The sequence below is a fragment of the Peptoniphilus sp. Marseille-Q6390 genome (assembly GCF_965119475.1).
The window spans coordinates 403,701-634,386 of the sequence record NZ_CBCPLS010000002.1; the positions used below are offsets into that span (position 1 = coordinate 403,701).

A 230,686-nucleotide genomic window follows, 5' to 3' on the forward strand; every position below is an offset into this window, starting at 1 on the left:
ATAATAATATTTTTTCTATTCTACCACATCGGGAAGGATTTTGATACACAAATTATTGATTAGATACAAATATTTTGATATTATCAGTATTATTGAAAGGAAGGTTGACATGGATTACAAAGAAGCTGTAGCTTGGCTTGAAAATAGAAATATACCTCTTGGGGAATTTACCCTAGATAACATAAAGGCTCTTTTAGAAATTTTTAATAAGCCTCAAGATAAATTAAAAATAATTCACATAACAGGAACTAATGGCAAGGGATCAGTAGCAAGTTTTATCAATAACGCCCTTATAGAAAATAATTATTCAGTGGGCAAGTTCACATCGCCTTATATAACAAACATACGTGAAGAGATAGAAGTTAATAGGGAAGTCATAAGTGAAGAGGACTTTGCAAAGCTTGCCAGCGAAGTTAGAAAAGAAGTTGAAGAACTTGATAAGAAAGAAATTTTTGTAAGTGGCTTTGAAATTTTAACTTCCATAGCTTATATTTACTTTGCAAGAAAAAATTTGGACTTTGCAGTAATGGAAGTTGGTATGGGAGGACGAGTTGATGCAACGAATGTAATGGAAAAATCTATCCCAGTCTTTTGTCATATAGCCCTTGACCACGCAAACATCTTAGGAGATACCTTGGAGAAGATTGCACATGAAAAGGGTGGAATAATAAAAGAAAATTCTCATGTCTTCTCTTATCCTCAAGCTGAAGAAGCAAAGGAAGAGTTAAAGAAAATCTCAAAGGAAAAGTCTTCTAGCTTTAGTGACTTCGAATTTGACGAAGTTGAAATAATTTCTTCTAACGAATATGGAAACAAATTTAACTTTAAATCTTATAAGGATGTAGAAATTTCTCTTATAGGAGACCACCAAGCCTATAACGCAGCTCTTGCTCTTATGGTTTTGGAATATTTAAGAAAGGACTATAAGTTAGGCCCAGACAAAATAAAAGAGGGACTTAAGAGGGCAGAGAACATTGGGAGGACAGAATGTCTTTCAAGAGATCCCCTTATTGTAGTTGACGGGTCCCATAACCTAGACTCCATTGAAGGAATAGAAAAAAGTGTAAAGAAGTTCACTTACAATAAATTGATTTTAGGTTTCTCTTTATTAAAGGATAAGGACCACAAACACATCTTAGAAAAAATTGAAAGGCTTGCAGATAAAATTGTCTTGACAGAAATTGATAGCGATAGGTTCACAGACATTGATTTACTAGAAAAAGAATTTAAAGAAATTTCAGACAAAGAAATTTTTGCCATCAAGGACAGGAAGGAAGCAGTAGAAAAAACTCTTGAACTTGCAGGTGAAGGCGATATGATTCTCTGGTGTGGGTCTCTCTACCTTATCAAAGACATAAGAAAAATAATTTTAGAAAAATTAAATTAAAATTGCAATAAAAAATCCCCTTGACTGCTCAAGGGGATTTCTTATGAGTTCTCCAAAGGGAGAATATGTAAATCCTAAATAAAAAAAGGATCTTAACCAAGACCCTTATTTATATAGCTCTTTCGACTTTACCAGATCTTAGGCATCTAGTACATACGTTAATTCTTTTTCTTGATCCATTAACTACAGCCTTAACTCTTCTAATGTTAGGAGACCAGCTTCTGTTAGAACGAGAGTGAGAGAAAGAGATTTTATTTCCAAATGATTTTTCTTTTCCACAAATTTCACATCTTTTAGCCATAACGCACCTCCTTTAGTTATTAAGCAGACAATATTTTATCAAAAAAGCCCGCTAAGTGCAAATATTTTTTCAATATGTTATTATTTTACACTAAATTCTAATTTTTTACAAAGGATATTTTGAAAATCTGTTAATATGGGACAAGTTCTGATATAATGTACTAGATAAGGAGGTGCCCTCATGCCGGCAATTATAAATAGAGAACTTGGAAATATTGTAATAGAAGATAGCGTACTTGCAAACATAGCAGGAATCTCAGCTATGGAATCCTACGGAATTGTTGGAATGGCATCAAAAAATGCCGCAGATGGAATTTTTGAATTATTGAGATTCGAAAATCTTTCAAAGGGAATTGTAGTAAAGACTGACGAAAATGAAATTTCTATAGAACTTCACGTTGTACTAGAATATGGAGTTAAAATTTCTACTGTTGGTGAAAATATTATAGAGAGAGTTAAGTTTAATATAGAAAATTTAACAGGACTTGAAGTTGACAACATTGAAGTCCTAGTAGAAGGTATTAGACTTAAGTAGTGGAGGTAAGATTTTGGAAATAAATAAAATTAATGGTCCCCTATTAAAAGAAATTTTTAAGGGAGCCGTAAATTATCTAATATCCAGAAAGGAAGAGGTCAACGCCCTTAACGTGTTTCCTGTTCCCGATGGAGATACAGGAACTAACATGAGCCTTACATCAAAATCTGCCTTAAAACAAATTGAAAGCTTAGAGGGAGATTTTACTGCTGGAGATGTTTCAGCTGCTGCAGCTCGTGGTGCTCTTATGGGAGCTAGGGGTAACAGTGGTGTTATTCTTTCACAACTTCTTAGAGGTTTCTCAGAAGGCTTAGAAGGAATAGATGAAGCGACTACTTCAGACCTTGCTCATGCCTTCAAGAAGGCAAGTGAAACAACTTACAAGGCTGTTATGAAACCAATTGAAGGAACAATTCTAACAGTTGGAAGAGAAACTGCTGACTTTGCCATTAGACATTATAAAAAGTCTGAAGATATAATTACATTTTTAGAAGATGTAATTGTAGAAGCAAATAAATCCCTAGATAACACACCAAACCAACTTGAAGTTTTAAAGGAAGCTGGTGTTGTTGATGCTGGTGGTAAGGGTCTTGTTGTCCTACTTGAAGGGGCTCTTAAGGTCCTAAAGGGCGAAGACATTGCTGACCAAAGTGGAGATGAAACCCTAAAGAAAAAGGCCCAAAAAGAAGTCCAATTCACTGAAGCTGACACTTCTTTAAAATATGGTTACTGTACAGAATTTATTATAAATACTGACTACGAAGATATTGATGCTCTAAGAGAAAAAATTTCTCCGCTAGGAGATTGCCTTCTAGTAGTTGGTGGTGGCGGGACTCATCTTATTAAGGTTCACGTTCACACAAATGACCCAGGAATTGTATTGCAACATGCTTGCGAGCTTGGACTACTTCAAGATATCAAAATCGACAACATGAGATACCAACACAGGGAAGTTCTCTTTGATGATGCAGAAGTTGCTGAAGCTAAAAAGAGAGAAGAAGAGGAAGAGTTAATCGAAGAAAAAGATTATTCTTTCATCACTGTTTCCATGGGAGATGGTATGACAGAAACTTTCAAATCTCTTGGCGTTGACTATGTTGTTGCAGGTGGACAAACAATGAACCCATCAACAGAAGACTTCTTAAAGGGAGTTGACAAGGTTGGTGGCAAGGTAATCTACCTAATTCCAAATAACAGCAACATAATTTTATCAGCAGAACAAGCTAGGGATATTTCTGACAGAGAAATCATTGTAATTCCATCAAAATCTGTTCCACAAGGTATAGCAGCTATGCTTGCCTTCAATGAAGATGCTTCAAAAGAAGAAAACAAAGAAAATATGATGGAAGCAGTGGCTAGTGTAATCGACGCATCAATAACCTATGCAGTTAGAGATACTACAATCAATGGAAAAGAAATTCACAAGGACGACATTATAGGTATCGCAGCTAAGGATATAATTTCTAGTGGCAAGACTGTATATGATGTTGTTACAGACACTGTGGACAAGCTAATGGACGAAGACATTTCTCTTGTTACACTTTTCTATGGAGAAGATGTAAATGAAGAAGATGCAGAAGTAGTTCGCGAAGCAATAGAAGAAAAATATCCAGATATTGATATAGATGTAATAGAAGGTGACCAACCAATTTACTACTACATCATATCTCTTGAATAAATTTTAGATTATTATTTAGCCCGAAGTTTTGCTTTGGGCTTTTCTTATAGGAAATAAAATAGGAGACAATTATGAACTTATCGGACCCTATAAAAAGCTTAAAGGGAATTGGACCCAAGAGGGCAGAGCTCTTTCACAAGCTTGGAATTTATACAATTGAAGACCTCCTCCACTTTTATCCCAGAAGATACGAAGACTCTTCAAAGGTCACTAGGGTTTCAGAAGCTAGGATTGGAGAAAAAAACACCTTTAGGATAAGAATACTTTCAAAACTTCAAAACAGAAGAATTAGAAAGGGACTTACCCTCACAAGCTTCTTGGCAGAAGATGAATCAGGAGAAGTTGAACTATCCTTCTTTAATGCCTTCTATCTTCACAATAAAATTTTGCCGGGAAGATGCTACCTAGTCTATGGCAAGGCAGACTACTTTAGGGGAAGAGTTACCATGTCGAGTCCTGAGATTGAAGAAGTCGATAACTTAAAGAAACTTGGCAAGATTTCTCCTATATATAACTTAACTGAAGGTCTAAACAATTTTGTCTTTGAAAAAGTTGTTGAACAAGTAATAGGTGAAAATCTTTTTAGGGAAAACTTGCCAGGAGAAATTCTAGAAAAATATTCTTTTCTCGGCAAGAATGATGCCATAAGGGCCATCCACTATCCCAAGTCTAGAAAAAATTACATCCAGGCTAGAGAACGACTTATCTATGAAGAACTATTTTTGTTTGAACTTTCCATCTTAAAGAACAAGGTCCAAAACGAAAGACGAGATGCCATAAAGTTTGAAATCAAAGATCAGGTTTTTGATTTTATAAATAAATTACCCTTTAAGTTGACGGAAGGCCAAGATACAGTCATAAAAGAAATCTTCAGCGACATGAAAGAGGGCAAGGCCATTAACAGACTTATCCAAGGTGACGTTGGTAGTGGTAAGACAATTATAGCCATTATAATAATGTATCTTGCCTACTTAAATGGCTACCAGTCATCAATCATGGCGCCAACAGAAATTTTGGCCAAGCAACACTTTGAATCCTTTGTAGAATTACTAGAGCCACTTGGAGTAAAAGTTGGACTCTTAATAGGTTCTACTTCCAAGAAAGCAAAGAGAGACATCTTAGATAATCTCGAGATGGGATCCATCGACATCCTAATAGGAACCCACGCATTAATAGAAGAAAATGTAGTATTTAAAAAGCTTGGAGTAAATGTAATTGACGAGCAACATCGTTTTGGAGTTATTCAAAGAAATATGCTCCAAAATAAAAATAAGGACGCAGCAACTCTCGTTATGTCGGCAACACCAATTCCAAGGAGCCTTAGCCTTGTCCTATATGCAGACTTAGACGTCTCCATAATAAAGTCCATGCCAAAGGGACGAAAGCCAATAAAGACAATTGCTATAAATGAAAATATGCTGGAAAAATCTCTAGCTTTTATAAAAAAAGAATTGGCAGAAGGAAGACAGGCCTATGTAATCTGTTCTTTAATAGAAGAAAACCAAGATTACGAAAACTTACAAGCAGTGGAAAAAGTCTACGAAGAACTAAGTCAATACTTTAATGCTTTTAATCTAGGACTCCTTCACGGAAAGATGAAGGCAGAAGAAAAAAATCAGGTCATGAATGACTTTGCAGAAAATAAAATCAACCTCTTGGTTTCAACAACAGTAGTGGAAGTTGGAGTCAACGTACCCAACGCCAGCGTCATAATGATTTACAATGCGGAGAGGTTTGGCCTCTCAACCCTCCACCAACTACGAGGAAGAGTTGGAAGAGGGGACCAACAATCCTACTGCATCCTCTACAATCTTTCTAAAAGTGAAATTTCTTGGGAGAGGATGAAGATAATGACAGACTCCAATGATGGATTTTATATTGCAAACAAGGACCTAGAGCTTAGAGGCTTTGGTGACATACTTGGTACAAGACAATCGGGAATGCCAAACCTAAGACTTGCTGACCCCTTTAGGGATGAGACAATTTTAAAATACGCAGCAGAGGATGTGAAAAAAATCCTAGGAGAGGATCCAAACTTAGAAGGCGAAAAATATTCCTACCTAAACAAAGAAATCACTGAATTTTACTCAGATTTGAACTAAATATCTTTTAAATTATCCTTTCTTATGGTAAAATAAAACTAATTTGGAGGCTTTATGAGAATAATTTCAGGAAATAGAAGGGGACTCAAATTAATAGCTCCCAAGGGACTAGATACAAGGCCCACAGAAGATAGGGTCAAGGAATCGGTTTTCAACATCTTGGGACAAAACTTCTTTGACGTCACAGTCTTAGATTTGTTTTGTGGTTCCGGAGCCAATGGAATAGAATTTTTATCAAGGGGAGCTGAAAAAGCTTACTTCGTTGACAAGTCAAAAGAAGCCATAGACTGTGTGAAGAAAAACCTAGACAAGGCCAAACTCACAGACCAGGCAATAGTCATAGAGAACCACTTGAACCAAGCTATGAAAAATCTTGACACAGAATTCGACTATATCTACATGGATCCACCCTTCGAAAGACGAGACTTATACAAAAAAGCCTTTAAACTAATAAGAGAACATAGAATACTAAAGCCCAATGGAAAATTAATTGTGGAGTACAACACAGACAAGCCACTCTTAATAGGCGAAGGCTTTGTAGAAATAAAAAACAAAAAATATGGAAACACATCAATTTCCATATGCGGATGGGATGAAAATGAAAGTAATATATGCAGGTAGCTTTGATCCAGTGACCAATGGCCACCTAGACATAATAAAAAGAGCAAGAGAGATTTTTGGAGAAGTCATAGTTGCAGTCCTAGACAACACTTCAAAAAATGGCCTCTTCACAGTAGAAGAGAGAAAAGCCCTCCTTCATGAAGTCTTAGATGGCATGGAGGGGATTGAAGTAGATTCCTTTGACGGACTCTTAGTAGAATATGCAAAAAAGAAAAACTGCAAAGTAGTTGTTAGGGGCCTTAGATCAGCAACAGATTACTTCAGCGAATACACACTTGCTATGGCAAATAAAAATTACAAAGACAGCATAGAAACAGTTTTTTTATTGTCATCCAATGAAAATTTATTTGTGAGTTCATCACTTGCAAAAGAAGTAGCCAACTTTGACGGAGATACAGATTTATTCGTGCCTCCTATTGTAGGAGAAGCTATGAAGAAAAAATTACTTAGGAGGAAGATATGAATTTAATTGATTTAGTTGAAGAATTAGAAGACCTTGTGGAAACATCATCACAAATTCCACTAACAAGCAAGGTAATGGTAGATAGGGAAGAGTTTTTAGAAATTGTTAGCGAACTAAGAACACAAATCCCTGGAGAAGTTTCAGAAGCACAAAGAATTGCTCAAGACAAGGAAGACATTATCAATGGAGCTCACGATGAAGCAGACAAGATTATCTCTGCAGCAAGAGCACATTCAGAAAAGATTATTGACGAAAACGAACTTGTAAGGCAAGCAAATGAAAGAGCAGCTGAAATATTAAAATCTGCAAAAGAAGAGTCAACTCAAATAAGAGAAGGCGCAAGAGATTACGCAGACGAACTACTTGAAAATACACAAGTAAACCTTTCAGAAATTATAAAAATGCTTAACGAAAATAGACAAGAGTTAAGAGGATAAATAAAGAGATAGACCTGAGTTAAAAGCTCAGGTCTTTTTTGTTAAAGGTAAAAATTTAAATAAAATTTTATTTTAGTATTGTACAATTAATTTGAAGCGAAATTTTAAAATTGGAATTTAAGATTATGAACTAAAAATTATTTGTGACTTGATAAGTTTTTATAATTTTATTTTTATTTCAACTTTGTGTTTTTTATGACTTAATAAATTTTAAGGAGTCTGTAAATTTTTATGAATTAATAGTTTTTTATAACTTTATAATTCTTTACGACTTTATAAATTTTTACGTCTTCATATTTTTTTATTTGTAAATTTCAATCTTAGGAGCTTTATAAATTTTTTTGTGTTATAATATTCAAGGAAAGAACTTGAAGGACCGAGGGAATCTCGGTCTTTTTTTATTTTTAAAAATAGATTAGGAGAATATATTGAGATTTAGTGATTTAAATTTATCTAAGGAAGTTTTGCAGGCAATTGATGATATGGGTTTTGAAAGTCCATCTGAAGTACAAGAGGGGACTATTCCCCTTATTTTGGAAGGCCGTGACGTACTTGTTCAAGCTCAAACTGGTACTGGCAAGACTGCTTCTTTTGGGATACCGATGATTGAAAGAATTCAAGATGATTGCGATGGCATGCAGGGGCTTGTTCTTGTTCCAACAAGAGAGCTTGCAAGGCAGGTTTCTGATGAGTTGAAAAAATTAGCAAAGTATAAAAAATTCATTAGCATTGTGCCCATTTATGGTGGCGCTGATATGGGCAAGCAACTGCGTGACCTCAAGAAGGGCGCAGATATTGTAGTTGGAACTCCTGGAAGAGTCATGGACCACATGAAGAGAAAGACTATTGTGCTTGATGACTTAAGGTTTTTGACTCTTGATGAGGCTGACGAGATGTTTGACATGGGCTTTAGGGATGACATGAAAACTATTATCGAGAAGACCAACCCTGACAGGCAAACTTTATTTTTCTCAGCAACTTTTGACAACGACATAAAAGAATTTTCTAGGCTTTATCAAGTGGATCCTGCTAAGGTAATTATTGAAAAGAAGGAGCTCACTGCTGAGAAGATTGAGCAATTTTATCTTGAACTCAATAGGAATATGAAGACAGAAATTCTTAACAGGCTCATCCTCATCCACAAGCCAAAGAAGTCTATAATCTTCTGCAACACTAAGAGGATGGTAGAGGCTCTAGAGCTTGAGATTGCTCAAAGGGGTTACAAGGTTGACTCCCTTCACGGAGACATGCGTCAGTCATCAAGAGACAATGTTATGAAGAAGTTTAGAAATGGGACTATTGATGTCTTAATTGCCACTGATGTTGCAGCTCGTGGACTTGACGTTTCTGACATTGACCTTGTCTTTAACTACGACCTGCCACAACAAGCTGAGTATTATGTTCACAGAATTGGACGTACTGCCAGGGCTGGCAAGAAGGGTGCATCTTTTACCTTTGTAACAAGCAGAGACTTCCCAAAATTTAAGGAAATCGAAAAGTATGCAAACATAAAGATGGAAAAGATGAAGCTGCCTACTAAGTCTGATGTTGAAAAAGAAAGTCTTGACAATCTCTTTGACAAGGTCAACAAGAATATAATAAGGGCTGAGGACCAAGAGAACTACACAGAAGTTTTAAACAAGCTTTTGGCAGAAGGTCACAGCCTCTACGACATTTCGGCATCACTTCTAAAGATGGTGAAGGAGTCAACTAACAAGACAAAGATCAAGGACCTTGATAGGGTGGACTATGGTAAGAGATTTGAAATGTCTAAGGAGCCAGGCTCTTCTAAGAGGAAGTCCAAGGACAAGGGCATGAAAAAAATTAAGGGACCAAAGATTTTTATCAACAAGGGCAAGAGGGACGGTCTTGATTCTCGTGATATTATAAGACTGCTTGGCAAACACACTGACCTTGCTCCTAGCGACATTGGAAGGATCAACATTATGCCTAACTTTAGCTTTGTAGAGATTCCAAAGAAGATGATTAAGGATGCCATAAGAGATATTGACGGCAAAAGTCTTAAGGGCAAGTCTATTAAGGCAGAGTATTCCGAAAAATAATTTTTAAAAGTTAATAAATTTTAAAAAGTAAATTTTAAAATTTCCCCAGGTGATGTCACTCACTTGGGGATTTTTATTTGCAAATTTTATTTATTTCAATCTTTGTTATAATAGACCTAGGAGGTTTTTATGGATAACAAATTTTTAATTATAGATGGAAGTTCTCTTTTCTTCAGGGCCTTTTATGCCCTTCCACTTCTTAAGACTAAGAGGGGACTTTATACAAATGCAATTTATGGCTTTGTAATGATGGTGGAGAATGCCATTGAGAAGGTAAAGCCAACTCACCTTGCAGTTTGCTTTGACATGAAGGGGAAGACTTTTAGGTCAGAGATTTACAAGGACTACAAGGGAACTAGACAAAAGACTCCCAACGAGTTGGAACAACAATGGCCACTTGTGCGTGAAATCTTAGGCCACATGAATGTGAAGATTCTTGAGTCACCAGTTTATGAAGCTGACGACATTGCTGGCACTCTTTCAAAGCTTGGGACTGAAGAAGGTTTTGAAAACTATCTTTTGACAGGGGACAAGGACTATTTTCAACTTGTAAATGAAAAGACTAAGGTCCTCTTCACTCGCAAGGGTATCACTGACATGGACATCATGACAGTGGAAAAGATAAAAGAAGATTATGGAATTGAGCCTCTTGAATTCATTGAGCTAAAGGCCCTAATGGGTGACTCTTCTGACAACATTCCAGGGATTTATGGGATTGGAGAAAAGACTGGTCTCAAACTAATTCATGAGTTCCACACTATTGAAAATCTTTATGACAATATTGATGATGTTTCTGGCAAGAAGTTAAAGGAAAAACTAATTGAGGGCAAGATGTCTGCCTTCATGAGTAAGAAGCTGGGAACAATTGTAAAGGATGTTCCTCTTGAAGAAAGTCTTGATGACTTCAAAAAAGTCGATTACGACTATGAAAAGTTATCAGAACTTTATCGTGAGTTTGAGTTTAACTCCATGTTAGACAGGCTTCCAGAAGAATATCGCAAGGAAGAAGTGGAGGAAATCTCCCAAGACAACTTTGAATTTGTTGAAATAAAAGACCTAAAGGAAATTGAAAAAGATTTAAAGGACAAGAAGTCCCTTGCCTTTAAATTTATTACTGATGGAAAGATTTATGAAGATGTTAAGCCTATCTATCTTGCAGTCAAGATGAAGGATTCTGAAGTTAAGTTTATTTCTTATGAGGACATAGACTTTGACTTCTTGAAGAAGCTTATGGAAGATGAAAAAGTCGAAAAACTTGGCTATTCACTGAAAGAAGACATAATCATCCTAATGGACCTTGGCATTGACATCAAAAATTATTCCCACGACGTTGAAATTGCAGAATATTTATTAAATTCTACTCAGTCAGACTATGACATTAATAAAATTTCCATGGCTTACTTTAAAAATGGTTACCTGGACCTTGAAGACCTACTTGGCAAGGGTGCAAAGAAGAAAACTTACGCTGACTTAGACAAGGATGACCTCTTTAAGTATTTTGCCTTTGTTCTAAATACAATTTACAGGTTGGAAGACCTTCAAAAGGAAAAAATTGATGAGGAGGAAATGACTTCTCTTTACCAAGATATGGAGCTACCTCTTGTTGAAGTCCTTGCGTCAATGGAATATGTGGGAATCAACACCGACGAGGCAGTCCTAGATGAAATTGACAAGCAAATTATTGAAAAATTAAAAACTTTGGAAGAAGAAATTTATGATGAAGCTGGAGAAGAGTTCAACATAAATTCGCCAAAGCAATTGGGAGTAATCTTATTTGATAAGATGGACTTCCCAGTTATCAAAAAAACTAAGACTGGTTACTCAACTTCTGCTGACGTCTTGGAAAAGTTACGTGGCAAGGGTGAGATAATTGACAAGATTTTGGATTACAGGAAGTTCTCCAAGTTGAAGTCAACTTATATTGACGGCTTAAAGGCTGTTATAAATAAGAAAACTAAGAGGATTCACTCAAGGTTTATGCAAACAGTAACTGCAACTGGAAGAATTTCTTCAACTGATCCAAATCTACAAAATATTCCAATAAAAACTGAAGAGGGAAGACTAATAAGAAAGGCCTTCTTGGCATCAGAGGGTGGAGTCCTAGTTGATGCCGACTACTCACAAATTGAATTAAGAGTTCTAGCTGCCCTATCAGATGACAAGGAGATGCTTGATGCCTTTAAGCATGGGCTTGATATCCATAGGAAGACTGCATCAGAAGTCTTTCATGTAGACTATGATGATGTTGACGACCGCCAAAGATATGAAGCCAAGGCAGTAAACTTTGGAATTGTTTATGGAATTTCTGATTACGGACTTTCACAAAATTTAAATATCCCAAGGAAGGCTGCCAAGGAATATATTGACAACTACCTTGGTCACTTCGTGGGAATAAAAGATTATATGGCAGAAGAAATTAAAAATGGCAAGGACAAGGGCTATGTTGAAACCATCTTCAAGAGAAGGAGATACATCCCAGAGCTCAACGCAAAGAACTTCAACATAAGAAGCTTTGGGGAGAGGATTGCTCTTAACACCCCTATCCAAGGGTCAGCTGCCGACATCATAAAAATTGCAATGGTGAAAGTTTACAATGAACTTAAGAAGAGAAATTTAAAATCAAAATTAATTATTCAAATCCATGACGAACTTGTTGTGGACACAGCAGAAGATGAAATTGAAGAAGTGAAGAAACTTATGAAGGACCTAATGGAAAACTCTGTGGACTTAAATGTAAAATTATCTGTGGACATGAACACTGGGGCAAATCTCTATGAATCAAAATAAAGTTATTGGACTTACTGGCTCTATTGCAACGGGAAAGTCACAAGTGTCAAATTATTTAAGGCAAAGAGGAGAAAAAGTAATTGATGCCGACTTAATTGCAAGAGAGGTTGTGGACCTTGAAGATGTTAAGGAAAAAATAAAAAAAGCTTTTGGAGATAATATCTATAAAGACGACAAGCTGGACAGGGAGGCTCTTGGAAAAATTGTCTTTAGGGATGAAGACAAGAGGAAGGTCTTAAATGAAATTGAGCACCCAGAGATCTATAGGATAATCTTGGAAGAAATAAAAAATTCCAAGGGCAGGGTCTTTGTAGATATACCACTTCTCTTTGAAGCCCAGCACCTAAATGAAAAATATGGCTTAGAATTTGATGAAGTTTGGCTCGTTTATGTAAGTAGGGAAAAGCAAATTGCAAGACTTATAAAGAGAGACAAGATAAGCAGAGGCTATGCCTTAGAAAAAATAAATTCACAAATTTCTGTTGAGGATAAAAAAATCATGGCAGACGTCATAATAGATAACTCGGGAAGTTTGGAAGAGACCTTTAGACAAGTAGAGGAAAACTTAAAAAAATTATAAAAAGAGATGTGTTGGGTTGACCTAACACATCTTTTAAATTGCAAAAAATATAAATGAGCATAAAAAAACTGACTGCTTACGCAATCAGTATCTTGGCAGGGGTAGCAGGACTCGAACCCACGGCACTTGGTTTTGGAGACCAATGTTCTACCAACTGAACTATACCCCTACAACAGATTACATAATAACAAATTTTTCATGACTTGTAAAGAGAATATTATATTTTGTAAAATTACATGTTATAAAAAATAACATAAACATTTACACGTGTTATTAATACGTATATAATTATAAACGTAAGGAGGAATTGTTTATGACCAAAACAAAGCCTTACAGAAAAGTTGTCAAAATTCTAAAAGATAATGGTTGGGTTCACACGAGAACTGATGGTTCTCATGAAATTTATGTAAAAGATGGGAAAGCTTGCCCTGTAAAGTGCAACAAAAAAGATATTCCATCAGGAACTTTAACAAGTATCGCAAGAATTACGGGGCTAAAATTTTAGCCCTGACAACTTACATAGAGGAGTGATTTTATGAAAGATACTTATACATTTCCTTGTATTATAAAATTTGACGAAGAAGATAAAATTTATTATGTAAGATTTCCAGATATTGAGGAAGCCTTTACAGATGGAGATAGCTTAAAGGAAGCGATTTATAATGCACAAGAAGTTTTAGGTCTTGTGATTTATGAAAGAGAGAAGATGGGTAGAGAAATCCCTAAAGCAACAGAGTCCATGATAAAGACTGGAGAGAATGAATCATTATCCTATATTTCTGTGTGGATGCCTCTAGTTAGAGACAGAATAGAGGAAAAATCTGTAAAAAAAACCTTAACCATACCAAAGTGGTTAAATGATCTTGCAGAAGAAAATAATATAAATTTTTCACAACTTCTACAAGTAGCTATAAAAAAATATATTGGGTTAAATTAAGAGTGGTAGAGCAACCACTCTTTTTTATTAATTAATAAATAAGAAATTAGAAACAAAAAATAAAGTTGAAAAACTTTCAAAATTCGATTTTACCCATTACTTTTATATATAAAAATCAAAAATCCTTGAAAATTTGATTTTTATAAAAACCCCCACTGGTTTTAATTCAGTGGGGTTATCTTTATTGCTTTGCTCTTCTGTAGCCAGCAGCTTGTGCTTCTTGTTCTGTATTAAAGAAAACTACATTTTTTTGAGATACCTTATTGTAATCTCTTCCGCCAGGAACGTGATAAATTTTGCTGTTCTTGTTTCCCTTAATCTTACCTTGACTTGTGTCGGTAATATAATTTTGATAGTTGTTAGTGCCATTTGGATTGCTAACAACTTTTTTAACTTCAGTAACTTTAGGTTTAACATCAACGACTGGAGGTGTTGGATTTTGTTGAACCTGGTATCCACTTCCAATAGCAACTGTTCTAGCTAGATTATCCCAAGTTACTTCTTGGCCAAAGGCTTCTGCAATTACCCTAATAGGAACAAGAGTACGACCATCGACAATTTTAGGCGCAACATCTAAGTCTTGTTTAGAATCTCCTTTTTGGAAAAAGTTTTGACCAATTAAAAAAATGAATTGCTCATCATCTTTTGAAATAGTTATTTGTTTTAAATCGCCATTCCAATCAACTGCTAGTCCAAGATTTTCAGATACAACCCTAAGTGGAACTAGGGTCCTTCCATTCTCAATAACAGGTGGGACATCAGTACTTACATAATCACCATTTATCCAAAGTTTTATGTCGCTATTTGCAAATGAATTTAGCGGCATAAATATTACAAATAAAAGGGCAATCAAGAATAAATTTTTTTGTTTTTTCATATTTCACTCCTCCTTAATAATATATAAACTCTAACTTTTAGAGAATATGGCTATTTAAAACTAGACTTGTGGACCCTTAATCCATAAATTGTTATTGCAAGGAAGAAAAGACTCAATATAGTAAAAGAATTAATATTTAGAATACTTGCAAGCAATAATAAGAGTATTGATAAGGGTAAGTTTACAAACTTAAAGATTCTCAGTGGTTTTTTTGAGCTTCCTTCTGGAAGATTATTAATTATTTCATAATATGACTTATAAGGATATAAGTTACTTTTATTTATTTTTTTATAAAGTTTGTAGGAATTTTTTTGGTTTTCCTTTGTTAAGTCGCCACTATAAAATAAATTGCCTGTTAAATCATAAAAATAAATTTTATTATCTTGAATTTCTACATGAGATAAGTCTTTGAAATATAATTTATATCCCTTAGGAAATTCATCAGAAATTTTAAATATCGAATCTTTATATAACTTTAAGCATTCCTTGTCATCGTTTCTTATTAATTCCCTCCAATTTAAACCATAATTATCTGACTTTGTAGTAGTTTTAATTTTGTTTTTAGCCTTTGATTTTTTAGGAATATAAATTAAGCTTGTAAGACCAAAGGTAGTTTTGTGATAAATTTTATTGTAAATTGATCTCTTTGGATTTTTTATAAATCCTATTCCTTTCTTTCCATAAAAGGGATTGACGGATCTCTTAAAAGCTCTTTTATATTTTGAAGTTGTTCTAGCCTTAAAAGATTTTTTAAGGCTTGGTTTTCTCATGCCAAATTTCATTTGGAACTCCTTTTAACAATTTACCATGAATACTTTTCCCTATAATTTAAATTATAGATTAAATAAAAGAGAATTCAAGAAAGCTTAACAAGTAATATTATTAAAACTTTAGGATCTCATTTTTTTTAGAGTTGAAAGTTTTAAGCTCTAATATTGTTAAAATAGCAATTGACTTGAATTTGTTTAAAAATTTTTTGTAACTATGATATAATTGTATATTATGAATTGGAGGTCAACATGAAAGAAAAATTAATTGGAATCAAAGATGAATCCATGCAACTTTTAAATGAAGTTAAGACAATTAAAGATATAGATGAACTGAAAGTTAAGTACTTAGGCAAGAAGGGTGAGATTACTCAAATCCTAAAAGGCATGAAGGATCTTTCTAAGGAAGAGAGACCTGTTATGGGTGCTCTTGTTAACGAAGTGCGTGAAGAGATTGAGAAGGCTCTTGAGGACAAGAAGGCTGAATTAAATGAAAAAATCTTGGAAAAGAAACTTCACGACGAGAGGATCGACGTTACTTTAAAGACTGATGATATTGTTTTAGGACATAGACATCCTCTAAAGAAGACTCTTGAAGATCTTGAAGATTTATTCACTCACATGGGCTTTACTGTTTATGACGGTCCAGAGATTGAAACTGTTGAGAATAACTTCGATCTTCTTAATGCTCCTAAGGACCACCCATCTAGGGATATGTCTGATACTTTTTACTTTAATAAAAATACAATTCTTAGGTCGCAAACATCTCCTGTCCAAATTAGGGCAATGAAAGAACATGGAGCTCCAATTCGCATGATATGTTCTGGTAGAGTTTTTAGGTCTGACGAAGTTGATGCAACTCACTCTCCAATGTTCCACCAACTTGAGGGACTTGTTGTTGATGAAAAGATTTCTGTTGCCAACTTAATTGACACTTTAAATTATTTTGTTAAGGCCTTCTTTGGTGAAGAAGTAAAGACTAGGTTTAGACCTCACTACTTCCCATTTACTGAGCCAAGTCTTGAAGTTGATACGACTTGTACTTCTTGTGGCGGCAAGGGATGTAGTGCATGTAATCACACTGGCTGGTCTATGGAACTTTTGGGATGTGGCATGGTTCACCCAAATGTTCTTAGAAACTGTGGCATTGATCCTGAAAAGTATTCTGGTTTTGCCTTTGGTATGGGTATTGACAGGATAGCAATGGTTAGGTACAAGATTACAGATATTAGAATGATGTTTGAAAACAACAAGAAGTTCTTGGAACAATTTTAAGGAGATATAAATGTTATTACCGATTAAATGGCTTAAAGATTATGTTGATTTCGATTTTGATGTAAAAAAACTTGCAGATGGACTTTCTAATTCTGGTTCTCACGTTGAATCCATTATTATTTCATCTGAAGGCTTAGATAAAATTGTAGTTGGAAGGATAGAAAAAATTGAAAACCACCCAGATGCAGACAAGCTTGTTATTTGTTCTGTTAATGTTGGTGACGAAGTCCTTCAAATAGTTACTGGTGCTAAAAATGTTTTTGAGGGAGCTATTGTTCCCGTTGCCCTTCACGGTTCTACTGTGGCTGGTGGCACAAAAATTAAAAAGGGCAAGCTTCGTGGAGTTGAATCCAATGGTATGCTTTGCTCCCTAGAAGAGCTTGGTTATGAAACTTCAGTTATTCCTAAGGAAGCTCGTGATGGTATTTTCATCTTCCCTGAAAGAACTGAAATTGGTGGATCTGCCATGGAAGCTCTTTTCATGGACAATGAAATTCTTGAACTTGAAATCACACCAAATAGACCAGACTGCTTAAGTATCATGGGAATGGCTGTTGAAACTGCTGCATCCTTTGACTTAAAGGCTAGACACAAGGAAATAAAAATTGAAAATCAAGTTGATGATTTTTCTGACTATTTTGACGATATTGAAATAGATACAGAAAACTGTACAAGATATTATTCAAAGATACTTAAAAATATAAAGATTGGACCTTCTCCACTTTGGCTACAAGCCTACCTAATGCAAGCTGGAGTTAGACCAATTTCAAATATTGTTGACCTTACAAACTTTGTAATGCTTGAATATGGTCAACCACTTCATGCTTTTGACCTAGACAGTCTTCACTCAAAAAAAATTGTGGTTAGGATGGCAAAAGATGGAGAAGAAACAGTTACTCTTGATGGAGAAACAAGAAAATTAGCGTCTGACGATATTTTAATTACTGATGGCCAAGAAATCATTGGTCTTGCAGGAATTATGGGTGGACTTGATTCAGAAATCACTGACAAAACTGTTAATGTTTTATTAGAAGGCGCAAACTTCAATAAAGAAAATATTAGGAAGACTTCAAGAAGACTTAACCTAAGAAGTGAAGCTTCTTCAAGATTTGAAAAGGGACTTGATCCTAATCTTGCAAAAACTGCTGTAGATAGAGTCTGCCAACTTGCATCAGAAATGGGAATTGCTGAGGTGGTAGATGGATCCAAGGACGTAGGAAACTTCTCTAAGGAAGAAAAAGAAATTAAACTTAGACACCAAAAGTTAGTTGACCTAATTGGTGTTGACTTCACAATTGAAGAAGTTGCAAATATTTTAAATAGATTAGAAATTGAAACAGAAATTAAAGGCGACTACCTTCTAGCAAAAATTCCAAGTGTAAGACTTGACCTTGACATAGAAGAAGACCTAATTGAAGAAGTTGCAAGAGTTTATGGTTACGATAAGATTGAACCTAAAAAACTTATGGGAACTTTGACAGTTGGTAGAAAACCAAGATTTAGAAATGTTGAAGACAGGATTAAAAATCTTTTAACTGGTCTTGGTTATTCTGAATTTATGACTTACTCCTTTGTGAGTCCATCTTCCTATGAAAAGGCAAATTACCAAGAAGATGAAAAAAACATTATAAGAATTCTAAATCCACTGGGAGAAGATTATTCAGTTATGAGGACAACTCTTGTTCCTTCAATGATTGACGCCCTTGCTAAAAACTATGTAAGAGGCAACGAAAATGTTGGTGGATTTGAAATTGGAAATACCTTCTTCCCAACAGAAGATGAACTTCCAAGTGAAAAATTAAAATTAACTATGGGCTTCTATGACCTAGGCGACTTCTACTACCTAAAGGAATCAATAGAAAAAATTCTTTGGTTCTTGGGCATTAATAAGATAGAAGTTAAGAGAAAAGAGGCAAGCTTCTTGCACCCAGGTAGGTCTGCAGAATTCCTATTAAATGGAGAAAGTCTTGGAGTATTTGGAGAAGTACATCCAAAGGTTCTTGAAAACTATGGCCTAAAGAAAAAGGCTTATGTTGCAGAACTGGACTTTGATAAAATCGTAGAAAATACAATTGACAATTACACTTACAAGGACCTTCCTAAGTACCCAACAATGAAGAGAGACTTTGCCTTCATTATGGATAGGGATGTTGACTCAGTTGACCTTGAAAAAATTGCGAAAAAATATGGCAAGGACCTTCTAGAATCCTTTAAGGTATTCGACATTTATGAAGGTGAAAATATAGAAGATGGGAAGAAATCTGTTGCCTTCTCCCTAGTATTTAGGGCGGCAGACAGGACTCTTGAAGAAAGCGAAGTTACAGAAATTTGTGAAAAAGTAGTTGCTGAGATTGAAAGTGAAATTAAAGCTAAACTAAGATCCTAAGGAGGCTATTATGTCCCATGCGAAGAGAATCGAAGTTAATATCGATGGCATGAAGTTTTATGTCATGGGTAATGACAACGAAAAGTATATTAAGGATCTTGCAGCTGACCTTGATGAAAAAATAAAGGAAACTGCGAGAACTAATTACAAATTGAATCAAGTACAAACTCTTGTCCTTTGTGCCCTTAATGTCCTAGATGACTTTGAAAAGATGAAGTCTGACAAGGACGACCTGGCAAGCACCAGCGATGACAAAAAGGAAATCATGGAGAAGATGGAAGAAATTAAAGATTTAAAGAAGCAGCTTTTGATTTTTGAAGAAGAAAATAAAAAGTCCAATAAGTCTTATAGGGACCTTCAAGAGAAAAATAATGACTTAGAGGACAGAAACAGGAAGCTAAATAGGGACCTTATGGATAAGAACCAGGCCCTAACAGAAGCTAAAGAAGAAATCAAAAAGCTTGAAGGAAGTATCTCTAATCTTGAAGAAAAAAACAACTCCGCATCGAGAAGGATAATTGATCTATCAAGAGAATTGGAAAATATTTATGAAGAGAAATAAATATGAATTGTTAGCACCTGCAGGTGATATGGCAGCTCTTAAGGCTGCTGTGTCAGCAGGTGCTAATGCCATTTATTTGGGTTATGATGAATTTTCAGCTAGGGCCAAGGCCAAGAACTTCAACAAGGAAGAACTTGAAGAGGCAATCGAGTACGCCCACCTAAGAGGGGTGGAAATTTATGTAACCTTTAACATTTTAATTGCAGACTTTGAAGTCAAGAGGGCAATGAAAAGTGTTAAGATGCTTTACGATATTGGAGTTGATGCTCTTATCCTTCAAGATATTGGGATTGCAGCAAAAATTAGGGAGGACTTCCCAGATTTTGAACTCCACGCATCTACTCAAATGGCAGTAAACAATTACTACGGAGCAAAATTTTTAAAGGAAATGGGTTTTTCAAGAGTTGTACTTGCTCGTGAAACTCCTATTTTTGAAATTGAAAAAATTAAAGAGCTAGACATTGATGTGGAGACCTTTATTCATGGAGCTCTTTGCGTGTCCTACTCTGGCCAGTGCCTAATGTCATCAATGATTGGGGGCAAGTCGGGCAATCGTGGCGAATGTGCCCAGGCCTGTAGGAGGTCCTATGAAATTATTGACTTTGATGGTAAAAAGCTAGCCAATAGACTTTACTATCTTTCTCCCAAGGACTTAAATACTCTTGATGATGTTGCAAAAATTATAAATGCCGGCGCCTATTCTCTTAAAATCGAGGGAAGGATGAAGAATCCTGAGTACGTCTACACAGTTGTTTCTTCCTACAAAAAATCTCTTGAAGGAAAATTAAAAATAGAGGACAGGGAAGATACTGTCCAAGTTTTCAACAGAGATTTTACTAAGGGACTTTTCAATGGAGACTTTGGTAGAAACTTCACTTCCTATGACAGGCCTGACAACAGGGGAATCGTAATAGGTAGAGTACTAGAAGTTGGAAAGAACTTTGCGAAAATAATTTTTGACACAGACATCTACGAGGGAGATGGACTAGAATTTAATTCTTCCAAGGGAAGATTTGGGATGAAGTCCAGGGAATTTTACAAGGCTGGACAAGTTTATCAAGTTGAACTATTTAAAAGGCCTCTTGAAAATTCAAAAATTAACAGGACCTACTCAAAGAAACTCTACGAAAAAATTGATGAGAAAATAGATTCCTATGACTACAAGAGAAAAGTATATGTGGACTTAAAGATTAAAATTGGAGAAAGTCCAAAAATTTATCTTAAGTCAGGTGACCTTGAAGGGTCTTACACCTTGGACAGGTTAGTTGAGCCAGCTAAAAAGGCTGGTCTTGAGAGAGAAAGAGTTCTTGAAAATATTTCAAAAACTGGAGACAGTATTTTTGAAATCGAGAATATAAATTTAGACCTAGATGACAATGCATTTCTTCCAATTTCTGCCATAAATGAACTTAGAAGAGAAGGTCTAAAGATTTTAGAAGATAAAATTTTATCTGAATCCATTAATAGGGTCCAAGTTGAAAATAATTTACAAGGTCACGAAATAAAAATAAAAGCAGAAAAATCTCTTATAAAAGTTTTCTTCAACAAGTTTGAGGACCTTAAGAAAGCAGACTTAAATAAAATTGACGAAATAATTATTAGGGCCAAGGACTTAGAAAAATTTAAAAAGTCTTACGGAGATAAAAATATTTCAATTTATTTGGATAAGTTTTATTCCTATGATGAGCTTGAAAGACTTAGAGCTTACATTTTAAAAAACAAAAACGTAAGAGGACTTTGGATAAATAATCTTTCAGAATACTATATCTTTAAAGATGATGGACTTGAACTCAACGCAGACCTTGGACTAAATATTTTCAATAAAAATTCATTAGACTTATTCAAGAAGCTTGGATTTAAGTCGGCTACTCTCTCTCCAGAGATGAACAGTGGACAAATTCAAAGTATAATTAAGAGACAAGACATGGAAGTCAATGTGATTTCTTATGGCAGGGTCCCAGTTATGACAATGAAGCACTGTCCTTATTCCATTGAAAAAAATTGTAAGGACGAGAGAAACTGTCCAAGCTGCAAGTTTAAGAACTACTTTTTGAGAGACGAAAAATCTGTGGACTTTGAAGTCTTGAGACAAAACACCTTTACAGAAATTTTTAACTCTTATCCAATTTTATTAGATGGCTATGTGAATAAGCTTAAAGAAAATAAAATCAGCCTTGTCTTATTGGCAGATGAGTTTACTGACCAAGTCATTGACTTATATAAAGATTACAAGGAAGAAGACTTTTACAAATTGAAAGAAAAACTAGAAGACAAGTACCAAGCAGTTACTAAGGGACATATAAATAGGGGGATTGTCAGTGGATAATTCTTTAAAAAGAGCATCAAAGACCTTGGAGTTTGACAAGGTCTTAGTTGAACTGAAAAAACTTGCCAGCGCAAGTATCACAAGTGAATATATTAACCGAGTTGAGATCTCTAGCCAATATGAGGTTGTTAAAAATAGACTTAACGAAACTCATGAGGCCCTAAAATTAATTATTGCCAAGGGGGAGCCTCAATTATTTGGCATTGTTGATATTAGATCAATAATTAAGAGGACAGAAATTGGTGGAGCCTTAACAGCTGGTGGACTCTTACAAGTTTCTGACTTTTTGAGAGTCTCTCGTGGGCTAAAGACTTATCTAAAGAAGGATTCTTATAACAGTGACGAAGAAGTAAAGTTAGAATACATTGACAAATTAATTGAAGATCTTTACACAGACAAGAGACTTGAAGATGAAATAAATTCAAAAATTATTTCTGAAGAAGAAATTGCTGACGATGCTTCTCGTGAACTTTTAAGAATTAGAAGGGGCATAGTAGCAAAGAAGGATTCCATAAAAAACAAACTAAATGGAATATTATCTTCTCATGCAGACTTCTTGCAAGATGCCATAGTTACTCTACGTGACGGAAGGTATGTTGTTCCTGTTAAGATTGAAAACAAGTCCAGGGTCAAGGGCCTTGTCCACGATATTTCCGGTTCTGGACAAACTGCCTACATTGAACCCATGGCAGTTGTGGAAGCCAACAACGACTTAAAAGAATTATATATAAAAGAAAATTTAGAAATCGAAAAAATACTTAAAGAGCTTTCAGAATTAGTTGGGGAGACTAGCGAAGAAATAAAATCAAACCAAGAGAAGTTAATCGAGCTTGATTTTATTTTTGCCAAGGCAAGGTTAGGTTTAAACTATCAAGCCAACATGCCAAAACTTAATCGTGAGGGTAGGATAAATTTAATAAAAGCCTACCACCCCTTCTTAGATAGAAAAATTGCAGTCCCAATAGACATAAACTTGGGGATAGACTTTACCTCACTTATTGTAACAGGACCAAACACAGGTGGTAAGACTGTAAGTATTAAGACAGTTGGACTCTTGACCTTGATGACACAATTTGGTCTCTTAATACCAGCTGATGAGGCATCGGAGATTGCAGTATTTGAAAAAGTTTTTGCAGACATTGGAGATGAACAATCCATTGAGCAGTCACTCTCAACTTTTTCATCTCACATGGTAAACATTGTCTACATCTTAAAAAATGTTACGCCAAACTCCCTGGTTCTTTTTGACGAACTTGGAGCAGGGACTGACCCAACAGAGGGTGCTTCCCTTGCAAGGTCAATTATGGACTTTATGCTAGAGAGAAAGATAAGATGCATCTCCACATCTCATTACAATCAATTAAAAATTTATGCACTGACAACTGATGGAGTTGCCAATGCCAGCATGGAATTTGATGTGGATAGCCTATCTCCAACTTATAGACTTTTAATTGGAGTCCCAGGCAAGTCCAACGCCTTTGAAATTTCTAGGAGGTTGGGACTTCCTGATGAGATAATTGGAGAGGCGAAAAAACTTTTAAGTTCAGAAAACATTGAGTTCGAGGACGTCCTTCAATCCATTGACGAGGACAGGACAAAAATTCGTGAGTATAGAGAAGAGCTTGAAAGAGAAAAAGCTGATTTAGAAAATGAAAACAAGAGGCTACAATCAAAAATTAAAAAGTTAGAAGATCAAAAGGAAAAGATATTAGAAAAATCTCGTGAAGAAGCCAAGAGACTTTTATTAAATACTAAAGAAAATGTTGATATAATTTTATCGGAAATAAATGAAGCAAGGGATAAAATAAGCTCTGAAAATTCTAAAAAAATCCAAGAGGCCCAAGACCTCTTGCGTGAAAGCATAAAAAATGCCAGAGATAAATCCGAACTTGAAATCACAAAGGCAGCCAACCCAATAAGAGAAATAAAAGTTGGCGACAAGGTGAGGACATCCCTTGGTAATCTTGCAACTGTCTTAGAGCTTCCAGATAAGAAGGGCAACGTCCTAGTCCAATCGGGCATAATGAAAATGAATATGCCAAAGGATTCTCTAACAAGGATTGATGTCCAAGAGGACACAACTAAGAACAATACCAGAAGCATTCTTAAGAACAAGGCCACAAACGTTAAGAGTGAAATTGACATCAGGGGCAAAAATTTTGAAGATGCCAAAGATATTGTTGATAAATATTTAGATGATGCCTATCTTTCTGGTTTAAAATCAGTTAGAATAATTCATGGAAAGGGCACAGGTGTCCTTAGACAAAAATTAAGAGAACACTTTAGAAATGTTAAGCTTATAAAGTCCTATAAAGATGCAGAATATAACGAGGGTGGCGACGGTGTAACTGTAGTTACCCTAAAGTAAGGAGTCAAGATGATAAATTTTAGAGAAGAAATAATAAAAATACTTGATGAAAAAATCGAGGGCCTTGATGCCAAAGAAATTGACAAGATGATAGAAGTGCCACCAAATTATGAGCTTGGTGACTTTGCCTTCCCAGTTTTCAGTCTAGCAAAGATTTATAGAAAAAATCCAGCTATGATTGCAGAAGAACTGGCAGGACAAATTGATTCAAAATATTTTGAAAAAGTTGAAAACAAAAATGCTTACCTGAACTTTTACATCAACAAAAGTATTTTAACAGAAGAAATTTTAGAGGAAACTGTAAACCAAAAAGAAAACTTTGGCAAGTCAGAAATAGGAAAGGGGAAAAATATTGTACTAGATTATTCTTCTACAAATATCGCTAAGCCTTTCCACATTGGTCACATTAGATCAACTGTAATTGGAGATTCACTAAAGAGAATTTATAACTTCTTGGGCTATAACACAGTTGCAGTAAATCATTTGGGAGATTATGGAACTCAATTTGGTATGTTAATCTATGCTTACAAGACATGGGGAAACAAAGAAGAAATTGAAAAGGACCCAATCCCTGAACTTTTGAAGCTTTATGTGAAGGTAAATGAAGTTGCAGAAAAGGATGCAGAAGTAAAAGAAGAATGTCGCTATTGGTTTAAGGAACTTGAAAATAAAAATGAAGAAGCTGTAAAAATTTGGAAGTGGTTTAGGGAGATTTCTCTAAAGGAATTCAACAGGGTTTATGATATGCTTGACATCCACTTTGATTCTTACAATGGAGAATCCTTCTACTCTGATATGTTACCTGGTGTAATAAAGGAAATTAGAGATAAAAACTTGTTAGAAGAATCAGAGGGTGCTGAAATTATTAATCTTGAAAAGTACGATCTTCCACCAGCAATCATTGTAAAATCTGATGGTACTTCAATCTATTTGACAAGAGACATCGCTGCTGCAAAATATAGAGAAGAAAACTACAAGCCAGATCAAATTATTTATGTTGTTGCAACACAACAATCTCTACACTTTAAACAACTTCGTGCAGTTTTAAAGGAAATGGGAGAAGACTTTTGGGATAAGATAAATCATGTTGCCTTTGGAATGGTTTCTCTTGAAGATGGAACTCTTTCTACAAGAAGGGGTAAAGTTGTTTACCTTGAAGATGTGCTCAACAAGGCAACGGATAAGGTTCGTGAAATTCTCGATGCAAGAGAAGAAGAGCAGGGTCAAAAAATTGAAAACAAGGAAGAACTTGCACAAACTGTTGGCATTGGTGCAATTAAATTCCAAGAACTTTTCAATGGAAGGATCAAGGACTATACATTTAACTGGGACAAGACACTTTCCTTTGAAGGTGAAACAGGACCTTATGTTCAATACGTTCATGCAAGAATTTGCTCTCTTCTTAAGAAGGGCGATTTTGATATAAATAATGAAATCGACCCAAGCCTACTAACAGAAGAAAGCGAAATAAATATTATTAGGAGCCTTTACAACTTCACTGACGTTGTTGTTGATGCTTGTGAAAAACATGAACCTTACTTCATCACAAGATACACTGTTGAACTTGCAAAGAACTTCAACAAGTTCTACAACCAAACTCAAATCTTAGTTGATGACGAAAAATTAAAAAACACAAGACTTATGCTTTGCTACGCAGTTAAGAATGTAATTGCAAGTGGACTTAACTTGCTTGGCATAAAAGCACCTGAAAAGATGTGATCTGATGAATTTTTTTGAAGACTTACAATTAGTTTATAATAAGGCAGGCAAGGATACCATTTTAAAAATAAAGAAGGCCCCACAATTTTTAATTTTTCCTTTTATATATGGAATTATTTACACTTTGGGATTTTTCTTTATTGGTAACTTCCTTGGAATCTTCCTTGGAGGACTAATGGGATTTGTTACACCACTTATGACGTCCTTAATCTTATCGAGCTATTTTTCTGTTTTAAGTGATTTGATTTACTACAATAGAATTAGTTTTAGAAATTTTTCAAAAACTTTTATGGAATACTTTGCATCAATTTACTCAGTGTTTTTTATCTTGATGATAATTTCATTTTTGATGCCAGCTCTAGGTGGGATGATGGGAGCTACTACACTTATTGGAGCAGTAATAACTCTTGCCCTTAATCCAATTGCTGAGTCAATTTATATTAGGGGAGAGTATTACACATCAGCCTATATTCACTCACTTGAGTTTATGAAGGAAAATTTTCTACTTTGGACTATACCATTTTTGATTTACCTTGGCATACTTCATCTCTTGGGATTTGATTTTGCCTTTATGATTACAGCAAATTCCATTGTAGACCTTCCACTTGGTCAGACGGTGATGACAGGGTTATCTTACCTAAATCCACTCGACCCACAAAATATTAAAATTTTACTTGCCAGCATCATCACAGGTGTCTATGCAATCTTTAGGGGTAACCTCTACAGGATATTAGTTGGTTCAACAAGAAGAAAGAGAGCCTATATGGGCGAGTTATAAAATTTAAATCAAGACTTGACTTCGGTCAGGTCTTTTTTTATTGCAAACTTTTTGTGATTTAATAAATTTAGTTTAACTATCAAAATTTAAATTTAAATTCAAAAGCTGATAAATAAAATCAAATTAAGATTGAATGAAAAAAATCTATTTGATAGGATTGAAGTATAAAATAAAATTGGAGGAATAAAATGAAAATAATTTCGTGGAATATAGATTCAATTAACGCAGCGCTAACAAGCGACTCAAATAGAGCTCAAATGTCGAGAGAAGTTCTCGCAACAATATTAAGAGAAGATCCAGACATAATTGCAATTCAAGAGACAAAACTTCCTAAGGGTGGTCCTAGTAAAAAACACAAGGAAATCTTAGCAGAAATGTTCGCCGACTACGACTATGTTTTTGTTTCATCAGAAGAACCTGCGCGAAAGGGTTATGCTGGCAACATGGCACTCTTTAAGAAGGGACTTGAGCCTACCGTAACTTTTCCAAAGATAGATGCGCCAGACACAATGGACTTTGAAGGAAGAATTATAACTTTAGAGTTTGACGACTTCTTCCTTACTCAAGTCTACACACCAAATGCAGGTGGCGAATTAAAAAGACTCCCACTTAGACAAATTTGGGACGAAAAGTATGGTGAATACCTATCAAGTCTTGATGAAATCAAACCTGTAATTGCAACGGGTGACTTTAACGTTGCTCACAAAGAGATTGACCTTGCCAACCCAGATGGCAATAGGATGTCAGCAGGCTTTACTGATGAAGAAAGGCAAGGCTTCACTAATTTATTAGACAGGGGATTCACTGATACCTTTAGACACATCCATGGAGATGTAGAAGGAGTTTACACTTGGTGGGCACAAAGAGTTAAGACTTCAAAGATAAACAACTCGGGCTGGAGAATTGACTACTTTATTGTTAGTGACAGGATCAAAGACCTTGTTAAAGATTCAAAAATGATTGACTCTGGAGAAAGACAAGATCACACACCAATCCTATTGGATATTAATTTGTAAAAAAGAGATTTAAAATGAAATCAAAATTTTTAGAAGAAAATGGAATTGCAAACTTAATAAGTGGAATGGAATATTCCCTTTCCTATGCAAAGGAGGGCGACAAGGTCAAAGACTATGTAGCTGATATGTTAAGGCGAATGGAAATCTCGCCAGATGAAATTTATTCTTGTATCCAAACCCACACAGATAAAATAGAATATTGTGATGGAGAAAGTGGAAGTGACTTTGTCTATGGAAGAAACTTTCCAGACACCGATGGACTTGTGACAGATAAGAAAAATCTTGCCCTCTTGTTAAAGTTTGCCGATTGCACTCCCATAGTTCTCTATGACAAAAATAAAAAAATTCTCTCAATAGTTCATTCTGGTTGGAGGGGAGCTCAAAAGAAAATTCCTAAAAAAGCCATAGAAAAAATGAAGAGGGACTTTGATTCAGACCCAAGTAATATACTCGCCTACATTGGTCCCAACATTGACATAGAAAACTATGAAGTTGGAGAAGAAGTTTATAAAGAGTTTAAAGACTTTGGGACCAGAGAAAAGTTCTTCAAAAAAATTGGAGGGACTTGGCATCTTTCTATGACTGATGTTAATAAGGAAATCCTACTAGAGTCAGGTATAGATGAAGAAAACATAGATGTCTGCAAGGAGTCAACTTACAAAAATTTAGACCTACATTCTGCAAGAAGAGAAGGTAAGGCCTATGGACTTAACTCCATGATAGTCATGATGAGATAAAATTGAAAATCTAGTTTTAATCTGTTAGTATTTAAAATATTATTAGAAGATAAATGAGATTAGAAATAGAGGAAAATTAATGGAAAATCTTTTTAAAGAAGAAATTAATAAAAAATTAAAAAATTTAGTTTTTATAGACTTAAAAGAAGAATACCACTTGGAAGATGTTAATCTGCCAGTGGGTTTTTCCTTGCCCATAAAGTTGGATTATCTTATAGAAGGAATAAAAGAAAAAGAACTTGAAGAAGAGATTAATCTTGAAAAAATAGTTGAAGCCATGGTCTACCTACTTGGAATTGACAGTGAATTTAAATACTCTAAAGACTATAAGGAAATTTTAAAAAAATTAAAAATAGATTTAAAAAATTATGCAATGCACAAGGCCTATATAAGTCAAGAAGAAGATCCCTTAGATTCCTATATCTTCTTAAAGGGTTATGAAGAAGTGGTAGGAGAAGACCCAGACATAATTTTTAAAGAAGCAAACATCTTAGAGGCACTTTACAATCAAATTCATGAAGAAGAATATGAGAAAAGTGAGAAGCTATTAAATTTTATAATTAAAAAGTACAACAAGGTCTTAAATTTAGATGAGACCTACTCGTTGGCATACTATAGGTTAGCTTACATCAACCTAGCGCTAGGTAAATTTATAAAGGCAAACATGTACTTTGAAAAGTTTATAAACCTGTCAAAAGATGAAGAACTCAAAGACCAAGTGAGAAAAGAATTAGAAATAATAAGAAACAATGTTAGTTTTGATTCAGCAAAAACTTATCTATCCTATGGGGACTATGACAAAGCATTAAATCAACTAGAAAGTATTAGTGAAGACTTTGATAAGGATGAATCCTTCTATTACACTTACGCACTTTCTTATTACAACATGGGGGACCTGGATAAGGCTGAAGAGTATGGGAAGTTATCAGTGGAAAAGAAAACCACAGAAGAAAATATAAACCTACTTGCTACGATCTATGCAGGAAGACAAGAGTTCACAAGATCAATTGAAATATTAGAACTTGGATTAGAAGAAATAGAAGACTCATATCCATTGAATTACAATATGGGAATAATCTACCTCAATATGAATGAAAAAGAACAGGGACTAGAATATTTAGAAAGAGCTAATAAGTTGAACCCAAATAAGGAACTAGAAAGCTTTATTAAAAATTTAAAAAACTCTTGACAGTTAAAAAAGAAAATAGTAATATATAGCAGTTGTCAAAAAAACAGCTGCTATATATTTTTTTTACAAAAAAGAATAAAAAACAGTTGACAGATAATTTTCTAGATGCTAATATATAGAAGTTGTCACTTAAAGACAGCAAAAAAACTACTGGTTAGTTAAGTAAAAACAAAATAAAAAAATTGTAAAAAATACTTGACAAAGAAAAAACGCGGTAGTATAATAAACAAGCTACTTCAAAAAGGTAGCAAAAGAAACATGATAATTAAATAGTGTGAAGATAAACAAATTCGTGATAGAATCACAGATTCTTGTCAAAGAATCAAAAAGCAAACCAGATATTCGTTTAGTTTTGAGAAAACTAATGAGTCATACAAATTTTTAATTGAGAGTTTGATCCTGGCTCAGGACGAACGCTGGCGGCGCGCTTAACACATGCAAGTCGAGCGATGAAACCTTAACAGAACCCTTCGGGGCGAAGATAAGATGGATTAGCGGCGGACGGGTGAGTAACACGTGAGTAACCTGCCTTAGACATTGGGATAGCCTCGGGAAACCGGGATTAATACCAAATGAAATCACATATGCACATGCATAAATGATCAAAGCTCCGGCGGTCTAAGATGGACTCGCGTCCCATTAGCTAGTTGGTGAGGTAACGGCCCACCAAGGCGACGATGGGTAGCCGGCCTGAGAGGGTGAACGGCCACATTGGAACTGAGAAACGGTCCAAACTCCTACGGGAGGCAGCAGTGGGGAATATTGCACAATGGAGGGAACTCTGATGCAGCGACGCCGCGTGAACGAAGAAGGCTTTCGAGTCGTAAAGTTCTTTTATATGGGAAGATAATGACGGTACCATAAGAAAAAGCCCCGGCTAACTACGTGCCAGCAGCCGCGGTAATACGTAGGGGGCTAGCGTTGTCCGGAATCACTGGGCGTAAAGGGTTCGCAGGCGGAAATGCAAGTCAGGTGTAAAAGGCAGTAGCTTAACTACTGTAAGCATTTGAAACTGCATATCTTGAGAAGAGTAGAGGTAAGTGGAATTTTTAGTGTAGCGGTGAAATGCGTAGATATTAAAAAGAATACCGGTGGCGAAGGCGACTTACTGGGCTCATTCTGACGCTGAGGAACGAAAGCGTGGGTAGCAAACAGGATTAGATACCCTGGTAGTCCACGCTGTAAACGATGAGTGCTAGGTATCGGAATAATTCGGTGCCGCAGTTAACACATTAAGCACTCCGCCTGGGGAGTACGTGCGCAAGCATGAAACTCAAAGGAATTGACGGGGACCCGCACAAGCAGCGGAGCATGTGGTTTAATTCGAAGCAACGCGAAGAACCTTACCAGGGCTTGACATACTGAGGACCGGTATAGAGATATACCCTCTTCTTCGGAAGCCTCAATACAGGTGGTGCATGGTTGTCGTCAGCTCGTGTCGTGAGATGTTCAGTTAAGTCTGGCAACGAGCGCAACCCCTATCTTTAGTTACCAGCATTTCGGATGGGGACTCTAAAGAGACTGCCGATGATAAATCGGAGGAAGGTGGGGATGACGTCAAATCATCATGCCCTATATGCCCTGGGCTACACACGTGCTACAATGGAAGATACAAAGGGAAGCGAAATAGTGATATTAAGCAAACCTCAAAAAGTCTTTCCCAGTTCGGATTGTACTCTGCAACTCGAGTACATGAAGATGGAGTTGCTAGTAATCGCAGATCAGAATGCTGCGGTGAATGCGTTCCCGGGTCTTGTACACACCGCCCGTCACACCATGGAAGCTTGTAATACCCGAAGCCTGCGAGCAAACCGTAAGGAAGCAGCAGTCGAAGGTAGGATAGGTGACTGGGGTGAAGTCGTAACAAGGTAGCCGTATCGGAAGGTGCGGCTGGATCACCTCCTTTCTAAGGAAAATAATCTTCACACTATTTTAATTATATATATGGGGGTATAGCTCAGTTGGGAGAGCGCCTGCCTTGCAAGCAGGAGGTCAGGAGTTCGAATCTCCTTATCTCCACCATGAATAGCATGAAAATGCTACTCTGAACCTTCTTTGAAAAAAGAAGAGAACCATAACAACTTAAAAACTAATCAAAATTTCTTAAACAAACAATTAAACTGGAAATAAACAGAAATGTTTATTAACAAAGGTCAAGTTAAAAAGAGCACTAGGTGAATGCCTAGGCACCAAGAGGCGACGAAGGACGTGACAAGCTGCGAAAAGCTACGGAGAGGAGCAAATATCCATTGACCCGTAGATATCCGAATGGGGAAACCCACCGTAAGGTATCCTATAGCCAATCCATAACTATAGGAAGCGAACCAGGTGAACTGAAACATCTAAGTAACCTGAGGAAAAGAAAGAAAACTCGATTCCCTGAGTAGCGGCGAGCGAACGGGGAAGAGCCCAAAGTGTAAAAAGAGACAATAGCCAGCCAAATAATCTGGGAAGATTAACCAAAGAAGGTAAGAGTCCTGTAGGCGAAAGCGAAGATATCCGACACAAAAGAGTACCACGGAACACGAGAAATTCAGTGGGAAGATGGGGGGACCACCCCCTAAGGCTAAATACTACTTGGTGACCGATAGCGAACAAGTACCGTGAGGGAAAGGTGAAAAGAACCCCGAGAGGGGAGTGAAATAGAATCTGAAACCTAGTGTTTACAAGCAGCGAAAGTGGCATACGCCACGATCGTGTACTTTTTGTAGAACGGGCCAGCGAGTTACGATTACTAGCAAGGTTAAGCATTACAGATGCGGAGCCGAAGCGAAAGCGAGTCTAAATAGGGCGAAAGTTAGTGGTTGTAGACCCGAAACCGTGTGATCTATCCATGAGCAGAGTGAAGTTGAAGTAAAATTCAATGGAGGCTCGAACCGGGTAACGTTTAAAAGTTATCGGATGACTTGTGGATAGGGGTGAAAAGCCAAACGAACACGGAGATAGCTGGTTCTCCTCGAAATAGCTTTAGGGCTAGCCTCTAGTAAGACATGAAAAGGGGGTAGAGCACTGATTGGTTGCGGGGCATGCATATGTTACCAAAACCTATCAAACTCCGAATACCATATCATGCGCTAGGGAGTCAGACTATGTGGGATGAGCTTCATAGTCGAAAGGGAAAGAGCCCAGACCATCAGCTAAGGTCCCAAAATTATAGTTAAGTGGGAAAGGATGTGGAGTTACTGAGACAACTAGGATGTTGGCTTAGAAGCAGCCACTCATTTAAAGAGTGCGTAATAGCTCACTAGTCAAGTGACTCTGCGCCGAAGATAACCGGGGCTAAACTATATACCGAAGCTATGGAACGAATAACGTTGGTAGAGGAGCAATGTATGAAGGACGAAGCATAAGCCGTAAGGCAGTGTGGACATCATACAAGAGAGAATGCTGGCATGAGTAGCGAGAGGTGAGTGAGAATCTCACCCGTCGAAAACCCAAGGATTCCTGAGCAAGGCTCGTCCACTCAGGGTAAGTCGGGACCTAAGGCGAGGCTGAAAAGCGTAGTCGATGGACAACAGGTTGAAATTCCTGTACCGATACAATCGTTAAAGGAAGTGGGGACGCAGGAGGATAATAAGAGCGCCCAGTTGGTGAGGCGTGCAAGCGCAAAGTCTGGAGAGTAGGCAAATCCGCTCTCCGAAAAGGATGAAGCGTAATGCGGATCGAAAACAAGTAGAGAAGCTTATGACTCCACACTGCCAAGAAAAGCCACTACAAGAGAAGTATCGCCCGTACCGTAAACCGACACAGGTAGGTGAGGAGAGAATCCTAAGACGAGCGGAAAAACCTTTGTTAAGGAACTCGGCAAAATGACCCCGTAACTTCGGGAGAAGGGGAGCCCCTGTAACAGGGGGCCGCAGTGAAAAGGCCCAAGCGACTGTTTACCAAAAACACAAGTTTCTGCTAAGTCGAAAGACGAAGTATAGGAGCTGACACCTGCCCGGTGCTGGAAGGTTAAGGGAAAAAGTTAGCGCAAGCGAAGCTTAGAACTGAAGCCCCAGTAAACGGCGGCCGTAACTATAACGGTCCTAAGGTAGCGAAATTCCTTGTCGGGTAAGTTCCGACCCGCACGAAAGGTGTAACGATTTGGGCACTGTCTCAACAAAGGATCCGGTGAAATTGTAGTAGCGGTAAAGATGCCGCTTACCCACGACAGGACGGAAAGACCCCGTGGAGCTTTACTGTAGGCTGAGATTGAATTTTGGGATTAAATGTACAGAATAGGTGGGAGGCAGAGAATTAGGTACGCCAGTATCTAAGGAGCCACCGTTGGGATACCACTCTTTTAATGCTAGAATTCTAACCTAACCCCATGAATCTGGGGAAGGGACACTCTCAGTTGGACAGTTTGACTGGGGCGGTCGCCTCCGAAAGAGTAACGGAGGCGTTCAAAGGTTCCCTCAGCACGGATGGAAATCGTGCGTAGAGTATAAAGGCAGAAGGGAGCTTAACTGCGAGACCAACAAGTCGAGCAGATGCGAAAGCAGGACTTAGTGATCCGGTGGTACCGAGTGGAAGGGCCATCGCTCAACGGATAAAAGCTACCCCGGGGATAACAGGCTTATCTCCCCCAAGAGTCCACATCGACGGGGAGGTTTGGCACCTCGATGTCGGCTCGTCTCATCCTGGGGCTGAAGTAGGTCCCAAGGGTTGGGCTGTTCGCCCATTAAAGAGGCACGCGAGCTGGGTTCAGAACGTCGCGAGACAGTTCGGTCCCTATCCGTCGTGGGCGTAGGAAATTTGAGAGGAGCTGTCCTTAGTACGAGAGGACCGGGATGGACAAACCTCTGGTGCACCAGTTGTACTGCCAAGTGCATAGCTGGGAAGCTAAGTTTGGAAGGGATAAGAGCTGAAGGCATCTAAGCCCGAAGCCCCCCTCGAGATGAGATTTCCCTCGAAAGATAAGACCCCTAGAAGAAAATTAGGTAGATAGGCTCAAGGTGTAAGTGTAGCAATACATTCAGCTAGCGAGTACTAATAGGTCGAAGACTTGACCAAAGAGTTAAAGGAAGATTAGTTTTTAAGTTAATCTGGTGAGAATAGGACAATGGACACACCTGTACCCATACCGAACACAGAAGTTAAGCATTAGTCCGCTGATGGTACTTGGTTGGCAACGACCTGGGAGAGTAAGTTATCGCCAGAAAGGGACAAAAGTCCCCAATAGTCTTAGGTAGCTCAATGGTGGAGCAACCGGCTGTTAACCGGTAGGCTGTGGGTTCGAGTCCCACCCTGAGAGCCATTAAAAAAGATAAGCCGGGGTGGCGGAACTGGCAGACGCACAGGACTTAAAATCCTGCGGTGGTTAAACACCGTATCGGTTCGATTCCGATTCTCGGCACCAAAAAGAAATAGTAGCCGGGTAAAAATGACGCGGGATGGAGCAGCATGGTAGCTCGTCGGGCTCATAACCCGAAGGTCGGAGGTTCAAATCCTTCTCCCGCTACCAAATTTTATAAGGCCCTGTGGTCAAGCGGTTAAGACACCACCCTTTCACGGTGGTATCCCGGGTTCGATTCCCGGCAGGGTCACCAAGATGGACGCATAGCTCAGTTGGGAGAGCATCTGCCTTACAAGCAGGGGGTCATAGGTTCGAGCCCTATTGTGTCCACCAAAGTTGGCCTGGTAGTTCAGTTGGTTAGAATGCCAGCCTGTCACGCTGGAGGTCGTCGGTTCGAGCCCGATCCAGGTCGCCAATTAAATTTATATAGCAAATTTGTTTCAAATGTGTTATGATTAATAAGTGAGATGCTGGTGTAGCTCAATTGGTAGAGCAACTGACTTGTAATCAGTAGGTTAGGGGTTCAAGTCCTCCCACCAGCTCCAAAAAATCTTATAGGGACTTACAACATGGAGGAGTTCCCGAGTTGGCCAAAGGGGACGGACTGTAAATCCGTTAGTTTAACTTTCAGTGGTTCAAATCCACTCTCCTCCACCAAAAATTTTATATAAGATAATTATTATGCGGATGTGGCTCAGTGGTAGAGCATCGCCTTGCCAAGGCGAGGGTCGCGAGTTCGAATCTCGTCATCCGCTCCATTTTTTTATGTATCCTTAGCTCAGCTGGATAGAGCGTCTGGCTACGGACCAGAAGGCCGGGGGTTCGAATCCTCTAGGATACGCCACAAAAACTTGTAATTTTTATTACAAGCTTTTTTTTGCCCATGCAGGAGTGCTGGAATCGGCAGACAGGCATGTTTGAGGGGCATGTGCGAGAAATCGCGTGAGGGTTCAAGTCCCTCTTTCTGCACCATGAAGACTACTTATTGACTTAAGTAGTCTTTTTTTATTGCTTTTAAAAATTTCACTAGCTAGCTGAGTTAATTAATTTCAATAAAAAACTTGGATTACTCCAAGTTTTTAATAAATTTATAATTTGATTTATTGTATTCTAAATGTTTTAATCTAAAAGTGTGATTTGTTTATAATTACAATTTTCTCAGGACCTCATCTTCCAATGTTTGTTAATTCTAGGTCTAATATCTTCTTGCATAGGTCTTTTTGGTTTTCAAAGACATGGCCTTTGTAATATAGGATTAGGATTTTTGAAGGGCTTTTAAGTTTACTTTTGTTTTCTAAGTCTAATGGGAAGTCTTTTTTTAATATAAAGTAGCATTTATTATTATCATCGTATAGGCCATCTTCTGTATTTATTTTTATGACAAAATCTTTTTTATATTCTTTTAGATCCAAAAATGAAACTTTTTCTTCCAAACTATTAAAAATTTCTAGGTTATACAATCCTCTTGATGCAAAGTAGTCTTCTGGATAATTAGTTTTTCCTCGTAAGACTATGGTGTTTCCCAATAATTCAAAATCTTCTAAGGTAAAGTCACTAGATGACACATCAAAACTAAGTTTTGATTTCAAACTTTCCCTAATTTTTTCATCTAATAAAATTAAATTATTTAGACTTTCTAAGGAGTAGTCCAAGATCCTATCCATTGATGACTTGTCGCCCTCTATAAACTTTTTGAAAAGTGATTTTATTTTAATCCCTTGATAGTCTTTCTCTTTTGATAAGTTAGAAGTGTCTAAAAAATTTTCTAAAAGAACTCTGTTAGAATGTGATGGAAGTTTGAAAACAAAGTTGTAGGATTTTGTAACTTCTTGAAGATCAATAAATTTAAAATCAAAATCTTTTGAGAAATACATTTGGCTCTTGGTCTTTAAAAATCCTAAGTCAAAGGACTTGCCTGCATAAGTTATAAAAACTTTCCCGTCAATAAGTGGAAGGATTTCTTCTAACAAAAATCTTTCGTCTTTAAAACTTTCCACATAATAAATTTTTATTTTATCAGAGTCCTTCTCTGCAAGACCAATGGATATAATTGAGTCCAAGTCTCTTGAGAGTCCTGATGTTTCTATTTTTAAATAATTTCTCTGTGGTGGAGAAATTTCTCTTTTTAAAACTTTCACGTTATCACCATCTTAAGTATAACATTAAAAATTTTTTATTCTTATAAAAATTCTCATTAAATAGTCTCAAGGTTAGAAATCAACCTGCAAGTCATGTTATAATATAGAATTAGTAGAAAGTAAGAATAGATAGAAGGATGTTATATGATATATTTAGATAATTGTGCAACTACAAAACCTGACAAAGAAGTTGTTGAAGTAATGATTAAGGCTCTTACTGATGACTTTGCCAATCCGTCTTCACTTCACAGCTTTGGTCACAGGGTTGAAAAGGAAATAGATGTCGCAAGGAAGAATGCAGCTAGCCTTATTGGAGCTCAGGCAGAAGAAATTTATTTCACTTCTGGAGGGACTGAAAGCAACAACATTGCCGTTCATGGTGCAATAGAAAAAAACAAGAGAAGGGGCAAGAAGATAATAACTTCTGCCATTGAACACGCATCTATTGACGACCAATTTAAACACTATAGGGAAAGGGGATACGAGGTTGTCTATCTTGATGTAGATGAAACAGGTGCTGCCGACATAGAAAAGTTTAAGGAAGTCATGGATGAGGATACAATACTAGTTTCTCTCATCTATGTTCACAACGAATTGGGAACTGTTAATAGGGTCAAGGAAATTTTTGAAATTGCTAAGTCTATTAACAAGGACGTTTTTTGCCATGTTGATGGAGTCCAAGCAGTTGGGAAAATTCCTGTAGATGTTAAGGACCTAGGCTGTCATACTTTTTCTTTCTCATCTCACAAGATTTATGGACCAAAGGGAATGGGAGCCCTTTATAAAAGAAAAGATGTTAATATAAATAGCCTTGTAATTGGTGGAGGCCAAGAAAAGGGTCTTAGGTCAGGAACCGAAAATGTGCCAGGCATTCTTGGCTTTGGCAAGGCCTGTGAACTAACAAAGAGAGACTTAGACAAGAGACTTGCTCACGCAAACGAAATTAAAGAATATTTACTTAAGAAGTTGGAAGAAAATCTGGAAGACTATAAGATCAACACTCCAGAATACTCCACAGACTTTATTGTTTCTCTTTCCATATTAGATATTAGGGCAGAAGTCCTCCTTCACTACCTAGAAGGGGACGAAATTTATATTTCAACTGCCTCTGCTTGCACCTCTAATGGGACTCACAAGTCTACAACTCTTGAACAAATTGGACTTTCTAATAAGTATGCTGAGGGAACTATAAGAATTTGTACTTCTAAGGACACGACAAGGGAAGATATAGATATTTTTGTAGAAAAATTAATAAAATATGTTGATGAAATAAGAAAAATAATGAGATAGGTGATTGAATGAAAAAAGTTATGGCACTTTCACTTGGGGAAGTCATCCTCAAGGGGAAAAACAGGCACAGGTTTATAGAGAAGCTAATTAAATCTGTTAAGAGAAATCTTAGAAATCTCGACCACGGAAGAATTTACCACAACATGGGTAAAATCTACGTGGAAGTAAGTGGCGACAATGAGGATAAATTAATAAATAGATTAAAACACGTTTTTGGGATTGTCTATATTGCGCCAACTTATGAGGTAGAAACAAATTGGGAGACAATTGAAGAAGCAGTTGTAAAAATTGTAGATGAAACTTTAAAAGACCATCCAGAATACAAAAATTTCAAGGTTAAGACAAATAGGGGGGATAAAAAGTTCCCACTTAATTCCATGGAAATTTCTGCAAAAATTGGTGGCATGGTATTAAAGAACTTTGACATCAAGGTTGACGTTCATGAACCAGACTTTTTTGTTTACTGCGATTTGAAAAAGGATACCTATATTTATGTAGATAAGATTAAAGCACATGGCGGACTTCCAACAGGAACAAATGGCAGGGGACTTCTTCTCCTATCAGGGGGGATTGACTCTCCAGTTGCAGGATTTTTAATGGCGAAAAGAGGAGTCCTAGTGGATTGCCTTCACTTCCATTCCTATCCCTTCACATCTGAAAGAGCAGAAGAAAAGGTTAAAAAGCTTGCAGAAGATATTTCAAACTTCTCAGGAGAATTGACTTTTTATTCAGTAAACATCTTGGATATCCAAAAGGAAATAAATATGAACTGTCCTGAAGACGAAATGACTATTATTTCAAGAAGGTTTATGATGAGGGTTGCAGATAAGATTGCAAGAGACAATGGTTATGACTGCATAATCACAGGTGAAAACTTGGGACAAGTTGCATCACAAACTATTGACGGCCTCAAGGTAACTGACGCTATCACAGATAAGATAGTCTTTAGACCTCTTATTGGAATGGATAAGGTAAATATAATTGACATAGCCAAGGACATAGATACTTATGAGACATCAATCCTTCCTTATGAAGATTGCTGTACAGTATTCTTGCCAAAACACCCACTTTTGACTCCGACAATTGATGGAATAGAAAAGTCTGAAGAGCCACTTGACTGTGACAAGTTAGTGGAAGAAGCCATAGGTAAAATGAAAATTGAAAAAATAGGAGGAAGCGATGAAGAATAAAAACAGGGGCGGCGCTGGAATTATTGCCATTATAGCCGTAGTTGTTGTAATTGCAATTTTTTTCGGTGGCCAATGGAACAATCTAGTTAAGCTAGATGAAGATGTTAATGGTGCTTGGGCACAAGTCCAAAACCAAGTAAAAAGACGTGCTGACTTGATTCCAAATATTGTAGAAACTGTTAAGGGTTACGCAGGTCACGAAAAGGAAACTTTCACAGAAATAACTAAGGCTCGTGCAGGTGTTACTGAAGCATCTTCACCTAAGGAACTTGCTGAAGCCAACGACAACTTGACAGAAGCTATTAGTAGACTTAATGTTGTTGTGGAAAATTATCCTGAATTAAAGGCAAATCAAAACTTTTTAGACCTACAAGCACAACTTGAAGGAACTGAAAATAGGATTGCCACAGAAAGAATGAGATACAACGAAACAGTTAAGACTTACAACCAAAAGGTTAGAAGGTTCCCAACAAATATAATTGCAAAAATATTAGGATTTGGACCAAGAGATTATTTTGAAGTTTCAGAAAAGGACAATCAAGTACCAGAAGTTAAGTTTTAGGTGATTGCTATGAAAAAATTGTTAGCCACAATTTTATTTGTATTCACTTTGGTCTTTAATGTCTACGCTTTTGACAAGGACCAAATGCATTACAATGTCTATGACGAGACAAACACCCTAAGCCAAGAGACTATAGACTATCTGAACAAAACCACTTATGACTTGAAAAAGAAAACTGGTGGAGAGATAGGGGTTGTTATTGTAAAAAGCTTAGAGGGTAATAGCCTTGAAGAGTATGCCACAAAGATTTTTAATGATATAGGGATTGGCGACAAAGACAAGAACAATGGAGTCCTAATCCTACTTGCCCTACTTGATGATAATAATAAGTTGGTAAAAATAGAACCTGGCTATGGAGCAGAAGGATTTATTACTGACGCTTATGCATCGAGAATCACTAGAGCAATGGCGAGGGTTGTTGCTGAAAATGAAAATGACAGACCCTTTGAGAAGGCAGTCCTTGAAGGATACGCTCAAATAATAAAATTATATGAGGGAGAATATGGCGTTGACATTGTGGCAAGAGAGCCACAAGAAGCCATTGATTATTCTGACGACGATGATTATAGAGAAGAAGATCCCTTCTTGGCGATTTTTAAATTAATCGTCATCATTGCTATCATTTCTTTAATTTTTAGAAATAAAAATGATGATGGACCTGGTGGCGGAAGTGGACCAGGAAGTAGGAGAAGACAAAGACCAGTAATCTTCTGGGGGCCAGGTTCCTTTGGAGGCTATGGTGGCTTCGGAGGATCAGGTGGTTTCGGTGGATCATCTGGCGGATTTGGCGGCGGAGGCTTTGGAGGCTTCGGCGGAGGAGGTTCCTCTGGTGGCGGAGGTGCCAGCGGAAGACTTTAATCAAGAGCCAAAGATAAGAGAAAAAATTCCAATCAAAAGAATTTGATGGAGAAAATAAATTAAAAGAGAATGCCTGCCCATGATATTGATAATATTGTGGGAGGCTTCTTTTTTTGTAAATTTTACTAAGTCAAAGAGGAAGTAGCCCATGTAAAATAAAAATATCCAGGGGATAAGAGGGAAGTAGTCTCCTGATGAAAACTTATCGCTTGGTAGACCAAGTATAAATAAGTTCAAATCATAAAGGAACTTGGGAGGAGTAATCTTTCCAAATAAAATATTTCCATAGTAAATTCTCTTTAGGCTAACAAATAAAATTGCATTTATAATAAGTCCAATCCTTGGGCTTATTTTTTTTATGTAATTTTTTATAAGTATGTGGATCAAAGTCGCAAGTGCAAAGAAGTGAATGATGCCAAAATAAATTGCATCTTCTTTGGAGTAGATGTAGGACCCAAGAGTGATTAAGAGAGCAAGTCCAGCTAAGATTAAAAATTTCTTTTTAAAATTATTGGAAAAGTGACTTGAGTAACCTGAAATCAATATAAAAGAAATGCAAATATATTGTTGGTAGTAATAAAAGTTGTGGTTGAAGTTAAAGCCATAAAAATTTTCAAGGTCAAAGAGACCGTGATAAATTATCATATTTATAATAGTAAAGCCACGCAAAAAATCTATGGCATTGTATCTTTTCTTAATTGTATCCATTCTTACACCTCAGAAAAATTATAACACAAATAAGGGAGTGGAAACTAAGAGTAAGATGTTGACTTGATAAAAATTATGAATTTGTAAAAGATATGAAGTTATAAAAACTTATAAAATTGTAAACAAATACTTGTTGAGAAATTTTTATGTTCTTCTAGTTTTTTATTTAAAATTATTTAGTCATAAGATAGATGTAAAATCCCTTTAAGATAAATCCCACAAGGATTCCAAAAATAAAAATTAAAAAATTTTTCATAAGTCCCTCCTTAATAAATAAAATATATTAAACATAGAGGGGAAGCAAGAAGAAAATGATTATAAAATAAAATTATTTAGTAAATTATATTTTACAAAAAATTTAATAAAATAAATTCCAGAATCTATTGACTTTAAATATCTTAACATTTATACTCTAATGAGTTTAATAATTTAAGTAATTTGTTTAATATTATAGGTGATGCAATGAATATTGGAAATAAAATAAGAGAAATGAGAATTGAAAAAGGACTTACTCAAGAGGAGCTGGCAGACAGGTCAGAACTCACTAAGGGTTTCATTTCTCAAATCGAAAGAGATTTGACATCGCCATCTGTCGACTCTCTTTTAGATATACTTGAGGCCCTTGGTACTGACCCCGGCCTTTTTTTTAAGAGGGAAGAAAATGAAAAAATAATCTTCAATGAAGAGGACTTTTTTGAAAGTGAAAATGAAGAACTTAGCTATGTCTTAGACTGGGTTGTTCCCAATGCACAAAAAAACCAAATGGAGCCCATGAGGATTTTAATTAAACCCGGTGGAAGGTCCAAGGAGGTCCAGCCCTATGAGGGTGAGGAGTTTGGCTTTGTCCTAAGGGGATCTGTCAAACTCTATTATGGAAGTGACGAGTACAAGGTGAAGAAGGGTGAGTGCTTTTACTTTAAGGCGACTAAGTCACATTATTTAACAAATGAAGGAAAGTGCGATACTGAGATTTTGTGGATATCATCTCCACCAAATTTTTAGGCGGTGAAATATGGAAAATTATGTAATTGAATTAAAAAATATTAGCAAGAGCTTTGGCGACAATGTAATTTTAGAAAATTTTGACTTTAAGGTAAAAAAGGATGAGTTCCTTACAATTCTTGGACCATCAGGTTGTGGCAAGACTACAATTTTAAGATTAATTGGTGGTTTTGAGGAGCCAGATGAGGGACAAATTCTTTTTAATGGAGAGGACATAACAAACAAGGAAGCCTATGAGAGAAGAATCAACACAGTTTTCCAAAAGTATGCTCTCTTTCCTCACATGAATGTCTTTGACAACATTGCCTTTGGCCTAAAGATTAAAAAGATGGACAAGAAAGTCATCAAGGAAAAGGTAAAGGAAGTTTTAAAGCTTGTTAACCTTGTGGGTTTTGAAAACAGAGAGATAGAGTCCCTATCAGGTGGTCAACAACAAAGAATTGCCATTGCAAGAGCTCTTGTAAATGAGCCAGACGTTCTTTTGCTTGACGAACCACTTGGAGCTCTTGACTTAAAACTAAGACAGGCCATGCAGATTGAGCTTAAGAGAATTCAAAAAAGTGTTGGTATAACTTTCATTTACGTAACTCACGACCAAGAAGAAGCCCTTTCCATGAGTGACACTGTTGTTGTTTTAAACAACGGCGAGATCCAACAAATGGATAGTCCAATAAATATTTACAACGAACCAAAGAATGCCTTTGTCGCAGACTTTATTGGCGAATCAAATATTATTAAGGGAAGGATGCTTGAGGACTTCAAGGTAAGATTTTTAGATTATGACTTTCCTTGCGTTGACAAGGGATTTAAGGTCAATGAAGATGTTGAAGTAGTAGTGAGGCCTGAAGATGTTATCTTAGTTGACGAAAACTACCAAGTTGAAGGGACTGTAACAAGTCTTGTCTTTAAGGGAGTTCACTATGAAATGACAGTAGATATTGGCGGCTACTCTATGCTTGTTCAATCAACAGAAAAAAGAGAAGTGGGAGAGAAGACAGGCATAATAATTAAACCAGACCTAATTCATGTTATGAGGTTAAGTTAATATGAAAAAATTTTCATTGATTTATTTATTTTGGGGCCTAGTATTTATTGTCTTCCCACTATTTTTAATACTTGCCCATTCCTTGAGCTCTAACACAGACTTGGCAGATTTTGCCTTTACCCTTGACAACTTCTCAAGGTTTTTTGAGCCCCTTTATGTAAAAATTCTACTTACATCTCTTGTATTGGCAGGGGTATCTACTATATTGTGCCTTATTATTGGCTATCCAGTGGCATATATAATTTCACAAATGAGTGAAAAAGTAAGAAACAACATGATTTTAATTTTTATAATTCCAATGTGGATGAACTTCCTCTTGAGGACTTATGCTTGGCTTACCCTTCTTGGCAACAAGGGCCTAATCAATAAATTTATTGGACTTTTTGGCTGGGGACCCTGGAACCTTATGTACAATTCCAAGGCCATAATGATAGGCATGGTTTACAACTTCTTGCCATTTATGGTTTTGCCAATTTATACTGTCCTATTAAAAATGGATAAGAAACTAATTGAAGCTGCAAAGGACCTTGGAGCTAATGACTTCAAAGTTTTTATGAAGGTTATACTTCCACTTTCCCTACCAGGAATTTACACAGGTATAACCATGGTATTTATACCGGCAATTTCAACTTTTGTTGTGCCAAACTTGTTAGGAGGAAATAACTTCTACTTAATTGGTAACTTAATTGAAAAACAATTTACCTTTACAGGAGATTGGGGATTTGGATCTGCAATTTCCATGATTCTAATTGTAATTATGCTTTTGATTTTAATTATTCCAAAGTTGTTTAATGGAAAAATAAAAACTAGCGAAATAGGAGGTGGCTTATAATGAAAAAATTAATAGATAGGATTTACTTATTTTTAATATTTTTATTCTTATATGCACCGATTATCATCTTAGTTGTCTTTAGTTTTAACAACTCCAAGCTAAGAGGGTCTTGGGCAGGTTTTACCCTAAAGTGGTACAAAAATTTATTTGCTGACCCAGCAATTTTATCTTCACTTTGGACTACACTTATAGTAGCAGTGGTTGCAACAGTAATTTCAACTATTGTCGGAACTATTTCTGCCATTGCCATAAATGAACTTAGGGGCTTCAAAAAGGATGCCATCCTAAATATAAATTATTTGCCAGTAATTAACCCTGACATTGTAACAGCAGTTGCTCTTATGGGCCTCTTTGGACTTTTTAACATAAGAATGGGATACACAACAATGATAATTTCACACATTGTCTTCTGCATTCCCTATGTTATTCTTTCCATCTTGCCAAAGTTAAATCAACTGCAAAAAAATACAGTTGAAGCAGCCCTTGACCTAGGCGCTACTCCAACTTATGCCATATTAAATGTGGTGATTCCACAAATTAAACCTGCAATATTAACTGGAGCGCTAATGTCCTTTACACTTTCCATTGATGACTTTGTAATTTCCTTCTTCAACACAGGACAAGGAGTATCAAATCTTTCAATAACAATTTACTCCATGGCGAGAAAGGGAATCAATCCATCAATAAATGCAGTATCAACATTGATGCTAGTAGCACTTTTAATCCTTCTTGTGATAATCAACAAGAGAAGTGAAAAAATGAAAAAAATCGAGGTAATCTAATGAAACACATGAAAAAAATTATTTTGGCTCTTGCTATCCTAATGGTATTTTCCCTAACAGGATGTGGCAAAGAGGAAACAGCAAAAGAAGAAATTTATGTTTACAACTGGGGAGAATATATTGACCCACAAATCCTAAAGGACTTCCAAAAGGAAACCGGCATCAAGGTAAATTATGATACTTATGCATCAAATGAAGACCTTTATATTAAGATGACCCAATCACAAGACAAGTACGATGTGGTTGTGCCTAGCGACTACATGATTGAAAGACTAATCAAAGAAGGACTTGTAAGAGAAATTGACTTTAGTAAGATTCCAAACTTTGCAAATGTTGAAGATATTTTAAAGAATCCAAGCTTTGATCCTGAAAACAAATACTCTGTTCCATACTTCTGGGGAACTGTGGGAATTATATACAACAAGGCAGAAGTTAAGGACAAGGTTGATTCATGGGATATACTTTGGAATGAAAAGTATAAGAACCAAATAATTATGTACAACTCACAAAGAGATACTCTTGGAGTTGCTCTTAAGAGACTGGGATATTCTTTAAACTCAACAAATGAAAAGGAACTACAAGAAGCCAAGAAGTCACTAATAGAACAAAAGCCTCTAGTATATGCTTATCTTGATGATGATGGACGTGATGTTGTAGTCCAAGGAGATGCAAACCTATCTGTAATGTACTCAGGAGATGCCCTTCTTATGATGCAACAAAACGAAGACCTTGACTATGTAGTGCCAAAGGAAGGCTCTAACATTTGGTACGACTCCATGGTTATTCCTAAGAATGCAAAAAATGTTGAAGGCGCAGAAAAATTTATAAATTACATGCTTGAAAAAGAAGTTCAAGCAAAAAATGTTGAGCACTGTGTAGGTTACACTTCACCAGTAAAGGGAGTGAAAGACCTTCTACCAGATGAAATTAAAAACTCAAAGGTTGCTTATCCAGACTTTGACAAACTACCACCACTAGAATCCTTTAGGGACCTAGGAGACTTTATAAAAGTTTATGATAGGATCTGGACAGAAATAAATGCTTCTAATCTTTAATATGCTAATAAATTTGTTTATTTTAAGGCCTCCATGTGATATCATGTATATTAAGCGAAATGTTTTCATAATGGAGGTTTAAAATGAACGAGAGAATAAAAAAGCTTGTGGTTTTTGCAATTTTCATACTAGTACTTATGTTAGCTTCTCTAACTGCTTTTTTCAGTAAGTCTCTTATGTGGCCAAACGCTGACGTAGACAGGGAGTTCGACGGAATTCTTTTTAACAATGCTGATGGAGTAGAAAATCTACAAGTTACAAGATCCATGGCAAAAGAAGGCCAAGAAAATCTAATAAAATACGACATAAAATTTAATTACACAGGCGAAGATTCAACTGCAAGAATATTAGGTACTCCTAATAGACAAATTTTCTTTGGCGAAGGAATTACTTATAGCAAGTCAAAGGTCAACCTAAAGGGAGACTTTGACAAAATTAACAAATCTCTTTTCGAAGAAAAATTAAAATTAAAGGTAAAAGATTTTTATAATAAGACTGACAACAAGGACTTTAAGGCAGTGAGTGAAGTGAAACTAGCCTTAAAGGAAAAAGTTGGCGAATATGAATTCACAGTTTACTATCCAGCAAACCCACTTTATTTTTCAGGTGGACAAAAGGTTGAAGATGCTTCAATATTTGTAACAAATGCAAAGGTAGAAAATTGGACTGAATCAATTAAGTCAAACAACAGTGTAAAGGAAGCTTACACAAACTCAGGTTATTATGTAAATAAAATTGAATTAATTAACCAAGGACTAATAAATAAAATTTCCCTTATTAACACAGCAAGCACTGTTATCTTCTTAGTATTAACACTAGGAGTAATAGCTTTAACTTGGTTTGATAGGGGTAACTTTAAAATTTATCTTGGCGCCCTCTTCCTAATGATTCCTACTTTCTACAGGTTCATGGACAAGGGAACAAGCAACCTTGGTGTTCTTATAGCCTATCCAATCTTAGGATTTATTGCCTCAATCGTAGCAAGACTACTTGCATCTGATGGAGACTTCACACTAAGTGGCAAAGAAATGAAACAATCAGTTGCATTTTTATTAATGTACTTTGTTTTTTCACTTGTATTCTTTATGATACCAAGAGTATTCATTGGATAAGTAAATATTTTTCAAAAGCTCAATATTATATTGGGCTTTTTTTATTGCAAATTTTTAATAAAAGCTTAGGACTATGTGAAAATAAAAAGAATTAGGATTTTGTGAGAATTAAAAAATTAATTTTAGGAGCTTTGTAATAGGCTATGAGTTTATAAAGTCTTATGAACAATTTAACTTTTATGAATTATTGAATATTTCCAAGTAAAATAAAAATTGTAAAGACATAGGAAAACTTTTTTATTGAAATTGAAATAATAGTAAATTTAATATATAATTTAATTAAATCATTATAGGAGGATTTTAAATGAAGAAGAAACTTACACTACTTTCTGTGTTATTGATTGCAATGACACTTGTTGCTTGTGGTGGCGGCAACAAAAAAGAAGCAGATGGAAATGCTGCAAACGCTACTAAGGAAACAGCTGAAGCTAAGTCAGATATTGACGTTGGTTTTGTAACTGACGAAGGAGGAGTTAATGACCAATCCTTTAACCAAGGAGTTTGGGAAGGACTTCAAAAGGCTAAAGAAGAACTTGGAATCAAGGCGGACTATGTAGAATCTAAGGACACTAAGGATTACACTCCTAACCTAGAAACTTTTGCTGACCAAAACAAAAACCTTATTGTTGGTGCTGGTTTCAAAATGGGTGGAGCAATAACTGAAGCTGCAGGCATGTATCCAGAAACAAACTATGCAATAGTTGACGTTGACGTTACAGTTGATAAAGATGGTAACAAGGTTGAAGCTCCTTCAAACCTACTTGGAATTATGTTTAGGGCTCAAGAACCTTCTTTCCTAGTTGGTTATATTGCTGGTATGACTACTGAAACTAACAAGGTTGGTTTCGTTGGTGGCCAAGAAGGTAACATTATTTGGGGATTCGAATATGGTTACAAGGCTGGTGTTGATTACGCAGCTAAAGAAAGAGGCGTTGACATCGAAGTTCTTAGCCAATACGTTGGTGACTTCTCCGACGCTCAAAAGGGTAAATCAATCACTGCTACAATGTACCAAAACGGTGCTGACGTAGTATTCCACGCAGCTGGTGGAGCAGGCGAAGGTGTTATCGAAGCTGCTAAAGAAGCTGACAAGTGGGTAATTGGTGTTGATAGAGACCAAAGCGACAGAGCTCCTGAAAATGTATTAACTTCTGCAATGAAGAACGGCGATGTTGCTGTTTACCAAGTTGTAAAAGACATGCAAGAAGGTAAATTCCAAGGTGGAAGAACTGTTGAACTTGGTCTAGCTGACGATGGAGCAGTAGGTATTGCACCAACTTCTGACAAGAATGTTAAGCCTGAAATTTTAAAATCAGTTGAAGAAATCACTAAAAAGATTATTTCTGGCGAAATCAAAGTTCCTTACAACGAAGAAACTTACAACCAATACAAATAAGTTTATAAAGTCATCTCTTAGGAGTCATCTAGGGGATGACTTTTTTTAATGCAAATTATTTTAAAATTGCTTAATTCTTTGGTATAATTTACTTAATATAACAAAGGAGCGTTTGTATTGGAAACTAATAACAAAGATTTAGTCGTAAGGATGGAGAATATTACCAAAAAGTTTGGTGATTTCATCGCAAACGACGGAATTGATCTTGATATTAGGAGGGGCGAAATCCATTCTCTTCTTGGAGAAAACGGTGCCGGTAAGACTACTCTTATGAATATGCTTTACGGTTTAAGTTCTCCTACATCAGGTGAGATTTATATAAATAATGAAAAAAAAGAATTTAAGGATCCCAACGACGCCATTAAGGCAGGACTAGGTATGGTTCACCAACACTTTATGCTTATTGAACCCTTTACTGTTGTTGAAAACATTGTTCTTGGCATGGAGCCCATGAAGGGAATCAAGGTGGACATAAAGAAGGCAAGGGAAGATGTAGTTGCCCTTTCTGAAAAATATGGTTTTAAAATTGATCCTGATGCAAGAATCCAAGACATCACTGTGGGCACTCAACAAAAGGTTGAAATACTTAAGGTTTTGTACAGGGGTGCTGACATCTTAATTTTTGATGAGCCAACTGCTGTTTTGACTCCTCAAGAAATTACTGAATTAATCGAAATAATAAAAAATCTTGCAAAGGAAGGCAAGTCTATAATTATTATCACCCACAAGCTAAAGGAAATTAAGCAAGTGGCAAATAGGTGTACTATTATTAGACGTGGTAAAAAGATTGATACAGTTAATGTTTCTGATGTAAGTGAATCGGAACTTGCTGACATGATGGTGGGTAGAGCTGTTCATCTAGATGTTAATAAGGCTGATGCTAACTTTGGCGACACTATACTTGACATCAAGGGTCTAACTGCTAGAGATATTAGAAATGTCAAAAAGTTAGACGACTTAAATCTTGACATTAAGGCTGGAGAAATTCATGGTATAGCAGGTGTTGATGGAAATGGCCAATCTGAACTTATTGAAACTCTTACTGGTCTTAAAAAGGCAGAAGCTGGTTCTGTAATCTTTAAGGGAGAAGAAATTTTAAACCACAGCCCAAGGGATATTATTGAAAGAGGATTAAACTCTATTCCTGAAGATAGGCAACTTCGTGGTCTTGTCCTTGATTTTTCAGTTGCAGAAAATATTATTTTAAAGGAATACTACAAGGACAAGTTTTCTAAAAAGGGAATTTTAGATTTTCCAAGTATTGAAAAAAACGCCAGTGACCTTTCAGAGGACTACGATATAAGACCAAGAAATATTAAACAATTTGCAGGCGCCCTTTCAGGTGGTAATCAACAAAAGGTTATTATTGCAAGGGAGATTTCTGGAGACCCAGATCTTCTTATTGCTGCCCAACCAACTAGGGGGCTAGATGTTGGTGCCATTGAATATATTAGGAACTTCTTGATAAAGCAAAGGGACAAGGGGAAGGCAGTTCTTCTCATCTCCTTTGAACTTGATGAAATTATGGCCCTATCTGATAGGATTTCTGTTATTTATAATGGAAAAATCTTAAAGACTTTTGATGCAAAGGAAACTAATGAGAGAGAGCTAGGACTATATATGGCAGGAGGTAAAAATGAAGAGAAATAGGTTTATATACACAATTCTTGCCATTGTACTTGGGATAATAATTGGCTCATTCATACTCTTAATTAGTGGAACAAATCCAGTTGAGGCCTACAAGGTAATCTTCTTAGGTGCCTTTGGAAAGCCTAAGTACATTTCCTGGACAATTGTAAAGGCAGTGCCCCTAATCCTAACAGGACTTTCAGTTGCCTTTGCCTTTAACACAGGCCTATTTAACATTGGTGCTGAAGGCCAATACATTGTTGGTTCCATAGGAGCCCTCGTTGTTGGACTTTTGTTGGACCTTCCTCCAGTAGTCCATGGACTTGTAGCTCTTTTAGTTGGAGCCCTTTGTGGTTATCTCTGGGGAGCTATAGTTGGAATCTTAAAGGCAAAATTTCAAGTTAATGAAGTTATATCTTCTATTATGATGAACTGGATTGCCTTTTATCTAAGTAATTATCTTTTGAGTTTTCCAATCTTAAGATCAATTGAATCAGATAACTCTTATCCAATTAAGCAATCAGCTAGCATAAAAATTGCTGGAGCTTGGAAGATGAGTGAGTCTGGTAGAGCTTATCTTGCTCAACACAAATTTTTAAAGGACATTTTAAATCCACCTCTAAACTTTGGTATTATTATTGCTATTATTGCAGCCCTAGTAGTTTGGTACATCCTAAAGAAAACTACACTTGGTTACGAACTTCGTGCTGTTGGCTTCAATGAAAAAGCAGCTGAATACGGTGGAATCGATATTAATAAATCTATTGTAAAATCCATGGGTATTGCAGGTATCTTGGCAGGACTTGCTGGTGCCATAACTGTACTTGGTGTCTCTGGTGACATTGGAATCATGGCAGCCCAAGAAGGCTACGGATTTGATGGAATGGCAGTTGCCCTTATAGCTGGCAACAACCCACTGGGCACAATCCCAGCAGCCCTTCTCTATGCAGGCTTAACTTATGGAGGAGGAAAGCTTACTACAATAGGAACTTATTCAGAAGTTGTAAATATAATTATTGGTATTATGATCCTATTTATTGCAATGCCAAAACTTTTGGATATGATTAAGTTCTTCTTTACTAAGTGGTCAAAGAAGGATGGAAAAAATTTAGAAAAAGGAGGAGCAAATGAATAGTTCACTTTTAAGCTTAGCAAGTATTTTATCAATAACACTTTTATATTCAGCTCCCCTTATTTATACAGCTCTTGGTGGAGTATTATCTGAAAATGCTGGAGTTGTAAATATTGGTCTTGAAGGAATGATGGCCATAGGAGCAGTTGTGGGATCCATTGTCGGCTACTACCTAGGCAACCCTTGGTTGGCATTCTTGTGTGGAGGACTTGGTGGCATGCTAATTGCCCTTCTTCATGCTATAGCAACAGTTAACTTTGCAGCAGACCATGTTGTAAGTGGTATTGCAATTAACTTAATTGGACCTGGACTTGCCCTTTTCCTTTGTAGGCTCTTCTTTGATGGAGCAGCCATGTCAAAATCAATTGATTATGAAAACAAACTTCCAGTTTTATTTGGAAAAGTTTTTAAATCTGGTGGAGGAAAGGGAATAATGAGGTTCCTTGATATAGTGTTCTCACAATACGCATCAGTTTACCTTGCCTTTGTCCTTGTCTTTGTAGTTTACTTCATACTTTACAAGACTAGACTTGGTCTAAGGATAAGAGCAGTTGGCGAATATCCTAAGGCAGCAGAAACTCTTGGAGTTGACGCCTACAAGATCAAATACATTTGCGTATTAGCATCAGGCTTCTTAGCAGGACTTGGTGGAGCTTCAATGTCTCTTGCAGTTGTATCTAACTACAGGGAAACACTTATCTCTGGTCAAGGCTTTATTGCACTTGCTGCAGTAATCTTTGGTGGCTGGAAACCACAAGGAGCAATGCTTGCTTGCCTACTCTTTGGTTTTGCACAAGGACTTTCAGTTTTCCTTGGCTCCATTGGAATAAAAATCGATACAAACTTACTTTCAATGATTCCTTACGCAATAACTCTTCTTGTCTTAATAATTTTCGTAAAGGGATCAAGAGCACCATCAGCAGATGGACTTCCATACGAAAGAAACAATTAAAAATAAAATTTGTCTCAGCTTCGGCTGGGACTTTTTTTATGCCCTGATTTATCTTATTAAATTATAAAATTTATCTGATATAATTTCTTTAAGAGGAGGATGTTTATGACTTTTGAAATTTTTAAGGATAGCAGGAAGGGAAGACTTAATAAAATATCTGACGTCAAGGGAGTGAGGGTTGGTCACTCAACAATTAGAGATGGAAAAATAAAAACTGGAGTAACTTGTATCATGCCTCATGATGGAGATGTATTTAAGGAAAAACTCTTGGCAAGCTCCTACATAATTAACGGCTATGGAAAAAGTCTTGGCCTAGTTCAACTTGAAGAGCTAGGGACTCTTGAGTCGCCAATTTTTATGACTAACACTATGAGCCTTGGAAGAGTTCTTGACTCATCAATGAATTGGATGATAGATAGGTACGAAGATGTGGGCGACAAGGCTGGAGCTCCAAACATTATTGTCACAGAATGCAACGATGGAGTTATAAATGACATGAGGGGCCTTCATGTAAAAGAAGAAAATGTCTTAGAGTCTCTTAAAAATATTAAAGAAGATTTTGAAGAGGGGTCAGTGGGAGCAGGCACTGGAATGATCTCCTTTAACCTCAAAAGTGGAATTGGCTCTTCATCAAGAATTATCGAAATAGAAGGAAAGGACTACACACTAGGAAGTCTTGTATTGTCAAACTTTGGCAGGATAAAAGACCTAAAAGTAGAAGGAAGACCCCTAGGACGTGAAATGTATTTGAAGTCCAAGGAAAAAAGAGAAGATAAGGACAAGGGTTCAATTATTATAGTCCTTGCAACAGACTTGCCCCTTAGCTCAAGACAATTAAAGAGACTATCAAAGAGGGCGACAATTGGCCTTGGCAATGTAGGTTCATACTTGGGACATGGGTCAGGAGACATTGTAATAGCCTTTTCAACTGCCAATAAGATAAGAGATAATAACTTCGAAGAAATTAAAGTTTTAAAAGAAGATTTATTAGAGGAAGCCTTTAGAGCTTGTGCAGACTCAGTAGAAGAATCTGTAATTAAGTCTCTAATTTATTCAGAGTCAGAAGTAACAAAGGATGGTAAAAAAATATTTTCTCTTGAAGAAAATTTAGAAAATTTGGGAATTGATTTTTGATTTTTATAACTTCTTTAAAATTTATGGGTGTGAGTGTTACAATAAATTAAAAGGGATTATTTTTATTTATAAGATACTCTTAAACTAGTTTTATAAATAAAAGATTTTAGAGGTGATTTAATGAGTGATTTAACTATATATTTCTTAGTAACAGTTTTTATATCAGCCTTAGAAACTTTTACTTACATAAGAGAAGATAAGAAAGAAGAAAAAGATTCTAAGAATGACATAATATATTCCTTCCTAGTGAGCAATTTTTTAATCTTACAATTTTACTTTACAATTTATCAAAATATTGGATTTGCAATTATGGTTAGCATATTTGTTTATTTTGTGTTTTGGGCTATTTATAAACTTTACACAGATAGCAAAAGAGGAAGTAAGTTATTGGAAAATAAGAATGAGCCTAAGTGGAGGGTTTTATTTATTTCAATATCTTTTATATTATTAGCAAGTCTTAGTTTTTTAGAATTAGAAGATGGAGCTACTATTTTTTCATACAACAAAAGTGACTTTCGAAAAATTTTAATAAATTCAATTATTTTTGTTAGCTACATTAGAATTATTTTAGACTTGAGAGTTTTAAAAAATATTTTATTTGAAAAAGATATTTGGAGAAGAGCTTTTATTATTTCAGAAATTATTTTGATTTTAGTATTAGGTTTAGGAAACGCATACAACATAAAAAATATTAGTCGCTTTGATTTTTATGTAGAAAGGGAAGATTATCAAGAAACATCAGGTGAGAAATTATGGGATCATTAATTATATTTTTTATAGGAACGATTATTTTTTGTTCAATTATTCCAATTGCAGACAAGTACAAGAAGAACAAGGGAATAGAAATTGACAATAGCGATGTAATGAGGACCTATACTTATGCTTTTACAGTTATTGAAATGTGGCTTTCAATGATTTTTTGCCAAAATAAACTATATTTTTATCTAGTAGTGTTTGGTCTTGTGGCATATTTTCTTTATAGAACCTTTACAGAAGATATTATGAAAAACAAGTACAAGGATGATCCTAGACTTTATAAAATAACGACAATTATTGTTCAAGTTGTACTTATAATTTATCAACTAATACTCTTTATGACCCTCGAAGATGGTCATAAAATAGAATCCTTTGGGAAAAAAGAGTTTTCAATTGTTTTGCCAAGCTTTATATTAGTCATTTTGTGGCTTAGCTACTATTTGTCAAAAAAGTCACTTTCTAAAATTTTTGTGGAAAAGGACTCTTACAGGAAAATTTTTATATCCCTACAAATTTTATTTATAATAATTTTTGTTGGATTTATAATTTATAACTACATAAATATCGATAGGTTTGATTTTTATCTCGATAGGATGTAAAGGTTTAAGGTTTAAAGGAGAAAGAAATGACAGAAGGAATGAGGAATGCTCTTATTGGAACTTTTCTAGCCTTAATATTTTTTATAATTCTTGAAAAATTATCAAATAAAAAATTTTTTAATAAAAAAATTAGCAGGGGAGAAAAACTTCTAGATTACTATAATGCCAGCACAACACTGCTTCTTTTTTGGATTAATTCCATTTATTCAAGAAACAAGTTGATTCTATACTGTATAGGAGCCTATGTCTTTATAAATATTTTTCTTAAATTATTTAAGTCTGACTTTGAAACTCATGAAAAGGAAAAGTATTTAAAAGTTATTACTATTTCGCTTTGCACAATTTTTACAATTTATCAGTTTGTATTTTTTCTAACTTTAAAAGATGGGACTGTAATAGAAAACTTCGACAGTTCAGCTTATGTCAGCACTATGATTTATTTGTTAATGGGATTTTTTGTGGTTAATATATATTTTTTAATAGAGAATCGTAGGACAATTTTTACAAAGAAAGACAATTACAGAAAAGTTTTTACTATTATAGATGGAATTTTTATCCTATCCCAAGCTTTCTTTATAATTTATAATCTAATAAATGCAGATAGGTTTGTTTTTTACCTAGATAAATTTATGTAAATTTAAAATAAAATCATTAATTCTCAAAAAATATGGAAATTTCGCCAATTTCTCATATTTTTTTGTTGACTTAATGATTATCTAATGATAAAATTGATGAGTATTTGAGACGGAAAGACTACCTAAATGCAGGTAGTCTTTGAAATGTCCAATACTATTAATAAAACAGGAGGTGCAATTAATGCCTACAATTAACCAATTAGTAAGAAATGGTAGAAAGAAAATTCACAGTAAATCTAAATCACCAGCTCTTGATGTAAACTATGACACACTTAAAAAAGTTGAAACTGAAGTTAATTCTCCACAAAAAAGAGGAGTTTGTGTTGCAGTAAGAACAGTAACACCTAAGAAACCGAATTCAGCTCTTAGAAAAGTTGCCAGAGTTCGTTTAACAAACGGATACGAAGTTATGGCTTACATTCCAGGAATCGGACACAACCTACAAGAACACAGTGTTGTTTTAATCCGTGGTGGAAGAGTAAAGGATTTACCAGGTGTTAGATACCATATCGTAAGAGGTACTCTTGATACAGCTGGAGTTACAGACAGAAAGCAATCTAGATCTAAATATGGTACTAAGAAACCTAAAAATTGATAGAATTTTACATGAGATTTTATAGATTTTTGGCTTACGGGCTCAACCTGAGTACCAATGAATCGACTGAAAAATAGTTAAGGAGGGAAGTTATGCCAAGAAAAGGACATATCCAAAAACGTGAAGTTATGGCTGATCCAGTATACGCAGATGTGGTTATCACTAAGCTTATAAACAATGTTATGCTTGACGGTAAAAAAGGTACTGCTCAAAGAATTGTATACGGAGCACTTGAAACAATCGCAGAACAAACTGGAGAGGACGCACTTGAAGTATTTTACAAGGCACTTAATAATGTAATGCCTGTACTTGAAGTAAAGGGAAGAAGAATAGGCGGTGCTACTTACCAAGTACCAATGGAAGTAAGACCGGAAAGACGCCAAACTCTAGGCCTTAGATGGTTAGTTAAATATGCAAGAGCTAGAGGCGAAAAGACAATGCACGAAAGACTTGCAAAAGAAATTCTAGACGCATCTAACGGTTTAGGCGGAAGTGTTAAGAGAAAAGATGAAATGCATAGAACAGCAGAAGCTAACAAGGCATTTGCTCACTATAGATGGTAATAAGGGGAGGAATTTATGGCTCGCGAAATACCATTAGAAAAATATAGAAATATAGGTATTATGGCCCATATTGATGCTGGAAAGACTACTACTACAGAACGTATTCTTTTCTACGCTGGTAAGATTCACAAAATAGGTGAAACTCACGACGGTGGAGCACAAATGGACTGGATGGAACAAGAACAAGAAAGAGGTATCACAATTACTTCTGCAGCCACTACATGTCACTGGAAGGGCTACAGACTTAATATCATCGATACTCCGGGACACGTTGACTTCACAGTTGAAGTTGAAAGATCTCTAAGAGTACTTGATGGTGCTGTTGCACTTTTTGACGCAAAAAGTGGTGTAGAACCTCAATCTGAAACTGTTTGGAGACAAGCAGACAAGTACCATGTTCCAAGAATTGCACACATCAACAAGATGGACGTTACAGGTGCAGACTTCTTTAGATCTGTTGATACAATCGACAAGAAACTAAAGGGTAATCCTGTTCCAATTCAAGTTCCAATGGGAGCAGAAGATACTTTCATAGGAATGATTGACCTTGTTGAAATGAAAGCAGAAATTTACAAGGATGAACTTGGTAAGGAAATCGAAATTACAGATGTTCCTGAAGAGTACATGGAAGTTGCAAATAAATATAGAGAAAACTTAATTGAAGTTGCATCTGAATTTGATGAAGATCTTATGATGGCTTACCTTGAAGGTGAAGAAATCGACAAAGATCTTCTTAAGAAAGCTATAAGAAAGGGTACTCTTGCTGTTAAGATTACTCCAGTATCTTGTGGTTCTTCTTACAAGAACAAGGGTGTACAACTTCTATTAGATGCTATAATTGACTACCTTCCATCACCAATTGATGTACCTTCAATTGATGGTGTTGACTTAGAAGGAAATGAAGTTCAAAGACATTCTTCAGACGATGAACCTTTCTCAGCACTTGCATTTAAAATTGTAACTGATCCATATGTTGGTAAACTTGCATACTTTAGAGTTTACTCTGGAGTTTTACAAGCTGGTTCTTATGTAATGAACTCAACTAAGGGCAAGAGAGAAAGAATCGGAAGAATTCTTCAAATGCACGCTAACAAGAGAGAAGAAATCGAAGAAATCCATGCAGGAGAAATCGCAGCAGCTGTAGGTCTTAAAGACACAGGTACTGGTGATACTCTTTGTGATGAAAAGAATCAAGTTATTCTTGAAAACATGGAATTCCCAGATCCAGTTATCTCTGTAGCAATTGAACCAAAGACTAAGGCTTCTCAAGATAAGATGGCTCTTGCTCTTGCAAAACTTGCAGAAGAAGATCCAACTTTCAAAACTCACACAGATGAAGAAACTGGTCAAACTATTATCTCTGGTATGGGTGAACTTCACCTTGATATCATCGTTGATAGACTACTAAGAGAATTTAAGGTAGAAGCTAATATTGGTAACCCACAAGTATCTTATAGAGAAGGTATTAGGAAAGCTGCTGAAGGCGAAGCTAAATACGCTCGTCAATCAGGTGGTCGTGGACAATATGGTCACGCTAAAATTAGAATCGAACCTAATGAACCAGGTGGCGGTTTTATATTCGAAAATGCCATCGTTGGTGGTGCAATTCCTAAGGAATTTATTGGACCAACTCAACAAGGTATTGAAGAAGCACTTCAATCTGGTATCGTTGGTGGATACGAAGTTCTTGACGTTAAGGTAACTCTTTACGATGGTTCTTACCACGAAGTCGACTCTTCAGAAATGGCATTTAAGATTGCCGGATCTATGGCAGTAAGAGATGCTCTTGCAAAAGCTGATCCAGTACTTCTTGAACCTATGATGAAGGTTGAAGTTACAACTCCGGAAGAATACATGGGAGATGTAATTGGAGATATTAACTCAAGACGTGGAAGAATGGAAGGTATGGAACTTGTAGCTGGAGCTCAAATCGTTACAGCTTATGTACCACTAGCAGAAATGTTTGGTTACGCAACTAGCCTTCGTTCAAACACACAAGGAAGAGCAAACTACTCAATGCAATTTGATCACTACGAAGAAGTACCTGCATCAATAGCTGAAGAAGTAGTTGGAGATAAAAAGAAAAACTAATAAATAGGAGGATTAATAATGGCAAAAGCAAAATTTGAAAGAAATAAACCACACGTAAACATTGGAACAATTGGTCACGTTGACCACGGTAAGACAACACTTACAGCTGCAATCACACTTGTAATGAACAAGAGATACGGCGGAGGAGAATTCGTAGACTACGCACACATTGACAAGGCACCAGAAGAAAGAGAAAGAGGAATCACAATCTCAACATCACACGTAGAATACGAAACAGCAAACAGACACTACGCACACGTAGACTGCCCAGGACACGCTGACTATGTAAAGAACATGATCACAGGAGCAGCACAAATGGACGGAGCAATCCTAGTATGTTCAGCAGCAGACGGTCCAATGCCACAAACAAGAGAACACATTCTATTAGCAAGACAAGTTGGTGTACCAAAGATAGTAGTATTCCTAAACAAAGAAGACCAAGTAGACGATCCAGAACTAATTGAATTAGTAGAAATGGAAATCAGAGACCTACTAAGTGAATATGACTTCGATGGAGACAACACACCAATCGTAGTAGGATCAGCATTAAAAGCCCTAGACGATCCAGACGGAGAATGGGGAGACAAAATAGCAAAACTAATGGAAGAAGTAGACGAATACATCCCAACACCAGTAAGAGATACAGAACACCCATTCCTAATGCCAATCGAAGACGTATTCTCAATCACAGGAAGAGGAACAGTAGCAACAGGAAGAGTAGAACAAGGTGTAGTAAAAGTAGGAGACACAGTAGAACTAGTAGGCTTAACAGACGAAAGCAGACAAGTAGTAGTAACAGGTGTAGAAATGTTTAGAAAACAACTAGACCAAGCAGAAGCAGGAGACAACATTGGAGCCCTACTAAGAGGAGTACAAAGAGAAGAAATCCAAAGAGGACAAGTACTAGCAGCACCAGGAACAATCAAACCACATACAAAATTTGAAGCAGAAGTATACGTACTAACAAAAGAAGAAGGTGGAAGACACACACCATTCTTTAACGGATACAGACCACAATTCTACTTCAGAACAACAGACGTAACAGGAGACATCCAACTAGCAGACGGAGTAGAAATGGTAATGCCAGGAGACAACTCAACATTTACAGTAACACTAATCACACCAATCGCAATGGACGAAGGACTAAGATTCGCAATTCGTGAAGGTGGAAGAACTGTAGCATCAGGAGTAGTATCAAAGATTCTTGACTAATCCTTGGATTACAAAATAAAAAATTAGAGCAGGTTTATACCTGCTCTTTTTTGTGCAAACTTATAAATAAAAATTACTTAAGCATAAGTAGTTTATAACTAAAAAAAGCTTCCGTAAAACCAATTACAGAAGCTTTTTACATAACAAGTTAAAAAGATATTAAAACTTATATTAATTCAGAAATTTTTTCGTCTACAAGATTCATCTTAGCAGTTGGTTCAAATCTCTCAACGACCTTACCATCTCTGTCCACTAAGAACTTTGTGAAGTTCCATTTTATATCTGGGTTATTCTTATAGTCCTTGTCCCTGGACTTTAAAAGTGTTGCCATGGCAAGTGCCTTTGGACCATGGCCAAAGCCTTCAAATCCCTTTTGAGATTTTAGAAACTTGTAGAGTTCAAGTTCATTTTCTCCATTAACTTCAGCCTTTTTCATTTGTGGGAACTCAATATTAAAATTTAATTGGCAAAATTTTGAAATTTCCTCATCACTTTCAGGTGCCTGTTCCTTAAATTGGTTGCAAGGTATGTCTATTATTTCTAGTCCCTTGTCGTGGTATTTTTCATAAAGGTCTTGCAAGTCATTATATTGGGGTGTGAAGCCACATCTAGTTGCAGTGTTAACTATTAGAATAACTTTGCCCTTTAAGTCTTTTAAATCTAAAAAAGACCCGTCTTGTTTTTCTACTTTATAATCATAAATCATATTTAATCCTCCTATTTTTTATTAGATACCCATTGGCGAAAAATTTACAACATTTTTAGAATTTAATAAAATTAATATGGTCCACTGATAAAGAGTCAGTTGATAAAACAAAAAAAGAGATGGTTTCCCATCTCTTAATAAATTTTTACAAGCTAGTAATTTCTTATTAGTCTGTAAATTCTTATAAGCTAATAATTCTTTTCGACTTAGTAATTTTTTATAAGTTAGCAGGTTCTTGCAACTTAGTAGTTTTTTACAAGTTAGTAAATTTCTATTAGCTTATAAATTCTTATGAGTATAAATTTATTTATTTTCTTCTAACAACTTGTCAATTGTAGCTGCAAGAGAGTCCTTGTCTTTCTTACCAACAAAGCCACCTAGGACTTTTCCTTCAGAATTCACAAAGAATGTAGTTGGCATTGCAGTGATATGAACAAGGCTATCTTCTGTTGTTGGATTTGGCATTATATTTGTGTAAGTAACTCCAGCATTCTTAATAATTTCGTGAGCTTCTTCAACATTTGTATCCATGCTTGCATTAGTATCAACAACTACTCCAAGGAAGTTAATCTTGTCCTTGTATTCTTCGTGTAGGGCAGCGAGGTCTGGCATCTCTTCTTTACAAGGTCCACAGAAAGTTCCCCAAACATTTACAAGAGTAAGAGGTTTTTCCTTATAAAAATCTTCAGACTTTACAATGTCTCCCTTTTCAATTTCAAGGGTTTGGAAGTCAAAATTTTCAATTGGCATGTCTTCTAAGTTAATTGCTGCTGCAGTTTTTTCTGTAGCTTCTTTAGAATTTGTTTCCTTTGAATTGTTTTCGGTTTTTTTATTGCAGGCGAAAAGGCTTAGTGCCACTGCAAATAAAATCATAATTTTAAATAGTTTTTTCATTTAATCACTCCAGTGTAAAATTTTTTAATTTTGCCTAAGTCAATTATACTTGATAGACAAAAGCTTGTCTATTTTTTAAAAATGAGGTATAATTTATTTCACTTGTTCGGGAACTCCAAGTATAAAAAACTAATTGTTCTCCAAAGAAATGGAGGTTATTATGAAGAAAATTATTATTGACGCAGATCCCGGGATTGATGATTCCATTGCTATTATGCTAGCCAGCATGGTAAAGGAATATAAAATCCTCGGGATTTCTTTAGTTTCAGGGAATGTTCATATTGAAAAGGGAAGAAAAAATGTCCTAAGACTTATGAAATTCTTGCATGAAGATTTTAAAATCTATATGGGCTCAGAAGGACCCCTTTGCAAGGAATTTATAAATGCAGAGGACACCCATGGCCAAGATGGACTTGGTGAAACTTATTTAGACTATGATGAAAAAGAAGTTGATGGAGATGCCATTGACTTTTTAATTGAGGAAGCAAGGAAGGGCGACTTGACAATTTTTGCCTTGGGACCCCTAACTAATCTTGCAAGAGCTCTTAAAAAAGATAGGGAGGCCTTTAAGGACACTAGGATTATTGTGATGGGTGGCAACTTTAGGAGTTATGGAAACATGAGTCCTGTAGCTGAATTTAATTTTTACGTTGATCCAGAGGCAGCAGACTATGTAATAAAAAATGCGCCTAGAAAAATTGAGATTGTCCCTCTCGATGTCACAAGAGAATTTGTCTTGACGCCAAGTATACTTTCTTATATAAAAAGACTTAATCTTGAAGTTGGAAACTTCTTAGAAAAGATTACAAACTTCTACATGGATTTTCACTGGGAATATGAAAAAATTATTGGGTCTGTTATAAATGATCCTCTTACAATTCTTTTAGAAAGAAATCCAGACTTGTTTTTGGGAAGGACCTATCATGCAGATTGTGTTTGCGACGGTCCTGCTAGAGGAATGCTCATGGTGGATGCCATGGACTTCATGAAAAAAGAAAAAAATGTAATTATATATGAAGAGATAGAAGTCTTTGAAGTCTGGAGAGATTTTATAGAGCTTATAACTGGGGAAGAAGTAGACATAGACGTTTTAGGTGATTTGCTATGAAGTTTTCAACAAAAAAAATCACACTCTTGGCACTTTGTATAGCTATTAACATGGTGGGGTCTTGGATTGGAGTTGTTGTTAAGCTTCCAATTTATCTTGACTCCATAGGAACTATTATGGCTGGCTTTACCTTTGGACCATTTTTTGGTGTATTAGCTGGGCTTATAACAGCCTTTGTAAACACTATAGGTGATCCAATTGCCCTTTACTTTATGCCAACTCAATTAATCGTTGGCTTCACTGCAGGTTATTTTGAATTTTTAAAGAGAGATAATTATATTTCTAAATTTTATCTCACTCCCTTTATGTCAATTCCTGCAGCAATTTCATCGGCACTTATTGCAACCTATCTCTTTGGAACTGTCACAACTGCTGGCTCATCCTATATAGTTCAAGCTCTTCGTGCAGTTATGGACCTGCCAGACTTTTTAATAGTTTTTATAATTCAAATTATTACAGACTATGCAGATAAATTAATTTCAATTTTATTAGTTTCAAAAATTTATAACATGACAGCTTTTCAAAACATTTTGAAAAATTAAATTTATTACTAAACCACTTCTCAAGAGGTGGTTTTTTATTTTGGAAAAAATCGGTTTAATTTGTTAAAATATTAATAGGAAATTTGTTACTTTTATTCTCAAAAGTGGATTTAAAATTTACTTTTTTTATAAATTTTAAATAAATACTCATAATTAGGGTAATAGTAAATTATGTACAAATTAAATATTAAAAATATTTAGTTAAATATAGTTTTAACAAGTGATATAATTAATTTGTGAAAGATTTTATACTGGAGGTGATTTAGTGTCAGATGATGCAGTAAAAAGAGTTAAAGACACTGAAGCTGAGGCAAAAAAAATAATTGGCGATGCTGAAGTTAAAGCCAAGGAAATCATGGATAAGGCAAGAGAGGAAGCCGAAGAAGCCTATCAAAAAATAGTTGATGAAGCCAGAGATAGAAAGGATGCCTATGTTGAAAAGGCAAGACTTGAAGCTGGAGAAGCTATTAAACCCATAGGTGCTGAGGCAGATAAAAAAATTGCTGAAATTTCAAAAAATTCTAAAGGCAGAGAAGCTGAAGTTGTAAAGTCAGTGGTAGAGAGGATTGTGAATAATGGCAATAGTTAAGATGAAAAAATTCAAACTCTTTATCTTTGATGAGAACAGGGAAAATTTGATAAATAAATTTCAAAAGTTTAACTATGTTCACATTGACGAGTCTGATTTTGATGAGGACAACTTTTCAGAAGATGATTTCACAAGACCTAGGTCATCAGAAGACTTAATTGATATTGATGACAAAATCAAGAGATCCAAGGAAGATATTGATCTTTTACTTAAGTTTAAGGACAAGGAAAACCCAATAAAGGTCATGAAGGACGGGGTTAGTAATATAAGCCTTGAAGAACTTACGGCTAGAGCCATGACTTTCCCCTTTGAAAAAATTGATGGAGAGATAAGGTATCTAGTTGATAAAAAAGATAAGAACAAGAGCAAGATTCAAAATATTGATTCAAAAATTGCAGAGTTAAAACCTTGGGAGGACTTATCATCTTCCTTGAAAGACTTAAGTAAGTTGGGTTCTGTAAACATTTACACAGGAACAGTATCATCAAATCATGCAGATGACTTTGAGGGAGAAGTTATAAAAAATGACTTGGCCTACCTTGAAAGAGTATCTAAGGACAAAAATTTTAACTACTATTTAATGATAGTTGAAAAATCCATAGATGAAGAAATTAAGGCTCTCATGACAAGTTATGGATTCACTCCTATAAATATCAAGTCAGATGGAAAAGTCAAAGATACAATAGGATTCTATGAGAAAGATAAAGATTTACTTTTTGAAAAGAACAATAAAATTGAAGACGAATTAAGGACTTATTTAAAATACCTAGAAGATTTTAAGTACTCTTATGAACATTATAGAAATGAAAAGATAAAAATAATGTCTGAGAGGAAGTTTTTGAAAACTACAGAAGTAAACCTAATTGAGGGTTACGTTCCAGAGGATAAACTTAGTGACTTGGAAAAGGAAATCCAAAAAGTTTGCAAGGACAACTACTATCTAAGGGCAGAAGATCCTGACAGGGATTCAAAAGAGGTTCCAATCTTGCTTAAGAATAACGCCTTTGTAAGTCCCTTTGAGATTATGACGGAAATGTACTCCATGCCGAGATACAATGAAATAGACCCAACACCTTTCTTTGCACCTTTTTATTTTATATTTGCAGGGATAATGGTTGGTGACTTTGGATATGGTATCTTAGTATTTTTGGCAACACTTTTTGCCCTAAAGAAGTTCAAACTAACAGATAAGAAGAGAAGGTTTTTCAAGTTTTTCAATTACTTATCTATTTCAACAATTATATTTGGACTAGTATTCGGTTCCTTCTTTGGTGGAATTATCGAATTTCCAAGTTTGATTGACCCAGCAGAGGATTCTACACTTTTAGTAATCCTTTCTGTCATCCTAGGTGGAATTCACATATTCTTTGGTCTTGGCATCAAGGCTTATATGAATATACGTGACGGAAAACCAAAGGATGCCCTATATGATGTAGGATTTTGGTACATGGCAGTCTTGGGAGCAATTGGATTTATTCTAGGAAAGTTCCTTCCACAAGTTGCACCTTATGGGAAGCTACTCATGATTATAATGATCATTGGTATGATTGGAATTGTAGCGACAGGTGGTAGGGAAGAAAAGTCAAGAGGAGCTAAGATTGGTTGGGGAGTTTATTCCCTTTATGGAATCACATCTTATCTTGGAGACTTTGTATCTTACCTAAGACTTATGGCACTAGTTTTGTCAGGTTCCTTCTTGGGACTTGCCATAAATATGATTGCAGGAATGCTTTTTGAATCAAATATACTTGGCAAGTTATTTGCCATAGTTATTTTCGTGGTATTCCAATTATTTAATGCCTTTCTATCTTATTTGTCAGCTTATGTTCACACAGCAAGGCTTACTTATGTAGAAATGTTTAATAAATTCTATGAAGGTGGAGGCATACCTTTCAAAAAAATGATAGAAAATTCAGATTACTTTAATATAGACTAGGAGGATTTATATGTTTAATGGACTAATGGAAGAATTTGGCGGATTGATTTTAGGATCAATTGGAATCTTTTTAGCAGTTGCACTTGCAGGTGCAGGATCTGCTAAGGGAGTAGGTATGGCAGGGGAAGCTGCTGCAGGAGTTGTAATTGATGAACCAGAAAAGTTTGGTAAGTCACTAGTACTTCAATTGCTTCCAGGTACACAAGGTCTTTACGGTTTCGTAATTGGACTATTTATACTTTTTAGACTTACTGTTGAGACACCAATTAATACAGGATTTATGTACCTAGCAAGTGGTGCTGTAATTGGTCTTGCAGGACTTGTATCTGCAGTTGCTCAAGGTAAGGTATCTGTTGCAGGTATCAACATCCTTGCTAAAAATGAAGAACAACAAGCAAAGGGTATTATCTTTGCAGTAATGGTTGAGCTTTACGCTATTCTTGCTTTTGCAATTTCATTCTTTATCCTATTTAGAGCCTAGGTGATACTATGGCAGGACTTGAAAATATTTTAAATAAAATAATTAAGGATGCAGAGGAAAAGGCCCAACTTATAGTAAAAGAAGCTGAAGAGAAAAAAACAAGTATTATAGAAAATAGAGAAGAAGATGGCAGATTTCTTGCCAACAAGATTGATAAAATCGCTGAGAGAGAAAGAGAAGACATTTTCAAGAGAAGCAAGTCATCAGAAGAACTTAAGGCAAGGGACAAAATTTTATCTGAGAAAAATAGGATAATTGATGAAGTCCTTGATAAAGTTGTTGAAGAACTTGAAAACCTATCAGAAGATGATTTTGTTAGCTTCCTAAAAAATAATTTAGGAGATGAAAACCTCAAGGGCGGCACTATTGATATACCAAATAAATATAGGGATGCTGTAGAAAAGGCAGACCTAGGATTTAAAATATCTGACAAGGATATTAAAAGTGGATTTGTCCTAAACAAAGACAACTTAATTTACAATGGAGATTTTAGGTCTATTGTAAACTCTGAGAGAGAAGATTTAGAGAAATTTTTAGCTGAAAAACTATTCAGTTAAGAGGAAAAGGTGATTTAATGGATAGAAATAAATTTATCCAAAGTTCCACAAGGCTAAGAGTCTTGGAAAAGGAACTTTTAAAAAGTGAAAACTTTATAAGGATATCTGAACAAGATACTTTGGAAGACGCACTTAGATCTCTATCTGATACAGTTTACAACAAGTTTATAAATAAAATATCTTCTCCCACAGAATATGAAGTCATCTTAAAAGAGGAGCTCACGAGATTCTATGATGAGGTCTATGACATTTCCCCATCTAGGATTCCCGTTGACCTAGTTACTTTAAAATACTTCTACCACAATCTAAAGGTCCTAATTAAGGAAAAGATTGGAGAAGAAGATTTAAAGGACCTCTTTATGACTATTGGTGGCTTTGATATCAAGGAATATAGAGATGGAATCTTAAAGGGCAGCAAGAGAAATAAATATTTTGAACATATAGGAAAAATTGAGGAAACCTACGAAGAAAAGAAGGACCCTCAAATTATTGATATATATCTTGATAATGCCTACTTTAAGGACCTACTTGACCTTGCAGAAAAATCTGGAGTTGACCTATTTATAAATTATGCAAAAAATCTAATTGATTTTACAAATATAAGGACCCTTCTCAGGGCAAAGAAGCAGGAAAAGGATGTGGAATTCTTAAAACACATTATTGTTCCTGGAGGCAAGCTAAAAGAAGAAGCCTATCTTGATTTGTTAAATAGAGAAATTTCTTCAGATACTGAAGCCTTCAAGAGGCTTGATATTTATAAGTATATAAAGGATGGCCTTGACGATTTTAAAGAAAAGGGAACCCTATCAAACTTTGAGAGGGAGATGGACAATTACTTTATAGACCTTATTAAGGATGTAAAATACATTACCTACGGCCCAGAAGTTATCTTTGCCAATGTCTTGGCAAAGGAAATGGAAGTTAAAAACTTAAGAATTATTTTGGTTTCTAAATTAAATGGACTTGATGGTGAATTTATAAGAGAAAAGTTGCGTGATAGTTATGTATAAAATTGCAGTTGTAGGAGACAAGGACTCGGTTTTATCTTTTAAGGCAATAGGCATTGATGTATTTGTTGCTTATGAAGATAAGGAAGCGAGAAGACTAGTAGATAGTCTTGCAAAGGAAGATTATGGTGTAATCTATATCACAGAAGATCTTGCAGCAAAAATTCCAAAGACAATTGAAAGATATAATGATGAGTTAATACCAGCCATTATAGTTATCCCATCTAATAAGGGAACTCTTGGCATAGGTATGAAGAACTTAAATAAAAACGTGGAAAAGGCAGTTGGAGCGAATATATTAGGTGATTAGTCACCTTTTTATAAAGGAGGAGCTTTATTGAAATCAGGAAAGATAATTAAAGTATCCGGACCACTTGTCGTAGCCTCTGGCATGGAAGATGCCAATGTCTATGACGTGGTAGAAGTTTCTAAAGACAAACTAATTGGTGAAGTTATTGAAATGAGAGGGGACAAAGCCTCTATTCAAGTATATGAAGAAACTACAGGCATAGGACCTGGAGATGAGGTTTATACAACAGGAGCACCCCTATCTGTAGAACTAGGACCTGGAATGATTGAGCAAATGTTTGATGGAATCCAAAGACCCCTAGTTGGACTTAGAAACGAAGCCGGAGACTTTCTAGAAAGAGGAGTTACAGTAAATCCTTTAAATAGAGATAAAAAATGGGAATTTAAAAAAGTTGCTAATCTTGGAGATGAAGTTGAGCCAGGAGATGTTCTTGGTACAGTTGAAGAGACACCAGTGGTAACTCACAAGATTATGGTTCCCAATGGAATAAAGGGAAGGGTCAAAGAAATAAAAGAAGGTTCTTTTACAGTTGCTGATACAGTTGCAGTTATTGAAACTGAAGATGGCGACAAGGAACTTAATATGATCCAAAAGTGGCCAGTAAGAAAGGGAAGACCTTACAAGAAAAAGATCGACCCTAAGGAACCACTTATAACAGGACAAAGGGTAATTGATACCTTCTTCCCAATAACTAAGGGTGGTACAGCAGCTATACCAGGACCATTTGGTTCAGGTAAGACAGTTGTACAACATCAACTTGCTAAGTGGGCAGATGCACAAATAGTTGTGTATGTTGGTTGTGGCGAACGTGGAAACGAAATGACAGACGTACTTATGGAATTTCCAGAACTAATGGACCCAACTACTGGTGAATCCATTATGAAGAGGACAGTTCTTATTGCCAACACTTCCAACATGCCAGTTGCTGCTCGTGAAGCCTCAATTTATACAGGAATAACAATTTCTGAATACTTTAGAGATATGGGATATTCTGTAGCCATGATGGCTGACTCAACATCTCGTTGGGCAGAGGCCCTTCGTGAAATGTCAGGTCGTCTTGAAGAGATGCCTGGTGACGAAGGTTATCCAGCTTATCTTGCATCAAGAATTGCAGAATTCTATGAAAGAGCAGGACGTGTTCTCGTAAATGGTAAAGAAGAAAGGGAAGGTGCCTTATCAGTTATAGGTGCAGTTTCTCCTCCAGGTGGAGATATTTCTGAACCAGTTACCCAAAACACACTTAGAATTGTAAAAATATTTTGGAAGCTTGACTATGACTTGTCATATCAAAGACACTTCCCAGCAATTAACTGGATAGATTCTTATTCTTTGTATCAACCAAAGATTGATGCTTATCTGGATGAAAATATAGACAGAAGATTTTCTAAACTTAGAAAGAGATCCATGGCACTTCTACAAGAAGAAACTTCTTTGCTTGAAGTAGTAAGACTTGTTGGTCGTGATTCCTTATCTGATGAAGACCAAATGAAACTACACACAAGTAAGTCAATTCGTGAAGACTTCTTACAACAAAATGCCTTCCACGATGTCGACACCTTCTGTCCACTAGAAAAACAATTCAAGATGCTAGACACAATTCTTTACTTCTACGACAGGGGACAAGAAGCCCTAGTTAAGGGAGCCTACTTCAGCGAAATCGAAGAGCTTGAAGTTAAAGAAAATATAGCCAGAATGAAGTACCTTCCAAATGATGAATTGGAAAAACTTGATGAAATAAAGGACAAAATTGATAGTCAACTTAAGAATTTAGTAGAGGTCGGTGATACAGATGCTTAAAGAATATAAATCAGTAACAGAAGTTGTTGGACCTCTTATGACTGTTGAAGGTGTAGAAGGTGCAGCCTATGAAGAACTAGTTGACATTGAGCTGCAAAATGGAGAAAAGAGACGTGGTCGTGTAATCGAAATTGAAGGCGACAAGGCCATGGTCCAAATATTTGAAGGTTCTAGTGGAATCAACCTAAAGGACACAAGTGTTAGGTTCTTAGGTAAGCCTCTTGAACTTGGAGTTTCACCTGATATGATTGGTAGAGTCTTTGATGGACTTGGAGAACCAATTGATGACGGTCCAAAAATTATTCCAGAAGAAAAAATTGATATAAATGGTACTGCAATAAACCCAGTATCTAGGGACTACCCATCAGAATTTATTCAAACAGGAGTATCTGTAATTGACGGACTTAACACTCTTGTTAGGGGACAAAAACTTCCTATCTTCTCTGAAGCAGGTCTTCCTCACAACGAGCTTGCAGCTCAAATAGCAAGACAAGCTACAGTACTTTCTGGTGGAGACTTTGCTGTTGTCTTTGCAGCCATGGGTATTACCTTTGAAGAAGCTCAATACTTTATTGATGACTTTACAAAAACAGGAGCCATTGACAGGGCAGTTCTATTTATGAACCTTGCCAATGACCCAGCCATTGAAAGACTTGCAACACCAAAGATGGCCCTTACTGCAGCAGAATATTTGGCATTTGAACAAGGCAAGCACGTTCTTGTTATCTTAACAGATATGACAAATTATGCAGAAGCCCTAAGAGAAGTTTCCGCAGCGAGAAAAGAAGTTCCAGGTAGACGTGGTTACCCAGGTTATTTATACACTGACCTTGCAGGTATATACGAAAGAGCTGGAAGGATTAAGGGCAGAGAAGGATCCATTACACAAATACCTATCTTGACAATGCCAGAAGGGGATATCACTCACCCTATCCCTGACTTGACAGGTTATATCACAGAGGGACAAATAATCCTATCAACTCAATTATTTAAACAAGGTCTTGAACCACCAATTAACGCAATCCCATCCCTATCAAGACTTAAGGACAAGGGTATTGGTGAAGGAAAGACTCGTGAAGACCACGCAGATACAATGAACCAAATTTACGCTGCCTACACAGCAGGTAAGGAAGCAAAGGAACTTTCTGCAATTCTAGGGGAAACTGCACTTACAGAAACTGACAAGGCCTTTGCACAATTTGCAGATATGTTTGAAAAGCAATATGTATCTCAAGGTTTTGAAACAAATAGGTCTATACTTGAAACCCTAAACCTAGGATGGGAACTTTTATCTATAATTCCTAAGACAGAGCTTAAGAGAATTGACGACAAATTAATTGAAAAATATTTGGGCGATAAGGAGAATAAAGAGGAGGATTCTAAGGATCCTAAAAATTTAGAAAATGAGGGATTATAATGGCAAGACTAAATATAAACCCCACAAGGATGAACTTATCCATTCTAAAGACAAAACTTGAAACTTCAAAGAGAGGTCACAAACTTTTAAAGGACAAGCAAGATGAACTTATGAGACAGTTCATCACTCTTATCAAAGAAAATAAAAAGTTAAGACTTGAAGTTGAAGACAAACTTCAAGATTCCTTCAAGGCCTTCTTAATGGCATCAGCTGCCATGAGTCCAGAGATGTTAGAAGAAGCTATTGCCCTTCCAACTACAAAGACTCTTGTTGATATAAGAAAGAAAAATGTAATGTCTGTTGACGTGCCTGAGATGGAGTTTATTACAAAGAAGACATCAGAAGATGCTTCAAGATATCCCTATGGATATGCTCAGACAACTTCAGACCTTGACTCAGCAATAGATAATCTTACAGAAGTTATGGAAGAGTTGTTGACTCTAACTCAAAAAGAAAAGGCGTCCCAACTTCTTGCCAACGAAATCGAAAAAACAAGGAGAAGGGTAAACGCCCTTGAGTACAAAACAATTCCAGACCTAGAAGAAACTATAAAATATATTCGCTCAAAGCTTGATGAAAGTGAAAGAGCAAATATTACAAGGCTAATGAAGGTTAAGGACATAATCTCAAAGGAAGAGATGAAGGAAGAAAAATTAGAAAAAGTAAATGCAGAACTCGCATAAGAATAATAAAGCTAGAGAAAATTCTCTGGCTTTTTTCTTTTGTTGGTCCAAGAAAAATATAAAGCTACTTCTTATTAATTTGTTATAAATTATTACAGACTCATCCATTAATTAAGAAAGGGCACTTATGTGTAAGTAAGCTAACTTTTGGTTATAAATAAATTATAGAAAAGAAATACGAGATAATGGAGAAGGAGGAAGACATGAAATTTTTACACACAATGATTAGGGTTAAAGACCTGGAAAAATCAGAAAAATTTTATAAAGAAGCACTGGGTTTTGTTGAATCAAGACGCAAGGACTTTCCAGAAGATGAATTCACACTTTTGTATTTAAAGTTAGAGGACTCACCCTTTGAATTAGAGTTAACTTATAACTACGATGGCAGAGATTATACAATAGGGGATGGATACGGCCACATTGCAATTTCTCATCCAGATATAAGATCCTTTAGAGAAGAATTAAAAAATAAGGGATATGATGTAACAGACCTTAAAGCTCTTTCTGACAAGTCAGATTCCTACTTCTTTGTAAAGGATCCAGACGGATATAAGATTGAAGTAATTGGAGAAAAAAATAAATAAAGAATAACCACCTTGTGAAATAAAATTGAAGTGCTTTCCTTTAGCTGGTTTTTAAGTCCAACTTTTGGGGTCAGTTCAAATTCATAAGGTGGTTTTTTCTACATATTATTTTTTAATTTTGAATTTAATTTTTCAACGTCCCTTTTGAAAATTGTGTATTCAATAAACCAAATAGCAAGGTAGATTAAAAAGTAAGTAGCAAAGAAGATTGACAAGGATTGAAGGGATCTTTGAAACCAAAATAACTTATAACCAACAAAGCTTATTGTAAAGGCAGTTAAAAGGAAGTGGATGATTGTCCTTTTTAAAATAGAAAATTTTTCTTCTTTCCAAACAAGAGATGCAAGGCTAAAAACTATGCCAAGAAGTCCCGTAAGGCAGATGGAAGAAAGGCTTGCAGAGAATACAGAAGCAGAACTTTCTATTAAGTCAGGGTTAGCTAGGGTAAAACCCCCATCCAAAAAAATGTAGGACATAAAAATTGAAATGACAAGTAATACAAATTCACAAATTAAAATGCCATTTATAATTTGACTAATAATTTTTTTCATAAAATCACCTCATATACCAAGAGTTTCCTTAATTTTTTTCACATATCTTCGAGAGACAAAGGTTCTGGAATTATTTTTCATAATGACAGAAATAGTTCCCGAATAAGATAAATCAAAGCTATCGACTAAGTTTAGGTTAATTAGTTCAGAATTTGAAATTCGCACAAATTTTTTTAGCTTTAAGTCATCTTCAAGTTGATAAATTCTTTTCTTTATCTGAAATTTTTCATCTATAGACTCAGCAAAAACTTTTGAATCCTCTGTATAAATCCTATAAATCTTGCTGGGATTTAAAATTTTAATCTTCTCGCCAAGATAGGCAAGCAAAATGTTATCAGAATTTTCTAGGACAAAGGACTTAAGCCTTAAAACTTCTTCTGTAAGTTTATCAGTATAAACCACAGCCTTGGGTAACTTAAAATTTTCATCTATTTTAATTTCAAAATCCATTTCCGACCTCCTTTACTTATAATATAAATCATTGTGAAGAAAAGTAAATAAAACTTATCTAAGTGGTCGAAAATTTAATGTAAGTGGAAAAATAAAAGAGTTTCTAAATTCATTTCATAAAAATTACAAAGATAATAAAGGCAATAAATAAATTAAAATTGGGTAAACTAATACAGAGGTGTTTAAATGAAGAAAATTTTATTATATGGGTTAGATATTGAAAAAACAAAAATCACTGAAGAAGTTGCAAATGACTTTGGAATTGAATTAAATAAGATAAATAAAGAAAACCTAGAAGAGAAGGTTGGAGAACTTTTCCAGGAAGACCTAAGCAAAAATGAAAGCCTTGAAGCAGAAGAAAAGCTTATGGTTTTTCCAGACATGGATAGGGAAGAGTTACGTGACTTCTTACTGAGTCTTAAAGACAGAGGAGTTATGGTGGACCATAAGTGTGTCTTAACAAAGACTAATGCAGAGTGGACCTTTGGATTTTTAATGGGACACATTGCAGATGAGCACAGGGTGGTAACTAAATTTAGAGAACTTGGTGGACTTGTTAAACTTGCCATTGAAAAACTCGAAAAAGAAATAGACCAAGACCTAAAGGATCTAGTTGATAGGGCTATGGAAAATAGGGACAGAGAACTTGACGAAGAAAAAATCGACAAGGACATAAGGGACTTAAGAGAAAAATTAAATATAAAATAAAAATAATCTAGAAATAGAATATAAGAAAAAATATCTTTTTATGTTTTTCGATAGTTGAAAGTTTGTAATAAGAAGAATTCTCTAATATAATATTTTTATTCAAAAGAAAGGAATAGTGGACTTGATATCCAAGGCAATACTTAATTCAAAAACACAACAATTTATTAAAGATGAAGACTTTTCTTATAAAGTTCAAAATTTGAATCAAAGAATTAGTGATTATAAAGTTAAACCATTCTTAAAATGGGCAGGAGGAAAGGGTCAACTTCTTAAAGAAATAGAAAAACAGTATCCGTTTTATGATAACAATATAAAAAAGTATGTTGAACCTTTTGTTGGTGGAGGCGCAGTTTTTTTTGATATTTTAAATAAATATGACTTAGAGTCTATTTATATCAGTGATACCAATGATGACTTAATAAATGCTTATAGAACTATAAAATATAATAGCCTAGAATTAATTGAGTTATTAAAAATTATGGAAAATGAATACTTGGACAAGGATAAAGTACAGAGAAAACAATATTATTTAGAAAAAAGACAAATATTTAATGACCTAAAAATAAAGAAAAGTAATGAGTTTAATATTTTAAAGGCCTCTTATTTAATATTTTTAAACAGAACATGTTTTAATGGATTATACCGAGTAAATAGCAAAGGTTTGTTTAATGTTCCTATGGGCTCTTATAAAAATCCACAAATTTGTGATGAAAAAAATTATTGCGATTTCAAATAAATTAAAAAGAGTTGAAATAAAATGTGCTGATTTTAAGGACTCTGAAGATTTTATAGATGAAAATACATTTGTATATTTTGATCCTCCATATAGACCAATAACTAAGACTGCTAACTTTACAGCATATACATCTAATGAATTTAATGATAATAATCAAATAGAATTAGCAAATTTTGTAAAAAAAATTGATAAGAAAGGGGCAAAATTTGTATTAAGTAATTCCGACCCAAAAAACACAGATGAAGAGGATAATTTTTTTGATAATTTATATTCTGAATTTAAAATAAGAAGAGTAGAAGCTAAAAGGATGATAAATTCTGATAGCAAAAAAAGAGGAAATGTGAAGGAGTTATTGATTTCAAATTTTTAAAAGAATTAATTAAAGGAGTTATTAATGGAAAAAAAGAATTTTACAGAATGGCTAGGTAATTTTAGAAATAGCATATCTGATTACAAATATTACATCAATTTTGAAAAGATTTATAAAAATATAGATAAAATAAAAGTTGAGCTTAATATTCTAAATTCTCTTATTGGTTCTAAAGATATAGAAAATGAGTTTATAAAATTAATAAAAAATTATCCAGAAATTATTAAATGTATTCCAATTCTATTGGCAGTAAGACTTAATGAAATTTATTGCCAAGACGATAATGGTGGATTTTTATATAAATTTAATTCATTGCAGAATATAGAAGATGAATCAATGCATTATAATAATTATGTGTATTTTATGCAAGAAACAGGTCTTTTTGATTTATTAAAAAATCATATAGTTAATAATTTAATAGATTATGTAACTGGTGTTGAGACAGGGCTTGACTCTAATGGTCGAAAAAATCGTGGTGGCCATTTAATGGAAAATTTAGTAGAAAGCTACATTAAAAAAGCTGGTTTTAGAAAAAATGAAAACTATTTTAAAGAGATGTATATTAGTGAAATTTCTGCTAAATGGGACATAAATCTATCAAATCTTTCTAACAAAGGAAAAATGGAGAAAAGATTTGATTTCGTTATAAAAACTTCAAGCATGATATATGCAATTGAAACAAATTTTTATTCTGGAGGTGGAAGTAAACTTAATGAAACAGCTAGAAGTTACAAGACATTGGCAGTAGAGTCACAAGGTATTGATGGTTTTACTTTCGTATGGATTACTGATGGAAAAGGCTGGTTTAGTGCAAAAAATAATCTTGAAGAAACTTTTGATATTATGGAAAATATTTACAATATAAAAGAACTAGAAGATGGCATTATTAATGAGGTTTTTAAGTAATGGCAAATAAAATAATAAAATGGGAGCCAGATGACTTCGAACTTGAAATGACCACTCATTGGTCTTTCCCTAATCGAGGCAACTGGGCAACGCATGATGCAAAGTGGAGAGGTAATTGGTCACCCTACATACCCAGGAATATAATTTTGAGATATTCTGAGGAAAAAGATCTGATTTTAGACCAATTTGTAGGTGGAGGAACAACCCTTGTTGAAGCGAAGTTATTAAATAGAAATATAATAGGAATAGATGTTAATGATGTTGCTCTTAATCGTTGTAAAGAAAAAATTAATTTTGAGCATGAAGGTGCTGATGGAGAAGTTTTTCTGAGAAAGGGAGATGCAAGAAATTTAGACTTTATACCAGAAAATAGCATAGATTTGATTTGCACTCATCCACCATATGCAAATATAATAGAGTACAGTGAGGATATCGAAGAAGACTTATCTCGTTTAAAAATTAAAGACTTTTTGGAAGAAATGAAAAAAGTTGCATCTGAAAGTTATAGAGTTTTAAAGAAAGATAAATTTTGTGCAGTCTTAATTGGAGATACTAGACAAAAAGGACACATGATACCACTTTCGTTTTATGTAATGCAAGTTTTTGAAGAAGCAGGATTTAAAATGAAAGAAATGATAATTAAAGAACAACATAATTGTAAAGCTACCGGATTTTGGAAAACGAATAGTATAAAATACAATTTTTTATTGATAGCTCATGAGCACCTATTTATATTTAGAAAATAAAACATAAAAAAATAAAACCTCGATGTTTTATTTACACCGAGGTTATTTTTATGTCTTATAAGATTTTTATATTAAAATTCTGTTATGTCGTAGATGTCCATGTTTTCTTCATGGAATTTTTTATTTTTAACGGCTACTCTTGCTGCTAGGGTATCAAGTGATGTCACTATGTCTATGCCGTACTCTGTAGCCATTCTTCTAATTTTGAATCCGTCTCTTGTTGAGTCGCCACCCTTTGTTGGAGTGTTAACTACTAGGTCGATTTCGCCATTTCTTATTACGTCAAGGATGTTTGGTCTTGGATCGTTAATCTTGCCAACTTCTTTTGCATCAATTCCTGCTTCTTTTAAGAATTTGCAAGTTCCCTTTGTTGCCACAATCTTGTAGCCCATTTCATTCATTGTCTTAGCGATTCCTAAGAATTCTTCCTTGTCGTTGTCATTTACTGTTGCAAGTACACGAGAAGCCTTGTCTTCTATTGCAGAGCCTCCTGCCAAGAAGCCCTTGAAAAGTGCTTCGTCAATGTCTTTTCCAACTCCAAGAACTTCGCCAGTGGATTTCATTTCAGGTCCAAGAGAAATTTCTACCCTGTTGAGTTTTGACATAGAGAATACTGGAACCTTAACAGCCATTAGCTTTGGTTCTTTGTAAATTTCTGTACCGTAACCAAGATCTTTTAACTTTTCACCAAGCATTGTCTTTGTTGCAAGGTCAACTATTGGAACTCCAGAAACCTTTGAGATATAAGGAACTGTTCTTGATGCACGAGGATTTACTTCTATGATGTAAAGGTCATTTTTGTATTCAATGAATTGGATGTTTATCATGCCCTTAACGTGAAGTGCCTTGGCAATTTTCTTTGTATAATCTAAGATCTTGTCTTTAATCTCACTTGAGATGTTAATGCTTGGATAAATTGTTATTGAGTCGCCAGAGTGGACTCCAGCTCTTTCAAGGTGTTCCATGATTCCTGGTATTAATACATCTTCGCCATCAGAAATTGCATCAACTTCGATTTCACGACCTACTAGGTACTTGTCAATTAGGACTGGGTTAATTGCATCTCTTTCGAAGGCACTCTTTAGGTAAGTCATAAGGCTGTTTTCGTCATAAGTTATTTGCATACCTTGACCACCAAGTACATAGGATGGTCTAACAAGTAGTGGGTAGCCAAGTTCCTTTGCAGTTTCAAGTCCCTCTTTTATAGTGAATACTCCATGGCCCTTAGGTCTGTTGATCTTTAATTCTTCAAGCATTTCATCAAACTTTTCTCTGTCTTCAGCCCTGTCAATGTCTTCGAAGTCTGTTCCAAAGATATTTACCTTTTGTTCGTGGAGATATTTTGCAAGTTTAATTGCAGTTTGACCACCAAACGCCAAGATAACTCCCATTGGTTTTTCTGTATCAATTATTGATTTAACTTCTTCTTCAGTAAGGGGTTCGAAGTAAAGCTTGTCAGATGTGTCGAAGTCAGTTGAAACAGTTTCTGGATTGTTGTTTATTGTAATTGTTTCGATTCCCATTTTGATTAAGGCCTTGATTGCGTGAACACTGCAGTAGTCGAACTCAATACCTTGACCAATTCTTATTGGGCCAGATCCTATTACAATTATTTTTTTCTTGTTAGAAATTATATTTTCGTCTGTCTTTTCATAAGTTGAGTAATAGTAGGCACCGTTTTTTCTAAAAGGAGATGTGTCTACTCTTCTATAGTTAGGAAGGATCTTGTTCTTAATACGAAGATCTACTACTTTATCAATGTCTACGCCAAGAGCAGAAGCAATAGTCTTGTCTGAGAAGCCTAGCTTCTTAAGCTTAGATAATTCTTCAGGAGTCATTGTGTCAAGGCTTAACTTCTTAAGATTTTCTTCTTCGTGAACAATATTTTCGATTTTTTCTAAGAAGTAGAGGTCAATGCCTGTTATGTCGTGAATCATTTCGATTGAAAGACCACGTCTAATGATTTCTGCAACATCAAATAGTCTTTCATCATCAGGGAATTTTATTCTCTTCTTTAATTCTTCAGTAGTTCTTTCTTCAGAAAACTTTGATTCAAGAGAGAATTTGGAAATTTCAAGAGATCTTATACCCTTTAAGAGGGCTTCTTCAAAAGATGAGCCAATTGACATAACTTCGCCAGTTGCCATCATCTTTGTGCCAAGCTTTCTATTGGCAAACTTGAACTTGTCGAAAGGCCATTTAGGAATTTTAACAACTACATAGTTACAAGAAGGTTCGTAATTTTCTATTGTTTCGCCAGTAGTTTCATTTTGGATTTCATTTAGATTTAAGCCAAGAGCAATCTTTGTTGCAATTCTTGCTATTGGATAGCCTGTTGCCTTTGATGCAAGGGCAGATGAACGAGAAACCCTTGGGTTAATTTCTATGACTGCATAATCAAGAGTTTCAGGGTTAAGAGCAAGTTGGACATTACAAGCGCCAACAACATTTACATTTTCTACTATATTTAAGGCAGAATTCTTTAACTTTTGTAGAACATCCTTATCAAGACTTTGGCAAGGGGCAACAACTATGGAGTCTCCTGTGTGAACTCCAACTGGGTCTACATTTTCCATATCGCAGACAATAATTTTTTCGCCGGCAGAGTCTCTTATTACCTCAAACTCAATTTCCATCCAGCCACGAATAGATTTTTCAAGAAGACATTCATTTACTGGGCTAAGGCTAAGGCCGTGAGATAAAACTTCAACAAGTTCTTCTTCGTCATAGGCAAAGCCACCGCCAGTTCCTCCTAGAGTGTAGGCAGGTCTAACAACAAGAGGGTAACCAATTTTCTTTGCAAGTTCCTTACCTTCATCAAGGCTTGTTGCAATTTCAGATTCAATAATCGGTTCTCCAATCTCTTGCATTGTCTTTCTAAAAATATCTCTGTCTTCGCCCTTCTTTATGGCATCAATATCAGTACCAATAATTTTAATTCCATACTTGTCAAGGATTCCACGTTTGTCTAGTTCAAGGGTCATGTTAAGACCAGTTTGTCCACCCATACCAGCTATTAATGAGTCAGGTCTTTCCTTTTCTATAATTTTTTCAATAAAGGAAATGGTAATTGGTTCGATGTAAATTTTATCGGCAACACCCTTGTCTGTCATAATAGTAGCAGGATTTGAGTTTACAAGAACAGTTTCAACTCCATTCTTCTTTAGAGTTTCGCAAGCTTGTGTACCTGAGTAGTCAAACTCAGCAGCCTGACCTATGACAATGGGTCCAGATCCTATTACTAGCGTCTTCTTAATTGAATTATCTCTTGGCATTTTTTTCTCCTTTTTCCAAATAAAAGATCAAACATTCTTAAAAATGGGCAAAAAAAATTTATCTTATTAAATTTGCTCAAAAAAAAATCATGCACAAGGACATGATTAACGTCAGTCCTTGGACTGATTTTTTATTTTTTTATCTTTAACATTAAATCACTTTTTAGATTCAATTGCAAGAACTTTTTATAAATTAAAAAATATTTTTATTAACTAGCTTTGAGGACGTAATAAAATTTTATTTGTGAATTTATATTATTTAATTAAGAAATATAAGCTTACAAAAACTTATAAAGGAGAAGAAGACCTTAGGGTCATAATAAAATATGAGCTAATCAATATTTATAGATTTGTAAAAATTTATGAAGTCTCAAAAATCTATAAAGTCGTAAAAGTTTACAAAGCAACAAAAATTTATAAAGTCGCAAAGGATGAAAAAGTAGTAGGACTTTATGAAGTAATAAAAGTTAAAAAGTAGTAAGACTTTGTAAAGTCCCATAGGGTTAGAAATGGCCTCTAGCCATTAAATTGACAAGCAAATCTCCTATTGATATAATTATTTAGATTTTATTCAATGATTAAGTTTTTATCAAATGAAAGATGATGATTATGAAAATTTTACACCTATTAAATTATGTTGGTAGGGGAGGTAGCGAAAGCTACATTAAAAATTTAATAAATACTGGGTCAGACTTTGACCACCAGCTTCTTTACAATATTGATGGAGGTGGAGTCAAAGACTTCCAAGACTTGGGAGTAAAAACTATCCAATGCCCTATGAAGTCTCCCTTGGATTTAAGGGCATCAAAATTTTTAAAAAATTATGTGAAGAGAAATGACATAGACCTTGTTCACACACATTTTATGAGAGAAAATGGAATTGCTTTTCTATCCAAGATCCTTGGCATGAAGGTCCCTGTGATAAATACAAGGCACATGGTATCACAGATTTCAAAAAAATCTGCCTTCTTAAATAAAATATTTTTCACAAAGAATGAAAAAATTATTGGAGTTTCTTCTCTCGTAAAGGAAAGACTAATAGAAGAAGGTGCTAAGGAAGATAAAATCCTAGTCCTTCCACCACCAATCCCACTGATCAATCAAGTTGAGCCTCTTAAGAAGGAAAAAGATGAAAAGTGGATACTTTCTCTTGGAAGATTTTCTGAAGAAAAGGGAATTCTTTTTTTTATTGATGGACTCAATGAATTATTTAAAGAAATTGATAATGTAAGGGCATTGATAATTGGTTATGGAGACCTTGAAGATCAGATGAAAAAGAAAATTCAAAACTACAAGCTCCAGGATAAAATTGAGATTGTTGGTTACAGGCCTAGACCCTTTGATTATTTAGCTGCAGCTGACCTATATGTCAATCACTCTAAGGAAGAGGCCTTTGGCCTATCCATTGTTGAGGCAGGATATTGTGGGGCTCCTCTACTTATAACAAGTAATTGTGGAGCAAGAGATTATTTCAATGAAGAAAATGGATCTGCCAAGACTTTTCAATATGGGGATCTTGAAGAATTTAAAGAAAAAGCCCTTGAGATTTTAACAAAGGATGATCTTGCAAATAGTCTTAAGGTCAATGCCAAAAAAATTTTGGATGGAGACCTAAATCAAGGACAAGTTATTAAAAACATAGAAAGTTTATATGAAGGAGTAATAAGTGAAAGCAGGAAAAATTAAAATTTTAGATATTATTTTTGTAATTTTGTTAGCAATTTTTTTAGTAATTGTATTCAAACAAAAATCTTCTAAAGATATAGATGTAGCTGACACAAAAGTAGTCTTGGCCATAGAAGCAGATGAAACTGAGGTCTTTAACAAGGATGTACCAAAGATAGGTGACAAGGTTATTGACAAGAGAAGAAACACTGAAATTGGAGTTGTAAAAGATATTCAAGTAAAAGAAGCAATAGACAACCCCATGTCTGAATACACTGGAATAGAAAATGGTAGAGAAAAGGATTCTGCCTTTATTTCAATGAGATTTTTAGTAAATTCTAAGGCTAATATCAAGGATGATGGTATTTATATAGATGGATTTAATTATCTTCTTGGTGATGAGTTAACTCTTACTATTGGCGATTTACAAATTTATGCAAAGATTAAGAACCTTGAGGTGAATAAATGAAATTAAAATTTAAATTTATAGATTTATTTATAATACTTGCCTGCATTGGGGCTGGAATTCTTTTTGTTAATAGGATGAACCTAGCAGATGGACGTAGCCAAGTCCTACAAAATGATGAAAAGGCAGAGATAACTATGGCGGTTCCCTTTATTGAAAGTGAAATAATTGACCACTTAAAGGTTGGGGACCCAGTTAAGGATGTTATGGCAAATAATCCTATTGGAAAGGTAAAAAATATTGAAGTAAGTGAAATTGATCCTAGGGACTTTAGTTTTGAAGGGAAGGTTCTTAAATTTGACGATCATCTTTATAAGAAAGCCACTATCACTATTGAAGCCAATGGCAAGAAAACTGACAAGGGAATCCTAATAGGACAAACGAATTATTTCACAGGACAAACTAATACCTTTGGAGCTGGACTAGTAAAGCTTTTTAACATAAGGATTTCTGGCATAAAGTATCTTGGTGAGTAAAATGACAAAATTTTTTGACTTGCTTAGATTTAATTTAGATTACAATGCCTGGGACGAGTCTCTAATAAGAAAGCTTCTACTTAGGATTCGCTTATTCTTTGAAAATATTTTTGTTAAAATCTTAGAATTTTTAAAGGAAAAAAGTTTTTTATTTGGACTTTTAGAGCGCCTATCAGGGCACATAAATATAATAATTGCCCTTAGTCTTATATTTATAAGTATAGTTCCTTTTAATTTGTGGTCCAACCTTTACTTATACCTAATTGTTTTTATCTTGTGGATCTTAAATTTATATAGAAAGGATGATAAAAAAAGACTTGCCTTTGATGACTTCTTAGTTTTATTTATACTTACAATAGGTCTTTCTACAGTCTTTTCAATTTATCCAAGATTAAGTCTTAAGTATGCAGTAAATTATTTTTCAATATTTTTATTTTATGCAATTTTTATTAACAACATTAGGACTCGCAAGGATTTATTTCAAATATTGACTGCCCTAACAGTGGCCACTCTACTTGTAAGTTTTTTTGGACTCCTACAAAAATTTGTAATTGGAGTTTCTGTTGACCTTTCACAAACAGATACCTCCATAAGCCAAGAACTAAGTGGAAGAATTTATTCAACTATGGGTAACCCAAATGTCTTGGGAGAATACTATCTCTTGACAGTACCTCTAATAGTTGCTAACTTTTTAAAAAATGAAAACAAGTATATAAAAATTCTTTCAGTCTTTACAATTTTAATTTCCATGTTTGTCCTTTTGACAACTGGATCAAGGTCTGCTTGGGCATCCTTTGCCATTTGTGTTTTTGTATTTACCTTGCTTTATAATCCAAGGCTATTGCCTGTATTTTTTATGCTGGGCTTGATTTTATTTTTCTTCTTGCCAGGAAATATACAAATAAGGCTTATGTCAATTTTTAATAAGAGTGACTCTTCCATTAACTACAGAAAGTATATTTATGAAAGTGCAAATATAATGAAGAAGAATTTTGCAAAGCTAGGAGGGGTAGGACTGGGCAATGAAGTCTTCCAGGCTGCTTTTGAAAACTACAAGGCACCACAACTAACTAAGGTAGCCCACTGTCATAACCTCTATCTTCAACTCTTGATAGAAATTGGAGCCTTTGGACTCTTCTTCCTAATAGGACATATTATTAAGTTATTTTTAAAAATCTTAATTAGTTTTAAAGAATTTAGAGAAAAAAATCCTGCTATTAGCCTTGTTCAATATGGAGGCATAGCAGCAATATGTGGATTTATGGTAATGAGCTTTGCAGACTATACATGGTTCTACCTAAGAATTGTGAGCTTATTCTTTATAAATCTTGCAATTTTAAAGGCTTCATTAAATATAGAAAATTAATTTTTTGTAGGGTTAAATAGTTGTAAGTCAGCTATTTAACCTTATATCATATTTATATAAAATGCAGGATGAAGAAAGGAAATAATTTGAATAATAATAAAAGTAAGATAGAACTCTTTATAAAAAGGGGGAAGAATAATGATTAAGGTTCTCCATTTAATATCTGGTGGAGATAATGGTGGTGCCAAGACCCATATCTTTAACTTGATGAAGGGACTTGAGGGCAAGGTAGATGCCAAAATCATCTGCTTTACAAAAACTGAATTTTATGATGAGGCAGTGGAAAGAGGAATTGACATAGAAGTCTTTTACCAAGAAAAAAGATCAGACCTTTCTGTTGTTTCAAAAATAAGAGACCTAATCATAAATGAAAATTATGATTTAGTTCATGCCCATGGTGCTCGCGCCAATTTTATTTGTATGTTTCTCAAAAATAAAATTGACATACCAATGTTAACTACTATCCATTCAGACTACAAGCTGGACTTCAAGGACAGCTTTTACAAAAACTTAATTTTTACAAGCCTTAACAAGCTTGCCTTAAAAAAGTTTGATTACTACATCTGTGTAAGTGATACCTTTAAGAGGATGCTTATAAAGAGAGGCTTTAAAAGAAGAAATATTTATGTTCTCTACAACGGGATTGATACTGAAGAAAAGATCGACTACCTTCCAAAGGCAAGCTTTTTTGAAAAGTACAAAATAAATTACAATGGCGAGCTAGTTGTTGGAATTGTTGCTAGACTTGACAAGGTTAAAGATCATGAAACTTTTGTAAGAGCCTGCAAGGAAACCCTAAATAAGAATACAGACATAATCTTCTTAATAGCTGGTGGTGGACCAGAAAAAACAAGGATTGAAGAACTTTTAAAAGAATATGGAATAGAGGACAAGGTCCACTTACTTGGCTTTGTAAAGGATAAGTACAGCCTCTTCAATGCCATGGATGTAAATGTCCTTACAAGTATTTCAGAATCCTTCCCTTATGTAATCTTAGAGGCAGCCCTATTAAAAGTTCCAACCCTTGCGACAAGAGTCGGGGGTATACCAAAAATAGTTGTAGATGAAAAGACAGGATTTTTATTTGAAGTTGGAGATTCAAAAAAACTATCTGAAAGCATTTTAAAAATCTATAATGATAGAAAACTTTTAGAAGATCTTGGCGAAAACATAAATAATTTTGTGAAATCAGACTATTCACACAAGGCCATGGGAGAAAAACAATTTGAAATTTACAAGGATATTTTAAAGAAGACAAATCCCCAAGAAAATAATAAAACAGAGTGATCTTATGAAAAGAATTGTAGTATCAGGATACTTTGGCTTTGATAATTCTGGCGATGATGCCATCTTAAAAGCCATGGTAGATGATTTTAAAAAATTAAATATTGATTTAGAGATGACAGCACTCTCAAACAATCCTGAGAAGACGAGACAGGTTTATGAAATAGGAGCAGTAAATAGATTTTCTTTTAGTGAAGTTCGCAGAGCCTTAAAAGATGCCGATTTGCTCTTGTCAGGTGGAGGATCACTTCTACAAGACATAACATCAACGAGGTCCATTATTTATTATCTTTCAGTTATTATCTTGGCGAAATTTTTAAGAAAAAAAGTTTACATCTATGCCAACGGTATAGGGCCAATAGATAAGAAATCAAATAGGATATTGACAAGGTGGGTCCTTAACAGGGCAAACTACATCACCCTAAGAGATGACTTGTCCTATAAGTTTGTGAGAGACTTGGGAGTCACAAACAAAAACATAGAAGTAACAGCTGACCCAGTCTTTACCCTTGAAGCAGCAGGAGAAGATAGGGTTGAAGAAATCTTAAAAAGTGAAAAGATTAAGATCACAGACAAGACCATAGGATTTTGTATAAGGGATCAGAAAAATATTGACGAGATAAAGGATAAATTTGCAGCAACAATTGACAAACTCATAGAGGCTGGATACGACATTCTACTTGTTCCCTTCCACAATCCAAGAGACAACATATACTCAAGTGAAGTTGCTGAAAGGTGCCGTCATAAGGATAAGGTAATGCTAATAGAAAATACCTACTCTGCTGGAGACTTAATGGGGATTTTTAAAAAATTAAAACTCCTTGCAGCCATGAGACTTCACTCACTTGTCTATGCAGCTAGCGTTGACCTTCCAATGGTGGGAATAATTTACGACCCAAAGGTAGAAGCCATGGTAAAAGAACTTGGCATCGAAGAAGCAGTTGACGTAGAGAACTTCACTCCAGAAGAACTTTTTGACAAAACAAAATTAGCTCTTGAAAACTTGGAGGATAGAAGAAAAGTTTTAAGTCAAAGGACAGAAGAGATGAAACAAGAATCAAAGAGAAACGTGGAGATAGCTTTGTACTTGTTAGGTGAAGAAAAACTATAAATCAAAGTAAAGAATTAAAAAAAGTCAATTCCATAAAGTTGGACCAAGTACCAGAGAGAATTTATATTTTCTCTGGTATTTTTTATGCCATTAACTGTTTTGAAGACAAGAAAATTTAAGTTAATAGAAGTGTAAGAAACAGATAGATAAGAGCCTGTAACTTTTTATTAAGTGAAAATTAGTTACAAAGTCCTAAGATGTTACTAAGTAGAAAATAATTATGAAGTCATAAAATGTTATCAGATTAAAAATAATTGCTAATTTATAAGTCCTTATTGAGTAGGAGATAACAACAAAGTCCTAAGTTTTAACTAAATTAGAATAAAAAGAAAAGTTATAAAGTCTTACAAAGTTAAAATTTTCTTACAAAGTTCTTATAAAAATTAATAAAGTATTTAATAGTTTTTTAATTTACTTCAATAAATTTTCACAATGACCATCTATATCTTTCACAAATAAAATTTATAATAAATAAAAATAAAAAATCACCAAAAAAAACTTTGCATAATGTAAGGTATTATGATATAGTATTACGTTTACTTTTCTAAAAAGCTCTGTTATACTAGTATAAGGGACAATAGGAGGTAAAAAATGTTTAATATTGGTGATAAGATTGTATATCCTATGCATGGTGCCGGTGAAATTGTAGCAATTGAAGAGAGAGAAATTCTTGGAGATGTGCACAAGTACTACATAATGAGGCTACCTATAAATGATCTTAAGGTCATGGTGCCTGTAAAAAATGCGAAAGAAATTGGTGTTAGAGATATTTCTGATGCTGATACTATGGAGAAGGTTTTAAAAGCCCTATCTTCTGAAGAGGAAGTTTCTATGCCCAAAAATTGGAATAGAAGATATAGATACAATCTTGACAAGATAAAATCTGGTGATTTAATGGAAATTGCTGATGTTGTAAGATCTCTTGAAAGTCTTGATAGAGAAAAGTCCCTGTCAACAGGTGAGAGGAAGATCTTGAACGAGGCAAAGCAGATTATTGTATCAGAGATGGTTCTTGTTTTTGAAAAAAATGTTGAAGAAGTGACAAAATTAATTGATGATGCCATTTTTGGATAAGGAGGGATTTTTATTAGCAAAAACCGAAAAATTGTGTCCAAAATATTTAAGTTTCTATTTACTGTAATAGGCGCATTAGTAGGTATTTTTATTGTATCTGTTTTATCGGATATAAATTTTGTAAAAGCTATTGGTAGCCAAAAAATCACAACAGGTATTTCTGTTGTTGTTGTACTTTTATTTGCACTTATATTTTATATGCTTTCTCCTAAGGCTTTTAGAGCCTTGGAAGATTTGTTGGCTATATGGGAAAGACAAATCCAAAGAAAATCTTTTACAGAAGTAATACTAGGCGCTGTGGGACTAATTCTTGGTCTCATAATAGCATTCTTAATTTCACAACCTATCTACAAGATTCCAATCCCTTATGTGGGTTCAGTAGTTTCAATTTTACTTTATGGTATACTTGGTTATTTAGGTCTTAATATTGGGATGTCAAATAAGGACACTATATCAGAAAAAGTTAGAGATCTCACATCATTGGCTGCTAAAAGAAGTTTAAAGCCTAAGGATGTTGTAAAGGATCACACAGGCATTCCCAAGGTCTTGGATACTTCTGTTATTATTGACGGGAGAATCCTCGACATAGCAAGGGCAGGATTTATTGAAGGGCCTCTTGTTGTTCCAGTTTTTGTTCTTGAAGAATTACAACACATAGCTGACTCTGCTGATGGACTTAAAAGAAATCGTGGCAGGAGAGGTCTTGACACTGTTGCAGAAATTCAAGAACTAAAAAATGTTGAAGTCATAATCTATAAAGGAAAGATTGAAGAAATTCCTGAAGTGGATTCAAAACTTCTAAAGCTTGCAATTGATTTAAATGGAAAAATCGTCACAAATGATTATAATTTGAACAAGGTAGCTAGGGTTCAAAACCTTGAAGTTTTAAATATTAACGAGCTTGCTAATGCAGTTAAGCCTCTGTATCTTCCTGGCGAAGAGATGGACATCTTAATTGTAAGAGAAGGCAAGGAGCACAACCAAGGTCTTGCTTATTTAGATGACGGCACTATGATTGTTGTTGAAAATGGCAAGGACTTAATTGGAGAAAAGGTAAATGTTGTTGTCACATCAGCTCTTCAAACTTCAGCAGGCAAGATGATTTTTGCAAAATTAAAATAATTTGATTTTAGCTCTGTCTCAGGACAGAGTTTTTTATTGTCTTATTTTATTAAACAAATTAGTGAATTTTAATTAATAGAATTTTAGTAATAAGTCATAGTTTGATTGAAGCTTCAAATTCTGTGGTATAAATGTAACCTAAGGAGATCGAACAAAATTATTATAGATAATCTTACAAAGATTTTTATTTGACGGTAAATTTTATTTGTATTATTATTTGTTACTAGATAAGGGGGAACAAAAATGAAATTATTTTTACCCGGTCCTGTGTCTGTCCGCAGCGAAGTTTTGAAGCAATTTGAAAAACCTGTTATTGGACATAGAACTAAGGAAGCATCAGAAGTTCAAAAATCAATTACAATAAATATGCAAGAGATATTTGGAACAAAGGAAGAAATCCTTGTTTCAACATCATCAGGTACTGGCCTTATGGAAGGTGCCATTAGGTCTTGTACTAAGAAGAGGGCTCTTATTTGTTCTATAGGATCTTTTGGAGACCTATGGCAAAGACTTGGACTTGAAAATGGAATAGAGACTGATATCTTAAGAGCAGAGGATGGAGAAGTAACTGATCCAAATAAGTTAGAAGAAGCTTTAAAGGCAAAGGAATATGATTTTGTTGGTATAACTCACAACGAAACATCTTCAGGTATCTTAAATAACCTAGATGAATTAAAGCCTGTTATTGACAAGTATCCTGACATTGTTTGGGCACTTGATACTGTAAGTTCAGCTGGCGGAACTCCAATTGATCAAGATAAGTATGGAATTGATATTGCAATTACTTCTTCACAAAAATGTCTAAGCCTTGTACCAGGTCTTAGCTTTGCATCTTTTTCACAAAAGGCAGTAGAAAAGGCAAAGACTGTTGAAAACAGAGGCCACTACTTTGACTTACTTCTTTTATACAAGTATGTAAAAGAACACAACTACCAATATCCATCAACTCCAGCTATTTCTAATATGGTTGCTGCTGAATATCAACTAAACTATATTGTTAATGAAGAAGGACTTGAAAACAGATATAAAAGACATGAAGAAATGTCCCAATACTTTAAAAAATGGGCCAATGAGAACTTTGAAATCTTTGGCAACAAGAAGTATCTTTCTCCAACAATAACTTGTGTAAAGAATACAAAGAACTTGGAGTTTGATAAAGTAAGCCAAGAATTTATGAACAAAGGATTTTTAATTTCTAATGGTTATGGAAAACTTGCTGGCAAAACTTTTAGGGTTGGCCACATGGGCGATACAAAATTAGAAAATATAAAAGAATTCACAAAAACTTTTGAAGAAATTCTAAAAAAATAAAAATTCTAAAAAATAAAATGAAGAATATCCTGGATGACAGGATATTTTTTATTGAAAAAATTTATTTACTAAGGACCTAGTTGAGGATTTAAAATTTCTTGTCTAGGTTTTTCTTTTTATAATTAAGTTTTTGTTACAAGTCTTAATATTCTTTGAGAATGGCCTAGCTATGATTTATAATTTTTAATTAAGTGAGGTAGATTAAATGAATAAGAAAAAAATTAGTATTGCATTGATTTTATTTTTTCTCTTAATAAGTTCAAATGTATTTGCAGAGAACAAATTGCTATTCCAAGAGCCAATTGCTCCTGGAGTTGTGAGATACAAATACCAAGTTAAGAGAAGTAAAGGAAATGCAGAGGCAAATGTTATAAAGGTGGATTTGAACAACCCCCATGCAAAGATTAACACTGTAGCTGGTGGAGGAACTTATACTAATAAGGCAACAGTTTCACAAATGGCAAACAGGACTAATGCAGTTGCCCTTGTCAATGGTGACTTCTTCACTATGCAGTTAGAAGGTGCTCCGCAAGGACCATCAGTTATTAATGGAGAGACTAAATCTTCGCCAGCAGTTTTAAATGACATCTGGTCTTTTGGGATTGACAGTAACGATAAGGCATTTATAGAACTTACAAAGTTTGTTGGAAGCGTTACTGCTTCTAATGGTAGATCTTTTCCTATTGATGGTTTAAACAAAACTAAGTATTGGTACCAACCATCTATGGAGTATTCCCACCAAAATAAAATCCAATTATATGATTCTTTCTGGACTGCTAAGACTAGGGGAGATAAAAATGGTGGAGAAGTTCTATTAAATGAAAACAATGTAGTTGAACAAATTTCTTACAATAAGGGACTTGATATGTCTATACCTAATGGAAAGAAAATCCTACAATTTTCTGGTTCTGCTATCAAATTTATCCAAGATAATGTAAAAGTTGGAGACAAGTTAGGCATAAAATACAACATTGAACCGAATAGAAACTGGAAGATGATGATTGGTGGTCATGCAGTTTTAGTTGACAATGGAGCTGTAAAACCCTACACAAGAGATATTAAATTTATTGACGGTGTAAGGGCAAGGACTGCTGTTGGAATTAGCCAAGACGGTAAAACAGTATATGTAGTAACTGCTGAAGGAAGGACAAAAAGATCTTCAGGTCTAACAATTGCTGAACTTGCAAAATTTATGCAAGAAATAGGAGTTTATAAAGCTATGAACCTAGATGGTGGTGGATCAACTGCCATGGCTGTTAGAAATCTTGGAGACCTTAACAGGACTAGGGCAACAAATCCAGAGAGAAATGGAGCTGAGAGAAGAGTTGTAAATGGTCTTGGAGTTTTTAACACAAGTAAAAATACTGGCTTAATTGCTGATGGAAAATTTGAAAGTGATGTTGACACTATCGTTGGCGAACAAGTTAACCTAAAATTAAAATCAGCTTGGGATGAATTTTTAAATCCAATTGATATTAAGACAAGAACTTACACTATTTCAGACTCTTCTAATGGAGCAAATATCTTAAATGGTCAAACTTATCTTCCATTAACTCCAGGCAAGTTTACTATTAATCTTCAAGCTGACAAGGGAGACGGCTTTAGCAAAGAAGTAAATGTTGCTGATTCATCAAGCTATAGCAACTTAAAGCTTTCAACAAAGAACAATATTGTTAAGAAGGGCAGCGAAATTAAAGTTGAAGCTATAGGAGAGTACAAGGGAAGGAAGATAAATATTTCTCCTAGAGTTTTAAACTACTCCTTTGAAGATTTGAATGCAGAAGTAAATCCAAATAATTTTAATATAAAAATTAATGACTATGGGAAAAGTCCAAAGATTCTCGTAAAATTTGGAGGCAAAACTGCAAGCCTTTCACTTTATGATGAAAACACAAGACTTATAAAGATGAAGATAAATGACCTTAACTACACAGTTAATGGTCAAGCAAAGAAAATGGATGCAAAACCATTTATCTCTAACTCAAGGACCCTTGTTCCACTTAGATTTATAATTGAGGCAATAGGTGGAGATGTTGCTTGGGATGGAGATACTAGGATAGTCACAGTAAATAGTAAGGGTAAAAATATAATTCTTCCAATTGATTCTAAAAAAATTACAGTTGATGGAAAAGAAATTGCTATTGACCAAGCTGCAATAATTAAAGGCGACAGGACTTATGTGCCAATTAGGTTTGTTGCAGAGAACTTAGGTATGAATGTAAACTACATCAATGAAAGTCGTGAAATTGAAATCTCATACTTTGAAGACAAGAAAGACCTAGATAGCAAAAATATTGAAGTCAATGGAGAAGCTAATAATTCTAACAAGAATGCCAATAATAATTCTAAGAATAAATCAAAGGATAATAGGGCTGTTAACAATAAGAACTTAGAAACAAATAATAAGGCTTCAAATACAAATCAAAATAATAAAAATATGGATCAAAAGAATAAAAGCATATTAAATTAAAAGATCTCCCTGAGGGGAGATTTTTTAATGGAGAGTTAAATTATAAGGACAAAAAAAGGAACTCAAGAGAGTTCCTAATCTTTTATTTATTGTCATCTTCAGCTAATAGCATCTCGCCAATTTTATAAACGTCGCCAGCACCCATAGTTACGAAGATGTCGTCTTTTGAAATATTTTCTTTTACAAACTTAACTATGTCTTCGAAGCCAGATATATAAAAGGCATTGTCCCTATGATCGGCAATTGCATTTCTAAGAGTTTTTGAGTGGATATCGCCGTAGTCCTTTTCTCGAGCTGCATAAATATCAGTGATGATAATTACATCAGATTCATCAAAGGAGTTTGCAAAGGCATCAAGAAGGAGCTTTGTCCTAGTAAAAGTATGAGGTTGGAAAACTGTGTAGAGTTTACCCTTGCAGGCATTTTTAATTGCATGAATAGATGATTTTATTTCAGTTGGGTGGTGGGCGTAGTCGTCCATGACCTTAGCACCTTTGTAAAATCCTTTTACTTCTAGCCTTCTCTCAACACCCTTATAAGATTTTAAGCCAGCAATAGAATCCTCGATGGAGATTCCATTAACATATGCTGTCCCAATAGCAGCAAGAGAATTTAAAATATTGTGTCTTCCGAGAACTGAAAGTTCAACGTGAGCTACTTTTTCGTCTTTAAGGTAGAGGTCGTAAGTAGGGAAGCCCTCTTCATTAAATTCAATATTCTTTGCCATTAGGTCAGCATGATTTTTTATTCCAAAAGTGAAGAACTTGCAGTTTTCAATAGGTAAGAGGGTCTTTGCATTTTCATCATCAATATTAAGTATTACATAGTCACTTTCAGTGAGGTTATCAACGTAGCCCTTAAAGGTTCTTATTATGTGGTCAATGTTGTCAAAGTAATCTAGGTGGTCTTCGTCAATATTTAAAATAATTTCTGTTGTTGGGAAATACTTTAGGATGTTTGCCTTGTACTCGCAGGCTTCTGTTAAAAATAATTTTTCATCACCGATTTTTATATTTCCATCAATATCCTTTAGTTGACCACCAAGCATAATTGTTGGATTGACATCGAGGTCCTTAATAATTTCTGTAAGCATTGATGTAGTAGAAGTTTTACCATGAGTTCCTGAAACGGCAATTGATTTGTCGTAGTTCTTCATCACTGCTCCAAGGAAACTTGCACGATCAACAAGGTCAATTTTTTGTTTTACAGCTTCAACATATTCTTCGTTGTCAAAGGAGATTGCATCTGTAAAGATAACAAGGTCCATACCATGAATGTGCTCTTTCTTGTGTTCGTAATAAATTTTTGCACCATTCTTTTCTAATTTATCTGTATTAATAGAAGGACTTCTGTCGCTTCCGTAAACCTTATAACCCTTAGCCAACATTAATTCTGCAAGAGCAGACATAGAAATGCCACCAATGCCAATAAAAAATATATTTTTGTAATCACTTTTATCTATATTAATTTCAAACAATTTACTTCCTCCAATTCTTTTTAATTATAACATATTTTCTAAAGTGAGAAAATTTTTTAACTTTTCTTTTTATGTAAAATCAGGGAAAATATTTAATTAACATATTCAATATATAACTTGATTATGTTATAATGTGATAAAGAAAGAGAGGGATACTTCTATGAACATAACTGATGTAAGACTACGTAAATTGCCAACTGAAGGAAAGCTTAAAGCAATAGTATCTGTAACCTTTGATAACGAATTCGTGCTTCACGACATAAAAATAATAGAAGGCAAAGAATCATTATTTTTAGCAATGCCAAGCAGAAGACTTCCTAATGGTGAATACAGAGACATTGCTCATCCTATTAGTGCTGAAGCAAGAAAAGAACTTGAAGATGTTGTATTTAAAGAATATTATTCTGTGAAGGAACAACTTGACCAAGAAGATAATGATGGTGAAGTTATTGAAGTTGAAGCAGAAGAAATAATCGAAGAATAAAATTTAAAGATTAAGAGGGCTTAGGCTCTCTTTTTTTATGTAGACTTATAAAGTACTTGCGATGCAAAAAAACAAAAATAAAAAAAGACTATGAAAGTCATAGCCTCTATTAGTCCATCTTGCTTACGTGGACAAGTTCTTTATTTTTGTAATAATATTTTGGAAGTCTCCTGTTGAAGTGGGTGATAAAAGATGTTTCACAATCGCCAGAATGGATGCAAATATCACGAACTTTTATCTCTTCGTCGCCTTGTCTACCAATTAAGACAACGTCGTCGCCAATCTTGCAGTCCACATCTGTTGCATCGACCATCATTTGATCCATGCAGATAAGACCAATTTGTTTACACCTCTTGCCATTTATTAAAACCTCAATTTTTTCGGAGAGGATACGAGGGAAGGCATCTGCATAGCCAAGGGGAAGAGTAACAACTTTTGTGTCCCTTGGGCACTTATAAAACCTTTCGTATCCAACAGTCTCGCCTTTTTTTACTTCTCTTATAGAAGAAATTTGTGCCTTCAAGGATAAAATTTCCTCTAAGCCAAATTCCTCAGGAAGATGATCACTGTCAGTGTAACCAAATTGAATTATGCCAGGTCTCACCATGTCCAGGTCGTACTCATCGTGGAAGAGAACGGAGTGTGAATTTGCAATGTGTCTAAATTTAAATTTGCATCCAAGTTCACTTAGTTCGTCAATAAAATTAGTGAAGGTCTTAAACTGTCTCTCAGTAAACTCTGGATCAGTTTCGCAAGCTGCAAAGTGAGAGAAGATTCCTTCAACATTTATATTTTCAAGTTTAAAGATTTCGCAAATTTCTTTTTTTGCTTCATCTGAAGGCATGAAGCCAATTCTTGACATGCCAGAGTCAAAGGCAATATGTATCTTAGCTTCTTCTTTCAAATTACCTGCAAGCTCATTTAGAACTAGGGCATCATTAAGAGAATAAATTGTAAGAGTAATGTGATTTCTTATGGCATCTTCGTATAGATGACGAGGAGTGTAGCCCAAGATCAAAATATTAACTTCACCGAATTTTTTTCTCAAGCTTAGGGCCTCTGATAAAGTTGCCACTGCATAGTAATTTATTCCAAGGTCAAGGGAAACTTGTGATAGGGGAAGAGCACCTAGTCTATAGGCATCGCTTTTCACGACACTCATGACTTCAGTTTTTTCTCCAACCTTGTCCTTTATTATCTTCATATTATTTTCAAATTTATCAAGATCTATCTCAATCCAAGCAGGTCTTGTTAAAAAATCTTTCATCCTATTATCCTTTCGATTAAGAGTTTAAAAGTTGCTTTTTTTATTATATCACAGGAAATAAATAAAATACTTTTGAAAATAAAAAAACTGCCCTGAGGCAGTTTAATTAATATTCCTTGTCTATTAACAAAATATTTAAAACCACAGCCACAATAGTTCCTCCAGAAATACCTGAAGAGAAGAGAGCTGCAATTACAGTAGGAAGTTTTGCAACAATGTCTGGCCTCATTGTGATTCCAATACCAACTCCTATGCCGCCGGCAATAATCATTAGGTTCTTTGATGAGAACTTTGCTCTTGATAGGGCCTGCATACCTGAACCTAAAATTGTTCCAAACATAAGGATTCCTGCTCCACCAAGTATTGGTGTTGGCATTATTGAAACAAGAGTTGCAAACTTAGGGCAAAAACTCATTATAATCAAAATAAAGGAGGAATAAATTGCAACTTTTTTTGATGCACACTTTGTAAGTGGAATAAGTCCTACGTTTTGACTAAAGGTTTGAATTGCACCAGATCCAAAAATAGGAGATAACATTGATCCAATAGCGTCTGCTCTTACACCAGATGCAATGTCGTTGTCATCAGGATCGACTTCACAAACTTCGCCAAGAGTTTTCATAACACCAACAGTTTCTATAATTGTAACAAGATAACCTGCTATGAAGGGGATGACAAATCTCACATCAAACTTAAGTCCAAAGGGAAATAAACTTGGAAGCCTTAACCATGGAGCAGCTGCAACTTGTGAGAAGTCAACAAGTTTTAGTGGAATACAAATTAAGTAGGAAATAGTCATGGCAATGACAACTGAAGCTGTTGTTGCAAAGCCCCTTCCATAATGATTTATAAAAATTATAAGTAAGAAGGTAAAGACGGCTATCCCAATAAAGAGTGGGTCCCCATAATTTTCTGCTCCATAGCCTCCACCCACCCAGTCAAAGGCAACAGGCATCATAGTAATACCAATAAGAGTGATTACAGTTCCAGTTACAACTTCTGGGAAGAATTTAAGAAGTGGCTTTATAAAAAAGCTTAAGATTAATTCTAAAAATGCTCCCATTATAGTGGCGCCAAAGTAACCAGCAAGACCACCGCCCATGGTGTTGATAACAGCGTTGGCTGGTGGAACAAATCCAAAGTCTGTCCCCATAATTGTCGGTAGACCTATACCAACCTTGGCCTTGCCCTTAAAGATCCCTCTTGTTTGGATAAAGGAACATATGCCCGAAGCAAGAAGGGCAGCAGAGATAAGTACAGAAGTCTCAGCAACATTTGTACCAGCGATGGCAGCAATACTAAGTGGCACTGCAATAATTCCACTAAAGGCAGTTAAAATATTTTGAAAACCAAGTAGAGATGATTTCAAAAAATCTGGCTTGTCGTCAACTTCATATTCAAGTTTCATACCATAATATTTCTTCACAATAAACCCCATTTCTCATATAATAATGTTGAGTAAATTTTAACACATTCACTTTTAAGTAACAATATTTGTAGGATAGAAAGGAAGAAAAAATGTACATATTTGTTGGACTTGGTGGAGCTTTGGGCTCTCTACTAAGATATTTTTTGTCCACTACAATAAAAAGTCATGGAGACTTTCCTCTTGGAACTTTTATAATTAATGTAGTTGGATCATTTTTGATTGGTCTCATTGCCTTTTACGCAGAGAAAAATAATTTAGACTCCAGACTTGTTTTATTTTTAAAAGTTGGTTTTTGTGGAGGCTTTACAACTTTTTCAACTTTTGCCTTTGAAATTTTTAACTTGGGAGACAATCAAAAGTTTGGTACAGGAATTTTTTATGCCTTTCTTAGCATAGTTTTGTCTCTCTTTGCCATCTATCTTGCAAGAGAAATTGCAATAAAAGCATTTTAAAGTACGATTTAAGATTTTTGTAAGAATTTGTAAGAAGTTTTGTAATTATTATTTGCTATTATAAAGTCAGAAGGAGGGATGTAATGGATAAGTACAATATTTTAATTGCCGAGGACGACAAGGAGATCGCAAGGTCCATTGGAATTTATCTTAAAAATGAAAACTTTGAAATTTTTTACGCTGAAGATGGACTTGAAGCTCTAGAAATTTTTAAAAATGAAAAAATTGACTTAATTATAATGGACCTCATGATGCCAAAACTTTCTGGCGAGGAAGCAATAATTAAACTAAGAGAAGTTTCCTTTGTCCCAATAATTATCCTATCTGCAAAATCAGAGGACACAGACAAAATTTTTGGACTCAACATTGGTGCTGATGATTATGTTCAAAAGCCCTTCAATCCAATGGAACTCATTGCTCGAGTGAAGAGCAACCTGAGAAGATTTTATGCCTATGATTTAAAAAAGGACAGGAACTTTATTGAGATAGGCAGCATCAAGTTAGACTTGTCACAAAAAATTGCCTATGTAGAGGACAAGCCAGTTGCACTTACTTCTATTGAGTTTAAAATTTTGGAACTCTTGATGAAGAATCCCAACAGGGTTTTTTCCATTGAAGAAATTTATGAAAGTGTCTGGAATGAACCAGCCATGGAGGCAAAGACTGTGACAGTTCACATTAGACGAATTAGAGAGAAAATCGAAGTAAATCCAAAGAAGCCAATGTACTTAAAGGTTCAGTGGGGTCTTGGATATAAGTTTGAAGATTTGAGGCGAAAATAATGAAAAAAAATTCTTACAAATTATCCACTTATGCTTTAATAATTTTAGCAATATCACTTATTTCACTTTTGGCAGGTAGTTTTTTATTTTCAAGGGATCCTGACTCTTCTTATAGGAGAATTCTGACAGATGGTAGAATAAATGGTACACTAGACATGTCTCTTACTGGTGAAGATTATAGCTCCAATAATAGATTTAATTTTGCGGTTAAGTCCTATAAACTAAAATATTTTGACCAAAATGGAAATGTCGTTACAGATCCAGGAGCTATTGAAGCTCAAAAGAAGAAGGATGACCTAAAGGCCAAGGGACTTGATCCAAAGGACTATCTTGAAGATTGGATGCTAGACCAAGCAGAATTAAAATCTGAGTACAAAACTTTTTATCTAACTAATGAATATGAAAAAAATGAATTTGACCCCCTAGAGATTGAAATGAGGGACAATGACTTCTTAATCACGGGTTCAGTAATTAATGATAGTATAGTAATCGACAAGGTTCAAAAGACTCAAAGACTTATAGATAGCGACTACAATTTTATAGACAAGTCTTTTAAATCTAAAATTAATGACTGTTTTAGAGATTTAAACAGCAAAAACAATATTAAAAGCCTAAAGTTTGCTTATTATACATCTTTAGATGATGAAGTCTTTAAAGAAATTGAAATGGATGTCTTTAGGGACCAAGTCCAAGTCCAAATTGGTCTTAGCGTCTTAATTGCAGCTGTCCTTTCAGCAATACTTGGACTATTTATGAATATGGAAAAAGTCGACGAAAGCCAAGAACTTAAAAAAGTCTTCAAGTTTCCAATTGAAGTTGTCTTAGTTTTATTTTTCATTTTTTCAATGGTTGGATTAATGATTTCTAGTGGAGGGCAAGTTTATACAAATCTATATATCTTCTATGTCTTGTATCTAGCAGGCCTTATGATAGTTTCTCTAACAGTAAACTATTTTGTAATTCTTTTAAAGTCTATCTTTAATAAGAATACAGATAATTATTTAATAGAAAATGCTTTGATCTACAGGGCCTTTAAGGCAAGCATTGCAGAATTCTCAAAAGTGGATAAAATTGAGGACAAGGAAATAAATAATGCAAAGATGAAATTCACTCTTGTTTATCTTGTCTTGTGCATTGTAGTATTTCTACTCTTCCTATTCTTTGCAGGCATGTTTGCAGCATCACCTGAAGCTATTGTGATACCAATGATTATTTTTGCAGGCTTCATCTACTTTATAATTCTTAAAAACATTAACCAAGTTGCGAGAATTAATAAAGAAGCAAGCGAAATAGTTGGAGGAAATTATAAGAAGAAGATTGAAAAAACTGGTGGACTTTATGACGGCATAGTTGATAACTTTAACAACATTGGATCTAACTTAGACAATGCTATTGAAGATGCAGTAAAGTCTGAAAGGTTAAAGACAGAACTTATAACCAATGTCAGTCACGATCTAAAGACACCTCTTACTTCCATACTCAATTATTCTGACTTGCTTTCAAAGGAGGATAATTCACAAGAGGAAGCTAAAGAGTACGCAAAGATAATTAACGAAAAGTCCAACAAGTTAAGAGTCTTAATCGAAGACTTGTTTGAGGTTTCAAAGGCAACATCTAATAACATTGAACTTGATAGGCAAGAGATTGACTTTAATTCTCTCGTTGCCCAATCAATAGGCGAGTGGGAAGATAAAATTAAAGAGAACAATATTGAGATAATTTCCAATCTTCCTGAAGAAAAAGTAATGCTTAATCTTGACGGACAAAAATTCTCAAGAGTCTTAGACAACTTATTCTCAAATATTTCTAAGTATGCCCTAGAAAACTCAAGAGTTTATGTAGACCTAAGAGATGAAGGTGGAGTAAAGCTTACAATAAAAAATATTTCTAAGTATCCACTAAATATTTCTGCAGAGGAACTTATGGAAAGATTCACTCGTGGAGAAAAATCAAGGACAACTTCAGGATCAGGTCTTGGTCTATCAATAGCATCCTCCTTTGTGAGAGCCCACGGAGCAAGCTTTGACATTGACATTGACGGAGACTTATTCAAGGTTACAATTGAATTTTAAAAATAAATTTAATAAAGAGGAGAAAGTTCGGGAGACCGGACTTTTTCTTTTATTAAAACTTGACAAAAGTAAAGTAATAACATATACTCAAGATGAAAATATTAATGTCGACAAAAATAAAGTTATTTAGAGGTGATAAAAATGGAACTATCAAATGGAGAACTAATGGTAATGGAAGTTTTGTGGGAAGGTGAATGCTTAGATGAAAACGGAGAAATCCAAGCTCTAGAATTATCCAAAGTATTAAAAGAAAAATATGACTTGGGTAAAACATCTTGCTACACATTTTTTGGAAGGCTTTTAGAGAAGGGAGCAATAACAAGGAGATATCCAAAGTACACAATAAAACCTATAGTTACAAGAGAAGAAGCTTTGCAGGAACAAAGAGAAGAAGCCATAGATAAATTCTTTCAAGGTTCTTTTATAAGTTTTTGTAAAACATTTTTAAAGGATAAAAAAATAAGTAAAGAAGAAATTCAAGAGATGAAAAATATAATTAAAGATTTTGAAAATTTAGAAAAATGAGAATAGGTCTAGTAAGTTCAGCACTTCTATATAAAAGTTTAAAGTCTATTTTAATAATATTTATAATTTTAATTTTTAGAAAGAAATTAAATTTAAAAAGCATTAAAGGTGCCAATACTATATTATGGACTCTTCTTTTAATATATTTAATATTTCCAAAAGATATGCTATTTAGTTTAGAAGCTTATCAAGGATCAAAATTTATAAGAGCAATTTTTGCACCATCAATTTTGATAAATCAAGCGGTAATAAATATTACATACAAATTTCCGTCACTATCAAGGATTAATAGGATAGTTGGATCAATTTTACTTGTTATTTATACACTATACCAATTTATAAAATTTAAAAAAACTATAAGTAATTCTTATGAATTAAAAGATAGAATTCATTTAAATAAATGTCTAAAAAAATTTAATATAAAAAGGGAAGTTAAAGTTTATATTAATGATGAAATAGATACGCCTATAACCTATGGGATAGTGAAACCAAAAATAATTTTACAAAAAAGTATTTTGAAAGATCGGGATTTATTAGACCATGTATTAACTCATGAGCTAGTTCATATAGAAAAATATCATATTGCATTAAGTCACTTAAAAAATTTAATAATATGTTTTTACTGGTATAATCCATTTTTAATACTAAGTTTAAAATATTTTGAAGAAGATATAGAGATAAACTGCGACAAAATAGTTATAGAAAAAATAGGAGATAACCTAGAAAACAGAAAAAATTATTGTCAGTCACTGCTTAAATTAGTAGAAAGGCAAAGGGAAGATAATAAATTCGTCTTAAACTTAAGCCCAACCAAGGAAAGGATGTTGACCATGAAAAATTGGAAAAAAACAATGTCAGGTACATTTACTTTTGTATTTTTGTTATTCTTGTACATACCAGTTTTTACAAATGCCGTAGTTGTAGATGAAAGCGAAGTTATGTCTGATACAAAAGAAATAAAAGAAGTTTATGTAAATGTGGAAAATAGAGTTAGAGAAATAACGGATGAAGAGTATGAGAAGTTAGATTTATACGAAATCCCAACTAATGATTTAAGATCAGCAAATATAGATGAAAAAATTACAATTGAAGGATTAGGTCATGAGACCTATACATTTAACATGAATTCAATTTTTGGAAAAGACCACAATGGATTTACTGTGAGAATGAGTGAGATGTATTGTAAAAGTGGAGTCGATTACACAGTTATCATACAAGAAAATGGAAATTTAATATATGAGTCTAGATTCGATAAAAGTACAAATTTAAAAATTAAAGCTAATAATGTAAGTAGGTATAAAGTTATTATAATTAATCAGTCTGTAAGTCCTTTGACTTATAAAATAAACATAAGTAGTTATGTAAGGTAGGAGGAGTATATGAGGTATTTTAATCCACAGAGGTATAAGAATGGAGATTAGAAAGATCATTATTATGATGATATATAAAAACAAAAAAATGGTCATACAATTGATATTTAATTTTAAGGAGGAGATTTTATTAAAAAAATATGCTCATTTATTATAACTGTATTTTGTTGTCTTTTTATTGGTGCTAATGTTTTTGCAAATGATAATATTAACAATAAAGATGTATTAGTACCAATTAGAGATTTTTTTGAAAAAAGTGGTTATGAAGTTAGATGGAATGCTAAAGCAAAAGATGTTTATATCTTAGATGAAAAAGAAAATGTAATTTTTGTTTTTGGAAAAGAAAATTCTAAAAATAATTTTGTTTTATTAGATAACAAATCATACTTTAATTCGAAAGATTTAAAAAAAAGTAAATTTATTAGTAATATGGATCTTAATAGGGAGATTCAAATAGCTTATAAAGATAATAGATTTTTAAATTTAAAAAAAGGTAGTATAGTGCCAAATTTTATATATGTAAAAGATAATGAAATCCATGATTTTTACAATATATTGGATAAAAATAAAAAAATAATACTAATATTTTGGGCTTCTTGGTGTCCAAACTGTGATGAAGTAATAAATTATTTAGAAAATCATAATATTAGAGATACGAGTAATACAAATATAATTACAATTAGTATTGATAGTATCCCTCAAAAATCCAATCATTTTATAGTTATGAACGATCCAAAAAAAGAAACTTTCAAAGCATTTAATGGAAAATATGTACCTACTGCGTATGTAATTTCCAATAATGATATTGAAGATATCATAGTAGGAAGTGATGATATTTTAGGATTTTTTAATAATTCGATGTTTTTTGATGATGTTTGAAAATAAAATAATTATAAGGAGTTAAAGTTATGCTATATGAAATTAAATATATTTTATCAAATAAGAGAAAATTAATATTATTAATAAACTTGATGTTCTTAATCAGTTTTACACTTATTTTTAATACCATGGTATTTGCATCTTCTACAGATGCTGAATTTTATAAGCAAGAGGATTTAATTATTAAGCAGGCTAAGGACTATATTTTAAAGGATAAGGAAGGATATGTATACTTTGATATACAAAAAGCTCAAAAAGATAGGGTTTCTAAAGATGTAATAGAAGTTGGGAAAATAGTAAACGAAATTACCGAAAGCTATAAAAACAATGATCTTAGCTATAATAGAGAAGTGTTAAGAGAATATTCTTCTAAGAATTTAAGTAGATTAGGTAGATATGGTCATTATTGCGGTAAAGGTAATGATGGCTGGGATAAAACTCCAATTGATGAGTTAGATGCAGCATGCCAAAACCATGATAGATGTTATGTCTGGGGAGGAGATAACACTATTTGCAATAAAAGGTTTTGTAATGCATTAGATGAAATAATTAATTATGGAAGTGGAACTGCAAAGATTAATTATGCAAGGGCTGCTAAGTTAATTTTTTGCAGGTAATATTAATAAAAGTAAATATAAAATAGGAATTTTTAAATGTAGGAGTGATTTTTGTGAAAAAAATTATTAGCTTATTATTAGTTTTAATATTAATTCCAAGCGTAACATTAGCAAAAGATGTTCAAACTATTCAAAATTATGATAATCTTGAAGTGGTAGATACTATAATAGTAGAGGAAAATGAAAATAAATTTATTAGACAAGATATATTAAAAGATGGAACAATAGTTGAGTCAGGCGCTATTCTAATCCCTAAAATACAACTTTATGATTACAGTGGAGGCAGCTGGGATTCTGGGACATGCTATTCTAATGTAAGAGGTCTTTATGTGTACAAAGAGATTGATGGCAACAGAATACAATTCACAGCGGATGTCGCTTTAGTAAATCCAATATGTGGAAATACAAGCAGAATTTTGAGGGGATATGATATTACTTTGAATAGGAAAAGAGGGGGTTATTTTACCACAACTTCACCAACTCAATATACGGCTTATCATAGTGGCTACAAAGTTTCCTTATATGTTAGTGACGGAAGAATGTGGACTGATTAATAAATATTAAAAGGAGAGATAAGTTGAGGACAAAACAACTTTTAATATACATTATAAGTATAATGATATACTTAATCTTAGTTTATTTATTAAATAGGCATACAAATAAAAAAAGAATTATGTATGGAATTTCAATACTAAGTTTAATGTTATTTATTAGTCTTAAATTCTTAGGTAATAAATATAATATATATTATTTAGGTTCTGATAAATTTATAAACTCTTACTTAAATTTAATGTGTATTATAATTAACATTCCTATATTGTATGGAGGGTATGAAACTATAAATTTTTATGTTAATTTTTATGTTAATAAGAAAATTTCTAAGAAAAATCAAGCTTTAATAATTAAAAGTATATTGATAATACTACTATTCTTATTAGCATATCTTAGTTACACATGGTGGGAAATTGTATATTACTTCTTATTTTAATGAGAAATTTAAATTTTGAGCAAAGGCGATAATGAGAAAAATTTAATATAAAAGGAGAAAGTTCGGGAGACCGGACTTTTTTCTTTGCCCTAATTTCCTCTTGTGATAAGATAGGATTTAGGAAGTGATAATGTGATTTTAAATAAAATACGAAACTTAATGAAAGAAAATAAAATAGATTTTTATCTTGTGCCATCAAAGGACCCACATGGGTCTGAGTACCTGCCAGATTATTACAAGGAAAGAGAATTCTTAACAGGCTTTACTGGTTCACAAGGGACTGCTGTAGTGACAAGAGATGAGGCTTTCCTTTGGACTGATGGAAGATATTACATTCAAGCTGCAAGAGAGATAAAAGATTTTGGCTTTGAACTTAAAAAACAAGGACAAGCTGGAGTCTTAAATTATGATGAGTGGATTGCAGAAAACATTAAAGAGGGAATGACCCTTGGTCTTAATGCAGAATATTTTTCTCATCAAGAGTTTTCTTCTATTTCAAAGAAATTGCAAAATAAAAATATTAAAATTCTTGATATAGATTTGATAAAGGACCTTTGGGAAGATAGGTATGACTTTCCATCTGATGATGCCTTCTTGTTGGATGTAAAGTTTGCCGGCAAGTCTTGCCAAGATAAAATTTCTGAAATCAGAGAAATTTTAAAAAATAAAAATGCCAAGATGACTGTGGTTTCATCTCTTGTGGATATTGGATGGACCCTAAACCTTCGTGGCATGGACATAAAGGACACGCCAGTTTTAATTTCCTTTATGATAATTGAAGATGATAAGGTAATCTTGTTTACAGATAGGTCTAAGACAAAAAATATTGAAGAAGAACTGTCTAAAGTCCTAGAAATAAAAGATTACTCAGATTTTTATGAATATTTAAAAACTTATAATGGCGAGAAAATTTATCTTGACCCAGCCTCTATTAACGAAAGAATTTATAAGGAACTCTGCGACAAGAATGAAATTTTCTTTGGAAGAAATATTTCAGAGGACTTAAAGGCTATAAAGAACGATGTTGAGATAAAAAACCTTGAAGAAACTTATGTTAGAGACGGTGTGGCACTCTTTAAGTTTATCTACTGGTTGAAACAAAATGCTAAAAATAAAATTGGAGAATACCAAGCTGCTATGAAGCTTGATGGACTTCGTGGGGAGGACCCTCTTTATATATCTAATTCCTTTGATACAATTTCTGCCTATGGACCCAATGCTGCCATGATGCACTATCATGCCACAAAGGAAAATGAATCAATAATAGGGGACAAGGGATTATATCTTGTGGACTCAGGTGGTCAATACTATTCAGGGACAACTGATATTACAAGGACTATTGCCATGGGAGACTTAAGTGAGGAAGAGATAAGAGATTATACTTTGACTCTTAAGAGCCATATAAACCTAATGGACGCAGTTTTCTTAAAGGGAACTTATGACTTAGCATTAGATGGGATAGCAAGATATGCCCTTTGGCAAGAGAGAATGGATTACAAGTGTGGCACTGGTCATGGAATTGGTTTTGTCCTTTCAGTTCACGAAGGACCACACAGAATTTCACCAAGAGACCCTGCAGTGAGAATGGAAGAAGGCATGATTGTATCCAATGAACCTGGAGTTTATAAGGAAGGCAAGCATGGAATTAGGATTGAAAACATCATGAGGGTTGTCTATGACTGCCAAACTGTGGACTCAATCTTTAATAAGTTTAAGACAATTTCCTTCTGTCCCTTTGAACTTGATGCAATTGATGTAAGTCTTTTGACAAAGAGACAAGTGGAAGTTTTAAATTCCTACCACAAGGAAGTTTTTGAAAAATTAAGTCCCTATCTTGAAGGAGAAATTTTAGAATACTTGAAAGAAGCAACGAGAGAGGTATAAATAATTGTTAGATTTAAGAGAAAGGCTTGATAAACTTCCTGACAAACCAGGAGTTTATATAATGAAAAATGAATTAGACGAGATAATCTATGTTGGAAAAGCTAAATCTCTTAGAAAAAGAGTTAGACAATACTTTGGATCCTATGGGAAGTCCTCAAAAAAAGTTGCCAGCATGGTGTCAAAGATTCACGACTTCGAATATATAATAGTAGAAAATGAAGTTGAGTCCCTAGTACTTGAGTCCAACTTGATAAAGGACAATCTACCAAAATACAACATCCTACTCCGTGATGACAAGCAGTATCCCTACATCAAAGTCAAGGTGAACGAGAGGTTTCCGAGGGTTATGAAGACAAGAAGAGTTGCCAAGGACGGAGCAAAATACTTTGGACCCTATCCTGATGTCTTTGCAGTAAATGGTTCTATTGAAACCTTTGAGAGGATTTATCCCCTTAGGACCTGCAATTTGAATCTTGAAAATGTGGAAGAAAAGCCCTATAGGCCCTGCTTAAACTACTACATTGGCAAGTGCCTGGGGCCTTGCACTGGAGAAGTAAAGGATGAGGATTATAATTTAATGGTAGATGAAGTCTTAAGTTTTTTATCTTCTTCCAACAGCAAGCTAGTGGATAAGCTTCATGAGAAGATGATGGACTACTCGAGAAATCTTGATTATGAAAATGCAGCTGATATTAGGGACAGGATTAAAAATCTGGAATACTTAAAGGAAAGGCAACTTATCTCTGATCCAGAGGCTAACGACGACAAGGATATTATTGCCCTTGCCAAGGGAATTGACGAAGTCTTGATTCAGATTTTCTTTTTTAGGAATGGAAAAATTATTGGTAGAGAGCACTACATGATTAGAGACTATTACAATGATTCTTATGAAGAAATATTTTCATCTTTTATCAAGCAATTTTACATTGGAGCATCTTACATTCCAAAAGAAATTATAATAGAAGAAAAACCTCTCGATATAAAATTATTAGAAGATTGGCTAACAGAAAAGAGGGGCAATAAGGTAAACATTGTAGTTCCAATAAAGGGCAACAAGAAAGAACTTGTTAAAATGGTAAAGAGGAATGCCCTGGATATGATTGAAAAGTACGGCGACAAGTTCAAGAAGCGAGCTGAAACAAATAAAAAGGCCCTTGAAGATATTAGGGACCTACTTGGTCTGAGCGAAACTCCTAGGAGGATTGAGGCCTACGATATTTCAAATATTTCTGGAGTTGAGTCAGTGGGCTCAATGGTAGTTTTTGAAGATGGCGACTCTAAGAAAAGTGACTACAGAAAATTTAGGATTAAAAGTGTTGTGGGACCAGATGACTATTCTAGTTTAAAGGAAGTTATCGAGAGGAGATTTACAAGGGGAGTGGAAGAGAAAAAAACTTCTAAGTCATCTTCTTTTTCAAATTTTCCAGACCTCATAATGATGGACGGAGGCAAGGGACAAGTCAATGCTGCCAAAGAAATCTTAGACAAGTTGAATTTAAATTTAGAAATTTGTGGACTTGTAAAGGATGACTTCCACAAGACTCGTGGAATTATTTACAATAATGAAGAATTTAAAATTGATTTAAACTCTCGTGCCTACAAGATGATTTATAAAATTCAAGAAGAGGCCCACAGATTTGCCATAAATTATCACAGAAATTTAAGGACCAAGACTATGTTTAAATCAGAGCTAGACGATATAAAATTAATAGGACCAAAGAGAAAGGAAAATCTCTTAAAACACTTTAAATCCATTGATAAGATAAAAAATGCAAGTCTAGAAGAATTAATGGAAGTTGAATCCATGAATGAAGCAAGTGCTAATTCCATTTACCAGCACTTTAGGGGAGGAAATAATGGGCGTTAAAATAAAATATATAGTCGATGAATTAAAATTTGAACTTGTTCATGCATCCATAGACTACAAGGACATAGAAATAGAAAGTAGTGACATCAATAGACCAGGCCTACAACTTAATGGTTATTACTCAAACTTTGTTAAGGACAGGATCCAACTAATAGGAACTCAAGAGTGGCACTATATAAATTCTATGGAAGATAAGATGAGGTATGAAACCCTAGAAAAATTATTTATCTATGACATTCCTGCAGTAATTTTTTCTAGGAATGCTGAAATTTTTCCCCAAGCCATAGAACTTGCAAAAAAATATAATGTAACAATCTTAAGGAGTCCTGACTCAACTTCAAAGGTATTCAGCAAGATTATTTCACTTGTAGAAGATGAACTTGCGCCAACTATGAGGATGCATGGTGTTCTTTTAGATATTTCTGGTATTGGAGTTTTAATAACAGGAAGAAGTGGGATTGGTAAAAGTGAAACTGCCCTTGATCTTATTTCTAATGGAGCAAGATTAATTTCTGACGACTCAGTTATTATAAAAAATTTAGATAAGAGATTAATTGGGAAGTCACCAGAAATAACAAAATATTTTATGGAGATAAGGGGAGTTGGCATCATCGACATTCAAAAAATGTTTGGTGTTGGTTTTGTCATGGAAGAAAAAGAAATCGAAGTCGTTGTAAACTTAGAAGATTGGGACGAGTCAAAGGAATATGAAAGACTGGGATTAGACAACAAATACCAAAGCATTCTAGGGATAGATGTTGTTAGGTTTGACATACCAGTTAAGCCGGGAAGACACACTGCCCTTATAATTGAAGTTGCTACTAAAAACTACAAGCAAAAAGAATTGGGCTACAATCCTGCAGAAGCTTTAAATAATAGACTTATGGGTGGAAAAAAGAAATAAAAGATAATTTATGGGAACTTAATAATAAGCTTTTATTTATTATTATTAATAGTAGGAAAATATTTAAAAATAAAAAGTAGATTCCATATAATGGAACGTCTTTCACAATTCGCTATTTTTAAATCTTTCTAAGACTTTTATTAATAATATTATTGAAATTTATTAAATTAAGTTCTATAATATAAACAGTATGGTTAGTTAATATTTATATTATTAATAATTAGGAGGCAAATATGTCTAAAACATTTAAAACAATGGACGGTAATGAAGCAGCCGCTCACGTAGCCTATGCGTTCTCTGACGTTGCTTGTATTTACCCAATCACACCTTCTTCACCAATGGCTGAGCACATTGATGCTTGGGCTTCTCACGGAAGAAAGAACATCTTCGGTCAAGAAGTTTTGGTTAAGGAGTTACAATCTGAAGGAGGAGCTGCTGGAGCTGTTCACGGTTCACTACAAGCTGGATCACTAACATCAACATACACAGCATCTCAAGGTCTATTACTTATGCTACCTAACATGTACAAGATAGCAGGGGAACTACTTCCAGGTGTATTCCACGTTGCTGCTAGAGCACTAGCATCACACGCGCTTTCAATCTTTGGAGACCACCAAGACGTTATGGCAGCAAGAGCTGCAGGACTTGCTATGTTAGCATCTGGTTCAGTTCAAGAAGCAATGGACTTAGCTGGCGTTGCTCACTTAGCTGCTATCAAAGGAAGTTTACCTTTCATTCACTTCTTTGATGGCTTTAGAACATCTCACGAAGTTCAAAAAATTGAAGTACTTAATTACGATGATTTAGCAAAACTAGTAGATAAAGAAGCAGTTAAGGCTTTCAAACAAAGAGCTCTTAACCCTAATGGACCTGAAATTAGAGGTACTGCACAAAACCCTGATATCTACTTCCAAGAAATTGAAGCTTCAAACCACTATTACACTGATATCATTGATATCACTGAAGGTTATATGAAGGACATTTCTAAATTAACTGGTAGAGAATACAACCTATTCAACTACTACGGTGCAAAAGATGCTACTGACATTATCGTAGCAATGGGATCAGTAACTGAAACAATTGAAGAAGTTGTTGACTACCTAAACGCAAAGGGACAAAAGACTGGACTTGTTAAAGTTCACCTTTATAGACCTTTCTCAATTAAACACTTAATGGCAGCAATTCCAGAAACTGTTGAAAGAATTGCAGTTCTTGATAGAACTAAGGAAAAGGGTGCAGTTGGACAACCACTTTACCTTGATGTTAGAGATGCTTTCTATGAATCAGATAAGAAACCACTTATCGTTGGTGGTATCTATGGTCTAGGTTCAAAGGACACTAACCCAACAGATATCCTAACAGTTTACGAAAACCTTAAGGCTGACCAACCTAAGAATGACTTTACAATTGGTATCGTTGATGATGTAACTCACAAATCACTTGAAATTAAAGAACACATCACAACTGAACCTGAAGGAACTATTAGATGTAAGTTCTGGGGATTCGGATCTGACGGTACTGTAGGTGCAAACAAATCTGCAATCAAGATTATCGGTGACAACACTGACATGTACGCACAAGGTTACTTTGATTATGACTCTAAAAAATCTGGTGGAGTTACAATGTCTCACTTAAGATTTGGTCACAACAGAATTACATCAACTTACCTACTAACAGAAACTGACTTCATTTCATGTTCAAAACAATCTTATGTTTACTCTTATGACCTATTAAGAGGACTTAAGAAGGGTGGAAAGTTCCTTCTAAATACTATTTGGAATGACGAAGAACTTGACGAACACCTACCAGGATATATGAAGAAATATATTGCTGAAAATGAAATTGAATTCTATACAATTAACGCTACTAAAATAGCTGCAGAAGTTGGACTTGGCGGAAGAACTAACATGGTAATGCAAGCTGCATTCTTCAACCTTTCTCAAGTACTTCCACTAGATGAAGCTGTTAAACTTCTAAAACAAGCTATCGTAAAAGATTACGGTGCTAAGGGTGACGATATTGTTAACATGAACTACGCTGCAGTAGATCAAGGTATTGGAGCTCTTCACAAAGTAGAAGTTAAGGATTCTTGGAAAGATTCTGATACAACTAAGGACTTCAAGATTAAGGGAGCTCCTGAATTTATCAACAACATCCTAATTCCAATGAACAGACAAGAAGGTAACGATCTTCCTGTATCAACTTTCAGCAACATGGTTGACGGAACATTCCCATCAGGAACAAGCCGTTACGAAAAGAGAGGTATTGCAGTTAATGTTCCTCACTGGAAGAGCGAAAACTGTATCCAATGTAACCAATGTTCACTAGTTTGTCCTCACGCAGTAATTAGACCTTTCCTTGCTGACGAAGAAGAAAAGGCTAACGCACCAGAAGGCTTTGAAACAATTAAGGCTAGAGGTAAGGGACTTGAAAGTTACGAATACAGAATGCAAATTTCTCCACTAGACTGTACAGGTTGTGGAAACTGTGCTCAAGTTTGTCCAGCAAAAGAAAAAGCACTTGTTATGTCACCATTCGAAGGCGAATTAGACGTACAAGCAGCTAACTGGGAATATGCATTTGAACATGTAAAATCTAAACAAGAAAACATTGAACCTAACAACTTCAAGAACACTCAATTCCAAACTCCATATCTTGAATTCTCAGGAGCTTGTGCAGGTTGTGGAGAAACTCCATATGTAAAACTTGTTACACAATTATTTGGAGATAGAATGAGTATTGCTAACGCTACAGGTTGTTCATCAATCTGGGGTGGATCAGCACCATCAATGCCATATTGTACTGACGAATGCGGAAATGGACCATCATGGGCTAACTCCCTATTCGAAGACAATGCTGAATATGGATATGGTATGGCTGTTTCTCAAACTCAAACAAGAAATAGAATTAAAAACCTTATGGAAGAATTCGTTGAACTTAACGTTGACGCAGAAGCTAACGAAGCATTCAAGGCTTGGATTGAAGGAATGGATGACTACAAGACTTCTAAGGCAGCAGGTGCAAATGTACTAAAAGTTCTTGATAAGAAATTTGGCAACGATAAGGCAGATGAAATCATTGATGATCTTAAGGGTCTCGAAAGATTCTTAATCAAGAAGAGTCAATGGATCATCGGTGGAGACGGTTGGGCTTACGACATCGGATTCGGTGGAGTTGACCACGTTCTAGCATCTGGTGAAAACATCAACATTCTTGTTCTTGATACTGAAGTTTATTCAAACACTGGTGGTCAAGCTTCTAAGGCAACTCCAACAGCAGCAATTGCACAATTCGCAGCAGCTGGTAAGTTAACTAAGAAGAAAGACCTTGGTCTAATGGCAACAACTTATGGTTATGTATATGTAGCTCAAATTGCTCTTGGTGCTGACAAGAACCAAGCTTACAAGGCAATTAAAGAAGCTGAAGCTTATGATGGTCCATCACTAATCATTGCTTACGCTCCATGTATTAACCACGGTATTAGAGTAGGTATGGGCTTCTCAATTGAAGAAGAAAAGAAAGCTGTTGAAACAGGTTACTGGCACCTATACAGATTCAACCCTGAACTTAAAGAAGAAGGAAAGAATCCATTCATCTTAGACTCTAAAGAACCTACTAAACCATTCAGAGACTTCCTTGACGGAGAAGTAAGATATACATCTCTTAAGAAGTTATTCCCTGAAAGAGCAGAAAAACTTTACGAAGTTGCTGAAGAAAATGCTAAGGCAAGATACGCTGGCTATATTGCACTAGCAAACGGTGAAGAATAATTTTTGCCAAATAATATAATTTCTAAATAAATAAATTAAACTCGCTTGAGGAAACTTGAGCGAGTTTTTTTATTGCCTTTATTTTGCTAACCTATAATTTCTTGAGACAAATTAATCTTGAAGTTAAACAAGAATACTTAGCTATAATTTTCTATTAAGTAGGAAGTTATTAGTTTGTAAAACTTTATAGACTAATATTCGCTTATAACTTAGTAAATAAGTAAGAAGTTATAGATTAATGCGGAGTTGTTAACTCTCACTAAGTCATTAACTTTTAAAAAGTCATTAACCTTTACTAAGTCATCAACCTTTACTAAGTCATCAACCTTTACTAAGTCATTAACTTTTAAAAAGTCATTAACCTTTACTAAGTCATCAACCTTTACTAAGTCATTAACCTTTACTAAGTCATCAACCTTTACTAAGTCATCAACCTTTACTAAGTCATTAACTTTTAAAAAGTCATTAACCTTTAAAAAGTCATTAACCTTTACTAAGTCATCAACCTTTACTAAGTCATCAACCTTTACTAAGTCATCAACCTTTACTAAGTCATACATAAATCCTGTTTCATAAATTTTTACTAACTTGTAGTAAATAATATTTCAGTTTAAATGACTTTGTAATTTTAAACATAAAGACTTCTGACTTAAAATAATGAAAAGATTAACACAAAATAAAAAACTCTTATTATAACATTTAAAATATTTGTGTTATAAAATAAAAAGTTTTTATACATTATAAAAAAATTTTATAAATTTGATTGACTTAAGAGAAGTCAAGAAATCTTATTAAATATAGGCAAAAGATTGATTTTTTTAGTCATTTAATATAATATTAAATTTATTAATGGAGGTCGAAATGAAACTAATTTTTGATATAAATGGTGGCGACAATAAGGCTGAAATCATTAAGGGAGCTATTGATGCTTCCAATGAATTTAATAAAGAAATAATCCTAGTGGGAAGAGAAAATTTTATAAAAGAAAACCTTCAAGGGCTAGATTATGATAAAGATAAAGTAGAGATAGTAGATGCAAGTGAAAACATTGAGAACAATGAAGAACCTGTTCTCGCTTTAAGGAAAAAGAAAGATTCTTCTATTGTAAAGGCCATGACCCTATTAAAAGAAAAGAAGGCCCAAGCACTTATTTCTGCAGGAAGTACTGGTGCCCTTTTAGGTGGTGGAATCTTTATTGTAGGAAGAATTAAGGGAATAAAAAGAGGAGTTCTTCCAACTCTAATCCCAGGTCTTAAGTCAAATACACTTGTAATAGATTCTGGCGCCAACATGGACACAAGCCCAGAACTTTTAGAAGAATTTGCAATCCTTGGTGATGTATTCTTAAGAGAATATTATAAGATAGAAAACCCAAAAATTGGGCTATTAAATGTAGGAGTAGAAGAGGGCAAGGGCAATGCACTTTATAAGGAAGCCCACCAAAGATTAAAAGAATCTGTTCTCAACTTTGTGGGAAATGTTGAAGCTAGAGAAATTATGGACAACGATGTGGACCTTCTAGTTTGTGATGGATTCGATGGAAATGTTCTTCTTAAATCCATTGAGGGTGTAGTGGAATTTGCAACAAAAAATGTCTTCCACAGTATTGCAACTTCAGACCTTGATGATAGGAGTAAAAAAGCTTTTACTGATTTCTTAATGAAGAAGTTTAAAAATCTAGATGCTAAAGAAGTTGGGGGAACAATCTTATTGGGAATTGATGGCAACATTATTAAGGCCCATGGAAATTCTGATGCTAGAGCCATAAAAAATGCTGCAAAATATGCCATAGATATAGTAGAATCTAATATTGTAGATAAAATAAAGGATAAGGTGGAAAAATAATGAAGGATAGAATTTTACAAATTATTGCTGAACAATTCAACATTGATGAAGATGATCTTACAGAAGATATGAACTTTCAAGATGACTTAAATGCTGATTCTATTGAGCTTGTTGAACTTGTAATGACAATAGAAGAAGAATTTGAGACAGAGGTTTCTGAAGAAGACCTTGAAAAGCTAAAGACTATTGGCGATGTAATAGAATACGTAGAAGATTTGGAACAATAATCACATGACCTTTTCCAATTTAAAAAATCTTGAAAGAAAATTAAATTATGATTTTAAGGATAAAGGTCTTTTAGAAACAGCCCTAACTCACTCATCCTATGTTAATGAAAACAAGATGAAACAATATGAAAGTAATGAAAGGCTTGAATTTCTTGGAGATGCTGTCCTTGGTCTAGTTATTGGGGAGTATTTTTATAAGAACTTTCCAAAAGATCTTGAAGGGTCTTTGACTAAGATGAGGGCAGAGTCTGTCAATGAGAAAGTCTTATTTTTCATTGCCAAGGGTCTTGAACTGGGAGACTTTATAAGATTTGGTAAAGGGGAAAAGAAAAATGGTGGTAGCAAGAGGGAGTCAACCTCTGCTGATGCTTTAGAAGCCTTGATTGGTGCTATTTTTTTGGATTCGAACTTCAATAATGCAAAGAAAATAGTTCTGAATTTATTTGATGAATTCTTAAAAGAAGATGCTTATAAACTCTTTAATGTTGACTTTAAAACCATGCTTCAAGAAGAGGTCCAAAGGTCTGGGCAAAAGGCTGAGTATAAACTTGTGAGGGAAGAAGGACCAGATAACGACAAAACCTTTTTTACAGAATTATACTTAGATGAAGTTTTGGCTGGAAAAGGATCTGGCAAGACAAAGAAGGAATCTCAGCAAGAAGCTGCAAGAGAGGCTCTTGAAAGGAGAAGGAATGGCTAAGAGAAATATAATACCTATTTTCATTCCTCACTACGGCTGCCCTAATGATTGTGTTTTTTGTAATCAGAGAAAAATTACAGGGATGTCTACAGATATTTCAAATAGTGATGTTGAAGATACTATTTTGGAATATCTTTCTTATTTTAAGAGGAAGGATAATGTTGAAGTTGCCTTTTATGGCGGAAGCTTCACAGCTATCTCTCTTGAAGAGCAAAGTGAATTTTTAAAAGTAGCTCATAGCTATAAAGAAAAGGGTCTAGTAAAGTATATTAGACTTTCAACAAGGCCCGATGCCATAGATGATAGAATTCTAGAAAATTTAAAAAATTATGGAGTAGATATAATTGAACTTGGGGTCCAAAGTCTTGACCCTGAAGTTTTAATCTTATCTAACAGGGGGCACAATGCTTCTTGTGTCTATGAGGCTGCAAATTTGATCAAGTCCTATGGATTTAAGTTAGGACTTCAGCAAATGGTGGGACTACCTGGAGATACTTTGGAAAAGTCTCTTTATACTGCAAGGGAGTTTGTAAAATTAAAACCCTACTGCGTTAGAATATACCCAACACTTGTTATAAAAGAGACAGCCCTTTGTAAAAATCTTGAAAAAGGATCTTATAAGGCTCTTGAATTAGAAGACTCAATTAAATATGTTGCTGATATTATAAATATTTATTATAGACATGATATAAATGTCATAAGAGTTGGTCTTCAGCCAACAGACAATATAAATTATGGCGGAGATATTGTGGCAGGAGCCTTTCATCCAGCTTATAGGCAATTAGTTGAATCCTATTATTTTAAAAATGCACTTATAAATTATTTTGTGGATTCAAATAATATTGCTGATGAAATTACCCTACTTGCCAAGGGGAAAAATATTTCTAACATAAGTGGACAAGGGGCAGAGAATAAATACGAAATTATAAATAAATTAGGAATAGATAAATTAAATCTTAGACAAAAGGATCTTTCTGATTTTGAAGTGGAGATTTTGTCAAAGAAAGACGAAGTTATTGATGTGAGAAACTACTACAGGTGAGCAAATGTTTTTAAAATCCGTTACTATGCAGGGATTTAAGTCCTTTGCAAATAGAACAAAAATTGAATTAGATGAAACCACTACGGCAATAGTTGGACCAAATGGTAGTGGGAAAAGTAATATTACAGATGCAATAACCTGGGTATTGGGTGAATCTTCCGCCAAAAATCTTCGTGGAAGCAAGATGGAAGATGTAATTTTTTCTGGAACTGATTCCAAAAAACCCCTAGGCATGGCTGAGGTAACTATTGTATTTGACAACTCGGACAAGTCCCTTAACGTAGATTATAGTGAAGTTTCTGTAACTAGGAGGATGTACAGGTCCCTTGAGAGTGAATTCTTAATTAACAACAAGAAGTGCAGGCTCAAAGACATAAAGGAACTCTTTATGGATACAGGAATTGGTAAAGACGGCTATTCTGTTATAGGGCAAGGTAAGATTGAATCTGTCCTAAGTTCAAAACCTGAGGACAGGAGAAATATATTTGAAGAGGCTGCAGGGATTTCAAAGTACAAGTATAAGAAAATTCAATCTAAGAATAAACTTCTAAAGACAGAGGAGAACCTAATTAGGATTGAAGACATTCTTTCAGAAATAGAAGTTCAAGAACAAAACTTAAAAGCCCAAGCAGAAAAAGCTGAAGCCTACTTAAAAGATTATGAAGAATTAAAGATTTACGACATAAACTTTTCTTGCAAGGATATGAAAAAGCGTGAAGAAGACTTACTTAACAAGGTCAAGGAACTTGAAGTTTTAAAATCTGATTCTGATAAAATCTTAAGTAAGAGAGAAGAATTGTCTAGAAATCTTGAAGAAATTCAAGAGAAACTTGAAGACCTAAAAGAAGAAAGCGAGTCTTCTAATGAAAAATTAAATAGCCACAAGGAAAATTTTGACAAGTTAAATTTAGAAATAAATCTGGATGATGAAAAAATAAATTCTCTCAAGAGGGATATTGAAAGAATAGGCTTTGAAAATGAAAGCTTAGATAAAGATTTACTTAGTGCTAGGGAATCGATAGGAGAAATTGAAAAAGATAGGGAAGTATTAAATTCCTCTAAAGAAGAAATTCTTGAAAAACTAAATGCAAAAGAAGACTTAATAAAAAATTTAGAAGCTGACTTTAAGAACCTAGAAAATCTTGGCAACTTAAATTTTGAAAATAAAAACAAAGTAAAAAATGAAATTGAAAATATAAAATTTAAGAGCGAAACTCTTGAAGATATAATAGAAGAAAAAAATAATAGAAAGTCTAATCTTGATAAGTCCATAGAAAATCTTAGAGAAAATCAAACTGAATTTGAAAAAATTATTAATAGAGATACTTTAGAATTAAAAAATCTAAGGGAGAAACTCGAAAAAGATGACCAAGACTTTGAAAAGACCAAGGAAGATCTAATAAGACTTGATGATGAAAATAAAAAACTTGAATCCAATCTAATAGAAAGAAGAAATGAAGGAAATGAAATCCTCGCAAGGCTAAAGATTCTTGAAAATATGGAATCTAACTATGAAGGCTACAACAGGACTGTAAAATCCTTTATGAACTTCTCTTCAAAAAATAATATTTTCAAGGACTCCCTCTATGGCCCAGTTGCAGAAAAATTTTATGTGGAAAAAGATTTTGAAAGGGCAATTTCTGTTGCCCTTGGCTCAATGTCCCAAAACATCATCGTATCCTCTACTAAGGACACATCAGAGATGTTAAAAATTTTGGAGAATAATAAGATGGGAAGAGCGACTTTTCTTCCACTAGATAGGGTTTCTGGAAGCAGAGTAAGTGTTAGCTCCAAAGAAGAAGGTATGGTTGGCCTAGCTTGTGATTTAATAAAATTTGATGAAGTATTTAAGGGGATTTTTTATAACTTGTTGGGAAGAGTTATAATAGCTGACAACTTTAAAAATGCTTCAAGGATTTCAAAAAGACATAAGCTTAAGGTGGTAACTCTCAAAGGAGAAGTCTTTAATCCATCGGGTGCCATCACAGGTGGTTCACTTAACAACTACAACAGCTCTTTTATCTTGCGTAAGAATGAAATTACTGACTTCCAAAACAAATTTAAGACTCTTCAAAGCCAGCTTAAAAAACTTGAAGTAGAAAAGGAAGAAGTTGAAAAAAAGATTTCAAACCTCAATGATTTTGCAGGATCTTACATGGAAAAAAGAAATTCTCTAAGCATCAAGATAAATGAAATAGAATCGAACATTTACAAAAATAAAAATGACAATGAGCTTAACTCCCAATACTTAGACAAGTATGTTAGAGAAAGAGAAGAGCTTGAAGAAAATATAAAAGCTGATATAAGTAGTTTAGAAGACAACAAGCTACAAATTGAAAGCAAGAAGAAACTTTTAGAAGAACTCTTGGCTGAAGTTGATAGCGGGGATAGGCTAGAAGAACTTTCAAAGGAAATCGAAGGTCTAAAGAATGAAAAAATAGAAATTCAATTACTTGAAAGAGAAAATAGAGAAAAAATCCTCTACAAGTCCAGAGAAGTTGAAAGAATTAAGTCTGAAATATCTTCAATTGAAGAAAAACTTGAGAATAATAAGAAAATATTAGAAGAGTCTCAAGCTAATATTGAAGAGAAGACCAAGTCTAATGAAGAAAATAAAAAATCTCTTGAAGAGATAAGGGAATCAATAGAAAACTTAAATCTCAAATTAGAAGAAGTTAAAAGAGATTTAGATGAGAAAAATAGGGCTTACTTAGATAAGAGGGAGGAGCTTTCAAATCTTAAGGAGAAGTCCCTTATAATAAGTTCCGAGATAGAAAAAACTGAACTAAAAATTGAAATGAACAGAAATAAAATTTCTAGCGAAGTGGATAGACTAAAGGAAGATTACGACATCCAGGATTATCACAACTTTATTGATGATAATCTTGTGGACTTAAAAGAGGGGACTCTTAGAAGGCTAAAGAAAAAAGTTCGCGACTATGGAGAAGTAAATATTTCTTCTATTGAAGAATATAAACTTGTAAAAGAAAGATGCGATTTTTACACTTCACAAAGAGATGATTTGATTAAGTCTAAAGAAGAAATTAAATCTATTCTAAGTAAGCTCGACCATGAGATGAAAAAATTATTTAACGAAGCCATGGAAGAAATTTCTGGAAACTTTACTGAAATTTTCAAAATTTTATTTAATGGCGGCCGTGCAGAGATAAGCATAGAGGGAGATGTATTAGAATCAGGAATTGAGATCAAGGCATCGCCTCCTGGCAAGAGGTTACAATCCCTTTCTCTATTATCAGGTGGCGAAAGGTCCCTTACTGCAGTTGCTCTATTGTTTGCCCTACTTAAGTACAGGCCAGCATCTTTTTGCATCCTAGACGAGATCGATGCAGCCCTTGATGATGCAAACATCAAGAGGTATGCTGATTACCTTTTAACTCTTGAAGGTATTCAGTTTATAATCATAACTCACAGGAAGCTCACAATGGAGATTGCAAAGACTATGTATGGTGTTACAATGGAAGAGAAGGGAATTAGTAAATTGTTCTCTGTAAAATTAAAGGATTAGGAGATAGATATGTTTAATTGGTTTAAGGATAAATTTAAGAAAAAAGATGACAAGGAAAACAAGGAAGAGTTAATTGAAGAAAATATTTTAACTAATGAAGAGATTCGTGAAGAAGAAGCTCAAGAGATAGAAGAAATTGATGAAAAGCTAGAAGAAGTATCTGAAGGAGGAAATCTTTCTAAAGAAGATGTAAATACTTCAGAAAAAATCCAAGACACAAATGAAGTCTTCAAGGACAAGAGTGTTATTGAAGATGCCTTAGAGAAAAAGGAAGCAGCAAGAGAAGAAGCTCAAGCAGAAGAAATAGAAGAAATTCATGAAAAACTAGAAGAAGTTTCTGAGGAAGGAAAACTTTCTGAAGAAGATGTGGAAACTTCAGAAAAAATAGAAGATACAGACGAAGCCTTCAAGGACAAGGAAGTTATTGAAGATGCTCTAGAACAAAAAGAAGAAGCTCAAGAAGAAATAAAGGAAGTTGAAAATACTGAAGAAGTAGTAGAAGAAGAGCCAAAAAAAGTTTCACTTTTCCAAAGGCTAAAGGAAGGTCTAGACAAGACTAGAAAAGAAGTTGGAATTAAAATCAACACTGTCCTAGGTGCTTATGTCAAGATTGATGACGAAATGCTTGAAGACCTAGAAGATATTTTAATCTCAGCAGACATTGGAATGGAAACCACAATGAAGCTAATTGACAACTTGCGTGAAACAATAATCAGGGAAAAGATAAATGACCCACAAGAAGTTAAGCCTCTTTTAATGGCAGAAGCAAAAAAACTTATGAATCCTGAATTAAACACTCCAATTAATACAGAGCCGCCTGTAATCATTTTAGTAGTTGGAGTAAATGGAGTTGGTAAGACAACAACTATTGGTAAGCTTTCATCAAGATTCAAAAGAGAGGGCAAGTCAGTTCTTGTTTGTGCAGCAGATACCTTTAGGGCAGCAGCTATTGATCAATTAAAAGAATGGGGCAATAGGGCTCACGTTGATATAATTAGTCACGCTGAAGGCTCAGATCCGGCAGCAGTTGTTTTCGATGCAATTGAAGCAGCTAAGGCTAGAAAAACTGACGTCTTAATAGTTGACACAGCAGGAAGACTTCACAACAAGTCTAATCTAATGAAAGAACTTGAAAAAATTAATAGGATTATTTCTAACAAGTTTCCAGAAGCAAATCGTGAAAACTTATTGGTACTTGACTCAACAACAGGTCAAAATGCAATTAACCAAGCAAAGACCTTTAGAGAAGCAACTGACATAACAGGAATTGCATTAACAAAGCTTGACGGAACAGCCAAGGGTGGCGTTGTCGTTGCCCTTCAATCAGAACTTGGAATTCCTATTAAGCTAATTGGAGTAGGGGAAGGCATAGATGACCTTCAAGACTTCAACATCGATAACTTCTTGGAAACAATTTTTGGTTAAAATTCATAAAAATATTTAGTAGGTCTTAGGGCCTACTTTTTTATTGCTAACTTTTAAGTGATGGTTTTTGTAAAATTATTTGAAGGATTTCTTGTGGAAAAATTATTTTAAAGAGTTTGAAAATTTCAAAAATAAAATTTTAAAAAGTCATAAAGATCTATTAAGTCATAAAAACTGACTAAGTTATAAAGAATTACTGAGTTATAAAAACTTATTAAGTCATAAAAATTTATAAACTAATAGGAAATTAGGAAGTCATAAAGTCTTATGATGTCATATTATTTTGATAGTTTCTAAAATTTTTAAAAGTTTTAAAGTTATTTAATTCAAAGCCTAGATATAATAGAAAAAAATCCTAAAAAACAATAAAAAAACTAAAAAACTTTAAAAAAATTGTTGACATTAAATGGGCTTTTAGTTAGAATTAGATAGGTCAAGTAAAGAGGTTGACCTATCAAGAAAAATGGTGATATAATGAATGAGAAATTTTTCAGGATGAACAGCTTACTTGATTTTTATGGAAAGCTTCTTACTGAAAAGCAGATGAAGGCTGCCCTAATGTATTATGTTTATGATTGCACAATCAACGAGATTTCCTCTGAACTTAATATATCTAAGCAAGCAGTATTCGACAACTTAAAGAGAGCAGAGAACAACTTAGAGGAGTTTGAAGCAAAACTTGAGTTAATAAAAAATGCAAAAAAAGAAGAAGCTAATAAAGAAATAAAAAATGAAAAAATAGAAAGAATTTTAGAAAGTATAGAAAAAGAAAGTCTAAGTGAAAACAATAATTTAAAAATTAAAGAGCTTAGAGAAATACTTTTTGACTAGGAGGTGGATTTTTGGTATTCGAAAGTTTATCCGATAAATTGCAAAATACTTTGCAAAACTTAAGAGGCAAAGGTAAATTATCTGAAAAAGATATTGACGCAGCAATGCGTGAGGTAAAACTTGCACTTCTTGAAGCTGACGTAAACTTCAGAGTTGTAAAAGACTTTGTTAAGACAGTAAAAGAAAGGGCTTTGGGAAAAGAAGTTTTAGAATCCCTAACTCCCGGCCAGCAAGTAATAAAAATTGTTAATGAAGAACTCACAAGTTTAATGGGTACTAGCGAGGTTAAAATTGACTTCTCAAAGAAACCAACTGTTATAATGATGTGTGGTCTTCAAGGTGCAGGTAAAACTACTACAAGTGGTAAGCTTGCCAATAAATTAAAAAAAGATGGAAAGAGACCTCTTTTAGTTGCTTGTGACGTTTACAGACCCGCAGCTATAAAACAACTTCAAGTTGTAGGTGAGTCTGTTGATACTCCAGTATTTACTATGGGAGATAAGATTTCTCCAGTTGATATTTCCAAGGCAGCTCTTGAGCATGCCAAGAAAAATGGAAATGATGTTGTCATCATAGATACTGCAGGTAGACTTCACATAGATGAAGCCCTTATGAAGGAGCTTCAAGATATTCACGAGGCACTTGAACCATCTGAAGTTCTTCTTGTCCTTGATGCAATGACAGGTCAAGATGCAGTAAACGTTGCTGATACCTTTGATGACATGTTGAAGTTAACAGGTGTTATCTTAACTAAGCTTGATGGTGATGCAAGAGGTGGAGCTGCCCTTTCAATTAGGTCAGTTACAGATGTTCCTATTAAGTTTATCGCCAGTGGCGAAAAAATGGACAACATTGAAGTCTTCCACCCAGATAGAATGGCTTCAAGAATACTTGGAATGGGAGATGTGCTCTCCTTAATCGAAAAGGCACAATCAGCTGTTGATGATAAAAAGGCAAAGGAACTTGAAGAAAAACTTAGGAAGTCAACTTTCACTTTTGAAGATTTCCTAGACCAAATGCAACAAATGAAAAATATGGGGCCACTTGAAGACATAATAGGAATGATTCCTGGTATGAACAGCAAGGCTCTAAAGGGTATTAGCTTACCTGACAACGAATTTGCTAAGGTAGAGGCTATTATTCTTTCCATGACAAAGAAGGAAAGACAAAAGCCAGAAATTATAGATTCTTCCAGAAGGAAGAGAATAGCAAAGGGATCTGGAACTAGTCCAGCCGATGTAAACAAACTGATTAAACAGTTTAAGGACATGAGAAAGATGATGAAACAATTTGGAAACATGTCCAAGACAATGGGAAAGAGAAAGTTTAAATTACCTTTTTCCTTTTAAGTTAGCTTATATATTTTAATATATAAATTTTTTTGTGGAGGTGAATAATTTGGCAGTTAAAATTAGACTTAGAAGAATGGGTGCTAAGAAAAAACCCTTTTATAGAATAGTTGTAGCAGACTCTAGAAGTCCTAGAGATGGAAAATTCATCGAGGAGATTGGTTATTATAACCCACTTACAACTCCTAAGGAAGTTGTTGTAGATGCAGAAAAAGCTAACAACTGGATTAAGAATGGTGCAAAACCTACTGATACAGTTGACAGACTTTTCAGAGAAAACTCAGTGTACAGCGCTGGTGCAAACTCAAATAATACAGCAGAAGCAAGTGAATCAGAAGCTACTGAATAACAGTATGTTTGGAGGACCAAATGGTTGAATTAATTGAATATATTGCTAAATCTTTAGTTGACGATCCTTCTTCAGTTGATGTGGCAATGACTAAGAATGATAATTCAATTGATATTACTCTTAAAGTTGCATCAAATGATATGGGAAAAGTTATTGGCAAACAAGGCAGAATTGCTAAGGCAATAAGAGCAATTTTAAAAGCTGTTTCACTAAAAGAAGATGTAAAGGTTAATTTGGAAATTGAAGAATATTAAAGATTCAATTACTTGCATTGGTAAAATAATTAATACTCATGGTATTAAGGGAGAACTTAAGGTTGATCCTTATACCTTTGACAAAAAGAGGTTTTCTAAACTTGAAAGTGTCTTTGTAGGCGAAGATTTAAAAGAATTTTTTATTAAAAGAGTTCGAGTTAATGATTTTGTCTATTTAAGCTTTGAAGGTTATGAAAATATAAATGATGTTCTTAACTTAAAGGGATCTAACATTTATATTAAAGATGAAGACAGGTTAGAACTTGAGGAAGACCAGTATTATGTTTCCGATTTAATTGGAAAAGAAGTTTATGACACTGATGGTAATTACCTTGGAGTCTTAAAGGAAGTATTGGAATATCCTGCTAATGATATTTTTGTCATAGAAGGCAAGGATAAGGAAACTTATCAAGTGCCAGGAGTAAAAGAATTTATAAAAAAAATAGATTCAACAATAACTATTAAGTTAATAGAAGGAATGATTTTGTGAAAATTAGTGTTTTAACATTATTTCCCGATTTCATAAATAATATTAGAGATTTTTCTATTGTTGGAAGATCTATTGGCCAAGGAAAATTAGAATTAGAAACTGTAGATATTAGAGATTTTGCCATCAATAAATATTTACAAGTTGATGATTATCCCTATGGCGGTGGACCTGGTATGCTGATGCAAATTAAACCAATAGTAGAGGCAATAGAATCTGTAAAGACAGAAAATTCCAAAGTTTATTATATGTCCCCACAGGGCAAGGTTCTTACACAGGATAAGCTAAAAGAACTAAAAGAGGAAGAACACATAATTCTTCTCAACGGTCATTATGAAGGTATTGACAATAGGGTCATTGAAAATTATGTAGATGAAGAAATTTCCATTGGCGATTATGTTTTAACTGGTGGAGAGTTGGCGTCCATGGTTATCATTGATGGCGTGTCAAGACTACTTGATGGTGTACTTGCAAGTGAGGAGTCCTTTGAGGATGAATCACACTACAATGGACTTTTAGAACATCCCCAATACACAAGGCCAAGAGAATTTAGAGGACTTGAAGTTCCAGATATTCTTTTAAGTGGAGATCATAAAAAAATAAGGAAGTATAGACTTAGAGAGTCTATTAAAAATACTTTACAGAAAAGGCCAGACTTATTAAAAGATAAAATTTTAAATGATGAAGAAAAAGATATTTTGAAAGATTTACTGGAAGGAGGTAAAAACAATGGATTATATTAGAGCTATTGAAGCTGAACAAATAAATGAAAACTTACCTAAATTTAATGTTGGAGATACAGTTAGCGTTCACTACAGAATTATCGAAGGCGAAAGACAAAGAATCCAAGTATTCGATGGTACTGTTTTAAAAATTCAAGGAAAAGGCGCTAGAAAGACTTTCACAGTAAGAAGAATTTCTTACGGTATTGGAGTTGAAAGAACTTTCCTACTTAACTCACCAAGAATTGCTGATCTTGTAGTTACAAGAAAGGGTAGAGTTAGACGTGCTAAACTTTACTATCTTAGAGATAGACAAGGTAAGGCTGCAAAAGTTAGAGAAAAGACAAATTACTGAGAATGGGACTTTAAGTCCTATTTTTAGTATCTTTTATTTTGAGCAAATAATTTAATAAAGGGTGATAATTTTGAAAAAACTTTTTATGGGACTCTTGTTAATAGTAGTCCTAGCAGCTGGTGCATTTTTATTTGTTGAAAATAGAGGAACTAGCAAAATCTCAACTAAGTACGATAAGTTTAACTTTTTGACAGAAGACAAAGACATTGATAAAGACGATTTTTGTATTGAAGATGGAATGATTTACCTTTCGCTAGACTACATAAAAGAATACCTTGATAAGGGAATCGAATATGATGAGTCAACAGGTGAAGTAAAAATCAATAACAATCATGCTAATAAAATTTTAAAATTAAATGAATATGAAGCAAAGTTTAACAGCGGGACAATTGATTTAAGAGCTCCTGTTATTGAAAAAAGTGGAAAGATTATGCTTCCAATTGAAGCCTTTATCTATGACTATGATGTTAGATTAAGATACAACAAGGACATAAGACTATTGCTTCTTGACTACAGGGACAAGGAGTATGACCTAACTAAGACTACATCAGAAACTCTATTAAGAGAATCTGCTTCTAAGAGGAGCCCAATTATAAAGAAGCTTCCAAAGGGAGAAGAACTTTATGTCTATGAAGAAAAGGGTAAGTTCTACAAAGTTAGGATGCCAGAAGGATATGCCGGATATGTTTTAAAGAAGGACCTTGACGAAAATTTTGAAAAAGTATCTTTAAAGTCAACTTCAAAAAACACATCTGATGGTCCAATTAATTTAACTTGGGATTACACTTATGCAGAACATTCCGAAGACAAGATAAACCAAATTAAGGACATAAAGGGACTTGATGTAATAATTCCAACATGGTTCTCCATTAGAAATGGAAATGGAGATATGATTGACAGGGGAAATCAAAATTATATTAAAAAATATAAGGACTTAGGAATAGATGTCTGGGCATATCTTGATAACTCCTTTGATCCAAATATAACTCATGAGGCCCTATCAAATGAAAACACTCGTAAAAAAGTTATAAATAAGACTCTTGAGCTATGCAAAAAGTATGGCATGAAGGGAATAAACATTGACTTCGAACATACAAAGATTGACGATAGAGATTATATAACAGACTTTGTAAGAGAATTTAGACAAGCAGCAGGCGATGACTTCATAATAACTGTTGACGTTACACCGCAAATATCAGCAGATGTTACAAAGGAACCTTATGACAGAAAGGCTCTTGCTGAGATAGCTGACTACATGGTAGTAATGGCCTACGACCAACACTGGGGATCTTCTGATAAAGCAGGATCTGTTGCCCAATATAAATGGGTAGAAGGATCTGTCAACGTATTATTTAGAAGCATTCCAAATAAAAAAATGATTCTTGGTGTTCCACTTTACACAAGATTGTGGAAGGAAGCTGGCGGCAAGGTAACTTCTAAGACAATTTCTATGGATGAAGTTGCAAGAATAATTGCAGCTAAAGGTTTAAAACCAGTTTGGGACAAAGAATCACAACAAAATTATATTGAATACCAAGAAAACAATGCAGACTATAAAATTTGGATTGAAGATGCAAACTCACTTGAGAAAAAGGTATCTCTTGTTAACAAATACAACCTAGCAGGCGTTGGAAGCTGGAGACTGGGCTTTGAAACTCCAAATATATGGGATGTAATATCAAAGGAACTTGACAAAACAAACTAAAAATTGACAATTTCACTATTAAAGTATAAAATCATTTTGTAAAGATGTTGAAAAATTTTAATTAGGATGTGTTTAAAAATTTTACCAGATACACATAAAATCGTGGCAAAAATTGTCCACGATAGAATAAAAGATAAATACAATGTCAATTTAAATTTAGAAAAAATGCTTTGGGGATCAGTTGCTCCCGATGTCCTTCCTTATTATAAGTTGAAGAGACATTATTTTGATGAATCTGGAGACTATATAGCAAAGGAAATTACAAAATTAATTTTCTTTTCAAGGTTTTCTTATTCTGAAGGAAATGAAAGCAAATTATTAATTAACTATGTAAGCAGGAGGCTTGGCATAATAATGCACTATCTATGTGATTTTGTTTGCTTTCCTCACGCCTACAGAATGACTTTCGTAGAAAATTTGAGAAAACACGTTAAGTACGAACAAGACTTAGCTCTTTATGCAAGGGAAAATAAATATCTAGAAAAAGATTTTTCTTCTGTAATTAGTATAAATGATATTAATTTTTTAGAAGATTCTGACATGAGGCTTGAAGAAAGAGTTAAGAAGTATTTAATAGATGTAATAGACCAATACAAGGAGTCAAATCATTCCTTTGATAATGATTTGAATTTTGCTTTAAATCTTTGTACAAATATTTCTATTTTAGTTATTGAATCAAGTCTCCAATTTCAAGGAGATTTTGATATACAATATATTTAAAAGAAATCTTTCACTCAATGTGGGTGGAAGATTTTTATAATTAGGGAGGAAAAGATGAGGAACAACTCTAGTGCTACAAAATTAGATCTTAGAGAGACACAAATTGCAATCAAGTCAGTTAAGGATTACTTTCAAAGAGATTTGGCAAACACTTTAAATCTACAAAGGGTTTCTGCACCTCTTTTTGTAAGACCTGAAACTGGACTTAATGACAACTTAAATGGAGAAAAAGCTGTAGACTTTAATCTTAGACAATATGGGATTAATGTTGAAATTGTTCAATCTCTTGCTAAGTGGAAGAGGAATGCTCTTAAGGACTACAATTTTAATATGTATGAAGGAATCTACGCAGATATGAATGCCATTAGAGCAGAAGAAGAACTTGATGAAATTCACTCTTCTTATGTAGACCAATGGGACTGGGAAAAAATTATAAATAAGTCTGATAGAAATAAGGAATATCTTTTCTTAATTGTAAGAGAAATTTATTCTGTATTTAAAAGAACTGAAGAATATATTAACCAAACTTATCCATACATTCTTTCAAAGAAGCTTCCAGAAGAAATCTTCTTTATAACTTCCCAAGAACTAGAAGATATGTATCCTGGAAAAACTTCTAAGGAAAGAGAAAAATTAATCTGTAAGGAAAAGGGTGCTGTGTTTATCATGGGCATTGGACATAAATTAAAGTCTGGTGAGCCACACGATCACAGATCACCTGACTATGATGATTGGGACTTAAATGGAGACATCTTGTTCTGGGATGAAGTCCTAGATAACTCTCTTGAAGTTTCAAGCATGGGTATCCGTGTTGATGAAAAATCTCTAAAGAGTCAATGCGAACTTACAAATACAACTGAAAGATTTAAACTTCCTTATCACCAAAATATTTTAAATGCAGACCTACCTTACACTGTTGGTGGTGGTATTGGCCAATCAAGAATTTGTATGTTCTTTTTAGAAAAGCAACACATTGGAGAAGTCCAAGTAGGTGTTTGGGATGAAAAGAGTTTAGACTTCTGCAAAGACAATAAAATTAAATTATTATAATTACATTACATTTACAATTTGGATTTCAATCCTTCGTGACTTATAGTATAATTATTTTATACGAAGTAACGGAGGATTTTTTTATGGAATTGGCAGAAAAATTAAATCAGACACCTTATAAAAGGCTTGCCTTTAAAGATATAAAAAAATACCTAATCGCAAACTTTTTGTACAAGGGCGACTTGGATAGCATAAATATTTTACTCAATCTTTACAATGTTTATGAATCCATTGAAAATATTTATCCAAGGTATGTAACTCTTGAAAATTTGAGAAAGGATATTGTAAAAGTTTATAGGCAAAAAGAGGGAATTGAACTTATAGCTAGAAACCTCTCCAACCTTATTCATGATGACATAAATAGGCTTGAACTTTACTTATATTTAGAGGGCTATAGACTTGGGTTTAACTCAAAAAAGCACATAAATATGCTTGAGATAATAACCTTGAAGCACCTTACAATAGATGAACTTTACAATAGAAAAAAACTTTTTCAATATGAATTTAAAAACGAAGAAGTTTTATCTTTTAAGAAGTTAGTTTTTAAAGAAATAAGAAAAGATAGGCAAATAAGGATTTTTATAAAAAACACTCTTACTGATGTTAGAAAAAGACTTCTCAATAGTAAGATCCAAAGTATAAACGACCACCTAGACTTGCAGCTTATTTTTAGAAGTCAAGATGACGACGTTGAAATAAAAGAAGTTGACTCCTACTTAACTGATTCTGAAATTGAAAATTTAAATAATAAGATTTCTAAATTTCTCTACATAGATTGCTTCAGAGTTTTTAGAAATGCTTTTTGGGATGGAGTTAATGATAGAGTTTTAAAGAGATACAAGTAAGGATAGTTTTATACTATCCTTTTTAAAGTGGTGATAAATTGATAATTTTGGGAATTGACCCAGGGATAGCTATTGTTGGATATGGATTTCTAGAACTTAAAGGAAATTCTTATAAAGTTTTAGATTATGGGGCAATAACAACAGAGGCGAAGGTTCCTCTTCCAGAAAGACTAAATACTATCTATGAAGAAATGAATGAACTTATAGAAAGATACAAGCCTGACGACATAGCCTTTGAAGAATTGTTTTTTAATAAGAATGTTAAGACGGCAATTACAGTTGCCCAAGCTCGTGGAGTTGAAGTCCTTGCTGCCAAAGAATCTGGAGCAGGACTTTATGAATACACGCCTCTTCAAGTAAAACAAGCCATAGTTGGTTATGGAAGGGCTACAAAAAATCAAGTTCAAGAGATGGTAAGAATTATTTTAAACTTAGAAAAGGTTCCAAAACCTGACGACGTTGCAGATGCCTTGGCAGTTGCAATAACTCATGGAAGCTCGATTAAGTTTAAAGAAAGTTTTAGGATGATATAATGATAGAATTTTTAAGGGGAAGAGTTCACTCTACTGACAGGGGATACCTAGTACTTGAATCCAATGGAATAGGCTATATAGTTAATATGGTGGAAAGAGAACTTCACACATTTTATGAAAATGAAGAAGTTTTCATCAACATTAGGCTGGTTTTAAGGGAAGATGCGGCAATTTTATATGGATTTAGACATATAGAAACAAGAGATGCTTTCGATCTTCTTACAAGTGTAACAGGAATTGGTCCTAAGTTAGCCATGGGAATTCTTGATGGCGATGATGTCTTTAATATTGCAAAATATATTTTATCCAAGGATGAAAAATCTCTTACAAAATTACCTGGTATAGGGAAGAAAACTGCTCAAAGAATAATTCTTGAATTAAAGGATAAGGTTGAGAAGTTAGACCTAGACTTAACTTCTATGACTGATAATGTAGAAATTATCGAAGAAAAGGACGATTCAGCAGTTGAGGCCCTAATTTCCTTAGGTTATAATGTATATGATGCTAAAAAAGCACTAGAAAAGGTAGATCCTTCTCTTGATATTTCTGAGAGAATAAGAGAAGCTTTAAAATTAATGGGTTGATATAATGGAAAAAAATAGATTAGTTGAGCCAGAACTTATTGATGGCGATGCTAGGGAGGTAAGTCTTAGACCTAAGTGGTTAGAAGAGTATATTGGCCAAGAAAAGGTAGTTAAGAATTTAAAAATTTTTATCGAAGCTGCAAAAAACAGGTCAGAACCCTTGGATCACACACTTTTAAGTGGACCACCAGGACTTGGGAAAACCACACTTGCTGGCATAATTGCCAATGAGATGGGGGTTAATCTAAAGGTTACATCTGGTCCTGCAATTGAAAAGCAGGGAGACCTAGCAAGTATTCTTACAAATTTAAATAATGACGATGTTCTATTTATTGATGAAATTCACAGGCTAAATAAGTCTGTGGAGGAAATCTTATATCCTGCTATGGAGGACCATGCATTAGATATAATAATAGGCAAGGGACCTTCTGCAAGATCAATTAGACTTGACCTTGCACCTTTTACACTTATTGGTGCCACAACAAGGGCAGGTATGCTTACGTCACCTCTTAGGGATAGGTTTGGGGTAATGTTAAAGCTAGACCTTTATGATACAAAGTCTTTAGTTGAGATTATAATGAGGTCAGCTAAAATTTTAAATGTTCCCATAGAAGAAGAGGGAGCTTTAGAAATTGCAAGAAGATCAAGGGGAACACCTAGAATTGCCAATAGGCTTTTAAAAAGAGTAAGAGACTATGCTGAAGTAAAGGAAGGTGGAGTTATAACAACTAAGGTTGCCATAAAGGGACTTAACCTTCTTGAAATCGACAAGTTTGGCTTAGACAATATTGACAGAAGAATTATACTTACAATGATTGAGAAATTCAACGGTAGGCCAGTTGGAATTGATGCGATTTCAGCTGCTATTGGTGAAGATAAGGGAACAGTAGAAGATGTTTATGAGCCTTATTTAATGCAAATAGGCTTTATTATTAGAACGCCTAGAGGAAGAATGGCCACTAAAAGGGCCTATGACCATTTTGGTTTGGAGTATAAGGATGAATAAAATGAAAAAAATATTATTGTTAGCTTTATTTTTGGTTTTACTGCCATTAAATATCTTTGCTAAGGAAGACTATGACAAGATTGACATTAAGGTTGGAAAATCTATTTCAGCTGGTGAAACTTTAAAATTAAAATCTAAATCTAATTTAAAAGTTGTGACTTCTGATGAACAAGTAATAAACAATACAAACAACAATGAAATTAATATTATATTTGATGGAAATAAAATTAATTTAGATGGAAAGAATTTTAAATTAAATAACTTTCCACAAAATGGAGCCTTTTTAATATCCTCTGATTCTCCTATTTACGTAGACAAAATCAAGAGAAACTATGGGGGAGCAATTTCCTTTAGAGTTAATAACAAAAAACTTGATGTAGTAAATAGGGTGGATATAGACGAGTACTTAAAGGGAGTTCTCCCAAAAGAAATGAGCCCAAGTTTTCCAATGGAATCTCTAAAAGCTCAAGCCTTGTGCTCAAGGTCCTTTGCTATAAATAATTACAACAAATTTATAAAAAAAGGTTATAACCTTGACGACACTACAAGCTCACAAGTTTATTATGGAAAAGATGTTGAGAACAAATCTACAAATAAGGCTGTAGAAGATACTCTTGGCCAAGTTATTAAATATAAGGGTGAAGTTGCAGAGACAATTTTCTGTGCTTCTTCTGGTGGTTATACTGTCGCTTCTTCTGAAGCTTGGGGTGGAAATAGTGTTCCTTACCTTATTGCACAAGAAGATCCTTATTCAGTTCATCCATGGAAGTATGAGCTTAAAGATAGTGACTTAAAGAAGTTAAATTTATCTGATGCATTTAGCGTTAGTCTTGACTACAATAATTCGAATAGAGTTAACAACTTAACTTTTTCTACATCAAAGGGAGATGTAAAAATAAAGGCTACTGATTTTAGAAAAAAAATTGGCAATACAATTATCAAATCAACCTTATTTGATGTAAATGTAATAGGAAATAAAATATTTGTAAGTGGAAAGGGATATGGACATGGTGTTGGCATGAGTCAATACGGTGCTGTTGAAATGGCAAAAAAAGGAAGCAATTACAAGGATATTATTGAATTTTATTTTCCAGGAACAAATATTGAAAAAATAAAATAATAGAAAGGCGAAAATGAAAACAAAAGATTTTTATTACGACTTACCAAAGGAATTAATAGCACAGCATCCTGAAGAAAAAAGAGATCATTCAAGACTTCTTGTTTTAGATAAAGAAAGTGGAGAAATGGAACACAAACACTTTTATGACATTATAGATTATCTCAAGAAGGGTGATTTGTTGGTATTAAACGACACCAAGGTAATGCCTGCAAGAATTTATGGACACAGGGAAGGAAAAGAAGAAAAAATTGAATTTCTTCTTTTAAATAGAAAAGATGACATTTGGGAATGTCTATCTAAACCTGGTAAAAAAGCAAAAATAGGAAGTAAAATTATTTTTAGTGATAAACTTTCTGCTGAAGTTGTAGATATTTCTGAAGACGGATCTAGATTTTTAAAGTTTGAATATGACGGAATATTTGAAGAAATCTTAGATGAACTTGGAGAAATGCCACTTCCACCCTATATAACAGAAAAATTAGAGGATAAAAATAGGTATCAAACAGTTTACGCAAGGGAAGAAGGATCAGCTGCAGCACCAACTGCAGGACTTCATTTCACAAAGGAATTATTAGAAAAATTAAAAGATAAGGGTGTAGAAATTTGTTACATTACCCTTCACGTTGGGCTAGGAACCTTTAGACCAGTGAAGGTGGAAAATGTTGATGAACATGAAATGCACTCTGAATTTTATGTAATGACAAAGGAAGTTGCAGATAAAATAAATGCAGCCAAGGACAGGGGAAGCAGGGTAATAGCAGTTGGCACTACAAGTGTGAGAACAGTTGAGTCAATTGCAAATGAAGATGGAAGAGTTTGTGAAAAAAGTGGATTTACAAATATATTTATTTATCCACCCTATAAGTTTAAGTGTGTTGATGCACTGATAACTAACTTTCACTTGCCAGAATCCACTCTTCTAATGCTTGTTTCATCCTTATCAAGTAGAGAGATTATTTTAAAGGCATATGAAGAAGCTGTTAAAGAAAGATATAGATTTTTCAGTTTTGGTGATGCCATGTTTATAAGGTAGGTTTTATGTTTAAATTTGAATTATTAAAGACTTCTAAGGATTCAAAGGCAAGACTTGGAAAAATAACAACTAATCATGGAGAAATTGAAACTCCAATTTTCATGCCAGTTGGAACAAGAGCAACAGTAAAGACTATGACTCCTGAAGAGTTAAAAGATATTGGAGCACAAATAATTTTATCTAATACCTATCATTTATTTTTAAGACCAGGGACTGAGATAATAGAAAAAGCTGGAGGTCTTCACAAGTTTATGAATTGGGACAAACCAATTTTAACAGATTCAGGAGGATTTCAGGTTTTTTCTTTATCAGATAATAGAAAAATTACTGAAGAAGGCGTTCATTTTAGGAGTCATATTGACGGGAGCAAGATGTTTATCTCTCCTGAAAAATCAATTGATATCCAAAACATTTTGGGATCAGATATAATTATGGCCTTTGACGAATGTGCACCCTATCCAGCAAGCCATGAATATATAGATCATTCAATGAGAAGAACTCTTAGATGGGCTGAAAGATGTAAGAACCACCATAAGAACGTAGATAATCAAACTATTTTTGGAATTATTCAAGGTGGTATGTATAAGGACCTAAGAGAAATTTCTGCAAAAGAAATGGTGGATATGGACTTTAAGGGTTATTCTATTGGAGGACTTTCAGTTGGTGAACCTATTGATTTAATGACTGAAATCTTAGATTACACAACAGACTTCATGCCTGAAAATAAACCTAGATACTTAATGGGAGTAGGTAGTCCAGACTACTTATTCGAAGCAGTAGAAAGAGGAGTGGACATGGCAGACTGTGTTCTTCCTACAAGAATTGCAAGAAATGGGACTGTCTTAACTCATCTGGGAAGAATTCCAATTAAAAATGCAATTTATAAGGATGACTTCTCAAGATTAGATGATGAATGCGATTGCTACACTTGTAGAAACTATTCTAAGGCATATCTTAGACACTTATTTAATGTAGACGAGATACTTGGAATGAGGCTTGCAACTATTCACAATCTTTATTTCTTAATCGACATGATGAAAAATATTAGAGAGTCTATTAAAGGAGACTACTTCTTAGAATATAAAAAAGATTTTTATAAAAAATACGGTTACAAGTAAAGTCTTAAAGATATTCTTGTTAAGTTATAAGATAAAATGTATAATATAATTATAAATCATAAATAAGAAAGGGGTTAATAATGAATCAAAACGCAATGTTAAACTTTATTCCCTTAATATTGATGTTTGTTGTTTTTTATTTCTTCGTAATAAGACCGCAAAAGAAAAAAGCAAATGAAATAAATGAAATGCGTGAAAACTTAAAGGTTGGAGATAAAATAATAACAATCGGCGGTATTATTGGAAAAATTATCCTTGTAAAGGAAGATTACTTAGTTATCGAAACTTCATCTGACAACACAAAAATTGAAGTCATGAAGTGGGGAATTAATGGTACTTATAAAAAGAATGCTGATCTAAAAGATGCTGAAGAAGAATAGGAGATATTATGAAACACATTAAAACACTTACACAAAAAAATCTTAAGAAAACTTATGAAAAAGGCGGATGTGGCGAATGTCAAACATCTTGTCAATCAGCTTGCAAAACTAGCTGTACAGTTGGAAATCAAAAATGTGAAAATTCTGAAAACTAAGGCAAGGGAAACCTTGCTTTTATTTTGTTAGGGGTTAAGTAAAGGAGAAAAGATGGAAGAAAGAATTCATAAATTTTATTTAAATAATAGATACATTGTCCTTGATATAGCAAGTGGCTCAGTTCATGTTGTAGAAAAAATTGTATACGAAATGATTGATGACTATGAAAAATTATCTAAAGATGAAATCATAGAAAAATATTCAAAACTATATAATGAAGAAGATGCTAAAGAAGCCTATGAAGAAATAGACTACTTGGCTAAGGAAGATTTATTATTTTCTGAAGATGAACACTTTAAACTTCCTCGATTCAATCCTCAAAATGTAGTAAAGGCACTTTGCCTTCATGTTGCTCACGACTGTAACCTAAGATGTAAGTATTGCTTTGCATCTCAAGGTGACTTCAAGGGAGATAGAAGTCTTATGACTTTTGAAACAGGTAAGAAGGCCTTAGACTTTCTTCTACAAAATTCTGGTAACAGGAGAAATCTTGAAGTGGATTTCTTCGGTGGCGAACCTCTAATGAATTTTGACTTAGTAAAAAAACTTGTAGCTTATGGTAGAGAAGAAGAAAAGAAATATGACAAACACTTTAGATTCACAATTACAACTAATGGCGTCCTACTAAATGACGAAATAGAAGAATTTATTAATGAGAACATGGACAATGTAGTTCTATCAATTGATGGAAGAAAAGAAATTAATGATGAAATGCGTCCTACTACAAATGGTAAGGGGTCTTATGACATTATAGTTCCAAAGTTCAAAGAACTTATTGATAAGAGAGGAGACAAAGACTACTTTATAAGGGGAACTTTCACAAATGAAAATTTAGACTTTTCAGAAGACTTAAAGGACTTCTACTCTCATGGATTTAAAAAGACTTCTATTGAACCAGTAGTTACTGATGAGAGAGAGCCTTACGCAATAAGAGAAGAACATCTTGATAAAATTCTTAATGAATATGAAAAAATGTCCAAGGATTATATTGAAATAAGAAAGAAAGATAAGGACTTTTCCTTCTTCCACTTTATTATTGACCTATCTCAAGGACCTTGTATAGTTAAGAGGACTGTTGGTTGTGGTGCTGGATCGGAATATGTTGCTATAACTCCACAAGGAGAAATTTATCCTTGTCACCAATTTGTTGGTGAAGAAGACTTCTTGCTTGGTAATGTTGATGAAGGAATAAAAAACACTGACCTTAGAGACACTTTTAAAAATTCCAACGTTTATACTAATGAAGACTGTCCTACTTGTTGGGCAAGATACTACTGCTCAGGTGGTTGTCACGCCAACGCTTATTACAGCAACAATGACTTAAGCAAACCTTACAAGGTTGGATGTGAAATGGAAAAGAAAAGAATTGAATGTGCAATTTCAGTTCTAGCTAATGAAGAATAATAAAATCTTTTGAAGAACCCCCATGAGGGTTCTTTTTTTGTTGCTTGATAGCCTAATTGTTTTACCTAAATGATAATTTTTGATATAATTAATCGTATATATAAAGTGGTGATTAAATGGAAAGATGGTTTATAAAAAACAAAAGTGATCCTGGAATCGACTATAAAAAATTAGGGATAAACAATGTCATATATAAAATTTTACTCAATAGGGAAATAAATACTGAAGAAGACATTCGAGAGTTTTTAGAGCCAAGTCTTTCAAATTTAAATTCGCCTATTTTGTTAAAGGACATGGTCAAGGCTTCAAATATAATTTTAAGTCACTTGGCTAAGAAAAATAAAATTAGAATTATTGGAGACTATGATGTTGACGGTGTAACATCAACTTATATATTGTATGAAGGCTTAAGGACTATTGGTGGAGATGTCTCTTATGACATACCTCATAGAGTTAAAGATGGCTATGGAATCAACAAAAATTTAATTGACAAGGCTAATGAAGATGGTGTCAAGTGCATTATAACTTGTGACAATGGAATAGCTGCAAGAGATGCAGTTGATTATGCCATGTCTTTAGATATTGATGTAGTTGTAACTGACCATCATGAGGTGCCGAAGATTATTAAAGATGGAAATGAAGTTGAGATTATACCAGAGGCAAGTGCAGTTATAGATCCAAAACAGTCTGCTTGCTCTTATCCCTTTAAGGAAATTTGCGGAGGAGTCGTTGCCTTTAAACTCATAGAGTATCTATTCTTGATCAAAGGAGTAGACAAGGAAGAGTTTTATGAAAAATTCTTGCCCTATGCTGCCATAGCAACTGTTTGCGATGTAATGCCACTTACAAATGAAAACAGGGTTATAGTTTCTGAGGGAATTAAGATCTTAAGGGAAAGCAAAGATTTGGGCCTTAATGCCTTAATAGAGGCAGCCGATATAAAAAAAGATGATATTGATGTTTACCATCTTGGTTTTATCCTTGGACCAACTATTAATTCCAGTGGAAGGCTTGAATCTGCTAAAGAAGCCCTAGAATTATTTTTGGAAAAGGACTATTCTATTGCTCTTGAAAAGGCCAAAGAATTAAGAGACCTAAATTATGAAAGACAAAAGCTAACTAGTGATGCCTTTGAAGTAATAGATGAGAAGATACAGAAAGAAGGATTGCTAGATAAGCATAAGGTTTTAATAGTTTATGAAGAAGGCTTAAATGAATCCATTCTTGGTATTGTTGCTGGAAAAATCAAAGAAAAGTATTACAGACCAAGCGTAGTTCTAAGTGATTCCAAGGACTTAATTAAGGGATCTGGAAGAAGTATTGAAGAATATAATATGTTCCAAGAATTTTCTAAATCAAAGGAATACCTGAGGAGTTTTGGCGGTCACAAGATGGCCTGCGGACTAGCTCTTCCCCTAGAAAACCTAGATGACTTTATTAGGGATGTAGACCAAAAAGAGAGCTTAACAAGGAACGACTTAATAAGAAAGATTTATATTGATGGAAATTTAGAGCTCAAATACATTAGCATGAAGCTTGTCCAGGACATAGAGGCTCTGGCTCCCTTTGGAAATGGAAACTCTGCGCCGAAGTTTGGTGCTAAAAACTTACAGATAAAATCCCTTAATATCTTGGGTAAAAATAAAAACTTTTTAAAGATGACTTTATCCCAAGATAATATAAATTACACAGGAATATTATTTGAAGATTCAAAAATATTTTTAAATAAGCTTGCTAGTTCCTATGTCAGGGAAGAAGTTATGGGTCTTTTAAATGGAAGGCCTTCAAATATATTTATAGATATAGTTTTTAATCTTGACTTAAATAAATTTAATGGAAATGTTACTATTCAGCTAAAGATAAAAAGCTATAGAATCACAGGTGAGAAGAATGTTATTAATAGATGAATTAATTGAAAAAGTAAAATCCTATAATGAAAATGCTGATATAGACATGATTAAACGTGCCTATAAGATGGCTGATGAACACCACAGGGGACAAAAGAGAAATTCTGGTGAAGATTATATTATTCATCCACTTAATGTCAGCTTGATTTTGGCAGACATGAATATGGATACAGCAACTATAGTTGCTGGTCTTCTTCATGATGTAGTTGAAGATACAGATGTAACTCTTGAAGATGTTAAAAATGAATTTGGTCAAGAAATTGCTGACCTAGTTGACGGCGTTACAAAGTTAAAACAATTAAATTATAAAAACAAGGAAGAAAAACAAGCCGAAAATATAAGAAAAATGGTTCTTGCCATGGCCAAGGACATTAGGGTTATTATTGTTAAATTAGCCGATAGGCTTCATAACATGAGAACTCTTGAGTACATGACTGATGCCAAGAAGATTGAAAAGGCAACAGAAACTGTTGAAATCTATGCACCAATAGCTGATAGGCTTGGTATGAGCAGGATTAAGTGGGAACTTGAAGACCTTTCACTTAGGTATCTTGATGAAGAAGGCTATTATGAATTAGTAGACATGGTCAACAAGAGAAGGAATGAAAGAGAAGATTTAATCAACCACATAATAGGACTTCTTGAAGAAAACCTAAAAAATGTTGGAATTGAATGTGAAATTAAGGGAAGACCAAAGAACTTCTACTCAATTTATAAGAAGATGAAGAAGAAGGGCAAGGTCTTTGATGAAATTTATGACCTTTCTGCAGTTAGAATCTTAACGCATTCAATAAAAGACTGTTATGGTGCCCTAGGTGTTGTTCATACACTTTTTAAACCAATACCAGGCAGGTTTAAGGACTATATAGCCATGCCTAAGCCTAATAAGTATCAATCTCTTCACACAACTGTTATAGACAACAATGGTGAGACTTTTGAAGTTCAAATTAGGACTTATGAAATGCATCAAACTGCTGAATATGGTATTGCTGCCCATTGGAAATACAAGGCAGGAGTTTCTAAGGAAACTGCCTTTGATGAAAACTTAACTTGGCTTAGACAATTGCTTGAATGGCAAAAGGACTTAAATGATCCAGGCGACTTCATGGATACCTTAAAGATTGACTTCTTTGCTGATGAAGTATTTGTATTCACTCCAAGGGGAGATGTTATAAATCTACCAGAAGGTTCAACTCCAATTGACTTTGCCTATAGGATTCACTCCCAAGTTGGTAACACTTGCGTAGGTGCTAAGGTTAATGGAAGGATTGTACCACTTAATTACACCCTACAAAGTGGAAACATTGTTGATGTTATTACAAATCCAAACACAAGCCCATCTCTTGATTGGTTAAAAATTGTCAAGAGTCCTCAAGCTCGTAAAAAAATCTTGCAATATTTTAAGGTTAAAGATAAGGAAAAGAATATTGAAAGAGGACGAGATTCCATTGAAAGAGAAGTTAAGAAACTTGGCTACGAAACTCACAAAATCTTACGTGATGATTGGCTAGAAGAAGTAAAAGAAAAATTAAATATGCTTAGTCTTGATGAAATGTATGCAGCAGTTGGCTTTGGAACTATAACTACTGCTCAGGTAACTGCAAAATTACAAGACATTTATAACAAGCATTACAAGAAAGACGACAAAGCCATTGAAGAAATTGTTGAATCTAAGAGGAGATACAATAACCAAGGAATTGAAGTCAAGGGTGTTGACGGTGTAAATGTTAGAATTGCAAAATGTTGTACACCAGTCCCTGGAGATGAAATTGTTGGTTATATAACTATTGGAAGAGGAATTTCAGTTCACAGAAAGGACTGTAAAAACCTACAAAACAATGTTGATCCAGAAAGACTTGTTGAAGTAAAATGGGAAAATTCAAATTCAACAAGCTACAGTGCTTCTATTGAAATAAGGGCCTTTGACAAGCCAAATGTTATAGCTGATATTGCAAGTAGGGTAAATGAATCTAAACTTAGCATGTCCTACTTAAATGCAAAAGTTGTAAAAAATGGTGATGCTGTAATAGATATTACTGTTGAAATAACTGACAGTGAAGAACTTGAAAGACTAATGGAAAAACTTAAGAGGATAAACAATGTCCTTGAAGTTTACAGGATAAAGGCGTGATAAAATGCGTGGAGTAGTTCAAAGAGTAAAAAGAGCAAGTGTATCTGTTGATGGCAAAGTGATTTCTAAAATCGACAAGGGGATTATGCTTTTACTCGGCATAGAAGCTAATGACGACGAAAAAGATTTAGAATATATTATAAAAAAAGTAAGCAAACTGAGAATTTTTGATGACGAAGAAGGGGTTATGAATAAGTCTCTTCTTGATTATGGTCTTGAAATTTTAGTTGTAAGTCAATTTACCCTCTATGGGGATGCCAGAAAGGGCAACAGACCATCCTACATTAGGTCGGCAAAGTTTGATGATGGAATAATTCTTTATGAAAAATTCATTGAAGAGATGAAAAATTTAGGAATTAAGGTTTCTGTTGGCGAATATGGTGCAGATATGGATGTGGAACTTATTAATGATGGGCCGGTTACTATTTTATTGGATTCAAGCAAGGAATTTTAGGTGAAATAATGGAATATAAAATTATGAAGTTAGTTGTTGGAGAGTTACAAGAAAATTGCTTCATCCTTTTTGATGAAAACAAGGATGCTTTTGTAGTTGACCCAGGTGGATCAAGTGAAAATATAATTGAGGCTATTGATAAGAACTCACTAAATATCAAATATATTTTGCTAACTCATGGTCACTTTGATCACGTAGGGGCAGTTGCTGCTCTAGTGAAAAAATACAAGGCGCCAGTTTACATGTCAAAAGATGACAGGGCCTTCTTAGAGAGTCCAAAGGAAGTCAGAGCTTCTGCCTTTGGTATGCAAATTGAAGCAGCTGATGTAGATGTCTTTGTAAAAGAGGGGGATGAAATTCCTTTTTCAGAAGGAACTATAAAAGTTATTGAAACGCCAGGCCATACTCTAGGATCAGTTTGCTATTTATTTGAAAATTATTTGTTTGCAGGAGACACTCTTTTTAATGGATCCATAGGAAGGACTGACTTTCCAGAATCAGATCATTCACTTATGATTGAATCTTTAAAAAAATTAAAAAAACTTGACGATGAGATTTATGTCCTATCAGGTCACGGTCCTGAGTCACAAATATCCTATGAGAAAATGACAAATCCTTATCTTAGACAATTATGATAAAAATAGAAAACGAAAGCGAAGGCTTAAAGAAATCAATTTTCGAATTTTTTAGGATGAAGCTTCCTAAAGATTATGAAGATTTAAACTTTGACATCAAAATAAAAATTGAAGACCAAAATGTTTTTATTAGCATCTTTGGATACAAGATAAAGGCTAGTGAAAGGCTTAGGCTTAGGGATGAAAAAGCTCACTTCGCTATTAAGAGATATTTATTTGACTTGTTTTCTAAGGAAGAAAATTTTAATCCAAGCTTTGGAATTCTGACTGGAGTGAGGCCCTTAAAACTTATATCAAAAGTTTTTGAGGGCTCTTCCTATGATGAGTCCCTTAAAATTTTATGGGACAAGTATAGGATTGGAAATGAGGAGGTAGATTTTTTATATAAAATTTATAAAAATCAAGAAGATCTAAGGCTTAATTCCAATTTAAAAAATTATAATGTCTATGTGCACATACCCTTTTGCCCATCAAGGTGCCTTTATTGTTCCTTTGACACGACAATAGAGAACAAGGGGAAAATGGATTTATACACAAAAAATTTAACCTACGATATAAATTCCTATGAGCTTGAATTTTCTAAAGAGCCTAATTCAATTTATATAGGAGGGGGAACTCCCACATCAATTGGCTTGGACAACTTGGAAAAAATTATTGATGCACTTATTAATAAGTTTGGTAAGACTAGAGAGTTTACTGTTGAATGTGGTCGAATCGATAGCTTGAGTCTTGATATTTTAAAGATGCTTAAGGACAAGGGAGTTAATAGAATTTCTCTTAATCCACAGACTTTTAATGAAGAGGTCATTAACAAATTAAATAGGGTTTCAAACAAAGATTTTTGTTTTTGGTTTGATAAGGCAAGAGAGTTTGGTTTTGAAACTATAAATATGGATTTAATCATGGGACTTCCTGGAGAAGATAAGGCTAGTATTCTTGATTCTATAAAAAAAGCAATAGACTTTTCTCCAGAAAATATTACGCTGCACACTCTAGCCTTAAAGAATGGATCAAAACTTTTTGAAAATTCCTACCACAATAATGAAGACTTTGGAAATCTTTTGGAAGAATCGAAGAGACTTTTAATGGAAAATAATTATGAGCCCTATTATCTTTATAGGCAGAAAAAATCTGTAATTTCATCAGAGAATATTGGATATGCAAAGAAGGGTCATGCTTCAGTTTATAATATTGTTATGATGGAAGAACTTGAAAACATTATTGGCTTTGGCCTAGGCGCAAGCACAAAGATATTAAATGAAAAGGGAAAGTTTGAGAGGAATTTAAATTCTAAAAATCTTGAAGACTTTCTAAGGAGAAGATAAGCTTGAAATTAGAAAAAATTTTAAATAATTTAGATATTATTGATGCAAATTTTGAAATTGATAAAGAAATAGAAATAAAAAATATCGCCTTTCACACAGACGATGTAGTTGAGGGCGGTATTTTTGTTGCCATAAAAGGATACGTCACAGATGGTCACAAGTTTATAAAGAAAGCAAGAGAACTTGGAGCAGAAATTGCTGTAGTCGAAGACTACTCTGAGGAAGATATTAAACAAATAAGAGTTGAAAATTCAAGAATTGCCCTTGCAGACGTGGCAAGAAATTTCTATGAAGATCCTTCAAGAGATATGAATGTAATAGGGATTACTGCAACTAATGGCAAGACAACTACTGCCTTTATGGTAAATTCTATTTTAGAAGAAGATAAAAGAAATACAGGGATTATTGGAACTGTGTTAACAAGATATGCCGATGTAATGATTCCATCTGTACTTACAACGCCAGAGTCCTTAACTCTTCAATCCTATTTTAGGGATATGAAGGACAAGGGAGTAACTGATGTGACTATGGAAGTTTCTTCATCTGCTCAAGAATTATATAGAAATAAAAACATTGATTTTGATATTGTAACTTTTAATAATCTTGGCAGAGAACATATTGACCAACATGGAAGTTTTGAAAATTATTTTAGATTTAAATCAAGACTTATTAGGCACGCAAAAGAAGATGCCCTTGCAATATTAAATGCAGATGATAAAAAAATTTATTCTCTTAGGGATAAGACAAAGGCACAAGTTCTTAGCTTCTCTTTAGAAAACAATGACGCTGACTTTGGAATTCAAAATCTTGACCTTTCAACTGGTAAGGGAAAATTTACTTTTAAAATAAACAGAGATATAAAAATAAAAAATTTTATTTTAGAAAAATCTGAATTTAATATTGAACTTGGTTCAGTTGGTTATTCATCAGTAATGAATTCTCTTGTTGCCATAATAATAGGTCTCTGTCTTGAAATTGATATAGAAACAATAAAGAGAGCCCTAAAGAATTTTAAGGGAGTAGAGAGAAGATTTGAACTAATATTTGATGAAGATTTTAAAATTTTAGACGACCACTTTGCCAATGAAAAAAATATTGACGCAACAATGGAAACTTTAAAGGAAATGGATTATAAAAATCTAAATATTCTCTATGCCATAAGAGGCAAAAGAGGAGTTGAAGTAAATCGTGAGATTACAGAAAGATTAGTTAAGTGGATAAAAATTTTAAAACCTAAATCACTTTCTGCAACCCTATCAAGAGATACTGTCAAGGAAAAGGACAGGGTAACTGATGAAGAACTAAAAGTTTTTAAAGATATTTTAGAAAAGAATAAAATTGATTGCAAAGTATATGACAGCCTAGAAGAGTCCATCAACGATGCTATTGACTTACTTGATCAAGATGATGTATTACTCCTTGCAGGCTGTCAAGGTATGGATAAGGGAGCAGGCTTTGTAAAGGGAAAACTTTTGAGAGAAAATAAGGTGAAAGATATTCAAGGTTTTTCTCATCGAATAGACAAGAGAATCTGTTAAAGTTGAATTTTGACAGGCCTTGCTTTATAATTAAAATAGATTTTTATGGAATAAAAACAATATAAATGGCTAATCGATTATAAAAAATGTTAACGAATAAGCTCCAAACCATTTGAGGCTTGGAGTTTAATTTTTAGGAGGAAATATGGCTGAAAAAATGGGAAATCTCAAGAGAACAAATTATTGTAATGAGATTTCAGAAGATATGATTTCAAAAGAAGTTGTCCTAATGGGTTGGGTGGCAAAGCAAAGGTCACTGGGATCCATAGTTTTTGTCGACTTAAGAGATAGAAGTGGAATTGCACAAATTGTTTTTGACGATACTTCATCAGAAGAGCTTTTAGAAAAGGCATCACACCTTCGTGGAGAATTTGTAATTGCTGTCAAGGGTGCAGTTCGTATGAGATCTTCAATCAATGAAGAATTAGAAACTGGTAGGGTTGAAGTCCTAGCTAGTGAACTTAAAATTTTAAATGAGTCTGAAGTTCCACCAATTTATGTCAAGGACAATGACAATGTTGCTGAAAACATGAGACTTAAGTACAGGACTCTTGATTTAAGAAAACCAAGTATGCAAAGAAATCTTATGATTCGTTCAAAGATTTATAAGATTACTCGTGACTTTTTCTATGAAAATGGATTTATAGAAGTCGAAACTCCTATGTTAACTAAGCCAACTCCTGAAGGAGCTAGAGACTACTTAGTCCCAAGTAGGGTTAACCCAGGCGAGTTCTATGCTCTTCCTCAATCACCACAGTTAATGAAGCAATTATTAATGGTTGCAGGAATGGATAGATACATTCAAATTACTAAGTGCTTTAGAGATGAAGATTTAAGAGCAAATAGGCAACCTGAATTTACACAAATTGACATGGAACTTAGCTTTGTTGACGAAGAAGATGTAATGGGAATAAATGAAAGATTCCTTCAAAAATTGTTTAAAGAAGTAATTAATAAAGATATTGAACTTCCTATTAAGAGAATGAAATACTCTGAAGCCATGGATAGGTTTGGGGTAGATAAGCCAGACCTTAGATTTGGTATGGAATTAAAAGATATTTCTGAAATAGTAAAAACTTGCGGCTTCAAGGTATTTGAAGGAAATACTGAAAAGGGCAAGAGTGTTAGAGGTATTAAGGTTGATGGCGGAAGTGAATTCTATTCCAAGAAGCAAGTTAAAAAACTAGAATCCTTTGTAAAAGACTATAAGGCAATGGGACTTTCTTGGATAAGAGTTGATGAAGAAATTGATTCACCAATTGCTAAATTTATCTCTGAAGAAACAATGCAAGAGATCATCTCTGCTTTTGATGCAAAACAAGGCGATTTAATTTTAATACTTGCTGATAAAAATTCTGTTGTATTTAGTGGTCTAGGTAACCTTCGTAACAAGATTGCAAGGGACATGGACCTAATTGACGAAGATGATTACAAACTTGTATGGATTACAGAATTCCCTCTATTTGAATACGATGAAGAGGAAGGAAGATACGTTGCTATGCACCATCCTTTCACAAGTCCACTTGATGAAGACGTTGATAAATTAGTAAGTGACAAGGAAAATGCAAGAGCAAAGGCTTACGATATTGTTATAAATGGTGACGAAATGGGTGGAGGAAGCATTAGAATTAACGACCCAGAAGTCCAAGAAAAAATGTTTGAAGCACTTGGCTTATCAGAAGAAGAAGCTAAGGAAAAATTTGGTTTCCTTCTTGAAGCCTTTAAGTATGGAGCTCCACCACATGGAGGACTTGCTTATGGTTTAGACAGACTTGTAATGTTATTTACAGGAGCTAAGAGTATCAGGGACGTAATAGCCTTCCCTAAAACTCAAGCTGCAACTTGTTTATTAACAGGTGCGCCAACAGAACTTACAGAAAAACAATTAGAAGAAGTCCACATTAAGGTAATTGAAGATTAAGAATAGGTGATTTTATGGAAAGTATTGGCATTGTAAGAGCTCAAAAGGACAACAAAATATTTGTGGAATTTACTAGAGAAAGTGCTTGCGGAGAATCTTGCGAGTCTTGTAATGCAAAGTGCGCTGAATCAGAACAAGAGCTCTTTGAGTTTAAAAACACAATTTCGGCAAAAGTTGGAGATTTAGTCAAGTTAAAAACCAATGACAAGTCAGTGCTTTTCTATAAATTTTTAGTTTATGGCTTGCCACTAGTCCTATTTATGTCAGCAATTTCCTTTTCTTATTATATTTTTAATAAGATGGGACTTGCTAACAAGGACTTAATGTCTCTCATAGCAGGGGTCTTATCCTTTATCATTTCTTTTGTTATCCTTAGAAGTATTGATAAAAACTATGGAAAGACAAGTGGAGCCAGTATTCTTCTTGAAAAAATGTAGGTGAAAGATGAGTAGTAACAACTGGCACAAGGTTCTCTATATTTTTTCTCTTTGCATCCTAGTCTTGTCTTTATTATTTTTTGTGTATTCTATTGCAAATAAAAAATTTTCGACAAGACTGATTTCCGAAAACAGGGCTTTGGCTCAAGAGATAAAGTCTTTGGAAGATAAGTCTAAGACTTTTGACAAAGAAATAGATGACTTGGACATTGAATTTAATTTAAAGTCTCAAGAATTTTATGAAAAATATGGATACCAATTTGAAGCCAATAAATCTGAGGAAATTAAAAAAATAAAAGCAGATTATGAAGAAAAGAACAAGGCCATCAAATCTGAAGTTAGAGAAATACTAAGAGCTTACGGTGCTTTCTTTAATTCAAATATTTATGAAAAAGAAAATTACGATAGAATTGTAGACGACTTCTTAAGTATAAGTAGAGAAGAAAACCTTGAAAAGCACAAGAATCTTTATAAGGATCTAGAAATTGAAAGCCTATTTAAAGACCTAGATGGATTTGCTTCTTATTTGATAAAAGTAAATAGGCCATCAAAGGAAGTAAACTTATTTGTATTCTATGCTTCAATATATTCTGCAAGTATTTCTAATTTTATAGAAGATGATAAGGCACCCTTTTCTGAAGTTTACGTTGATTTTAACAACTTATTGAATATCTATAAGGAAATGGAAAAGAAATCAATTAAAACTGGCGACCTATCATCAGAAAAGTTAGATTATTTAAAAAACTTCTTAGATGAAAAAGTTTCTGAGTATTATAGGAACTATGGAATTATAAGGGCTTTGGAAAAGAGTGATAAAAATGAATAAAAATAAAAAAACTTTTTTGTCTTTCGTCTTTATAATTTTAAGTCTCATACTATCTTATCTCGGTTTTTCCAACTTAAGATACATGGAGTCTTCTTACTTTAACTTAACAAGAGAAAATTCTTCCCTCTTAGAAAAGAAAAATAAGACAGAGGAAAAAATAAAAAATCTCAGCCAAGATATAAACTTAAAAAACTCAAAGCTTGATGTAATATCAAGTGAAATTGAAAAATTTGATGTTTTACAAAACAAGTCTACTGAGATAGAAAACCTCAATAGGGAGCTGGGAGATTCTTTAATTCCCTTTGAAGAGAATAGAGAATTAAAATTTTTTGAAATTTCAAAAGAAAAAATAAATTCTTTTACACCTCTTAGAGGCAATTTTATTGACAAGGATTTGATTAGGGAGGATATGGAAGACAACTTAAGACTTCTTCCTTTTTTTATAGACTCCCATTATGCTTATGACTTGAATAGGTCCATAGGAAAGCACAACATCAAGGGATTTGAAAATCTTGGTCTTGTAGAATACTTATTAAAGGGAGACAATTATTTGCTTAAGTCCATTCTTCTAAATGATTCCTCTAAAATATCTAAGTTAAAGGATGAAAAAGAGGCAATCTTAGAAAAAGAAGATAATCTTTTAGAAGTTTATGAGAATATTTATGGATTAAATAAGAATTCAAAAAATAAAAATCTAAAAGACCTTAAGGTTGTTAAAGACAAAGAAAAAGAAGACAATGAAGAAGAAATCTTAAATGCTCTTTGTCTTGATATTTTAAACTCTTCAATTAATTATCTAAAGGGTTATGAGATAAAAAATGAAGATGGTCTTAATAAGTTTAAATCCAAAGACGAGATACTTATGACAGAGAAGATAGAAGGCAAGAAGCTGATTACAAATTATTATAGGGGTGTAGATGAAAAAGCCTACACCATTAGTGAAGAAAAAGAATAAAACTTCTACGTAGGAGAAAAATGAAGGATCAATTAATTAGAATAGATTACCAAGGAAAGGAAATTATTTTAATACCAACGGCTCACGTTTCACAAGAAAGTGTTAATTTGGTTAGGGAAACTATAAAAGAAGAGAATCCTGACTCAATATGTATTGAGCTTGATGACCAAAGGTATAAAAATTTAAAAAATCCTGAGGCTTGGAAGAACACAAATATTATTGATATTATAAAGGAGAAGAAGGTTACCCTTTTAATAGCAAACCTAATTCTTTCATCATATCAAAAAAATATTGCAAAAAAACTAAAAACAAAACCTGGTCAAGAGATGATGGAAGGTATTAAGGCTTCTGAAGAAATGGGAATCAACTTAGTCCTAGCTGACAGAAGTATTCAAACAACTTTCATGAGGATTTGGAGAAAAATGGGATTTTTTGAAAAAATAAAATTATTTTTCTCTTTAATGTCCATTGATGACGATGAAGACGTATCTGAGGAAGATCTTCAGAGATTAATTGAAAGAGATAATCTTGAACTTGCTATTGAAGATATGGGTAAGGACTATCCTCAAATTGCCGCAACACTTTTGCACGAGAGAGATAAATTCCTTGCTTATAACATTAAGAATGCGCCAGGCAAAAAAGTTGTCGCTATTCTTGGAGCAGCACATACACCAGGTGTTGAAGAAGAAGTCTTTAAGGACCAAGACATTGAAGAGCTTAATAAGATTCCACCTAAATCCTTAATTGGGAAGCTCTTGCCTTGGATAATACCAGCCCTAATTGTAATCTTAATAGTCTTAGGCTTTAAGCAAAGTATGAATACGGGCCTATCTCAAATCAAATCCTGGTTTATATTTAATTCAGTCTTAGCTGCTGTCTTTACAGCTTTATGTCTTCCACATCCATTAAGTGTATTAACTGCTTTCGTGGCAGCACCTTTTACTTCAATCAATCCAGTCCTTGCTTGTGGATGGTTTGCAGGTTTAGTTGAAGCAAGTTTAAAGAAGCCAACAGTTGAAGACGTAAATAATATTCCTGATGACATATTTAATCTTAAGTCATGGATTCACAATAAGTTTTTGAAAGCCCTCTTAGTAGTAATACTTGCTAACTTAGGTTCATCAATTGGAACAATTATTGCGGGGTCAAAGATTATTCAAAGTATAATTTAATAAAAACTTTTAGTCTGTAAGAAATTTCTTACAGGCTTTTTTTTATTTTGCTTAGATTGTTACTCGATTCAAAAGAAAAGATTCTAACAAAAAACTTATCTTATTGATATAATAAAATCAAATGCAAAGAGAATTTATAAGAAGAGGCTTAACAAAGCTTTCATCAAAAATTCACAAATTCTTATTATAATTAAGTTGGTGATTAAATGTTTAAAATTTTAGTAGTAGATGATGAAAAAAGCATTAGAGAAGTTATAAGAACCTACGCAGAGTTTGAAGGCCACGAAGTTGTTGAAGCTGTCGATGGTCTTGACGCTATTGATAAGGTAAAAGAAGAAGACTTCGATGTAATTGTAATGGATATTATGATGCCAAGGCTTGATGGTTTTTCATCCTACAAGGAAATAAAGAAAATAAAAAATATTCCCGTCTTAATGCTGTCGGCAAGAAGTGAGGAATATGACAAATTATTTGGGTTTGAAATTGGAATAGATGATTATGTTACTAAACCCTTCTCTCCAAAGGAACTCATGGCAAGACTCAATGTAATTGTAAATCGTAACAACAAGGTTGAAGAAAATAAGACTATGGAGTTTGAAGGACTTAAAATTGATTTAGATGGTCGTGTTGTATTTGTTGACAATGAAATGATTGACCTAACTCCTAAGGAATATGACCTCTTAGTCTACATGGTGAAAAATAAAAATATTGCTCTTTCTCGTGACAAGCTCCTAAACCAAGTTTGGGGTTATGATTTCTACGGGGAAGACAGGACAGTAGACACGCACATAAAGATGCTTAGAAATTCTATTAAAGAGTACAGAAAATTTATTATTACAGTAAGAGGAGTGGGATATAAGTTTGATACGAGAAATTAAAGAAGTGAGGAGGATAAAAATAGACAAAAACAGCATTCTCTTTAAGCTGTGGAAGTATTTTGTCTTTTTCGCTGGACTTATCTTAATTTCTATTTGGCTCTTTCAAACAGTTTTCCTTTCTAGTTTTTACGAAACTATGAAAATTCGTGAAGTAACAAAGGTTGGCAATGAACTTAGAAGTGAATACAAGTCACAAGATTTTGAAACTAAACTTTCAAACTATGCAAACACTAAGGGACTTGAGATAAAAGTTTTGGATCAAAATGGAGCTTGGGTCTTTCCTCTAAGATTATTCGATGAATTTGTAGAAAGACCAAGGATGATTTGGGAAAATTTCGACAAGTTTTTTGGATCCTTAAGCAGGGACAACAGGACTTATAAAATTTATACAGTTAGGTATGAAAACCTAAAGGACCCTTCCATTATATATGCAGGTTATCTTGGTAAAACTGATGGAGAAGACTATTATCTCTATATCAACTCAGTTTTAAAGCCCGTAGATGCAACAGTTGATGTCATTAGAAGAATACTTATAATAATTTCCTTCTTGTCACTTATATTTGCATCTATCACTGCCTACTTTGTTTCTAAGAGACTTTCAAGACCTCTTGTTAGGATGTCAAACACTGCAAAGGAGCTTGCTAAGGGGGACTACAAGGTTACCTTTAGGAAGGGAGAGTACACTGAAATAGATGATCTATCCAACACTCTTAACTATGCAAAGAATGAACTCACAAAGACAATTGAAATGAGGAAGGACCTTGTCGCCAATGTAAGTCACGACTTGAAGACTCCACTGACAGTTATAAAATCTTATGGAGAGATGATAAGGGACATATCTGGTCCTAATGAAGTTTTGCGAAATAAGCACTTGGAAACAATTATTAGCGAAGCTGATAAGCTGACAGATCTTGTAAATGATCTTTTAGATCTCTCAAAGATGGAGTCCAACTTAGAAGAAATTAAGAAGGAAGAGTATGACCTTAAAGATTCTGTGGAGGAAGTCTTAGATAGGTTCAAAATAAATAAAGATTTTACAGCATACAAGTTTGACATTGAAGCCTCTGGTGATACAAGAATTTTTGCAGACAAGTCTAAGATAAATCGAGTAATTTATAATTTGGTCAACAATGCCATTAATTATTCGCCAGTTAACAAGGAAATAAAATTAGTAATAAAGGGTGATGAACAGAAAACTGAATTCCACTGCATAGACAAGGGAATAGGAATAAGTGAAAAGGATATAAGGGGGATTTGGGACAGATTTTATAGGGTTCGCGACAACCACACTAGACCTGAGATAGGAACTGGACTGGGACTCTATATTGTCAAGACAATAATGGATCTTCATGGTTTTGACTACGGAGTCAACTCAAAGCTAGGTCAGGGTTCCGATTTCTACTTTATAGGAAAGAAATAAAATAATAAAAGATTAAATCGACTAGAGATAGTCGATTTTTTTTGTGGAAAAATTTATTTGCTTATTAAAAAATTATTGAGCTTATGACAATCAACGAAGTTATAAAAATTTATTAACTCGTGAAGATAAAATAATTTGTAAAAATTTATTGAGAAGTGATGATCAAGGAAGTCGTAGGAGTTTATAGGCTTGTGAAATTTTAAGAAGTTATAGAAGTTTATAGACTTGTGAGAATTTAAGAAGTTATAAAAGTTTATAGACTTGTGAAGATTTGAAAAAACGTAGAAACTTATTAATTCATAATTAAAGACTTACTAAGACAGAATTATTTTTTCATTGTTCAAAATCTCTTTACCACATAAATAAAAATTGTATTTTATGAAAACATTTTTTATTCGGAGTAAAATTTTAGGGCCTATAGTCCTATTTTTTGAAAACTAATTAAAACACTAGAAAATAGGGACTTTGTGTAGTAAAATTAACTTAGGTGGAGCAAAGTGGAGTAAAAAATAGTCAAAATGGAATAAAGTGGAGAATTTTATGTTAATAGGTGAATTTAGACACAACCTCGATCCAAAGGGAAGAGTTACAATTCCATCAAAGTTTAGAGAAGACCTTTCATCATTTGTAATGACGAAGGGTTTAGACGACTGTCTATTTTTATATCCAAGCGACCAGTGGGAGAAAATCGAAAACAAATTAAAGGAACTCCCAATGACTAACAAGGCCGTAAGGTCCTTTGTGAGAACATTTTTCTCTGGAGCAGTTGACTGCGAATTAGACAAACAGGGAAGAGTCCTAATTGGTGAACACCTAAGAGAATATGCAGACTTAATTGACAAGTGCGTAATCATAGGACTTTCAAACAGGGCAGAAATTTGGTCAGAGGAAAATTGGAATAAGTACAATGAAGCAGAAGCTCTATCCTATGAAGAGCTTGCTGAAAAAATGTCGGAGTTGGGAATATAATGGAATTTGCACACAAAAGTGTTCTTTTAGATGAAACAATTGAAGGATTAAACATAAGAGAAGGAAAAATCTATCTGGACGGAACTCTTGGTGGAGCAGGTCACAGCCGTGAAATCCTAAAAAAACTAAAGGGGACTGGACTTTTAATTGGAATTGATCAAGATATAGAAGCCCTTGAAGTTGCAAAAGAAAGACTTTCCAACTATAAAAATGTAGAATTTTTTAACTTAAATTATATAAATTTTGAAAAAGCTCTTGATGAACTAGGTATTGATAAAATCGACGGTGTCCTCCTTGATATTGGAGTTTCATCCTATCAATTTGACAATCCTGAGAGAGGGTTTTCATATAGGTTTGATGCACCACTTGATATGAGGATGGATCAAGAACTTGATATATCAGCAAGAGACATTGTAAATACTTATAGTGAAAGTGAAATTACAAGAATCATAAAAGAATATGGGGAAGAAAAGTGGGCAGCAAGAATTGCCAAGTTCATTGTAGATGAGAGAAAAACGAAAAGCATAGAAACAACTTTTGAACTTGTTGAAATTATAAAAAATGCTATTCCAGCGTCTGCAAGAAGAAATGGACCTCATCCAGCAAAGAGAACTTTTCAAGCCTTGAGAATTGAAGTTAATAGGGAACTTGATGTTCTTGAGGACTCAATTGAGAGATTTGTCCATAGACTTAACCCAGGTGGTAGGATTGCAATAATAACTTTTCACTCCTTAGAAGATAGGATAGTGAAAAATGCCTTCAAATATTTAGAAAAGGATTGTATTTGTCCTCCATCATCACCAATTTGTACATGTGACAAGAAAAAAGAAATAAAAATTTTAACTAGAAAGCCAATAACTGCAAGTGAAGAAGAATTAAAAGAAAATAATAGATCTCACTCAGCGAAACTAAGAATTGCCGAAAAATTAGAGGTGTAAAATGGCAAAAAGATTAACTAAAATTTCAAATAAAAGTTATAATATATATAGAAATCGACTTTTAAATAATAGGCCTTTTATTTTTACAATAGCAATTGTTATTATAATATTTGCAGCTGTAATTTTTCTTTATTCACAAGTTGCAGGTCTCGACAGGGAAATCTTGAGACAAAAGGCTGAAATTGAAGAATTAAATAAAACAAAAACAACTCTTGTAGGCGATATTAAAGCTGTAAAGTCATCTGCACAAATAGCAGAAGAAGCAATGTATAAACTTGGAATGGTTTATCCTTCTGAAGACCAAATAGTTTACATTGATTCAGGGGAAGAAGAAAAAGTGGGAGACATTAACTACAACGTATTTTTGAGTCCAATTGTCTCTGTCCTCAGGTCTTTTACAAGAGATTAGGAGGATATAATTGAAAACTAATAAAGTGAAAGCTAGAGATAAAAAAATGAAAAATGGATTTAAGGGCAAGACTAACAATGCCAATAGATTCATATTTGTATTTTTTATCTTTCTAGCTTTTTTGTTTGTAATATTAATCGCAAAACTTCTCTGGATACAAATAGTCCAGTCAGAAGAATTAACAATCGCAGCCCTAAATCAATTAACAAAGACTGAGGTCATAAACTCTAATCGTGGAATAATCTATGATAGAAACAAGAAAGAAATGGCAATCAATATAACTAAGTGCAATGTCTTTTACAACATGGATTATTTGAAGCAAAGAAAGGACGAAAGCGAAAGTGATTTCAAAAATAGGAAAGAAAAGTTATATGACGAAGATGCAAAAACAATTTCTGATGTAACTGGTATAGACTATGATGAAATCAGGTCCAAGATGGAAGGGGACAAGGTTGTAAGACTTGCTACTAACATTGAAAGGGGCAAGGCCCAAGAATTAAAGGACTTAAGATTACAAATTATAAAAGAAAATAAAGAAAAAAAAGATAATAAAAAATCCAACCTCATTCCTATGTCTATAGATGATGTAACAAGAAGACTATATCCCTTTAACAACTTGGCATCTTATGTTATTGGTTTTACTAATGATGAAAATGTGGGCCAATATGGGATTGAGGCATCCTTTGACGAAGAATTATCAGGAATCTCTGGAAAGAATGTATCTTTAAAGGACAACGCTTCAAACAAAATTCCTTTAACAGATGAGGAAACCTATGCACCAAAAGAAGGTTATTCTGTAGTCTTATCTATTGATTCCAACATCCAACAGTTTGCAGAAACTGCAGCCTTACATGCAAAAAAGGAAAATATGGCAGACAAGGTTTCTATCATAGTTCAAGATACTATGACTGGAGAAATCTTGGCGATGACAACTAAGGATGACTACAACCTAAATGATCCAAGGGCACCTCTTAATGAAAAGCAAGAAGAGGAGTGGGATAAATTAAGTGAAGAAGAAAAGATGGACATCCTCTACGACAACTGGAGAGACTTTAATGTCAATGACCAGTATGAGCCCGGTTCAACTTTTAAACTTATAACAGCAGCTGCTGCAATAGAAGAAAACACAGCCCAACCTGATTCACAATATGTTTGTAACGGAGCAATGGTTATGGGCAATAGTAGGTTAACTTGTACAAGCCACACTAGGGGGAAAAAGACTCTTGCCAAGGCCATAGAAGAATCCTGTAACATGACTATGATTCAAGTCGGTCAAGAACTAGGAGCTGAAAAGTTCTTAAAGTATATCAAGGCCTTTGGTTTTGGTAAAAAAACTGGAATAGAGCTTTATGGTGAATCCATTGGTATTGTTCCAAGGTCCTATAAGGATATAAGTAAGGTTAATCTAGCAACAATGTCCTATGGACACTCAATTGCTGTGTCTCCTATACAACTTATAAATGCAGTAAGTGCAATCTCCAATGGAGGTTTCTTAAATAAACCAACTCTTATAAAGGAAATAGTAGATGCCAATGGCAATGTAATCGAAAGAAAAAGACCTGAGCTTAGGAGAAGGGTAATATCTGAGGAAACTTCTGACAAGATGAAGATGATGATGAGAAGGGTAGTGGAAAATGGTACAGGTAAACGCGCTCAGGTTCCAGGTTATATAGTTGGTGGTAAGTCTGGTACTGCAAATATCGCTACACCCACAGGATATCTTGAAGCTTATAACTCATCCTTTGTTGGCGTAGCACCACTTAATGATCCAAGGCTAACAGTTCTTGTAGTTATTAACAATTCTAAGGGAGGGATACTTGGTAGTGTAGTTGCAGCTCCAGTAGTTCAAGATGTATTGGAAAAGTCTCTTAACTATATGAAAATTCAAAAAACTGAAGAAGTTGATGAAAAAGATGAGTTTATTTCTGTTCCAAATGTAGGAGGACTCCTTCTTGAAGATGCAGGCAAGATAATGATAGATGCAGGCCTTAAGTTCAATAACAACTCAGAAACTGTATTGCCTTATTCTGTTGTTACTAACCAAAGTCCATCGGCAGGATCCTATGTACTAAAAGATACCATAGTTGATCTTGCAGTTAATGATAAGGACAGTGGTCTATTAATAATGCCTGACCTTAGTAAGAAGACCAGAAAAGAAAGCCAATCTATTTTAAATTCTATGAATTTAGAGTATAATATCAAGGGAAATGGCGACTTTATATCACAAAGTCCAAGACCTGGACAAAAATTAAGTGGCAGCGAAAGCATCACACTTAATTACTCAAAAAGAGATGAGGATTTTGATAAGCCTAGTGAAGAAAATTCTAACAATAATTCTTATGATGAGGGAAAAGATTATAATAGTGAAAAAAAGTCTGAAGTAAATAAGAAGAATAAAGAAAACAATAAGGAAAACAATAAAGAAATTAAGAAATCTAAAAGTAAAAAGAAAAAATCTAAAGAAAATTTAGAAAATAATAATAGAGAAAGTAATAAAAATAAAAGGGATTAGGTTAAAGTATAATGAATTATTTAATTAATATAGGTTTGGGATTTGTTCTCTCCATAGTCTTGGGAAGACTTATAATTCCAATATTAAAGAGATTACACGCAGGACAAAGCATAAGAGAAGATGGACCTCAGTCTCACTTGGTAAAAAGTGGGACTCCAACAATTGGTGGTTTAATATTTTTGGCATCAGTAATCATAACTAGCCTTGTAACTGCAAATTTCAAGTTGTCAGTTTTAATGATACTATTTTCAACTCTTGCCTTTGGGGCAGTTGGATTTATTGATGACTACATCAAGGTTGTTATGAAGAGGAATCTTGGCCTTCGTGCTTACCAAAAACTACTACTTCAAATTTTAGTTGCGGTAATTTTAATAATTTATCAATACAATTCCAAGGAAATAGGGACAGACCTTTATATTCCCTTCTTAAAAGATTATAGGTCAGTAGGATTCCTTTATATTCCTTTTGTGATTTTTGTAATTGTTGGAACAGTAAATTCAGTAAACTTAACTGACGGACTAGATGGTCTTTCATCTAGTGTGACAATTATCTGTCTTATATTTTTCAATTTTGTAGCAATTAAATTTCAAAGATATGAAATTGCAGGATTTTGCCTGGCACTTGCTGGAGCTCTAATGGGCTTCTTACATTACAACAAGTTTCCAGCTAAGGTATTTATGGGAGATACAGGATCCCTTGCCCTAGGTGGAGCAATATCTGCAATTGCACTTCTTTTAAACGTGCCCTTAATTTTACCTATTGCTGGTGGAATTTATTTTATAGAAACACTTTCAGTTATAATTCAGGTAGTTAGTTTTAAAACTAGGGGAAAGAGAGTTTTCCTTATGTCACCGCTTCACCATCATTTTGAACACAAGGGATGGCATGAGAAAAAAATAGTTGCAGTATTTTCATTAGTAGAAGTTATACTTTGTGTGATTTCCTACTTAATTTTATTTTAGGTGATTTAAGATGTTAGAAAACAAAAATATATTAATAATGGGTTTTGGTGTTACTGGAAAAACAGCCCTAAAGTTTTTAAAAGAATTTCCATGCAAAATTTATGTCTATGATAGCAATCAAGACCTACAAAAATTAAATGTTGAAGAAGATTTTATTATTTTCAAAGATGAAGATCTTGATAATATTGATTTAATAGTAAAAAGTCCAGGAATTTATCCCTTCCATGAACTTTTAGAAAAAGCTAGGGAAAAGAATATTGAAATTATTTCTGATATTGAGCTTAGCTATAGAAACTTACAAACAAAAAATGTACTTGCAGTTACTGGTACTAATGGAAAGACTACAACAACAACAATTCTTGGGGATATCCTAAGAAGGGTAGCAAAGACTTATGTTGTTGGAAATATTGGCAGAGGAATTCTTGAAATAACTAGAGAAGCCAAGCCTGAAGATTATGTTGTAATAGAAGCATCTTCCTTCCAATTAGAGAATACCGTAGATTTCAAACCACACATTGCAGTGCTTACTTATGTTACTAGTGACCACTTGGACTGGCACAAGACTAGACAAAACTATGTGGATGCAAAGTTTAAGATTTTCAAAAACCAAGATGAAAACGACTTTGCAATTTTAAATTATGAAGACAAAGAACTTGCAGAAAAATTTAATTTAAAGGCAGAAAAATATTATTTCTCTATGGGAAAAATCTCTGAAAAGGGAGCCTACCTTGAACAAGGTAAAATTTATTTTACCAATGGAGATAAAACTGAAGAAATTTTAGATGTTAAAGACATAAAAATTCCTGGAGACCATAACATAAGAAATATTATGGCTGCAGTAATTGCATGCAAACTTTTAAAGATTGATTTAGACGTAATAAAAAAATCAATTGTATCTTTTACTGGAGTAGAACACAGGATTGAATTTGTAAGAGAAGTTGATGGAATAAAATATTATAACGACTCAAAGGGAACTAACCCAGACTCTACTGAAGTTGCTGTGGCTGCCATGGATGGCAACGTAGTTTTAATCGCTGGCGGTTATGACAAGGGCGCAGATTTTGATAATTTAATAGAAAAATCTAAGGATAAATTAAAGACAGCAATTTTATTTGGTCAAACAGCAGAAAAAATTTCCAATTCATGTAAAAATCATGGAGTAGAGTTTTATATTACAGAGGACCTAAAAAAAGCAGTAGAGCTTGCAAAAAAACTTGCCATTAAGGGTGATGATGTTTTGCTTTCACCAGCATGCGCTTCATGGGATATGTATAAGAGTTACGAAGTGAGGGGCCAACACTTTAAAGACCTTGTAAAAGAGTTGATGTAGATGAAGTTAAAAAAGGAAATAAAAGATATTGACTTGATGCTGCTTCTGGCTACAATATTTCTTATTATAATTGGTCTTGTAGCAGTTACATCAGCTTCCTTTCCAACGGCAAAAAAATACAACCTTAACAGTTTCCATTATTTGGCAAGACAATCGGGTTTTTTAGTGATAGGTATTATCGCCCTTTTTATGATAATAAAGATGCCAAGAGCAGTGATTTATAAAAATATTGAATGGATATTTCCTATGAGTATCATTTTAATACTTCTTTTATGGTCACCACTTGGGGACAAGTCAAAGGGACAGGTAAGATGGCTAGATTTAAAAATAATTAGGTTTCAACCTTCAGATATTTTGAAATTGTCTTCAATAATATATTTAGCAAAGTACTTGGCTAAGAATATTTACTCTTTAAGAGATAGGAAGACTTTTTTAATGGCAGTAGGGATAATGGGTATTTCTGTTGGACCAATTATGATTAAGGACTTCTCAACAGCAGTTGTTATTGGTGTTGCACTTTTTGCAATTTTACTTGCAAGTGGAATTACAAAGAAGCAATTTTTATTTTTGGTGATTCTTGGTATAGGTTTGATCTATGTAATCTTAAAGGACCCTGAGAATAAGTTTAGAATTATGAGAATTCTAGGCTTTGTATCTGATTCCACAGACTACCAATCAGCAGCCCTTTATCAATCAAGGCAGTCCTTATATGCCTTTGCCCTAGGAGGCTATTCTGGTGTAGGTCTATTTAGGTCTAGACAAAAGTACACAAACCTACCAGAAGCTTATACTGACTTTATTTTTTCTGTAATTGCAGAAGAATTTGGTTTTATTGGAACTTTTATAGTAATATTATTATTTATAATATATATTTACAGGGGATACATGATTGCTTTTAAGGCAACTAATTATTTTGACAAGTTTACAGCTATTGGTATGACAACTTACATTGGTATTCAAGCCTTTTTTAATATGGGGGTTTGTGCCAAGATCCTACCAGTAACTGGTATAACTTTACCCTTTATTTCTTATGGGGGTACAGCTCTTGTAATGGCACTTGTATCAACAGCAATATTATTAAAAATTTCGAAAGAAGGCACACTATGAAATACATTTTATCCGGTGGCGGTACTGGGGGACATATATATCCTGCCCTAGCAATTGGAGAAGAAATTAAAAAAAAGGATAAGGAAGCAGATATTCTTTATGTTGGAAAGAAAAATTCCTTAGAAGAAGAATTAGCTAAGAAGTATAATTTTGACTTTAAGGGAATTGATATTTCTGGTCTTCCAAGAAAAAAATTAAACAAAGATACAGTTATAACTTTCTTTAATCTCATGAAGGGATTGAGGGAGTGTAACAAGATACTTAATGACTTTAAACCAGATTATGTAATTGGAACTGGTGGCTATGTTTGTGCTCCAATAGTTTTTAAGGCTCAACAAAAAAAGATAAAGACAGTAGTACAAGAACAAAATGCCTACCCAGGCAAGACTAATAAAATTCTTGCCAAAAAGGCTGACTATGTCTTTATTAACTTTGAGGAAGCTAAAAAGTATTTGGACAATGACAACATCATCTTCACAGGTAATCCGGTAAGAGATGTATTCTCTCATTTAGATAGAGCTAAATCTAGAGAAGGATTAAATATTAAAGCCCAAGAAAAATTTGTATTTTCCTTTGGAGGTTCCGGTGGACAAGAATCAACAAATGATGCAATTTTAGAAATTCTAAAAGAAAATAAGGAACTTCCCTTCAAGTTAACTCATGTTACTGGTAGGGAACATTATAAGGCTTTTATGGAAAAGCTAGATGAACTTCCTGATAATGTAGAAATATTAGATTACACACATAAGGTTTATGATTATCTATCAAGTGCTGATCTTGTTATAGCATCATCATCTGCTATGACTCTTGCAGAAATTTCTGCGCTAGGTCTTGCATCTATTTTAATTCCAAAGGCTTACACTGCAGGCAATCATCAATATTACAATGCCATGAGTTATAAAAACATGGGTGCTTCTACAGTTATTGAAGAGAAGGACTTAAGTGGTAAGACACTTTTAGATGAAATAAATAAAATTCTTGATGATGATAAGAAAAGAAATGAGATAGCGAAAAATTCAAAAAAACTCGCTAGTCCTCATGCTGTTTCAAAAATAGTAGATATTATTTTAAAGTGATTTTATGAAAAAGATGGAAAAGAAAAAAAGAAAACTGAATAAAAAGAAAAGATATTTTAGAATTTTTAGCAGGTTTTTTATATTCTTTTCCTTCATTTTTTTGATAATCTTTGCACTAAAAAACTCAAATTTTTTTAATGTGACAAGTATCAGCATAGAGGGTAACAAAAATGTAAGTGCTGCTAAAATAAAAAAAGTTTCTGGCTTACATAAGGGAAGTAAATTTTTTGTAGTGTCAAAAAAAGACAGAGTTAAAAAACTAAAAAGCGTTCCCTATATAGAAGATGCTAAGATTTCTTACAACTTAAGGGGAAGAGTGTCAATTAGGGTAAAGGAAAGAGTTCCTTATTACCAATTAGATGTAAATGACTACTTATTAGTTGATGATAACTTTAGAATTCTTGAAAACTCAGATAAAAAAAGAGACAACTTAGTTAATTTATCTGGATTTAATGTAGAAAACCCACAAGCTGGGAACTATATACTTACAAACAAAGAAGACCGAGAGAAGAGAGATCTCTTATTAGAACTTAGAAATGACGAGTACTCACTTCGTGGGAATATTAGAGACATAGAACTTCTTGATTCTATTTCAACCTTTACTACAGTTGATGGAGTTAAAATTGAATTTGGATCATATTCTAATATTGACTACAAACTAAAGATGCTTTCCTTAATTTTAAAGGATATTAGCACTACAAATAAAAATGCAATTTTAATTCAAATGGAAAAGGGAGACAGCCCAATTCTTATTACTGATGGAGAAAAAGATTCTAAATCAGACCAAGAAGAAAACAAAAAATTAAAAAAAGAAGAAAACAAAGATAAATCTTATAGAGAAATAAATCAGGATTAGATAAAATACAATTTAAAGGACACTTTTAACCTTTATATATTGACTATTCCACACTATTTCTATAAAATGGTAGTAATGAATATAAAAATAATTATTTAGTATACGAGGAGGATGTTTATGTTGGAATTCGATATGGACCAAGACGATTTTGCCAAAATTAAAGTAGTTGGCGTTGGCGGCGGCGGAAATAACGCTGTTAATAGAATGATTGACGCTGGTGTAAAGGGCGTTGAGTTTTTAGTATTCAACACTGATAGACAAGCACTTAAGAATTCAAATGCTGAAACTAAAATTCAACTTGGAGAAAAAATTACTAAGGGACTTGGAGCAGGTGCTAACCCAGAAATTGGTGAACAAGCTGCTGAAGAATCTTTAGATGAAATTAGAGAAGCACTAGATGGTGCTGATATGGTATTTATCACTGCAGGAATGGGTGGAGGTACTGGTACTGGTGCTGCTCCTGTTATTGCAGATGTAGCAAAAGAATTAGGCCTACTTACTGTTGGTGTTGTTACAAAACCTTTTACTTTTGAAGGTAGAAAGAGAGCAAAATCAGCTGAATTAGGTATTAATGCTCTTAAGGGAAAAGTTGACACATTAGTTATAATTCCAAACGACAGACTTCTAAGTATTGCAGATAAAAAGACTAGCTTCTCACAAGCCTTTGAAATGGCAGACGATATATTAAAACAAGGTATTCAAGGTATCTCAGATCTAATATCTGTTCCTAACCTTATCAACCTTGACTTTGCAGACGTTAAGACAATTATGTATGACAAGGGCATTGCTCACATGGGTATTGGACGTGCATCTGGTGATGACAGAGCAACAGAAGCAGCTAAACTTGCAATAAACTCTCCTCTACTAGAAACTTCAATCGAAGGAGCAAAATCTGTTCTTCTTAACATTACAGCAGGTTCAGACCTTGGTATTTTTGAAGTTAATGAAGCAGCTGATCTTATTAGAGATTGTGTATCTGAAGATGCTAATATTATCTTTGGTGCAGGAATCGACGAATCACTTAAGGATGAAGTTAAGATTACAGTTATAGCTACTGAATTTGATCAATACAAGGATGACAAGAAAGACAAAAAGGATAAAAAAGTAGATTTAGGTCAAAAATCTCCCATCGAATCTCTTGAAGACAATGATGATGAAGATAATGGAGAACTTAAAATCCCTTCTTTCTTAAGAATTAATAGAAAATAATTTAATAAAGATTTAGGACATTGGAGACAATGTCCTTTTTTTATTGAAAAATTTATTAAATTGTTTAGAAAATATTTTATCAGCAGTGTCTAAACAAAAAAATAGAATTATCTTTTCAATTACAAACTTATATATTTAGTTATTATAATAGTATAAATAATTTAGAAATTTTTTAATACAAAATCATAAAGAGTAGATACATAATTACATCCTGTAAAAATGTTTTTACGATAAAAATAAAAATCAAAAATTTTATTCAATAATAAAATCGTCAAATCAAATTGGAAATTTAAAAAATCAAAAATTTATGATTACGAATCGGTAGAAAAATAAAAATTAATTTATCATATTAACAAAAAAAGCTAATAGAATTAAACAATAGATAAAATTTAAGAAAATTTTTTATTTTTAAAATATTATTTGTTATAATATATTTTCTGAGAAATATTTAAAGGAGGTAAAAATGAATTTTTCATTTAACTTAATGCAAACGGTAGGATTTGCAATTATGGTTTACTACATAGGTAAATTTTTAAGAAGTAAGATTAACTTCTTTCAAAAGTTTTGCGTCCCAGCACCAGTAATTGGGGGATTTTTATTTGCAATTATTAGATTCTTATTGCAAGTTGGTGGTATAGCAACTTTTGAATTTGATCAAGCGCTACAAAATCCATTTATGATGGTATTCTTTACTGCAATTGGTGTTGGGGCTGACCTTGACACATTAAAAAAGGGTGGAAAAGGATTCTTAATATTCTGGCTAATTTCAGCAATATTAGTTTTAGGACAAGATACAATAGGACTTGTTCTTGCTAAGGTATTAAATCAAAATCCTCTACTTGGACTTATTTGTGGTTCAGTTACTATGGTTGGTGGTCACGGATCAGCAGGAGCTTGGGGAACTACCTTTGCTCAATTAGGTCTTGACAATGCAAAGACTTTTGGACTTGCAGCAGCAACATTTGGTGTTATCATGGGATCTTTAATTGGAGGTCCAGTAGGATCAACACTTATTAACAGAAAAAACCTTTCTGGAAACAAGAGTAAATCTTCAAACTACGATGATGTTCTTGAACACTTAGAAGAAAATAACGCTGGTGAAGGCTATGAAAGAGTAATACCTCTTCAAGCTGGAGATTTCATTAAAGTTCTTGGACTAATCTTCGTATCAATTGGATTTGGTTCAATTCTTCAAGAGTTTATAAGAACTCACGTGTCAATTATGGGCAAAGAATTAAACTTACCAGCTTATGTAACTTCAATGATTATTGCAGGTATCTTTGTTAACACAATTGGTAAACAAGGACCTCTTATGGTTAACCAAAGAGCAAACTCTATTTGTGGAGACGTTGGACTAAATGTATTCCTAGTAATGGCTTTAATTGACATTAACTTAATTGACCTTAAAGAAGTTGCAGGACCAATGCTTGTTATATTATTTGCACAAACAGCATTTATGATTTTCTTTTCTTACTTTGTAACATTCTGGGCTATGGGAAGAAATTACGATGCTGCAGTACTATCTGGCGGCATGTGTGGATTTGGTATGGGTGCTACTTACAACGCCCTTGCTAACATGGACTCAATCACTGAAAGATTTGGTCCATCTCCAAAGGCATACTTCATCCTTCCAATGGTTGGAGCTTTTGCCATTGATATCACAAACTCAGTATTTATTACAATATTCTTAAATATTGCACAAAGTATTTCATAAGATTTTTGATTAAATCAAAATTAATTAGCTGGGCCTTAGGGCTCAGCTTTTTTATATTGTCTTGTAATTGATTAATAAATTTTTAAGTGATATTATTAGTTAAATGGTCCTTTTGGACCTTATTTGAATGAGGTGAATAGTATGAAATGTCCTTTTTGTGGATACGATGACTCCAAAGTTTTAGATACAAGACCAACTGATGAAGGTAATACAATTAGAAGAAGACGTGAATGTTTAAATTGTCAAAAGAGATTCACAACTTATGAAAAGATTGAACAGTCACCAATTATGGTAATAAAAAAAGATGGAAATAGACAGGCCTTTGATAGGGAAAAAATTATTAGAGGAATGATAAAGTCTTGTGAAAAGAGACCTGTTTCTGCTGCTGATATTGAAGAAGCAGTCAATAATATAGAAAAGAAAATCGAAAACTCTATGAAGAAGGAGATTAGTTCTCTAGAAGTTGGAGAAATGGTAATGGATGAGTTAAAGGATCTTGATGAAGTTTCTTATGTTAGATTTGCATCTGTATATAGGGAATTTAAAGATCTTCAATCCTTTATTGATGAGTTAGAAAACTTTGTAAAAAAGAAGAATTAATATGGATTTATTCGAACTTAGTATGCAAAAAAATTTGGAGACCAAGGCACCACTAGCTGATAGGATGAGGCCAAGGACTCTAGAAGAATTTTTTGGTCAAGACCATATTATTGGAGAAGGGAAATACCTTTCAAGATTAATAAAAAGTGATAGGCTAACTTCAGTTTTATTTTACGGTCCTCCTGGTGTTGGGAAGACAACTCTAGCAGAAATTATTGCTAGGACCACAAACAAAAACTTTGTAAAACTCTCTGCTGTAACTTCAAATTTAAAAGAATTGCGTGAAGTTTTGGCAAAAGCTGAAGACTCTATGAAGTTTGACAACGTATCAACTATAGTTTTTATAGATGAAATTCACAGATTCAACAAGAGTCAGCAGGATGCTCTTTTGCCCTTTGTAGAGAGGGGAGTAATAAGTCTAATAGGTGCTACAACTGAAAATCCTTACTTTGAAGTAAATAGGGCTCTTTTATCAAGAATGCAAATAATAAACTTATATCCACTTGAAGATAAAGACCTTGAAGATATGATGGGTAAGGCCTTAAGTGACAAAGAACGTGGACTTGGAAAGAAAAACATAGAAATATCTGAAGAAGCAAAGCATATTTTAATAAAAAACTCTAATGGAGATGGAAGATATTTATTAAATAGCTTAGAGATTGCAGTTCTTTCCACAGATCAAGTTGATGGAAAAATTTTAATTGATGGAGATGTTATTGAAAACTCACTACTTATTAAAAACGTAAAGTATGATAAGAATAACAACGAGCACTATGACACAATCTCGGCCTTTATTAAGTCTATGAGGGGTTCTGATCCTGACGCTGCTTTGATATATCTTGCAAAGATGCTAGAAGGCGGCGAAGATATAAAATTTATTGCAAGGAGACTTATAATTTTTGCATCAGAAGATGTGGGAAATGCAAATCCAGAAGCTATACAAGTGACTGCAGCTTGCTTTAATAACATAAATGCTGTGGGGATGCCTGAAGCAAGAATAATTTTGGCACAAACAGCTACTTATCTCGCAACTTCAGAAAAATCTAACGCAGCCTATCGTGGAATAAATAAGGCTTTGGAAGATGTAAAAAAATCAAATAACATTGATATACCAAAGTATATAAGGGATAAGAGAAACCCGCAAAATGAAACTGATGAAAAATACTTATATCCCCATGATTATGAAAATGCCTACGTAGATCAAAAATACATGCCAGATAATTTTAAGGGAAAAAAATATTACGAGCCAAAAGAAATTGGTTATGAAAGAAAAATAAAAGATTATTTAGATAGTTTAAAGTGAGTAAAATTGACAAACATGGCAATTAATTATATACTTAACAATTAAGTAAGAAATTGAAAATTAGGAGGAATTATGTCAATTAGCATTAGAGATATATTTAAAAATCCAGAAGATTTTTTAGATAAAGAAATAGTATTAAGTGGTTGGGTGAAAACATCTAGGGCTTCAAAAAACTTTGGTTTTATTGAACTCACTGATGGAACAGTTTTCAAACCAATTCAAGTTGTTTATGGTAAAGATTTAGAAAACTTCGACGAAGTTGAAAAATTTCCAATAAGCTCTTCACTTGAAATAAGCGGAAAAATTGTTAAATCACCTGGAAAAAACCAATCTTTTGAATTACAAGCAAATAAGATAGAAGCAATCTGTTCATCAGAACCATCTTATCCGCTTCAAAAGAAGAGACACACAATGGAATTTCTGAGAACAATAGCTCATCTACGTCCAAGAGCAAACACATTTAATGCTGTTTTTAGAGTTAGATCACTAATTGCCTATGCAATTCACAAGTTCTTCCAAGAAAAGGGATTCGTTTACGTTCATGCTCCAATTATAACAACATCAGATGCTGAAGGAGCAGGAGAAATGTTCCAAGTGACAACTCTTGATATAGATAAGATTGCAAAATCTGAACCAACAGAAGTTGATTATTCTAAAGACTTTTTCAACAAAAAGACACATTTGACAGTATCTGGACAATTAGAAGCAGAAGCTTTTGCTGAAGCTTTTAGAGATATTTATACATTTGGACCAACTTTTAGGGCAGAAAATTCAAATACACAAAGACACGCAGCTGAATTCTGGATGATTGAACCAGAAATGGCCTTTGCTGACTTAAATGTAAACATGGACGTGTCAGAAGAAATGTTAAAATACATCATTTCTTATGTACTTGAAAATGCACCACAAGAAATGGAATTTTTCAACAACTTCATTGACAAAGGTCTACTTGAAAGACTCCACAATGTTGTAGAAAATGAATTTGCTAGAATAACTTATACAGAAGCTATTGAAATTCTTGAAAAGGCTGATAAGGAATTTAACTATCCAGTAAGCTGGGGAATTGACCTACAAACAGAACACGAAAGATACATTACAGAAGAAGTTTACAAGAAACCAGTTTTTGTAACTGACTATCCAAAGGAAATCAAAGCCTTCTATATGTATGAAAATGAAGATAAAAAAACTGTTGCAGCTATGGACCTCTTAGTACCAGGAGTTGGTGAAATCATTGGAGGAAGCCAAAGGGAACACAGATTTGATGTTCTTGAAGAAAAAATGAAAAATATTGGAATGGATATGGATAATTACAATTGGTATTTAGATTTAAGAAGATACGGATCTGTAGTTCACTCAGGATTTGGTCTAGGATTTGAAAGAGCAGTAATGTATATTACTGGAATGAAAAACATAAGAGACGTAATTCCATTCCCAAGAACTGTTGGAAATGCTGAATTTTAATTTTTGAAATTTTAGGAGTTATTATGAATAAATATACACCAAGTGAAATAGAAAAAAAGTGGCAAGACTTTTGGGATGAGCATGAATCCTTTGTATGTGAAAACAATTCAGACAAGGAAAAATTTTATGCTCTAGTTGAATTCCCTTATCCATCTGGACAAGGACTTCACGTAGGTCACCCAAGACCTTATACTGCTCTTGATATAGTTTCCAGAATGAAGAGAATGCAAGGATATAACGTACTTTATCCAATGGGATGGGATGCCTTTGGACTACCAACAGAAAACTATGCAATAAAAAATAAAATTCATCCAGCACTTGTTACTAAAAACAACATTGCTCATTTTAAGAAACAATTAAAGTCAATAGGTTTTTCCTTTGACTGGTCTAGGGAAATAAACACAACTGATCCAGAATACTATAAGTGGACACAATGGATTTTCTTACAACTTTATAAAAAAGGACTTGCTTACAAGAAAGAAATGCCAATTAACTGGTGTCCATCATGTAAAGTAGGACTTTCCAACGAAGAAGTTGTTGGTGGAAAGTGCGAAAGATGTGGCGAAGAAGTTGTAAGACGTGTTAAGAGTCAATGGATGCTTAAGATTACTGAGTACGCAGATAGACTTATTGAAGACTTAGATGATCTTGATTTTATTGATAGGGTTGTAACACAACAAAAGAACTGGATTGGTAGAAGTGAAGGAGCTAGTATAAACTTCTCACTTAAGGACTACGATGAAAAACTAGAAGTTTTTACAACAAGGCCAGATACAATTTACGGAGCAACTTACATGGTAATTGCACCGGAACATCCATTAATTGAAAATCACGCTGACAAGATTGAAAACTTAGAGGAAATAAATGCCTATAAGGCAGAATGTGCTAAGAAGAGTGACTTCGAAAGAACTGAACTTGAAAAAGATAAGACAGGTGTAGAAATAAAAGGAATTAAGGCAATTAATCCTTTAACTAACAAAGAAATTCCAATTTGGATTTCAGACTATGTTCTTATGACTTATGGAACAGGGGCTATCATGGCTGTACCTGCCCATGATGATCGTGACTATGACTTTGCAAAGAAGTTTGGTCTTAATATTGTTCCAGTAATTGAAGGTTCAGATGTATCAGAGCATGCAAATACAGAAACTGCCACTGGCAAAATGATTAACTCAGGTATCTTAGATGGACTTGAAGTTAAAGATGCAATAGCTAAAATGATCGACTATCTTGAAGAACACAAACTTGGAGATAGAAAAATTAACTATAAATTGAGAGACTGGGTATTCTCAAGACAAAGATACTGGGGAGAACCAATTCCTATAGTTCACTGTGAAAAGTGTGGTTATGTAGCTCTTCCTGAAGAAGAACTTCCACTTCTACTTCCAGAAGTTGAAAACTATGAACCAACTGACTCTGGCGAATCTCCACTTGCTAAGATGACTGATTGGGTTAACACTACTTGTCCAAAATGTGGTGGACCAGCAAAGAGAGAAACTGATACAATGCCACAATGGGCTGGATCATCATGGTACTTCTTAAGATATACTGATCCTCACAATGATGAAGCACTTGCTAGTAAGGGAGCTCTTGAATATTGGACTCCAGTAGACTGGTACAATGGTGGTATGGAGCACACAACTCTTCACTTACTATACTCAAGATTCTGGCACAAGTTCCTATACGATATTGGTGTTGTTCCAACTAAGGAACCATACCAAAAAAGAACTTCTCACGGAATGATTCTTGGTGGAAATAATGAAAAAATGTCAAAATCTAGGGGAAATGTTGTAAACCCAGATGATATTGTTAGAGATTATGGTGCAGATACATTAAGATGTTATGAAATGTTTATTGGTGACTTTGAAAAGCCTGTACCATGGTCAGAAAATGGAGTTAAGGGTTGTAGAAGATTCTTAGAAAGAGTTTGGAATCTACAAGAGATTGTTCTTGATGGCGATGAATATAGTAAAGAATTAGTTACTGAAATCCACAAGACTATTAAAAAAGTTACAGAAGATTATGCTAACTTAAAAGCCAACACTGCAATTGCACAACTTATGACTCTTTCAAATGAATTTAGTGATCTTGGCAGGATTACTAAGGAAGACTTTAGAACTTTCTTAATTTTATTAAATCCAGTTGCACCTCACATTACAGAAGAATTATGGGAAGTTTGCAACCTAGGTGGAGTATTGTCAGAACAAACTTGGCCAACATTTGAAGAAGAATTAACTATTGATAATGAAATAGAAATTCCAGTTCAATTTAATGGAAAAGTTAGATATACAATTAATATTGAAAGAGATGCTTCACAAGATACAGTATTTGAAATTGCAGAAAAGGATGAACTTTTCGCTAAGAATACTGATGGAAAAAATGTTGTTAAGAAAATTTATATTCCAAATAAGATTGTAAATATAGTTGTAAAATAAAATGAAAAGCACTTTTTAGTGCTTTTTGTTCTTTATGAGGAGTAATCTATGAATAGCATGACTGGCTACGGCCTTTTTGAAAGAAAGTGTGAAGATTTTTATATAAAAGTGGAGATGAAATCTGTTAACAACAGATATCTCGACATGAATGTCAGGATGCCTGGCTCAATTATGTATGCAGAAGAAGCTGTAAGATCTTTTATTAAGTCAAAAATCAAAAGAGGCAAGGTTGATGTATTCATAAACTTTGAATACTTGGACTCAAGCCAGGTTGAAATAGATATTGACTATGAGCTTTTAAATAAGTATATTAGTATAAGTAAAGAATTAGAGGAAAATTATGGATTAAGCTCAGACTTATCTTTCTCTAAGATTATGAAGGACTCGAATATAGTAAAAGCTCAAAAAGCTGATTTTGATGGCGACTATATTAAGGAAGAACTTTTAAAGGTTCTTGACGAAGCTGCCAAAGATTTTCTCAAATCAAGAGCCTTCGAAGGCGAAAAGATTAGGGAAGATTTTAAAGTGAAGCTGGATGAAGTTGAAAGACTTACTTATTTTATTGAAGAGAGAGCTCCAATAAGCTTAAAAGAAAATGAAAACAGATTAAGAGAAAGAGTAGCTGAATTTCTACAATCAAGTGAAGTAAATGAAGATAGGATTTTGACAGAAATAGCAATAATGCTTGATAAACTTTCAATTGATGAAGAAATTACAAGGCTTAAGATCCATATTCAAAATTTTAATGATATAATAAATGAAGAGGGACCAATTGGAAGAAAATTAGACTTCCTAATTCAAGAATTGAATAGGGAAGCTAACACCATAGGTTCAAAATCCAATGATATAGAAATTACAAGTGCTGTTGTAATGCTAAAATCAGAAATAGAAAAATTGCGTGAACAAGCGCAAAATGTTGAATAATAAAAATTAGGATGGTGATTATTTGGACGGCGGATTTTTATTAGTTTTATCAGGTCCTTCTGGTTCCGGAAAGGGAACAGTAAGTGAAGCTTTAATGAAAAATAATGACGATATAATTTTCTCAACTTCTGTTACTACTAGGACTCCTAGACCAGGAGAAGTTAATGGCGAAAACTACTTTTTTGCCACAAGAGAAGAATTTGAAGAAATGGTAGAAAAGGATGAGCTTTTGGAGCATGCCTTTGTTCACACTAACTACTACGGAACACCAAAGAAGTTTGTTTTTGATGAAATAGAAAAGGGAGAAATTGTCCTTCTTGAAATAGATGTACAAGGCGCCCTTCAAATCAAAGAAAAGTATAAGGAAGCAGTCTTCATATTTTTAATTCCCCCTACTATGGATGAATTAAGATCTCGTCTAGTTAAGAGAGATACAGAAACTGAAGATGAAATTGAAACAAGATATAGAAATGCCTTTAGAGAACTTGATTTCGTAGGAGAATATGACTACTTTGTTATTAACGATGTGATTGATAATGCTGTAAAAGATATTGAAACTATTATAGCAGCTGAAAAACTTAGGGTTAAAAGGCACAAAAATATTAAGAAGGAAGTTCAAGCAGAAGAGGAGAGAAGCAAATGATTATACCATCTTTTAAAGAATTAAAAGAAGTTGCAGATTCAAGATATGAACTTGCAATCTTAGTATCAAAGAGAGCAAGAAAGCTTATAGATGGAAACCCAGCTCTTGTTGATACAGATAGCGATAAGCCAGTTACAATAGCTATTGAAGAAATCATGGCTGGTAAAATAAAATTAGGAGAAAAATTAAGCGACTCAGAATACGAAGAAAAAATCGCTGAAGAAAAAGAAAATCTTATCCAAGAAATAAAACAAAAAAAGATTGAAGATTTAAATAAAGAGGAAGTAGAAGAGGAATAAGATGCTAAAAGGTAAAAAAATTCTACTTGGAGTAACAGGTGGGATTGCGGCTTATAAGTCACCAGGTATTTGTAGCCTTTTGAGAAAATTAGGAGCAGAAGTAAAGGTCGTAATGACAAAAAATGCCACTGAATTTGTAACCCCTCTTACTTTTCAAACTATGTCTAACAATGTGGTACATGGTGAGATGTTTAACCAACTATTTAACATGGATGTTGAACACATATCTCTTGCTAAGTGGGCAGATATAATTATAATAGCACCTGCAACTGCAAATATTATTGGAAAATTTGCCAATGGAATTGCTGATGATATGTTATCTACAGTCCTAATGGCATCAAGGTCTAAGGTAATGTTGGCTCCTGGAATGAATACGGTAATGTTAAACTCAGAAGCTAATCAAAAAAATATGCAAACCCTTAGAGACAGGGGGGTTATAATCTTAGACGCCAAAGAGGACCTTCTTGCATGTAACGACTATGGTAGTGGTAAGATGCTGGAGCCAAGCGAAATAGTTGATGAAATTGATAGGGCTCTTACAGTGAAAGATCTTGAAGGTAAACACGTTGTGATAACAGCTGGACCTACAAGAGAGGCACTTGATCCAGTTAGGTTTATTTCCAATTACTCTTCAGGTAAAATGGGTTATGCTCTTGCTGACAATGCAAAAAAAAGAGGAGCAAAGGTAACTCTTATTTCTGGACCAACAAAAATAGAAGTTCCGAAGGTTGACAACTTTGTTAGAGTTGACTCAACTCGTCAAATGTTTGATGCTGTTGGAAAATACTTTGATGACTGCGACATATTAATTAAGGCGGCGGCTCCAAGTGATTATAGGCCAAAGACTTATAGTGAAGAAAAGATTAAAAAGGGTAGTGACAGTCAGATGAATCTTATTGAGATGGAAAAAAATCCTGACATTGCCGCACACTATGGCAGTCTAAAGAAAAACCAAGTTATAGTTGGATTTGCAGCTGAGTCGACTAACATCTATGAGTATGCAAAAGAAAAACTAATAAAAAAGAATTTTGATATTATAGTTGTTAACAATATAAAGAAAGAAGGCGCAGGTTTTGGTAGCGACACTAACATAGTTTCTATTATTTCAAGAGACAAGACTGATGATTTAGAAATTATGAGTAAGACTGAACTTGCAAGAGAAATTTTAGATAGGGCAAAAAAACTTATGAGCTAGAGAAATCTAGCTCTTTTGTGGGTGAAGACATGTTTGCAGATATTTTTATAGAAAATAATTTTCAAAAGATTGATAAACTTTATACATATATAGTAAAAGATGATGTTCAACCTGGTATGCGAGTACTCGTAAATTTTGGTAAATCTTACCGAGTTGGTATCGTCCTTTTTTTACATGAAAATTACTCTGGAAATCACCTAGAAAAGTTAAAGGAAATTCATTCAGTCCTAGACGATGAACCAATAATATCTGAGGACTTAATAAAACTTGGACTCTGGATGGAAGAGAGATATTTAATCGGTTTTTCAAAGGCCTTCTCTCCAATTTTACCTCCAGGAAACCTTCAAAGAATTAAAAAGAAAATTCTTGTGGAGAAGTATCCCTATGGCAAAGACCTGGAAGATTTAAATTCTGTTGACTTATCAAAATACTTTGAAGACTTAAGTGATGATGAAAAAATTCTTATTAAGAGATTAAGGACAAAGGGATATATAAAATATATTTACGATTCACTTGTGACTATAAAACCAAAGCTTGTGAACTATTTAAAAATTTCAAAGAATTTTGATCCAAAAAATCTTGAGGGCATAAGCGAAAAGCAAGCTCAGGTTTTTAATTTTATAAAAGATAAGAAAGATATATCTAGAATGGACGTCATGAAGGATTTAGGTATTTCTTATTCCCCAATTAAGAGCTTAATAAAAAGAAACTTAATTGAAGAATATAAAAAAGAAGTAAATCGAGAACCTGTGGAAAAAACTTATAAAACAAATAAGTTGGCATTAAATGATGAGCAGCAGGAAGCTTTAACAAGCATACAAGGGACTGATAAGGTTGTGTCTCTTCTTCATGGTCTCACTGGATCGGGCAAGACTGAAGTTTATTTAAATTTAACCTCAAAGGTCATAGAAGATGGTGGCCAAGTTATTGTTCTTGTACCAGAAATTGGTTTGACGCCACAAATGATTGAGAGATTTAAATCTTGGTTTGGAAATGAAGTGGCAATAATCCACTCTAAGCTCTCAGCAGGTGAAAGATATGATGAATATAGGAAAGTCTTAAATGACCAGGTAAAGGTCGTAGTTGGAGTGAGGTCTGCCGTATTCGTTCCTTTTAAAAATTTAAAAATGATTATTGTTGACGAGGCTCACGACTCTTCCTATGACTTTCACGACAATTTAAAGTACGACACTATAGAGGTTGCTATAAATAGGATGAAGGATAGGGGTAAAGTAGTCCTTGGATCTGCAACTCCTTCAGTGGAATCTTATTTCTATGCCAAGAAGGGATTTTATAATCTTTGCCAATTAAAAAATAGGGCAAAGAAGGGAGCCTTTCTACCCGATACAGAGATAGTTGACATGAGAGATGAACTAACTATGGGTAACGTCTCAATATTTAGTAGAGAACTAAAAAAAGATATAGAAGAAAAGCTAAACAATAAGGAGCAAATTATCCTATTTTTAAATAGAAGGGGCTTTTCTAATTTTATTTCTTGTAGGTCTTGTGGAGAAGTTATAAAGTGTGACGACTGTGACATATCCATGACCTATCACAAGGCAAAGAATAGGCTTATTTGTCACTATTGTGGTAAGACAAAAGCTCTACCTAAGTTATGTCCTTCATGTGGATCGAAATTTATAAAACAATTTGGAGTTGGAACCCAAAGAGTTGAGGAAGAAGTCAAAAAATATTTTCCAAAGGCTAGAGTCCTAAGGATGGACAGAGATACAACTGGGAAAAAAGACTCCTTTAATGAATTTTATGAAAAGATAAAGAATAAGGAAGCTGATGTAATTATAGGCACTCAAATGGTGTCTAAGGGATTTGACTTTGAAGATGTAACTCTTGTGGGTATAGTAGCAGCAGACATGTCTTTATACATTTCTGATTACAAGGCAAGAGAGAGAACCTTCCAACTTATTACTCAAGTTTCTGGAAGGGCTGGTCGTGCATCAAAGAAGGGGAAAGTGATAATTCAAACCTACAGTCCTGACAGTGAAATCATAAATTACTCTGCTAAGGGAGATTATGAAGACTTCTACCAGTATGAAATTGAAGAGAGAAAGACTTTCTTGTATCCCCCTTACACAAAATTAATTGAACTCGAATTTTCATCCTATGATGAAAACCTAACTCAAGTTTGGGCAGAAAAGTTTTTACAACAAATGTCTATTGACTTAAAGGGAATGGATATTATGGTTACAAAATTTATTAAGATGCCAAGGATAAAAAATATTAACAAGACTAAATTTTCCCTCAAAGTCAAGCCTAAGGATCTTGGATTGTTAATTGAAGGTCTTAATAGGGTAATAAATAAGAGTAAGATAGAAGATGAAAGAAAAATTATTTTAAATATAGAATTTTAGGTGATTTAATGGCAATAAGAAAAATTAGAACAGATGGAGATCCTATTCTTAGGAAAAAATCAAAAGTAGTTACTAATTATAATGATAGATTAAAACTTTTAATAGATGATATGTACGAAACTATGGACCTTGCTCCTGGAGTTGGACTTGCAGCTCCTCAAATTGGAATCCTAAAAAGAGTGATTGTTGTTGATAACAGGGAGGAAGATAATGATGAGGGCGAAAAGCCAATGAGATTTTACATGATTAACCCTGAGATTATAGAAAAAGATGGGGAAGAAGTCTCAATGGAAGGATGTCTTTCAGTTCCTGGGAAACAAGGAACAGTTAAGAGGGCAAAGCACATTAAGGTTAAGTATAATGACCTAGAGGGTATAGAAAAACTTATGGAGGCTGAAGACTTTTTGGCTAGAATTATCCAACATGAGACAGACCATCTTGACGGAATACTTTATACAGATAAGGCAATAGATATGTATGAAGCGGAGAGTGAAGAATAATGAAGTTTATCTTTATGGGAACTCCTGATTTTTCTGTTCCAATTTTGGAAAGATTAAATAAATTAGGAGAAGTAGCTCTTGTAGTATCTCAAGAAGATAAGAGAAAGGGCAGGGGAAAGAAATTTACTAAAACTCCTGTAAAAGTTAAGGCAGAAGAACTTGGGCTTGAAGTTTACCAGCCAGCAGATGTAAATTCTCCTGAAGCAATTGATAAATTAAGACAAGTTCAAGCTGACATTATAGTTGTAGTTGCCTATGGTCAAATCTTGAGTCAAGAAATTATAGACTTGCCAAAAAAATATATAGTGAATGTTCACGCTTCTCTTTTACCATATCTAAGAGGGGCAGCTCCAATTAACAGGGCTATTATGGAGGGCCATTCTAAGACTGGTGTCAGCCTAATGAAGGTTGAAGAAGGTCTTGACGCCGGTCCAGTTTCTGCTGTAAAAGAAATTGAAATTGGAGAAATGAATGCAGGAGAACTTGAAGATAAGCTTTCACATATGGGCGCGGATTTACTAGAAGAGTTTGTACTTGATGCTTCAAAGGGACCAGTAGAATTTATAGAACAAGATGAAGACAAAAAAACTTACGCTAATAAGATTTTAAAAAATGATTTAGATTTAGATTTTAATGACACTTCTGCAAATATAGTAAATAAAATAAGAGGACTTAGCCCACACTATGGGGTAAGGTTCAAATATGATGACAAGTTCTATAAAATTTACAAGGCAGAAGAGTTTGATGATAATTGTGATAAAGAAGTAGGAAGGATAATAAAATCCGACAATGAATTAATTATTAAAACAAGTGATGGAGCCATCTCTGTTAAAGAAATACAAGCGCCAGGCAAAAGGGCCATGGGAATAGATGACTTTTTACGAGGAAATAAATTACAAGAAAATTATGTGATTGGAGGAAAATAATGTTTGGACCATATTTTTACACTTATGATTTCTCTTATTTAATTTATATACTACCAGGCTTAATTCTTGCTATGTATGCACAGGCAAAAATTAGCTCTGCTTATGAAAAATATAAAAAAATTCCCGCATCAACAAATCTAAGTGGTGCAGAAGTTGCTAGAGAAATTTTAGATAGAAATGGACTTTCAAATGTAAGCATTAGGATGGTTGATGGAAAACTTTCGGACCACTATGATCCTAGAGATAAGACTCTAAACCTATCAAGAGATGTCTATTATAGAAATTCTATTGCATCAGTTTCTATTGCAGCTCATGAAGTTGGTCATGCTATCCAAGACTCAGTTGACTATGCTCCGCTAAAGCTTAGGGCAGCCTTAGTTCCACTTGCAAATCTTGGGACACAAGTCTCCTTCTTTTTAATAATACTAGGATTTTTCTTCTCTGTATTTTTTACTAAGTTAGGTATTGCTCTCTTCTTCTTTGCAGTTTTATTTCAAATTGTGACTTTGCCTGTTGAATTTAATGCATCAAACAGGGCAAAAGAAGAGCTTGCTATGGGGATTATATCTGATGAAGATTTAAAAGGCACAAGAGAAGTTCTAAGTGCAGCGGCACTAACTTACGTTGCATCAACTTTAGTTGCAATTGGACAATTTTTGAGACTACTTAGTATATTTGGAAGAAGAGATTAATGAAGAACACAAGAGAAAAAGCACTACAAATAATTAACGATGTCCTCTATAAGGGGACATTTTTAGAGGAAAGTTTAGAAATTTTAAAAGCATCAAATATTGATGAAAGAGACTTTGCCTTCATTAAAGAAATAACAACAGGCGTTGTTAGAAACAAAACTTACTTAGACTATGTTATAAGAGAGAATTCTAAAGTTAGATTTAATAGGATTCACAAAATTATACTTAGCATCTTGGAGATGGCAATTTATCAAATGTATTTTCTCGACAAGGTTCCTGATTATTCTATAGTTGATGAATCTGTTAATCTTGCAAAAATTTATGGCAACAAGGGATCAATATCTTTTACAAATGGAATTCTTAGAAGTATTTCGAAAGAGAAACCCCTTCAAGTTACCTTAAAGAACTCAATAGATAATCTCTCAACTTACTATTCTCATCCAAGATTTTATACAGAGTACTTCTATGACAAGTATGGAGAGGAATTTACTAAAAAACTTCTTAAGGCAAATAATGAAAAACCACCCTTTACTATTAGGGTTAACACTTTGAAAATTAATAGGGATGAACTTATTAAAAACTTAACTGAGTCTGGATTTGACATCGAAGAAACAACTTACGTGAATGCCCTAAATGTTTTAAATCCCAATGGAATTATAGACACAGAATTTTTTGAAAAAGGTCACTTCTATGTACAAGACCTAGGATCAATTTTGGTTTCTACATTTTTAAATCCAAGCAAAGATTCAAAAGTACTTGATCTTTGTGCAGCACCTGGTGGAAAAACTACTCACTTATCAGAGCTCATGGATAACACAGGAGAAATAATTTCCTGTGATAAGTCCAAGGGAAAAATTAAATTAATAAAGGAAAATGCCGAGAGACTTGGATGCACAAACATATCTCCAAGGGTTAATGATGCTAGAGTTTTGAATGAAGAGTTTATTAATAAATTTGACTATGTCTTAGTCGATGCACCTTGCTCTGGGACAGGACTCTATAGGAAGAAGCCTGACATAAAGTGGAATAAGGGGATTGATGACTTAAAAGAACTTGGAGTAATTCAATTAGAAATTTTAAACAAGGCTAAGGAATATGTAAGAGAAAAGGGACTTTTGCTTTACTCAACTTGTTCTCTTTCAAAGATTGAGAACGAAGATGTTATCGAGAACTTTTTAAAAGAGAACGAAAACTTTAAAATAAAAAAATTAAGAGACAAGGATGTATTAAAACTTTTTCCATCAGTGGATGGCTCAGATGGTTTTTCTATTTGTCTCTTAGAAAAAAATTAATAATTATTGAAGGCTGTGAAATTTTTTCACAGTCTTTTTTTGTATTTGATTAATTTCTTTAAATCTATTTTTATTTGTAGATGTCTAATGGTATAATGATTAGATGAATAGGTGGTTTTAATGGAATTAAATTCTATGTATGAAGATGAACTACGCCAATTTTTTGAAGATAGAAAAGAGAAAGCCTTTAGGGGCACGCAACTTTTTACTTTTTTCCACGACAAAAAGAGATATGATGTGGAGAACTCAAATCTTTCGGCAAAGGCCATCTCCCTTATAAAAGATGAAGAAATAAATAAGATTGAAATTTTTAAAAGTTTCGACTCAGACTTAGATGAAACTAGAAAGATGCTCTTTAAATTAAAAGATGGAAACCTAATTGAAGGCGTCTTAATGGAATACAAGCATGGTTATTCTCAATGTGTGTCAACTCAAGTTGGATGCAGGATGGGTTGTGATTTTTGTGCTTCAACAAAGTCTGGTCTTGTTAGGAACCTAAGTGCTGGCGAAATGCTAGGACAGGTTTATGAAATCGAAAATAAATACAATATAAAAATTTCAAACTTTATATTGATGGGAAGTGGAGAGCCTCTTGATAACTTTGATGAAGTAATTAGGTTTATAAAACTTCTTCACGACGAGAAGGGCCACAACACCTCCTATAGAAATATTACAATTTCAACTTGTGGAGTAGCTGATAAGATTTATGATCTGGCGGATTTAAATCTTCCAATTAACCTAGCAGTTAGTCTACATCAAACTAATGACAAAGATAGGTCAGCACTAATGCCAATTAATAGGCGTTTTAATCTGGCTGAACTAAAAAAATCCTTGGAATATTATGTCAAGAAGACAAATAATAGGATTACCTTTGAATATACAATGATAAAAAATCAAAATGATGGAATTGAAAACATTGATGAACTTTATAGCTTTGCAAAAAACTTAAAGTGTCACATAAACTTAATTCCCTTAAATCCCATAGAAGAATTTGATGAGAAAAGGCCTTCTAAGGCTGAGATCAATGACTTCAAAAATAAACTTGAGAAAAAGGGATTTAATGTAACAATAAGAAGAGAACTAGGTAGCGACATCAGTGCCTCATGTGGACAACTTAGGCGTAAGATCGAGGTGAAATGAATGAAAGTAGTATCAGCAACAAATGTAGGTAACTACAGAAAAAACAATGAAGATTCATATTATGTAAATGAATCAAAAAACTTATATGTATTGGCTGATGGAATGGGAGGCCATCTTGCAGGTGAAAGAGCATCTAAGATGGCAACTGAAATAATTGGTGAAGACTTTGCAGGAGAAAGGGAAGTTACAAGCATTGATGATGCAATAGAAATTCTCTCTTCTTCAATTAGAGATGCCAATAAAAAAATCTATGAAAGCTCCCAAGAAAATGAAGATTACAGGGGAATGGGAACTACTTTATCAAGTGGACTTATCTTAGATGATGTTCTTATTTATTCAAATATTGGAGACTCTAGGATCTACAGGATAAATGAAGAGATGGAGCAAATAACTCAAGATGATTCCTTTGTAAATTATCTAATTGAAATTGGAGAAATTACGGAAGAAGAAGCAAAAAATCACCCCAAGAAAAATGTCTTAACTAAGGCTATGGGGACCACATCTGATATAGAGGTTATAGTTAACACTCTTAACATTAAGGATAAGGATGTATTTTTATTTTGTTCAGACGGGCTTACAAATATGGTTCCTGATGAGGAAATATTTAAGATTGTAAAAGAGAACAGCCCTGAAGAAGCTAGGGATATGCTTCTTGACTTAGCCCTAAAAAATGGTGGCATGGATAATATTACATTTATTTTAGTATTTAATGAGTAGGTGGGCAATGATTAATAAAATTTTAGGAAATAGATACGAAATATTAGAAAAAATTGGTACTGGCGGTATGGGCAATGTTTTTAAGGCTCATGACAGCAAACTAGATAGGATAGTTGCCATTAAGGTTCTAAAATTAGAATATAACGAAGATAACAACTTTATAAGAAAATTTAAGAGGGAGTCCCTTGCGGCAGCAAGCATCTCTCATCCAAATATAGTTAGCATTTATGATGTTGGAACTGAAAAAATCCAAGATAAGGAAGTTCACTACATTGTAATGGAATATATTGATGGGAAAACTCTTAAGGACTTGATTAACGACGAGGGAAGACTTTCTGAAAAGAGAGCATTAAACTACTGCATACAAATTGCGGAAGCCCTAAAGGTTGCTCACTCTAAGCACATAGTCCATAGAGATATAAAATCTCAAAATATTATGGTAACAAGAGACGACAGGATAAAGGTTACAGACTTTGGAATAGCTAGAGTGGCAGACAACACAACTGTTACAGCAACAAATGCTGTTATGGGATCTGTCCACTATTTTTCACCTGAACAAGCGAGGGGTGCAAAAGTAGACAATAGGTCTGACATTTATTCTCTGGGCATAGTACTCTTTGAAATGTTAACAGGAAGGCTGCCTTTTGATGCAGACAATCCAGTATCAGTTGCCCTAATGCAAGTACAATCTCAGATGCCAAGGCCTTCTGAATTTATAAAGAGTCTTGACCCATCTGTTGATGCCCTAGTTCTAAAGATGACAGAAAAGGATCCAGATCACAGGTATAAGGATGTCTTTGAACTCATTAAAGACATTAAAGATTACACAATGGGAGCAAGGACTTTTTCAGTAAATAGGGTTTACGAGGAAGATGACAATACTGCCTTTGTCACACCTTCTATTAACAGAAGACCTAATAGGAATCATTCAAATAATCTTGATGCTAAAAGACCAAATAAACCTAAGAAGCTTGTTAAAAAGAAAAAATCTGTGGCACCAGCCCTTCTTGGAATATTCTCAGCTATCGTAATCATTGCTCTTTTAATCTATGTAGTACCAAAGGCAATAAAGGGAATGAAGTCAGGCGATGTTGTTGAAAAAATTGCTGTTGAAAATTACATTGGAAAGACAAGAGAAGAGGCTAAAGAACTCATAGAGGCTCAGGGTCTAGTCTTGGATGTAAATACAGTGGAAAATGAAAAAGAACCTGACGGTGTGGTATTAGGACAAAATCCAGAAGAAGGAACTTCAGTTGAGAAGGGAACAACAATTACCCTTGAGATTAATGAACTTCCAGATTCTGTACCAGTTCCACCACTTAAGGGATTGTCAGAAGAAGAAGCTAAAAACCTACTCGAAGAAAATTCATTAAAACTAGGTTCTGTAGAAGAAGAATTTAATGACTCTGTTGAAGAAGGCAAGGTAATTTATTCAAACCCTGATGGAGGTTACTCTGTAAAAAGAGGAACAGCGGTTAAACTTATTGTCTCTAAGGGACAAGATAAGACTCCTGTTGTCCTAAGCGACTACAAGGGAATGGACCAAGATGTTGTTGTAAATCAATTAAAGAGTTTTGGACTTACTGTAGTTATAGAAAATGGACATAGTAACAAGGTTTCTGAAGGTCAAGTTTATGACATGGATCCAAAGGCAAAAACAAGTGTAGAAAAGGGTTCAACTGTTACACTTTATATTTCCAAGGGACCAAAAGTTGAAGATGAAGATCGAAATGATGATAAGAATAGCGATGAAAGCAACAAAGAAGATAATTTTAACAAGGTAAACCACATAAAGGTTAAGGTACCTGATGACGGCGAAAGCCATAAGGTTTCTGCAGACAGGGTAAAAGATGGAAGTGGAAATAAAACTGGTGGTCAAACTGTTTGGAACTACAATGTTGAAGCTGGAGATGTTGCTAGCGTTGAACTTATTGGACCTGGCGAATACAACATTTATGTTGATGGCAACCTTGTAAAAACTGAGAAGATAAGATAATGATTGGAAAAATAATTAAACTAACTGGTGGCTTCTACTACATTCTTGCTGAGGGACAAGTTTATGAAACAAGAGCGAGAGGAAATTTTAGACATTCCAAGGTAGATCCTATAGTTGGTGACAATGTAGAATTTAAGTTTGAAGAAAAGACTCTGGGATATATTGAAAAAGTATATCCCAGAAAAAAAATGCTCACAAGGCCAAAGGTTGCCAATGTTGACATGGCTCTAGTTGTTGTTCCTGTTATGGATCCAAAATATAATTTAATGACAATAGACAAGACTATTATCCAGGCAGAGGACCAAGACATAGATGTGGCAATTGTCATAAATAAGTGTGACCTCGATAAGGAAGAAAGTGAGAAACTAGCAAACATATACAAAAACTCTGGATTTAAAACTTTTATGATTTCAAATAAGGATAACTCCATAGAGGACTTAAGAGATTATATAAGGGGAAAGACTGTTGCCCTATGTGGAGTCAGTGGTGCAGGAAAGTCAACTATTACTTCTAGGATATTAGACAAGGACGTTGAAGTTGGAAAAGTTTCTGACAAGACTAGAAGAGGAAAGCACACAACAAGACACACAGAAATTTTATTCAAGGATGACCTTTATATTTTTGATACGCCAGGTTTTTCTTCCTTGAGCTTAAATATTAATAGAGACGAATTAAAAAATTATTTTAGAGAATTTGAAAAATATTCATCTTGCAAGTTTAACAACTGCAACCACATAAGAGAACCACAGTGTGGAGTAAAGGAAGCTCTTGAAGCTGGAAAAATTGAAAAAGAAAGATACGAAAACTACTTATACATTTTTGAAGAATTAAAAAGCAAAGGAGAATATTAATGATTTCACCATCACTACTCTCAGCAGATTTTACAAATTTAGAAAAAGAAATAAAGATACTAAAGGAAGAAAAAGTTGACTTTCTTCACCTTGATATCATGGATGGCAACTACGTGCCAAATATTTCCTATGGTCCAGGTATTGTAAAATCCTTGAGACCCTTAACAGATATTCCCTTTGACACCCACCTAATGATTGAAAGACCAGAAAATTTTATTGAGGATTTTAAAAATGCAGGCTCTGACATTATAACTATCCATCCAAGCACAACAAAGCACCTTGATAGGACTCTTTCACTTATTAAGTCTCATGGTATGAAAGCAGGACTTGCCCTTAATCCATCAGATAGTCTTGAGGTCTTAGACTATACTTTGGACAAGCTAGACCTAGTTTTAATCATGAGCGTTAACCCAGGTTTTGGGGGACAAAAATTTATTCCATCTGCACTTAGAAAAATTTCTGAAGTAAAGAAAATGATTGAAGAAAGAAATATCAATACCTTAATAGAAGTTGACGGCGGTGTCAAGCTAGACAACGCAAAGGAAGTTCTAGCTGCTGGAGCAGACATACTTGTTGCTGGCTCTGCAATTTTTCAAAAAGACAAAACCAGAGAAAATATAAAGTCCTTTAAGGAACTCTTATGAAAAAAGCACTTTTAATTTCTGCTGGCAGGCAAGTTTCTAAAGAATTAATAGAAAAGTATCCAGATAGGTTTATAATTGTAGCAGATGGTGGTGCAAGACTTCTTATGAAGTATGACCTAGGAGCTGACATACTCTTGGGAGACCTTGATTCAATTGGTGATGATGCTTTAGATTATATTAAGGAACACAAGATAGATGTAAAAAAATTTCCTGCCAAAAAAGACTTCACCGATACAGAACTCGCATTATCTTATTTAGTTGATGAGGGCTATAAGGATATTGTAATTCTTGGAGCTTTAGGTACTAGACTTGACCACGAACTTGCCAATTTATTGAACCTTAAAAAATTATATAAAAAGGGCATAATTGCAAAAATAGAAGACGACTACAATGAAGTTATTTATGTAGAAGAAGGTTCTTATGACTTTGTGAGAACCAATAAAAAATATTTTTCTTTAATAAATGCTGGAGATAGGATGAACTTTACAACAAAGGGACTTTATTATGAGGTAGAGGACCTTGAAATTAATTCAGAAAATCCTAGTAGGGGAGTTAGCAATGAAATGGTGGGAGATAGTGCCACTATAAAAATTAATTACGGCTCAGCCTTTATCATTCAGTCAAGAGATTAAATAGAAACCCAAGCTTTAGAAAGCCTGGGTTTTTCTTTTTATAAAAAATTTTTGAAGGAATAAGTGTTAGAAAGGAAAATTAAAATTTAGTAATTACTTACATAAAACTTACTGCAAAGAAAAACCAGCTCTCCTAAAAGAAGCTGGTAATTTTTTATTTCTCTAACTTATAATACATTTTGTAATGCTTTATAGATCCATACTTTCTCTTTAGATAAGTTATCTCTCTGCTTATACTAAAGTCCTTCTTGTTATTAATTGTAAATTCGTAGCCATTCTTTAAAAGCTCATCAATAGTCTTGTGGTACTTTTCATTTGTGTACTCTTTTAAAAGTTTTGGATGGGCATTCATCCATATTTTTGAAGTTTCCTTGTGGTAGTAAACTTCTTCTTCAAAGCCAAGGTCTAAGAGGTCACGAATATAAAAATCAAGGACATTTACGCCACCAGCAGCCATGAAGTAGTGACTTTGTGGAAGTCTTAGATTCATTTCAAAGGCCTTAAAGGTGTTGTCGCGTGGATCGTATTTTAAGTCTATGTTTGAATAACCAGTGTAGTGAATTGACTCTAACTTTTCCTTATAGAACTTAAAAAGTTCAGGCATATATCTTGTGTAGATTGCGTCGTTATTTCCAATCCTAAGTGGAAGTGGATCTGCAAGAAGAATTTGGCCATAAACCATCATCCTAACTTTTCCATTCTTGTCACAGTAGACGTTAAAGGAAGCTTGGTTAGATGCAGGGCCAGGAATAAATTCTTGGACAAGCATAGTACCTTCATAGTGGTTGTCGTCGTAAATTGTTTTTACAACTGATTCAAGTTCTGCATAGTCATAAATTGTGTAGACCTTATACTTGTTTGGAAAAGATAATTTTACATAGGAGATAGAATCGTTAGGCTTAAGTATAAGTGGGAACTGTAGGTCAAGACCTTCTATTTCCTTAGAAGAATTTATTATTGCAAATTTAGGATAGGGAATGCCAAGTTCTTCGCAGGAATTATAAAAGTCTATTTTATTTTCAAGTCTGTCATTTAAGTCAGTAGATGGTGTGTTGAACTTGTAATAATCCTTTATTTTTTCCTTATTGTTTGAAAGTAGCTTAGAGTATTCATCTCCACAAGGAATTGTAATTAGGCTGGCACCCTTATTTGCTTCTGCAAATTTTATCATTTCACTGACAAAAACTTCGTTGTCAGAAAAATTTTCTATAACCTTCCTATCTAGGATTTTTGAATTGTCTGTGGCAGGAAGGGGCTTTTGACAAAAGACTGTAGAGATTAGACCGTAGTTGTCATTTAAAATACGAGCTATCCCGTATGCATTTTCATCAGAACCAAGAATTACAAACTTAACATTATATTTTTTTATTATATCTCTAGAAATATTTTTCATGTTTCTCCTTTTATCCATAAATTTATTTAGTCGCTATATCTTTCTACATTATACACTAGTGGGAGGAAAAATTTAAGAAGGCTGGGTAAAAGCCCTATCTTTCTCCTTCCAATAATTTACAATTTTTATAATCTCCTCTTGAGAAATTATTTTTCTATTATTTTCCTTTAAAGCCTTGTCAATTTCTGAAATCACAGATAACTTGTCAGCACACCATTTAGGTTCATAAAGTTTTAACTTTGGTGGGTCACCACTTATCCTATGGACTACAGTTTTCTTGTCAATCCCATCTAGGGCTCTAAGAATAAGTTCCACATATTCATCCTTTGTTAGGATTTTAAAATTTTTATTTTTGTAAAGTCTATAGATAGGAGAATCCTTCAAGATGTATAAGTTGTGAAACTTTACTCCAAAGGGTGCAAGGTATTTTATATAATTAATTGTTTTCTCGAAGTCCTCTTGATCTTCATAGGGAAGTCCAAAGATAGCATGAATTAAAAATAAAATATTTGCATCCCTTAGCTTATTTATAGTTTCATCGAAAAGCTTGTGGGAGTAGCCACGGTTAATAAGTTTAATTGTGTCTTCATTAACTGTCTGCATTCCAAGTTCAAGCCACAGGGTTTTCTTCTTAGAGATTTCTTTTAAATACTCAATTTTCTCATCATCAAGACAGTCACACCTAGTTGCAATAGAAATTCCTCTTATATCATCACGGTCTGCAACTTGATCATAAATTTTTTTTAAATCATCTAAAGCTCCATAGGTGTTTGTAAAATTTTGAAAGTAGGCTATGTAGTTGTCAGCCTTCCATTTGTTTTTTAAAAATTCCTTTTGAGAATTTATTTGGTCACCAATACTCAAGGACTTTGAACCAGCAAATTCTCCACTGCCTTCATCAGAACAGAAGATGCAACCAGTCTCTGAAAGTCTGCCATCTCTATTGGGACATGAAAATCCTCCATCAAGAGAAAGCTTGACAGTCTTGCCACCAAAGTATTCCTTAAAAAAATCATTAAAGGATAAAAATCTTCTCACGTTTATCACCACATTCATTATATATTTAATTAAAAATTATTTCTATGTATATGAAATTGAAAAAAATACTATATAATAGAATAGGAATTGAGGTTTTTTAATGGACTTAAAATTTAAAAACTATTTAATTTTAGCAGAAGACTTTTTAATAGATGGCGACTATGATAAGGCTGAGGACCTCTTATTAAAGTCTCTTAACTTTACATCTGAGAAAGACCTAGATGAAAGAATTTCAGTTTACTTTGAGTTAGCTGATATTTATCTAAAGAAAGAAGCTTATGAAGAAGCAAAAAATTATTTTGAGAAGATTTTAGCTTTGAAGGTGATGCCGGGAGCTTATTATGGGCTTGCCATTACCAATGACTTTGAGGGTGGAGACACAAACTACTCTATAGAAAATTATAAAAGAGCCATTGACCTAGACCATACCTATGACAGGGCTCACTATTATCTGGCTCATGCCTATGACAAACTTGGAGAGAGTAAGCATGCCATAGAGGAATTCAAAAAAGTTATCGACTTGGATGAATTTGATTTTGTGGCCTACAACGACCTTGGGTCTATCTATGAAGTCCTAAATGAAAATGAACTTGCAGAAAATTATGTAAAAAAATCATTATATATTAAAGAAGATTATGGTAGAGCCTTATATAATATGGGTGTACTTTGTAAGAAGAAGGGCGACAACAAGCAGGCACTTAAATATTATTATGATGCCATTGGCAAATTTGAAGATCCCTTTTTATTTTTAAATATGTCTGCAATTTATATCGAAGAAAAGGATTATGAAGCTGCTATTGATATATTAAACAGGGGACTTATAGATTTTCCAAAGTCTGTAAATCTCCATTACAATAAGGCCTGCTCCTTCCACTTGCTTGGGAGGGATGACTTGGCAAAAGAAGAGATTATAAAAGCTATAGAAATAAATCCAGATGCCTATGACTGGGCACTAAGAGATGATGATTTAAGTGAAATAGTAAAGGAGTTAAAATGATAATTATAAAAACAGAAGATGAAATTAAGAAAATGCAAGTTGCTGGCAAGGTCTTATCAGATGTTCACCACAAGCTTAGAGATTTTATAAAACCTGGTGTTAGGACAATTGAAATCGACAGATTTGTGGAAAATTATTTAAAGGAAAGAGGAGCCTATCCTGAACAAAAGGGTTACGAAGGCTATCCTTATTCAGTTTGTGCATCTGTTAATGATGAAATTTGCCACGGTTTTCCAACTGAATATGAGCTAAAAGATGGAGACATTATCACAGTTGATATGGTTGTAAATGTGGATGGATGGCTTGCCGATTCAGCCTGGTCTTATGAAGTGGGCAATGTATCTCCTGAAGCAAAAAAACTTTTACAAGTAACTCGCGAAGCAATGTATAAGGGAATAGAAAAAGCTGTAATTGGAAATAGACTTGGCGATATTGGAGCAGCAGTTCAAAAACACGCTGAAGACAATGGTTACTCTGTGGTAAGAGAATTTGTTGGCCACGGCATTGGACAAGAAATGCACGAAGACCCACAAGTTCTTCACTATGGAAAGCCTGGTCGTGGTCTAAGAATCCAAGAGGGAATGGTATTTACTATTGAACCAATGATAAATATGGGCAAGAAGGAACTCACTATTGATGATAATGGTTGGACTGCAAGAACCAAGGACGGCTCTCTTTCAGCTCAATATGAACACCAAATTGCAATTACAAAGGATGGTCCAATAATTATTACAGATCAAGGTGACTGTTAATAAATGAGGGAAGTCAATTTACTAAGGGGAAATATTTTTTCTGCCCTATTAAAAATGGCTTTGCCGCTAATGGGAACGGCCTTTGTTCAAATGGCTTATTCTCTTGTTGATTTAATGTGGTTGGGACGACTATCTACAGAAGCTGTTGCTGCTGTAGGAGCCTGTTCCTTTTTAGTTTGGATGGCTCAGGCCATAACCCTTGTTGCCAAGACAGGAGTTTCCGTAGGACTGTCTCAGGCCTTTGGAAGAAATGATGATGAGTCCTCAAAAAAAGTTTGGGTAGCAGGATTTGTAATAAATTTAATCTTTTGCATAGGACTAATGACCCTATACATAAGCATGAGAAATAATATTATTGGCTTTTATAGGCTAGAAGAATCTGTTCATACCATGGCAGTTGATTATTTATTAATTGTCAGTGGAGGACTAATTTTTACTTTTTTAAATCCAATTTTATCTTCGGCTTTTTTTGCCAAGGGGAATTCAATAACACCCTTTAAGATTTCAATTATTTCCTTGGTTATAAATTTAATCTTAGATCCTTTTTTTATATTTGGAATTTGGATTTTTCCAAAGATGGGAATAAGGGGAGCGGCCTACGCTACTGTCCTTGCTCAGATGGTATCTAGCTTATTGTATCTTTATATTGGAGTAGCAAATAGAGAAATATTTGTTAGGACAAATTACTTTAAGATGCCAGAAGGGTCTTACTTTAAATCAATACTAAGCTTAGGGTTACCTGCATCACTCCAGTCTTTAATTCATGCTTCAGTTAGTATGATATTAAATAGATATATAGCAAGCTTTGGTGCTCTTTACATTGCAGTTTATTCTATTGGTTCACAAGTAGAATCAATTTCTTGGATGACTGCCGATGGGTTTGCCGTTGCCTTCTCTGCCTTTTTTGGTCAAAACTTTGGAGCTAAAAATTATGAAAGACTCCATGATGGAAGAAGAGAAGCTATGAAAATTGTAAATATTATTGGAATTTTTGCTACAGTCCTATTATTTTTCTTTGCAGAAAATTTATTCAGACTCTTTATACCTAAGGACCCTGAGGCAATTGTAGCTGGTATAGATTATTTAAAAATTTTAGCTTTTTCGCAATACTTTATGACTTTAGAAATTGGTACTACAGGGATGCTAAATGGGCTTGGGCTAACAAGGTATCCTGCTATAAATTCTATGGTTTTTAATGTGTCAAGGATTCCAATGGCTCTTTTATTGATGCCAATCTTCCACGTAAATGGAATATGGTTGGCAATGACCCTATCATCGGTTTTAAAGGGAATATTTTTAACAATAGTCTATTATTATTTGCGAAAAAAGACTCAAGGATTTAGAATTAATATGAAGACTTACGTGTGAAAGGAGACAAAATGTTAAAACAATTTGAAAAACCTGCAGTTGGAGAAAAGATTGCAGTACTAAAAACTAATAAAGGCGATATTAAAATTAGATTATTTGAAGAAGCAGCACCTCTTGCTGTTGAAAACTTCATTTCACTTATAGAAGATAAGTACTACGACGGAATAATTTTTCACAGAGTTATAGAAAACTTTATGATCCAAGGGGGAGACCCAAGTGGGACAGGTCGTGGAGGAGAAAGTAAGTGGAAGAAAGCCTTTAAGGATGAATTTGATGTGAATTTTAGAAACTTTAGGGGAGCTCTTTCCATGGCTAACGCTGGTCCAAACACAAATGGATCTCAATTTTTTATAGTTCAAGGGGATAAACTTTCTAACGATATAATTTCACAAATGAAAGATGCTGGAGAAGAAAATGGTTATCCTGAAGAAATTGTAAAGGCCTACGAAGAAAAGGGCGGAGCTTTTTGGCTTGATGGTAAGCACTCTGTCTTTGGACAAGTTTTTGAAGGCATGGATGTAGTTGATGACATTGCCAAGACTAGAGTTGGTTTTATGGATAAACCAGTTAACGACATAGTGATAGAAGAAGCAATAGTAGAAGAGTATAAGGGATAAGATCATGCATCAGTATAGAGGAAGAATGATATTACACACAGGTTCTATGTTTTCTGGAAAGACTAGCTCACTGGAAAAGGACCTAAAGAGATTTTCTATTGCCAATTACAAGGTGGTTGCCTTTAAACCACTTATGGATAAGAGGTATGCTAAAAATGAAATTGTAACACATGATAAGATTTCCCTTGATGCTGTTGAAGTAGAATCAATAAATGAAATCTTAGATTATGTAGAAAAATTCTCTCCACAAGTTATTGGAATCGATGAAGTACAATTTTTGTGTGACACTCCTGAACTTGTATTAGAAGACTTAGAAAAAATTCTCGATATGGGAATTACAATTGTCTTAGCAGGTCTTGATATGGACTACATGGCTCAACCTTTTGAAATAGTAAAAGAACTTATGCCAAAGGTTGACTACCTCAACAAGCACCATGCAGTTTGCAAGAAGTGTGGAACCGATGCCTGGGTTTCTCACAGAAAAATCAAGAGTGACAAGAGGGTAGAGCTTGGAGCTGTAGAAGAATATGAACCACTTTGTAGAAGATGCTATAGGGAAGCAATAGAAGAAGATAAGATAAGAAAAAACCAAGAAAATTTTTTATAAGATATTGACAACCTCTAATCATTTGACTAGAATATAAGTAAATGATTAGAGGTGATTTTTTTGACTCCAAGAGAGAAAGAAATTATAAATCTTTTGAAAAAAAATCCTGGAATGTCTCAGCAAGAAATTGCTGATGAGTTAAACATCACAAGGTCAGGGGTATCTGCCCATATTAATAACTTGATGACCTCGGGTTATATCTTGGGAAGGGGTTATATCTTAAGAGAGGACACCTATGTTGCTATACTTGGTGGCTGCAATATGGATATAAGTGGATCAACCTTTGATAATTTAAAAGAGAGAGACTCAAATCCAGGAAAAATTGAATACTCTAGTGGCGGTGTTGGAAGAAACATCTGCGAGAACCTAGCAAGGCTTGGGGTTAATACAAGTCTTCTATCAGTAGTAGGAAGAGACGATGCTGGCAAGAATATTTTGACGGAGCTCAACAGGATAAATGTTGACAGCTCAAGAGTTTTAATAACTGATGGCATCACTCCACACTATCTTGCAATCCTTGACGAAACTAGAGATATGTATGTAGCCATATCAGACATGGAACTTATAAAGAACATTGACAAGGATTATGTTGAGAAAAACAGAAAAATTATTGAGAATGCTGAGTTCACAATAATGGATACAAATCTTGAAGAAGAGACTCTTGATTATGTCCTAAAAAATTTAAAGGGCAAGTTTTTGATAGATGGGGTTTCAACTAAAAAGGTAATGAAGATTAAAAACATGCTAGATAAGATTTACTTCTTAAAAGTAAATATTTATGAAGCCCAGGCTCTTTCAGGATTGGAAACTGATAACATAGATAGGCTTGGAGAAGACTTAATCAATAAAGGCTTAGAAAGTCTTGTAATAACTGCTGGAGGCCAAGGATCATATTATTTTGAAAAAGATTTTAAGATGATGAGAAAGCCGCGAGAAGTTAAAATATTAAGTGCAAGTGGAGCAGGAGATGCCTTTATGGCAGGCTATGCTTATGGACTTTATAATGATTTAGAAATAGAAGAGAGAATGGCTGCAGCAGAAGCAGCAGCTAGGATAGCACTTATGAGCTCAGACTCATGTTCAAAGGATATGAATGAAAATAATTTAAAAGGAGAAATTTATGATTACTAATGAAATGCTAAAAAAATATGTTGAGTACAGTGACGAAGTTAAAAAAGCTATGGAAGAAGGCAAACCAGTAGTTGCCCTTGAATCTACAATTATTTCTCACGGAATGCCTTACCCACAAAATATTGAAACAGCCAAGGCTTGTGAAGAAATCATTAGAGAAAATGGAGCTGTTCCTGCAACAACTGCAATAATTGGCGGAAAAATTAAAATTGGTCTTAGCGAAGAAGAACTAGAATTCATGGCAACTTCAAAAGACATCATCAAGGCTTCAAGAAGAGACTTTGCTTATATTGTTTCTCGTGGACTTAATGGAGCTACAACTGTTGCATCAACTATTATTGCATCAAGACTTGCTGGAATCAAAATTTTCGTTACTGGTGGACTTGGTGGAGTTCATAGACACGCTGAAACAACTTTTGATATCTCAAGAGACCTTGAAGAACTTGCATCAAATGACATTATGATAGTTTGTGCTGGTTGTAAATCAATCCTTGATATTGGACTTACTCTTGAATATCTTGAAACAAAGGGTGTTCCAGTATTTGGTTACCAAACTGATCACATGCCAGCTTTCTTTACAAGAAAATCTGAATTTAAAGTTGACTACAACATTAAAACACCTCAAGAAGCAGCAGAAGCAGCAAACACTCAATGGAATCTTGGTTTAACAGGGGGAATTCTTCTTACAAATCCAATTCCAGAAGCAGATTCAATGGACGAAGATAAAATCAACAAGGCAATTGAAGCAGCTCTAGTTGAAGCTGAAGAAAAGGGAATCCACGGAAAGGAAACAACTCCATTCCTATTATCTAAGGTTCTTGAAGTTACTGAAGGAAAATCTCTTGAAGCTAACATTGCACTTGTTAAGAACAATGCAAGATTAGGTGCTGAAGTTGCAAAATATCTCTACTAATTCAAAAAAAGTTTCAGAATCAAAGGTAGTCTTCACATACGGTGTTATGCCAACAGACTTAAATACTGGAGGCACACTTTATGGACCAAGACTATTCGAGATAGCAGACCACAGCTCTGGTACTTGTGCCATAAGACACACAAGGGGGAGAGTTGCTACAATCTCCTGCGACAGTTTAACTTTTTTAAGGCCAATTAACCAAGGAGACTTTTTGACAGCAACAACTTTTATCTCTGGAGTAGGCAATACTTCTGTAGAAGTCTTTACAAAGTTTACTAAAGAAGCTCCTATGACTGGAGAAACTGAGCTTGCAGCCTTTTGCTTTCTAACATTTAAGTGCAAGGGAAGTGAGCCGGGAATGATTCCCGAAATTATTGGAGAAAGTCTTGAAGAGAAAAAAATCATCGAAGGCTACGAAGCGAGAAAACAAATTAATAAAATTAGACAACAAAGCAACAAGGAATTAAGAGAAATCTTAAAATAAAAATAAGCTGTAAGTAACTTATGTTATTTGCAGCTTTTTAATTTGTATAAAGTTTTTATTGAGAATATAGAATTAAGCATAGAAGAAGCCTTTTAAGATGAAAATATTTTCATATTCATGTTATAATATTTATTATGATAATAGGAATATGTACTTGCGAAATTTTTATTTTTAATGCAAACTCTCTTAAGTCGAAGAGGTCTGTTGTTAAAAGTATTATCGAAAAATCAAAAAATAGATTTAATATTTCAATTGCTGAAGTTGGAGAAAATGACAAATGGCAAAAATCTATTATTGCCTTCTCAACTATCTCCAATGATCAAAAGATTGTTGAAGAAACCATTGAGAAAGTGATAAATTTTTTTGATTCCTATAGCGAAATTGAAATTATAAATATTAAAAGAGAAATATTATAAAATTAAGGGGAATAAAGATGAAGGGAATTTTAAGCCACGAAGAGGCCGACAAGTGCCTTGACGTCTTAGAAGAGACTTATCCAGATGCTAAGTGTGAACTTGAACACAGAAGTCCCTTTGAGCTTTTAGTGGCAACTATCTTATCAGCTCAATGCACAGATGTGAGAGTTAACAAAGTAACAGAAGAGATGTTTAAAAAATACAATAAGCCAGAAGACTTTGCCAACATGGATATAAAAACTTTGGAAGGACTTGTAAAAGAATGTGGTCTTTATAGAAATAAGGCAAAGAACATTAAGGCAACTTCAAATGTTATATTGGAAGAATTTAATGGCAAAGTACCAGAAACTATTAAAGACTTAATGAAGCTACCAGGAGTGGGAAAAAAGACTGCCAATGTTGTAGCATCAACTTGTTTTGGAGTTCCTGCTATAGCTGTTGATACACATGTCTTTAGGGTTTCAAATAGAATTGGTTTTGTTAGCGAAAATAATGTGGAAAAGACAGAAAAAGCTTTGGAAAATAAAATAGATAGGAAGAGGTGGACTAAGGCCCATCACTTATTTATATTTCACGGAAGAAGATGTTGCACTGCAAGGAGTCCCAAGTGTCAGACTTGCCCTATAAAAGATTTTTGTAGATATTATGAGGAGACATGACTTAAATGAAGAATTTAAGAAATAAGTTTTTTAACATAAATAATAAAGTGCTCATAGGTATAGCAATCTTTTTGATGCTTATTTTTATCTCCGTAATGTATTTTACAAGTGAATCTTTAAACACAGGAATTCATAGGGGAGTAAGAGTTGAAGATGTTGATGTGTCTAATTTATCTAAGGATGAAGCACTAAAAGAAGTCTCAAAAATTACTGAAGAAAGAATTAACAATAAAAAAATAAATTTTTCATATGGGGATAGAGATCTTCCCATTGCCCTAAAGGACTTTGGTTATAGCTTAAATTTAGAAGATGCTGTAAATGAGGCTTATAGTATTGGAAGAAGTAAGGGACTTTTTTCTAATTATTTAGATATTGTTTCTAGCTTAATTTTTAAAAAGAATATTATAGCGGACTCAAGCTTTGATGAAGGAAAAAAGGATGCTGTATTGACTAACCTAGCAAGAGAAATCCACAAAAAACCTCTTGACGCTCATCCAATCTTTAATGAAGATGGGACCATAACCATAGCAAAATCAGAAAAGGGCAGGTATCTTGACTTAAATGAAGCAAAAGGACTTCTAAATACAGATATGCTTAATGAAGAAAAGATAGAACTCCCAGTTTATGATACAGAGCCCAAAATTCAATCAGACTATTATCAAGGTATTGATAAAGTTTTAGGTGATTTTAGTACAGATTATTCATCATCAATTAAAAATAGAAAAGAGAACATAAAAATTGCTTCAGAGAAATTCAACAACATGAAATTAAATCCTGGAGACGAAATTTCTTTTAATGATATTGTTGGAGAAATAAGTGAAGCTACTGGTTTTAAAAATGCAACAGTTATTGTTGGTGGAGAATATGAAACTGGAATTGGCGGAGGAATTTGTCAAGTTTCAACAACCCTATACAATTCATTAATTCTATCAGACTTAGAAATTGTTGAAAGACACAACCACTCTAGACCAATTAATTATGTTGATCTTGGAACAGACGCTGCAGTTGCTAGAGGTTATAAGGACTTAAAATTTAAAAATAATACAAATAATCCAATTATTATCTTGGCTGAAGCCGATGGTCAAAAACTTGATTTTAAAGTTTTGGGAAATTCAGCTGACAGGGACTACAAAGTAAAAATAATTCCAGAAAGACTTGGAGTTGTAAGCCCAGATGTAAAGACAACATATTCTGACTCAATACCAGAAGGCGAAACTGTGGTAAAGGAAAGTGGAAAAAATGGTTACTCCTACAAGACTTACAAGGAAGTTGTTAAAAATGGAGAAGTAGTAGAAAAGAAAGAAATTTCAAAATCTTACTATGTTCCAAAGAGTAAGGTCCTAGTAGTGGGTACAGGGAGCTCTTCTAAGTCTAATGACGATGATGAAGACAATAATAGTAAGAGTAGTAAGAGTAGTAAGAGTAGTAAGAGTAGTAAGAAGTCAAAGGACAGCAAAGACTCAAAGAAGTCTAAAGACAGTAAAGATTCCAAAAGATCTAAAGATAAAAAGAAATCTTAATAAATAAAAATTAATAAGGGCTTAGGCTCTTATTTTTTTGAAATTTTTAATTAGTTTATAAGATAACTTTTTTAATATTAATCAATGTGAGCGTATTGACAAGTATTTTTCATTTAATAAATGTAAGGGAAGAATTTGTGATAAAATAGGTTTATGGGACTATTTGAAATATTTAAAAAGAAAAAGTCAATTTATAAAATTCTTCTAGAAAATAATTTTGATTTAACAAATCTATCTGAGATAAACGATTTGAACTTAACTGATGGATCTTATGAACTTAGGGTCCTAAAGGGAGAGGAAAAAATAAATCACATAAAAACAAGAGAACTTAACAAGGCTCTTGATGACTATTATTTAAGAGATAATAAGGCAATTGAAGAGTTTGAAGAATTTTTTAAGGATAAAAAGGCTCTTGAAGCAGAGAGAAATTTTTTGACTTTCTTACTTCAAAAAATAGAATTTGACGAAAGCAAATTAATTGGCCTTTCAATTTTACTCATGAGAGATTCGAGAAATGAAGAGTGCGTGAAATTTGGTATGCTCATGACCAAGTACTACAATCTCAGAGAAGTGACAAGGGCTTATGAAATATTTTTGAACTTATTAAAGCATCCAGCCTTTATTTATTATGGGATAGATGTTTTAAAGGATATAGATTACGGTATAATAGATGACTTGTATGAAGGCATGACAGAGATTGGTAGAGAGATAATAGAGGAGAAGGCATGGAATTAGGAAAAATACAAAAATTAACAGTTGCATCTAAAAAAGATGGAAGAGTAAGTCTTAAGGACCAAGATGGAGAAAGAGTTAATCTTGCAAGAGGAGAAGGGGAAGATTTAAAAGTTGGCGAAGAAGTTGAAGCATTTGTCTATAACATCCACGAAGAATTTGAAGCAACTTTGAAAAGGCCCTTTGCTCAAGTAGGGGAGTTAAAAAAATTAAGAGTAGTGGACAAGGCCAAGGTTGGTTACTTCGTAGACAATGGAATTGGCAAGGACATTTTCTTACCTTTTAAAGAATCCTTTGGAAGGCTAACAGTTGGCGATGAATACCTACTTTATCTTTACCATGACAAGAGCGACAGACTTGCTTTAACAATGAATATAAAAGACAAGCTAAGCACAGAAGGGAACTTTAAGGTTAATGATATTGTCAAAGGAACTATTTATAGTATAGGCAGACCTGGTGCCTTTGTTGCCATTGATAATAAATACGACGGCATGATTCCTATAGAAGAAATCAAGGGAATCTACAAGGTTGGAGAAGAAGTAGAAGCAAGAGTCCAAAGAATTCTTCAAACAGGTTTTATTACTTTGACTTTAAGAGAAAAAGCCTATAAACAAATTGATGCTGATGCAGACTTAATTTTAGAAATACTTGAAGATAATAATGGAGTTCTAGAATTAGGAGACAAGTCAGATCCAGAACTTATTAAAGACATAACAGGTCTGAGTAAAAAAGCCTACAAAAGAGCAGTAGGTAATCTTTACAAAAATAGGAAGATAAATATTTACGATACAAAAATAGAGTTGAGACATGGCAGAAAATAAATTTAGTGGAGAAATTATAGACTTTGACTTCAAGGGTCTTGGTATGACCAAACTCAATGGGAGCCCGGTATTTTTAAATGGTGGAGTCATTGGGGATGAAGTAGAGTATATAATTACAAAGAAAAAGAAAAATTTCGCCAAGGGAGAAATTTTAAAAATATTAGAAAAATCTAAGGACAGAGTGGAATCCCCCTGTCCTTATTTTAAAGATTGCGGTGGTTGTGACTTCTTAAATTATTCCGATGATAAGGAATTAAAATGGAAGGAAGCAGATGTAAATAAAAATTTAAATAAACTTGCTGGCCTTGATTTAGAAGTGGAAGAAGTTATTGATTCTCCAGACAAAACACATTATAGAAACAATATGCAATTTCAAGTTAGTGATGGAAAGATTGGACTTTTTGCCAAGAATTCTAAAGAAATTGTTTCTATAAAAACCTGCATCATGCAAAAAGATTCAGCTAATCAAGTTCTTAAAATAATGTGGAATTATAAAAAATTAAAGGACCTTAAGAGAATAGGAATTAGAACAAATTACAAGGGAGATATTCTTTTAATACTTGTGAGCAAGAGGGGAAGGCTTGAGATAAAAGATGTCTTGTCTGACCTCATAGATGCAGGAGTTAAGTCAATTTACTTAAACTATAACAAGGAAGATAAGACTCACTACTCACGGGAGTTTGAAAAAATTTATGGGGACGACACAATAGAAGAAAGACTACTTGGTATAAATTATAAAATTTCCCCAGAATCCTTCTTCCAAATCAATGGACCTGCAACAGAAAAACTATACAAGAAGGCAATAGACTATCTTGAACCCAAAGACGATGACAAGATTTACGACCTCTACTGTGGAGTTGGATCCATATCACTTTCAGTGGCAAAGTCTGGACCTGAAGTCATAGGAATAGAAATTGTTGAGAGTGCAGTTGATGATGCAAGAGAAAATGCAGAGAAAAATAATATCAAGGCAAGATTTGTACATGGACCAGCAGAAGAAACTATAGAAAAACTTTGGGAAGAAGAAAAAATTGCACCAAATAAAATTATAGTAGACCCACCAAGAAAGGGACTAGATGAAAAACTAGTAAACTTTTTAAAAGAAAATCCAGTAGAAAGACTAGTCTATATATCCTGTAACCCAGCAACCCAAGCAAGAGATTTAAAGTCTTTAAAAGAAGTGTATAACGTAGAAAAAATATCAGTAGTAAATTTATTTCCAAATACCGCTCACGTGGAAGCTATAGCGTTGATACAAAAGATATAAACTTAGAAATCCTGCATTTTAAGCAGTTTTATAAGCATTTTGTCTTCGATAAAGATGAAGAAGGATACGTCAAAAAGACCCAAAAAAACTATATGGACGTAAGAGTAGTTTTGCAACTGGTATGAGGAGACACAAAGAAAAATATAATAAGATAAAACCCATTTTATACTTTCTACAAGAGTAGCTTAAATAAGGCTGCTCTTTTTTTATTTCACAGAAAGGAGGTAAGGATGAATTTTGATTATTTTTATAATAGGCAATCTGAAATGTATAACTTCATTAGGTTACCTATGGTATTAATGGAAGATGAGATTTTTAAGAGCATTTCTATTGAAGCTAAAGTTTTGTATTCATATATGCTTAATCGAATGGGTCTTTCATATAAAAATGGATGGATAGATGAAGATGGAAAAGTCTTTATTTACTACACAATTGAAAGTATAAAAGATCAATTTAATTGTGCAAGTGAAAAAGCAAATAAATTAATAGCTGAACTTGATATTAAGTCAGGGATAGGACTGATTGAAAAGAAAAGACAAGGACTTGGAAAACCTAACAGAATTTATGTTAAAGACTTTATGAGCATATTTAATAATATGGAATCAAAAAATCAAGAAGTTCGAAAAACAAAATTCCAGAAGTTCGATAATCGAAATTCAAGAGATTCGAATATCGAAAGTCAAGATTTTCGAAAATCGGAAAGTAACTATAACAATATTAATAATAATGAGTTAAGAAAGAATGATTTTAGTAAGGGACAAAAACCTTATGGAATATATAAAAACATATTTTTGACTGATGAAGAATACAAGGACTTAACAAATGAGTTGGGGAGCAGAATTAGTGAATACATTGATAGGCTCTCGTCATATATGAAAGCAAATAATAGAGCGTATCAAGATCATAAGGCAACGATAATCAATTGGTATCTTAATGATCAGGCAAAAAATATTAATGAAAACTCAACAAGAAAGATGAATTACGATATAGGAGAAAGTTTATGAAGAACTTAAAAGATTTTGTATTAAGAGAAAATGATATTGAAAGAAATGGACATATTTATTGCAAGGTCTGTGGTAAAAAAGTAGATGGAGGATTAGTTGACCTTGGATTTACAAAGTTTATTCCAAGAATTAAATGTGAATGTGAAATAAAAAGAGATAAGGAAAATGCAGAAAGAGAAATATTAACGAGAATATCATCGCTAAAAAGAGATTGTTTTTCATCGCCAAACCAACACCAATATACTTTTGAAAGATTCTTAAATGAAAAAGGTCAAGCTTACAAGGTTGCTTATAATTATGCTAAAAATTTTGAACAAATGAAGGAAGACAATGTTGGACTTTTATTTTATGGAGATGTTGGTAGTGGAAAGACTTATCTTGCTTGTTCTATTGCAAATGAATTAATCGAAAGAAAACAAGTTAAAGTTAAGATTATGAATTTATCTCAAGTTATAAATCAAATACAAAAATCTGCATTTAAGGTTGATTCAAACGAAATTATAGATAACTTATCTAATATTCCCTTGTTAATCCTAGATGACCTTGGAATTGAAAGGGATACATCTTATGCAAGAGAACAGGTATATAACATTATAAACTCAAGATACTTAAAGGGTAAGCCGACAATTTTTACTACAAACTTATCATTGGAAATTATTAAAAATCCTAATATTGATCTTGAGTATCAGAGAATATATTCAAGAATACTTGAAATGACAATACCAGTTAAAGTTACGGGAGAAGATTTTAGAAGAAAAATCCATCAAGAGAAGTTAAGAAAATACAAAGAGTTACTTTTATATGGAGGTGGAATAGATGATTAATGAAGAAGTATCTAGGTCAAGTCTTAATCTTGAAGTAAGGCTTGCAAAAGCAACAAGTAAAGCAATTCTCGATGTCTTAAAGAAAGTACACAAGCAAATAGAAGAACAAGGAGGCTTGAAAAATGTAATAAAAAATAACGGAGAAGAAGTAAAACTAAAAGATATGGTTAAAAAGGGACAGTTAGAAGAAATTAATCTAAAGGATCCTGAGTTAAAAGAATTAAAGAAAATTTTAAATAAACACGGAGTGAAGTTTTCTGTTATGAAAGATAAGGAAACTGGTAACCACTCTGTGTTTTTTCAATCTAAGGATATAAAAGTAATGGAACACGCCTTTAAAAAAGCAGTTAAGGCTTCCGAAAGAAAAGCCGATAGAAAAGATTCAATAACGAAGACTATAAATAAGTTTAAAGATATGGCTAAGGACACTATTAGCAAAGATAAAGTTAAAAATAAACATAAGGAGCAAAGCTTATGATAAGTAATTTAAAAACATTTGAAAATAAGAATTTTGGGAAACTCACTGTTATAGAAAAAGACGGTGAGTTTTTCTTTATAGCAAATGAAGTAGCAACTATGCTAGGATATGTCAATCCAAGAAAAGCTGTTTATGACCATGTAGATGAAGAAGATAAGGGTGTAACGAAATGGAACACCCCTGGAGGAATACAGAATATTTCAATAATTAATGAATCAGGACTGTATTCGCTTATACTTTCATCAAAACTACCACAAGCAAAAATATTCAAAGCTTGGGTAACTAGAGAAGTCTTACCAAGTATTAGAAAAAATGGAGGATATATAGCTGGTCAAGAAAAGAAAACTAACGAAGAGCTACTTGCAGATGCAATTCTTGTAGCCAATAGAATTATTGCCGAGAGAGAAGAAGAAATTGAAGAATTAAGACCAAAGGCAGATTATTATGACAAATTAGTAGATTATAACCTACTTACAAACTTTAGAAATACTGCCAAGGAGTTAGGAATACCACAAAATCAGTTTATAAGTTTTTTAATTGATAAAGGATTAATTTATAGAGATAAGAAAAAGAAACTCTTACCTTATGCAGATAAGAACAAGGGATATTTTGAAGTAAAGGAATGGGTTGATCCACTGGGTACACTTGTAGGAATACAAACATTTATAACACCAAAGGGAAGACACTACCTACTAATTTTATTAGATAGTGAAGGTTTCTGCGATGAATAAGATATTAGAAGCCATTCTTTCTGATATTAAAAACTTAATTAAAATAGACAACCCAAAGAAATTTATATTATCAAACATTCCCTATTTATCATTTTGCTACATTGGAAATATCTTTTCTAAGCACATCAATTCTTATGTAGGAGGAGATATTATTGATAGAATAATGGTGGGAATTTCTGATATAGGAACTTTATCTTATATACCAAGCCTTAATCCAAGAGACTTGTTAGTAGGTATTTCAGTTGCTGGTCTTGTTAAGCTAGTTGTTTATAGCAAAGGAAAAAATAAAAAGAAATATAGGCAAGGTAAGGAATATGGATCTGCAAGATGGGGAGAAAGCAAGGATATTGCTCCATATATAGACCCAAAGTTTGAAAATAATGTACTAATAACTAATACCGAAAGACTTACAATGAACTCAAGACCTAAAAATCCTAAATACGCTAGAAATAAAAATGTATTAGTAATAGGAGGTTCTGGATCAGGTAAGACAAGATTTTATGTAAAGCCAAATCTAATGCAAATGCACTCTTCCTATGTAGTAACAGACCCTAAGGGTACACTTGTGTTAGAGTGTGGAAAAATGTTATATGAAAATGGATATGACATAAAGATTTTAAATACAATAAACTTTAAAAAATCTATGAAATACAACCCATTTGCATATTTGAGAAGTGAAAAAGATATTTTAAAACTTGTCCAAACTATAATTGCTAATACTAAGGGAGATGGAGAAAAGGCAGGAGAAGATTTTTGGGTAAAGGCTGAGAAGTTATATTACACTGCCCTAATCGGTTATATATACTATGAAGCACCAGAAGAGGAAAAGAACTTTAAGACACTTTTGGATATGATTGACGCAAGTGAAGTAAGAGAAGATGACGAAACCTATATGAACCCAATTGATAGGCTCTTTGAAGCTCTTGAAAAGAAAGACCCAAGTCATTTTGCAGTTAAGCAATATAAGAAATATAAGCTGGCAGCAGGAAAAACTGCCAAGTCAATTTTAATATCATGTGGAGCAAGACTTGCACCTTTTGATATAAGAGAGCTTAGAGAGCTAATGAGCGAAGATGAATTAGAACTCGATAAAATTGGAGATAGAAAAACTGCCTTGTTTGTAATAATATCAGATACAGATGATACATTTAATTTTGTAGTTTCAATAATGTATTCTCAGTTATTTAACCTACTATGTGATAAGGCAGATGATGTGTATGGTGGAAGACTTCCTGTTCATGTTAGGTGTCTACTTGATGAGTTTGCAAATATCGGTTTGATTCCTAAATTTGAAAAATTGATTGCAACAATTCGTTCAAGAGAAATATCAGCAAGTATAATACTGCAAGCGCAATCTCAATTAAAAGCAATTTACAAAGACCATGCAGATACAATAGTTGGTAACTGCGACTCAACACTTTTCTTAGGAGGAAAAGAAAAAACAACAGTAAAAGAGTTATCTGAAACCTTAGGAAAAGAAACCATAGACCTATATAACACATCTGAAACGAGATCAAATCAAAAATCTTTTGGTCTAAATTACCAAAAGACTGGTAAGGAACTTATGAGCCAAGATGAAATAACTGTAATGGATGGCGGTAAGTGTATATACCAGCTAAGAGGAGTAAGACCTTTCTTATCAGATAAGTTTGATATTACAAAGCATAAGAATTATAGATTACTTGAAGATTATGATAAGAACAATTTATTTGATGTAGAAGAGTATCTAACAAATAGAGATAAGGTAAAGTTAAAATCAAGTTATAAAATAAATAGGTTAAATATTTGATTTTATGGAGAAAGCAAAATGTGTGAAAACAGAAAATTATCTTTAATTATATTAAATATAAATGGGGAGCAGTTTATTCTAGAAAGTGATACAGAACTCACAAGGGATAAGAAAAATTATATTGAAGCAATATGTGAGACAATGTACGATGAAAGTAATGAATGGTATGAAGATATTTACGATATGTCACCATATGATATAGCTGAGCTATTTGAAAAAATAGTAAAAGACGAAGTAGGAATAACTGTTACATTTAAAGCGATAGACCTCGAAGTATCTATTTTAGAAGACTAGAAATAAGGTATTAATAGGCGATAGAAATTAAAAACTCTCAAAAGAGAAATCATCAAGTATAATACTTCAAGCACAATTCCAATTAAAAGCACTCTATAAAGACAATGCAGATACAATCGTACGAAACTGTGATTCTACACTCTTTTTAGGAGTAAAAGAAAAAACAATAGTGGAAGAATTATCTTAAACCTTAGGAAAAGAAACTATAGACTTATATAACACATTAAAACAAGATCAAATCAAAATTTTTTGGTCTAAATTACCAAAAAACTAGCAAGGAACTTATGAGCCAAGATGAAATAACTGTAATGGATGGTGGTAAGTGTATATACCAGCTAAGAAGAGTAAGACCTTTTTTATCATATAAATTCGATATAACCAAGCATAAGAATTATAAGATTATTGAAGTTTATGATAATAGAAATGTATTTGATGTAGAGAAGTATTTACAAAAAAAGATGGAGTTAGGTTAAAAGAAAACATGATTATAAATATAGTAGAGTAGGTGAACACTTATATTTAGGCAATATCGAAAAAGTATGCACAAAAGTTAGCAGATTTAAATTTATATTGATGATAAAACATAATTGTAAAATAGATAGTTAGGAAAAATAGATAGTTAGGAAATGAAAAATAAAAACCGGAAAAATTTAATAATAGTGACCTTAATGATTGGGTTGATATTTATAACTTCTTGTTCTAAAGAAAAAAATGTTAAAAGTGAAGAGTTTCATTTGTTTAAAGAAGAGATGTCATCAAATAAAAAAATAGGTGAGATTCAAATAAAATTTTTAAGACCATCCTTATATATTAATTTTGTTACATCTGAAAATTTTAAAATTAATGATGTAAAAAAAGTAATAGATAAATTAAAACCATTCATAAATACCAATCACATGGATGAAATTGCAAGTAAATATTGGGTAAAAGATACAAAAGTATCTACTGTATATATATCTTTTTATAATGGGAAAATAGATAAGAATGACACAAGAAAGAATCTCGCGTATAGTATATATACAAAGTATTATAAAACCCATGTTGTTGATGATAATCCTTTAAATATATATGCTTATAGCACATGGTTTATAGAAGTTGATGGGAAAGAATATCAACTTGAGGATTACTTAGACGGAGATTATTAAAATTGGTATATTTTTATCTAAGAGTAGTAATACATTTCTTGTCTGATAAATTTGATATTACAAAGCATAAGAATTACAAGCTGTTGGAAGATTATGATAAGAAAAACTTGTTTGATGTGGAAGAGTATTTAACAAATAGAGATAAGGTAAAGTTAAAATCAAGTTATAAAATAAATAGGTTAAACATTTGATTTTACGGAGAAAGCAAAATGTGTGAAAATAGTAAACCATCACATTCATGGGGAGGTGCAAGTAACTTCCAGAAACATTGGAGTAAAAGAGTAGGAACACGCTCATCATCAGGCGATTCTAAGGTAGGAGATCCAGTTAGCCTTGATTATAATGGAGATGGACTTGCTGATCATACTGTAATTATTACTACTGTCAATAGTAGAGCATAAAGAGACGTTTTGTATGCAGGGCATACATCAGATCAATTTGAAGCAAAAGGGAAATCATTAGCAAGCTTATTTGACTATTATGAAAAGATATGGATTTTCCCTCTTTCTTAATGTGAGGAGTTAAAAATAAATGAGTAAAAAGATTAAGAAAATTATACTGATATTTGTTTTAATTTTATTGATAGCTATATTATCCGTTATAATTTCCTATAAAACATTTAAGGTATATAATCCATTTGTACCATTAAAAGGAATATTTGAGATAGTAACAGTTAAAGAAGATTATGTTCAAATATGCGAATATCCTAAAGTAATTGTTGCAAATAAAAATACTTCATTGAAAGATTATATGACGGAGTTAGGATATAGTGAAACTAATACAGAACTATTAGATAAGTTTATTCATGAGTTTACGTTAGCAGAGCATCAAGAATATGTCGAAGAAGTCATAAAAAAACATTATGCTATTTGGATATGGAGATAGAGTATATAAATGCAATTGAAAACAGTGAAAATACACCTAAAGAAAATAGATCTTTAGGTGTATTTTTTTGCCCAAAAGAGGAGGATTGAATGAAAAAATATCATGAACGAGACTCTCCTTAAAAAAGTAAATAGTTATAGTATCAGGACATCTAATAAATAGGTGTCCTTTTTTATTGCCAAAAGAAAAATAAATAGAAAAAGGAGAAGTTATGGAAAAAGAAATGCTCAATATTAATGCAAATTTAGTTAAGGAAGCTGAATTTTCAGAATTTGAAAAAGATGGAAAAAATGTTCAAGTAGCAAATTTTGCTCTTGTTAAAAAATATGGAAAGGGCAAAGAATATACAAATTGCTCAGTATATGGAGAAAAGGTAGAAATTGCAAAAGAATTTGAAAAAGGAGATCTAATCCATGTCTTTGGATATTTCAAAGAAAACAAAAAAGGAGATAAGGTCTACAAGAACTTTATAGTTAAATCACTAAACAAAATAGAAAATAAGAAAGAAAACGAGGAGGAATAATATGGAATTTTTTACAGCTGGAGTTGGAGTTTTAAAGACACTTGTAACTGCAATTGGTGCAGGTTTAGGAGCATGGGGAGTTATTAACTTAATGGAAGGTTATGGTAATGATAACCGTGCGACACGTTCATAAGTGAAAAGCTTATGCACTAAGTCGAAGGACTGAAAGTTCAAAACTTAGGAGAACTGGCAATCTGATAGGTAGAATGACGGGGTAACGCCCTGAAATGCCTACACTGATACTCCGATTGGCAATGAATATTAGACTATTTCATTGTCAAAAGCTCGGTGAAGTCGGCAGAGAGTAGCCGTAAGACTGATATTAACATCAGACACGAAAGCTGTTCAGAGGTGGACGGTGCTACCTATATGTCGGGTGTCGAATACGCATGGTGAGAATGTGTATACCAAAGCACTGACGTACTTCCGAATGTAAGGGTCTAAACGTTTGAATTTGCCTAACGGCAATTCCCATCAAAGATGGGGTGTTTGTGGATGAGTAAGAATGGTTGTTATGAAAATCCATATATCGTTACAGGCGATATGGTGAAAACTAAACACAGGCTTAGAGGAAGAACCTAAACGTATTCAAAGATAAGATTGTCGGAACGTGGTAAGCCAAGAGCATGGAAGCAGTCTAATGCTAATGAAGTGTTGAATGGGAAAATGACTGAAAAAAAACAGCATATAACCATTCTTTATCTCGGTGAAAGTGGTGGCACAGTACCTATGAAGCGAAAATAATAAGTTCGTGGAGGGATAGCCACCAGTCACAGGAAAGTACAAGAACTGAAATTAAGACAAACACAGCTTCGAGTATGACAAAGAAAATCAAATCCGAAAGGAGATGGTGACTGTGTCCACTTCGAAACAAACACTGAAACAAAGCAAAATCCGTTATACGGAATACTATGACTTGCAAAAAGTCCTTGATGATTTATATGAAGATAGCGGTAATAATAAAGTATTTTCAAATTTAATGGAGTTGATAACTTCAAGAGAAAATATTAAACTTGCCTATCGTAGTATAAAAGGGAACAAAGGAAGTCATACGGCTGGGGTAGATGGCAGAACAATAAAACATCTATCAAGGCTAAATGAAGAGGAATACATTTCTCTCATACAAAAACAGTTTCATTGGTATAAGCCACGCCCTGTAAAGAGAGTGGAAATGCGAAAGCCTAATGGGAAAATTAGACCTTTAGGAATACCAACTATTGTAGATAGAATTGTACAACAATGTATCTTGCAAATATTAGAGCCGATATGTGAAGCCAAGTTTCATGACAGTTCCTATGGGTTTCGACCTAACAGGAGTACGGAACACGCTATTGCAGAATGTGCAAGACTAATGCAGATACAGCACTTACACTATGTAGTCGATATTGATATACAAGGATTTTTCGATAACGTATATCATGCAAAGCTCATAAGGCAGCTTTGGAATTTAGGAATCCAAGACAAAAAGTTACTTTGTATCATTAAGGAAATGCTTAAAGCAGACATAGTTATGCCCGATAAAAAGGTAATTACACCAACAAAGGGAACACCACAAGGCGGAATATTATCACCGCTACTATCTAATGTAGTCTTGAACGAATTAGATTGGTGGGTTTCATCTCAATGGCTGACAATGCCTACGCATTATCCATATAAACAGAGAACGAACAGTCAAGGAACAGAGATAAAAAGCCATACTTACAGAGCTTTAAGAACAAGCAACCTAAAAGAAATATACATTGTAAGGTATGCTGATGATTTTAAGATATTTTGCCGTAATTACTACGATGCAAAAAGAACCTATCAGGCAGTTACAAAATGGTTGCAAGACAGATTAAAACTAAATGTGAGTGAAGAAAAATCTAAAATAACAAATCTAAAACAAAGGTATTCGGAGTTCTTAGGATTTAAGCTTAAGGTTAAACCAAAAGGCAAAAAGTTTGTTGTACAGTCGCATATAAGTGATAAGGCACTGAAAAATGCAAAAGAAAATATTTCTAAATGTGTTGCGGATATAAAAAGACCTGCAAACGAAAAGGAACAGTACAAAGCAATAGCCAAGTATAATGCCACTGTTTCAGGCTTGCATAATTACTACCAAATAGCAACAAATGTAAGTTTGGACTTTGCTAAAATAGCCTTTCACATTAAAAAGCAGATGAACAACAGACTTGATATTAAAACCAGTGGAATGCTAAACAAAGGATTTATCAAAGAAAAATATGGAAAAAGTAAACAGCTTCGCTTCCTTAATGGACATCCGCTAATTCCAGTTGGATATATTAGGACAAAGGACGCAAAACACAAGAAAAAGGTTGTAAATAAATACACTGTAAAGGGCAGAGCTTTTATTCATAAAAATCTGCAAATCGATGTAGATACACTTGTTTGGTTGATGAGACATCCTGTACTTGATAAGAGTATAGAGTTTGCAGACAACAGAATCTCGCTCTTTGCAGCTCAATATGGCAGATGTGGGGTAACAGGTGTAAAACTTACACCAAACTATATACATTGCCATCACAAGATACCGCTTGAACAAGGCGGTACAGACAGTTATAGCAACTTAATTCTTGTTACAGAAGCAGTTCATATACTTATCCATGCAACAAAAGAAGATACAATCCAAAAATATATAAAAGAGCTTGGCTTAACGGTCAAGCAGATCGAGAAATGTAATAAGCTTAGAAAAATGGCAGGATTGCCACTAATTTAGAAAAAAATAATTTGTTACGAAGTGTGTAAGTCTTAGTTAAAACGTGAAAATCTTTCTTGTGATGGAACGCCGTGTGCGGTGAAAGTCGCATGCACGGTGTGAAGTGGGGGAAAATCCGGAGATAACATCAAAGGATTACCTATCACTATCTGGTGCTAAATCTCAAGGTATTAAGCAGCTTATGGCTGGTGGAGGAATTGTACTAATCGGTATTAAATTAATTCCACTACTTGCAAATGTTTTAAATTAGGAGAAAGTCTATGTTTGGTATCTTTGACAAGCTAACTGAATTTTTTAAGGATATGCTACTCGGAGGTATCAAAGCAAATCTTGAGTCCATGTTCTTAGATATAAATGACAAGGTAGGAGTTATTGCAACTGATGTTGGTAAAACACCAATGGGTTGGAATGGAGAAGTATATAACTTCATAAAAAACATTAATGATAATGTGATTGTTCCAATAGCAGGTCTTATCATAACAGCAGTTTTATGTATTGAACTCATAAATATGGTTATGCAAAAGAATAATATGCATGATACAGATACTTTTGAGTTTTTCAAATACATTATAAAGATGTTTATAGCAGTCTACCTTGCAAGCCATGCATTTGAATTTTCAATGGCAGTCTTTGATGTGGCACAAAATCTTGTAAACAAAGCGGCAGGGGTAATCACTACTTCTGCCACTGTTTCAGGAGATCAAATAGTTGCAATGGTTGATACATTAAAAGAAAAAGATGTTGGTGCATTAATAATGATATTAGTTGAAACAAGCCTAGTGAGGATTGCAATTCAATGTATATCTTTAACTATTACCTTAATAGTATATGGGCGTATGTTTGAAATATATGTCTACTCATCAGTATCATCCATACCATTTGCGACTATGGGAAATAAAGAATGGGGTCAGATTGGAACAAATTATATCAAGGGACTTTTTGCCTTGGGACTACAAGGTTTGTTTTTGATGATATGTTTAGGTATCTACACCGTTTTAATAAGAACGGTACAGATTACAGATATTCACGCAAGCTTGTTTAGTATATTAGGATATGCTCTACTACTTGGACTTATGATGTTTAAGAGTGGAACAGTTGCAAAAAGTATTATGAATACGCACTAGGAGGAATAAATGTTAAAAAAGAAAAATTGTGCTTTATTGGGACTTGGAATTTTATTGGGAGGAATTTATGAGATCTTAAAAGAGAAAAAAAGAAATGAAGAAATTAGAAACTTGAAGAGGAGAATAAATAGGCTCGGAAGATGTCACAATGAATTTGTTATGTATCAAGGAGAATACAATGACAGAAATGAAGAAAAACAAGAAGAATTAGAAGAAAGAATTATCTACCTAGAAGAAGAAACAACATCTAATTATGACCATATACTTGAACTTTCCAAAGAAGAAGTAGAGGGAGATTAAAATGGCGTATGTACCAATACCAAAAGATTTGGACAAGATTAAAACAAAGGTTGCCTTTAACTTAACTAAAAGACAACTTATAGGTTTTTCGGTGGCAGGACTAATTGGCATACCAACCTATTTATTTATGAAGAAATATCTACCTAATGATGTTTCAATCATTGTAATGCTAATAGTAACCCTGCCAATCTTTTTTATAACCTTATATGAAAAAGACACCTTAACTTTTGAAAAATATTTTAAATTTTTCTATCTTCATAAATTTTATCAACCAACTAAGAGAATAAGAAAGGAGGCATACCTTGAAGCAAAGAAAAAAGCAAATCAGCGACTTAAATCTAAGGGAAAAACAATTAAAAAAAGACCGAAAGGAAGTAAGAAGGCTAAAAACAAAGAAAGAACCAACAAATAGTCTTCTAAGTGTACTTTTAAAGAAAGAGAAAAAGAGATTTACAGTTGAGGATACTATTCCATATATAAGAATGTTACCAGAGGGCATTTGCCAGTTAGATGAAAAAAATTATTCAAAGACAATTTCATTTCAAGATATAAATTACCAGTTGGCATTGGAAGAAGATAGAGATTTAATTTTTAACCAATTTGCCAACTTTTTAAATTCTTTTGATCCAAGTGTCCACATTGAACTTTCATATGTAAATCAATTAGGAAGAAATAAGGACTTACAAGATGCAATTAAAATTGCTGATAAGGGAGACTTCTATGACGATGTAAGAAAAGAGTTTAGGGAAATGTTAAAGCTTCAACTTGCAAAGGGCAATAACGGACTTAAAAAGATGAAGTATATAACTTTTACCACAGAAGCAGATAACCTAGAGCAAGCAAGAGCAAAGTTAAATAGACTTGAAGTAGATATTTTATCTAACTTTAAATCTATGGGAGTAAGAGCAGAAAGCCTTGATGGCGAAGAAAGGCTAAGACTTGTTCACGATATGTTAAATCCAGACAAAAACTTTGATTTTTCATATAAAGATTTGAAGAAAAAAGAGTCTACAAAGTCACATATAACTCCCAATATCTTTAATTTTGCACCAGCAAATAATTTTAAATTTGGGAAATTCATTGGAGCAGTAAGCCATTTTCAAATACTAGCAAGCGAGATATCAGACAGAATGTTATCTGAGTTTTTAGATATTGATGATAATATTTATGTAGCTTTTCATATAGATGTAGTTGAACAAGCAGAAGCTATTAAACTTATTAAGAGAAAGAACACAGACCTGGACAGAATGAAAATCGAAGAACAAAAGAAAGCAGTTCGAGCAGGATATGATATGGATATTATTCCTTCAGATATAAATACTTTTGGGGCTGATGTTAAGTCCATGTTATCTGACTTACAAAATAGAGATGAAAGGCTTTTTGTAGTTACAATAGTAATGATGAATTTTGCTAGAACTAATCAAAAGTTAGAAAATACCATTGCACAAATTTCATCAATTGCTAATAGACATAATTGTCAGGTAAAAAGATTATCTCATCAGCAAGAGCAAGGACTTGTTTCTGTCTTACCTCTAGGAGTTAACCAAGTCGAAATAAAAAGATTTTTAACTTCATCATCAACGGCAGTATTTATGCCTTTTACAACAGAAGAGCTATTTATTGATTCGGCAAATTCTTTGTACTATGGCTTAAATGCCCTTAGTCAAAACTTGATAATGGCAGATAGGAAGAAACTAAAGAACCCTAACGGATTAATATTAGGTACACCAGGTTCTGGTAAATCTTTCTCAGCAAAGAGAGAGATGGCAAATGCAATTCTTGTAACAGATGATGATGTAATTATTTGTGACCCTGAGGGCGAGTATTCAAACCTTGTAAAACAATTTAATGGAGAAGTTATTAAAGTTTCGGCAAAGTCAAAGGACTACCTAAATCCACTAGATATTAATATGAACTATGGAGATGGGGACGCACCTTTAAAGGATAAGGCAAACTTCATAATGTCTATGCTTGAACTTGTGGTAGGAGGATCTGGTCTTACTGCTGCAGAAAAATCTGTTATAGATAGGTGCTTGCCAAAGATATATCAAAAATATTTTGAAGACCCCAAACCAGAAAATATGCCTATATTAGGAGATTTATACGATATGCTCCTATCTCAAGAAGAGGGAGTTGGTAGAAAACTCGCAACAGAAATGGAAATTTATGTTAAGGGAAGTCTTAATGTCTTTAATAATAGGTCAAATGTTGACCTAAATAGGCAACTGCTCTGTTTTGATATAAAAGAGCTAGGAACACAACTTAAAAAAATAGGTATGCTTGTAATTCAAGACCAGGTTTGGAACAAGGTTTCCTTAAATAGAGGAAGCAAGTCTACAAGATACTATATAGATGAGTTCCACCTTTTATTAAAAGACCCACAAACTGCTTCATATTCAGTAGAAATTTGGAAAAGATTTAGAAAATGGGGAGGTATTCCAACAGGTATAACTCAAAACGTAAAAGACCTTTTAACAAGTCAGGAAATTGAAAATATCTTTGATAATACAGACTTTGTTCTAATGTTAAATCAAGCATCTGGAGATAGAGATATACTTGCTAAGAAATTAAAAATATCGCCTTATCAGTTAAACTATATTACTAACTCAAATGCAGGTGAGGGACTATTATTCTTCGGAAATACTATTGTTCCATTTATTGATAAATTCCCTAAAGACACCATGCTATATAAGCTAATGACAACAAAACCAGAAGAAGCTAAGTAGGTATAACATGGATAAAAAACTAAAAAAAGATTTTCAAAAGAAAATTATACGAAATAGGGACGCTCCTGAAAAAAATATGGATAGTAAACTTGTTCATTCAGATGATTATACCAATAAGATAATTAAAACTAGGGATAGGTTCGGAGATAAAATTTCAGAAAAAGAATCTAGACTAATTCATGAGAATGTATTAGCTAAAGATCAAAAACAAGATAAACTAAAAGATTTTCAGAAGGCTAAAAACAAGGAAAGAATCAGAAAAGAAGTTTTAGATAATAAGAATAAGGCTGAAGAAACAAAACAAGCTAATCTTGAAATAAGGACAGATGAAAGCTTTAAACTTGATGAAGACTTAGATCTAGACTTTAAAAAAGTAAATTTTGATAGTAAAAACAGTAGAAATATTAATTCTAATAAATTAACAACAGATGATATTTCAGCTAAGGCTCAACCAATAAACAATAAGAAGGCATCAAGTAAAAGACAAGTTCTCAAAAATTATGAGGATAAACTTATCCATAGTAAGGATAAATTCCAAGACAAAATTAACGAGAGAGAGTTTAAGCGAATCCAGACAAGTGAAGATAAACCTATTGAAGCAAAGAAAAGTAAGAGAATATATAGAAAAGATAAGCTTGTTAAAGATGAAGTAAGTAAGAACGAAAGTAATACTAATATCGATAAAAAGCAAAAGCAGAAGCTTTATCAAGAAAAGAGGTTTAGAGATAAGGAAAAAATTTCTAAAGAGATAGATAAAGAAAGTAAGCTAAGCGAAGCTGACACAGAAAAAACTTCTGATAATCCTGATTTTAAAGACAATAATCTTGAATTTAGAAAAGATGAAAAGGAAACAAGCCTTAAACCTTCAGAACAAAAGAAAGTTAATAAAAAGAAGACCTACTACAAAAGAAAAAATTATGAAAGTGATAAATTCACTCGTAAGAAAATCGATGACTTAAAAAATGAATCTAAGAAAGTTACAAGAAAAGATTCTAAGAAGGCACAAGATGTTAAAGACTTTATCTCAGATAAAAAGATTGGAGAACTTGAAAAGTCTAAAAGCAAGCTAAAGGATAATATCTTAAAGAATAAAACTAAAGGAAGTCTATCCTCTGGGGTTTTATTGTCTGGAGCTAAGTCATCAGAGTTAGTGAGAGATTATCTAAGTTCAGGATCTGACAATACTGGTGTAGAATCTGGAGAAAAGGTCGCTAATGTAAGCTCTAAACTCCAGCATGGAATAAGGAAGTATAAGTTAGACAAAAAGAAAAAGTCCTTAAAAAAATTATCTAAACTTGATAAGAAAATAAGAAAGAGAAAAAGCAAGTTGGAGTTTAAAAGTGGATTGGAAGATTTAAAAAAGTCAGATGCCTATATAAAGAAAAATAGATTTAAGAAGTTTTACCAAAGAAAGCAAATGAAGAGCATGATAGCTAAAAAGCACGAAACAAGACTTGTAGATAGAGTTAAAAAAGCTATTTTAAGTTTAGGTAAGGCTTCTAAAGAGCTAATCGTAAGAAAAAGTAAGATGGTTCTATTTCTAGTAATAGGACTAGGTCTTATGCTATCAATCATGATTGGTGGAGGAAGTGTTGGTATGAGTGGACTAAGCAATTCAGTAAACTCAGTAATGACAACAACATACCTATCACAAGACACAGTTCTAAGTGAAGTAAATCAAGAATTTTCATCAATGGAATATGACCTACAATCACAAATCGAAAGTGTAAAAACAAGTCATCCTGGATATGACGAATATATCATAAATAAAGAAGGAGAAATTGGTCATAATACCCATGAACTTTTATCCTATATAACTTCAAGATGTGGAGAAGTAAAATCAGCGTCTGAAGTAAAAGGAATTTTAAAAGAACTTTTCGATAAGATGTATAAGCTTGACTTTAATGAAGAAATTGAAATTAGAACAAGAACAGTAGCAAGAACTAGATATGATAGTCGTGGCAATCCTTATACTAGCTATGAAAAAGAAGAGTACGAATATAAAAAGTTAATTGTAACTTTAAAGAAAAAAGAAATGGATGAAGTTGTTAGGGAAATATTTAAAGATTATCCAGACAATGTAGTTCATTATGAAGCTCTTCTTGAAGCTAAGGGAAATATGGGAGATGTTTTTGGATCAGGTAATGGGGACTTAGGAGAAATAGTAGACAATCCAAACTTTGGAAATCCTGGTCTTGCTTTTGATTCAGCTACTGCCAAAGCCTTATTTAATGAAGCAGAAAAACATATAGGAAAAAGATATGTGTTTGGAGCAAGTGGACCATCTAACTTTGACTGTTCAGGTTTTGTATGTTGGTCTTTTACAAAGTCTGGTGTAAAGAGAATGCCAAGAACAACTGCATGGAGAATATACAAAGACTATTGTAATCCAGTAAGTCCAAGTGAAGCTCAACCTGGAGATATTATATTTTTCCACTCAACATATAACAGTGGAACTCCAATATCTCATGTAGGAATATACGCAGGTAACGGAATGATGATTCATGCAGGTGATCCAATTCAATACACATCAATAAATTCAAAATATTGGAAATCACACTTTTATGGTTTTGGAAGACCAAGATAGAAGGGAGATATTATGTGAACAGAAAACTTATAAGTATTAGGAACAAAAAGAAAAAAATAGAAGAGAAGTTAAAAGATTTAAATGCAAAATACAAGGAAATTTGCGATGAAGAAATACAAGTTGAAAATGAAGAAATAATTGTAACTCTTAGGAGGAACAATATTAGCTTGGAAGAATTAATGGAGAGAATCAATGATAGAAAAAGAGAAGAAAAATTAAAAGAAAAGGAGAGCATTCATAATGAAGAAATTTAATACGAACAGACTAAGAGCCTTTTTTATGGCTCTTTTATTAGTTTTAACATCAACTTCAACTACTAATGTACTAGCTAAAGCTGATGATATAGATGGTAGTAAAAAAGTTATAGAAAGTTCAATAAGTAAAATTAGTGATTTAGAAAATCAGATCAAAGACTTAAATGATAAGAAACAAGAAGACCAATCAAAGATAGATGAATTAAAGGAAAAGTTAGAATCTTGCAAAGATAATGGAGAAAAACTAAAACAAGAAAAGTCTAAGCTAGAAGAAGAAATTAGAGATAAAGATAATAAGATTGCTCAATTGAATAAAGAAATTGAGGATCTTAAAAACTCCAATAATGATGAACTAATAGCAGAAATTACTCAGCTTAAAGATGAATTAAAAAGATTGCAAGATGAAAATGCAAAACTAAAAGAAGATTATTCATCTACAAAATGGGAGTTAGAAGCTGAGAAAGAGAAGACCGATAAAAACGAAAATAAAATCAAAGAAATGCAAGAAAAGCTTGAGTCTTTAGAAGGAGAACTTGCAAAGAAGACTAAAGAAATTGAGGATAAAGATAATAAAATTAAAGGTTTGAAAAAAGATCTTGATGAAAAAGATAATAAGATAAAAGAATTAGAGAATAAAAAGAAAGAAACAGAAAATTCTAAGTCAGAATGCTTTAAGAAAATTGAAGAGCTTCAAAAGGCTATTGATAGTTTAAAAGAATCTTCTGAAAATACGAAAAAAGACTTAGAAATGAAGATTAAAGAACTAGAAGAAAAACAAAAAGCTTCTGAAGAAGAAATTAAAAAGCTAAAAGAAGATTTAGATAAGAAAATTGAAGAAGCCAAGAAGTTAATCGAGGAAGCAAATAAAAAATCGAAAGAAGAACTTGAAAAACAAGCTAAAGATGAAAAAGACAAAAACCCAAACCAAGACTTATCTAAGAAATTAGATGAACTTCTAAAACTTCAAAAAGAAAACAAAGAGAAGAAAGAAGATAAGAAATCTCAAGATAAGAAGTGGGACGAAATTTTGAAAGCTGATGACAAGAATATCCTAAATCAATTTGATCTTAACAAGATGAAAAAACAGGAGGAACAACAAGGCAAAAAACAAGTTAAAGATGAAAAAGAATTTGCAGTTTTCCAAGTAGACAAAAACTTTTATAACATTATCAATAAAGATGGTAAGACAACAGTATATATGGATGTAAAAACTTATGTAGACCAAGGAAGAACTATGATTCCAGTAAGATATATTGCTTATACTCTCGGTTTTAATGTTGAGTATGACAACTCTACTCGTGAAGCTATTTTCTCAAATAAAGAGAATAATATCCTAGCTAAAAAGACATTAAGACTAAATATTGATACTGGTGTTATGAAAGATTCAGATGGAAAGGTCTACAATTCAGATGTTAAGCCAGTGATTATAAATGGAAGAATTCATGCTTCAATTTCAAACATTGCTAAAGCTTTTGGAGCAAGTCATGGAGATATTAAAGATGGTAAAAACCAAACAATAGAATGGGACAATGCTAGAAAAGCAGTCTATGTATTTAAAAATGCAAAATAAGAAAGGATAGAAAAATGAATAAGAGCATTAAACGAGGAGTAGCCATAGCGTTACTCCTTTTTACATTTACAGTACCAGCAACTACATTTGCTATGACAAATGAAGGGCAAATAGAAAATCAAAGTGAATCAATATATGAACCACAAAAAGAAGAATTTGAAAAAATGTTGAAAGATGATATTTTTACACCATCAAAAGAAGAGATTCCTTATCAAGATGTTCCAAGAATACCAGGAAATACAAGTGAAGCAAACAAGCCTTCAAATAATCCTCCTAAGAAAACACCACTTGTAAAAGGTGGTAATACAAAGGCAGTAAATAATCTTGCGACACAAGAAAATAAGGCAAGAGGTTCAGTAATTGAAAATGTCGATAGGAATGGAAAAGATATTACACCAAGTGGAGATACAGAAAAAGATAAAGAAAATCCAGTAGATGTAAGACAATTTTTAACATTTCAAACTAAAAGTGGAAAAACTATGCACCTAATAGTGGATCACTCATCAAATCAAGACAATGTAAGGTTATTGACAGAAGTAGGAGAGCAAGACCTACTTAACATGATTGAGTCAGAAGATAAAAACACTGTAAAGGTTGAAGAACCTAAGAAAGAAGAAGTAAAAAAAGAAGAACCTAAGACTGTTCCAGTAAAAGAAGAAAAGAAAAGCGGGATAGGTTCATTTCTAATTGTTGCACTTGTAATTGGAGGAGTAGTAGGAGCAGGATACTATTTTAAGGTAGTTAAAGCAAAAGAAGATAGAATGTTGGAAGACTTTGAAGAAGATGATGAGGATTATATTAGTGAGTCAGAAGATGAATCTGACAATGAAGAAAGTCATGAAGAATCTTTATATGAAGACGATGAAGATGAACTATTGTAAGAATATTAAATTTAAATACAATTGAACTTTTGTCCCAGATATGATATGATATTTGGGACAAAGGAGGATTGTAATGAGTTCATATACAGAAAAAATATCAGATAAAATAAATGATTTTGACTCACATAAAGTATTTTTTGCTAATGACTTTTTAGATATTGCTTCTTATGAAACTGCTAGAAAGACATTGAATAGAATGGTTAATGAAAGAAAAATTAAGCGTGTTATTGATGGCTTTTATTACAATCCAAGATACAGTGAATTAATTGGAGAGTACGAAGCAGTATCAATTCACGAATTAGCACTTGCCATAGCAAGAAAATACAATTGGAATATTGCACCATATAATAGCACAGCCTTAAATTTGTTGGGACTATCCACACAAGTTCCAACTCACTATAAATATATATCTAGTGGAAGATACAAAGAATATAAAATTGGGGATACGGTTTTAGAATTTAAAAAAGTAAATCCAGGAGAAATTGCCAACATGTCCTTAAAGACTGCAACAGTTATTCAAGCAATTAAGTCTTTAGGTAAAGAAAATATAACTAACGAAGTTATACAAAAGATGAGAGAAAACTTAACTGAAAAAGAAAGAACAGACTTAATGAATGAGTCAAAATCAGTTCCTGCATGGGTATATGAAGTAATAAGGGAAATTTGTGAGGGCAAAAATGAATAAGTTTTATATAGAAAACAAAGAAGACTTAAGAGTTTTAATAGTAAATACAGCCAGAAAGAAAAATATATCTGAAGCAGTCATTGAAAAAGACTATTGGGTTACTTTTATCTTAGACTATCTATTTAATGAAAATAAATGGAAAGAATATTTTACCTTTAAAGGTGGAACATCACTTTCAAAATGCTTTAGACTCATTGAAAGATTTTCTGAAGATATAGATCTAATTTTAGATTGGCGAGTATTAGGATATGAAGAAAAAGAACCATGGATAGAAAGATCAAATACCAAGCAAGATAAATTCAACAAAAAAGTTAATGAAAAGACAGAAATATTTTTAAAAGATGAATTTTTAAAAGTTTTAGAAGAAGATTTAAAGGATTTTGATTTTGAATTTTCCATAGATACAATAGACCCACAAACAATTCTATGTAAATATCCTAAAATCTTTGAATCTAATTATTTGACACAAAATATAAGACTCGAAATAGGAAGCCTTGCAGCATGGACACCTGCAATTGATGTTGAAATATTACCAATAATTAGTGAAACATATGCAAATGTATTTAAAGAAAAAACTAATATAAGAACAGTATCAGCAGAGAGAACCTTTTGGGAAAAAGCAACTATACTTCATCATGAAGCGAATAGACCAGAATCTTCTCCTATGCCACATAGGTATGCAAGACACTTTTATGACCTATATAAAATTGCAAATTCAGATTTTAAAAACAAAGCCTTAGAGGATAAAGAATTACTAAAGAAAGTGACTGAATTTAAAATGAAATTTTATCCTAGGAAGTGGGCAAAGTATGAAGATGCATTAAATGGAAGATTAAGATTAGTTCCAAGAGAGTTTCGATTTTCTGAAATAGAAAAAGATTATAAGGCTATGGAAGAAATGATATATGGAGAATATCCAAACTTTGAAGAGATTATAAAAGTTCTTAAAGAACTAGAAAAAGAAATTAATAAGTAATAGAATTCTCCCAAAAATAATACAATATTCGGGAGAAAAACTTTGAGCGAGAGAGAAATCTTTCGCTCTTTTTTTATTTATGGAGGTATTAATGAAGTTAGTAATAGCAGAAAAGCCAAGTGTAGCGGTTACAATTGCAAAAGTAATTGGAGCAAGAACAAGAAAAAACGGATATTATGAGGGAGGTGAATACATTGTTTCATGGTGTGTTGGTCATTTAATTCAAATGGCAAGTCCAGATAAGATAGACGAAAAATGGAAGAAATGGACAATAGACACTCTTCCTATAATCCCAGAAGAATATATTTATGAAGTATCTAAAAGCACTAAAAAACAATATGGAGTTTTAAAGAAACTTTTAAACGATAAGAACATAGACACAGTAATAAATGCTTGTGATGCTGGAAGAGAAGGAGAGCTTATTTTTAGGCTTGTATATAATCAAGCTAAATGTAAGAAGAAAATTCAAAGACTTTGGATATCTTCAATGGAAAACAAAGCTATTGAAGATGGCTTTAGAAATCTTAAAGACGGAGAAAACTTTGAAGACTTATATAGATCAGCAAGTGCAAGAGCAATTGCTGATTGGCTGGTGGGAATGAATTTAAGTAGGCTTTATTCTTGCATTTACAAGGAAACATATTCAGTTGGTAGAGTACAAACTCCAACTCTATATTTAATTGCTAAAAGAGATAGTGAAATAAACCTATTTAAGAAGCAAAAATATTATACAGTTGACCTATCTTATGGAGGATTGAAACTTGTATCAGATAGGATTGATAGAATTGAAGTTGCAGAACAACTATTAAATCTACTAGAAGATGAAATAGTTATTACAGAGGTAGAAGATAAAGAGGTAAGCACAAAACCAGATAAGCCTTATGATCTCACTACCTTACAAAGAGAAGCAAATAAATATTTTGGATATTCAGCAAATGACACTTTAAATCTAGCACAAGCTTTGTATGAAAAAAAGCTAATCACATATCCAAGAACAGATAGCAGGTATTTAACCGATGACATGGTTAATACTATGAAAGAATTATTAGAAGGACTTGAAGAAGATTTTAAACTCAACAAATCAAACTTTAAGTCTATTTTTAATTCATCTAAGGTTACAGACCACTATGCAATTATTCCTACTATATCAGGTATTGGAAAAGCCAAAGATTTATCTGATAAAGAAAGCAAAGTCTATAATCTAATTAAGGATAAATTACTCGCTTCATGTTCGGATAACTTAAAGGAATCTAGCAGAAAAATCAAATATGAATATGATAAATTTAACTTCAATGCAAGTGGCAAGACTGTAATCGATGAAGGTTATACCAAGTATCTAAAGAGCTATGGAAAAGAAAAACAAGAAAATGAATTACCAGATATAAAGACTGGAGATAAAATTAAGCTAACTTCTAAAAATATATCTGAGAAATTTACAAAAGCTCCAAGTCATTATAATGAAGATACACTTTTAAAGGCTATGGAGAATGCAGGAGTAGAATCTTTGGATAAAGACATAGAAGTAGAAAGGAAAGGTTTAGGAACACCAGCTACAAGAGCAGGAATTATTGAAAATCTTATCCATAAGGACCTTATAAGAAGAGATAAGAAAAACTTACTTGTAACAGAAAAAGGCAATAGACTTGTATCGATTGTAGAGGATAAGTTTAAATCAGCAGAAACAACATCTGAATGGGAAATGAAACTTGCAAAGATTAGCTCTGGCGAAGTTGATAAAGAAGACTTTTTAAGAGAAATTGAAGATAGTATAAGGGAGCTTGTAGACAGGTACAAGAATAATCTAAATGAATAAGGTAAAAATATTAGAGCTTTTCGGTGGCATAGGTGCTATTAGAAAGGCTTTTATTAATTTGAAAATACCTTATGAAGTTGTTGATTATGTAGAAATAGATAAGGCTTGTGTTAAATCATACAACGCACTTTATGTAGAAGACTATAAGCCAAAATCAGTAGTAGGATATAAAGCTCCTAATGAAAAGATAGACTTAGTTATGCATGGAAGTCCTTGCCAAGACTTTTCAAGAATTGGAAAAAAGCAGGGAGGAGTAAAAAACTCAGGAACTAGATCAAGCTTACTATTTGAAACCATTAGAATAATTAAAGAAATGAAAGAAAAACCTAAATGGATAATTTGGGAAAATGTAAAGGGAGTCCTTGATAGAAATATGAGGGACTCCTTTTTTATTTATCTAAAGGAGTTAGAAGACCTTGGATATGAAAGTAAGTATGAAATCTTAAATGCAATGGACTTTGGTATACCTCAAAAAAGGGAAAGGATATTTGTTGTTTCGTGTCTAGGAGCAAATAACTTTTCTTTTAATAAATTGGAGAGGAAAGAAACAAGACCACTAAGTGAATTTTTAGAAAAGGATGTAAGTGAACTTTATACAATGACCCAACCTTATATGCTGAAATTTTTAAATAAAGGCATAAATAACAGTTTTAGAGGGCGACTCAAAGTGATTAAAGATTTTTCTTATACTATTTCTACAAAACAAATGAGAGTACCTAATTCTGGAATAATAGATATTGGAAATGGTCAGTATAGGTATTTAACAGAAAGAGAATGTTTAAGACTCATGGGTTTTGATGACTGTGATATTGACAAGCTAGAGGAAGTACATCCAAGAAGAAAAAATTGCACCTCAAGTAAACTATATAAGCAGGCCGGCAATTCTATTGTGGTTGATGTTTTAATAGCTATTATAAAAGAAATTCATAGAATGGAGGTAGGAAATGCAAGTAAATGATTTTAAGAATATACAAGAAGCAATAAAGTATGAAGTTTTACAAGATGAAAAAGAATATTTAAAACTCTTAAAAGTTATAGGCAATAATCAGAAATATGATTTTTCTAGCCAATTAAGTATATATAACAAAGAACCTGAAGCTAGAGCTTGTGCAACCTTTGATATGTGGAAGAAATATTTTGGCAGAGTTGTTATGAGAGGTCAAAAGGGTATTCCAATTTTAGTTGGAAGTGATATAAACAAAAAAGTTTCATATATTTTTGATATTAGTCAGACCACATCAATGGATAGGAATATTAATGAGGTTAGCTTATGGCAGTTTGACCACGAAAACCATAATGAGGCTTTAAAAGAAATAATAAATGCTTCTTCATTTGAAGCTAGTGATTCACTTAATGAAAATATATTTTCTTTAAGTCGAATTTATGGAGATGAATATATTAATTTGGCTCTTGCTGATTTGAGAATAGATATAGAGGATAGACTTAGCTTTGAAAAGTTTATGAGAGACTCAATATCCTATGCGGTAGCTAATAGGTTTAATACATTCTATCCTATGGATATGGAAAATTTAAAAAATAATTTTTCTAGGATTAATACAATTTCTTTAGAACAGATAGGTCTTGTAATATCAAGGGTTAGTGAAGATATTATAGATAGAACAATAGAAAAATCTAAGGAAATGGATCGTGCTAGGCTGCTGACAGAAAGGGCCGGTGCCGACTATAATAGAGATATAGAAAATATAAACGAAGATAGAGGAGGTCAAAATGATTTATATAGACGAGATGATAGGTCAAGAAGTAGAGATGGACGAGTTTTCACAGATGGAAGCGACAGAAGAAATAGCGATGAAGATCGAAGAGAAAACCTTGGATATGATGGAGAAGGATCTGGAATTTATGGAGAGATTTCCGAATCCGACATACGCAGTTCTAAGACTGTCTTACCTGGTAGGGAGCGAGGACATGGAGAACTGGAAGAAACTTCAGGAAATGTACGAGGAGAAAACACTTTTGAACCACCTGAAGGAAATTCAGAATCAGGTAGTGGACTATATCAAGAGAGAGAAAGTCAAGATGATGAAAGCACAAGGATTGACAGAGAAGATGATGAAAGAGAATCCAGAGGAATACCAAGGACAGATGAACAACTTGATGGCAACAGTGAAGAAAATGGCAATCAAGGAATACGTGGAAGCTTAGAAAATGAAATAAGCCAAGAAAAGGAAGCTGATGAAGCTTCTTTTTTTGATGGCAACAACATTGAAAAAAGAAAAGATTATTGGATTGTAGAATTTAATGAAAACCACGAATTAGTCCCTGATTATAGTGGACAGATAGTAACTAAAGACTTAATCAATATCCTAAGACAAAAGGATATTGATGTTAAAGACCATAATCAAACTCTTGGAGAAAATGAATTTGGAGAAATGACTGATGATTATATAGGATATTTCAAATTCTATTTTGACCACTATGTAGATGGCGAAGTTATCGAGCACTATAGGATTGACCTTGGTGATGGTGAAGAAGTAAATGAGCGTGAATTTTCATATTTAGAAGAGCAAGTTGCACTAAGTGAGGAAAACTCTTTACAAGAGGAAGCTAAGGAAGATATAGAGCCTAAATTTAAGATAGGTAATCAGGTTAGATATAAAGATAAGGACTTTACTATTACAGATTTTGATGAACTAAGTGGAGGACTTAAAACTGTAACTATTAGAGATAATATGGAATATATGGGAGGTATGATTAGGGGTTCGGAAGTAATTCCATATAGAAACGATTCATACCTTGAAGAAATCTTTGAAAATTTAAGTCAAACATCAGAAAAACTAGCAGTAAAGGTTGGTAAGGAATTTATTTTAGAAAATGAGAATACCTTTGATGGAATTAACTTAATTGAAACAGGAACTAAAGTAGAAGTTAATGGAGAAGAATTTCCCTTATACAAGGGTGAAACATTTGAAGAAAGTAGAAAGATTGATGACCTTTTAGATAGTGGAAACTATGAGATATACAAATTATCTGAGTATGAAAAACAAATTGAAAGACAAGTAGAACAAGAAAGCTTTATTGATAAGTTCAATCCAGAAATTGATCACATGATGGATAGATACAATGTGCCAAGACAAGCAGCCGAAAACTTATTGAGGGGTAAAGAAGATTTAAAAAATCTAGGCTATGAACCTAATAAGGAAAGGCTAAGCTTTGCTAGAAATTATGACTTGAAAAATCATATCTACTCAGAATATCTTACACCATCAGAAAGACTAGATAAAAATATCAAAGCTATTAAAATGCTAAAAAGACTTGAAAATGAAAATAGGAGTCCAAGAGAGTATGAGCAAGCCTATCTTGCTGATTATCTAGGTTGGGGAGGTCTTGCCGATGTCTTTGATGAAGAAAAGGGAGGTCAATGGCTTGAAGCAAGGAATATTTTAAAAGAAAATCTAACAAATGAAGAGTATTTGAATGCTAAAGAGTCTACTCTAACATCCTTTTATACACCTAGAGAGGTAATGGATGGAATATATAAGACTCTAACAGATATGGGTTTTAAGGCTGGGAATATCCTTGAACCATCTGCAGGAGTCGGTAATTTTATTGGTAATATGCCAAGTGAAATACAAAGCTCTAAAGTCTATGGAGTAGAAAAAGATAGTCTAAGCGGAAGAATAGCAAGAGAACTTTATCCTGAAGCTAATATTCAAATAAAAGGTTTTGAAGAAACAAACTTCTCAAACAATTTCTTTGACTTGGTAATAGGAAATGTTCCCTTTGGAGATTTTAAAGTTAACGATCGTGAATATAACAGAAATAACTTTCTGATTCACGATTATTTTTTTGCAAAGTCAATAGATAAGGTAAGAAATGGAGGAATTATCGCCTTCATAACTTCATCTGGAACTATGGATAAAAAAGATGAATCTGTTAGAAAATATATTAATGCAAGATGTGAGTTTTTAGGAGCTATGAGGCTACCTAATACAACATTTAAAGGACTTGCTGGTACAGAAGTTACTTCAGATATTATTTTCTTAAAGAAGAGAGATTCAGTTATAGAAAGAGATGACGATTGGATTCATTTAGCAACTGATAAAAAGGGTTTGACTTACAACAAATATTTTGTAGATAATCCTCAAATGGTATTAGGGGATATGAAAGAAGTATCTGGAAGATTTGGCAATACTATTACTTGTGATGAAAAAGAAGATGAAAAGTTAAAAGACTTAATGGATCTTGCAAGTAAGGAAATATCTTCAAATTCAAAATATGAAGAGGTCGAACTATTGGAAGATGAAGAATTAAGTCTTCCAGCAACAGATGATGTTAAAAACTTTTCCTATACCATTATTGATGAAGAAGTCGAACTATTGGAAGATGAAGAATTAAGTCTTCCAGCAACAGATGATGTTAAAAACTTTTCCTATACCATTATTGATGAAGAAGTCTACCTAAGAGAAAACTCAGTCTTAATCAAGCAGAATATATCAGATAAAAATAAAGAAAAGATAAAAGATTATCTTGATGTAATGAATGCTTTAAAAGATGTAATAGAAAAACAAAAGGACGATTTTTCTGATGAAGAAATAAAAGAGTCACAAGCAAAGTTAAACGAAGTCTATGATAACTTTTCAAAGAAACATGGCTTTATTAACTCCTTATCAAACACTAGAGCCTTAAAGGAAGACTCAAACTTTCCTTTGGTATCATCAATAGAAATACTTGATGA

At 33.7% G+C, this 230,686-nt stretch carries 208 protein-coding genes, 13 tRNA genes, 3 rRNA genes and 4 pseudogenes (1 of these 228 running past the window's edge); 211 read left to right on the top strand and 17 right to left on the bottom strand.

The features are described from left to right. Nucleotides 1-109 precede the first annotated feature (109 nt). Nucleotides 110-1,387 (top strand): bifunctional folylpolyglutamate synthase/dihydrofolate synthase, encoded by a 1,278-nt coding sequence (locus ACWPVO_RS07815; protein WP_454207632.1) that lies wholly within the window; start codon nucleotides 110-112, stop codon nucleotides 1,385-1,387. A 109-nt stretch (nucleotides 1,388-1,496) separates the two neighbouring features. Here the strand turns inward: ACWPVO_RS07815 and rpmB are convergent, their stop codons facing one another. Continuing rightward, nucleotides 1,497-1,688, bottom strand: coding sequence for a 50S ribosomal protein L28 (gene rpmB / locus ACWPVO_RS07820; RefSeq protein WP_005955693.1), 192 nt, complete (start codon nucleotides 1,686-1,688; stop codon nucleotides 1,497-1,499). 180 nt (nucleotides 1,689-1,868) lie between these two features. Here rpmB and ACWPVO_RS07825 point away from each other — a divergent pair, with 180 nt between their 5' ends. The 9 genes from ACWPVO_RS07825 to coaE all read left to right on the top strand — a co-directional run bounded on the left by ACWPVO_RS07825 (nucleotide 1,869) and on the right by coaE (nucleotide 12,953). Continuing rightward, entirely contained in the window at nucleotides 1,869-2,222 is a 354-nt protein-coding gene (locus tag ACWPVO_RS07825; RefSeq protein WP_005955743.1) for an Asp23/Gls24 family envelope stress response protein, read from the top strand. Between the two features lie 13 nt (nucleotides 2,223-2,235). Next, nucleotides 2,236-3,900, top strand: a complete 1,665-nt coding sequence (locus tag ACWPVO_RS07830) for a DAK2 domain-containing protein (protein WP_454207635.1) — start codon at nucleotides 2,236-2,238, stop codon at nucleotides 3,898-3,900. A 71-nt stretch (nucleotides 3,901-3,971) separates the two neighbouring features. Next, nucleotides 3,972-6,002, top strand: coding sequence for an ATP-dependent DNA helicase RecG (gene recG, locus ACWPVO_RS07835; RefSeq protein ID WP_454207637.1), 2,031 nt, complete (start codon nucleotides 3,972-3,974; stop codon nucleotides 6,000-6,002). Nucleotides 6,003-6,056: 54 nt separating this feature from the next. Then, entirely contained in the window at nucleotides 6,057-6,623 is a 567-nt protein-coding gene (rsmD, locus tag ACWPVO_RS07840) for a 16S rRNA (guanine(966)-N(2))-methyltransferase RsmD (protein WP_005955787.1), read from the top strand. Then, nucleotides 6,601-7,086, top strand: a complete 486-nt coding sequence (gene coaD / locus ACWPVO_RS07845; RefSeq protein WP_454207639.1) for a pantetheine-phosphate adenylyltransferase — start codon at nucleotides 6,601-6,603, stop codon at nucleotides 7,084-7,086. The genes rsmD and coaD overlap by 23 nt, the downstream gene beginning before the upstream one ends. Further along, complete coding sequence (locus tag ACWPVO_RS07850) at nucleotides 7,083-7,523, top strand: ATP synthase subunit B family protein (protein ID WP_005955697.1); 441 nt, start codon at nucleotides 7,083-7,085, stop codon at nucleotides 7,521-7,523. The genes coaD and ACWPVO_RS07850 overlap by 4 nt, the downstream gene beginning before the upstream one ends. Before the next feature lie 428 nt (nucleotides 7,524-7,951). Further along, complete coding sequence (locus ACWPVO_RS07855; protein ID WP_454207641.1) at nucleotides 7,952-9,586, top strand: DEAD/DEAH box helicase; 1,635 nt, start codon at nucleotides 7,952-7,954, stop codon at nucleotides 9,584-9,586. 129 nt (nucleotides 9,587-9,715) lie between these two features. Further along, nucleotides 9,716-12,373 carry a DNA polymerase I gene (gene polA, locus ACWPVO_RS07860; protein WP_454207643.1) on the top strand — a complete coding sequence of 886 codons (2,658 nt, stop codon included), beginning with the start codon at nucleotides 9,716-9,718 and terminating at the stop codon, nucleotides 12,371-12,373. Next, nucleotides 12,360-12,953: a dephospho-CoA kinase gene (coaE, locus tag ACWPVO_RS07865; protein ID WP_454207645.1), complete on the top strand. Its 594-nt coding sequence runs from the start codon at nucleotides 12,360-12,362 to the stop codon at nucleotides 12,951-12,953. Before polA ends, coaE begins: the two co-directional genes overlap by 14 nt. 93 nt (nucleotides 12,954-13,046) lie before the next feature. Here the strand turns inward: coaE and ACWPVO_RS07870 are convergent. Then, nucleotides 13,047-13,122, bottom strand: a tRNA-Trp gene (locus tag ACWPVO_RS07870). A gap of 144 nt (nucleotides 13,123-13,266) precedes the next feature. On the opposite strand from ACWPVO_RS07870, the gene ACWPVO_RS07875 reads away from it, so the two are divergent. Beyond that, on the top strand, nucleotides 13,267-13,458 hold the full coding sequence (locus tag ACWPVO_RS07875) for a type II toxin-antitoxin system HicA family toxin (RefSeq protein WP_454207647.1): 192 nt from the start codon (nucleotides 13,267-13,269) through the stop codon (nucleotides 13,456-13,458). Nucleotides 13,459-13,488: 30 nt separating this feature from the next. Further along, the gene (locus ACWPVO_RS07880) at nucleotides 13,489-13,890 is read left to right on the top strand and encodes a type II toxin-antitoxin system HicB family antitoxin (protein ID WP_005955681.1); all 402 of its coding nucleotides are present in this window, start codon (nucleotides 13,489-13,491) and stop codon (nucleotides 13,888-13,890) included. 181 nt (nucleotides 13,891-14,071) lie between these two features. Here ACWPVO_RS07880 and ACWPVO_RS07885 read toward each other — a convergent pair whose 3' ends face one another. Further along, nucleotides 14,072-14,767 carry a stalk domain-containing protein gene (locus tag ACWPVO_RS07885; protein ID WP_060799735.1) on the bottom strand — a complete coding sequence of 232 codons (696 nt, stop codon included), beginning with the start codon at nucleotides 14,765-14,767 and terminating at the stop codon, nucleotides 14,072-14,074. A gap of 50 nt (nucleotides 14,768-14,817) precedes the next feature. After that, nucleotides 14,818-15,549 carry a hypothetical protein gene (locus tag ACWPVO_RS07890; protein ID WP_454207650.1) on the bottom strand — a complete coding sequence of 244 codons (732 nt, stop codon included), beginning with the start codon at nucleotides 15,547-15,549 and terminating at the stop codon, nucleotides 14,818-14,820. Nucleotides 15,550-15,786: 237 nt separating this feature from the next. On the opposite strand from ACWPVO_RS07890, the gene pheS reads away from it, so the two are divergent. From pheS to ACWPVO_RS08015, 25 genes are all read left to right on the top strand, one after another. Beyond that, a complete protein-coding gene (pheS, locus tag ACWPVO_RS07895; protein WP_454207652.1) occupies nucleotides 15,787-16,809 on the top strand; it encodes a phenylalanine--tRNA ligase subunit alpha in 1,023 nt (340 codons plus the stop codon). Between the two features lie 10 nt (nucleotides 16,810-16,819). Further along, nucleotides 16,820-19,195, top strand: coding sequence for a phenylalanine--tRNA ligase subunit beta (gene pheT, locus ACWPVO_RS07900; RefSeq protein WP_454207654.1), 2,376 nt, complete (start codon nucleotides 16,820-16,822; stop codon nucleotides 19,193-19,195). A gap of 10 nt (nucleotides 19,196-19,205) precedes the next feature. Continuing rightward, nucleotides 19,206-19,757: a cell division protein ZapA gene (gene zapA, locus ACWPVO_RS07905; RefSeq protein WP_005955716.1), complete on the top strand. Its 552-nt coding sequence runs from the start codon at nucleotides 19,206-19,208 to the stop codon at nucleotides 19,755-19,757. Further along, nucleotides 19,744-22,083 (top strand): DUF3656 domain-containing U32 family peptidase, encoded by a 2,340-nt coding sequence (locus ACWPVO_RS07910; RefSeq protein WP_454207656.1) that lies wholly within the window; start codon nucleotides 19,744-19,746, stop codon nucleotides 22,081-22,083. Before zapA ends, ACWPVO_RS07910 begins: the two co-directional genes overlap by 14 nt. Further along, nucleotides 22,076-24,451 carry an endonuclease MutS2 gene (locus tag ACWPVO_RS07915; protein ID WP_454207658.1) on the top strand — a complete coding sequence of 792 codons (2,376 nt, stop codon included), beginning with the start codon at nucleotides 22,076-22,078 and terminating at the stop codon, nucleotides 24,449-24,451. The genes ACWPVO_RS07910 and ACWPVO_RS07915 overlap by 8 nt, the downstream gene beginning before the upstream one ends. 9 nt (nucleotides 24,452-24,460) lie before the next feature. After that, the gene (argS, locus tag ACWPVO_RS07920; protein ID WP_454207660.1) at nucleotides 24,461-26,170 is read left to right on the top strand and encodes an arginine--tRNA ligase; all 1,710 of its coding nucleotides are present in this window, start codon (nucleotides 24,461-24,463) and stop codon (nucleotides 26,168-26,170) included. A 4-nt stretch (nucleotides 26,171-26,174) separates the two neighbouring features. Beyond that, nucleotides 26,175-26,948, top strand: a complete 774-nt coding sequence (locus ACWPVO_RS07925) for a hypothetical protein (RefSeq protein ID WP_454207662.1) — start codon at nucleotides 26,175-26,177, stop codon at nucleotides 26,946-26,948. A 188-nt stretch (nucleotides 26,949-27,136) separates the two neighbouring features. Next, nucleotides 27,137-27,964, top strand: a complete 828-nt coding sequence (locus ACWPVO_RS07930) for an exodeoxyribonuclease III (protein ID WP_454207664.1) — start codon at nucleotides 27,137-27,139, stop codon at nucleotides 27,962-27,964. 14 nt (nucleotides 27,965-27,978) lie between these two features. Beyond that, nucleotides 27,979-28,701 carry a peptidoglycan editing factor PgeF gene (pgeF, locus tag ACWPVO_RS07935; RefSeq protein ID WP_454207666.1) on the top strand — a complete coding sequence of 241 codons (723 nt, stop codon included), beginning with the start codon at nucleotides 27,979-27,981 and terminating at the stop codon, nucleotides 28,699-28,701. Nucleotides 28,702-28,780: 79 nt separating this feature from the next. Further along, nucleotides 28,781-29,890: a tetratricopeptide repeat protein gene (locus ACWPVO_RS07940; RefSeq protein WP_454207668.1), complete on the top strand. Its 1,110-nt coding sequence runs from the start codon at nucleotides 28,781-28,783 to the stop codon at nucleotides 29,888-29,890. Nucleotides 29,891-30,271: 381 nt separating this feature from the next. Continuing rightward, nucleotides 30,272-31,796 (top strand): 16S ribosomal RNA (locus ACWPVO_RS07945). Nucleotides 31,797-31,836: 40 nt separating this feature from the next. Next, nucleotides 31,837-31,912 (top strand) — tRNA-Ala (locus ACWPVO_RS07950). Between the two features lie 129 nt (nucleotides 31,913-32,041). Further along, a 23S ribosomal RNA gene (locus tag ACWPVO_RS07955) occupies nucleotides 32,042-34,888 on the top strand. 31 nt (nucleotides 34,889-34,919) lie between these two features. Next, a 5S ribosomal RNA gene (gene rrf / locus ACWPVO_RS07960) occupies nucleotides 34,920-35,036 on the top strand. Together the 16S, 23S and 5S rRNA genes with 12 tRNA genes alongside form the textbook arrangement of a ribosomal RNA operon. A 21-nt stretch (nucleotides 35,037-35,057) precedes the next feature. Next, a tRNA-Asn gene (locus ACWPVO_RS07965) sits at nucleotides 35,058-35,132 on the top strand. 13 nt (nucleotides 35,133-35,145) lie between these two features. Next, a tRNA-Leu gene (locus ACWPVO_RS07970) sits at nucleotides 35,146-35,234 on the top strand. Nucleotides 35,235-35,262: 28 nt separating this feature from the next. Continuing rightward, nucleotides 35,263-35,339: transfer RNA gene (locus ACWPVO_RS07975), tRNA-Met, on the top strand. Between the two features lie 10 nt (nucleotides 35,340-35,349). Next, nucleotides 35,350-35,424 (top strand) — tRNA-Glu (locus tag ACWPVO_RS07980). Nucleotides 35,425-35,428: 4 nt separating this feature from the next. After that, nucleotides 35,429-35,504, top strand: a tRNA-Val gene (locus tag ACWPVO_RS07985). Between the two features lie 5 nt (nucleotides 35,505-35,509). Next, nucleotides 35,510-35,586: transfer RNA gene (locus tag ACWPVO_RS07990), tRNA-Asp, on the top strand. Between the two features lie 54 nt (nucleotides 35,587-35,640). After that, a tRNA-Thr gene (locus ACWPVO_RS07995) sits at nucleotides 35,641-35,716 on the top strand. Nucleotides 35,717-35,742: 26 nt separating this feature from the next. Beyond that, a tRNA-Tyr gene (locus ACWPVO_RS08000) sits at nucleotides 35,743-35,828 on the top strand. 26 nt (nucleotides 35,829-35,854) lie between these two features. Further along, a tRNA-Gly gene (locus ACWPVO_RS08005) sits at nucleotides 35,855-35,929 on the top strand. 9 nt (nucleotides 35,930-35,938) lie between these two features. Further along, nucleotides 35,939-36,015, top strand: a tRNA-Arg gene (locus ACWPVO_RS08010). 41 nt (nucleotides 36,016-36,056) lie between these two features. Beyond that, nucleotides 36,057-36,143 (top strand) — tRNA-Leu (locus tag ACWPVO_RS08015). A 194-nt stretch (nucleotides 36,144-36,337) separates the two neighbouring features. Here the strand turns inward: ACWPVO_RS08015 and ACWPVO_RS08020 are convergent. Then, nucleotides 36,338-37,309: a ribonuclease H-like domain-containing protein gene (locus tag ACWPVO_RS08020; RefSeq protein ID WP_454207670.1), complete on the bottom strand. Its 972-nt coding sequence runs from the start codon at nucleotides 37,307-37,309 to the stop codon at nucleotides 36,338-36,340. 144 nt (nucleotides 37,310-37,453) lie between these two features. Between ACWPVO_RS08020 and ACWPVO_RS08025 the strand changes: the two genes are divergently transcribed. From ACWPVO_RS08025 to ACWPVO_RS08040, 4 genes are read left to right on the top strand one after another with little or no spacing between them, the layout of a single operon-like run. Beyond that, entirely contained in the window at nucleotides 37,454-38,599 is a 1,146-nt protein-coding gene (locus tag ACWPVO_RS08025; protein WP_454207672.1) for a cysteine desulfurase family protein, read from the top strand. An 8-nt stretch (nucleotides 38,600-38,607) separates the two neighbouring features. Beyond that, complete coding sequence (gene thiI, locus ACWPVO_RS08030) at nucleotides 38,608-39,789, top strand: tRNA uracil 4-sulfurtransferase ThiI (protein WP_454207674.1); 1,182 nt, start codon at nucleotides 38,608-38,610, stop codon at nucleotides 39,787-39,789. Then, nucleotides 39,779-40,351: a LemA family protein gene (locus tag ACWPVO_RS08035; protein ID WP_454207676.1), complete on the top strand. Its 573-nt coding sequence runs from the start codon at nucleotides 39,779-39,781 to the stop codon at nucleotides 40,349-40,351. The genes thiI and ACWPVO_RS08035 overlap by 11 nt, the downstream gene beginning before the upstream one ends. Nucleotides 40,352-40,360: 9 nt before the next feature. Further along, nucleotides 40,361-41,209 (top strand): TPM domain-containing protein, encoded by an 849-nt coding sequence (locus tag ACWPVO_RS08040; protein ID WP_454207678.1) that lies wholly within the window; start codon nucleotides 40,361-40,363, stop codon nucleotides 41,207-41,209. On the opposite strand, the gene ACWPVO_RS08045 is transcribed toward ACWPVO_RS08040, so the two are convergent. Next, nucleotides 41,210-41,917 carry a heparan-alpha-glucosaminide N-acetyltransferase domain-containing protein gene (locus tag ACWPVO_RS08045; protein WP_454207680.1) on the bottom strand — a complete coding sequence of 236 codons (708 nt, stop codon included), beginning with the start codon at nucleotides 41,915-41,917 and terminating at the stop codon, nucleotides 41,210-41,212. A gap of 462 nt (nucleotides 41,918-42,379) precedes the next feature. Between ACWPVO_RS08045 and ACWPVO_RS08050 the strand changes: the two genes are divergently transcribed. The 18 genes from ACWPVO_RS08050 to tuf all read left to right on the top strand — a co-directional run bounded on the left by ACWPVO_RS08050 (nucleotide 42,380) and on the right by tuf (nucleotide 60,439). Next, nucleotides 42,380-42,919, top strand: a complete 540-nt coding sequence (locus tag ACWPVO_RS08050; protein WP_005958128.1) for a helix-turn-helix domain-containing protein — start codon at nucleotides 42,380-42,382, stop codon at nucleotides 42,917-42,919. Nucleotides 42,920-42,929: 10 nt separating this feature from the next. Next, nucleotides 42,930-43,964, top strand: a complete 1,035-nt coding sequence (locus tag ACWPVO_RS08055) for an ABC transporter ATP-binding protein (protein ID WP_005958158.1) — start codon at nucleotides 42,930-42,932, stop codon at nucleotides 43,962-43,964. Nucleotide 43,965: 1 nt separating this feature from the next. Continuing rightward, nucleotides 43,966-44,796: an ABC transporter permease gene (locus ACWPVO_RS08060; protein ID WP_250342215.1), complete on the top strand. Its 831-nt coding sequence runs from the start codon at nucleotides 43,966-43,968 to the stop codon at nucleotides 44,794-44,796. Further along, nucleotides 44,796-45,578: an ABC transporter permease gene (locus ACWPVO_RS08065; RefSeq protein ID WP_005958152.1), complete on the top strand. Its 783-nt coding sequence runs from the start codon at nucleotides 44,796-44,798 to the stop codon at nucleotides 45,576-45,578. The genes ACWPVO_RS08060 and ACWPVO_RS08065 overlap by 1 nt, the downstream gene beginning before the upstream one ends. Before the next feature lie 8 nt (nucleotides 45,579-45,586). Continuing rightward, nucleotides 45,587-46,633, top strand: a complete 1,047-nt coding sequence (locus ACWPVO_RS08070; protein ID WP_454207683.1) for an ABC transporter substrate-binding protein — start codon at nucleotides 45,587-45,589, stop codon at nucleotides 46,631-46,633. Between the two features lie 83 nt (nucleotides 46,634-46,716). Then, on the top strand, nucleotides 46,717-47,745 hold the full coding sequence (locus tag ACWPVO_RS08075; RefSeq protein ID WP_005958089.1) for a hypothetical protein: 1,029 nt from the start codon (nucleotides 46,717-46,719) through the stop codon (nucleotides 47,743-47,745). A 304-nt stretch (nucleotides 47,746-48,049) separates the two neighbouring features. Then, the gene (locus ACWPVO_RS08080) at nucleotides 48,050-49,141 is read left to right on the top strand and encodes a BMP family lipoprotein (RefSeq protein ID WP_454207686.1); all 1,092 of its coding nucleotides are present in this window, start codon (nucleotides 48,050-48,052) and stop codon (nucleotides 49,139-49,141) included. Nucleotides 49,142-49,258: 117 nt separating this feature from the next. After that, nucleotides 49,259-50,791 (top strand): ABC transporter ATP-binding protein, encoded by a 1,533-nt coding sequence (locus tag ACWPVO_RS08085; RefSeq protein WP_454207688.1) that lies wholly within the window; start codon nucleotides 49,259-49,261, stop codon nucleotides 50,789-50,791. Beyond that, entirely contained in the window at nucleotides 50,778-51,905 is a 1,128-nt protein-coding gene (locus ACWPVO_RS08090) for an ABC transporter permease (RefSeq protein ID WP_454207690.1), read from the top strand. Before ACWPVO_RS08085 ends, ACWPVO_RS08090 begins: the two co-directional genes overlap by 14 nt. Next, the gene (locus ACWPVO_RS08095; protein WP_060800425.1) at nucleotides 51,898-52,854 is read left to right on the top strand and encodes an ABC transporter permease; all 957 of its coding nucleotides are present in this window, start codon (nucleotides 51,898-51,900) and stop codon (nucleotides 52,852-52,854) included. Before ACWPVO_RS08090 ends, ACWPVO_RS08095 begins: the two co-directional genes overlap by 8 nt. 105 nt (nucleotides 52,855-52,959) lie before the next feature. Next, nucleotides 52,960-53,988: a DmpA family aminopeptidase gene (locus tag ACWPVO_RS08100; protein ID WP_454207693.1), complete on the top strand. Its 1,029-nt coding sequence runs from the start codon at nucleotides 52,960-52,962 to the stop codon at nucleotides 53,986-53,988. A 120-nt stretch (nucleotides 53,989-54,108) separates the two neighbouring features. Then, on the top strand, nucleotides 54,109-54,753 hold the full coding sequence (locus ACWPVO_RS08105) for a hypothetical protein (RefSeq protein WP_454207696.1): 645 nt from the start codon (nucleotides 54,109-54,111) through the stop codon (nucleotides 54,751-54,753). Beyond that, complete coding sequence (locus ACWPVO_RS08110; protein ID WP_454207698.1) at nucleotides 54,741-55,343, top strand: hypothetical protein; 603 nt, start codon at nucleotides 54,741-54,743, stop codon at nucleotides 55,341-55,343. The genes ACWPVO_RS08105 and ACWPVO_RS08110 overlap by 13 nt, the downstream gene beginning before the upstream one ends. Nucleotides 55,344-55,369: 26 nt before the next feature. Beyond that, nucleotides 55,370-55,978, top strand: a complete 609-nt coding sequence (locus tag ACWPVO_RS08115; RefSeq protein ID WP_454207700.1) for a hypothetical protein — start codon at nucleotides 55,370-55,372, stop codon at nucleotides 55,976-55,978. A gap of 181 nt (nucleotides 55,979-56,159) precedes the next feature. Beyond that, nucleotides 56,160-56,573, top strand: coding sequence for a 30S ribosomal protein S12 (gene rpsL / locus ACWPVO_RS08120; protein ID WP_019124174.1), 414 nt, complete (start codon nucleotides 56,160-56,162; stop codon nucleotides 56,571-56,573). 92 nt (nucleotides 56,574-56,665) lie between these two features. Next, on the top strand, nucleotides 56,666-57,136 hold the full coding sequence (gene rpsG / locus ACWPVO_RS08125; protein ID WP_005958093.1) for a 30S ribosomal protein S7: 471 nt from the start codon (nucleotides 56,666-56,668) through the stop codon (nucleotides 57,134-57,136). Nucleotides 57,137-57,151: 15 nt separating this feature from the next. Next, a complete protein-coding gene (gene fusA, locus ACWPVO_RS08130; RefSeq protein WP_454207703.1) occupies nucleotides 57,152-59,227 on the top strand; it encodes an elongation factor G in 2,076 nt (691 codons plus the stop codon). 18 nt (nucleotides 59,228-59,245) lie between these two features. After that, nucleotides 59,246-60,439 carry an elongation factor Tu gene (tuf, locus tag ACWPVO_RS08135; protein WP_454207705.1) on the top strand — a complete coding sequence of 398 codons (1,194 nt, stop codon included), beginning with the start codon at nucleotides 59,246-59,248 and terminating at the stop codon, nucleotides 60,437-60,439. A 166-nt stretch (nucleotides 60,440-60,605) separates the two neighbouring features. On the opposite strand, the gene ACWPVO_RS08140 is transcribed toward tuf, so the two are convergent. Both ACWPVO_RS08140 and ACWPVO_RS08145 read right to left on the bottom strand, forming a co-directional pair. Continuing rightward, on the bottom strand, nucleotides 60,606-61,145 hold the full coding sequence (locus tag ACWPVO_RS08140; protein ID WP_412622597.1) for a glutathione peroxidase: 540 nt from the start codon (nucleotides 61,143-61,145) through the stop codon (nucleotides 60,606-60,608). A gap of 303 nt (nucleotides 61,146-61,448) precedes the next feature. Then, complete coding sequence (locus ACWPVO_RS08145; protein WP_412622595.1) at nucleotides 61,449-62,039, bottom strand: TlpA family protein disulfide reductase; 591 nt, start codon at nucleotides 62,037-62,039, stop codon at nucleotides 61,449-61,451. Nucleotides 62,040-62,199: 160 nt separating this feature from the next. Here ACWPVO_RS08145 and ACWPVO_RS08150 point away from each other — a divergent pair, with 160 nt between their 5' ends. The 12 genes from ACWPVO_RS08150 to gloA all read left to right on the top strand — a co-directional run bounded on the left by ACWPVO_RS08150 (nucleotide 62,200) and on the right by gloA (nucleotide 73,050). Further along, nucleotides 62,200-63,147, top strand: a complete 948-nt coding sequence (locus tag ACWPVO_RS08150) for a nucleoside hydrolase (protein ID WP_454207707.1) — start codon at nucleotides 62,200-62,202, stop codon at nucleotides 63,145-63,147. Then, complete coding sequence (locus tag ACWPVO_RS08155; RefSeq protein WP_195443952.1) at nucleotides 63,144-63,689, top strand: ECF transporter S component; 546 nt, start codon at nucleotides 63,144-63,146, stop codon at nucleotides 63,687-63,689. The genes ACWPVO_RS08150 and ACWPVO_RS08155 overlap by 4 nt, the downstream gene beginning before the upstream one ends. Nucleotides 63,690-63,954: 265 nt before the next feature. Continuing rightward, a complete protein-coding gene (locus tag ACWPVO_RS08160; RefSeq protein WP_250342206.1) occupies nucleotides 63,955-64,278 on the top strand; it encodes a hypothetical protein in 324 nt (107 codons plus the stop codon). Next, nucleotides 64,265-66,214 carry a V-type ATP synthase subunit I gene (locus ACWPVO_RS08165; RefSeq protein ID WP_454207710.1) on the top strand — a complete coding sequence of 650 codons (1,950 nt, stop codon included), beginning with the start codon at nucleotides 64,265-64,267 and terminating at the stop codon, nucleotides 66,212-66,214. Before ACWPVO_RS08160 ends, ACWPVO_RS08165 begins: the two co-directional genes overlap by 14 nt. A 10-nt stretch (nucleotides 66,215-66,224) precedes the next feature. Next, a complete protein-coding gene (locus tag ACWPVO_RS08170; RefSeq protein WP_270674580.1) occupies nucleotides 66,225-66,695 on the top strand; it encodes a V-type ATP synthase subunit K in 471 nt (156 codons plus the stop codon). Between the two features lie 8 nt (nucleotides 66,696-66,703). Continuing rightward, nucleotides 66,704-67,252 (top strand): V-type ATP synthase subunit E, encoded by a 549-nt coding sequence (locus tag ACWPVO_RS08175; protein ID WP_413014253.1) that lies wholly within the window; start codon nucleotides 66,704-66,706, stop codon nucleotides 67,250-67,252. Between the two features lie 17 nt (nucleotides 67,253-67,269). Further along, the gene (locus ACWPVO_RS08180) at nucleotides 67,270-68,262 is read left to right on the top strand and encodes a V-type ATP synthase subunit C (RefSeq protein WP_454207713.1); all 993 of its coding nucleotides are present in this window, start codon (nucleotides 67,270-67,272) and stop codon (nucleotides 68,260-68,262) included. Further along, nucleotides 68,255-68,569, top strand: a complete 315-nt coding sequence (locus tag ACWPVO_RS08185) for a V-type ATP synthase subunit F (protein ID WP_040541962.1) — start codon at nucleotides 68,255-68,257, stop codon at nucleotides 68,567-68,569. The genes ACWPVO_RS08180 and ACWPVO_RS08185 overlap by 8 nt, the downstream gene beginning before the upstream one ends. A 27-nt stretch (nucleotides 68,570-68,596) precedes the next feature. Then, nucleotides 68,597-70,366: a V-type ATP synthase subunit A gene (locus tag ACWPVO_RS08190; protein WP_454207715.1), complete on the top strand. Its 1,770-nt coding sequence runs from the start codon at nucleotides 68,597-68,599 to the stop codon at nucleotides 70,364-70,366. After that, nucleotides 70,359-71,783, top strand: a complete 1,425-nt coding sequence (locus ACWPVO_RS08195; protein WP_060800402.1) for a V-type ATP synthase subunit B — start codon at nucleotides 70,359-70,361, stop codon at nucleotides 71,781-71,783. The genes ACWPVO_RS08190 and ACWPVO_RS08195 overlap by 8 nt, the downstream gene beginning before the upstream one ends. Beyond that, nucleotides 71,783-72,466 carry a V-type ATP synthase subunit D gene (locus ACWPVO_RS08200; protein WP_005958154.1) on the top strand — a complete coding sequence of 228 codons (684 nt, stop codon included), beginning with the start codon at nucleotides 71,783-71,785 and terminating at the stop codon, nucleotides 72,464-72,466. The genes ACWPVO_RS08195 and ACWPVO_RS08200 overlap by 1 nt, the downstream gene beginning before the upstream one ends. 203 nt (nucleotides 72,467-72,669) lie before the next feature. Further along, on the top strand, nucleotides 72,670-73,050 hold the full coding sequence (gloA, locus tag ACWPVO_RS08205; protein ID WP_454207718.1) for a lactoylglutathione lyase: 381 nt from the start codon (nucleotides 72,670-72,672) through the stop codon (nucleotides 73,048-73,050). Nucleotides 73,051-73,148: 98 nt separating this feature from the next. On the opposite strand, the gene ACWPVO_RS08210 is transcribed toward gloA, so the two are convergent. Both ACWPVO_RS08210 and ACWPVO_RS08215 read right to left on the bottom strand, forming a co-directional pair. After that, entirely contained in the window at nucleotides 73,149-73,601 is a 453-nt protein-coding gene (locus tag ACWPVO_RS08210; protein WP_282924581.1) for a DUF3021 domain-containing protein, read from the bottom strand. Nucleotides 73,602-73,610: 9 nt separating this feature from the next. Continuing rightward, a complete protein-coding gene (locus ACWPVO_RS08215; RefSeq protein WP_454207720.1) occupies nucleotides 73,611-74,051 on the bottom strand; it encodes a LytTR family DNA-binding domain-containing protein in 441 nt (146 codons plus the stop codon). A gap of 186 nt (nucleotides 74,052-74,237) precedes the next feature. Here ACWPVO_RS08215 and ACWPVO_RS08220 point away from each other — a divergent pair, with 186 nt between their 5' ends. The 4 genes and pseudogenes from ACWPVO_RS08220 to ACWPVO_RS08235 all read left to right on the top strand — a co-directional run bounded on the left by ACWPVO_RS08220 (nucleotide 74,238) and on the right by ACWPVO_RS08235 (nucleotide 77,517). Further along, nucleotides 74,238-74,759 (top strand): DUF3783 domain-containing protein, encoded by a 522-nt coding sequence (locus ACWPVO_RS08220; protein WP_454207722.1) that lies wholly within the window; start codon nucleotides 74,238-74,240, stop codon nucleotides 74,757-74,759. A gap of 115 nt (nucleotides 74,760-74,874) precedes the next feature. Next, a pseudogene (locus ACWPVO_RS08225) lies at nucleotides 74,875-75,865 on the top strand (DNA adenine methylase). Between the two features lie 24 nt (nucleotides 75,866-75,889). After that, on the top strand, nucleotides 75,890-76,771 hold the full coding sequence (locus tag ACWPVO_RS08230; protein WP_454207724.1) for a type II restriction endonuclease: 882 nt from the start codon (nucleotides 75,890-75,892) through the stop codon (nucleotides 76,769-76,771). Next, nucleotides 76,771-77,517 (top strand): TRM11 family SAM-dependent methyltransferase, encoded by a 747-nt coding sequence (locus tag ACWPVO_RS08235; protein WP_454207726.1) that lies wholly within the window; start codon nucleotides 76,771-76,773, stop codon nucleotides 77,515-77,517. Before ACWPVO_RS08230 ends, ACWPVO_RS08235 begins: the two co-directional genes overlap by 1 nt. A 71-nt stretch (nucleotides 77,518-77,588) precedes the next feature. Here the strand turns inward: ACWPVO_RS08235 and carB are convergent, their stop codons facing one another. Then, on the bottom strand, nucleotides 77,589-80,792 hold the full coding sequence (carB, locus tag ACWPVO_RS08240; protein WP_454207728.1) for a carbamoyl-phosphate synthase large subunit: 3,204 nt from the start codon (nucleotides 80,790-80,792) through the stop codon (nucleotides 77,589-77,591). A 244-nt stretch (nucleotides 80,793-81,036) separates the two neighbouring features. Here carB and ACWPVO_RS08245 point away from each other — a divergent pair, with 244 nt between their 5' ends. The 11 genes from ACWPVO_RS08245 to ACWPVO_RS08295 all read left to right on the top strand — a co-directional run bounded on the left by ACWPVO_RS08245 (nucleotide 81,037) and on the right by ACWPVO_RS08295 (nucleotide 93,137). Continuing rightward, nucleotides 81,037-81,270 (top strand): hypothetical protein, encoded by a 234-nt coding sequence (locus tag ACWPVO_RS08245; RefSeq protein WP_040541960.1) that lies wholly within the window; start codon nucleotides 81,037-81,039, stop codon nucleotides 81,268-81,270. Between the two features lie 131 nt (nucleotides 81,271-81,401). Next, nucleotides 81,402-82,478, top strand: coding sequence for a glycosyltransferase family 4 protein (locus ACWPVO_RS08250; RefSeq protein WP_454207730.1), 1,077 nt, complete (start codon nucleotides 81,402-81,404; stop codon nucleotides 82,476-82,478). Next, nucleotides 82,459-82,926: a DUF4330 family protein gene (locus ACWPVO_RS08255; protein WP_195443984.1), complete on the top strand. Its 468-nt coding sequence runs from the start codon at nucleotides 82,459-82,461 to the stop codon at nucleotides 82,924-82,926. The genes ACWPVO_RS08250 and ACWPVO_RS08255 overlap by 20 nt, the downstream gene beginning before the upstream one ends. Then, a complete protein-coding gene (locus tag ACWPVO_RS08260) occupies nucleotides 82,923-83,399 on the top strand; it encodes a DUF4330 domain-containing protein (protein WP_454207732.1) in 477 nt (158 codons plus the stop codon). The genes ACWPVO_RS08255 and ACWPVO_RS08260 overlap by 4 nt, the downstream gene beginning before the upstream one ends. A gap of 1 nt (nucleotide 83,400) precedes the next feature. Continuing rightward, nucleotides 83,401-84,765, top strand: coding sequence for an O-antigen ligase family protein (locus ACWPVO_RS08265; protein WP_454207734.1), 1,365 nt, complete (start codon nucleotides 83,401-83,403; stop codon nucleotides 84,763-84,765). 138 nt (nucleotides 84,766-84,903) lie between these two features. Then, nucleotides 84,904-86,052, top strand: coding sequence for a glycosyltransferase (locus ACWPVO_RS08270; RefSeq protein ID WP_454207736.1), 1,149 nt, complete (start codon nucleotides 84,904-84,906; stop codon nucleotides 86,050-86,052). A 4-nt stretch (nucleotides 86,053-86,056) separates the two neighbouring features. Further along, nucleotides 86,057-87,160 carry a polysaccharide pyruvyl transferase CsaB gene (gene csaB, locus ACWPVO_RS08275; protein ID WP_454207738.1) on the top strand — a complete coding sequence of 368 codons (1,104 nt, stop codon included), beginning with the start codon at nucleotides 86,057-86,059 and terminating at the stop codon, nucleotides 87,158-87,160. A gap of 591 nt (nucleotides 87,161-87,751) precedes the next feature. Then, nucleotides 87,752-88,234: a CarD family transcriptional regulator gene (locus ACWPVO_RS08280; RefSeq protein WP_005955874.1), complete on the top strand. Its 483-nt coding sequence runs from the start codon at nucleotides 87,752-87,754 to the stop codon at nucleotides 88,232-88,234. Nucleotides 88,235-88,267: 33 nt separating this feature from the next. After that, nucleotides 88,268-89,356, top strand: a complete 1,089-nt coding sequence (locus tag ACWPVO_RS08285) for a PIN/TRAM domain-containing protein (protein WP_060800054.1) — start codon at nucleotides 88,268-88,270, stop codon at nucleotides 89,354-89,356. A gap of 243 nt (nucleotides 89,357-89,599) precedes the next feature. Beyond that, on the top strand, nucleotides 89,600-90,667 hold the full coding sequence (locus tag ACWPVO_RS08290; protein ID WP_454207740.1) for a pyridoxal-phosphate-dependent aminotransferase family protein: 1,068 nt from the start codon (nucleotides 89,600-89,602) through the stop codon (nucleotides 90,665-90,667). 205 nt (nucleotides 90,668-90,872) lie between these two features. Continuing rightward, nucleotides 90,873-93,137 (top strand): stalk domain-containing protein, encoded by a 2,265-nt coding sequence (locus tag ACWPVO_RS08295; RefSeq protein WP_454207742.1) that lies wholly within the window; start codon nucleotides 90,873-90,875, stop codon nucleotides 93,135-93,137. 82 nt (nucleotides 93,138-93,219) lie between these two features. Here ACWPVO_RS08295 and murC read toward each other — a convergent pair whose 3' ends face one another. Further along, nucleotides 93,220-94,614, bottom strand: a complete 1,395-nt coding sequence (gene murC / locus ACWPVO_RS08300; protein WP_454207744.1) for a UDP-N-acetylmuramate--L-alanine ligase — start codon at nucleotides 94,612-94,614, stop codon at nucleotides 93,220-93,222. A 160-nt stretch (nucleotides 94,615-94,774) separates the two neighbouring features. On the opposite strand from murC, the gene spoVG reads away from it, so the two are divergent. Next, on the top strand, nucleotides 94,775-95,098 hold the full coding sequence (gene spoVG, locus ACWPVO_RS08305; RefSeq protein ID WP_285044234.1) for a septation regulator SpoVG: 324 nt from the start codon (nucleotides 94,775-94,777) through the stop codon (nucleotides 95,096-95,098). A 109-nt stretch (nucleotides 95,099-95,207) separates the two neighbouring features. Here the strand turns inward: spoVG and alr are convergent, their stop codons facing one another. Beyond that, a complete protein-coding gene (alr, locus tag ACWPVO_RS08310; RefSeq protein WP_285044233.1) occupies nucleotides 95,208-96,365 on the bottom strand; it encodes an alanine racemase in 1,158 nt (385 codons plus the stop codon). 106 nt (nucleotides 96,366-96,471) lie between these two features. Further along, a complete protein-coding gene (locus ACWPVO_RS08315) occupies nucleotides 96,472-97,791 on the bottom strand; it encodes a uracil-xanthine permease family protein (RefSeq protein ID WP_412276118.1) in 1,320 nt (439 codons plus the stop codon). A 92-nt stretch (nucleotides 97,792-97,883) separates the two neighbouring features. On the opposite strand from ACWPVO_RS08315, the gene crcB reads away from it, so the two are divergent. From crcB to nifJ, 13 genes and pseudogenes are all read left to right on the top strand, one after another. Next, nucleotides 97,884-98,246 (top strand): fluoride efflux transporter CrcB, encoded by a 363-nt coding sequence (gene crcB / locus ACWPVO_RS08320; protein WP_285073332.1) that lies wholly within the window; start codon nucleotides 97,884-97,886, stop codon nucleotides 98,244-98,246. Nucleotides 98,247-98,329: 83 nt separating this feature from the next. After that, nucleotides 98,330-99,028 carry a response regulator transcription factor gene (locus ACWPVO_RS08325; RefSeq protein WP_005956756.1) on the top strand — a complete coding sequence of 233 codons (699 nt, stop codon included), beginning with the start codon at nucleotides 98,330-98,332 and terminating at the stop codon, nucleotides 99,026-99,028. After that, a complete protein-coding gene (locus ACWPVO_RS08330) occupies nucleotides 99,028-101,100 on the top strand; it encodes a sensor histidine kinase (protein WP_454207748.1) in 2,073 nt (690 codons plus the stop codon). Before ACWPVO_RS08325 ends, ACWPVO_RS08330 begins: the two co-directional genes overlap by 1 nt. 141 nt (nucleotides 101,101-101,241) lie before the next feature. Continuing rightward, nucleotides 101,242-101,625 carry a BlaI/MecI/CopY family transcriptional regulator gene (locus ACWPVO_RS08335; protein ID WP_454207750.1) on the top strand — a complete coding sequence of 128 codons (384 nt, stop codon included), beginning with the start codon at nucleotides 101,242-101,244 and terminating at the stop codon, nucleotides 101,623-101,625. Continuing rightward, nucleotides 101,622-102,995, top strand: a complete 1,374-nt coding sequence (locus tag ACWPVO_RS08340; RefSeq protein WP_454207752.1) for a M56 family metallopeptidase — start codon at nucleotides 101,622-101,624, stop codon at nucleotides 102,993-102,995. Before ACWPVO_RS08335 ends, ACWPVO_RS08340 begins: the two co-directional genes overlap by 4 nt. A 207-nt stretch (nucleotides 102,996-103,202) precedes the next feature. Further along, nucleotides 103,203-103,337 (top strand): annotated as a pseudogene (locus ACWPVO_RS08345) (stalk domain-containing protein); the annotation flags it as partial. An 87-nt stretch (nucleotides 103,338-103,424) separates the two neighbouring features. Further along, entirely contained in the window at nucleotides 103,425-103,874 is a 450-nt protein-coding gene (locus ACWPVO_RS08350; protein WP_454207754.1) for a TlpA family protein disulfide reductase, read from the top strand. Nucleotides 103,875-103,903: 29 nt separating this feature from the next. After that, nucleotides 103,904-104,491, top strand: coding sequence for a phospholipase A2 family protein (locus tag ACWPVO_RS08355; RefSeq protein ID WP_454207756.1), 588 nt, complete (start codon nucleotides 103,904-103,906; stop codon nucleotides 104,489-104,491). Between the two features lie 53 nt (nucleotides 104,492-104,544). After that, nucleotides 104,545-105,045 (top strand): hypothetical protein, encoded by a 501-nt coding sequence (locus tag ACWPVO_RS08360; protein ID WP_277250897.1) that lies wholly within the window; start codon nucleotides 104,545-104,547, stop codon nucleotides 105,043-105,045. 566 nt (nucleotides 105,046-105,611) lie between these two features. Continuing rightward, nucleotides 105,612-107,363, top strand: coding sequence for an aminopeptidase P family protein (locus ACWPVO_RS08365; protein ID WP_454207758.1), 1,752 nt, complete (start codon nucleotides 105,612-105,614; stop codon nucleotides 107,361-107,363). Nucleotides 107,364-107,367: 4 nt separating this feature from the next. Then, nucleotides 107,368-109,230, top strand: a complete 1,863-nt coding sequence (gene uvrC / locus ACWPVO_RS08370; RefSeq protein WP_454207760.1) for an excinuclease ABC subunit UvrC — start codon at nucleotides 107,368-107,370, stop codon at nucleotides 109,228-109,230. Then, nucleotides 109,220-110,134 carry an HPr(Ser) kinase/phosphatase gene (gene hprK, locus ACWPVO_RS08375; RefSeq protein WP_454207762.1) on the top strand — a complete coding sequence of 305 codons (915 nt, stop codon included), beginning with the start codon at nucleotides 109,220-109,222 and terminating at the stop codon, nucleotides 110,132-110,134. Before uvrC ends, hprK begins: the two co-directional genes overlap by 11 nt. 233 nt (nucleotides 110,135-110,367) lie before the next feature. After that, the gene (gene nifJ, locus ACWPVO_RS08380) at nucleotides 110,368-113,904 is read left to right on the top strand and encodes a pyruvate:ferredoxin (flavodoxin) oxidoreductase (RefSeq protein WP_454207764.1); all 3,537 of its coding nucleotides are present in this window, start codon (nucleotides 110,368-110,370) and stop codon (nucleotides 113,902-113,904) included. 209 nt (nucleotides 113,905-114,113) lie between these two features. Here the strand turns inward: nifJ and ACWPVO_RS08385 are convergent, their stop codons facing one another. Further along, on the bottom strand, nucleotides 114,114-114,464 hold the full coding sequence (locus ACWPVO_RS08385) for a hypothetical protein (protein WP_454207766.1): 351 nt from the start codon (nucleotides 114,462-114,464) through the stop codon (nucleotides 114,114-114,116). A gap of 301 nt (nucleotides 114,465-114,765) precedes the next feature. Here ACWPVO_RS08385 and plsX point away from each other — a divergent pair, with 301 nt between their 5' ends. The 69 genes from plsX to ACWPVO_RS08730 all read left to right on the top strand — a co-directional run bounded on the left by plsX (nucleotide 114,766) and on the right by ACWPVO_RS08730 (nucleotide 187,970). Then, nucleotides 114,766-115,749: a phosphate acyltransferase PlsX gene (gene plsX, locus ACWPVO_RS08390; protein WP_454207768.1), complete on the top strand. Its 984-nt coding sequence runs from the start codon at nucleotides 114,766-114,768 to the stop codon at nucleotides 115,747-115,749. After that, nucleotides 115,749-115,976, top strand: a complete 228-nt coding sequence (acpP, locus tag ACWPVO_RS08395; protein ID WP_454207770.1) for an acyl carrier protein — start codon at nucleotides 115,749-115,751, stop codon at nucleotides 115,974-115,976. The genes plsX and acpP overlap by 1 nt, the downstream gene beginning before the upstream one ends. A gap of 4 nt (nucleotides 115,977-115,980) precedes the next feature. Beyond that, nucleotides 115,981-116,676, top strand: coding sequence for a ribonuclease III (rnc, locus tag ACWPVO_RS08400; RefSeq protein ID WP_005956856.1), 696 nt, complete (start codon nucleotides 115,981-115,983; stop codon nucleotides 116,674-116,676). After that, the gene (locus ACWPVO_RS08405) at nucleotides 116,669-117,718 is read left to right on the top strand and encodes an elongator complex protein 3 (RefSeq protein ID WP_454207772.1); all 1,050 of its coding nucleotides are present in this window, start codon (nucleotides 116,669-116,671) and stop codon (nucleotides 117,716-117,718) included. Before rnc ends, ACWPVO_RS08405 begins: the two co-directional genes overlap by 8 nt. Nucleotides 117,719-117,722: 4 nt before the next feature. Continuing rightward, the gene (gene smc / locus ACWPVO_RS08410; RefSeq protein WP_454207774.1) at nucleotides 117,723-121,244 is read left to right on the top strand and encodes a chromosome segregation protein SMC; all 3,522 of its coding nucleotides are present in this window, start codon (nucleotides 117,723-117,725) and stop codon (nucleotides 121,242-121,244) included. Between the two features lie 9 nt (nucleotides 121,245-121,253). Then, nucleotides 121,254-122,669: a signal recognition particle-docking protein FtsY gene (gene ftsY, locus ACWPVO_RS08415; protein WP_454207776.1), complete on the top strand. Its 1,416-nt coding sequence runs from the start codon at nucleotides 121,254-121,256 to the stop codon at nucleotides 122,667-122,669. A 474-nt stretch (nucleotides 122,670-123,143) separates the two neighbouring features. Continuing rightward, nucleotides 123,144-123,500 (top strand): YlxM family DNA-binding protein, encoded by a 357-nt coding sequence (gene ylxM / locus ACWPVO_RS08420; protein ID WP_005956784.1) that lies wholly within the window; start codon nucleotides 123,144-123,146, stop codon nucleotides 123,498-123,500. An 11-nt stretch (nucleotides 123,501-123,511) separates the two neighbouring features. Beyond that, a complete protein-coding gene (gene ffh / locus ACWPVO_RS08425) occupies nucleotides 123,512-124,849 on the top strand; it encodes a signal recognition particle protein (RefSeq protein WP_005956796.1) in 1,338 nt (445 codons plus the stop codon). 49 nt (nucleotides 124,850-124,898) lie between these two features. Then, nucleotides 124,899-125,198 carry a 30S ribosomal protein S16 gene (gene rpsP, locus ACWPVO_RS08430; protein ID WP_005956761.1) on the top strand — a complete coding sequence of 100 codons (300 nt, stop codon included), beginning with the start codon at nucleotides 124,899-124,901 and terminating at the stop codon, nucleotides 125,196-125,198. Nucleotides 125,199-125,218: 20 nt separating this feature from the next. Continuing rightward, nucleotides 125,219-125,452, top strand: coding sequence for a KH domain-containing protein (locus ACWPVO_RS08435; RefSeq protein WP_005956767.1), 234 nt, complete (start codon nucleotides 125,219-125,221; stop codon nucleotides 125,450-125,452). Continuing rightward, nucleotides 125,439-125,942 carry a ribosome maturation factor RimM gene (gene rimM / locus ACWPVO_RS08440; RefSeq protein ID WP_412276153.1) on the top strand — a complete coding sequence of 168 codons (504 nt, stop codon included), beginning with the start codon at nucleotides 125,439-125,441 and terminating at the stop codon, nucleotides 125,940-125,942. The genes ACWPVO_RS08435 and rimM overlap by 14 nt, the downstream gene beginning before the upstream one ends. Then, nucleotides 125,939-126,682, top strand: coding sequence for a tRNA (guanosine(37)-N1)-methyltransferase TrmD (gene trmD, locus ACWPVO_RS08445; RefSeq protein ID WP_454207780.1), 744 nt, complete (start codon nucleotides 125,939-125,941; stop codon nucleotides 126,680-126,682). The genes rimM and trmD overlap by 4 nt, the downstream gene beginning before the upstream one ends. Further along, a complete protein-coding gene (rplS, locus tag ACWPVO_RS08450) occupies nucleotides 126,669-127,016 on the top strand; it encodes a 50S ribosomal protein L19 (protein WP_005956838.1) in 348 nt (115 codons plus the stop codon). The genes trmD and rplS overlap by 14 nt, the downstream gene beginning before the upstream one ends. 70 nt (nucleotides 127,017-127,086) lie before the next feature. Then, complete coding sequence (locus tag ACWPVO_RS08455) at nucleotides 127,087-128,721, top strand: glycosyl hydrolase family 18 protein (RefSeq protein ID WP_454207782.1); 1,635 nt, start codon at nucleotides 127,087-127,089, stop codon at nucleotides 128,719-128,721. A 66-nt stretch (nucleotides 128,722-128,787) separates the two neighbouring features. Beyond that, nucleotides 128,788-129,441: a zinc dependent phospholipase C family protein gene (locus tag ACWPVO_RS08460; protein WP_040541576.1), complete on the top strand. Its 654-nt coding sequence runs from the start codon at nucleotides 128,788-128,790 to the stop codon at nucleotides 129,439-129,441. A gap of 54 nt (nucleotides 129,442-129,495) precedes the next feature. Beyond that, complete coding sequence (asnA, locus tag ACWPVO_RS08465) at nucleotides 129,496-130,491, top strand: aspartate--ammonia ligase (protein ID WP_412593335.1); 996 nt, start codon at nucleotides 129,496-129,498, stop codon at nucleotides 130,489-130,491. Between the two features lie 83 nt (nucleotides 130,492-130,574). Beyond that, complete coding sequence (locus ACWPVO_RS08470) at nucleotides 130,575-131,336, top strand: hypothetical protein (RefSeq protein WP_005956864.1); 762 nt, start codon at nucleotides 130,575-130,577, stop codon at nucleotides 131,334-131,336. Between the two features lie 38 nt (nucleotides 131,337-131,374). Continuing rightward, complete coding sequence (ruvC, locus tag ACWPVO_RS08475; RefSeq protein WP_005956739.1) at nucleotides 131,375-131,869, top strand: crossover junction endodeoxyribonuclease RuvC; 495 nt, start codon at nucleotides 131,375-131,377, stop codon at nucleotides 131,867-131,869. Beyond that, a complete protein-coding gene (gene ruvA / locus ACWPVO_RS08480) occupies nucleotides 131,869-132,453 on the top strand; it encodes a Holliday junction branch migration protein RuvA (RefSeq protein ID WP_412276163.1) in 585 nt (194 codons plus the stop codon). Before ruvC ends, ruvA begins: the two co-directional genes overlap by 1 nt. Nucleotides 132,454-132,457: 4 nt before the next feature. Beyond that, nucleotides 132,458-133,459, top strand: coding sequence for a Holliday junction branch migration DNA helicase RuvB (gene ruvB / locus ACWPVO_RS08485; RefSeq protein ID WP_195443079.1), 1,002 nt, complete (start codon nucleotides 132,458-132,460; stop codon nucleotides 133,457-133,459). Between the two features lies 1 nt (nucleotide 133,460). After that, a complete protein-coding gene (locus tag ACWPVO_RS08490) occupies nucleotides 133,461-134,579 on the top strand; it encodes a SpoIID/LytB domain-containing protein (RefSeq protein ID WP_454207786.1) in 1,119 nt (372 codons plus the stop codon). Between the two features lie 13 nt (nucleotides 134,580-134,592). Beyond that, nucleotides 134,593-135,612: a tRNA preQ1(34) S-adenosylmethionine ribosyltransferase-isomerase QueA gene (queA, locus tag ACWPVO_RS08495; protein ID WP_005956720.1), complete on the top strand. Its 1,020-nt coding sequence runs from the start codon at nucleotides 134,593-134,595 to the stop codon at nucleotides 135,610-135,612. A gap of 5 nt (nucleotides 135,613-135,617) precedes the next feature. After that, nucleotides 135,618-136,730 (top strand): tRNA guanosine(34) transglycosylase Tgt, encoded by a 1,113-nt coding sequence (tgt, locus tag ACWPVO_RS08500; protein ID WP_413014034.1) that lies wholly within the window; start codon nucleotides 135,618-135,620, stop codon nucleotides 136,728-136,730. A gap of 80 nt (nucleotides 136,731-136,810) precedes the next feature. Then, nucleotides 136,811-137,110: a preprotein translocase subunit YajC gene (gene yajC, locus ACWPVO_RS08505; RefSeq protein ID WP_005956830.1), complete on the top strand. Its 300-nt coding sequence runs from the start codon at nucleotides 136,811-136,813 to the stop codon at nucleotides 137,108-137,110. 8 nt (nucleotides 137,111-137,118) lie between these two features. Then, nucleotides 137,119-137,265 (top strand): six-cysteine ranthipeptide SCIFF, encoded by a 147-nt coding sequence (gene scfA, locus ACWPVO_RS08510; protein ID WP_005956826.1) that lies wholly within the window; start codon nucleotides 137,119-137,121, stop codon nucleotides 137,263-137,265. Nucleotides 137,266-137,317: 52 nt separating this feature from the next. Beyond that, nucleotides 137,318-138,670: a thioether cross-link-forming SCIFF peptide maturase gene (scfB, locus tag ACWPVO_RS08515; protein WP_412593331.1), complete on the top strand. Its 1,353-nt coding sequence runs from the start codon at nucleotides 137,318-137,320 to the stop codon at nucleotides 138,668-138,670. 116 nt (nucleotides 138,671-138,786) lie between these two features. Beyond that, nucleotides 138,787-140,577, top strand: coding sequence for a single-stranded-DNA-specific exonuclease RecJ (recJ, locus tag ACWPVO_RS08520; protein ID WP_454207790.1), 1,791 nt, complete (start codon nucleotides 138,787-138,789; stop codon nucleotides 140,575-140,577). After that, entirely contained in the window at nucleotides 140,561-142,708 is a 2,148-nt protein-coding gene (locus ACWPVO_RS08525; RefSeq protein ID WP_454207792.1) for a RelA/SpoT family protein, read from the top strand. Before recJ ends, ACWPVO_RS08525 begins: the two co-directional genes overlap by 17 nt. 4 nt (nucleotides 142,709-142,712) lie before the next feature. Further along, nucleotides 142,713-143,162 (top strand): D-aminoacyl-tRNA deacylase, encoded by a 450-nt coding sequence (gene dtd, locus ACWPVO_RS08530; RefSeq protein WP_005956763.1) that lies wholly within the window; start codon nucleotides 142,713-142,715, stop codon nucleotides 143,160-143,162. Between the two features lie 8 nt (nucleotides 143,163-143,170). Then, on the top strand, nucleotides 143,171-143,797 hold the full coding sequence (locus tag ACWPVO_RS08535; protein ID WP_454207795.1) for an MBL fold metallo-hydrolase: 627 nt from the start codon (nucleotides 143,171-143,173) through the stop codon (nucleotides 143,795-143,797). Beyond that, nucleotides 143,794-145,122 carry a coproporphyrinogen dehydrogenase HemZ gene (hemZ, locus tag ACWPVO_RS08540; protein WP_454207797.1) on the top strand — a complete coding sequence of 443 codons (1,329 nt, stop codon included), beginning with the start codon at nucleotides 143,794-143,796 and terminating at the stop codon, nucleotides 145,120-145,122. The genes ACWPVO_RS08535 and hemZ overlap by 4 nt, the downstream gene beginning before the upstream one ends. Before the next feature lie 2 nt (nucleotides 145,123-145,124). Further along, nucleotides 145,125-146,660, top strand: coding sequence for a Mur ligase family protein (locus tag ACWPVO_RS08545; protein WP_454207799.1), 1,536 nt, complete (start codon nucleotides 145,125-145,127; stop codon nucleotides 146,658-146,660). Between the two features lie 145 nt (nucleotides 146,661-146,805). Then, entirely contained in the window at nucleotides 146,806-148,581 is a 1,776-nt protein-coding gene (gene aspS, locus ACWPVO_RS08550; protein WP_454207801.1) for an aspartate--tRNA ligase, read from the top strand. Between the two features lie 14 nt (nucleotides 148,582-148,595). Further along, nucleotides 148,596-149,018, top strand: a complete 423-nt coding sequence (locus tag ACWPVO_RS08555) for a SoxR reducing system RseC family protein (protein ID WP_454207803.1) — start codon at nucleotides 148,596-148,598, stop codon at nucleotides 149,016-149,018. A gap of 7 nt (nucleotides 149,019-149,025) precedes the next feature. Beyond that, on the top strand, nucleotides 149,026-149,844 hold the full coding sequence (locus ACWPVO_RS08560) for a hypothetical protein (protein WP_454207805.1): 819 nt from the start codon (nucleotides 149,026-149,028) through the stop codon (nucleotides 149,842-149,844). Continuing rightward, nucleotides 149,837-150,799, top strand: a complete 963-nt coding sequence (locus tag ACWPVO_RS08565; RefSeq protein ID WP_454207807.1) for a hypothetical protein — start codon at nucleotides 149,837-149,839, stop codon at nucleotides 150,797-150,799. Before ACWPVO_RS08560 ends, ACWPVO_RS08565 begins: the two co-directional genes overlap by 8 nt. Before the next feature lie 20 nt (nucleotides 150,800-150,819). Continuing rightward, nucleotides 150,820-151,971: a TraB/GumN family protein gene (locus tag ACWPVO_RS08570; protein WP_250341956.1), complete on the top strand. Its 1,152-nt coding sequence runs from the start codon at nucleotides 150,820-150,822 to the stop codon at nucleotides 151,969-151,971. 206 nt (nucleotides 151,972-152,177) lie between these two features. Beyond that, nucleotides 152,178-152,849 carry a response regulator transcription factor gene (locus ACWPVO_RS08575; protein ID WP_454207809.1) on the top strand — a complete coding sequence of 224 codons (672 nt, stop codon included), beginning with the start codon at nucleotides 152,178-152,180 and terminating at the stop codon, nucleotides 152,847-152,849. Then, nucleotides 152,833-154,269: an ATP-binding protein gene (locus tag ACWPVO_RS08580; protein ID WP_454207811.1), complete on the top strand. Its 1,437-nt coding sequence runs from the start codon at nucleotides 152,833-152,835 to the stop codon at nucleotides 154,267-154,269. The genes ACWPVO_RS08575 and ACWPVO_RS08580 overlap by 17 nt, the downstream gene beginning before the upstream one ends. 540 nt (nucleotides 154,270-154,809) lie before the next feature. After that, complete coding sequence (mraZ, locus tag ACWPVO_RS08585) at nucleotides 154,810-155,238, top strand: division/cell wall cluster transcriptional repressor MraZ (protein WP_454207813.1); 429 nt, start codon at nucleotides 154,810-154,812, stop codon at nucleotides 155,236-155,238. Then, entirely contained in the window at nucleotides 155,238-156,176 is a 939-nt protein-coding gene (gene rsmH / locus ACWPVO_RS08590; protein ID WP_454207815.1) for a 16S rRNA (cytosine(1402)-N(4))-methyltransferase RsmH, read from the top strand. Before mraZ ends, rsmH begins: the two co-directional genes overlap by 1 nt. 1 nt (nucleotide 156,177) lies before the next feature. Beyond that, on the top strand, nucleotides 156,178-156,585 hold the full coding sequence (locus tag ACWPVO_RS08595; protein ID WP_454207817.1) for a septum formation initiator family protein: 408 nt from the start codon (nucleotides 156,178-156,180) through the stop codon (nucleotides 156,583-156,585). Between the two features lie 10 nt (nucleotides 156,586-156,595). Next, complete coding sequence (locus ACWPVO_RS08600; protein ID WP_454207819.1) at nucleotides 156,596-159,097, top strand: penicillin-binding transpeptidase domain-containing protein; 2,502 nt, start codon at nucleotides 156,596-156,598, stop codon at nucleotides 159,095-159,097. Nucleotides 159,098-159,108: 11 nt separating this feature from the next. Then, nucleotides 159,109-160,059 carry a phospho-N-acetylmuramoyl-pentapeptide-transferase gene (gene mraY, locus ACWPVO_RS08605; RefSeq protein WP_454207820.1) on the top strand — a complete coding sequence of 317 codons (951 nt, stop codon included), beginning with the start codon at nucleotides 159,109-159,111 and terminating at the stop codon, nucleotides 160,057-160,059. A 10-nt stretch (nucleotides 160,060-160,069) separates the two neighbouring features. After that, the gene (murD, locus tag ACWPVO_RS08610) at nucleotides 160,070-161,389 is read left to right on the top strand and encodes a UDP-N-acetylmuramoyl-L-alanine--D-glutamate ligase (RefSeq protein WP_454207822.1); all 1,320 of its coding nucleotides are present in this window, start codon (nucleotides 160,070-160,072) and stop codon (nucleotides 161,387-161,389) included. Then, the gene (locus ACWPVO_RS08615) at nucleotides 161,390-162,496 is read left to right on the top strand and encodes an FtsW/RodA/SpoVE family cell cycle protein (RefSeq protein ID WP_195443036.1); all 1,107 of its coding nucleotides are present in this window, start codon (nucleotides 161,390-161,392) and stop codon (nucleotides 162,494-162,496) included. Continuing rightward, nucleotides 162,493-163,572 carry an undecaprenyldiphospho-muramoylpentapeptide beta-N-acetylglucosaminyltransferase gene (murG, locus tag ACWPVO_RS08620; RefSeq protein ID WP_195443034.1) on the top strand — a complete coding sequence of 360 codons (1,080 nt, stop codon included), beginning with the start codon at nucleotides 162,493-162,495 and terminating at the stop codon, nucleotides 163,570-163,572. The genes ACWPVO_RS08615 and murG overlap by 4 nt, the downstream gene beginning before the upstream one ends. Before the next feature lie 13 nt (nucleotides 163,573-163,585). Then, nucleotides 163,586-164,428: a cell division protein FtsQ/DivIB gene (locus ACWPVO_RS08625; RefSeq protein ID WP_454207967.1), complete on the top strand. Its 843-nt coding sequence runs from the start codon at nucleotides 163,586-163,588 to the stop codon at nucleotides 164,426-164,428. Between the two features lie 117 nt (nucleotides 164,429-164,545). Then, nucleotides 164,546-165,637 carry a cell division protein FtsZ gene (ftsZ, locus tag ACWPVO_RS08630; protein ID WP_060800100.1) on the top strand — a complete coding sequence of 364 codons (1,092 nt, stop codon included), beginning with the start codon at nucleotides 164,546-164,548 and terminating at the stop codon, nucleotides 165,635-165,637. Between the two features lie 463 nt (nucleotides 165,638-166,100). Then, nucleotides 166,101-167,351: a sodium/glutamate symporter gene (gene gltS / locus ACWPVO_RS08635; RefSeq protein WP_454207825.1), complete on the top strand. Its 1,251-nt coding sequence runs from the start codon at nucleotides 166,101-166,103 to the stop codon at nucleotides 167,349-167,351. Nucleotides 167,352-167,492: 141 nt separating this feature from the next. Further along, entirely contained in the window at nucleotides 167,493-167,951 is a 459-nt protein-coding gene (nrdR, locus tag ACWPVO_RS08640; protein ID WP_060800102.1) for a transcriptional regulator NrdR, read from the top strand. Nucleotide 167,952: 1 nt separating this feature from the next. Next, on the top strand, nucleotides 167,953-169,254 hold the full coding sequence (locus tag ACWPVO_RS08645) for a replication-associated recombination protein A (protein ID WP_454207827.1): 1,302 nt from the start codon (nucleotides 167,953-167,955) through the stop codon (nucleotides 169,252-169,254). Nucleotides 169,255-169,326: 72 nt separating this feature from the next. Beyond that, nucleotides 169,327-170,715: an asparagine--tRNA ligase gene (gene asnS, locus ACWPVO_RS08650; protein ID WP_454207829.1), complete on the top strand. Its 1,389-nt coding sequence runs from the start codon at nucleotides 169,327-169,329 to the stop codon at nucleotides 170,713-170,715. Nucleotides 170,716-170,738: 23 nt separating this feature from the next. Beyond that, entirely contained in the window at nucleotides 170,739-173,150 is a 2,412-nt protein-coding gene (gene leuS / locus ACWPVO_RS08655) for a leucine--tRNA ligase (RefSeq protein ID WP_454207831.1), read from the top strand. Between the two features lie 48 nt (nucleotides 173,151-173,198). Then, the gene (locus ACWPVO_RS08660; RefSeq protein WP_454207833.1) at nucleotides 173,199-174,074 is read left to right on the top strand and encodes a YicC/YloC family endoribonuclease; all 876 of its coding nucleotides are present in this window, start codon (nucleotides 173,199-173,201) and stop codon (nucleotides 174,072-174,074) included. Between the two features lie 22 nt (nucleotides 174,075-174,096). Beyond that, the gene (gene gmk / locus ACWPVO_RS08665) at nucleotides 174,097-174,717 is read left to right on the top strand and encodes a guanylate kinase (protein ID WP_005956769.1); all 621 of its coding nucleotides are present in this window, start codon (nucleotides 174,097-174,099) and stop codon (nucleotides 174,715-174,717) included. Further along, nucleotides 174,714-175,016 carry a DNA-directed RNA polymerase subunit omega gene (rpoZ, locus tag ACWPVO_RS08670; RefSeq protein ID WP_005956867.1) on the top strand — a complete coding sequence of 101 codons (303 nt, stop codon included), beginning with the start codon at nucleotides 174,714-174,716 and terminating at the stop codon, nucleotides 175,014-175,016. Before gmk ends, rpoZ begins: the two co-directional genes overlap by 4 nt. Nucleotide 175,017: 1 nt before the next feature. After that, on the top strand, nucleotides 175,018-176,211 hold the full coding sequence (gene coaBC / locus ACWPVO_RS08675) for a bifunctional phosphopantothenoylcysteine decarboxylase/phosphopantothenate--cysteine ligase CoaBC (RefSeq protein ID WP_454207836.1): 1,194 nt from the start codon (nucleotides 175,018-175,020) through the stop codon (nucleotides 176,209-176,211). Between the two features lie 29 nt (nucleotides 176,212-176,240). Further along, nucleotides 176,241-178,580, top strand: a complete 2,340-nt coding sequence (gene priA / locus ACWPVO_RS08680; protein WP_454207838.1) for a primosomal protein N' — start codon at nucleotides 176,241-176,243, stop codon at nucleotides 178,578-178,580. A gap of 8 nt (nucleotides 178,581-178,588) precedes the next feature. Beyond that, nucleotides 178,589-179,080, top strand: coding sequence for a peptide deformylase (def, locus tag ACWPVO_RS08685; protein ID WP_454207840.1), 492 nt, complete (start codon nucleotides 178,589-178,591; stop codon nucleotides 179,078-179,080). Beyond that, the gene (gene fmt, locus ACWPVO_RS08690; protein ID WP_454207842.1) at nucleotides 179,080-180,006 is read left to right on the top strand and encodes a methionyl-tRNA formyltransferase; all 927 of its coding nucleotides are present in this window, start codon (nucleotides 179,080-179,082) and stop codon (nucleotides 180,004-180,006) included. The genes def and fmt overlap by 1 nt, the downstream gene beginning before the upstream one ends. Next, on the top strand, nucleotides 180,006-180,698 hold the full coding sequence (locus tag ACWPVO_RS08695) for a zinc metallopeptidase (RefSeq protein ID WP_005956858.1): 693 nt from the start codon (nucleotides 180,006-180,008) through the stop codon (nucleotides 180,696-180,698). The genes fmt and ACWPVO_RS08695 overlap by 1 nt, the downstream gene beginning before the upstream one ends. Next, nucleotides 180,698-181,990 (top strand): 16S rRNA (cytosine(967)-C(5))-methyltransferase RsmB, encoded by a 1,293-nt coding sequence (rsmB, locus tag ACWPVO_RS08700; protein ID WP_454207844.1) that lies wholly within the window; start codon nucleotides 180,698-180,700, stop codon nucleotides 181,988-181,990. The genes ACWPVO_RS08695 and rsmB overlap by 1 nt, the downstream gene beginning before the upstream one ends. Before the next feature lie 120 nt (nucleotides 181,991-182,110). Then, a complete protein-coding gene (gene rlmN / locus ACWPVO_RS08705; RefSeq protein ID WP_195443016.1) occupies nucleotides 182,111-183,130 on the top strand; it encodes a 23S rRNA (adenine(2503)-C(2))-methyltransferase RlmN in 1,020 nt (339 codons plus the stop codon). Continuing rightward, complete coding sequence (locus tag ACWPVO_RS08710) at nucleotides 183,131-183,847, top strand: Stp1/IreP family PP2C-type Ser/Thr phosphatase (protein WP_454207846.1); 717 nt, start codon at nucleotides 183,131-183,133, stop codon at nucleotides 183,845-183,847. Nucleotides 183,848-183,854: 7 nt separating this feature from the next. Then, a complete protein-coding gene (gene pknB / locus ACWPVO_RS08715; RefSeq protein WP_454207848.1) occupies nucleotides 183,855-185,843 on the top strand; it encodes a Stk1 family PASTA domain-containing Ser/Thr kinase in 1,989 nt (662 codons plus the stop codon). After that, on the top strand, nucleotides 185,843-186,694 hold the full coding sequence (rsgA, locus tag ACWPVO_RS08720) for a ribosome small subunit-dependent GTPase A (protein ID WP_454207850.1): 852 nt from the start codon (nucleotides 185,843-185,845) through the stop codon (nucleotides 186,692-186,694). Before pknB ends, rsgA begins: the two co-directional genes overlap by 1 nt. Further along, a complete protein-coding gene (gene rpe, locus ACWPVO_RS08725; protein ID WP_454207852.1) occupies nucleotides 186,694-187,338 on the top strand; it encodes a ribulose-phosphate 3-epimerase in 645 nt (214 codons plus the stop codon). Before rsgA ends, rpe begins: the two co-directional genes overlap by 1 nt. Then, complete coding sequence (locus ACWPVO_RS08730; protein ID WP_454207854.1) at nucleotides 187,335-187,970, top strand: thiamine diphosphokinase; 636 nt, start codon at nucleotides 187,335-187,337, stop codon at nucleotides 187,968-187,970. The genes rpe and ACWPVO_RS08730 overlap by 4 nt, the downstream gene beginning before the upstream one ends. A gap of 154 nt (nucleotides 187,971-188,124) precedes the next feature. Here the strand turns inward: ACWPVO_RS08730 and ACWPVO_RS08735 are convergent, their stop codons facing one another. Further along, nucleotides 188,125-189,363 (bottom strand): carboxylate--amine ligase, encoded by a 1,239-nt coding sequence (locus tag ACWPVO_RS08735; RefSeq protein ID WP_454207856.1) that lies wholly within the window; start codon nucleotides 189,361-189,363, stop codon nucleotides 188,125-188,127. A gap of 72 nt (nucleotides 189,364-189,435) precedes the next feature. After that, nucleotides 189,436-190,401 carry a TIGR01212 family radical SAM protein gene (locus tag ACWPVO_RS08740; RefSeq protein ID WP_454207858.1) on the bottom strand — a complete coding sequence of 322 codons (966 nt, stop codon included), beginning with the start codon at nucleotides 190,399-190,401 and terminating at the stop codon, nucleotides 189,436-189,438. Nucleotides 190,402-190,501: 100 nt separating this feature from the next. Here ACWPVO_RS08740 and ACWPVO_RS08745 point away from each other — a divergent pair, with 100 nt between their 5' ends. From ACWPVO_RS08745 to ACWPVO_RS08950, 42 genes and pseudogenes are all read left to right on the top strand, one after another. Beyond that, entirely contained in the window at nucleotides 190,502-191,398 is an 897-nt protein-coding gene (locus tag ACWPVO_RS08745) for a tetratricopeptide repeat protein (RefSeq protein ID WP_454207860.1), read from the top strand. Further along, nucleotides 191,395-192,150, top strand: a complete 756-nt coding sequence (gene map, locus ACWPVO_RS08750; RefSeq protein WP_454207862.1) for a type I methionyl aminopeptidase — start codon at nucleotides 191,395-191,397, stop codon at nucleotides 192,148-192,150. Before ACWPVO_RS08745 ends, map begins: the two co-directional genes overlap by 4 nt. Nucleotides 192,151-192,153: 3 nt before the next feature. Continuing rightward, a complete protein-coding gene (locus ACWPVO_RS08755) occupies nucleotides 192,154-193,518 on the top strand; it encodes an MATE family efflux transporter (protein WP_454207864.1) in 1,365 nt (454 codons plus the stop codon). Between the two features lie 11 nt (nucleotides 193,519-193,529). Then, nucleotides 193,530-194,135, top strand: coding sequence for a peptidylprolyl isomerase (locus ACWPVO_RS08760; protein ID WP_454207866.1), 606 nt, complete (start codon nucleotides 193,530-193,532; stop codon nucleotides 194,133-194,135). Between the two features lie 4 nt (nucleotides 194,136-194,139). Then, nucleotides 194,140-194,742 carry a thymidine kinase gene (locus tag ACWPVO_RS08765; protein ID WP_454207868.1) on the top strand — a complete coding sequence of 201 codons (603 nt, stop codon included), beginning with the start codon at nucleotides 194,140-194,142 and terminating at the stop codon, nucleotides 194,740-194,742. A gap of 51 nt (nucleotides 194,743-194,793) precedes the next feature. Next, complete coding sequence (locus tag ACWPVO_RS08770) at nucleotides 194,794-195,873, top strand: carbohydrate kinase (RefSeq protein ID WP_454207870.1); 1,080 nt, start codon at nucleotides 194,794-194,796, stop codon at nucleotides 195,871-195,873. Continuing rightward, on the top strand, nucleotides 195,863-196,786 hold the full coding sequence (locus ACWPVO_RS08775; protein WP_060800126.1) for a pseudouridine-5'-phosphate glycosidase: 924 nt from the start codon (nucleotides 195,863-195,865) through the stop codon (nucleotides 196,784-196,786). Before ACWPVO_RS08770 ends, ACWPVO_RS08775 begins: the two co-directional genes overlap by 11 nt. Further along, nucleotides 196,758-197,270, top strand: coding sequence for an acyl-CoA thioesterase (locus ACWPVO_RS08780; protein WP_454207872.1), 513 nt, complete (start codon nucleotides 196,758-196,760; stop codon nucleotides 197,268-197,270). The genes ACWPVO_RS08775 and ACWPVO_RS08780 overlap by 29 nt, the downstream gene beginning before the upstream one ends. A 134-nt stretch (nucleotides 197,271-197,404) precedes the next feature. Next, nucleotides 197,405-197,686, top strand: coding sequence for a DUF503 domain-containing protein (locus tag ACWPVO_RS08785; protein WP_148465544.1), 282 nt, complete (start codon nucleotides 197,405-197,407; stop codon nucleotides 197,684-197,686). A gap of 17 nt (nucleotides 197,687-197,703) precedes the next feature. Beyond that, entirely contained in the window at nucleotides 197,704-198,345 is a 642-nt protein-coding gene (gene nth, locus ACWPVO_RS08790) for an endonuclease III (RefSeq protein WP_454207874.1), read from the top strand. 5 nt (nucleotides 198,346-198,350) lie between these two features. Continuing rightward, nucleotides 198,351-199,865, top strand: coding sequence for a VanW family protein (locus ACWPVO_RS08795; RefSeq protein ID WP_454207876.1), 1,515 nt, complete (start codon nucleotides 198,351-198,353; stop codon nucleotides 199,863-199,865). A gap of 153 nt (nucleotides 199,866-200,018) precedes the next feature. Then, nucleotides 200,019-200,600, top strand: coding sequence for a hypothetical protein (locus tag ACWPVO_RS08800; RefSeq protein WP_454207878.1), 582 nt, complete (start codon nucleotides 200,019-200,021; stop codon nucleotides 200,598-200,600). Continuing rightward, nucleotides 200,591-201,418 (top strand): CvfB family protein, encoded by an 828-nt coding sequence (locus tag ACWPVO_RS08805; RefSeq protein ID WP_270673836.1) that lies wholly within the window; start codon nucleotides 200,591-200,593, stop codon nucleotides 201,416-201,418. Before ACWPVO_RS08800 ends, ACWPVO_RS08805 begins: the two co-directional genes overlap by 10 nt. Next, nucleotides 201,405-202,685, top strand: a complete 1,281-nt coding sequence (gene rlmD, locus ACWPVO_RS08810) for a 23S rRNA (uracil(1939)-C(5))-methyltransferase RlmD (RefSeq protein WP_454207880.1) — start codon at nucleotides 201,405-201,407, stop codon at nucleotides 202,683-202,685. Before ACWPVO_RS08805 ends, rlmD begins: the two co-directional genes overlap by 14 nt. 230 nt (nucleotides 202,686-202,915) lie before the next feature. Continuing rightward, nucleotides 202,916-203,689, top strand: coding sequence for a replication initiator protein A (locus ACWPVO_RS08815; protein ID WP_114866048.1), 774 nt, complete (start codon nucleotides 202,916-202,918; stop codon nucleotides 203,687-203,689). Next, on the top strand, nucleotides 203,686-204,513 hold the full coding sequence (locus ACWPVO_RS08820) for an ATP-binding protein (protein ID WP_114866047.1): 828 nt from the start codon (nucleotides 203,686-203,688) through the stop codon (nucleotides 204,511-204,513). The genes ACWPVO_RS08815 and ACWPVO_RS08820 overlap by 4 nt, the downstream gene beginning before the upstream one ends. Beyond that, complete coding sequence (locus ACWPVO_RS08825) at nucleotides 204,506-204,991, top strand: PcfB family protein (RefSeq protein ID WP_114866046.1); 486 nt, start codon at nucleotides 204,506-204,508, stop codon at nucleotides 204,989-204,991. Before ACWPVO_RS08820 ends, ACWPVO_RS08825 begins: the two co-directional genes overlap by 8 nt. Continuing rightward, nucleotides 204,988-205,722, top strand: coding sequence for a BRO family protein (locus tag ACWPVO_RS08830; protein WP_454207883.1), 735 nt, complete (start codon nucleotides 204,988-204,990; stop codon nucleotides 205,720-205,722). Before ACWPVO_RS08825 ends, ACWPVO_RS08830 begins: the two co-directional genes overlap by 4 nt. Beyond that, nucleotides 205,715-207,511, top strand: a complete 1,797-nt coding sequence (locus ACWPVO_RS08835) for a VirD4-like conjugal transfer protein, CD1115 family (protein WP_454207885.1) — start codon at nucleotides 205,715-205,717, stop codon at nucleotides 207,509-207,511. Before ACWPVO_RS08830 ends, ACWPVO_RS08835 begins: the two co-directional genes overlap by 8 nt. Nucleotides 207,512-207,529: 18 nt before the next feature. Next, complete coding sequence (locus ACWPVO_RS08840) at nucleotides 207,530-207,805, top strand: hypothetical protein (protein ID WP_454207887.1); 276 nt, start codon at nucleotides 207,530-207,532, stop codon at nucleotides 207,803-207,805. Between the two features lie 37 nt (nucleotides 207,806-207,842). Beyond that, nucleotides 207,843-208,310: pseudogene (locus tag ACWPVO_RS08845) on the top strand (TraM recognition domain-containing protein); the annotation flags it as partial. 121 nt (nucleotides 208,311-208,431) lie between these two features. Further along, nucleotides 208,432-208,950, top strand: coding sequence for a hypothetical protein (locus ACWPVO_RS08850; protein ID WP_454207889.1), 519 nt, complete (start codon nucleotides 208,432-208,434; stop codon nucleotides 208,948-208,950). 11 nt (nucleotides 208,951-208,961) lie between these two features. After that, nucleotides 208,962-209,141: pseudogene (locus ACWPVO_RS08855) on the top strand (conjugal transfer protein); the annotation flags it as partial. An 18-nt stretch (nucleotides 209,142-209,159) separates the two neighbouring features. Beyond that, the gene (locus ACWPVO_RS08860) at nucleotides 209,160-209,351 is read left to right on the top strand and encodes an amidase domain-containing protein (protein WP_454207891.1); all 192 of its coding nucleotides are present in this window, start codon (nucleotides 209,160-209,162) and stop codon (nucleotides 209,349-209,351) included. Nucleotides 209,352-209,481: 130 nt separating this feature from the next. Next, complete coding sequence (locus tag ACWPVO_RS08865) at nucleotides 209,482-209,835, top strand: hypothetical protein (protein ID WP_454207893.1); 354 nt, start codon at nucleotides 209,482-209,484, stop codon at nucleotides 209,833-209,835. Nucleotides 209,836-210,046: 211 nt separating this feature from the next. Further along, entirely contained in the window at nucleotides 210,047-210,358 is a 312-nt protein-coding gene (locus ACWPVO_RS08870) for a single-stranded DNA-binding protein (protein WP_454207895.1), read from the top strand. Between the two features lies 1 nt (nucleotide 210,359). After that, on the top strand, nucleotides 210,360-210,491 hold the full coding sequence (locus ACWPVO_RS08875; RefSeq protein ID WP_000394205.1) for a Maff2 family mobile element protein: 132 nt from the start codon (nucleotides 210,360-210,362) through the stop codon (nucleotides 210,489-210,491). 723 nt (nucleotides 210,492-211,214) lie between these two features. Then, complete coding sequence (gene ltrA / locus ACWPVO_RS08880) at nucleotides 211,215-213,074, top strand: group II intron reverse transcriptase/maturase (protein ID WP_454206952.1); 1,860 nt, start codon at nucleotides 211,215-211,217, stop codon at nucleotides 213,072-213,074. A 103-nt stretch (nucleotides 213,075-213,177) separates the two neighbouring features. Beyond that, entirely contained in the window at nucleotides 213,178-213,324 is a 147-nt protein-coding gene (locus tag ACWPVO_RS08885) for a Maff2 family mobile element protein (protein ID WP_017645368.1), read from the top strand. A 10-nt stretch (nucleotides 213,325-213,334) separates the two neighbouring features. Then, on the top strand, nucleotides 213,335-214,198 hold the full coding sequence (locus ACWPVO_RS08890) for a VirB6/TrbL-like conjugal transfer protein, CD1112 family (protein WP_000466913.1): 864 nt from the start codon (nucleotides 213,335-213,337) through the stop codon (nucleotides 214,196-214,198). Between the two features lie 9 nt (nucleotides 214,199-214,207). Continuing rightward, nucleotides 214,208-214,498 carry a hypothetical protein gene (locus ACWPVO_RS08895; RefSeq protein ID WP_114866042.1) on the top strand — a complete coding sequence of 97 codons (291 nt, stop codon included), beginning with the start codon at nucleotides 214,208-214,210 and terminating at the stop codon, nucleotides 214,496-214,498. A 1-nt stretch (nucleotide 214,499) separates the two neighbouring features. Then, nucleotides 214,500-214,910 carry a PrgI family protein gene (locus ACWPVO_RS08900; RefSeq protein ID WP_000332190.1) on the top strand — a complete coding sequence of 137 codons (411 nt, stop codon included), beginning with the start codon at nucleotides 214,500-214,502 and terminating at the stop codon, nucleotides 214,908-214,910. Then, nucleotides 214,801-217,224 carry a VirB4-like conjugal transfer ATPase, CD1110 family gene (locus ACWPVO_RS08905; RefSeq protein ID WP_454207899.1) on the top strand — a complete coding sequence of 808 codons (2,424 nt, stop codon included), beginning with the start codon at nucleotides 214,801-214,803 and terminating at the stop codon, nucleotides 217,222-217,224. Before ACWPVO_RS08900 ends, ACWPVO_RS08905 begins: the two co-directional genes overlap by 110 nt. Nucleotides 217,225-217,231: 7 nt before the next feature. Then, on the top strand, nucleotides 217,232-219,811 hold the full coding sequence (locus tag ACWPVO_RS08910) for a CD1108 family mobile element protein (protein ID WP_454207901.1): 2,580 nt from the start codon (nucleotides 217,232-217,234) through the stop codon (nucleotides 219,809-219,811). 14 nt (nucleotides 219,812-219,825) lie between these two features. Then, nucleotides 219,826-220,065 carry a hypothetical protein gene (locus tag ACWPVO_RS08915; protein ID WP_454207903.1) on the top strand — a complete coding sequence of 80 codons (240 nt, stop codon included), beginning with the start codon at nucleotides 219,826-219,828 and terminating at the stop codon, nucleotides 220,063-220,065. Next, complete coding sequence (locus ACWPVO_RS08920) at nucleotides 220,052-221,635, top strand: stalk domain-containing protein (protein ID WP_454207905.1); 1,584 nt, start codon at nucleotides 220,052-220,054, stop codon at nucleotides 221,633-221,635. The genes ACWPVO_RS08915 and ACWPVO_RS08920 overlap by 14 nt, the downstream gene beginning before the upstream one ends. Before the next feature lie 14 nt (nucleotides 221,636-221,649). Continuing rightward, complete coding sequence (locus ACWPVO_RS08925; protein ID WP_454207907.1) at nucleotides 221,650-222,516, top strand: CD1107 family mobile element protein; 867 nt, start codon at nucleotides 221,650-221,652, stop codon at nucleotides 222,514-222,516. Between the two features lie 73 nt (nucleotides 222,517-222,589). After that, the gene (locus tag ACWPVO_RS08930; RefSeq protein ID WP_060800169.1) at nucleotides 222,590-223,201 is read left to right on the top strand and encodes a DUF6088 family protein; all 612 of its coding nucleotides are present in this window, start codon (nucleotides 222,590-222,592) and stop codon (nucleotides 223,199-223,201) included. Beyond that, nucleotides 223,194-224,177, top strand: coding sequence for a nucleotidyl transferase AbiEii/AbiGii toxin family protein (locus ACWPVO_RS08935; protein ID WP_004827269.1), 984 nt, complete (start codon nucleotides 223,194-223,196; stop codon nucleotides 224,175-224,177). The genes ACWPVO_RS08930 and ACWPVO_RS08935 overlap by 8 nt, the downstream gene beginning before the upstream one ends. Nucleotides 224,178-224,268: 91 nt before the next feature. Further along, on the top strand, nucleotides 224,269-225,990 hold the full coding sequence (locus ACWPVO_RS08940) for a DNA topoisomerase 3 (RefSeq protein ID WP_454207910.1): 1,722 nt from the start codon (nucleotides 224,269-224,271) through the stop codon (nucleotides 225,988-225,990). Continuing rightward, nucleotides 225,983-226,948: a DNA cytosine methyltransferase gene (locus ACWPVO_RS08945; protein ID WP_454207912.1), complete on the top strand. Its 966-nt coding sequence runs from the start codon at nucleotides 225,983-225,985 to the stop codon at nucleotides 226,946-226,948. Before ACWPVO_RS08940 ends, ACWPVO_RS08945 begins: the two co-directional genes overlap by 8 nt. Continuing rightward, nucleotides 226,935-230,686 carry the beginning of a helicase-related protein gene (locus ACWPVO_RS08950; protein ID WP_454207914.1) on the top strand. Its footprint extends 3,976 nt past the window's final position, so only the first 3,752 of its 7,728 coding nucleotides appear in the window; the start codon lies at nucleotides 226,935-226,937; the stop codon falls past the right edge of the window. Before ACWPVO_RS08945 ends, ACWPVO_RS08950 begins: the two co-directional genes overlap by 14 nt.

What these genes read in the sequence shown, in the direction of transcription:
- ACWPVO_RS07815 (WP_454207632.1), top strand. Translation starts at nt 110, where the DNA reads ATGGATTACAAAGAAGCTGTAGCTTGGCTTGAAAATAGAAATATACCT.
- rpmB (WP_005955693.1), bottom strand. Translation starts at nt 1,688, where the DNA reads ATGGCTAAAAGATGTGAAATTTGTGGAAAAGAAAAATCATTTGGAAAT.
- ACWPVO_RS07825 (WP_005955743.1), top strand. Translation starts at nt 1,869, where the DNA reads ATGCCGGCAATTATAAATAGAGAACTTGGAAATATTGTAATAGAAGAT.
- recG (WP_454207637.1), top strand. Translation starts at nt 3,972, where the DNA reads ATGAACTTATCGGACCCTATAAAAAGCTTAAAGGGAATTGGACCCAAG.
- rsmD (WP_005955787.1), top strand. Translation starts at nt 6,057, where the DNA reads ATGAGAATAATTTCAGGAAATAGAAGGGGACTCAAATTAATAGCTCCC.
- coaD (WP_454207639.1), top strand. Translation starts at nt 6,601, where the DNA reads ATGAAAGTAATATATGCAGGTAGCTTTGATCCAGTGACCAATGGCCAC.
- ACWPVO_RS07850 (WP_005955697.1), top strand. Translation starts at nt 7,083, where the DNA reads ATGAATTTAATTGATTTAGTTGAAGAATTAGAAGACCTTGTGGAAACA.
- polA (WP_454207643.1), top strand. Translation starts at nt 9,716, where the DNA reads ATGGATAACAAATTTTTAATTATAGATGGAAGTTCTCTTTTCTTCAGG.
- coaE (WP_454207645.1), top strand. Translation starts at nt 12,360, where the DNA reads ATGAATCAAAATAAAGTTATTGGACTTACTGGCTCTATTGCAACGGGA.
- ACWPVO_RS07875 (WP_454207647.1), top strand. Translation starts at nt 13,267, where the DNA reads ATGACCAAAACAAAGCCTTACAGAAAAGTTGTCAAAATTCTAAAAGAT.
- ACWPVO_RS07880 (WP_005955681.1), top strand. Translation starts at nt 13,489, where the DNA reads ATGAAAGATACTTATACATTTCCTTGTATTATAAAATTTGACGAAGAA.
- ACWPVO_RS07885 (WP_060799735.1), bottom strand. Translation starts at nt 14,767, where the DNA reads ATGAAAAAACAAAAAAATTTATTCTTGATTGCCCTTTTATTTGTAATA.
- ACWPVO_RS07890 (WP_454207650.1), bottom strand. Translation starts at nt 15,549, where the DNA reads ATGAAATTTGGCATGAGAAAACCAAGCCTTAAAAAATCTTTTAAGGCT.
- pheS (WP_454207652.1), top strand. Translation starts at nt 15,787, where the DNA reads ATGAAAGAAAAATTAATTGGAATCAAAGATGAATCCATGCAACTTTTA.
- pheT (WP_454207654.1), top strand. Translation starts at nt 16,820, where the DNA reads ATGTTATTACCGATTAAATGGCTTAAAGATTATGTTGATTTCGATTTT.
- zapA (WP_005955716.1), top strand. Translation starts at nt 19,206, where the DNA reads ATGTCCCATGCGAAGAGAATCGAAGTTAATATCGATGGCATGAAGTTT.
- ACWPVO_RS07910 (WP_454207656.1), top strand. Translation starts at nt 19,744, where the DNA reads ATGAAGAGAAATAAATATGAATTGTTAGCACCTGCAGGTGATATGGCA.
- argS (WP_454207660.1), top strand. Translation starts at nt 24,461, where the DNA reads ATGATAAATTTTAGAGAAGAAATAATAAAAATACTTGATGAAAAAATC.
- ACWPVO_RS07925 (WP_454207662.1), top strand. Translation starts at nt 26,175, where the DNA reads ATGAATTTTTTTGAAGACTTACAATTAGTTTATAATAAGGCAGGCAAG.
- ACWPVO_RS07930 (WP_454207664.1), top strand. Translation starts at nt 27,137, where the DNA reads ATGAAAATAATTTCGTGGAATATAGATTCAATTAACGCAGCGCTAACA.
- pgeF (WP_454207666.1), top strand. Translation starts at nt 27,979, where the DNA reads ATGAAATCAAAATTTTTAGAAGAAAATGGAATTGCAAACTTAATAAGT.
- ACWPVO_RS07940 (WP_454207668.1), top strand. Translation starts at nt 28,781, where the DNA reads ATGGAAAATCTTTTTAAAGAAGAAATTAATAAAAAATTAAAAAATTTA.
- ACWPVO_RS08025 (WP_454207672.1), top strand. Translation starts at nt 37,454, where the DNA reads ATGATATATTTAGATAATTGTGCAACTACAAAACCTGACAAAGAAGTT.
- thiI (WP_454207674.1), top strand. Translation starts at nt 38,608, where the DNA reads ATGAAAAAAGTTATGGCACTTTCACTTGGGGAAGTCATCCTCAAGGGG.
- ACWPVO_RS08035 (WP_454207676.1), top strand. Translation starts at nt 39,779, where the DNA reads ATGAAGAATAAAAACAGGGGCGGCGCTGGAATTATTGCCATTATAGCC.
- ACWPVO_RS08040 (WP_454207678.1), top strand. Translation starts at nt 40,361, where the DNA reads ATGAAAAAATTGTTAGCCACAATTTTATTTGTATTCACTTTGGTCTTT.
- ACWPVO_RS08045 (WP_454207680.1), bottom strand. Translation starts at nt 41,917, where the DNA reads ATGGATACAATTAAGAAAAGATACAATGCCATAGATTTTTTGCGTGGC.
- ACWPVO_RS08050 (WP_005958128.1), top strand. Translation starts at nt 42,380, where the DNA reads ATGAATATTGGAAATAAAATAAGAGAAATGAGAATTGAAAAAGGACTT.
- ACWPVO_RS08055 (WP_005958158.1), top strand. Translation starts at nt 42,930, where the DNA reads ATGGAAAATTATGTAATTGAATTAAAAAATATTAGCAAGAGCTTTGGC.
- ACWPVO_RS08060 (WP_250342215.1), top strand. Translation starts at nt 43,966, where the DNA reads ATGAAAAAATTTTCATTGATTTATTTATTTTGGGGCCTAGTATTTATT.
- ACWPVO_RS08065 (WP_005958152.1), top strand. Translation starts at nt 44,796, where the DNA reads ATGAAAAAATTAATAGATAGGATTTACTTATTTTTAATATTTTTATTC.
- ACWPVO_RS08070 (WP_454207683.1), top strand. Translation starts at nt 45,587, where the DNA reads ATGAAAAAAATTATTTTGGCTCTTGCTATCCTAATGGTATTTTCCCTA.
- ACWPVO_RS08075 (WP_005958089.1), top strand. Translation starts at nt 46,717, where the DNA reads ATGAACGAGAGAATAAAAAAGCTTGTGGTTTTTGCAATTTTCATACTA.
- ACWPVO_RS08080 (WP_454207686.1), top strand. Translation starts at nt 48,050, where the DNA reads ATGAAGAAGAAACTTACACTACTTTCTGTGTTATTGATTGCAATGACA.
- ACWPVO_RS08090 (WP_454207690.1), top strand. Translation starts at nt 50,778, where the DNA reads ATGAAGAGAAATAGGTTTATATACACAATTCTTGCCATTGTACTTGGG.
- ACWPVO_RS08095 (WP_060800425.1), top strand. Translation starts at nt 51,898, where the DNA reads ATGAATAGTTCACTTTTAAGCTTAGCAAGTATTTTATCAATAACACTT.
- ACWPVO_RS08100 (WP_454207693.1), top strand. Translation starts at nt 52,960, where the DNA reads ATGACTTTTGAAATTTTTAAGGATAGCAGGAAGGGAAGACTTAATAAA.
- ACWPVO_RS08105 (WP_454207696.1), top strand. Translation starts at nt 54,109, where the DNA reads ATGAGTGATTTAACTATATATTTCTTAGTAACAGTTTTTATATCAGCC.
- ACWPVO_RS08110 (WP_454207698.1), top strand. Translation starts at nt 54,741, where the DNA reads ATGGGATCATTAATTATATTTTTTATAGGAACGATTATTTTTTGTTCA.
- ACWPVO_RS08115 (WP_454207700.1), top strand. Translation starts at nt 55,370, where the DNA reads ATGACAGAAGGAATGAGGAATGCTCTTATTGGAACTTTTCTAGCCTTA.
- rpsL (WP_019124174.1), top strand. Translation starts at nt 56,160, where the DNA reads ATGCCTACAATTAACCAATTAGTAAGAAATGGTAGAAAGAAAATTCAC.
- rpsG (WP_005958093.1), top strand. Translation starts at nt 56,666, where the DNA reads ATGCCAAGAAAAGGACATATCCAAAAACGTGAAGTTATGGCTGATCCA.
- fusA (WP_454207703.1), top strand. Translation starts at nt 57,152, where the DNA reads ATGGCTCGCGAAATACCATTAGAAAAATATAGAAATATAGGTATTATG.
- tuf (WP_454207705.1), top strand. Translation starts at nt 59,246, where the DNA reads ATGGCAAAAGCAAAATTTGAAAGAAATAAACCACACGTAAACATTGGA.
- ACWPVO_RS08140 (WP_412622597.1), bottom strand. Translation starts at nt 61,145, where the DNA reads ATGATTTATGATTATAAAGTAGAAAAACAAGACGGGTCTTTTTTAGAT.
- ACWPVO_RS08145 (WP_412622595.1), bottom strand. Translation starts at nt 62,039, where the DNA reads ATGAAAAAACTATTTAAAATTATGATTTTATTTGCAGTGGCACTAAGC.
- ACWPVO_RS08150 (WP_454207707.1), top strand. Translation starts at nt 62,200, where the DNA reads ATGAAGAAAATTATTATTGACGCAGATCCCGGGATTGATGATTCCATT.
- ACWPVO_RS08155 (WP_195443952.1), top strand. Translation starts at nt 63,144, where the DNA reads ATGAAGTTTTCAACAAAAAAAATCACACTCTTGGCACTTTGTATAGCT.
- ACWPVO_RS08165 (WP_454207710.1), top strand. Translation starts at nt 64,265, where the DNA reads ATGGCAATAGTTAAGATGAAAAAATTCAAACTCTTTATCTTTGATGAG.
- ACWPVO_RS08170 (WP_270674580.1), top strand. Translation starts at nt 66,225, where the DNA reads ATGTTTAATGGACTAATGGAAGAATTTGGCGGATTGATTTTAGGATCA.
- ACWPVO_RS08175 (WP_413014253.1), top strand. Translation starts at nt 66,704, where the DNA reads ATGGCAGGACTTGAAAATATTTTAAATAAAATAATTAAGGATGCAGAG.
- ACWPVO_RS08180 (WP_454207713.1), top strand. Translation starts at nt 67,270, where the DNA reads ATGGATAGAAATAAATTTATCCAAAGTTCCACAAGGCTAAGAGTCTTG.
- ACWPVO_RS08185 (WP_040541962.1), top strand. Translation starts at nt 68,255, where the DNA reads ATGTATAAAATTGCAGTTGTAGGAGACAAGGACTCGGTTTTATCTTTT.
- ACWPVO_RS08195 (WP_060800402.1), top strand. Translation starts at nt 70,359, where the DNA reads ATGCTTAAAGAATATAAATCAGTAACAGAAGTTGTTGGACCTCTTATG.
- ACWPVO_RS08200 (WP_005958154.1), top strand. Translation starts at nt 71,783, where the DNA reads ATGGCAAGACTAAATATAAACCCCACAAGGATGAACTTATCCATTCTA.
- gloA (WP_454207718.1), top strand. Translation starts at nt 72,670, where the DNA reads ATGAAATTTTTACACACAATGATTAGGGTTAAAGACCTGGAAAAATCA.
- ACWPVO_RS08210 (WP_282924581.1), bottom strand. Translation starts at nt 73,601, where the DNA reads ATGAAAAAAATTATTAGTCAAATTATAAATGGCATTTTAATTTGTGAA.
- ACWPVO_RS08215 (WP_454207720.1), bottom strand. Translation starts at nt 74,051, where the DNA reads ATGGATTTTGAAATTAAAATAGATGAAAATTTTAAGTTACCCAAGGCT.
- ACWPVO_RS08220 (WP_454207722.1), top strand. Translation starts at nt 74,238, where the DNA reads ATGAAGAAAATTTTATTATATGGGTTAGATATTGAAAAAACAAAAATC.
- ACWPVO_RS08230 (WP_454207724.1), top strand. Translation starts at nt 75,890, where the DNA reads ATGGAAAAAAAGAATTTTACAGAATGGCTAGGTAATTTTAGAAATAGC.
- ACWPVO_RS08235 (WP_454207726.1), top strand. Translation starts at nt 76,771, where the DNA reads ATGGCAAATAAAATAATAAAATGGGAGCCAGATGACTTCGAACTTGAA.
- carB (WP_454207728.1), bottom strand. Translation starts at nt 80,792, where the DNA reads ATGCCAAGAGATAATTCAATTAAGAAGACGCTAGTAATAGGATCTGGA.
- ACWPVO_RS08250 (WP_454207730.1), top strand. Translation starts at nt 81,402, where the DNA reads ATGAAAATTTTACACCTATTAAATTATGTTGGTAGGGGAGGTAGCGAA.
- ACWPVO_RS08260 (WP_454207732.1), top strand. Translation starts at nt 82,923, where the DNA reads ATGAAATTAAAATTTAAATTTATAGATTTATTTATAATACTTGCCTGC.
- ACWPVO_RS08265 (WP_454207734.1), top strand. Translation starts at nt 83,401, where the DNA reads ATGACAAAATTTTTTGACTTGCTTAGATTTAATTTAGATTACAATGCC.
- ACWPVO_RS08270 (WP_454207736.1), top strand. Translation starts at nt 84,904, where the DNA reads ATGATTAAGGTTCTCCATTTAATATCTGGTGGAGATAATGGTGGTGCC.
- csaB (WP_454207738.1), top strand. Translation starts at nt 86,057, where the DNA reads ATGAAAAGAATTGTAGTATCAGGATACTTTGGCTTTGATAATTCTGGC.
- ACWPVO_RS08280 (WP_005955874.1), top strand. Translation starts at nt 87,752, where the DNA reads ATGTTTAATATTGGTGATAAGATTGTATATCCTATGCATGGTGCCGGT.
- ACWPVO_RS08290 (WP_454207740.1), top strand. Translation starts at nt 89,600, where the DNA reads ATGAAATTATTTTTACCCGGTCCTGTGTCTGTCCGCAGCGAAGTTTTG.
- ACWPVO_RS08295 (WP_454207742.1), top strand. Translation starts at nt 90,873, where the DNA reads ATGAATAAGAAAAAAATTAGTATTGCATTGATTTTATTTTTTCTCTTA.
- spoVG (WP_285044234.1), top strand. Translation starts at nt 94,775, where the DNA reads ATGAACATAACTGATGTAAGACTACGTAAATTGCCAACTGAAGGAAAG.
- alr (WP_285044233.1), bottom strand. Translation starts at nt 96,365, where the DNA reads ATGAAAGATTTTTTAACAAGACCTGCTTGGATTGAGATAGATCTTGAT.
- crcB (WP_285073332.1), top strand. Translation starts at nt 97,884, where the DNA reads ATGTACATATTTGTTGGACTTGGTGGAGCTTTGGGCTCTCTACTAAGA.
- ACWPVO_RS08325 (WP_005956756.1), top strand. Translation starts at nt 98,330, where the DNA reads ATGGATAAGTACAATATTTTAATTGCCGAGGACGACAAGGAGATCGCA.
- ACWPVO_RS08330 (WP_454207748.1), top strand. Translation starts at nt 99,028, where the DNA reads ATGAAAAAAAATTCTTACAAATTATCCACTTATGCTTTAATAATTTTA.
- ACWPVO_RS08335 (WP_454207750.1), top strand. Translation starts at nt 101,242, where the DNA reads ATGGAACTATCAAATGGAGAACTAATGGTAATGGAAGTTTTGTGGGAA.
- ACWPVO_RS08340 (WP_454207752.1), top strand. Translation starts at nt 101,622, where the DNA reads ATGAGAATAGGTCTAGTAAGTTCAGCACTTCTATATAAAAGTTTAAAG.
- ACWPVO_RS08350 (WP_454207754.1), top strand. Translation starts at nt 103,425, where the DNA reads ATGGATCTTAATAGGGAGATTCAAATAGCTTATAAAGATAATAGATTT.
- ACWPVO_RS08355 (WP_454207756.1), top strand. Translation starts at nt 103,904, where the DNA reads ATGCTATATGAAATTAAATATATTTTATCAAATAAGAGAAAATTAATA.
- hprK (WP_454207762.1), top strand. Translation starts at nt 109,220, where the DNA reads ATGGGCGTTAAAATAAAATATATAGTCGATGAATTAAAATTTGAACTT.
- nifJ (WP_454207764.1), top strand. Translation starts at nt 110,368, where the DNA reads ATGTCTAAAACATTTAAAACAATGGACGGTAATGAAGCAGCCGCTCAC.
- ACWPVO_RS08385 (WP_454207766.1), bottom strand. Translation starts at nt 114,464, where the DNA reads ATGTATGACTTAGTAAAGGTTGATGACTTAGTAAAGGTTGATGACTTA.
- plsX (WP_454207768.1), top strand. Translation starts at nt 114,766, where the DNA reads ATGAAACTAATTTTTGATATAAATGGTGGCGACAATAAGGCTGAAATC.
- acpP (WP_454207770.1), top strand. Translation starts at nt 115,749, where the DNA reads ATGAAGGATAGAATTTTACAAATTATTGCTGAACAATTCAACATTGAT.
- rnc (WP_005956856.1), top strand. Translation starts at nt 115,981, where the DNA reads ATGACCTTTTCCAATTTAAAAAATCTTGAAAGAAAATTAAATTATGAT.
- ACWPVO_RS08405 (WP_454207772.1), top strand. Translation starts at nt 116,669, where the DNA reads ATGGCTAAGAGAAATATAATACCTATTTTCATTCCTCACTACGGCTGC.
- smc (WP_454207774.1), top strand. Translation starts at nt 117,723, where the DNA reads ATGTTTTTAAAATCCGTTACTATGCAGGGATTTAAGTCCTTTGCAAAT.
- ftsY (WP_454207776.1), top strand. Translation starts at nt 121,254, where the DNA reads ATGTTTAATTGGTTTAAGGATAAATTTAAGAAAAAAGATGACAAGGAA.
- ylxM (WP_005956784.1), top strand. Translation starts at nt 123,144, where the DNA reads ATGAATGAGAAATTTTTCAGGATGAACAGCTTACTTGATTTTTATGGA.
- ACWPVO_RS08435 (WP_005956767.1), top strand. Translation starts at nt 125,219, where the DNA reads ATGGTTGAATTAATTGAATATATTGCTAAATCTTTAGTTGACGATCCT.
- rplS (WP_005956838.1), top strand. Translation starts at nt 126,669, where the DNA reads ATGGATTATATTAGAGCTATTGAAGCTGAACAAATAAATGAAAACTTA.
- ACWPVO_RS08460 (WP_040541576.1), top strand. Translation starts at nt 128,788, where the DNA reads ATGTGTTTAAAAATTTTACCAGATACACATAAAATCGTGGCAAAAATT.
- asnA (WP_412593335.1), top strand. Translation starts at nt 129,496, where the DNA reads ATGAGGAACAACTCTAGTGCTACAAAATTAGATCTTAGAGAGACACAA.
- ACWPVO_RS08470 (WP_005956864.1), top strand. Translation starts at nt 130,575, where the DNA reads ATGGAATTGGCAGAAAAATTAAATCAGACACCTTATAAAAGGCTTGCC.
- ruvA (WP_412276163.1), top strand. Translation starts at nt 131,869, where the DNA reads ATGATAGAATTTTTAAGGGGAAGAGTTCACTCTACTGACAGGGGATAC.
- ruvB (WP_195443079.1), top strand. Translation starts at nt 132,458, where the DNA reads ATGGAAAAAAATAGATTAGTTGAGCCAGAACTTATTGATGGCGATGCT.
- ACWPVO_RS08490 (WP_454207786.1), top strand. Translation starts at nt 133,461, where the DNA reads ATGAAAAAAATATTATTGTTAGCTTTATTTTTGGTTTTACTGCCATTA.
- queA (WP_005956720.1), top strand. Translation starts at nt 134,593, where the DNA reads ATGAAAACAAAAGATTTTTATTACGACTTACCAAAGGAATTAATAGCA.
- tgt (WP_413014034.1), top strand. Translation starts at nt 135,618, where the DNA reads ATGTTTAAATTTGAATTATTAAAGACTTCTAAGGATTCAAAGGCAAGA.
- yajC (WP_005956830.1), top strand. Translation starts at nt 136,811, where the DNA reads ATGAATCAAAACGCAATGTTAAACTTTATTCCCTTAATATTGATGTTT.
- scfA (WP_005956826.1), top strand. Translation starts at nt 137,119, where the DNA reads ATGAAACACATTAAAACACTTACACAAAAAAATCTTAAGAAAACTTAT.
- scfB (WP_412593331.1), top strand. Translation starts at nt 137,318, where the DNA reads ATGGAAGAAAGAATTCATAAATTTTATTTAAATAATAGATACATTGTC.
- recJ (WP_454207790.1), top strand. Translation starts at nt 138,787, where the DNA reads ATGGAAAGATGGTTTATAAAAAACAAAAGTGATCCTGGAATCGACTAT.
- ACWPVO_RS08525 (WP_454207792.1), top strand. Translation starts at nt 140,561, where the DNA reads ATGTTATTAATAGATGAATTAATTGAAAAAGTAAAATCCTATAATGAA.
- dtd (WP_005956763.1), top strand. Translation starts at nt 142,713, where the DNA reads ATGCGTGGAGTAGTTCAAAGAGTAAAAAGAGCAAGTGTATCTGTTGAT.
- ACWPVO_RS08535 (WP_454207795.1), top strand. Translation starts at nt 143,171, where the DNA reads ATGGAATATAAAATTATGAAGTTAGTTGTTGGAGAGTTACAAGAAAAT.
- hemZ (WP_454207797.1), top strand. Translation starts at nt 143,794, where the DNA reads ATGATAAAAATAGAAAACGAAAGCGAAGGCTTAAAGAAATCAATTTTC.
- aspS (WP_454207801.1), top strand. Translation starts at nt 146,806, where the DNA reads ATGGCTGAAAAAATGGGAAATCTCAAGAGAACAAATTATTGTAATGAG.
- ACWPVO_RS08555 (WP_454207803.1), top strand. Translation starts at nt 148,596, where the DNA reads ATGGAAAGTATTGGCATTGTAAGAGCTCAAAAGGACAACAAAATATTT.
- ACWPVO_RS08560 (WP_454207805.1), top strand. Translation starts at nt 149,026, where the DNA reads ATGAGTAGTAACAACTGGCACAAGGTTCTCTATATTTTTTCTCTTTGC.
- ACWPVO_RS08565 (WP_454207807.1), top strand. Translation starts at nt 149,837, where the DNA reads ATGAATAAAAATAAAAAAACTTTTTTGTCTTTCGTCTTTATAATTTTA.
- ACWPVO_RS08570 (WP_250341956.1), top strand. Translation starts at nt 150,820, where the DNA reads ATGAAGGATCAATTAATTAGAATAGATTACCAAGGAAAGGAAATTATT.
- ACWPVO_RS08575 (WP_454207809.1), top strand. Translation starts at nt 152,178, where the DNA reads ATGTTTAAAATTTTAGTAGTAGATGATGAAAAAAGCATTAGAGAAGTT.
- mraZ (WP_454207813.1), top strand. Translation starts at nt 154,810, where the DNA reads ATGTTAATAGGTGAATTTAGACACAACCTCGATCCAAAGGGAAGAGTT.
- rsmH (WP_454207815.1), top strand. Translation starts at nt 155,238, where the DNA reads ATGGAATTTGCACACAAAAGTGTTCTTTTAGATGAAACAATTGAAGGA.
- ACWPVO_RS08595 (WP_454207817.1), top strand. Translation starts at nt 156,178, where the DNA reads ATGGCAAAAAGATTAACTAAAATTTCAAATAAAAGTTATAATATATAT.
- mraY (WP_454207820.1), top strand. Translation starts at nt 159,109, where the DNA reads ATGAATTATTTAATTAATATAGGTTTGGGATTTGTTCTCTCCATAGTC.
- murD (WP_454207822.1), top strand. Translation starts at nt 160,070, where the DNA reads ATGTTAGAAAACAAAAATATATTAATAATGGGTTTTGGTGTTACTGGA.
- ACWPVO_RS08615 (WP_195443036.1), top strand. Translation starts at nt 161,390, where the DNA reads ATGAAGTTAAAAAAGGAAATAAAAGATATTGACTTGATGCTGCTTCTG.
- murG (WP_195443034.1), top strand. Translation starts at nt 162,493, where the DNA reads ATGAAATACATTTTATCCGGTGGCGGTACTGGGGGACATATATATCCT.
- ACWPVO_RS08625 (WP_454207967.1), top strand. Translation starts at nt 163,586, where the DNA reads ATGGAAAAGAAAAAAAGAAAACTGAATAAAAAGAAAAGATATTTTAGA.
- ftsZ (WP_060800100.1), top strand. Translation starts at nt 164,546, where the DNA reads ATGTTGGAATTCGATATGGACCAAGACGATTTTGCCAAAATTAAAGTA.
- gltS (WP_454207825.1), top strand. Translation starts at nt 166,101, where the DNA reads ATGAATTTTTCATTTAACTTAATGCAAACGGTAGGATTTGCAATTATG.
- nrdR (WP_060800102.1), top strand. Translation starts at nt 167,493, where the DNA reads ATGAAATGTCCTTTTTGTGGATACGATGACTCCAAAGTTTTAGATACA.
- ACWPVO_RS08645 (WP_454207827.1), top strand. Translation starts at nt 167,953, where the DNA reads ATGGATTTATTCGAACTTAGTATGCAAAAAAATTTGGAGACCAAGGCA.
- asnS (WP_454207829.1), top strand. Translation starts at nt 169,327, where the DNA reads ATGTCAATTAGCATTAGAGATATATTTAAAAATCCAGAAGATTTTTTA.
- leuS (WP_454207831.1), top strand. Translation starts at nt 170,739, where the DNA reads ATGAATAAATATACACCAAGTGAAATAGAAAAAAAGTGGCAAGACTTT.
- ACWPVO_RS08660 (WP_454207833.1), top strand. Translation starts at nt 173,199, where the DNA reads ATGAATAGCATGACTGGCTACGGCCTTTTTGAAAGAAAGTGTGAAGAT.
- rpoZ (WP_005956867.1), top strand. Translation starts at nt 174,714, where the DNA reads ATGATTATACCATCTTTTAAAGAATTAAAAGAAGTTGCAGATTCAAGA.
- coaBC (WP_454207836.1), top strand. Translation starts at nt 175,018, where the DNA reads ATGCTAAAAGGTAAAAAAATTCTACTTGGAGTAACAGGTGGGATTGCG.
- priA (WP_454207838.1), top strand. Translation starts at nt 176,241, where the DNA reads ATGTTTGCAGATATTTTTATAGAAAATAATTTTCAAAAGATTGATAAA.
- def (WP_454207840.1), top strand. Translation starts at nt 178,589, where the DNA reads ATGGCAATAAGAAAAATTAGAACAGATGGAGATCCTATTCTTAGGAAA.
- fmt (WP_454207842.1), top strand. Translation starts at nt 179,080, where the DNA reads ATGAAGTTTATCTTTATGGGAACTCCTGATTTTTCTGTTCCAATTTTG.
- ACWPVO_RS08695 (WP_005956858.1), top strand. Translation starts at nt 180,006, where the DNA reads ATGTTTGGACCATATTTTTACACTTATGATTTCTCTTATTTAATTTAT.
- rsmB (WP_454207844.1), top strand. Translation starts at nt 180,698, where the DNA reads ATGAAGAACACAAGAGAAAAAGCACTACAAATAATTAACGATGTCCTC.
- rlmN (WP_195443016.1), top strand. Translation starts at nt 182,111, where the DNA reads ATGGAATTAAATTCTATGTATGAAGATGAACTACGCCAATTTTTTGAA.
- ACWPVO_RS08710 (WP_454207846.1), top strand. Translation starts at nt 183,131, where the DNA reads ATGAAAGTAGTATCAGCAACAAATGTAGGTAACTACAGAAAAAACAAT.
- pknB (WP_454207848.1), top strand. Translation starts at nt 183,855, where the DNA reads ATGATTAATAAAATTTTAGGAAATAGATACGAAATATTAGAAAAAATT.
- rsgA (WP_454207850.1), top strand. Translation starts at nt 185,843, where the DNA reads ATGATTGGAAAAATAATTAAACTAACTGGTGGCTTCTACTACATTCTT.
- rpe (WP_454207852.1), top strand. Translation starts at nt 186,694, where the DNA reads ATGATTTCACCATCACTACTCTCAGCAGATTTTACAAATTTAGAAAAA.
- ACWPVO_RS08730 (WP_454207854.1), top strand. Translation starts at nt 187,335, where the DNA reads ATGAAAAAAGCACTTTTAATTTCTGCTGGCAGGCAAGTTTCTAAAGAA.
- ACWPVO_RS08735 (WP_454207856.1), bottom strand. Translation starts at nt 189,363, where the DNA reads ATGAAAAATATTTCTAGAGATATAATAAAAAAATATAATGTTAAGTTT.
- ACWPVO_RS08745 (WP_454207860.1), top strand. Translation starts at nt 190,502, where the DNA reads ATGGACTTAAAATTTAAAAACTATTTAATTTTAGCAGAAGACTTTTTA.
- map (WP_454207862.1), top strand. Translation starts at nt 191,395, where the DNA reads ATGATAATTATAAAAACAGAAGATGAAATTAAGAAAATGCAAGTTGCT.
- ACWPVO_RS08755 (WP_454207864.1), top strand. Translation starts at nt 192,154, where the DNA reads ATGAGGGAAGTCAATTTACTAAGGGGAAATATTTTTTCTGCCCTATTA.
- ACWPVO_RS08760 (WP_454207866.1), top strand. Translation starts at nt 193,530, where the DNA reads ATGTTAAAACAATTTGAAAAACCTGCAGTTGGAGAAAAGATTGCAGTA.
- ACWPVO_RS08765 (WP_454207868.1), top strand. Translation starts at nt 194,140, where the DNA reads ATGCATCAGTATAGAGGAAGAATGATATTACACACAGGTTCTATGTTT.
- ACWPVO_RS08775 (WP_060800126.1), top strand. Translation starts at nt 195,863, where the DNA reads ATGATTACTAATGAAATGCTAAAAAAATATGTTGAGTACAGTGACGAA.
- ACWPVO_RS08785 (WP_148465544.1), top strand. Translation starts at nt 197,405, where the DNA reads ATGATAATAGGAATATGTACTTGCGAAATTTTTATTTTTAATGCAAAC.
- nth (WP_454207874.1), top strand. Translation starts at nt 197,704, where the DNA reads ATGAAGGGAATTTTAAGCCACGAAGAGGCCGACAAGTGCCTTGACGTC.
- ACWPVO_RS08795 (WP_454207876.1), top strand. Translation starts at nt 198,351, where the DNA reads ATGAAGAATTTAAGAAATAAGTTTTTTAACATAAATAATAAAGTGCTC.
- ACWPVO_RS08800 (WP_454207878.1), top strand. Translation starts at nt 200,019, where the DNA reads ATGGGACTATTTGAAATATTTAAAAAGAAAAAGTCAATTTATAAAATT.
- ACWPVO_RS08805 (WP_270673836.1), top strand. Translation starts at nt 200,591, where the DNA reads ATGGAATTAGGAAAAATACAAAAATTAACAGTTGCATCTAAAAAAGAT.
- rlmD (WP_454207880.1), top strand. Translation starts at nt 201,405, where the DNA reads ATGGCAGAAAATAAATTTAGTGGAGAAATTATAGACTTTGACTTCAAG.
- ACWPVO_RS08815 (WP_114866048.1), top strand. Translation starts at nt 202,916, where the DNA reads ATGAATTTTGATTATTTTTATAATAGGCAATCTGAAATGTATAACTTC.
- ACWPVO_RS08820 (WP_114866047.1), top strand. Translation starts at nt 203,686, where the DNA reads ATGAAGAACTTAAAAGATTTTGTATTAAGAGAAAATGATATTGAAAGA.
- ACWPVO_RS08825 (WP_114866046.1), top strand. Translation starts at nt 204,506, where the DNA reads ATGATTAATGAAGAAGTATCTAGGTCAAGTCTTAATCTTGAAGTAAGG.
- ACWPVO_RS08830 (WP_454207883.1), top strand. Translation starts at nt 204,988, where the DNA reads ATGATAAGTAATTTAAAAACATTTGAAAATAAGAATTTTGGGAAACTC.
- ACWPVO_RS08835 (WP_454207885.1), top strand. Translation starts at nt 205,715, where the DNA reads ATGAATAAGATATTAGAAGCCATTCTTTCTGATATTAAAAACTTAATT.
- ACWPVO_RS08840 (WP_454207887.1), top strand. Translation starts at nt 207,530, where the DNA reads ATGTGTGAAAACAGAAAATTATCTTTAATTATATTAAATATAAATGGG.
- ACWPVO_RS08850 (WP_454207889.1), top strand. Translation starts at nt 208,432, where the DNA reads ATGAAAAATAAAAACCGGAAAAATTTAATAATAGTGACCTTAATGATT.
- ACWPVO_RS08860 (WP_454207891.1), top strand. Translation starts at nt 209,160, where the DNA reads ATGTGTGAAAATAGTAAACCATCACATTCATGGGGAGGTGCAAGTAAC.
- ACWPVO_RS08865 (WP_454207893.1), top strand. Translation starts at nt 209,482, where the DNA reads ATGAGTAAAAAGATTAAGAAAATTATACTGATATTTGTTTTAATTTTA.
- ACWPVO_RS08870 (WP_454207895.1), top strand. Translation starts at nt 210,047, where the DNA reads ATGGAAAAAGAAATGCTCAATATTAATGCAAATTTAGTTAAGGAAGCT.
- ACWPVO_RS08875 (WP_000394205.1), top strand. Translation starts at nt 210,360, where the DNA reads ATGGAATTTTTTACAGCTGGAGTTGGAGTTTTAAAGACACTTGTAACT.
- ACWPVO_RS08890 (WP_000466913.1), top strand. Translation starts at nt 213,335, where the DNA reads ATGTTTGGTATCTTTGACAAGCTAACTGAATTTTTTAAGGATATGCTA.
- ACWPVO_RS08895 (WP_114866042.1), top strand. Translation starts at nt 214,208, where the DNA reads ATGTTAAAAAAGAAAAATTGTGCTTTATTGGGACTTGGAATTTTATTG.
- ACWPVO_RS08900 (WP_000332190.1), top strand. Translation starts at nt 214,500, where the DNA reads ATGGCGTATGTACCAATACCAAAAGATTTGGACAAGATTAAAACAAAG.
- ACWPVO_RS08910 (WP_454207901.1), top strand. Translation starts at nt 217,232, where the DNA reads ATGGATAAAAAACTAAAAAAAGATTTTCAAAAGAAAATTATACGAAAT.
- ACWPVO_RS08920 (WP_454207905.1), top strand. Translation starts at nt 220,052, where the DNA reads ATGAAGAAATTTAATACGAACAGACTAAGAGCCTTTTTTATGGCTCTT.
- ACWPVO_RS08925 (WP_454207907.1), top strand. Translation starts at nt 221,650, where the DNA reads ATGAATAAGAGCATTAAACGAGGAGTAGCCATAGCGTTACTCCTTTTT.
- ACWPVO_RS08930 (WP_060800169.1), top strand. Translation starts at nt 222,590, where the DNA reads ATGAGTTCATATACAGAAAAAATATCAGATAAAATAAATGATTTTGAC.
- ACWPVO_RS08935 (WP_004827269.1), top strand. Translation starts at nt 223,194, where the DNA reads ATGAATAAGTTTTATATAGAAAACAAAGAAGACTTAAGAGTTTTAATA.
- ACWPVO_RS08940 (WP_454207910.1), top strand. Translation starts at nt 224,269, where the DNA reads ATGAAGTTAGTAATAGCAGAAAAGCCAAGTGTAGCGGTTACAATTGCA.
- ACWPVO_RS08945 (WP_454207912.1), top strand. Translation starts at nt 225,983, where the DNA reads ATGAATAAGGTAAAAATATTAGAGCTTTTCGGTGGCATAGGTGCTATT.